This is a genomic window from Enterobacter cloacae complex sp. 394F7 (genome assembly GCF_057320385.1).
Genome location: NZ_JBXWCS010000005.1, coordinates 1 through 230,686 on the forward strand (window position 1 = coordinate 1; position 230,686 = coordinate 230,686).

The following is a 230,686-nucleotide window of genomic DNA, read 5'->3' on the forward strand; positions in this document are numbered from 1 at the left end:
GTAACAGGGCGTTCGTGGTTTACGGGACAGGACACCGTAACCCACGCAGACCGGTTGTCCGGTAGCCTCAAGCTCACTGATTTTCATCCACTTTTTATCTCCACCCAGCCGGAAGCTGATGCAGCCCCTGACCCTGCCGGTGAAGCTCCAGCCCAGCTGGCTGACATGCCGGAACCAGTCTGTCCGGAATCCTGCATCCGTAATGATGGTGACGGCTTTATCTTTCGGGATGGCATCATGCAGGCGGTCAAGGAAGCGGCACTGTACATCGCTGTTCTGCGCCAGCTCTGCGGGGACAACCTCACTCATAAGCGGCAGTGAGCGACCATTACAGACCAGGCTTGCCCGCAGAAGATACCAGTTCCTGTCATGCCAGCCTGTCCAGTCGACAGCAATCACACAGAAGGGCATCAGGGAGGTGATGGTATGTGTGAGCAGGTGCTGAATACGGGGAATATCCCGGTGAAGGGCGGTATTACCCAGGGCACGGTCAACACGTTTAATTTTATTTTTGACGTGCGCCCTGCCGGGAAGAGAGCGACCAAGGCTGGTCAGGGTCAGATCCGCACCGTGCGTGAGAGCAACGGCCATGGAAACAAGGACATTAATCCGGAAGCTGTGAACGTCCGGTAAAGACGCGGAGAAAAATTTCTGGCAGACTGTCTGTAAAGGCACGATGAGGTCTCTTCTGATTTGTTAGCGCAACCAGTAGATCACACTTCATCGTGCTTTTCATTTTTCTGGGGAACCCTCAGCCCTTTGGGAGAGGGTTGGGGTGAGGGCAACAGGCCACACCCTTATTCCCTTTTCTGCTTGTAAATCACCAAACGGTATATAAAACCGTTACTCCTTTCGACCTCGTTATAAATATTATGACAATAAGATAGTCATCACATTTATAAGGGTGCGCAATGGCCGTTACTGTACTGAAAAAAGGATCCCTGGCACTGGCAGGTTTACTGCTGGTGGCACAGGCGCAGGCGACTGAGCTGCTGAACAGTTCATATGACGTCTCCCGCGAGCTGTTTGCCGCCCTTAACCCGCCGTTTGAGCAGCAGTGGGCGAAAGACAATAACGGCGACAAGCTGACCATTAAACAGTCTCACGCCGGTTCGTCCAAACAGGCGCTGGCGATCCTCCAGGGGCTGAAAGCGGACGTGGTGACCTATAACCAGGTGACCGATGTGCAGATCCTGCATGACAAAGGCAAGCTCATCCCGGCCGACTGGCAGAGCCGTTTACCAAACAACAGCTCGCCGTTCTACTCCACCATGGGCTTCCTGGTACGTAAGGGCAATCCGAAGAATATCCACGACTGGAGCGATCTGGTTCGTTCTGACGTAAAGCTGATTTTCCCGAACCCTAAAACTTCCGGTAATGCGCGTTATACCTGGCTGGCGGCGTGGGGTGCAGCGGACAAAGCAGACGGTAACGATAAAGCCAAAACCGAGCAGTTCATGACCCAGTTCCTGAAAAACGTCGAAGTGTTTGATACCGGCGGTCGCGGAGCAACCACGACTTTCGCAGAACGCGGTCTGGGCGATGTGCTGATTAGCTTTGAATCGGAAGTGAACAACATCCGCAAGCAGTATGAAGCGCAGGGCTTTGAAGTCGTTATCCCGAAAACCAACATCCTGGCCGAGTTCCCGGTGGCGTGGGTGGATAAAAACGTGCAGGCAAACGGCACTGAGAAAGCGGCAAAAGCCTATCTCAACTACCTGTACAGCCCACAGGCGCAGACCATCATTACCGATTACTACTACCGCGTGAACAACCCTGACGTGATGAACAAACTGAAAGATAAATTCCCCCAGACCGCGCTGTTCCGCGTGGAGGATCATTTCGGCTCCTGGCCTGAGGTGATGAAAACGCATTTTGCCAGCGGCGGTGAATTAGACAAATTGCTGGCGGCGGGGCGTAAGTAATGTTTGCCCTCTCGACTAAACGCGTGCTGCCGGGGTTTACCTTAAGCCTCGGAACCAGCCTGCTGTTCGTCTGCCTGATTTTGTTGTTGCCGCTCAGCGCGCTGGTGATGCAGCTTGCGCAGATGAGCTGGTCCCAGTACTGGGAAGTGGTCACCAACCCACAGGTCGTTGCGGCCTATAAAGTGACGCTGCTGTCGGCGTTTGTGGCCTCGCTTTTTAACGGCGTGTTTGGCCTGCTGATGGCGTGGATTTTAACCCGCTATCGTTTTCCGGGCCGCACGCTGCTCGACGCGTTAATGGATTTACCATTCGCACTGCCGACGGCCGTTGCCGGTTTAACGCTGGCGTCACTTTTCTCTGTAAACGGTCTGTACGGCGAGTGGCTCGCGAAGTTTGACATCAAAGTGACCTATACCTGGCTCGGTATCGCGGTGGCGATGGCCTTTACCAGTATTCCGTTCGTGGTGCGTACCGTACAGCCGGTGCTGGAAGAGTTAGGCCCGGAATATGAAGAAGCGGCAGAAACGCTGGGGGCTACGCGCTGGCAGAGCTTCCGTAAAGTTGTCCTGCCTGAGCTTTCGCCTGCGCTGATGGCGGGAGTGGCGCTGTCGTTTACCCGTAGCCTCGGCGAGTTCGGTGCGGTCATTTTTATCGCCGGTAATATTGCGTGGAAAACGGAAGTGACGTCGCTGATGATTTTTATCCGTTTGCAGGAGTTTGATTACCCGGCAGCGAGCGCCATTGCCTCGGTCATTCTTGCCGCATCGTTGCTGCTGCTCTACACAATCAACACTCTGCAAAGTCGCTTTGGTCGACGTGTGGTAGGTCACTGATGGCGGAAGTTACTCAATTGAAGCGATACGATGCGCCCCGCATCAACTGGGGTAAATGGTTTTTGATTGGTACTGGCGTGCTGGTTTCTGCTCTCATCCTCGTGGTACCGACAATCTATATTTTCGTGCAGGCGTTCAGCAAAGGGATTATGCCCGCGCTGGAAAACCTGGCGGACCCGGATATGCTGCACGCCATCTGGCTGACGGTGTTGATTGCGCTGATCACCGTGCCGGTCAACCTGGTATTCGGTACGCTGCTGGCCTGGCTGGTGACGCGCTTTACCTTCCCGGGGCGTCAGATGCTGCTGACGCTGCTGGATATCCCGTTCGCCGTCTCACCGGTGGTGGCGGGTCTGGTCTATCTGCTCTTTTACGGCTCTAACGGCCCGGTGGGTGGCTGGCTGGATGAGCACAACCTGCAGGTGATGTTTGCCTGGCCGGGTATGGTGCTGGTGACTATCTTTGTAACCTGCCCGTTTGTGGTACGCGAACTGGTACCGGTGATGTTAAGCCAGGGGAGCAACGAAGACGAAGCGGCTGTGCTGCTGGGCGCGTCAGGCTGGCAGATGTTCCGCCGCGTCACGCTGCCGAATATTCGCTGGGCACTGCTCTATGGGGTGGTGCTGACCAACGCCCGCGCAATTGGCGAGTTTGGGGCGGTGTCGGTTGTATCCGGTTCCATTCGAGGTGAAACCCTGTCGCTGCCGTTACAGATTGAACTGCTGCAGCAGGACTATAACACCATCGGCTCCTTTACCGCCGCAGCGTTGCTGACGCTGATGGCTATTTTGACCCTGTTTTTGAAGAGTGTGGTGCAGTGGCGTTTAGAAAATCAGGAAAAACGTCAGCATCAGGAGGGAAATCATGAGCATTGAGATTGCCAATATTAAGAAGTCTTTTGGTCGCACCCAGGTGCTGAATGATATCTCGCTGGATATCCCTTCCGGACAAATGGTGGCGCTGCTGGGGCCGTCTGGCTCGGGTAAAACCACGCTGCTGCGTATCATCGCCGGTCTTGAACATCAGACCAGCGGACATATCCGTTTTCACGGCACCGACGTGAGCCGCCTGCATGCCCGCGATCGTAAAGTCGGCTTCGTGTTCCAGCATTACGCGCTGTTTCGCCACATGACGGTGTTCGACAACATTGCGTTTGGCCTGACCGTGCTGCCGCGTCGCGAACGCCCGGATGCGGCTACCATCAAAGCGAAAGTGACCAAACTGCTGGAAATGGTGCAGCTGGCCCACCTGGCTGACCGTTTCCCGGCGCAGCTTTCGGGCGGCCAGAAACAGCGTGTCGCACTGGCGCGCGCGCTGGCCGTGGAGCCACAAATACTGCTGCTTGATGAGCCGTTTGGCGCGCTGGATGCGCAGGTGCGTAAAGAGCTGCGCCGCTGGCTGCGTCAGCTGCATGAAGAGCTGAAATTCACCAGCGTCTTCGTCACCCACGACCAGGAAGAGGCGATGGAAGTCGCGGACCGCGTGGTGGTCATGAGCCAGGGGAACATCGAGCAGGTGGACGAGCCAGAGCAGCTCTGGCGTGAACCTGCCACCCGTTTTGTCCTGGAGTTTATGGGCGAAGTTAACCGTCTGCAGGGCACCGTACGCGGCGGACAATTCCACGTCGGGGCACACCGCTGGCCGCTGGGATACACGCCTGCCCATCAGGGGCCGGTGGATCTGTTCCTGCGCCCGTGGGAAGTGGACGTCAGCCGTCGTACCAGCCTGGATTCACCGCTGCCGGTGCAGGTGCTGGAAGCTAGCCCTAAAGGTCACTACACACAAATGGTGGTACAACCGCTGGGCTGGTATACCGAGCCGCTGACGGTGGTGATGCGCGATGAAGAGGCGCCACACCGGGGTGAACGCCTGTTTGTGGGGCTGCAGCATGCCCGTATTTATCACGGTAACCAGCGCATCGAGACGCGCGAGGATATTGCTCTGGCGGAGTCAGCCTGATAGGTTATTAGGATGTTTATCGCCCGGTGGCGCTGCGCTGACCGGGCCTACAGCTAAAACTGCGTCTTGTAGGCCGGGTAAGCGAAGCGCCACCCGGCTTTTTTATTGAGTAAAAATCGTGAATACACTCGAACACACCATCGGCAACACTCCACTGGTCAAGCTTCAGCGCATGGGGCCTGACAACGGCAGCGAAATCTGGGTCAAACTCGAAGGCAATAACCCGGCGGGGTCAGTCAAAGACCGCGCGGCGCTGTCGATGATTGTCCAGGCTGAGAAGCGCGGTGAAATTAAGCCAGGCGACGTGCTCATTGAGGCCACAAGCGGGAATACCGGCATTGCGCTGGCGATGATTGCCGCGCTGAAAGGCTACCGCATGAAGCTGCTGATGCCGGACAACATGAGTCAGGAGCGCCGCGCCGCGATGCGGGCTTACGGTGCTGAACTGATACTGGTGACCAAAGAGCAGGGGATGGAAGGGGCGCGCGACCTGGCGCTGGCGATGGCTGAGCGCGGTGAAGGCAAACTGCTGGATCAGTTCAATAATCCGGATAATCCCTACGCCCACTATACGACCACTGGCCCGGAAATCTGGCAACAAACCGACGGGCGTATCACCCATTTTGTCTCCAGCATGGGCACCACCGGCACCATCACCGGCGTGTCGCGTTTTCTGCGCGAGCAGGAAAAACCAGTCGCCATTGTTGGCCTGCAGCCGGAAGAGGGGAGCAGCATTCCGGGTATTCGTCGCTGGCCTGCGGAATACATGCCGGGCATTTTTAATGCTCAGCTGGTGGATCAGGTGCTGGATATTCATCAGCGCGAGGCGGAAAATACCATGCGCGAGCTGGCGGTACGCGAAGGCATCTTCTGCGGGGTTAGCTCGGGTGGCGCGGTAGCAGGTGCGATGCGTGTGGCGCAGGAGAACCCTGGTGCAGTGGTGGTGGCGATTATCTGCGACCGCGGCGATCGTTATCTGTCTACCGGCGTCTTTGGCGAAGAGAGTTATTCGCAGGGGGCGGGGATTTAAGCGTCATGGAGATGATTTTATTCCGGGATAAGACCCGGGCGCAGCAAACCGATATTGTCGCGGTGCAGTCGCAGGTGGTGTACGGCAGCGTGGGGAACAGCATTGCGGTACCCAATATTCGTACCCACCGGCTTAACGTGACCGCCGTGCCGACGGTGCTGTTCAGCAACACGCCGCACTATGACACCTTTTACGGCGGGGTGATCCCCGATGAGTGGTTCAGCGGCTACCTGAAGGCGCTGGAAGAGCGCGAGATCCTGCGCGAGCTTAAGGCGGTCACTACGGGCTACATGGGCAGCGCCAGCCAGATTGTTCTGCTGGCGCAGTGGCTGAAGACGATCAAAGTGCAACACCCGGAGCTGCTGGTGCTGGTTGACCCGGTGATCGGGGATATCGACAGCGGTATGTACGTTAAACCTGATATTCCTGAGGCGTATCGTGAGCATCTGCTGCCGCTGGCGCAGGGCATTACGCCCAACGTATTCGAACTGGAAGTGTTAAGCGGTAAACCGTGCCGCACGCCAGAGAGCGCCATCGCCGCCGCGCAGGGGCTGCTTTCCGATACGCTGAAATGGGTGGCGATAACCAGTGCGCCAGTGGCCGACGACCCGCAGAATATTCACGTCGTGCTGGTGAGTAAAGAGGGCGTTACCGTAAGCGCGCACCCGCGCGTCGAGACGGATCTGAAAGGAACGGGCGATCTGTTCTGTTCAGAACTGGTCAGCGGTATCGTGGGGGGGAAAACCGTTGCTGACGCCATACGCATGGCAGGCGATCGGGTGACTGACGTCATGATCTATACGCAGTCGAAAGGTTACGACGAGCTTATCCTCCCCGCATAAACAAAAATGGCGCCCGAAGGCGCCATTTTTCTGTGCGGCAAGAATTACTTCTTGATGCGGATAACCGGGGTTTCACCCACGGTGACGCTGCCAGACAGTTTGATCAGCTCTTTGATTTCGTCCATGTTGGAGATAACAACCGGCGTCAGGGTAGACTTGGCTTTTTCTTCCAGCAGTGGCAGATCGAATTCAATCACCGGGTCGCCAACTTTAACACGCTGGCCTTCTTCTGCGATACGTTTGAAGCCTTCGCCTTTCAGTTCAACGGTGTCGATACCGAAGTGAACGAACAGTTCGATACCGCTATCAGATTCGATAGAGAACGCATGGTTGGTTTCAAAAATTTTACCGATGGTGCCGTCAACTGGAGCAACCATTTTGTTGCCAGTTGGTTTGATAGCAATGCCATCACCAACGATTTTCTCAGCAAACACTACATCCGGCACGTCTTCGATGTTGACGATCTCGCCGGAGAGCGGAGCAACAATCTCAATAGTTCCGGAGTCTTTCTTATCATCAGAAACCAGAGATTTCAGTTTATCGAACAAACCCATGATCTTCTCCTAAGCAGTAATTTGGGCCGCATCTCGTGGATTAGCAGATTGTTTTTTCTTCAATGAACTTGTTAACCAGCGTCATTAACTCGTCCGTTGTCGGTTGAGCAAGAGCCTGCTCTGCTAACACCTTCGCATCTTCGAAGTTCGTGTTACGGATAATCTTCTTAATGCGCGGGATGGAAATGGCGCTCATAGAGAATTCGTCCAGACCCATACCCAGCAACAGAAGTGTAGCACGTTCGTCGCCTGCAAGCTCACCACACATGCCAGTCCATTTACCTTCTGCATGAGAAGCATCAATAACTTGCTTGATCAAGTTCAGTACGGACGGTGACATTGGCTGGTAGAGATGTGAAATCATATCATTACCACGGTCAACTGCCAGGGTGTACTGCGTTAAATCATTGGTGCCGATACTAAAGAAATCAACTTCTTTGGCTAAATGACGCGCAATGGTCGCGGCTGCTGGTGTTTCCACCATTACGCCGATCTCAATTGACTCGTCAAATGCTTTACCTTCGTCACGCAGTTCCTGTTTGTAGATCTCGATCTCTTTCTTCAGTGCACGCACTTCTTCAACAGAGATGATCATCGGGAACATAATGCGCAGCTTACCGAAAGCAGAGGCACGCAGAATCGCACGCACCTGGTCACGCAGGATCTCTTTACGATCCATGGCGATACGCACTGCACGCCAGCCCAGGAATGGGTTCTCTTCTTTCGGGAAGTTCATGTACGGCAGCTCTTTGTCGCCACCGATGTCCATGGTACGGACGATAACGGCCTGAGAGCCACAGGCTTCAGCCACCGCTTTGTACGCCGCAAACTGCTCTTCTTCAGTTGGCAGGGCGTCACGGTCCATGAACAGGAATTCAGTACGATACAGACCCACACCTTCCGCGCCGTTGCGCTCAGCGCCATCGACGTCGCGTACGGTACCGATGTTAGCGCACACTTCTACCTGATGGCCGTCCAGCGTGATGGCTGGCAGGTCTTTCAGTTTAGCGAGTTCCGCTTTCTCGGTGGCAACCTGCTCCTGAACGGTACGCAGTTGCTCGATCACATCGTTAGTTGGGTTGACGTAAACCACGTTGTTTACGGCATCCAGAATCAGATAGTCGTCGTTTTTCACCTGAGTGGTGACGTTACCGGTACCCACGATGGCAGGCAGTTCCAGAGAACGCGCCATGATTGAGGTGTGGGAGGTACGGCCACCGGCGTCGGTGATGAAACCCAGCACCTTGTTAAGGTTCAGCTGTGCGGTTTCAGACGGGGTCAGATCAGCGGCAACCAGGATCACTTCGTCCTGAATCGCGCTCAGATCGATGATGGCCAGACCCAGGATGTTGCGCAGCAGGCGCTTACCGATGTCACGTACGTCAGCCGCACGCTCTTTCAGGTATTCATCGTCCAGCTCTTCCAGGGCAGATGCCTGACCTTCGATAACTTCATGCGCAGCCGCGTCGGCCGTCATGCCTTTATCTTTAATCAGGGCTATGATTTCCTGCTCCAGCTCCTCATCTTCGAGCAGCATGATGTGCCCTTCGAAGATAGCTTCTTTTTCTTCACCGAAAGTTTCGCCAGCTTTAGTTTTGATTGCTTCCAGTTGCGCAGATGCCTTGGCACGACCGCTCAGAAAACGTTCAACTTCCTGATCAACCTTGTCGGCAGAAATTTTTTTCCGGTCGATGACGATCTCGTCTTCTTTCAGCAGCAATGCTTTGCCGAAAGCGATACCCGGGGATGCTAAAATGCCTGAAATCATAACCCTACCTTACTTGTGACTGATATTTAAAAGAACCCGGAAACTTACTCGAGCTCAGCCATCAGTTTTACCAGATGCTCAACTGCTTTCTGCTCGTCTTCACCTTCAGCAGAGATAGTGACAACGGTGCCCTGAGTCAGGCCCAGAGTCTGCAGTTTGAACAGGCTTTTTGCGCTAGCGCTTTTGCCGTTGGAAGTCACAGTGATTTCAGAAGTGAAGCCTTTCGCTTCTTTAACAAACTGAGCAGCAGGGCGGGTGTGCAGACCGTTCGGAGCGGTAATGGTAACTTCTTGCTGGAACATTGTATTTCCCCAACTTATAGGTTTAGTGTTGTGGAACTAAAGTCTAGCCTGGCGACTGAACTTTAGCCTGTATTGTTAGCGCTGACGTTTCGATCGTCATTAAACATTATGCAGCGAAAGCAAGACTTGAACCAAATCATAAAATCGATTCAGCAAGGGTATTTCGTTCGCTGATTAATTTCACGCATCAAAATAATTGCTGGTTTAAATACCAGACCCAACGGGGTGAATCAATGCCAGGAGGGGTAAAACTTTGAAGCAGTCCACAAAAAAGCACCTAAAAAGGTGCTTTTTTACGCGTTATTAACATGCTGGCATTACTGTTGCAGTTCTTTCTCGGTAAACAGATCGGCAAACAGTGCAGTGCTTAAGTAACGCTCACCTGATGAAGGTAGGATAACCACAATATTCTTGTTGGTAAAGGACTCATCTTCCTGAAGTTTGAGCGCCGCCGCAACGGCCGCGCCGGAAGAGATACCGGCCAGAATACCTTCTTCATCCATCAGGCGGCGTGCCGTCGAGATGGCTTCTTCGTTCGTGATCGTGACGACTTTATCGATAAGCTTCAGATCCAGGTTACCCGGAATAAAGCCTGCGCCGATACCCTGAATCTTGTGCGGGCCCGGTTTGAGCTCTTCACCCGCCAGCGCCTGGGTGATAACCGGCGAGTCGGTCGGCTCAACGGCCACGGTGATCAGGTCTTTTTTACCTTTCGTGCCTTTAATATAGCGTGACACACCGGTCAGCGTACCGCCGGTACCCACGCCGGAGATAAACACATCAACCTGGCCATCGGTATCTTCCCAGATTTCCGGGCCGGTGGTTTTTTCGTGAATTTCCGGGTTTGCCGGGTTGCTGAACTGCTGAAGCAGCAGGTATTTCGCCGGATCGCTGGCAACAATCTCTTCGGCTTTCTGAATGGCACCTTTCATGCCCTTCGCGCCTTCGGTCAACACCAGGTTTGCACCCAGCGCTTTTAGCAGCTTGCGGCGTTCGATGCTCATGGTTTCAGGCATGGTCAGCGTCAGCTTATAGCCACGCGCCGCAGCCACATAGGCCAGCGCAATACCGGTGTTGCCGCTGGTAGGCTCCACCAGCTCAACGCCTGGCTTGAGCACGCCACGTTTTTCGGCATCCCAAATCATATTTGCACCGATACGGCATTTTACGCTGAAGCTCGGGTTGCGGGATTCGACCTTCGCCAGAATGCGTCCATTACCGATACGGTTCAGTCGAACCAGGGGCGTATGACCGATAGTCAGCGAGTTGTCTTCATAAATCTTACTCATGGCCTGTCCTTAACTGTATGAAATTGGGATACCGACCCAGCATACCTGCTAAGCAGGTAGGGGGAAGTAAGGAATTCGCATATCTATATACTGCAAGGAAATAATGGGGATCAGTATGGAATAAGGGATAGCATAAGCCATCCCTTGTTTACACATTTTTGCATTACTTCCATAACGCGTGCTTAGCACGGTAGCAGTCGACCCACATTGCCGTTGCGCCGCACACCGCAACGGGCATGATGAAAAGATTAAGGAAGGGGATCAAGGTGAACAGGCTGGTAAGCGCGCCAAACTGCATATTGGCCACTTTCTGCGTGCGCAGCGCGGTACGCATCTCTTTAAAGGGCACCTTGTGGTTATCAAAAGGGTAGTCGCAGTACTGAATAGCCAGCATCCAGGCGCTGAACAGGAACCACAGCACAGGCGCCACCGTCTGGCCGATACCGGGCACCAGATAAAGGAGAAGCAGTACAATTGCACGGGGGAGATACCAGGCGAATTTTTGCCATTCGCGCTTCATGATGCGCGGAATATCTTTCATGATCCCCAGTACGCCCGTGTCCGGTGGCGTGGCACCTGTCAGACGCGCTTCGAGCTGTTCCGCCAGCAGGCCGTTAAACGGCGCCGCAATCCAGTTGGCGATCGTTGAGAAGAAATAGCCGAACACCAACAGCACAGAAATCACCGCGAGTGGCCACAGCAGATAGCTCAGCCACTGCAGCCAGTCAGGCACATAGCTCATCATGGCCGGGACCCAGCTTTCAAGCTTCGTGAAAAGCCACCAGAAGGCGCCGCCCATAAGAATAATGTTGATCAGCAAGGGCAGAATGACGAAACGTCGAATACCCGGCAGGGAGACCAGTTTCCAGCCCTGAGAAAAATACCAGACGCCGCTGCGTGGGGGAGAAGAAAATGTTGAAACCATAACCAGGCTGTACTCCTTTTTTCACAACCAGTGGAATTGCCCGCCTATATTATCCAGTTACGGACCAATGACCAGTTCGGAAATGTTCGAAAAAACAGCAAAAAGCACGATTTAGTTCATCTTTATGCTGTGAATGCTCTGCACACACTTGCACTTGACGTAAACGGCAAATACTCTTAGTGAGTAAATGTTTGCCGTGGTGGCAAGGTGTTAGAACAACAGAGAATATAATGATGCAGGATTTGCGTCTGATATTAATCATTGTTGGCGCGATCGCCATAATCGCTTTACTGGTACATGGTTTCTGGACCAGCCGTAAAGAGCGTTCTTCTATGTTTCGCGATCGCCCACTGAAGCGCATGAAGTCCAGTCGTGACGACGATGACAGTGAATATGACATCGACGATCGCGATGACGACGGCGTGGGTGAAGTTCGTGTTCATCGGGTCAATACTGCGCCCGGCGCGGCTCATGGGGAGCATGAAGCCCCCCGTACTGCGCAGCACCAGTATCAACCGCCGTATGCTTCTGCACAGCCGCGCCAGCCTGCGCCGCAGCCTGTGGAAGAGCCGGTGCGTCAGCCGCCGCAGCAGCCTGTTCAACAGCGGCCAGCTGCGCCGCAGCCGGTTCCACAGCAACCCGTGCAGCAGCCTGTACAACCGCAGCCTGCTCAGCCGGTACAGCAACCGCCGCAACAGCCTGTTCAGGCGCAGCCTGCACCACAGCCAGCCCCGGCACCGCAGGTTGAGCCAGAGCCCGTTGTAGAGCCAGAACCGGTTGTTGAAAAACCGCAGCGTAAAGAAGCGGTGATCATCATGAACGTGGCCGCCCATCACGGCAGCCATCTGAACGGTGACGTGCTGCTTAACAGTATTCAACAGGCTGGCTTCAAGTTTGGCGACATGAATATTTTCCATCGCCACCTGAGCCCGGACGGTAGCGGCCCGGCGTTGTTTAGCCTGGCCAACATGGTTAACCCTGGCACCTTCGACCCTGAAATGACAGGCGATTTCGTGACGCCGGGCGTGACGATCTTTATGCAGGTTCCGTCTTACGGTGACGAACTGCAAAACTTTAAGCTGATGCTGCAGTCCGCTCAGCACATCGCTGACGAAGTCGGTGGTGTGGTGCTCGACGACCAGCGTCGCATGATGACGCCGCAGAAACTGCGCGAGTATCAGGACCGCATCCGCGAAGTTAAGGAAGCCAACGCGTAATCGACGCGTTTTCTTCAACTCCTCCTCAACCCCCGCCTGTCGGGGGTTTTTTCTCATTGATGGTGCGATATGGACTCAATCGAACAACAAATCACTGAACTGCGAACCACGCTTCGCCATCATGAATATCTTTATCATGTGATGGACGCACCGGAAGTGCCGGATGCGGAGTACGATCGCCTGATGCGTGAACTGCGCGATTTAGAGGCGCAGCACCCGGAGTTGATCACCCCGGACTCGCCAACCCAACGTGTCGGCGCTGAACCGCTAGGTGCGTTCAGCCAGGTACGTCATGAAGTGCCGATGCTCTCTCTGGATAACGTCTTCGATGAAGAGAGCTTCCTCGCCTTTAATAAGCGTGTGCAGGATCGACTCAAAAGCAGCGACGCCCTGACCTGGTGCTGTGAGCTGAAGCTGGATGGCCTGGCCGTCAGCATCCTCTACGAAAACGGCGTGCTGGTCCGTGCCGCAACGCGCGGTGATGGCACCACCGGGGAAGACATCACCACCAACGTGCGTACCATCCGCGCGATCCCGCTGAAGTTGCACGGCGACAATATTCCTGCTCGTCTGGAAGTGCGCGGTGAAGTTTTCCTGCCGCAGGCGGGCTTCGAGAAAATCAACGAAGAGGCGCGTCGCACCGGTGGGAAGGTGTTTGCGAACCCGCGCAACGCGGCGGCAGGCTCTTTACGCCAGCTGGACCCGCGTATTACCGCGAAGCGACCGCTTACTTTCTTCTGCTATGGCGTCGGTATTCTGGAAGGAGGGGAGCTGCCGGACACCCACCTCGGGCGTTTGCTGCAGTTTAAAGCGTGGGGCTTGCCGGTCAGCAACCGCGTGCAGCTTTGCGACTCACCGGAGGCGGTTCTTGCGTTTTATCGCAAGGTTGAAGAAGACCGCCCGACGCTCGGTTTTGATATCGATGGTGTGGTGATCAAGGTTAACTTGCTTGCGCTTCAGGAGCAGCTAGGCTTTGTGGCGCGAGCACCACGCTGGGCTGTGGCGTTTAAATTCCCGGCCCAGGAGCAGATGACCTTTGTCCGCGATGTGGAGTTCCAGGTGGGTCGTACCGGAGCCATCACGCCAGTTGCACGTCTGGAGCCAGTGCACGTGGCCGGTGTGCTGGTGAGCAACGCCACGCTGCATAACGCGGATGAAATCGATCGTCTTGGCCTGCGAATTGGTGACAAAGTGGTGATTCGCCGGGCGGGAGATGTGATCCCGCAGGTCGTCAACGTGGTTCAGTCAGAGCGCCCTGATGATACGCGCGCCATCGTGTTTCCGACGCATTGCCCGGTATGTGGCTCAGACGTAGAGCGTGTGGAAGGCGAAGCGGTGGCTCGCTGTACCGGGGGATTAATCTGTGGCGCGCAGCGTAAAGAGTCACTCAAGCACTTCGTTTCCCGACGGGCAATGGACGTTGACGGCATGGGCGACAAAATTATCGACCAGCTGGTTGAGAAAGAGTATGTCCACACGCCTGCGGATCTTTTCAAACTGACGGCGGGTAAGCTGACCGGTCTTGACCGCATGGGGCCGAAGTCGGCTCAGAATGTGGTGAATGCGCTGGAAGCCGCCAAAGAGACCACGTTTGCCCGTTTCCTCTATGCGCTTGGTATTCGTGAGGTGGGTGAAGCCACCGCAGCAGGTCTGGCGGCGTACTTTGGCACGCTGGACGCGCTGGAGAAAGCGAGCATCGAGGAGCTGCAAAAAGTGCCTGATGTCGGCATTGTGGTGGCCACGCACGTCTTTAACTTCTTTGCCGAAGAGAGCAACCGCGACGTCATCGGCAAACTGCTGGAGCAGGGCATTAAATGGCCTGCGCCAGTCGTCGTCAATGCCGAAGAGATCGACAGCCCGTTTGCCGGTAAAACGGTAGTACTGACCGGCAGTCTCAGCCAGCTTTCACGGGATGATGCGAAGGCGCGTCTGGTGGCGCTGGGGGCAAAAGTGGCGGGCAGCGTGTCGAAGAAAACGGATCTGGTGATCGCCGGGGAAGCCGCCGGTTCCAAGCTTGCAAAAGCGCAGGAGCTCGGGATTGAGGTAATCGATGAAGCAGAAATGATGCGTCTGTTGGGAGAGTAACGTGGAAAAAGAGCAGCTCGTCGAGATCGCCAATACAGAGATGCCGTTCGGTAAATATAAGGGCCGCAGGCTGATTGATTTGCCGGAAGAGTATCTGCTGTGGTTTGCCCGAAAGGATGAATTCCCGGCGGGACGCCTGGGCGAGCTAATGGCCATCACGCTACTGATTAAAACCGAGGGGCTGACCCAGCTGGTTCAGCCCCTGAAACGTCCTTAAGCCTTCGCGGCGCGGGTCTCTTCCTGCGCCAGTTTTTCCGTCTGACGTTTATAACGACGCGCCAGTACTGCACAGACCATCAGCTGGATCTGATGGAAAATCATCAGCGGCAGTACCATCATCCCAATCACCGAGGTCGGGAACAGAATGTTGGCCATCGGGATGCCGTTTGCCAGGCTTTTTTTCGAGCCGCAGAACACAATGGTGATTTCGTCTGCTTTGTTGAAGCCGCACTTGCGTGCCACAAAGACGTTTACCGCAATGACAATCGCCAGCAGGACGATACTGACCACCACGATAAACAGCAGCGAGCCTGCGCCCACCTTATGCCAGATACCATTCACCACGGCTTCGCTGAAGGCGGAGTAAACCACCAGCAGGATCGACGTCTGATCGGTTTTTGAGATCCATTTCTTGTGCTTCGCCACAAACGCCCCCGTCCACGGACGAGAAAGATGACCAAGGACAAATGGAAGAAGCAGCTGCAGACAGATTTTCCCGACCTGCTCCAGATTACCGCCTGCACCGTGCATATTCATCAGTAGGCCAACCAGCAGCGGCGAGACGAAAATCCCTAACAGGCTTGATGCCGATGCCGAGCAGACAGCGGCCGCGACGTTGCCGCCTGCCAGCGAAGTAAAGGCAATCGCGGACTGGACGGTGGCTGGCAAAATACAGAGGTAGAGGAAACCGGTATAGAGCGCCGGGTCAACATTGACCGGAGCCCACCACGCAAACAGCACGCCGAGTATTGGGAAAAGAATAAAGGTGCTGCACATGACCCACAGGTGGAGTCGCCAGTGGCTTCCCCCTGCGATAATGGCTTCGCGGGAGAGTTTGGCGCCGTGCATAAAGAACAGCAGCGCGATGGCCGCGGTAGTGAGTCCTTCAAAGAACGGCACAAAACCGCCGCGCGCGGGGAAGAAGGAGGCCAGTAAAACGGTGACGACCAGGGTAAGTGTAAACGGATCAAGAATACGAAATAGTTTCATAATGACTCCTGAAAACAGATGTCGCTATTGTGCTTTGTTCCCTTTGAGAAATAAAATTGATTTATTGCATCTATTCATGAATTAAACAGATGAATTATTCCTTACGTCAGCTTCGCGTTTTTGTCACCGTGGCCCATGCTCGCAGCTTCAGCCGGGCAGGGGAGATCATTGGCCTGAGCCAGTCGGCCGTGAGCCACAGTGTGAAAGAACTGGAACTCCAGACAGGTGTGCGTCTACTCGACCGCACCACGCGTGAAGTGGTATTAACCGAAGCCGGACAGCAGCTGGCGCTGCGACTGGAGCGGTTACTGGATGAACTGAACAGCACGCTCAGGGATGTCGGGAGACTGGGGCAGCAGCTTTCTGGCACCGTACGGGTGGCAGCAAGCCAGACGATTTCGGCGCATCTTATTCCGCAGTGTATTGCTGAGGGTAACCAGCGCTATCCGGATATCGATTTTGTGCTGCACGACAGGCCGCAACAGTGGGTGCTGGAGAGCATCCGCCAGGGCGATGTGGATTTTGGCATCGTCATCGATCCCGGCCAGGTGAGTGACCTGGAGTGTGAGATTGTGCTTTCTGAGCCTTTTTTGCTGCTCTGTCGGGACGACGATCCGCTGGCAATGCTGCCTCATGTTAGCTGGCAGACGCTGCAGGGCGCGAAACTGGTTTTACAGGATTATGCATCGGGCAGCCGTCCGTTGATTGACTCCGCGCTGAATGCTCAGGGGGTAAAAGCAACCATCGTGCAGGAGATTGGTCATCCGGCTACGCTGTTTCCTATGGTTGAGGCAGGCATTGGGATCAGCGTATTGCCTGCCCTGGCGCTGCCGTTGCCACAGGGGAGCCGGCTGGCTGTAAGACGGTTGACCCCGGTGGTTGACAGAAAGCTGATGCTGGTTCGACGAAAAAATCGTTCTCTTTCGGGGGCGGCACAGGCTATCTGGGAAGTGGTGCGTATCCAGGCGCAACGGTTAACCGAAGCCCGCATACGCGACCCACTGTTTAATGCTGCAGATGATTAGATGTAAATATCGATCTGATTGACATCTGATGGGTTGTTTACGCCTTCCACTTTGCCCTGCTTCTGGTCTTGTTTCTTCTGGGCCTCTTCCGCCTGCTGGCGCAATAGTTGTGCAAGCTGTGTCTGCAGCACTTTAAGCTGTGCCTGAATGAGCTCCTGCTGTTTTTTCTTCTCTTCCGGGCTGCCGGCACTCTCTGGCAGCTCTTTTAGCTGTTGAGTCAGTTTGGTGATTTGCTCCGTAATGCGGCTGATTTGGGCAGCAATATCGTTGCCACTGGAAGCACTCCCACCACTGTTACTGGTTTGAATAGGGTGGGTTGATGTCTGAATGGTCGTCATAGTCTTTCCTCTTACCATAAAACAGAGATATCGGCACCGATGGTGGGAGCTTGAGGAAAACTGCTATATCTGGCAGGGCGTTAGGCTGGCTGGAGCGGCTACAGGAAGTTTCTGTGCAAAAGATTCGAACCGTCCATATCGCAGATAGCAAAAAAGCGCCTTTAGGGCGCTTTTTTACATTGGTGGGTCGTGCAGGATTCGAACCTGCGACCAATTGATTAAAAGTCAACTGCTCTACCAACTGAGCTAACGACCCGAAATGGTGGGCGATGACGGGCTCGAACCGCCGACCCCCTCCGTGTAAAGGAGATGCTCTACCAACTGAGCTAATCGCCCATTTCGGAACTGCTGCGATAAGGTGAGAATGGTGGGCGATGACGGGCTCGAACCGCCGACCCCCTCCGTGTAAAGGAGATGCTCTACCAACTGAGCTAATCGCCCAATCTCAATTCTTATCTACACTGCGAGTCTACGTGAAGTAGATGGTGGGTGATGACGGGCTCGAACCGCCGACCCCCTCCGTGTAAAGGAGATGCTCTACCAACTGAGCTAATCACCCCCGCTGTGTGGAGTCGCATTATAGGGAGAGTTGAAAATGAGTCAACGCATTTTCTAAAGTTTTTATTCGTTCGTCGTAAAATTAAACAAAACGATCGTGAAATGGGCTGTGGCGCATGATTTCTAAACAAAAACAGCAAACTCGGTCACGATAAAGGGATCGACATTGAGGAATCGCCGCACAGTGATAGAATATTGCCCATCGTTTTTTCCCCAGGATTTGCCGATTGCCGGCATCTTTATAACGTAAGGCCATTTCATGAAAATCAAAACTCGCTTCGCGCCCAGCCCGACAGGCTACCTGCACGTCGGTGGTGCACGTACTGCTCTCTATTCCTGGCTTTTTGCACGCCACAACAAAGGTGAGTTCGTGCTGCGTATTGAAGACACCGATCTCGAGCGCTCCACGCCGGAAGCAATTGAAGCCATTATGGATGGGATGAACTGGCTGAATCTGCAGTGGGATGAAGGTCCTTACTTCCAGACCAAACGTTTTGACCGCTATAACGCGGTAATTGACGAGATGCTGGTCGCGGGTACGGCATACAAATGCTATTGCTCTAAAGAGCGCCTGGATGCGCTACGTGAAGAGCAGATGGCGAACGGCGAAAAGCCGCGTTACGACGGCCGCTGCCGCCATGACCACAGCGAGCATGCCGCTGATGAACCTTGCGTGGTGCGTTTTGCTAACCCACAGGACGGCTCTGTTATTTTTGACGACCAGATCCGTGGCCCAATCGAATTCAGCAACCAGGAGCTGGACGACCTGATCATCCGCCGTACCGACGGTTCTCCAACCTATAACTTCTGCGTGGTGGTGGACGACTGGGACATGGAAATCACTCACGTTATCCGTGGCGAAGACCATATCAATAACACCCCGCGCCAGATCAACATTCTGAAAGCGTTAAATGCCCCTGTTCCGGTCTATGCGCACGTTTCAATGATCAACGGTGACGACGGTAAAAAGCTGTCTAAACGTCACGGTGCGGTCAGCGTTATGCAGTATCGCGACGACGGCTATCTGCCGGAAGCGCTGCTGAACTACCTGGTGCGTCTGGGCTGGGCTCATGGCGATCAGGAAATTTTCAGCCGCGAAGAGATGATCGATCTGTTCTCTCTGAACTCTGTGAGCAAATCCGCCAGTGCGTTCAACACTGACAAGCTGCTGTGGCTGAACCACCACTACATCAATACCATGCCGCCGGAATATGTGGCGACTTACCTGCAGTGGCACATTGAGCAGGCCAATATTGATACCCGTACTGGCCCTGAGCTGGCGGACCTGGTGAAACTGCTCGGCGAGCGTTGCAAGACGCTGAAAGAGATCGCCGAAAGCTGCCGCTATTTCTATGAAGAGTTTGATGAGTTCGATGCGGATGCCGCGAAGAAACATCTGCGTCCTGTTGCGCGTCAGCCGCTGGAAGTGGTACGTGACAAACTGGCTGCCATCACTGAGTGGACCGCCGAGAATGTGCATCATGCGATTCAGGCTACAGCTGACGAACTGGAAGTCGGTATGGGTAAAGTAGGTATGCCACTGCGCGTAGCGGTGACCGGTGCGGGTCAGTCTCCGGCGCTGGATGTTACCGTTCACGCGATCGGTAAGTCTCGCAGCGTGGCGCGCATTAACAAGGCTCTGGGATTTATTGCTGAACGCGAAAACCAGCAGTAAAACAGCCTGAGATGCAAAAACGGCAGGGTAACCTGCCGTTTTTTTATGCGTGTAATTCAGCAATACCCAGGCGCGAAAGAAAACCGCTGATGCCTTCGCGTTTTAGCAACACATGCAGTCGCTCCTGTTCCAGCTGCGTCATGTTTTCAAGTGTGTCGACAATCTGCACGAGCAGATTCGATGACGCAGGATCGCCATAGGGCATCGTTACTTCTGCCAGGTGGTAAACCGCCTGACGGTTGCGAATGGCAGGGAGGTTCATGATATGCTCCTTCACCCGAGCATCAATGTGGATCAGCCGCGCCCGTCCCCCTTTCACGCCATTGATCCCTTCGGTTTTCCAGCCCTGCTGACGAATCCAGCGGTTAACGGTTTGCCGGGCAACACCCAGGCTGTTCGCCAGCTCTTCCGTGGTCATTTTGCTGCGTAATCTTTTCATATCAGTTATGGTCGCGAATCCCTAAACGTTGCAACAATCCGGTAATCCCTTCCCGCAGTAACAGCGATGTCATCTGCTTTTGCTCTTCCGGCGTCATTTCATTCGCCAGCGTCAGAAGTAATGTGTGCAGAGAACCGTTTTGCAACGCATTTTCCGGCATATCTGCGGTTTCCGTTGCCCGGCGCGCGCTGCGGATAAAGTCACGCACTTTCTCGTTCACATGTACCAGGCGCGCTTTCCCGCCCTGAACTCCCGGTTTTGGCGATGTAATCCAACCCTCTTTGCGTACCCATTTATTGATGGTCTGGCGGCTATAGCCAGTGAGGAGGGCTAACTCTTCTGGCGTCATTCGTTCCTTGATCATACAATTTCCTGAATATTTGTGGGGTCAATTAACGGTTCATTTTATAGCACCGTTTTAGGTGAAAACGTGACAGGCTTAACTCCTGACTGCGAGGCGGCTCGCAAAGTGGTTCATTTGCATGATTTTTCGGCGATTGAACGGCAGTGATTGATTTTGCCGTTGACACTCCGCAGCGGAATTCATATTATGCCGCCCGTCAACATGACAGCTTTACGATGGGGCTATAGCTCAGCTGGGAGAGCGCTTGCATGGCATGCAAGAGGTCAGCGGTTCGATCCCGCTTAGCTCCACCAAACTCTGAACCCAACAGAGTAGGGTAAGTAAAGTAACATGTGGGGCTATAGCTCAGCTGGGAGAGCGCTTGCATGGCATGCAAGAGGTCAGCGGTTCGATCCCGCTTAGCTCCACCAAAATTTGAACCCTCGTCGAAAGACGGGGGTTTTTTTATGTCTTTGTAACGACCTTCACCCTCTTTTGTTGCCAAATTAGCAGCGTTCCTATACCTCGCCTCAATCCAAATCAATAAACGAGTCTATAAATGGACTTCAACTTGATTCGAGCAATTAATAAACCTATTATCCGTCCGGCCAATAATTTGCATGGTAAAACAGATTATCCAACTTAATGAATAGAAAAACTTACAATAATGTAAAGATATTTATGATTGCTCTGGCGCTGTGTTTGATTACGGTGCCCTTTTCCCGTTATATCTCTCCACGCGCTATAGTAAATGGTCATGATGTTTATCTGGCATGGCTGCCGTTAAGCGTTATGCTGGCCGTGATTTTGTTATTTGGGCGTCGGGCAATCATTCCCATTCTTTTAAGTTTCACTATTGCTAACATCTACAATATTAATTTAGCGCCACTACAATATTTAGTATTATTGATCTGTCAGACGTTTTCTGTTTTTGCTGCCTGTGGCGTCCTGCGCCTTGTGCTGGGCAAGCGCTGGCGTCACTGCGTGCCGAACAAACACATTGGGCAACGTATATTCTGGCTGGGCTTTATGGTGCCGATAGGCATTAAAGGGTTGATGTATCTGTCTGGCTGCTTATTTGATTTTCCCGTGACTATCTCAACATTCTTTGGCGAAGGCACCGTAATTTATAACATCGTTGATATTCAAAGCTTGATATGCGCAGCGTTGATTTTCACCATGATGTTCTATTATCCATTAAGAATGATAATTAATCCCCGCTATGTCAGAACCTTCTGGCTGCGGAGCGTGAAGCCAGTGTTTTTTCATAAAAAATCTTTGTATGTATTCATCTGGCTGGCTTTTTTAATTTTCACCCTTGCCGTGTTATGTGCGCCATTTGAGTCACCGGTTATTGCTGGCTATTTAATGCCAGTCATTTTTATTCTCTTTACGCTAGGCATCAGTCGCCTCAGCTATGCGCTCATCTCTTTACTGTGGGCGGCATCCGCTCTGCTGCTGTTGACCTATAACTACAACTTCCTTAATGGCGTCGAATCTGGGCATTCACTCTCCTTTATCCTGTCTGTGCTGATCTCTTTCGCTATCTGTCTGCTTTACATGTCGCGGCTCTACCAGCGAAGCAACTGGTTGAAGCAGGACTGGCAGGACAGGGCGCTGACCGACCCGCTGACTGGTTTACCGAATATTCGGGCGCTGGAAGAGTTTCTTCAGGCTCAGCCGGATGCAAAAATCTGCTGCCTGCGGATGGACAACCTGGAATTTTTAAGTCGCCACTACGGCATTCTCATGCGGGTGCATTGCAAACGTAGGGTAACCACCTCCCTGCAGCCGCTGTTGCAGAAAGATGAGAAGCTCTTCCAGTTGCCAGGCAGCGAGCTGGTCATTGTATTGCTGGGGCCTGAAACCGCTGAACGGCTGCAGCATATGGTCGATCAATTAAATAGCCGAAAAATTTACTGGAACAACACGGGGCTGGATATCGAGTTTGGCGCATCCTGGGGAATGGTCGAAAACGGCGAGAACTTGCACCATACGCTGGGCCAACTGAGCTGGCTGGCCGAGCAGTCATGCGGAGCGCATAACGTACTCGCGCTCACCAATAGCCTGGAGGCCGCATCGGGGCAAACCACAGAACGGGTGCTGATGTTAGCGCGTATTAAACATGCCCTGGATGCCGGTCAGTTTCATTTATATGCCCAGCCAATCCAGAAAGCGGATGGCAGCGGTTATTACGAAATACTGGCGCGCATGGAAAGCGAGGGAGAGATTATCACGCCTGACCGCTTCATCCCGCTGATTGCCCAGTTTAACCTGAGCCACCGGTTTGATATGTGCGTGCTGGAAAAACTGCTGTTGTGGTTGCGCGATCATCCTGCGTCGCAGGGTGGCACTCGCTTTTCTGTCAATCTGATGCCTCTGACGCTGATGCAAAAAGAGGTGGCTACCGAGATTAGCGTGTTGTTCGAACACTATGGTATCGCGCCGCAGGACGTTGTCCTTGAGATCACGGAAGAGCAGGCCTTCTCGAACTCTGGCAGCAGTATCAAAAACCTTCAGCAGCTGCGGGATCGTGGGTTCCGTATCGCGATTGATGATTTTGGTACCGGCTATGCCAACTACGAACGACTCAGACGCCTTCAGGCGGATATCATTAAAATAGATGGCTGCTTTGTTAAAGATATCTGTACCGACGACATGGACGCGATGATTGTGCAGTCGATTTGTAATCTGGCAAAAACCAAATCACTGAGTGTGGTGGCAGAATATGTGGAGACGCCGGCGCAACGCGACATGCTGCTGCGCTTTGGTGTGGATTACCTGCAGGGATACCTGATAGGCAAACCGACGCCGCTTGACGCACTGCAGGCATAAAAAAACCGGGAGCCAGGCTCCCGGTTCTCATATAACGTGACGGGTTACAGTACCAGTGCTGCGATAGACGCTGACAGTACGCTCACCAGCGTTGAGCCGTAAACCAGTTTCAGACCGAAGCGAGAAACAACGTTACCCTGTTCTTCGTTCAGACCTTTAATCGCACCGGCGATGATACCGATGGACGAGAAGTTCGCGAAGGAAACCAGGAACACGGACAGGATGCCTTCCGCACGTGGAGAGAGCGTGCTGGCGATTTTCTGCAGATCCATCATTGCAACGAATTCGTTAGAAACCAGTTTGGTCGCCATGATACTGCCAACCTGCAGCGCTTCGTGAGCAGGGACACCCATCACCCAGGCAACAGGGTAGAAGATGTAGCCCAGGATGCCCTGGAAGGAGATGCCCAGAACCGCGGCGAACAGGGCGTTCAGGGCAGAGATCAGGGCGATGAAGCCGATCAGCATCGCGGCAACGATAATCGCCACTTTAAAGCCCGCCAGAATATATTCACCCAGCATTTCAAAGAAGCTCTGACCTTCGTGCAGATTTGCCATCTGCAGGTTCTCTTCGCCTTCCTCAACACGGTATGGGTTGATCAGTGACAGCACGATAAAGGTACTGAACATATTCAGCACCAGAGCAGCAACCACATATTTTGGTTCCAGCATGGTCATATACGCGCCCACGATAGACATGGAAACGGTGGACATTGCTGTTGCGGCCATGGTGTACATACGGTTACGGGACATCTTGCCGAGAATATCTTTATACGCGATAAAATTCTCTGACTGGCCCAGAATCAGGGAGCTGACGGCGTTGAATGATTCCAGCTTACCCATACCGTTAACTTTGGACAGTACGGTACCAATGGCGCGGATCACAATCGGCAGAACACGGATGTGTTGCAGAATACCAATCAGCGCAGAGATGAAGACGATTGGGCAAAGTACTTTCAGGAAGAAGAACGCCAGCCCTTCGTCGTTCATTTTACCGAAGACAAAGTTCGTCCCTTCGTTGGCGAATCCGAGCAGTTTTTCGAACATTTCGGAGAAGCCTTTTACGAAGCCAAGCCCCACGTTGGAGTTCAGGAAGAACCACGCGAGCAAAACTTCAATAACGAGAAGCTGAACAACAAAGCGAATGCGGATTTTTTTACGGTCATGGCTGACCAGCAACGCAAGCGCAGTAACGACAACGAGTGCCAGGACAAAGTGAAGGACGCGGTCCATATTTGCTCCAAATATGAGGCAGGTTTAATTTTCGTGCACATTCTATGTAACAACCGAAAAGAAAACGAGATCAAGGACACACTATAGTTACATCCTGTGACGAGTCTCAAAAATAGTGATCCACAATACATTTTTGTTATGTTAGGTAAATGAGTGAAAAGTTAAGTTTGTGTGCTAGTCTTCACAAAAGAGCGCGCGATTTCGGTTTCTGTTAGAGCGCCCCCGCTTACCCGCCTGTCTATCGTTCAAAGCTATCAGAGAAATCACTGCAACCGTTACAAATGATCTTGATAATCATTCTCATTTTGATAGCATTAAACATAGCAAAGGCTATATTTCAGAGGCAGAAATGACAAACAGTCGCGTAGAGGGTAGCAGTGGCAGAGCAGCGCGCAAGTTGCGGTTCGCATTAATGGGACCTGCGTTCATCGCTGCCATTGGCTATATCGATCCAGGCAATTTTGCGACCAATATTCAGGCTGGGGCCAGCTTTGGCTATAAGCTTCTGTGGGTGGTGGTCTGGGCTAACCTGATGGCTATGCTGATTCAGATGCTTTCCGCGAAACTGGGTATTGCCACCGGTAAAAACCTGGCGGAACAGATCCGCGATCATTACCCGCGCCCGGCGGTATGGTTGTACTGGATCCAGGCGGAAATCATTGCGATGGCAACCGATCTTGCCGAATTCATTGGTGCGGCAATTGGTTTCAAGCTGATCCTCGGCGTATCACTGCTGCAGGGGGCGGTGCTTACCGGCATTGCCACCTTCCTTATTCTGATGCTGCAGCGTCGGGGGCAAAAACCGCTGGAAAAAGTCATCGGCGGCCTGCTGCTGTTTGTCGCTGCGGCCTATATTGTCGAACTGATTTTCTCGCAGCCAAACCTGGCGCAGCTCGGTAAAGGGATGGTTATCCCAAGCCTGCCAACCTCTGAAGCGGTGTTCCTCGCTGCCGGGGTGCTGGGGGCGACCATCATGCCACATGTGATTTACCTTCACTCCTCGCTAACCCAGCACCTGCACGGGGGGACGCGCAAAGAACGCTATTCGGCAACCAAATGGGATGTGGCTATCGCCATGACGATTGCCGGTTTTGTGAATCTGGCGATGATGGCTACCGCTGCCGCAGCGTTCCACTTTAACGGTCACACCGGCATTGCCGATCTCGATCAGGCCTATCTGACGCTGGAGCCGTTACTGAGCCATGCGGCTGCGACCATATTTGGCTTAAGCCTGGTGGCGGCAGGTCTCTCCTCTACGGTGGTAGGAACACTGGCCGGGCAGGTGGTCATGCAGGGGTTCGTCCGCTTCCATATACCGCTGTGGGTACGTCGCACCGTCACAATGTTGCCGTCATTTGTGGTGATCCTGATGGGGCTGGATCCAACACGCATTCTGGTCATGAGCCAGGTGCTGCTGAGCTTCGGAATCGCACTTGCGCTGGTGCCGCTGCTGATCTTTACCAGCAACAAACATCTGATGGGCGAACTGGTTAACACCACGCTGGTGAAACGGACCGGATGGGTCATCGTGGTTGTGGTAGTGGCGCTGAACCTGTGGTTACTGATAGGCACGGCATTGGGGTTATAAAAGAAAAAGGAGCCGGGAGGCTCCTTTTTTAGATTAGTGACGACCGTAGCCGTGACCATGTCCACCGCGACCTTTACCGCCGCGATCCCAGCCGCCACGGCGGTCATCACGGTCGTTCCAGCCTTCGCGATAACCACGCTCGTAGGCGTTGTTTTTGTACCAGCCGCGGTGCAAACCATTATCATGTTTCCACCAGCGGTCGCCGCGCCACTCATAGTGACGGTGCCAGTAGTCACGGTCGCGCCAGTAGCCACCGTCCCAGTATCTGCCGTAGTCGTCACGATCGCCAATTTGTAATTTTACTGATGGCAACAGGGTGATTTCGCCAGCAGTGGCGACCAGCGGGGCCGAAGCCAGTAATACCGCTGCAAGAATCAGTGACCTGAACATACTCTTCTCCTTCACGATCGGGGCCTTAGGGGGCCTGTTAACGCAATTTTACGAGTTGGGAAAGCCTCGTTTCATCGCCTCAACTCCGAATTCAGACGTGATAGCACTTTTTGCTAAAACAGGATTTATTTTGAGCTATTCAGGATCCCGTCAATGGTGGCAAGCTCTTCCGCCGTGAAATGGCGGTTCTCCAGCATGCCTACTGCATCGTCTATTTGCCCGGTTTTACTGGCGCCAATCAGTACGGAAGTTACCGCCTCGTGGCGCAAAATCCAGGCCAGCGCCATCTGAGACAGCTTCTGTCCCCGGCTTTCTGCCAGCGCGTTCAGTCTTCTGACTTTTTCCAGTTTCTCCTGGGTTATCTGATCCGGGTTCAGGAACTTACTCCCGCTTGCGGCACGGGAGTCCGCCGGAATGCCGTTCAGATAACGATCGGTCAGTTGACCACCCGCCAGCGGCGAGAACGGAATGCAGCCGACACCTTTTTCCTGCAAAACGTCCAGCAAGCCCGCTTCCGGAGCACGTTCAAACATTGAATATTTCGGCTGATGGATCAGACACGGCGTGCCGAGGTCATGGAGTATGTCGATAGCCTGCCGTGCAAGCTCGGCCGGGTAATTGGACAAACCGACATACAGGGCTTTCCCCTGACGCACCAGATGGTCAAGCGCTTTCATTGTCTCCTGCAGCGGCGTTTCCGGGTCAGGACGGTGGTGATAGAAGATATCAACATACTCAAGCCCCATACGTTTCAGACTTTGATTCAGGCTTGCGATGAGATATTTGCGCGATCCCCAGTCACCGTAAGGGCCGTCCCACATGGTATAGCCCGCTTTCGTCGAGATGATCAGTTCATCGCGCCACGGCAGAAAATCTTCCTGCAAAATGCGGCCGAAATTGCGCTCGGCGGAACCGGGAGGCGGACCATAGTTATTGGCAAGGTCGAAGTGTGTAATACCAAGATCAAACGCGCGCTGTAAAAGTTGACGGCTGTTTTCGATAAGCGTGGCGTCACCGAAGTTGTGCCAGAGCCCAAGAGAGACGGCGGGTAATTTAACACCACTTTGCCCACAGCGACGATACAGCATTGTCTGATAACGGTTTTTATCTGGCTGATAGTGCATTCTCATGACCTCTGGCGCTAAAAAGTAAGAACAGTGTATGCGTTTACACTGATGCGAAAAAACAGAGCATAGCGCAGCCTTTTTTGTAAAGCATTCTTTCCATACTCTTCTTTCTGCCATTTCTGGACAGCCATCACGCTTATTTAATACTCAAAGTGAGGTCAACGTCAGAAGGACACCTGTTATGCGAACCCCGTACTGCGTCGCCGATTACCTGCTGGACCGTCTTACAGATTGTGGTGCCGATCATCTGTTTGGCGTGCCGGGCGACTATAACCTGCAGTTTCTCGATCATGTCATCGACAGCCCGGATATCTGTTGGGTGGGCTGTGCCAATGAGCTAAACGCATCTTATGCCGCTGACGGATATGCCCGATGTAAGGGCTTTGCCGCGCTGCTGACAACATTTGGCGTAGGGGAATTAAGTGCCATGAACGGCATGGCCGGCAGCTTTGCCGAGCATGTTCCGGTGTTACACATTGTGGGGGCACCGGGTACGGCCTCACAGCAAAAAGGGGAGCTGCTGCACCACACGCTGGGTGATGGTGAGTTCCGCCACTTCTACCATATGAGTGAACCGATCACGGTCGCGCAGGCGATCCTGACCGAACAAAACGCCTGCTACGAAATCGACAGAGTATTAACAACCATGCTGCGGGAGCGACGTCCAGGCTACCTGATGCTGCCAGCTGATGTGGCTAAAAAATCAGCCACGCTGCCTGTAAACGCTCTCACGTTTAAGACCGCGCATGCCGATAACGCCTGCCTGAAAGCGTTCCGAGAAGCCGCCGAGAGCAGGCTGAAAACAAGCAAGCGTACCGCGCTGTTGGCCGATTTCCTGGTCATGCGCCACGGCATGAAACATGCCCTGCAGAAATGGGTGAAAGAGGTGCCCATTGCCCACGCCACCATGCTGATGGGCAAGGGCATTTTTGACGAACGCCAGCCCGGTTTTTATGGCACGTACAGTGGTTCGGCAAGCGTCGGGGCGGTAAAAGAGGCCATCGAAGGGGCAGATACGGTACTGTGCATTGGCACGCGTTTTACTGATACCCTGACGGCGGGGTTTACCCATCAGCTGACGCAGGCGCAAACGATAGAAGTGCAGCCCCATGCCGCACGGGTGGGGGATGTCTGGTTTACCGGTATCCCTATGTCTGACGCGATCGAGACGCTGGTGGCTCTCTGCAAACAGTATGTCCACGATACCCTGGTGCCAGTCTCTCACAGCGGTATCGCCTTCCCGCAATCCGAGGGCTCGCTCACTCAGGAGAATTTCTGGAGCACCCTGCAAACCTTTATTCGTCCGGGTGACATTATTCTTGCCGACCAGGGAACGTCAGCCTTTGGTGCGATCGATTTGCGTCTGCCGGCAGATGTGAATTTTATCGTCCAGCCGCTGTGGGGCTCCATTGGCTACACCCTGGCCGCGGCGTATGGTGCCCAAACCGCCTGTCCAGACCGGCGCGTCATTGTGCTCACGGGGGATGGCGCCGCGCAGTTGACCATTCAGGAACTGGGCTCGATGCTGCGTGATAAACAGCACCCCATTATCCTGGTGCTCAACAATGAAGGGTACACCGTAGAAAGGGCCATTCATGGACCGGAACAGCGCTATAACGACATTGCCTTATGGAACTGGACGCAAATTCCGCAGGCACTGAGCCTGGATCCTCAGGCACAGTGCTGGCGGGTCAGTGAAGCGGAACAGCTGGCGGAGGTGCTCGAAAAAGTGGCACACCACGAGCGGCTATCACTGATTGAAGTGATGCTACCCAAAGCGGATATCCCGCCGCTGTTAGGGGCGATTACCAAAGCGCTGGAAGCGCGTAACAACGCCTGATCACTTGTCGTTACGCCAGGCCATCATCATCGGTTTGCCCGCCAGCAGGAGCCAGGCGGGCAACATCACGATGCAAAGTAACGGGATGAGAGTAGTATCCGGAACCACCACCGCGGCCATAAACAGGCTCAGCCAGGCATCACGCGTCACCACCAATACCAGCCCCAGAATAGAGCAAGAGACGGTAATCGCCGCCGGAACCGCATCCACATGTTCATGCAGCATCAGCCCCAACGCGACGCCAACAAAGACCGCCGGGAAAATCCGTCCGCCACGGAAACCGCACGCTGCCGCCACCACCAGCGCAGCCAGCTTTATGAGCGCAAACAGCAAATAATCGGACACGCTAAACACCTGACTGAAGGCCAGCTGTTGCATCTCATCCAGACCTTTAAACAGCGTTACCTTACCGCCGATGGCCCCTAAAATGCCGAGGATCAATCCGCCGACCCCGAGGATAAGCACCGGATGTTTGAGCTTATGCACCAGCCGGTGCAGACGCGGCAGACACCATACGGCGATCATCCCCAGCGCAATGGCAATAGCGACCACAACCGCACCGCTGAAGATATCGGCTATCTGCATCTGGCCGTAGTGGGGAAGGGAGAGCGAGAAGTGTGGATTGAAAAACAGACTGGTGGTGAGCGCACCGGCCGCGGCGGCCATCAGTGGCGCAAAGAGTTTATCCCAGAGCGGCACGTCGTTATTGCTGGAAAGCGTCTGCGAGAAAATCAGCGCGGCCGCGACCGGCGTGCCGAAGAGCGCGCCAATGGTGCCGGCCGATGCCAGAATCGTCCAGTCCAGGGCCCCGACGCGGGGTAAAATGCGTGAGCCGAGATACACCGCCAGACCGATGTTGACCGCCATGATCGGGTGTTCCGGCCCCAGGCTAACGCCGCCCGCCAGACCGATAATCAACGCGATAATGAGCCCTGGCAGCGCTGCAGGTGCGACCGGAGCACCAATCAGCGGTTCCAGCGCCGGATCAGGCCCGGCGTGCCCTGGGCTAAAGCGGATCACCAGACCCACCGCAACCCCCGTCAGGGTCAGCATCATAATGATCCATGCCGGCGAATCAACGCTGATACCCACCTGAGCCGGAAGCGCCGTCCATAACATCGTTTGCAGCACCGAGGCGACTTTCATCACGACGATAAGCACCAGGCTTGAGACAATACCAATAATTAAGGCCGGGATTGCCAGCAACAGCATGGTTCTGGCTCGCGGGTGGAGCATGATAATTTCCTTGTACAAAAAGGTATTACGTTACTTTGCACAATCAGCATTGTGGCAATAGTGCAAAAGGTGCTGAAACGGTAAAGTTATTCTGTGACGAAGATCGATAATCCCGGGGCATTCACCTTCCGGTCGTTGTTGTTATCACGCCTTGAATTTACAGTGTTCCAAAGATTTATTCTGACTTTAGCGGAGCAGTAGAAGAATGACAAAGTATGCTTTGGTAGGAGATGTGGGCGGCACTAACGCGCGCCTGGCATTATGCGATGTAAGTAGCGGTGAAATTTCCCAGGCGAAAACCTATTCAGGGCTGGATTACCCCAGCCTTGAGGCCGTTGTACGCGTCTATCTGGAAGAGCACAAGGTCAGAGTTGACGATGGCTGTATCGCGATTGCCTGCCCGATTACCGGCGACTGGGTCGCGATGACCAACCATACCTGGGCATTTTCCATCGCCGAGATGAAAAAGAACCTCGGCTTTGCACATCTGGAAATCATCAACGACTTTACTGCTGTGTCGATGGCCATCCCGATGCTGAAGCCAGAGCATCTGACTCAGTTTGGCGGTACTGCACCGGTAGAAGGCAAGCCGATTGCCGTTTACGGTGCCGGTACGGGGCTGGGCGTTTCGCATCTGGTTCATGTTGATAAGCGCTGGGTGAGTCTGCCGGGTGAAGGTGGCCACGTGGATTTTGCGCCGAACAGTGAAGAAGAGGGCATTATTCTGGAAGAGCTACGCGCTGAGATCGGCCACGTGTCGGCTGAGCGCGTGCTTTCCGGCCCGGGGCTGGTAAACCTGTATCGTGCGATTGTGAAGTCTGACGGCCGTCTGCCGGAAAATCTGCAGCCGAAAGACGTGACCGAGCGCGCACTGGCAGACAGCTGCATCGACTGCCGTCGCGCGCTGTCGCTGTTCTGCGTGATCATGGGGCGTTTTGGTGGCAACCTGGCGCTTACGCTCGGCACCTTCGGTGGCGTTTACATTGCCGGTGGCATTGTGCCGCGCTTCCTGGAGTTCTTCAAAGCATCAGGCTTCCGCGGCGGGTTCGAAGACAAAGGACGTTTTAAAAGCTACGTGCAGGACATTCCTGTTTATCTGATTGTGCACGACAACCCGGGTTTACTTGGCTCGGGCGCCCACCTGCGTCAGGTGCTCGGCCAGATCCTCTAAAACCCAGCCCCTCTCTTGCGGGAGAGGGGATTTACAGGTGCATTAACTGGCGGAACTCTTTGACCTTGCTGCGGCTCACTGGCACCTGAAAATCAAGATCCTTCAGGCGCAAAATGTAGGTATTGTTAAACCACGGCTCGATCTCGCGGATCTTGTTTAAATTCACACAAAACGAGCGGTGACAGCGGAAGAAATGCGCTGTCGGCAGCTTGCTGCAAAACTCGGTAATGTTCATCGCCATCACGTACGATTCCCGCCGCGTATAGACAAATGTCATCTTTTCATGGGCTTCGGCATAGTAGATATCGTTAACCGGCGTCACGATGATACGTTCATCTTTCACCAGGTTAATCGTGTCGTTCTCACGTACTGCGGGGCTTGCGGTGACAGGGGCGTTCTGCTGTTGCCACGCGGCCTCCAGCTTTTGCAGCATAGTGACGATGCGCGACTCCTGGTAAGGCTTAAGGATATAGTCAAACGCCTCCAGCTCGAAGGCTTCAACCGCATGCTCCTTCCAGGCGGTGACGAAAACAATAAACGGCTTATGGGCAAACTGATTGATGTTTTGCGCCAGTAATACGCCATCCAGTGATGGAATGTTGATATCAAGAAAAATGGCGTCAACGCGGTTATGCTGCAAAAACTTCAGCACGTCCAGACCATCGTCAAACGTGCCCACGATCTCCATCTGACTGTGCGTTTTGATGAGCCAGCTCAGCTCCTGTTGAGCCAGAAACTCATCTTCTACAATGATCACTTTCACGGGTTACTCCGGCCTAAGGCAACAGGGATGTAGACGCATGAACGGGAGAGCGTTCATTCGGAATATAAAAGGCGATCTCGGTGCCCGGTTCAAGGCGCTGAATATGCAGCCCGTCGCCGTACAGCAGTTTGACCCGGTGGTGGACATTCAGCAGCCCAATCTTATTCCCCGGCATCTCGTTGGCCTCAACGCGCTCAATGACTTTAGGATCAATTCCGTGGCCGGTATCGCGCACGGCAATCCGCACGCGGTTGCCGCTTTCGGTCACGCTGATGGTCACCACCCCTTTCCCTTTACACGGCTGAATCCCATGGACGATAGCGTTCTCAACCAGCGGCTGGATCAGCAGGCTTGGGATCACACAATTGACCTCTTCATCAATATCGTAAATGACCGTCAGTTTGTCACCAAAGCGCGCCTGCTCAATCGCAATGTAATCCTTGATCTGATAAAGCTCTTTTTTAATGTCGATCTGCTCGTCATCTTTTAGCTCAATGTTGTAGCGCAGGTAGCGTGACAGATTGAAAATCAGCTGACGTGCGGTATCCGGATTAAGTCGAATGGACGAGGAGATCGCATTCAGCGCGTTAAACAGAAAATGAGGATTAATTTTACTTTGCAGCGCGCGCAGCTCTGCCTTATTTGCCATCTCGCGCAGCTGTTCCGCGCGGGAGACCTCCAGCTGGGTAGAGATAATCTGCGACAGCCCGATGGCCATCTCCTGCAGGGAGGAGGTGATCTGGTGCGCGTGGCAGTAGTAAATTTTTAGGGTTCCTGTCACCACGCCTTTCTCCCACAGCGGGATCACCAGCATGGAGTGAATTTCTGGGGTTCTGTGGGCTTCATCATTGTTTTTAATGATGATTTTACCGTAATTGATCGCCTGCCTGGTGGTGGGGCTGATGGTGTCATCACTGTCCTGATAGTTATGCTCACCCACGCCAACATAGGCCAGGACGTGGTCGATATTGGTAATGGCCACGGCATCGGCATGAATATCGCGACGGATGATATCGCAGACCTGACGTAAGGATTCGGCGTTAACATGGCGGAAGAGCGGGAGCGTTTTGTTGGCGATATCCAGCGCCAGCTTGGCCTGACGTGCGGCGCTGGCCTCTTTTTCCCCTTCAACGCTTTGCACCAGCAGCACGATAAAACCGATACAGACGCTGCCGAGGATCATCGGAATACCGATTTTAGAGACAATATCCAGCCCCAGCGCGATGGTGGGAGCCCAGACGACCACCAGAACCATGGTCAGCGTTTCGCACAGCATGCCCGCGATGATCCCGGCGCGCCAGTGCTGCTTTTTCGGTATTTTGCGGTTAATCCAGCCGGAAAGGACACCGGCGATGATGCTGGTGATAAAACACGGCACCGCCGTCACGCCGCCGATATCTATCAGGTAACGATGTGTCCCGGCAATGAGACCCGTAATAATGCCCACCCAGGGGCCAAACAAGATCCCACCGGACATCACGGCGATAACACGCACGTTGACCAGCGACCCTTCTACCGGCACCCCGGACCAGGTGCTGAACAGGGCGAACAGTGAAAAGATGGCGGTAACGGCCAGCAGCTCTTTTGCCGAGTGGGCGGACTTGTGCAAAAGCTCGCGGAACAGGCGAATACGAATGAGGAAAAACAGGCAAATCAGCATTAATGCCGCACGGTCAAAAACCGCCAGCAGCATATCGAATATTTCGTGCACGAGTCGACCAGCGAAAAGAGGAAAGCCCAATGATAAAAAACCTGACGCCTGTTGACCAGCTATCCGTCGGGTTTATCAAATGAGGAAAAACCATAATCTTCAAAGGGGATTGAGAGTGGCTTCCTGAAGATGCCAGTTTTTTTACTCCTGGAGAACGGCAAGGTAACAGCTTTGATATCATCATGTTAAATACTGGGTATTAAAATTGCACAATAAGCAGGAACGCTTCCGCTTTCGGTATCTGAAGGTTCCCGTTTTTAACGCGACATCTTTTTTTTGCTTAACCCCTCGACAGCATGTTTTTTTTCAGGTTATTTTCTAAACACGCCACATAAGTGGCAGCGTCGCTCGGACGGTCCGGGCGCTAACGTTAATCTGAGGAATCTATGGCTGAATTCAGTCCTGAACGCCGTTTTACGCGTATCGATCGTCTCCCCCCTTATGTTTTCAATATCACTGCTGAACTGAAGATGGCTGCGCGTCGTCGCGGCGAAGATATTATCGATTTCAGCATGGGTAACCCTGACGGCCCAACGCCTGCGCATATTGTTGAGAAGCTCTGCACGGTCGCCCAGCGCCCGGATACGCACGGTTACTCCACCTCTCGCGGCATTCCTCGATTACGTCGCGCGATCTCTCGCTGGTACCGGGATCGCTATCAGGTTGACATCGATCCGGAAAGTGAAGCCATTGTCACCATTGGCTCGAAAGAGGGGCTGGCGCACCTGATGTTGGCTACGCTGGATCATGGTGATACGGTGCTGGTGCCTAATCCAAGCTATCCCATCCATATTTACGGCGCGGTGATTGCCGGGGCGCAGGTTCGCTCTGTGCCGCTGGTGGAAGGGGTCGATTTCTTTAACGAGCTGGAACGTGCGATTCGCGAAAGCTATCCGAAACCGAAGATGATGATCCTCGGCTTCCCGTCTAACCCTACGGCGCAGTGTGTAGAACTCGACTTCTTTGAGAAAGTCGTCGCACTGGCGAAGCGTTACGATGTGCTGGTGGTACACGACTTAGCCTACGCCGATATTGTGTACGACGGCTGGAAAGCGCCTTCCATTATGCAGGTTCCGGGCGCACGTGATGTGGCGGTGGAATTCTTTACCCTGTCGAAAAGCTACAACATGGCGGGGTGGCGTATTGGCTTTATGGTGGGTAACAAAACGCTGGTGAGTGCACTGGCGCGTATTAAGAGTTACCACGATTACGGCACTTTTACCCCATTGCAGGTGGCCGCTATCGCCGCGCTGGAAGGCGATCAGCAGTGTGTTCATGATATTGCCGCCCAGTATAAACGCCGTCGCGATGTGCTGGTGAAAGGGCTGCATGAGGCTGGCTGGATGGTGGAAATGCCGAAAGCGTCAATGTATGTCTGGGCAAAAATCCCTGAGCCTTACGCGGCGATGGGGTCACTGGAGTTTGCCAAAAAGCTGTTGCAGGACGCGAAAGTCTGCGTCTCGCCGGGCATTGGCTTCGGTGATTATGGCGATACCCATGTACGGTTCGCGCTGATTGAAAACAGCGACCGTATTCGTCAGGCGGTGAGGGGCATTAAGAGTATGTTCCGCGCCGACGGGCTTCTCGCATCAAAGAGTGCCGCTGAACAGCACGAATCTTAATGACATAAAAAAACAGGAGCCAACGGCTCCTGTTTTTTTGACTGCATGTTCTTCGCTAGATCATCAGGGCGAAGGTTCCGGCCCACACTAAAACAATCACCGAAATGCCCATAAAGAAATATTTCACGTTTCATCGCTCCGCGTATCTTCTGGTACGCACTTAAAAACAGAGTCCACCTGATTATAGAGAACTGACATTTGCCTGAGACGGAAATGAGAATTATCCCGTTACGATGCAAACTCCAGCTCAGAATTCTGTGCTTTCCTGTTGCCAGACGGCGCTAATGTACGCCTAAAAATGAGGGGTGACAAGAGGCATTTTTTTAAATACTTTCCGTAACTTACGGGTGTCGTGGAACGGCGACAGTTTGATTTCAGAGCGCAATAAATCCACGTTGAGCGACGGCAAGAAAAGACAATTACTCAGGGTGATTACAGGTGATTGAAAAGGTTAGTTTCTTAGCGAAACTAACCTTTCTCCACATTAAATATAGAGAGACGCTTCGCCATGCGGCCGCGTTTTGAAACGGCGATGCATCCACAGATACTGCTCCGGCGCGCGCATAATTTCGGTCTCGATAACTTTATTGATGAACGCTGCGGCTTCGCATTCATTTTCCGGATAGTTTGCCATCTCCGGAGAGATGTGCAGACGATAGCCAGATTTATCAACCTTTCTTACCATTGTCACGGTCAGCATTGCGGCGCCTGACAGACGCGAAATCACGAACGTGCCGTTGGTGGTGGCGACATTTTTAACCGCAAAGAAGGGCGCAAAACTGCTGCCTTTACGTCCGTAGTCCTGATCGGGTGCAAACCAGACGGCTTCGCCTTTCTTCAGGGCGCCGACCATACCGCGCAGATTGTTACGGCTGATCATCGCCTTATTGGAACGCATGCGACCACGGGTTTGTACCCACTCCATCAGCGGACTGTTGTGCGGGCGGTAGGTGGCCATCATCGGCTGACAAAGCCCCATTACTCGGCCGCCCAGCTCCAGCGACATAAAGTGGACACCAACTACCATCACGCCACGGTTTTGCATTTGCGCGCGTTTCAGGTTTTCGAGACCTTCCACGTCAAACCATTTGCGGACGCGCTCATCAGGCCAGAACCAGGCCATGCCGGTTTCAAGCAACGCCATGCCGATAGATTTAAAGTTCTCGGCAATCAGTGTTTCGCGCTGCTGCGCATTATACTGGGGAAAGCACAGTTCGAGATTTTTACGGGCAATAGATTCACGACGTTTGAGGAAGTGGCGGGACACGCTGCCGAGCCTGGAGCCCAGTACGCGGATCACAGGATAAGGAAGTTGAACCAGAAGCCAGAGTACGCCAAGACCAAACCATGTAAACCAGTAACGCGGGTGTAAAAACGCACGTTTGAAGTGGGATTGAGACAAAATAGTGAACCTATGTAAAGCCTTTGAAAGTAACGCATAAAGCGATACCACGTGCCAATTAGACCGTTGGACAAGGTCATGGTTGCAGGCTTTACCGATCTTTACGGCGTTGCCTGACCACTGCTGACGTTGGGTGGGCGGCGTAATGTAGCACCGTTATACGATATGTGCTATTACTCGTTTTTGATTAAAAAAGCGGCACCTGGAAAGGGTGTTGATTTTGTTGCTGTTGTTGATTATCACGCATGCCAGACGGTGAATCCGGGCGCTTAATTCCCGTCGGACAAGCTAACGATCTCCCCTGGAGGGTGTAAATGGAAACCTATTTACAAACCGTAAGGGATGAGTGGATTCAGTTAATCAATGAAACGGATCCCCTCGTTCATCAACTTACTGCGCAACTGGCCAGCGATCATGCTTCTGGTCTGATTACGGAGTTTTATCGTGTGGTCCTGGCCGACCCTCATGCAGCGGAGTTTCTGACCACTGAGCAGGTTGAAAGGCAGCTGCAGGAAGCGCTGCGCCGTTGGCTTGTTGATGTTCTCTCCTGCCGGGTTGAACAGGTTGATGAACAGATGCGGGCTCAGCAGCGCGCCGCCGATGTTCACGCCCGAATAGGTATATCAGTCGACCTGGTTGAGATGGGTTTTCGGATCCTGAAAAAGCTGTTGTTACCCCTTATTAATGCCACACCACACCCTTCTGAGACCAAGTTAAGCATCTATCACTACGCCATTAACAGCATTGATCTGGCAATGGAGGTGATGTCGCGCGCCTATGTCTTCAGCGAGAACAATGCGGCAAAAGAGGACGAGAACTATCGAATCTTCTCGCTGATGGAAAATGCAGAAGTTGAGAAGGAGCGGCAGACCGCCGCATTGCTGACGTGGGAACTGTCGCTGCTTTATAAAGTGATGCTGGACTCCAGCATCGACAACAGCCGGCCGCTCGGGCAGTCCGACTTTGGGCTGTGGTTCAGTCATAAGGGACGTCACTACTTCAGTGGTATTGCCGAAGCAGGGCATATCTCTCGTCTTATCCAGGAGTTCGACGCGGCTTTTCATGACGTTCGTCAGACAGACGATGCCCTTCACGACAGACTGCGGCAGGTGCAATTTTTGCGGCTGACGCGAACGACCTTCTCGCAAATCGTGACCCTGCTGCATGAGCTGTTTGATGAGGTAGCCCGGCACGAGGTGGGCGTGGATGTGCTCACGCGTCTGCTCAACCGTCGCTTCCTGCCAACCATTTTTAAACGTGAAATTACCCAGGCAAGTCGTTCTGGTACGCCGCTGTCGGTGTTACTTATTGATGTCGATAAGTTCAAGCAAATCAACGATACCTGGGGGCACAACACGGGAGATGAAATATTAAGAAAGGTTGCCGGGGCGTTTTATGACAACGTTCGCACCTGTGACTATGTCTTCCGCTACGGCGGAGATGAGTTTTTGATTGTGCTAACGGAAATCACCGAAGCCGATACCCTGCGCATTGCCGAGCGGATCCGCCGACGCGTGGAAAAAATTAAGATTCATTCCCCGACAGGCGAGCCGATACCGTTGTCGCTTTCGATTGGGGCGGCCATGTTTAATGGTCATCCTGACTACGAACGTCTGATTCAGGCTGCGGATGAGGCGTTGTATGGGCAAAACGACGGGGGCGAAACTGCGTGGAGTTATGGAAAGCGCAGTGATGTTTACTATCAAAGTGTCCCCTGCAGGAATCGAACCTGCAACTAGCCCTTAGGAGGGGCTCGTTATATCCATTTAACTAAGGGGACGAGGCGGCACGAGTATACCGTTATTTACACTTTGCGTTAAGCGCATTGCCGCCCGACTGCTCAAAGAGTCACCATTCAGGCCGATTTATTTGCCGACTTTTCATCATTTTCCTGCGCTTTCAGCTCGGCTTTACGCTTATTAGACATGTCGTTACGGATCTGGGCATGACTCAACAGCGCAAAAATAAAGGTTCCGCCGCAGATGTTGCCCGCAAGCGTGGGTAGTGCAAATGGCCAGAAGAAATCGGTCCAGTGAAGCGTGCCGTTAAACACCAGATAGAGGATTTCTACAGTACCCACCACGATATGGGTGGTGTCGGCCAGCGCAATCAGCCACGTCATTAATATGATTACCACAATTTTGGCGCTGCCTGCAGACGGGAACATCCAGACCATTGTCGCGATAATCCAGCCAGAGATAATGGCGTTAGAGAACATCTCCACGGGCGTGTTTTTCATCACATCCATACCGATTTTCACAAACGCATCCCGGGTGGGTTCATCAAATATCGGCATATATTCAAACGCCCAGGCGGCGATACCCGTGCCGATGAGGTTGCCCAGCAAGACCACACTCCACAGACGCATCAGTAAGCCAAAGTTACCCAGGGTCGGGTTTTGCATGACCGGCAGAACGGCGGTGACCGTGTTTTCAGTAAAAAGCTGCTGGCGGGCCATAATGACGATGATAAAGCCGAAGGTGTAGCCCAGGTTCTCCAGCAAAAAGCCACCGGGTACACCTTCAAGCTGCACATGGAAAATGCCCTTCGCAAGTAGCGATGCCCCCATCGAGAGGCCTGCCGCGATAGCGGACCACAGCAGGGCCATGGCATCGCGCTCCATCTCCTTTTCCCCATCCTGACGGATATGTTCATGGATCGCCATCGCGCGGGAGGGAAGGCGATCTTCATCAATCTCTATCTTTTCACCGCGCTCTTTTTCCTCGCTCTCAATTTCAAGTTCTTCATTGCTCTCGCCAATTTTCTCTTCGCCCACGTCTTTCATAACCGCTCCAGTTGGGTGTTCTTTCTTTTAAGCGTAGCGGCTTTTAACAAATTGCCCGTGGGGATGCTCTTAAAGTGAGGGTAATGGCAACAAAGGTGAGACATCTCATTCAAAGCCATTATAAAATTGCCAGCGAAACGAATTCTAAAAGCCAGGCTATGCTGAGATCAGAGTGACGGTGGTTACTGCCCGTAATTGTGCTCATAGACATCGGTAAACGTGCTGATACAATCACTTGCACGTTTACAGACGGAGCATCAAATGCTCCGTTACGGATGGCAATCAACGATAGCCATACTGAACAGGGAGAATTTTATGAAACTTCGGCTGTCGGCGCTTGCGCTGGGCGCGACGATGCTTGTGGGCTGCGCCAGCTCCGGGGAGCAAACGGGACGCTCCGATCCTCTCGAAGGATTTAACCGCTCAATGTATAGCTTCAACTATAACGTGCTGGATCCGTATGTGGTTCGCCCGGTGGCGGTTGCATGGCGTGATTATGTTCCCCAGCCTGCGCGTAACGGGTTGAGCAATTTCACCAGTAACCTTGAAGAGCCAGCGGTGATGGTCAACTACTTCCTGCAAGGCGATCCGTATCAGGGGATGGTGCACTTTACTCGCTTCTTCCTGAACTCCCTGCTGGGGATGGGGGGCTTTATCGATGTCGCCGGCATGGCGAACCCGAAACTGCAGCGTGAACAGCCGCACCGCTTCGGGAGTACGCTGGGTCATTATGGCGTCGGTTACGGCCCTTACGTTCATCTGCCGTTCTATGGCAGCTTCACCGTGCGTGATGATGGCGGTGATATGGTGGATACGCTGTATCCGGTTCTTTCGTGGCTGACCTGGCCGCTGTCGATTGGTAAATGGACGGTAGAAGGGATTGAAACACGTGCGCAACTGCTCGATTCCGACGGTCTGCTGCGTCAGTCTTCCGATCCATACATCATGGTGCGTGAAGCTTACTTCCAGAATCATGACTTTATTGCCAATGGTGGCAAGCTGAAGCCGGAAGAGAATCCAAACGCGAAGGCAATCGAGAACGAATTAAAAGATATCGATTCGGAATAAATAAAAAGGTGAGCGATGCTCACCTTTTTTGATCCCTGCGCGAATTAGAACGCGTAGTTGAAGTTCAGGCCATACAGCCAGGCTTTACCTTCGGAAGAGAACTCATACGGACCTTCCTTGAAGCTGACTTTTTGACCGTGCATATACGAAACACCTGCATCGACAGAGGCATCTTTGTTGAAGGCGTAGGTCGCACCGGCGCTCAGCCAGAAGCGGTCCTGATCCGGAATGGAGATAGAACGTTTGTCAGCCGGAACCGGGCTATCATCGAAGGCAATACCGGTACGGAACGTCCAGTTGTCATCCATATAGTAGGTGGTACCCAGTGCGATGCGGTAGGCATCACGGAAGCTTTCATCTTTATAGAACAGCGTGTCGCCTTTGCTGTTGGTCGCTTTCAGCTCCTGGAACTGGCTCCAGCTGGTGTAGGTCAGGCTATAGTGAATCGCCCACTGTGGTGCCACGCGGTTATAACCGGACAATTCCCACATTTCCGGTAAGTGCAGACTCAGAGAACCGCCAGTGGTACGGCCATCGGTGCCCATTGGCAGGCCGAAGGTGCCGAGGATCTGGTTATAAGCAGAAGGCAGGCTGCTCTTGTAGTCGCCGTCAAAGTCGATTTTCACTTCGGAACGGTAGGTGAAACCGTAACGGTTGTTTTTATCGAGTTCATAAAGGATACCGGCGTTCCAGCCAAAGCCCCACTCGTCACCCTTCAGATAGGCGATCTGGGTGTCTGCCGGGATCCCTGCAACCTGTTGTGCCAGAGGCGGCGGCAGTGCGCCGGAGCCCGCAACGATTTTGCCGAGATCGCCCGCGTAACGTTCGATTTTCGCTTTAGCATAAACGGCATCAAAGCCAACGCCGAAGCTCCAGTTACTGTTCAGACGGTAAGCACCGCTCAGGTTCAGGTTCAGAGTCTCAAGGTCGGTCTTACCGCCATAGGCTCCTGCTGCGTAGTCGTTATTAAACTCGGTCGCTAAACCATAGTTAGAGGTTACGGATGCACCCCAGCCAAACTGGTCGTTGATTGGCGCGACGAAGTGCAGGTTTGGCACCCATGCCGTTGGTGCGATGTTATCGGAATTCAGGCTGGCTCCGCTCGGGGAACGGCCCGTAATATCCACACCCGGATCAACAAAGATGGCGCCCGCTGAGAACGTTGGGCGATCAAACATCATGATCAGCGCAGGGTTACGACTGGCGTTTCCTGCATCATCAGCAATTGCACCTTCCCCGGAATACGCACGGCCAAGGCCAGAGGAAGAAAATTCGTTTAACTGGAAGCCCGCTGACCAGGCGGACGTAGAGACGATTGCCACTGCGACTGCCAGCGCAGTCTTGTTGAACAGGGTTTTCTGGCTCATGACCATAACCTCATTGAGTTATTTTTATTCAATAATTGTTACATACCGTAACAGGAGCGCGAAGTGTAGGGTCTGAGGTATGACTTACAAATCAGACCAGTGGCCAGAGTATAGGTCTGACCAGCTAGAATGTTGCAAGTTTGTTTATTAATATTTTCAAACATGTTTCTTGAAACGAGATCTGGTTGGCAAAAATGTGACCATCACGACTCACCCAAAAGGGCGAATTTTGTTTTAGATCATTTTTTAGTGTGATATTGGTCACTTATCCCGTTTTGCGCCATTAACGGCTGGAGAGCGTCTGCATCGGGGCGTAAAATATCAGCATCGTGTTTGTCTCGCGTCCTGCGCGAATACAGAGGAAATTGAGATATGAGTAAATGCAGTGCTGATGAAACCCCGGTTTGCTGCTGTATGGATGTTGGTACCATCATGGACAACTCCGATTGCACCGCCTCTTACAGCCGCGTGTTCACCAATCGTGCCGAAGCGGAAGAAACCCTGGCGGCGCTGAGCAAGCGCGCGCGCGACGTAGAATCCGATCCGTGTGAAATCAAGTCCACCTTCACGGAAGTGGACGGCGGCGTGAAGCTGGATATCGACTTTGTCTTCGCCTGCGAAGCTGAAACGCTGATTTTCCAACTCGGTCTGCGTTAATCTCCGCGGCCTGATGCCCTCTCCTACGGGTGAGGGTGCAAACACTCAAAACGGTAACCTCTGGGTTACCGTTTTGTTTTTACCTCGGGGCATTTTCTTTTTTCTTCTCTGTGTTTTAGTTCGCATTTTTTCGTTTCCCCAATTGGCTGAATGTAAAAAAATGGTTAAGACTATTTATCAGGTCAGACCACTTTATGTTTGCAAAAAATTTTTACAGGGGAATGTTATGAGTCAGGCATTACCGCTTATCACCCGACAAGGTGACCGCATTGCCATTGTCAGTGGATTGCGTACGCCGTTTGCGCGTCAGGCGACAGCGTTTCACGGCATACCGGCCGTCGATCTGGGGAAAATGGTGGTGGGGGAGATGCTGGCTCGCAGCGAAATACCGCCTGACGTCATTGAGCAGCTGGTTTTTGGCCAGGTTGTTCAGATGCCAGAAGCCCCCAATATTGCACGAGAAATTGTCCTTGGCACCGGAATGAACGTGCATACGGATGCTTACAGCGTCAGCCGTGCGTGTGCAACCAGCTTTCAGGCAGTGGCAAACGTGGCCGAAAGCCTGATGGCGGGCACCATTCGCGCGGGGATCGCCGGCGGGGCAGACTCGTCCTCCGTGCTGCCGATAGGGGTCAGTAAAAAGCTGGCCCGCATTCTGGTGGATGCAAATAAAGCGCGCACCACCGGGCAAAAACTCAAGCTCTTCTCGCGTTTACGCCTTCGTGACCTGATGCCTGTTCCACCTGCGGTGGCTGAATACTCCACCGGCTTGCGCATGGGCGACACCGCCGAGCAGATGGCCAAAACCTACGGCATTACCCGGGAGCAGCAGGATGCGCTGGCTCACCGTTCCCATCAGTTGGCGGCGAAAGCCTGGTCGGAAGGCAAGCTGGACGACGAGGTGATGACCGCGTATATCCCGCCTTACCGCGAACCGCTGGTGGAAGATAACAACATTCGTGGCACCTCGACGCTGGCGGACTACGCCAGACTGCGTCCGGCATTCGACCGCAAACACGGCACCGTTACGGCCGCCAACAGTACTCCGCTGACGGATGGTGCTGCCGCGGTGATCCTGATGACCGAATCGCGAGCCAAAGAGCTTGGCCTTACCCCGCTCGGTTATCTGCGCAGCTACGCATTTACGGCGATCGACGTCTGGCAGGACATGCTGTTAGGCCCGGCCTGGTCCACGCCGCTGGCGCTGGATCGCGCAGGGTTGACCCTCGCTGATTTAACGCTGATTGATATGCACGAGGCCTTTGCCGCACAAACCCTGGCCAACGTCCAGCTACTGGCCAGCGAACGTTTTGCTCGCGATGTGCTTGGCCGCGCCCATGCCACCGGAGAAGTGGATCAAAGCAAATTTAACGTACTGGGCGGCTCTATCGCCTACGGTCATCCGTTTGCGGCGACGGGCGCAAGGATGATCACCCAAACATTACATGAGTTACGTCGCCGTGGCGGCGGTTTTGGCCTCGTCACCGCCTGCGCGGCGGGCGGTCTTGGGGCAGCAATGGTTCTGGAGGCTGAATAATGGCAATGGCATCTGCATTTAATCTGACGGTTCGCCTCGATAACGTGGCTGTGATTACCATTGATGTCCCCGACGAAAAGATGAATACCCTGAAGGCGGAATTTGGCGTTCAGGTGCGCGAGATGTTAAAGCAGATCCGCGAGAACAAAGCGATTCGCGGCCTGGTGTTTATCTCGGCAAAGCCAGACAACTTTATTGCCGGGGCCGATATCAACATGATCGCCCGGGCGCAAAGCGCGCAGGAGGCGGAAGATCTGGCGCGCCAGGGGCAGCAGGTGATGGCGGAGATCCATTCGCTGCCGATCCCGGCGATCGCCGCGATCCACGGTGCATGCCTGGGCGGTGGGCTGGAGCTGGCGCTGGCCTGTCACAGTCGTATTTGTACTGGCGACGCGAAAACCGTTCTTGGGTTGCCGGAAGTACAGCTAGGGCTGCTTCCCGGCTCCGGTGGAACGCAGCGTCTGCCGCGGCTGGTTGGCGTTAGTACAGCGCTGGAGATGATCTTAACCGGCAAACAGCTGCGTGCCCGTCAGGCGCTGAAAGCGGGGCTGGTTGATGACGTCGTTCCGCATTCCATTTTGCTGGAAGCCGCCGTAGAGCTGGCGCTGAAGGGACGTCAGGCAAGACGTGCTCTGCCGGTGCGTGAGCGCATCCTGGCCGGGCCGCTGGGGCGGGCGCTGCTGTTTAGCATGGTGGGCAAGAAAACCGAACAAAAGACCAAAGGCAACTATCCGGCGGCGAAGCGCATTCTTGAGGTGATTGAAACCGGGTTGTCGCAGGGTAGCAGCAGCGGTTATGCCGCTGAGGCAAAAGCCTTTGGTGAACTGGCGATGACGCCACAATCGCAGGCGTTGCGCAGCATCTTCTTTGCCAGCACTGACGTTAAAAAAGATCCGGGCAGTGACGCGGAACCTGCACCGCTCAACGCCGTTGGCGTTCTCGGGGGCGGACTGATGGGCGGCGGCATTGCGTTTGTCACAGCCAGCAAAGCCAAATTGCCCGTACGTATCAAAGACATCAACCCTAAAGGGATCAACCACGCGCTGCAGTACAGCTGGCAGAACCTTGATCGGAAGGTTAAACGCCGCCATATCAAGGCAAGCGAGCGGGATAAAACCGTGGCCATGATCAGCGGCACTACGGACTACCGTGGTTTTGCCCATCGCGATCTGGTGATTGAAGCGGTGTTTGAAGACCTGGCGCTTAAGCAGCAGATGGTTGCAGACGTTGAGCAACATTGTGCGCCGCACACGATTTTCGCCTCGAATACCTCTTCATTACCGATCGGTGATATCGCAGCGAAAGCCGCGCGTCCTGAGCAGGTGATTGGCCTGCACTTTTTTAGTCCGGTTGAAAAAATGCCGCTGGTTGAGGTTATTCCACACGCCTCAACCAGCCCGCAGACTGTCTCTACGGTAGTGAAACTGGCGAAAAAGCAGGGCAAAACCCCGATCGTCGTGGCAGATAAAGCGGGTTTCTACGTAAACCGAATTCTGGCGCCGTATATCAACGAAGCGATGCGCCTGCTGGTGGAAGGGGAGAAGATCGAACACGTCGACGAGGCGCTGGTCAAGTTTGGTTTCCCCGTTGGCCCAATCCAACTTTTGGATGAGGTAGGAATAGACACCGGCACTAAAATTATACCTGTGCTGGAGGCCGCATATGGCGAGCGTTTTAGCCCGCCTGCAAACATTGTTTCTGCAATTTTGAAGGACGATCGCAAAGGCAGAAAAAATGAATGCGGTTTCTATCTTTACGGTGCAAAAGGGCGTAAAAGCAAGAAACAGGTCGACCCTTCGGTCTATGGGCTTATCCCAACAACCGGACAGGCGAAACTGTCTGCCGTTCAGTGTGCTGAACGTTGTGTAATGATGATGCTTAATGAAGCCGCACGCTGTTTTGGTGAGCAGGTGATTAAAAGCGCACGCGATGGCGATATTGGCGCCGTATTTGGTATTGGTTTCCCGCCGTTCCTTGGCGGCCCGTTCCGTTACATGGACACCCTCGGAGCGGGTGAAGTGGTTGCGATTCTGCAACGTCTTGCCACGCAGTATGGTCCCCGGTTTACACCCTGTGACGAATTATTGCAGATGGCGGAACGGGGCCAGACATTTTGGCCAGCAAGGGAAACTGTCCTCGTAAGTTGAGGTCAAAGAAGGGTAAATCCGGCGGTGAATGAATCTGATTTGGCGATTTTGTAAACAGAGATTGACTATACTTACGCCATTGAGGTAAAAAACAGCGTTTCATTCACCGAATGGATCAGGCACAATGCCCGGCCATCGGGTTTTCTACCTCAAGCATTAATCGCGGGTAGTTAACGTCGGTGATTCTGGTTAACAAAAGCGGTGCAATATGCAAGTTTTTATCATGCGTCACGGCGACGCGGCACTCGATGCCGCCAGTGACTCAGTACGTCCTTTAACCGTCTGCGGCTGCGACGAATCTCGTCAGATGGCGAACTGGCTTAAAGGTCAAAAAGTGGACATTGAACGCGTTCTGGTGAGTCCGTTCCTGCGTGCTGAACAGACGCTGGATGTGGTAGGGGAGTGTATGAACCTGCCGACCAGCGTGGATGTTCTCCCTGAACTCACGCCGTGTGGTGATGTCGGCCTTGTCAGTGCCTACCTGCAGGCGCTGTGCAATGAAGGTGTCGCTTCTGCACTGGTCATTTCCCACCTGCCACTGGTTGGCTATCTGGTATCTGAACTGTGCCCGGGCGAGACGCCACCGATGTTTACAACCTCCGCCATTGCCAACGTCACCCTCGACGAAACCGGCAAAGGGGTCTTCAACTGGCAAATGAGTCCATGCAATCTCCGGATGGCGAAAGCAATCTGAGGTGACGTGCGATAAGGCGGGAGCAACTATGCCTCCCGCCATGTTTTCAGGGCAGTTCTGGCGGTTGCCACTCTTCAACTTCAATCAACACCAGCAAGGCGGCATCTCCGCCGTACTCTTTGGGTGCCTGATGAAACGCCATCACGTGTGGATGCTGAGCCAGCCACAGCGGCGTTTGTTGCTTAAGAACATGTTTACCGTGGCCGTGCATCACGCAGGCACAAAACACATGTTCGCGGCGACAGGCGGCAATCAACGCCCCCAGCTCCTGTTTCGCCTGCATCTGCGTCAAACCATGCAAATCGAGAAACAGCTCGGGTGAATAATCTCCCCGGCGTAATTTTTTCAGCTCAAAGTGGCTGACATCTTCGCGAACGTACTTGACCGCACCCTGCGTGTTAAGCAGCGGCTGAAACTCATCGGAAAAATAGTGGCTATTATCCGCCTGCTCCTGCAATAGCCTTTTGACCGGTACTTCGCTGACTTTTTTGCGCATCGGCCGGTGGACAATGGTGTCCTGCTTGATTTGACGCGTCCCGGTCATGAGCTGACGGAAAAGCGCCTGATCCTCCTCGCTGAGCGATGTTTTCTTTTTCATTCGTCGTTCTCATCTCGTATTTCCGATAGTGTACCCGACTAAACGCATTTTTTAACCTCAAGCGGTATGCGTCATTGCTGATTTATCGCCGTCTTCATGGCAAACTAGCCGCCGAAAATTATGCGAGCATGCCCTGGAGGAAAGAGTGGATAAAATTTTTGTCGATGAAGCAGTAAACGAGCTGCATACCATACAGGACATGTTGCGCTGGTCGGTTAGCCGCTTCAGCGCCGCCAATATCTGGTACGGACACGGCACGGATAACCCGTGGGATGAAGCTGTTCAACTGGTGCTGCCTTCTCTCTACCTGCCGCTCGATATTCCGGAAGACATGCGCACCGCGCGTCTGACCTCCAGCGAAAAGCACCGCATCGTTGAGCGTGTGATCCGCCGCGTGAACGAGCGTATTCCGGTTGCCTATCTGACCAACAAAGCCTGGTTCTGCGGTCACGAATTCTATGTTGATGAACGCGTGCTGGTGCCGCGCTCGCCGATTGGTGAGCTGATCAACAACCACTTCGAAGGGCTGATTAACCGTCAACCGCAGCACATTCTGGATATGTGTACCGGCAGCGGCTGCATTGCCATTGCCTGCGCTTATGCCTTCCCGGAAGCGGAAGTGGACGCGGTGGACATCTCCACCGACGCACTGGCGGTAACCGAGCACAACATTGAAGAACACGGGCTGATCCACCATGTTACGCCTATCCGCTCCGATCTGTTCCGTGACCTGCCGACGCTGCAGTACGATCTGATCGTAACCAACCCGCCGTACGTGGATGCGGAAGATATGTCCGATCTGCCGAACGAATATCGTCACGAGCCAGAATTGGGCCTGGCATCGGGTTCTGACGGCCTGAAGCTGACCCGTCGCATTCTGGCCTGCGCACCGGATTATCTGACCGACGACGGTGTTCTGATTTGTGAAGTGGGCAACAGCATGGTACATCTGATAGAGCAGTACCCGGATGTGCCGTTCACCTGGCTTGAGTTCGATAACGGCGGTGACGGCGTCTTTATGCTGACCAAAGCGCAGCTGCTCGACGCGCGCGAACATTTCAGCATCTACAAAGATTAATCCAGCGGGCTTCGGCCCGTTTCACAACGCTCACACACAAATAACGACATCGGAGCCGTGATGGCAGGAAACAGTATTGGACAAATATTCCGCGTGACCACCTTTGGTGAGTCGCACGGGCTGGCACTGGGCTGTATCGTTGACGGCGTACCGCCAGGCATCGAACTCACCGAAGCCGATTTACAGCACGACCTTGACCGTCGTCGTCCAGGCACCTCTCGCTACACCACGCAGCGTCGCGAGCCGGACCAGGTCAAAATTCTCTCAGGCGTTTTTGAAGGCCGCACCACCGGGACCAGTATTGGTCTGCTGATTGAAAACACCGACCAACGTTCTCAGGACTACGGTGCCATCAAGGATGTGTTCCGTCCGGGCCACGCTGACTACACCTACGAACAAAAGTACGGTTTTCGCGACTATCGCGGCGGTGGACGCTCCTCCGCCCGTGAAACTGCGATGCGCGTCGCCGCAGGGGCGATTGCCAAGAAATACCTGCAGCAGAAATTTGGCATCGTGATCCGCGGGTGCCTGACCCAGATGGGTGACATTCCGCTGGCCATTAAAGACTGGGAGCAGGTTGAACAAAACCCGTTCTTCTGTGCTGATGTTGAGAAGCTGGAGGCGCTGGACGAGCTGATGCGTGGCCTGAAAAAAGAGGGCGACTCTATCGGTGCAAAAGTGACCGTGGTGGCTGACGGCGTACCGCCAGGCTGGGGTGAGCCTGTATTTGACCGTCTGGACGCGGACATTGCCCACGCGCTGATGAGCATCAACGCGGTGAAGGGCGTCGAAATTGGCGACGGTTTTGACGTGGTTCAGCTTCGCGGCAGCCAGAACCGTGACGAAATTACAAAAGAGGGCTTCCAGAGCAATCATGCGGGTGGCATTCTCGGCGGCATCAGCAGCGGGCAGCAGATTATTGCCAATATCGCACTGAAGCCAACGTCCAGCATTACCGTGCCGGGCCACACAATTAACCGCTCTGGTGAAGAAATTGAGATGATCACCAAAGGACGTCACGATCCGTGTGTCGGGATCCGCGCGGTGCCAATCGCAGAAGCCATGCTGGCAATCGTGTTGATGGATCACTTCCTGCGCCAGCGTGCGCAGAATGCGGATGTGACGACCACCATTCCACGCTGGTAACTATGAAAAAAACCGCAATTGCTCTGCTGGCGCTACTCGCCAGTGGGGCCAGTCTGGCCGCCACGCCATGGCAAAAAATCACTCACCCGGTGGCGGGAAGCGCGCAGTCGATTGGTGCGTTCTCCAATGGCTGTATCGTTGGTGCGCAGGAGCTTCCTCTGCAGTCGGATACTTATCAGGTGATGCGTACCGACCAGCGTCGTTACTTCGGCCACCCGGATCTGGTGCTGTTTATCCAGCGTCTGGGTAACCAGGTGCATAACCTGGGGCTGGGTACGATGCTGATTGGCGATATGGGTATGCCTGCTGGCGGTCGTTTCAACGGTGGGCACGCCAGTCACCAGACCGGGCTGGATGTGGATATTTTCCTGCAGTTGCCTAAAACGCGCTGGACCTCGGCCCAACTGCTGAAGCCGCAGGCGCTGGATCTGGTGGCGCGCGACGGCAAAAGCGTTGTGCCGTCGCTGTGGACCCCGGATGTTTTCAGCCTGATTAAGCTGGCAGCGAAGGACAACGAGGTCACGCGGATCTTCGTTAACCCGGCCATCAAGCAGCAGCTCTGCCTGGATGAGGGAACCGATCGCGACTGGCTGCGCAAAGTGCGTCCGTGGTTCCAGCATCGTGCGCATATGCACGTACGTCTGCGCTGCCCGGTAAACAGTCTGGAATGTGAAGATCAGCCGCTACCACCGCCAGGCGATGGCTGCGGTGCGGAACTGCAAAGCTGGTTTGAACCGGCAAAACCTGGAACCTCTAAGCCTGAGAAGAAGACACCGCCTCCGTTGCCGCCTTCCTGCCAGGCGCTACTGGATGAGCATGTACTTTAATGGATAATTTCGTCGACCTGTTTATGGTGTCACCGCTGCTGCTGCTGGTGCTGTTCTTTGTGGCAATGCTGGCCGGTTTTATCGATGCCCTCGCGGGCGGTGGCGGGTTGCTTACCGTTCCGGCGCTGCTGGCGGCGGGCATGAGCCCGGCTCAGGCGCTTGCCACCAACAAGCTTCAGGCCTGCGGCGGGTCCCTTTCCGCGTCGCTCTATTTTATTCGCCATAAGGTGGTTAATCTTGCCGACCAGAAGCTCAATATTCTGATGACCTTCATCGGCTCAACCTCCGGTGCGCTGTTGGTTCAGCATGTACAGTCTGACATTTTGCGTCAGATCCTGCCGGTGCTGGTCATCTGTATTGGCCTCTACTTTCTGCTGATGCCAAAGCTCGGTGAAGAGGACAGGCAGCGTCGGCTGCATGGTCTGCCGTTCGCGCTTATCGCAGGCGGCTGCGTCGGGTTTTACGATGGCTTCTTTGGCCCAGGCGCCGGGTCGTTCTATGCCCTGGCGTTTGTCACGCTGGCCGGATTTAACCTCGCCAAATCTACCGCCCACGCTAAAGTGCTGAATGCCACCTCGAACGTCGGCGGCCTGCTGCTGTTTATCATCGGCGGCAAGGTTATCTGGGCAACCGGGTTTGTGATGATGGCGGGGCAGTTTTTAGGCGCGCGCGCGGGCTCGCGTCTGGTATTAAGCAAAGGACAGAAGCTGATTCGCCCGATGATCGTCATCGTCTCGGCGGTGATGAGCGCCAAGCTTCTTTATGACAGCCATGGACAGGAGATCCTCACCTGGCTGGGGATGAATGCATGAACAGTACGCATAACTATGAACAGCTGATTGAGATTTTTGACGGCTGTTTTGCTGATGATTTTAATACCCGTCTGATTAAAGGCGACGACGAACCGATCTATCTTCCTGCTGATGCAGAGGTGCCCTATAACCGCATCGTGTTTGCGCATGGTTTTTACGCCAGTGGCCTGCATGAGATTTCACACTGGTGCATTGCGGGAAAAGCGCGTCGCGAGCTGGTGGACTTTGGTTACTGGTACTGTCCGGACGGACGTGACGCGGCCACGCAGGGTCAGTTTGAAGATGTGGAAGTCAAACCGCAGGCGCTGGAGTGGCTGTTCTGCGTGGCGGCGGGTTTCCCGTTCAACGTCAGCTGTGACAATCTCGAAGGGGATTTCGAGCCAGACCGTATTCTCTTCCAGCGCCGCGTGCATGCGCAGGTGATGGAGTATCTTGAGAAAGGCATCCCGGAACGCCCGGCACGCCTGATCAAGGCTTTACAGAATTATTACCATACGCCGGAGATCACGGCGGAATGCTTCCCGTGGCCGGAAGATCTTTAACAGAGGAAAGAAGATGATCGCAGAATTTGAATCACGCATTCTGGCGTTAATTGATGACATGGTGGAACACGCCAGTGATGATGAGCTGTTCGCCAGCGGTTATCTGCGTGGTCACCTGACGCTGGCCGTTGCCGAGCTGGAAGCCGGGGACGATCACTCTGCCGAGGCCATTCATGATGAAGTGAGCCGCAGCCTGGAAAAAGCCATCCAGGCGGGCGAGCTTTCTCCGCGCGACCAGTCTCTGGTGCTGGGTATGTGGGACAACCTGTTCCAGCAGGCGAAAGCGAAGTAAGCGTTTCACCTCCCTCTCCCGGTGGGAGAGGGCACCCTATTTAACCTGCTTCCCCTTCAGCAATTTCCGCACCCACAAACGATTCGGATTCAGCCCTGCGAGCGTGGTGCTGTCCAGCGGAATGGGCTCATCGCTCATTTGCGCGGCTAACGCTTCCGCCAGCAGCGGTGCAGAACATAACCCGCGCGATCCCAGTCCGCCCAGCATAAACAGCTCCGGATGAACCGGTGAGACTACTGCCGTCTCCTTGTGTTCAGCCAGATCCTGATACGCCTCAAGCGTTGCCTCATAGTCCGGTACATTTCCCGCCATGGGCAGATGATCGCGGGTGGCGCAGCGTACGCCGCAGCGCGCTTCGCCCCCGCTGACGTCAACCTCTCTCGCCCACGCCGCGTCCGGGAAACAGTCAATCAGGCGCTGGCGGTTCTGCTGCTGATCTTCCTCGCGGTAATGCGTGTCTGTTTCACCGCGATGGTAACTGGCACCAATGCAATGATGAGCATTAGACGGATTTTGCGGCGTCAGGTAGCCGTCATAGCACAGCACCTGGCGCAGTTGGCTCAGTGCAGGCGCGGTCGGAATATGGCTCACCTGGCCGCCAACCGGATAAACGGGCAATGTCTCTGTCTGGACAAACTGACTGATGTGATGTCCGTTTGCCAGCACAACGCTGGCATGCGTGGCCTCTTTGCCATCGGCAAAGCGCAGGGTCCAGTGGGTTGTCCGGCTAAGCGATGCAACCTTATGAGCATAATGCACCGTCAGCCCGCGTGACTGTGCCAGGGTAATCGCCGCAGTGGTCAGTTCGGCAGGGCACAGCCAGCCGCCGAGCGGATACTTAATACCGCCACAGCCCGTCTCAACGCCGGTGGTGTCTGTCACCGTTTGCGCACTTACCGCGCGGGCAATCTCTTCCGGCAGGCCCAGCGACAGCATCTGCGCGATTTTTTGCTGGCTCTTTTCATCCCAGCCGAGCTGCGTCACGCCGCACCAGTCATGGTCGAATGCCACCGGAAGAGTGTCGTATACGCGACGGGCAAAGGTAAAGGCCGCGGGGAAAAACTGGAACAGTGCCGGGTCGTGCGCGCTTAAAAGCGGATAAAGGGCTCCCTGACGGTTGCCGGAGGCGCCGTTTGCCGGAGCCGGGTCAGCACAGTAGAGCGTCACCTGCCAGCCGCGGTGTAAAAGCGCGAGCGAAAGCAGGGCGCTGGCAATCCCTCCGCCGATTATCGCCACCTCACGGGAGGCGCTGGCGCGGCGTGCAAACCAGGGCGCCCGGGCGGGGATCGCCAGCGTCTGCTCCATCGTCCCGACCAGCATGTCGCGCTTGCGGCCAAACCCTTTGGTTTTTCGCATCGTAAAGCCTGCTTCCTGTAAGCCGCGGCGGACAAACCCCGCCGAGGTAAAGGTCGCGAGCGTTGCGCCAGGCCGCGCCAGACGCGCCATGGCGCTAAACAGATGCTGACTCCACATCTCCGGGTTTTTGGCTGGCGCAAACCCGTCAAGGAACCACGCGTCCACCTTCTGGTTCATCGAATCATCAAGCTTATCGGTCAGTTCGTTGATATCGCCGAGCCATAAGTCCAGCGTGACGCGTCCACCGTCCAGCAGCAGACGATGGCAACCGCCGATGGCGGGCGGCCACTGCGCCTGAAGCTGTTCAGCCCAAGGGGCAAGCTCCGGCCAGCGCTGGTGCGCCAGGTGCAGGTCGTGCGCGGTGAGTGGAAATTTTTCGAAACTGATGAAATGTAATCTTTGTAGCGTAGCCTCAGGATGGGCAGCGTGAAACTGGTCGAAAGCCTGCCAGAGGGTCAAAAAATTCAGCCCGGTACCGAACCCGCTCTCTGCGACGACAAACAGACTGCGCGGATGGGCGGGAAAGCGTGCGCTGAGCTGATTTCCGTCGAGGAAAACATAGCGGGTTTCTTCCAGTCCGTTATCATTAGAAAAATAGACGTCATCAAAATCTCGGGAAACAGGTGTACCCTCAGCGTTGAATTCGAGGTTGGCGGGTTGTATAGCGTTTTGTTTCACGTAAGTTACTCGTCTGACAGGCAGTGGCACGATCTTAACGATGTGAGTCCATCGGTGCAAATTTCCGCAGAAAATGTCTGATCGGACTTGTTCGGCGTACAAGTGTACGCTATTGTGCGACTCGAAACTTACTATAGTGCGACTTACAGAGGTATTGAATGAAACGTGCAGTGATTACTGGCCTGGGCATTGTTTCCAGCATCGGTAATAACCAGCAGGAAGTCCTGGCATCTCTGCGTGAAGGACGCTCCGGGATCACTTTCTCTGAAGAGTTTAAAGATTCAGGTATGCGTAGCCACGTATGGGGTAACGTCAAACTGGACACCACCGGTTTGATTGACCGTAAAGTGGTTCGTTTCATGAACGATGCCTCTATTTATGCTTATCTCTCCATGCAGGAAGCGATCAAAGATTCTGGCCTGAGCGAAGAGGTTTACCAGAACAACCCGCGCGTGGGTCTGATTGCCGGTTCCGGTGGTTCATCCAAAGCGCAGGTATTCGGTGCTGACGCCATGCGTAGCCCGCGTGGTCTGAAAGCAGTAGGTCCGTACGTGGTAACCAAAGCCATGGGTTCTGCGGTTTCCGCGTGCCTGGCAACCCCATTCAAAATTCACGGTGTGAACTACTCCATCAGCTCTGCATGTGCGACGTCCGCACACTGCATCGGTAATGCTGTTGAGCAGATCCAACTGGGTAAACAGGACATCGTATTTGCTGGCGGCGGTGAAGAGCTGGGCTGGGAAATGGCCTGTGAATTCGACGCGATGGGTGCCCTGTCTACCAAATACAATGAAACCCCGGCTAAAGCATCCCGTACCTATGATGCGCACCGTGACGGTTTTGTTATCGCAGGCGGCGGCGGTATGGTTGTGGTTGAAGAGCTGGAACACGCTCTGGCACGTGGCGCGCACATCTACGCTGAGATCGTGGGCTACGGTGCCACGTCTGACGGCGCTGACATGGTTGCTCCATCCGGCGAAGGCGCGGTGCGCTGCATGAAGATGGCGATGCACGGCGTTGATACCCCAATCGACTACCTGAACTCCCACGGGACTTCTACGCCGGTAGGCGATGTGAAAGAACTGGGTGCGATCCGTGAAGTCTTCGGTGACAACAGCCCGGCAATTTCCGCGACCAAAGCCATGACCGGTCACTCTCTGGGTGCAGCTGGCGTGCAGGAAGCAATCTACTCTCTGCTGATGCTGGAAAATGGCTTTATCGCGCCAAGCATCAACATCGAAGAGATGGACGAGCAGGCAGCGGGCCTGAACATCGTGACCGAAACCACCGAACGTGAGCTGACGACCGTGATGTCCAACAGCTTTGGTTTTGGCGGCACCAACGCCACGCTGGTCATGCGCAAGCTGAAAGCGTAAGCGTTTGAAGGTATAGTAGAAGGGAGCCGCGAGGCTCCCTTTTTTTATGCCTGAACACGGAGTTACGCATGAAGGCCGTTATCCCTGAGAAGAGTACCCCTTCCGGGAACCTTTCCCTTTTCCGTATCGCCTTTGCGGTATTTCTGACCTACATGACCGTTGGCCTGCCGCTGCCTGTTATCCCGCTGTTTGTTCACCAGGAGCTGGGCTACGGCAATACCCTGGTTGGCATCGCCGTGGGTATTCAGTTTTTAGCTACCGTATTAACCCGCGGCTACGCCGGGCGTCTGGCGGACCAGCACGGTGCCAAACGCACAGCGCTGCAGGGCATGTTTGCCTGCGGGCTGGCGGGCGCAGCGTGGCTGCTTGCCGCGCTTCTGCCGGTCGACGCGGCGTATAAATTTGCCCTGCTGGTGGTGGGACGTTTGATTCTCGGCTTTGGTGAAAGCCAGTTGCTGACCGGCACCCTGACCTGGGGAATGGGGCTGGTAGGCCCTGCGCGCTCGGGCAAGGTGATGTCCTGGAACGGTATGGCTATCTATGGCGCACTCGCGGCAGGTGCGCCGCTGGGGCTGTTGATCCACAGCCAGTTCGGTTTTGCCGCGCTGGCGGCCACCACCATGCTGTTACCGCTGCTGGCATGGGCATTTAACGGCTCGGTGCGCAAAGTACCTGCCCATAAAGGTGAGCGTCCTTCCCTGTGGAGCGTAATAGGTCAAATCTGGCAGCCGGGGCTGGGGCTGGCGCTACAGGGCGTGGGCTTCGCGGTGATTGGGACATTCGTTTCGCTGTACTTTATGAGCCGCGGCTGGGCGATGGCGGGCTTTACGCTAACCGCCTTTGGTGGCGCGTTTGTCCTGATGCGCGTGCTGTTCGGCTGGATGCCGGATCGCTTTGGTGGCGTGAAGGTGGCCGTGGCGTCGCTGGTGATTGAGACCCTCGGTTTGCTGCTGCTGTGGTATGCCCCTGTGGCCTCCGTTGCCCTTCTCGGAGCGGCACTGACCGGCTGCGGCTGTTCCCTGATCTTCCCGGCGCTGGGGGTTGAGGTGGTAAAACGCGTCGCGCCACAGGTGCGCGGTACGGCGCTGGGCGGTTATGCGGCGTTTCAGGACATCTCATACGGTGTCACCGGACCGCTGGCGGGGCTCCTGGCCACGTCGTTTGGCTATCCGTCCGTCTTCCTGGCAGGTGCGGTTTCAGCCGTTGTTGGGATCGTAGTGACGCTGGTGGCGTTTCGCAGGTCTTGAGCCGTTGTTGCCGGGTGGCGGCTTCGCCTTACCCGGCCTACCGTTCGGGTCGTTGTAGGCCCGGTAAGCGCAGCGCCACCGGGCAAAACATCAGGCAACCAGCCAGAAAATTGCCAGCGCAATCAGTAACGCAATAAACAGTAATCCCGGACGCGCAGAGAGGGTTCTGAAGGTCTCCACCACCGGCGCAAACAGCGGGCTATAGATCGGTTGAATATCCCTGACTTCCGGCACGCCGCCTTCTCGCTCGGCGCGGCGAATAAAGATCTGATTCAGCAAATCTTGCACCTGCGCGGTGGTCAGTACCGTTTGCGGCGTGGCCTGCCAGGTCTGCTGGGCGTAATCCCGAATCACCTCAAATTCATGCGGCTCCAGCGGCTGCTTCAGTGCCGCCTGTAGCGTATGCAGGGTAGGGGTACTTTGGGTGCTCAGCGTCTGGCGAGCCTGTAGCCAGGTGACCAGATGCGTAAACTGTTTGGCCGGGATCAGCTCGCCCGCCTTCACGCCGGAAAGCTCGAGCATCGACTGCCAGATAAGCTTTGTTGATTCGCCGGTGGCGGCGGCCAGCCTGGTCACCATCTGATTCAACGTATTGTGTTCAGCAGGCAGCAGCGGACGCTCGGTTGACGGACGCTGTTGCGGTTGCGGGATGGTCAGCTGATTGGTTTGCAGCAGTGTCAGCACGGTTTTCAACTGGTCTGGCGTTAGCTGGCTCAGGGCGGTCTGGCCAAACTGCTGGCGAATGAAATCACTGACTGCCTGACGGTTGTTGCCCTGGCCCAACAGCTCGGTCAGTTGCGCGACAATCTGGCGAGTGGTGTGATTTTGCTGTGCGGTGGTAATACGCTGATTCAGATTTTGCTCGGCCGCAGGGAAGTGGCGCGACTGCAACGGTGCATCGTTCCGGACGCCTAAATCATGCTTTACCCCGGCCCAGACTTCCGCATTTTGCTGTGAAGTGAGCGCGATCAGGCGCGTGATCAGGCGCTCCAGCACGGTGCGCTGTTGCGTGGAAAGCGGTTGTTCACCTGCAACGTTTGGCGTGACAGGGCCTTCACCCGGAGGGCGTGGTGGCGTACCTGAAATAGGCTGCATCGTCAAAAATCCTTAAAGTCAAAACTCAGCGTAAACCCGGCATGCATATATGCCTGGCGGCCAGATTATGGCACACTTGGCAGGTTTTCTTCCTCTCAAACAGGTACTCAGACGTGAAAATCCTCGTTGATGAAAATATGCCTTACGCCCGCGAGCTCTTTAGCCGCCTTGGTAATGTTAAGGCTGTCCCTGGTCGACCCATTCCGGTAAACGAGCTGGATGATGCCGATGCCCTGATGGTGCGCTCGGTGACCAAAGTAAATGAGGCGTTGCTCTCCGGCAAAGCGATTAAATTCGTCGGAACCGCAACGGCCGGGACGGATCATGTGGATGACAAGTGGCTTAAGCAGGCGGGGATCGGGTTTTCCGCCGCGCCTGGCTGTAACGCCATTGCGGTAGTGGAATACGTTTTCTCTTCTCTGCTGATGCTGGCAGAGCGCGACGGTTTTGCGCTGAAAGACCGCACCGTAGGCATTGTCGGGGTGGGCAACGTGGGAGGACGCCTGCAAAAACGCCTTGAGGCGTTAGGCATTCGCACCCTGCTGTGTGATCCGCCGCGTAAAGACAACGGTGATGAAGGCGACTTCCGCCCCCTGGATGAGCTGGTTGAAGCATGTGACGTCATCACCTTCCATACGCCCCTCTTCAAAGAGGGGGCCTATAAGACGCTCCATCTTGCTGACGAGGCGCTGATCCGTCGTCTGAAGGCTGGCACTATTCTGATAAATGCCTGTCGTGGCCCGGTCGTCGATAACGCCGCGTTGCTGAAATGTCTGGAAGAGGGGCAGGATCTCAGCGTGGTGCTGGACGTCTGGGAGCCGGAGCCCGATCTCAACGTTGCGCTGCTGAACAAGGTCGACGTTGCAACCGCGCATATAGCGGGTTACACGCTCGAAGGAAAGGCCCGTGGCACCACCCAGGTCTTTGAGGCCTATAGCGCCTTTATTGGCCATCCGCAGCAGGTGGCGCTGGACACTTTACTCCCCGCGCCTGAATTTGGCCGCATTACCCTGCATGGCCCGCTCGATCAGGCAACGCTGAAAAGGCTGGTGCATTTGGTGTATGATGTGCGCCGCGATGATGCGCTGCTGCGTAAAGTGGCGGGGATCCCGGGGGAGTTTGACAAGTTGCGCAAGAATTACGTTGAGCGCCGTGAATGGTCTTCTCTGTATGTCATGTGCGATGACGCGTCGGCGGCAGCGCTGCTGAATAAACTGGGTTTTAACGCCGTTCATCACCCGGCGCATTAATGTCTTCTTAACGCTCCCTGTTGGATACTCCGACAGGGACGCTTTTTTATTTCTGGAGTAAACCACCATGTCTGAAGGCTGGAACATAGCCATTTTAGGTGCCACGGGTGCCGTGGGTGAAGCCCTGCTCGAAACCCTTGCTGAGCGTCAGTTCCCGGTGGGTGATATCTATGCACTGGCGCGCACTGACAGCGCCGGTGAGCATCTGCGTTTTGGCGGCAAATCCGTCATGGTTCAGGATGCCGCCGAATTCGACTGGACGCAGGCGCAGCTGGCCTTTTTTGCGGCAGGTGCTGAAGCCACCGCGTCGTACATTGAAGACGCGACGAATTCTGGCTGTCTGGTGATCGATCTGAGCGGCCTGTTCTCGATGGAGCCGGATGTCCCGCTGGTGGTGCCGGACGTGAACCCGTTTGTCCTGGCCGACTACCGTAACCGCAATATCATTGCGGTTCCCAATAGCCTGACCAGCCAGCTGCTGACCGCTCTTAAACCTTTAATCGACGATGGCGGTCTGTCGCGTATCACCGTGACCAGCCTGCTTTCCGCTTCTGCGCAAGGCAAAAAGGCCGTCGACGCGCTGGCCGGACAGAGTGCGAAGCTCCTGAACGGCATCCCGATTGACGAAGACGATTTCTTCGGCCGTCAGCTGGCATTCAATATGCTGCCGCTGCTGCCGGATCGTGAAGGCTCCGTGCGTGAAGAGCGCCGTATCGTCGACGAAGCGCGCAAAATTCTGCAGGACGAGGGGCTGATGATCTCCGCAAATGTCGTGCAGTCGCCGGTCTTTTACGGTCATGCGCAGATGGTAGGTTTCGAAGCCCTGCGTCCGCTGGCCGCAGAAGAAGCGCGTGATGCGTTCGGCCGCGGTGAAGACATTGTGCTCTCCGAAGAGAGTGAATTCCCGACGCAGGTTGGCGATGCCACCGGCAGCGCACACCTCTCGGTGGGCTGCGTACGGAATGATTACGGTATGCCGGAGCAGGTTCAGTTCTGGTCCGTAGCCGATAACGTGCGCTTCGGCGGCGCGCTGATGGCGGTCAAAATCGCTGAAAAACTGGTGCAGGAGTATCTGTACTGATGTCAGACGTGGAACAAAAGCCGGTTCATAAAGTCGCCCTCGGTATCGAGTACGACGGCAGTAAATATTATGGCTGGCAGCGTCAAAATGAGGTGCGCAGTGTCCAGGAAAAACTGGAGAAAGCGCTCTCTCAGGTGGCGAACGAACCGATTAACGTCCTGTGTGCAGGACGCACTGACGCTGGTGTCCACGGAACGGGGCAGGTGGTTCACTTTGAAACCACCGCCGTGCGCAAGGACGCTGCCTGGACGTTGGGTGTAAATGCGAATTTACCTGGTGACATTGCGGTGCGCTGGGTGAAAGCTGTGCCGGATGATTTTCATGCGCGTTTCAGCGCCACCGCGCGCCGTTATCGCTATGTCATCTACAATCAGCGTCTTCGTCCGGCGGTGTTAAGCCAGGGCGTGACGCATTTTTATGAACCGCTGGATGCAGAACGTATGCATCGTGCGGCGCAGTGTCTGATTGGTGAAAATGACTTTACCTCGTTCCGTGCGGTGCAGTGTCAGTCCCGCACGCCGTGGCGTAACGTCATGCACATAAACGTCAGCCGTTTTGGCGCGTATGTGGTGGTGGATATCAAAGCCAATGCCTTTGTACATCATATGGTGCGGAATATTGTGGGCAGCCTGATGGAAGTGGGCGCCGGACACCAGCCGGAGAGCTGGATTGCAGAACTGCTGGCAGCGAAGGACAGAACGCTTGCGGCAGCAACGGCGAAAGCGGAAGGGCTGTATCTGGTCTCGGTGGACTATCCGGACCGGTTTGACCTGCCAAAACCGCCAATGGGCCCGCTGTTCCTGGCGGACTAAACAAAGGTGCAATTAAGGCTTAGACAATATGGACGTAATACGTTTTCTGATTGATTTCATTCTGCATATTGATGTTCACCTGGCGGAGCTGGTCGCGCAGTATGGCGTCTGGGTGTATGCCATTCTGTTCCTCATTCTGTTCTGTGAAACCGGTCTGGTAGTCACGCCGTTCCTGCCGGGGGATTCGCTGCTGTTCGTCGCGGGGGCGTTATCCGCGCTGCCCACCAACGATTTGAATGTGCACATAATGGTGGTGCTGATGGTGATCGCCGCAATTGTCGGTGACGCGGTCAACTACACCATTGGACGGGTCTTCGGTGAGCGCTTATTCAGCAATCCGGACTCAAAAATATTCCGTCGTAGCTATTTAGATAAAACCCATGCGTTTTATGAGCGCCACGGTGGAAAAACTATTATCCTTGCGCGTTTTGTGCCTATTGTGCGTACATTTGCGCCATTTGTGGCGGGAATGGGGCACATGTCCTATCGTCATTTTGCGGCATACAACGTCATTGGCGCGCTGCTGTGGGTGCTGCTCTTTACCTATGCAGGCTACCTGTTTGGCGATCTCCCTGTAGTTCAGGAAAACCTTAAGTTACTGATTGTAGCGATTATTGTGCTTTCTGTTTTACCGGGTGTTATCGAAATTATTCGTCACAAGCGCGCGGCAGCAAAGCAAGCGAAGTAAATGCACGCAGGCGGTTCGACCACTTTTTTATCCAAAGTTTCGGGCTGTTATGTTTTAATGTGCAACATTCATGGTCTGTTGGAGGCAAAAATGGCATTATTCGCCTCTTACAGCAAAACTGGCATACGACCAGGTTCAGGCAGAAAGGTTATCAATGAGCTGGATTGAACGAATTAAAAGCAACATTACCCCAACGCGTAAAGCGAGCATTCCTGAAGGGGTATGGACGAAGTGTGATAGCTGTGGTCAGGTTCTGTATCGCGCAGAACTGGAACGCAATCTTGAGGTGTGTCCGAAGTGTGACCACCACATGCGCATGACGGCGCGTAATCGCCTGCACAGCCTGCTGGACGAAGGTTCTCTGGTAGAACTGGGTAGCGAGCTTGAGCCAAAAGATGTGCTCAAGTTCCGTGATTCCAAAAAATATAAAGATCGTCTGGCCTCTGCACAGAAAGAGACCGGCGAGAAAGACGCGCTGGTCGTGATGAAAGGCACCCTGCACGAGATGCCGGTAGTGGCCGCCGCGTTTGAGTTCTCCTTCATGGGTGGCTCAATGGGTTCCGTGGTCGGTGCGCGCTTTGTGCGTGCTGTTGAGCAGGCGCTGGAAGACAACTGCCCGCTGATCTGCTTCTCCGCCTCTGGCGGTGCACGTATGCAGGAAGCGCTGATGTCCCTGATGCAGATGGCGAAAACCTCTGCTGCGCTGGCTAAAATGCAGGAGCGCGGTCTGCCGTACATCTCTGTACTGACCGACCCAACCATGGGTGGCGTCTCTGCAAGCTTTGCGATGCTGGGCGATCTGAACATCGCTGAGCCAAAAGCGCTGATCGGCTTTGCTGGTCCTCGCGTTATTGAGCAGACCGTACGTGAAAAACTGCCGCCGGGCTTCCAGCGCAGTGAGTTCCTTATTGAGAAAGGCGCGATTGACATGATCGTCCGCCGCCCGGAAATGCGCCTGAAACTGGCGAGCATCCTGGCGAAGCTGATGAATCTGCCGGCGCCGAACCCGGATGAGCCGCGCGAAGGCGTGGTAGTACCGGATCAGGAACCCGAGGCCTGATAACTGAAAAGGGCAGGGCCGGTTGGCGCTGCCCTTTTGCTTTATAAACTGTTAATGACAACCGGGCATCATGGAAAATAAAAGCATTCCCCAAGCCACGTCGCCCCTGGCCACGTGGCTTTCTTATCTGGAAAACCTGCACAGTAAAACCATCGATATGGGGCTTGAACGCGTAAGCCAGGTTGCTGCGCGTCTCGATGTGCTGAAACCTGCGCCGTTTGTTTTTACCGTCGCCGGAACCAACGGTAAAGGCACCACCTGCCGTACGCTGGAAGCTGTCCTGATTGCTGCCGGTTACAAGGTTGGTGTCTATAGCTCTCCGCACCTGGTACGTTATACCGAGCGGGTTCGCGTACAAAACAGCGAACTGCCAGAGTCTGCGCATACGGCGTCGTTCGCAGAAATTGAAGCGGCGCGCGGTGAGATTTCATTAACCTATTTCGAATACGGCACTCTGTCGGCGCTGTGGCTGTTTAAACAGGCGCAGTTGGACGTGGTGATTCTGGAAGTGGGCCTCGGCGGGCGTCTGGATGCCACCAATATGGTGGATGCCGATGTGGCGGTGGTCACCAGTATTGCCCTGGATCATACCGACTGGCTGGGCCCCGATCGCGAAAGTATTGGCCGTGAGAAGGCCGGTATTTTCCGCACGAATAAGCCTGCGGTGGTTGGCGAGCCGGATATGCCGTACACCATTTCCGACGTGGCAAAAGAGAAGGGCGCTCACCTGCTGCGCCGGGGTGTGGACTGGCAGTATGAGGTTCAAAACAACGGCTGGCGCTATCGCGATGCGCAGGGAACGCTGGAGAATCTGCCCCTGCCGCAGGTACCGCAACCTAATGCCGCCACCGCCCTGGCGGCACTGCGCGCCAGCGGGCTGGCGGTGAGCGAACAGGCCATCCGCGACGGTATTCAGAACGCGATTCTGCCCGGGCGTTTTCAGATTGTCAGCGACGCTCCGCGGCTGATACTGGATGTCGCACATAACCCGCATGCTGCGGCGTATCTCGCCGCGCGTCTCAAATCGTTACCAAAAACCGGGCGCGTGCTGGCGGTTATCGGTATGCTTCATGATAAAGATATCGGCGGTACGCTGGCCTGCATGGAGAGTGTGGTCGATAGCTGGTATTGTGCTCCTCTGGAGGGGCCGCGCGGTGCGACGGCTGAGCAGTTGCTGGAACATCTCGGCAAAGGCGCAATCTACAATAGCGTGGCTCAGGCCTGGCAAGCCGCGATGGCGGATGCTAAACCAGAAGATACCGTGCTGGTGTGTGGTTCGTTCCACACGGTGGCACATGTCATGGAAGTGATGGACGCGGGGAGAACCGGTGGCGAGTAAGTTTCAGAACCGTTTAACAGGAACCATTGTGCTGGTCGCGCTCGGGGTGATTATCCTCCCGGGTCTGCTCGACGGGCAGAAAAAGCATTACCAGGATGAATTTGCAGCCATTCCGCTGGTGCCGAAGCCGGGCGATCGCGACGAACCGGATATGCTGCCTGCGGCGACCCAGGCGCTGCCTGCTCAGCCGCCGGAAGGGGCGGCTGAAGAAGTGCGTGCCGGGGATGCGGCCGCGCCGTCCCTCGATCCGTCTCGTCTGGCGGCGAATAACAACATCGAAATCGATCCGGTGCCGGTAGAGCAGCCGAAACCGGTTGAAAAACCGAAGCCGGTGGAAAAAACACAGCCGAAACCGCAGCGGGATAAAGCAGCAGAACAGCTGGCCGCGGCTTCAGAGACGCCGCCTGCGGCAAAACCGGCCCAGCAAGAGGCTGCACCGACGGGTAAAGCCTACGTTGTGCAGTTGGGTGCGCTGAAAAATGCCGATAAGGTCAATGAGGTAGTGGGTAAGCTGCGCAGTGCGGGTTATCGCGTTTACACTTCACCTTCCACGCCGGTGCAGGGTAAAATCACCCGTATCCTTGTGGGGCCAGAAGCGTCTAAGGATAAGCTCAAAGGCTCGCTCGGTGAGCTGAAGCAGATCTCTGGCCTGAGCGGTGTGGTGATGAACTACAGCGCCAATTGATAAGGTTCCCCTCACCCTAACCCTCTCCCCAAAGGGGCGAGGGGATGGTTTGCTCCCTCTCCCTTGAGGGAGAGGGCTGGGGTGAGGGTGGGAAAGCAGACGTCCACAGAGACGTCAAGCGGAGGGGGCGTTGAACATTTTTTCAGCGCCTTTTTTATTTACGCGCGGGAAGGAAATCCCTACGCAAACGTTTTCTTTTTCTGTTAGAATTCGCCCCGAACTGGATGACAGGGCGTTAAATCGTGGGACACATATGGTCTGGATTGATTACGCCATCATTGCGGTGATTGGTTTTTCCTGTCTGGTTAGCCTGATCCGTGGCTTTGTTCGTGAAGCGTTATCGCTGGTGACTTGGGGTTGTGCTTTCTTTGTTGCCAGTCATTACTACACTTACCTGTCTGTCTGGTTCACGGGCTTTGAAGATGAACTGGTCCGAAATGGAATCGCCATCGCGGTGCTGTTTATCGCGACGCTGATTGTCGGCGCTATCGTAAATTACGTGATAGGTCAGCTGGTCGAGAAAACCGGTCTGTCAGGAACGGACAGGGTGCTCGGGATCTGTTTCGGGGCATTACGAGGCGTGCTGATTGTGGCCGCGATACTGTTCTTCCTGGATACCTTTACCGGGTTCTCCAAAAGCGAAGACTGGCAGAAATCGCAGCTCATTCCAGAGTTCAGCTTCATCATCAGGTGGTTCTTTGACTATCTGCAAAGCTCGTCGAGTTTCTTGCCCAGAGCGTAACCCGCTCTGAGATGTGGCTTAACGAGGAAAAGACGAATGTGCGGTATTGTCGGTATCGCCGGTTTCATGCCGGTAAACCAGTCGATTTATGACGCGTTAACGGTGCTTCAGCACCGTGGGCAGGATGCTGCGGGTATCATCACCATTGATGCAAACAACTGCTTCCGTTTACGTAAGGCGAATGGCCTGGTAAACGATGTGTTTGAAGCCCGCCATATGCAGCGTCTGCAAGGTAATATGGGGATCGGTCACGTTCGTTATCCTACTGCTGGCAGTTCCAGCGCCTCTGAGGCACAGCCTTTCTACGTCAACTCACCGTATGGCATCACGCTTGCTCACAACGGCAACCTGACCAACGCGCATGAGCTGCGTAAAAAGCTGTTTGAAGAGAAACGTCGCCACATTAACACCACCTCTGATTCAGAAATCCTGCTCAACGTGTTCGCGAGCGAGCTGGATAACTTCCGCCACTATCCGCTGGAAGCAGACAATATCTTTGCCGCCGTTGCTGCGACAAACCGCCAGATCCGCGGTGCCTACGCCTGCGTGGCGATGATTATCGGTCACGGAATGGTCGCCTTCCGCGATCCAAACGGTATCCGCCCGCTGGTGCTTGGTAAGCGTGACCTGGGTGATGGCCGTACCGAATATATGGTTGCCTCTGAAAGCGTGGCGCTGGACACCCTGGGCTTCGAATTCCTGCGTGATGTAGCCCCTGGCGAAGCGGTCTATATCACTGAGAAGGGCCAGCTGTTTACCCGCCAGTGTGCAGACAACCCGGTCAGCAACCCGTGCCTGTTCGAATACGTGTATTTCGCCCGTCCGGACTCGTTTATCGATAAGATCTCCGTCTACAGCGCCCGCGTGAACATGGGAACCAAGCTGGGTGAGAAGATTGCCCGCGAGTGGGACGATCTGGACATCGACGTGGTCATTCCTATCCCGGAAACGTCCTGTGATATCGCGCTGGAAATTGCTCGCATTCTGGATAAGCCATACCGTCAGGGTTTCGTGAAGAACCGCTACGTTGGCCGTACCTTTATCATGCCGGGTCAGCAGCTGCGCCGTAAGTCCGTGCGTCGTAAACTGAACGCTAACCGCGCTGAGTTCCGCGACAAGAACGTGCTGCTGGTGGATGACTCCATTGTACGTGGCACCACCTCAGAGCAGATTATCGAGATGGCGCGTGAAGCCGGTGCGAAGAAAGTATATCTGGCTTCTGCGGCGCCAGAGATTCGCTTCCCGAACGTGTATGGCATTGATATGCCTACCGCGAACGAGCTGATTGCCCACGGCCGTGAAGTGGACGAGATTCGCCAGATCATCGGTGCCGATGGCCTGATTTTCCAGGATCTGAACGATCTTATCGACGCGGTGCGCGCCGAGAATCCGGATATTCAGCAGTTTGAATGTTCCGTGTTTAACGGGGTTTACGTCACCAAAGATGTTGATCAGCAGTATCTGGACTATCTCGATTCGCTGCGCAACGACGATGCGAAAGCCGTCCAGTTGCAAAACGATCTCGAAAGCTTAGAGATGCACAACGAAGGTTAATTGTGCAGGCAAGTGAGGGCCTTCGCCCTCACTTGCAACTCCCCGCAAAATCCTGCACAGTCTGCCCTGAAATCAGTAAGGGCGAAAATCATGAAACGACTCATTGTTGGGCTTAGCGGCGCCAGTGGCGCGATCTACGGCGTGCGTCTGCTGCAGGTGCTGCGTGACGTGGCGGAAGTCGAAACCCATCTGGTGATGAGCCAGGCGGCGCGTCAGACCCTCTCCCTCGAAACCGATCTCTCCCTGCGCGATGTCCAGGCGCTGGCGGATGTGGTACACGATGCCCGCGATATCGCTGCCAGCATCTCCTCCGGCTCGTTTAAAACCGCGGGCATGGTGATATTGCCCTGTTCAATAAAGACCCTCTCCGGCATCGTTAACAGCTATACCGACACGCTGGTGACGCGTGCGGCGGACGTGGTGCTGAAGGAGCGTCGTCCTCTGGTGCTTTGCGTGCGCGAAACGCCGCTGCATCTGGGGCATCTGCGTTTAATGACCCAGGCCGCTGAACTGGGCGCGGTGATCATGCCGCCGGTGCCGGCGTTTTATCATCGTCCGGCCTCGCTCGATGACGTGATTAATCAGACAGTGAACCGCGTGCTGGATCAGTTTGATATCGACCTGCCCGAAGACCTTTTCACCCGCTGGCAGGGCGCCTGATTCTGTGCACAAACAGCGTGCATGAACAGAGACGATGCCCTGTTTCAGGGCAAAATTGCAACGGCGATCATATCCTCGACATTTAATTCGTTTTTTCCCTTTTTCTCTTTCCGGTTCGTTCGGCAGACCTGCTATCTTTCACCATTAAGGCAATATCGCAACGTTTTATTAACATATTTAACGTCGAAGTTTTGACCCGACGGCAATGTGGCATAAGACCTGCAAGAGAAGCCTGCAACACAACACACAACACAATACATAATAAAATCACGGTACTTGAGGGTAAATGTATGAAGAAGACGGTTCTGGCTCTGTCTTTGCTGGTGGGGTTAAGTGCAGCAGCAGGTAGCTATGCAGCGCTTCCACAGACAGTGCGTATCGGTACAGACGCAACCTACGCGCCATTCTCTTCCAAGGATGCGAAAGGCGATTTCGTAGGGTTTGATATCGATCTGGGTAATGAGATGTGCAAACGCATTGCGGTGAAATGCACATGGGTGGGCAGCGACTTTGACGCGTTAATTCCGTCGCTCAAAGCCAAGAAAATCGACGCCATTATCTCTTCTCTTTCCATCACCGAAAAACGTCAGCAGGAGATTGCCTTCTCTGACAAGCTCTACGCCGCGGATTCCCGTCTGATTGCGGCAAAAGGCTCCCCCATTCAGCCAACCATTGACTCCCTGAAAGGCAAGCATGTCGGCGTGCTGCAGGGGTCGACTCAGGAAGGTTATGCCAATGCAAACTGGCGTGAGAAGGGCGTTGACGTGGTGGCTTACCAGAACCAGGATCTGATTTATTCTGACCTGGCGGCCGGTCGTCTGGATGCGGCATTCCAGGATGAGGTTGCCGCAAGTGAAGGCTTCCTGAAACAGCCGGCAGGTAAAGACTACGCCTTTGCTGGCCCGTCCGTGAAAGACAAAAAATACTTTGGTGACGGCACCGGTATTGGCCTGCGTAAAGATGATACCGAGCTGAAAGCCGCCTTCGACAAAGCGTTTGCAGAACTGCGCAAAGACGGTACCTACGACAAACTGGCGAAGAAATACTTCGACTTCAACGTCTACGGTGATTGATACTCGATGATGGTGCACTGTTCTGGTGCATTGCGGGTGTGATTGATCCAATATGGTGCGTTTCGTGCACCGTATTGGATCGCTGTGTGCATACTTACGCATTTATCATGCAAAAAATCTCGCCTGAAAGGCATTAATCTTTGCCTGATGGCGTGGATTGATGGCACATTAGCACCACCCCGTCGTCGTAAAAATCACGTAAGAAGACAGTTTGTTGAGGACAGATATGAAAAAACTCGTGTTGTCGTTATCTCTGGTGCTGGCCTTTTCCAGCGCTACCGCGGCGTTCGCAGCAATTCCGCAGAAAATCCGTATTGGTACCGACCCTACCTATGCCCCGTTCGAATCTAAGAATTCGAAGGGTGAACTGGTCGGTTTTGACATTGATCTGGCCAATGAGCTGTGCAAACGCATCAAAGCGCAGTGTACCTACGTCGAGAACCCGCTGGATGCACTGATCCCATCGCTGAAAGCCAAAAAAATCGACGTTATCATGTCCTCGCTTTCCATCACTGAAAAACGTCAGCAGGAGATTGCCTTCACCGACAAACTCTATGCGGCAGATTCTCGTCTGGTGGTGGCTAAATCGTCTGATATCCAGCCTACCCTTGAATCACTGAAAGGCAAACGCGTGGGCGTGCTGCAGGGCACTACCCAGGAAACCTACGGTAATGAACACTGGGCACCGAAGGGGATTGAAATCGTCTCTTATCAGGGCCAGGAAAATATCTACGCTGATCTGACGGCAGGCCGTATCGACGCCGCTTTCCAGGATGAAGTCGCCGCGAGCGAAGGCTTCCTGAAGACGCCGGTAGGTAAAGATTACAAATTTGGCGGCCCATCCATTAAAGATGTGAAGTTGTTTGGTGTCGGCACCGGTATGGGTCTGCGTAAAGAAGACAACGAGCTGCGCGAAGCGCTGAACAAAGCATTCGCTGAAATGCGCGCGGATGGCACGTACGACAAACTGGCGAAAAAGTACTTCGATTTTAATGTTTACGGCGGCTAATCGCCCCGTCAAATAACGTGCGGCCCCTCCCGCTCAGGGAGGGGATAAGACACGGTCCATCACTCACGATACGACAGGGCTCGCGGTATGCTGTACGGATTTTCTGGCGTTATTTTACAGGGCGCGCTTGTCACCCTTGAGCTGGCTATCAGCTCCGTGGTGCTGGCGGTGCTGATAGGTCTGGCAGGCGCAGGGGCGAAGCTTTCGGCAAACAAACCGCTGGCGCTGATTTTTGAAGGTTATACCACGCTGATTCGCGGCGTTCCCGATCTGGTGCTGATGCTGCTTATCTTTTACGGGCTGCAGATCGCGCTTAACAGCGTGACGGACGCCATGGGAATGGGACAGATCGATATCGACCCGATGGTGGCCGGTATTATCACTCTCGGTTTTATCTACGGCGCGTACTTTACCGAAACTTTCCGCGGCGCTTATATGGCGGTACCGAAAGGACACATAGAAGCGGCGACCGCCTACGGTTTTACCTCCTCCCAGACGTTTCGCCGGATTATGTTCCCGGCCATGATGCGCTACGCGCTTCCGGGCATTGGCAACAACTGGCAGGTTATCCTCAAGGCCACGGCGCTGGTCTCTCTGCTGGGTCTGGAAGATGTGGTAAAGGCCACGCAGCTTGCCGGTAAAAGTACCTGGGAGCCGTTCTACTTTGCGGTGGTGTGTGGCGTGATCTATCTGGTCTTTACGACCGTCTCCAATGGTGTGCTGCTTCTGCTCGAACGTCGCTACTCCGTGGGTGTGAAGAGGGCTGACCTGTGATTGAGATTATTCAGGAATACTGGAAATCGCTGCTGTGGACGGACGGCTATCGCTTCACCGGCGTGGCCATTACGCTGTGGCTGCTGATCTCTTCGGTGGTGATGGGTGGCATTCTGGCGGTGTTTCTTGCCATTGGCCGCGTGTCGAACAATAAATTTATTCAGTTCCCGATCTGGCTGTTTACCTACGTATTCCGTGGTACACCACTGTACGTACAGCTGCTGGTGTTCTATTCGGGCATGTATACGCTGGAAATTGTGAAAGGCACCGAGATGCTGAACGCCTTCTTCCGCAGCGGCCTGAACTGTACGGTGCTGGCGTTGACGCTCAACACCTGCGCCTACACCACCGAGATTTTCGCCGGGGCCATCCGCTCCGTTCCTTACGGAGAAATCGAAGCGGCGCGCGCGTACGGCTTCTCGTCGGTGAAACTGTACCGTTGCATTATTCTGCCGTCGGCGCTGCGTATCGCATTGCCAGCCTACAGTAACGAAGTGATTTTAATGCTCCACTCCACCGCGCTGGCCTTTACCGCCACGGTGCCCGACCTGCTTAAAATCGCCCGCGATATTAACTCTGCGACCTATCAGCCGTTTACCGCGTTTGGCATTGCGGCAGTGCTCTATTTGATTATTTCATACGTCCTGATTAGCCTGTTCCGTAAGGCAGAAAAGCGCTGGTTGCAGCATATAAAACCCTCTTCGACGCACTGAGAATGATGATGGCTGAGAACAAATTAAACGTAATTGATTTGCACAAACGCTACGGCGAACATGAAGTGCTGAAAGGGGTGTCGCTGCAGGCAAATGCAGGCGACGTGATCAGTATTATCGGATCATCTGGCTCGGGGAAAAGTACCTTCCTGCGCTGCATCAACTTCCTCGAAAAGCCGAGTGAAGGCTCAATTGTGGTCAGCGGGCAGAATATCAATCTGACCCGGGATAAAGACGGCCAACTGAAGGTGGCAGATAAGAACCAGCTGCGCCTGCTGCGCACGCGACTGACAATGGTGTTCCAGCACTTCAACCTCTGGAGCCACATGACGGTGCTGGAGAACGTGATGGAAGCGCCGGTTCAGGTGCTGGGTTTAAGCAAGCAGGAGGCCCGTGAGCGCGCGGTGAAATACCTGGCGAAAGTGGGTATCGATGAGCGACAGCAGATAAAGTACCCGGTGCATCTCTCTGGTGGTCAGCAGCAGCGTGTCTCTATCGCCCGCGCGCTGGCGATGGAGCCTGAAGTATTGCTGTTCGACGAACCGACCTCAGCACTTGATCCGGAACTGGTTGGCGAAGTGCTGCGCATCATGCAGAAGCTGGCCGAAGAGGGTAAAACCATGGTCGTGGTAACGCACGAGATGGGCTTTGCCCGCAACGTCTCGAACCACGTGATCTTCCTGCATCAGGGGAAAATCGAAGAGCAGGGGCATCCGGATGAAGTATTAGCAAATCCGCAAAGCCCGCGTTTGCAGCAGTTCCTGAAGGGCTCTTTGAAGTAGGTTTTGCCTTTCTCCCTCTCCCCGTGGGCTGAGGAATCCCCAGAAAATTAGATATGGATAAATGGTTGTTTATTGTTCAAAAATGGAGCTAAAAACAACCGATAACTCGACAGAAGATGCACATTTATGAGCGTTTTCTGTCTGTCTACGAGCTGAGTGAATCTAACTGCTCGCAAAATATTCATTCTAATCCTCTGAAACCACTAATAAAAAATTAGTGGGGATTCCTCAGCCCCGTGGGAGAGGGCCGCGGTGCAGCCCAATCGCCCGGTGGCGCTTCGCTTACCGGGCCTACAGGCTGGGTTTTCTCCCTCTCCTGTGGGAGAGGGCCGGGGTGAGGGCATCAGACCGCACTGCACTCCAGCCGATACACCCAGTCGTCATACCGTACGCCGTCAATCTCGTACGCCTTCTCCAGCACCTGCGTACGCACAAACCCCGCTTTCTCCAGCACCCGCACCGACCCGCCGTTGTCCGCCAGTACGTAGGCGTTAATCGCTTTCACGCCGGTCTGGTTAAACGCATATTCACATACCGCGCGCAACGCCTCACTGGCGATACCTTTCCCCTGCGCGGCAGGCACAACCGTATAGCCAATATCAGCCTCTTCACGATTCTCCGGGCTGATCTGCAGGCCGATATCGCCCAGCGGCGTGTCATCATCATGAAAACGAATCACAAAAACGTGCGCCGCCGTTAAGCGCGCAGCAAATACGCGCCGGGTCTCTTTTTCCGGCGCGATGGCGGCCATGTAACGCATGATATTGCGATCTTCCCGCAACGAGCGGAAGAAGGCCCAGTCAGTGGGTTCGAAAGGGGTGAGGTGAAGCCGGGGTGTGGTAATGGTTGCCATTGTTACGCCATTTCATCGGGACATGGCGTACAAATGTAACATATTCATCCCACCACATCCCTCAACGCCTCTTCTAAGTCATACCAGCGAAACGCAAACCCGGCCGCTTCCAGCCGTTTAGGCAGCGCGCGCTGCCCGCCCAGCACCAGCACGGACGCTTCACCCATCATCAGGCGAATCACGGTTGCGGGCACGCGCAAAATCGCCGGGCGATGCAGAGCATGGCCCAGCGCGTGGGCAAACTGCTCGTTACGCACCGGGTACGGCGCAACCATATTGAACGGCCCACGCAGATCGTTATCCAGCAGCCAGAGAATACCGTTGACCATATCGTCGATGTGGATCCACGGCAGATACTGACGACCATTACCGATGGGGCCGCCCAGTCCGAGCCGGAACGGAGGAAGCATCTTCGCCAGAATGCCGCCTTTCGGCGCGAGAACGACGCCGGTACGCAGCAGGCACACGCGGGTATTATCGCTCTGGGCAGCACAGGCAATACGTTCCCACTGGGCGCAGAGCTTATGGGTAAACTCGTTGTGCGGCGGCTCTTCTTCGGTCACGACCACCTCACCGAGATCGCCGTAATAGCCTACCGCAGAACCGGAAATCAGTACCGATGGCGGGGTATGGCTGTTACGGATGAGCTCGACCAGCTTTTCGGTGATGTTCCAGCGGCTGCTGCATAACAGCTGTTTTTGCTCTTCCGTCCAGCGTTTGTCGGCGATGGGTTCACCGGCCAGGTTGATGACGGCGTCAAAGCCGTCCAGATTCTGCCGGTCAGCCAGATTTTTCCAGATGTCGATACCGGCACCCAGCACCTGGCGCGCTTTCTCAGGGCTGCGCGTTACCACGGTAATGTCGTGATGTAACGCCTGCAGACGCGCAATGAGATGACGGCCAATCAGGCCTGTACCGCCGGTCAGCAGAATCTTCATACAACCTCCAGGTTTACGCCCGGCGCTGCCAGCTTAACGTCATGGAGACGGAGTCGGCATAACGCAGGGCGTGAAGTTTATCGATCTCTACTTCAGCATAAGTGACCCAGTGATGTTCGCGTGCGATGTCGAGCACATCCTGAGTTAATTTTTCCAGCAGAGAGAAGCGGTTATTTTCCACGTACTGAATGATGCTTTTCGTAATCGTGCGATAGTTCAGCGCGTCATTGATATCTTCACTGCCTCTCGCCTTGTCTGCCGGATAGTGGATAACCACATTAATCACGATATCCTGACGGTTGGCGATCTCCTCGTCTTTGATACCGATAAAGGTACGTAAGCGTAAATTTTTTATACGAATAATAGCGTCATGCTGCGACATTGCAGGTCTTCTCCGTGTCAGTATTTCCTCCCCATAATACATGAGAGCCTGACACGCGCCCAACCGGGCGCAGGCCTAAATCTCCTGGATTTTTTTCATCGCACGCTCGGTCGCCGGGCGGGTGCGGATACGTTCAAACCAGTTGTTAACCGCCGGGTAAGAGGCTAAATCAATACGGTGACGTTCATGGGTATTCACCCACGGCCAGCAGGCGATATCGGCGATACTGTAATGATCGCCCCCGAGCCACGGTGATTTTTCCAGCCGACGGTTCAGTACGCCGTACAGCCGCTGCGTTTCCACCTGATAGCGCTCTATCGCATACGGGATGGGTTGTGGCGCGTAAGCGGTAAAGTGGTGGTTCTGCCCCAGCATCGGGCCCAGGCCGCTTGTCTGCCAGAACAGCCACTGTAGCGTGTGGTGACGCTCGCGCAGTTCCCCGCTCAGCAGTTTGCCGGTTTTCTCCGCCAGATAGAGCAAAATCTCCCCGGATTCAAACAGGCTCAACGGTTTGCCGCCATCAGCTGGCAGGTTATCGATGATGGCCGGGATTTTGTTGTTCGGTGAGATGGCCAGAAAGAGAGGCCTGAACTGATCGCCTTTGCTGATATCCACGCGGATGATCCTGTATTCCAGCTCGGCTTCTTCAAGAAAGAGGGTGATCTTATGGCCGTTTGGAGTAGGGGCGTAATAAAGGTCGATCATTCTCAACTCCTGTCAGTGTGAAGTGTAATGCCATGACCAATCAGTATAGGTGGTTGTGCAAAATCGTGAGTTTTCATCAAGTGACAGCGGCGTAAAGAGACTATATGTTGAGGGAATACCGATCAGCCGATGAGGATGTTATGAACCAGCCTGTAATCACGTTGTGGTCCGATGCCCAATTCTTTTCACCCTATGTCATGAGCGTGTACGTGGCGCTGGCGGAAAAAGGGCTGTCATTTAGCCTGAAAACCGTTGATCTGGACGGCGGTGAACACCTGAAACCGCAGTGGCAGGGTTACGATCTGACCCGGCGCGTGCCGGTACTGGACATTGATGGCTTCGCGCTGAGTGAATCGTCGGCGATCGATGAATACCTGGAAGATCGGTTCGCGCCACCAGAGTGGGAGCGTATTTATCCTCACGATCTGCAAAAGCGGGCCCGGGCACGGCAAATCCAGGCGTGGCTACGCAGCGATTTGGTGCCGATTCGCGTTGAACGCTCCACGGATGTGGTATTTGCGGGTGTGAAAAAGCCCGCCCTGAGTACTGAGGGGGCGCAGAGCGCGCAAAAGCTGATTGACACCGCCACCTCGCTGTTGGCCCACGGTAACCCGAACCTGTTTGGCGAATGGTGTATTGCCGATACCGACCTGGCGCTGATGCTGAACCGCTTGATCCTTAACGGCGATGACGTCCCCCAGCTGCTGGTGGATTACGCCACTTTCCAGTGGCAACGTGCGTCGGTGCAGCGCTATGTGGCACTCTCCGCTAAGCGCGTCGGCTGATAAGCCCTGGCGCTTAAGGTATGATAAGGGCAGTCTGTTTTTCTGAGGAGTGACTGATGAAACTGATGTTTGCGTCGGATATCCATGGATCGCTGCCCGCGACCGAGCGCGTTCTTTCCCTGTTCGCACAAAGTGGGGCGCAGTGGCTGGTTATTCTGGGTGACGTGTTGAACCATGGTCCACGTAACGCATTGCCGGAAGGCTATGCCCCTGCGCAGGTGGTGGAAAAACTCAACCCGTATGCCTCGCGCATTATCGCCGTGCGCGGTAACTGCGACAGCGAAGTGGATCAGATGCTGCTGCACTTCCCCATGACCGCTCCGTGGCAACAGGTGCTGCTGGAAAAATGCCGTCTGTTCCTCACACATGGTCATCTTTTTAGCCCGGATAATCTCCCGGCGCTGGCCGCTGGCGATGTCCTGGTTTACGGCCATACTCATATTCCGGTAGCAGAAAAACGCGGGGAGATTTATCACTTCAACCCAGGTTCGGTCAGCATTCCGAAAGGCGGATACCCGGCGAGCTATGGCATGCTTGATGAGCATACGTTAAGCGTTATCGCACTTAATGATCAGCAAGTTATTGCACAGGTAGCGATTAATCCGTAAGTTACACCTCAACTGTAAACGCGCCGTAAGAGCGCTTAGACGAGAAGGTTTCCCGATGGTGGAGCAGAGTCATTTGGCAAGTACAGAGTGGGTTGACATTGTCAACGAAGAGAATGAAGTGATCGCGCAGGCCAGCCGCGAACAAATGCGCGCTGAACGCCTGCGTCATCGTGCGACGTATATTGTTGTTCATGATGGCATGGGCAAAATTTTGGTTCAACGCCGCACGGACACCAAAGATTTTCTCCCTGGTATGCTGGATGCCACTGCGGGCGGTGTCGTTCAGGCGGATGAAGTCCTGCTGGATTCCGCACGCCGTGAAGCGGAAGAAGAGCTAGGCATTGCGGGCGTACCGTTTGCCGAGCATGGACAGTTCTATTTTGAAGACGAACATTGCCGTGTCTGGGGCGGGCTGTTTAGCTGCGTTTCCCACGGGCCGTTCGCCCTGCAGGAAGAAGAAGTAAGCGAAGTGAGCTGGATGACGCCGGAAGAGATCACCGCGCGTTGTGACGAGTTCACGCCGGATTCGTTAAAAGCACTGGCGCTGTGGATGACCCGCAACGCCAAAAACGAATCGACTAAATCTGAGAAAGAAGAAGAGGCCGAATAAGCTTTAGCAGCTCTCCCTCAGACACAGACTGGATGCGATGGGTTTCTGATCGCGCCAGTCTCCGTCATTCAGACGTTCCAGCAATGCACGTCCCGCTTCAATACCAATCTTACGATGGGGTACTGCCATCGTCGTCAGCGGCGGCTGACAGACACGGCTGACGTCGCTGTCGCCAAACCCGACCACGGCCAAATCGTCCGGCACCTTGATACGCCTGCGCTGGCACTCGTACAGCGCGCCACAGGCCAGTTCATCTGAGACGCAAACCAGCGCATCCAGCTCCGGCCACGCCAGCAGAAATTCAGGAAGTTGTGCGGCCCCCGTCGAAAAGCTCGGCGGCATGGCGGCGTTAATCACCCGGTTAGGCGACATATGGTGGCGCAGCATCGCTTTGTACCAGCCCTGCAAATGCTGCTGGAAAATCCACTGCTCCTGGTTGGCACACAGCAGGCCGATGTTCTGGTAGCCGCGTTTGATGACCATTTCCGTGAGTTCATACATGGCCGCGACGTTATCAATCCCGATATTCATATCGATAGGATCGGCGCGCATGGCGCCCATCTCCATCACCGGAATCGAGGCGTTTTTTAGCCAGTGACGCACGGTGTCGGTATGTTCGACGCTGAGCAAAATCGCTGCGGCGATATTTGACGCCAGCAGCGTTTCCAGCAATTTCTCTTCCTGTTCAAGACGATGCTGGGATTCGGCCAGCATGATCTGATAGCCGGCGGGCTGTAACACCTGCTGGAGCCCGGCGAACATTTCTGAACAACCGGCTTCGGAAAGATTGGGGACGACCATCGCAATCGTCCATGACGAGGCCGAAGCCAGCGCACTGGCTGCAAGATTGGGCATATAGCCTAACTCTTGTACCGCGGCTTCTATTTTTTCTCGCAGTTTATCGGAAACCTGTTCAGGCGTGCGGAGAGCACGGGACACGGTCATTGTGCCCACACCGGCAAGCTGTGCGACATCGGCAAGTGTCACTTTACCGGTACTGCGCCGTTTTCGGGTTAGAGACATACACCTTCCTGCTGACAGGACGCCACTCATTTCATCCTTCTCTTAACGTGACAGGCAGTATACGCCTTAAATCCCTTTTTTTGCTGTGATTTCGCGCCAGGATGTTAATTTGATAGCGCTATCACACTTCTGAATGTTAGATCTTGGTAGCGCTATCTTTGTGATCCCGATCGCAGCCAATTCGTTATGCGTTGAATAAAGTTTGTTCATCTTTAGCGCGATGCCGGGAGGGAAAATGCTCAAAAAGTGGATATATGATACAACCATCACGCTGCAGGATAGCGTTGAGAGTTGGCCGCAGGCGCTGGAGATATGCGCGAAACCGTTGCTGGAGCTGCAGGTCATTGCGCCGGAATACGTAACGGCCATCATTGAGCAGCACCACACTTTAGGACCCTATTATGTGCTGGCACCAGGGCTGGCCATGCCGCATGCGCGGCCGGAAGAGGGGGCAAAAGGACTGGGCCTCTCATTATTAAAACTCAGGAAGGGCGTTTCATTCGGTGCAGGCGAATTTGATCCCGTCGATGTGATCGTTATGCTGGCGGCACCGGATAAACACAGCCATATCGAAATGATCTCTGCGCTGGCTGAATTATTTTCAAGCGATGAGGATATGGCGGAATTACATCAGGCGAATACCCTGGAGGAAATTAAAACGATAATCGACCGCTTCTGATTTAATTATTTAATCCGACTCGTCACACACATTACGCGCAAGCGTGATGGGACATACTCTACGCAAAAAAGGGGACAACAATGAAAATCATGGCTATATGCGGTTCTGGCCTGGGCAGTAGTTTTATGGTCGAAATGAATATTAAAAAAGTGCTTAAGAAGCTGGACATTGACGCCGAGGTTGAGCACTCCGATCTCTCTTCAGCCACGCCCGGTGCGGCCGATCTTTTCGTGATGGCGAAAGATATTGCCTCCAGCGCCAGCGTGCCGGAAAACCAGTTGGTGGTGATCAACAACATCATCGATATCAACGAACTTGAAGCGCAGCTGCGTGCCTGGTTCGAAAGACAATAACCCTGATAAGGCGAGGTGGATATGTTTATCCTTGAAACGCTGAATTTCGTTGTCGATATTTTAAAAGTCCCTTCCGTGCTGGTGGGCCTGATTGCCTTAATTGGTCTCGTTGCGCAGAAAAAAGCCTTTTCTGACGTTGTAAAAGGGACCATTAAAACTATTCTCGGGTTTATTGTGCTGGGCGGTGGCGCCACCGTGCTGGTGGGGTCTTTAAATCCATTAGGCGGTATGTTTGAACACGCCTTTAATATTCAGGGCATTATTCCCAATAATGAAGCGATTGTTTCCATTGCGCTGGAAAAATATGGGGCCTCGACTGCGCTGATTATGGCGTTTGGGATGGTGGCCAATATTCTCGTCGCCCGCTTTACCCGTCTGAAGTATATCTTCCTGACCGGACACCACACGTTCTACATGGCGTGCATGATTGGGGTGATCCTCACGGTTGCGGGCTTTGAAGGGGTAGGGCTGGTCTTTACGGGGTCGCTGATCCTCGGGCTGGTCATGGCCTTCTTCCCGGCGATTGCGCAGCGTTACATGAAGCGCATTACCGGCAACGATGATATTGCTTTCGGCCATTTCGGCACTCTGGGCTACGTGCTGTCCGGCTGGATTGGCAGCAAGGTCGGCAAAGGTTCACGTTCAACCGAAGAGATGAACCTGCCGAAGAACCTGAGCTTCCTGCGTGACAGCTCGATCTCCATCTCTCTGACCATGATGATTATCTACCTGATCATGGCGGTGAGCGCCGGGCGTGAATACGTCGAGGCGACCTTCAGCGGCGGTCAGAACTACCTGGTCTACGCCATTATCATGGCAATCACCTTCGCCGCTGGGGTGTTCATCATCCTGCAGGGTGTACGCCTGATTCTGGCAGAAATCGTCCCGGCCTTTACCGGCTTCTCAGAAAAACTGGTGCCCAATGCGCGTCCGGCCCTGGACTGCCCGGTGGTCTATCCGTATGCGCCCAACGCGGTGCTGATTGGCTTTCTGTTCAGCTTCCTCGGGGGGATTGTGGGGTTAATTATCTGCGGCCAGTTTAACTGGGTGCTGATCCTGCCGGGTGTGGTGCCGCACTTCTTCACCGGCGCAACCGCGGGCGTGTTTGGTAACGCCACCGGTGGACGTCGCGGGGCAATGATTGGCGCCTTTGCCAACGGGCTCTTAATCACCTTCCTGCCGGTGCTGCTGCTGCCTGTACTGGGAGCCATTGGCTTTGCCAATACCACTTTCTCGGACGCTGATTTCGGCGCCGTCGGGATTGTGCTTGGCAACCTGGCGCGCTTCCTGTCACCACTGGCCATCACCGGGCTTGTCGTTGCGTTGTTCGCGCTGCTGGTGGCGTACAACGTGTTCGCGAAAAACAAATCTGCGGGTGGTAATGCGCAGGAAAACACCGGAGCCAAATCATGAACGAGAATGAGATAACCGAACTCGCGCGTCAAATTCGACTCGAGACCCTGAAATCGCTGACGCAGCTGGGATTTGGTCACTACGGCGGCAGTATGTCGGTCGTCGAAACCCTGGCCGTACTGTACGGTGCGGTAATGAAAATTGACCCGGCAGACCCGGACTGGCCAGAACGAGACTACTTTGTCCTGTCGAAGGGCCATGCGGGACCGGCCCTGTACAGTACGCTGGCGATTAAGGGCTATTTCCCGATGGAAGAGCTGAGCACGCTTAACCAGAACGGCACACGCCTGCCAAGCCATCCGGACCGGCTAAAAACACGCGGTGTGGATGCCACGACCGGTTCGCTTGGCCAGGGGATCTCCATCGCGGGCGGCATGGCGCTGTCGCACAAGCTGGCCGGGCGGTCAAATCGGGTCTTTTGCATCGTCGGTGACGGCGAGCTGAACGAAGGGCAGTGCTGGGAAGCATTCCAGTTTATTGCCCACCATCGTCTTAACAACCTGACGGTGTTTGTGGACTGGAATAAACAACAGCTTGATGGCGAGCTGGATGAGATCATCTGCGCGTTCAATCTGGAAGGGAAATTCCGCGCCTTTGGTTTTGACGTGGTGACGGTGAAAGGAGATGACATCCCGGCACTGCTGAAGGTCACCGCACCGGTTCCGCCAGCGGATGCGCGTCCGCGGGTGGTGATCCTCGACAGCATCAAAGGACAGGGAGTGGCGTATCTGGAACAGCTGGGTAACTCGCACCATCTGCGATTGACCCCGGAGAGCAAAGCGGCCCTCGACGAGGCGATCCGCCAGCTGGAGGTAACTCATGATTAAGGTTGCACCTGCAGGACAGAAAGATGCCATAGAGATGCGTAAGGTCTACGCGGGCTTTGTGGCAAAACAGATTGAAGCCGGGAGCGAGATCATCGCCCTGGAAGCGGATCTGATGAGCTCAATGGCGATGGACGGCGTGGCGCGCGATTATCCGCAACATGTGATCAACTGCGGCATTATGGAGGCCAACGTGATCGGTACCGCGGCCGGGCTGTCACTCACCGGCCGCAAGCCGTTTGTTCATACCTTTACCGCCTTTGCCAGCCGTCGCTGCTTCGACCAGCTGTTTATGTCCCTGGACTACCAGCGAAATAACGTGAAGGTCATTGCCTCGGATGCGGGCGTGACGGCCTGCCATAACGGCGGGACGCATATGTCGTTCGAGGATATGGGCATTGTGCGCGGTCTGGCGCATTCGGTAGTACTGGAGGTGACCGACGCGGTGATGTTTGAAGACATACTGCGCCAGCTTATCGACCTCGACGGGTTCTACTGGGTACGTACTATCCGTAAGCAGGCGCCAAGCGTGTATGCCCCGGGTTCAACGTTTACCATCGGCAAAGGCAATGTGCTGCGCGAAGGAAGCGACATTACCCTGATTGCCAACGGCATTATGGTGGCCGAAGCGCTGGAAGCGGCCCGTCAGCTTGAGCAGGAGGGCGTTAGCGCGGCAGTGATAGACATGTTTACCCTGAAGCCCATCGACCGGATGCTGGTGAAAAACTACGCCGAGAAAACCGGGCGGATCGTGACCTGCGAAAACCATAGCATTCACAACGGGCTGGGCTCGGCGGTGGCGGAAGTGCTGGTGGAGACCTGCCCGGTGCCGATGCGTCGCGTGGGGGTGAAGGAGCGTTACGGCCAGGTAGGGACGCAGGACTTCCTGCAGAAGGAGTATGGCCTGACGGCGCATGACATTGTTTCAGCGGCGCGAGAGCTGCTGTAAATAAAAAAGGCGACCCGTGAGCGGTCGCCTTTTTGTTGCCCGGTGGCGCTAGCGCTTACCGGGCCTACGGTCCTGTAGGCCGGATAAGCGAAGCGCCATCCGGCAAGACCTTATTTACTGCTGCTGAGAAGACTGGATCGCCGTCAGCGCGATGGTGTAGACGATATCGTCTACCAGCGCGCCACGGGACAGGTCGTTCACAGGTTTGCGCATACCCTGCAGCATTGGCCCGATGGAGATCAGGTCTGCTGAACGCTGTACCGCTTTGTAGGTGGTGTTACCGGTGTTCAGATCCGGGAAGATGAACACGGTAGCGCGACCTGCAACCGGGGAGTTTGGCGCTTTGGATTTCGCAACGTCAGCCATAACTGCGGCATCGTACTGCAGCGGGCCGTCGATCATCAGATCAGGACGTTTTTCCTGTGCAATACGGGTCGCTTCACGCACTTTCTCTACGTCGCTACCTGCACCAGAGGTACCGGTGGAGTAGGAGAGCATCGCGACGCGTGGTTCGATACCGAAGGCAATCGCGGAGTCCGCGGACTGGATTGCGATTTCAGCCAGCTGCTCTGCAGTTGGATCCGGGTTGATCGCACAGTCGCCGTAAACGTAAACCTGTTCAGGCAGCAGCATGAAGAACACGGAGGAAACCAGAGAGCTGCCTGGAGCCGTTTTGATCAGCTGCAGCGGTGGACGGATGGTGTTCGCGGTAGTATGAACCGCACCGGACACCAGGCCGTCAACTTCGTCCTGCTCCAGCATCAGCGTACCCAGCACCACGTTGTCTTCCAGCTGCTCACGCGCAACGGCTTCGGTCATGCCTTTGTTCTTACGCAGTTCGACCAGACGGGCAACGTAGCTTTCGCGAACCACTTCTGGATCAACGATTTCGATGCCAGCACCCAGCTCAACGCCCTGGGATGCCGCAACGCGGTTGATCTCATCCGGGTTACCCAGCAGCACACAGGTCGCGATGCCGCGCTCTGCACAGATTGCGGCCGCTTTCACGGTACGTGGTTCGTCGCCTTCTGGCAGAACAACACGTTTGCCCGCTTTACGCGCCAGCTCGGTCAGCTGGTAACGGAAGGCCGGAGGAGACAGACGACGGCTGCGCTCGGAGGTTGCGGTCAGGGATTCGATCCAGTCTGCGTTGATGTAGCTTGCAACGTATTCCTGAACTTTCTCGATACGCTCGTGGTCATCAACCGGCACTTCCAGGTTGAAGCTCTGCAGGCTCAGGGAGGTCTGCCAGGTGTTGGTATTAACCATGAATACCGGCAGGCCAGTCGCGAACGCGCGTTCGCACAGCTTGCTGACGCGTGGATCCATCTCGTAAGCACCGGTCAGCAGGATAGCACCGATTTCTACGCCATTCATCGCGGCCAGGCAGGCAGCAACCAGCACGTCTGGACGGTCTGCGGAGGTCACCAGCAGAGAACCAGCGCGGAAGTGCTCCAGCATGTGTGGAATGCTGCGGGCGCAGAAGGTCACGGACTTCACGCGGCGGGTATTGATGTCGCCTTCGTTGATCACGGTGGCGTTCAGGTGACGCGCCATATCGATGGCACGAGTGGCAATCAGATCGAAGCTCCACGGCACCGCGCCCAGAACCGGCAGCGGGCTGGATTCCTGCAGTTTAGCCGGGTCAACTTTAATGACTTTCGCTTTGGAAGAGTCGTCGAAGATCTCGGACAGGTCAGGACGCGTACGGCCCTGCTCATCCACAGGCGCATTCAGTTTGTTGACGATTACGCCCGTAATGTTGGTGTTTTTAGTACCACCGAAGCTGCTGCGGGTCAGTTCGATACGCTCTTTCAGCTGCTCTGGGGTATCTGTGCCCTGAGACATCACAAAGACGATCTCGGCGTTCAGGGTTTTCGCAATTTCGAAGTTTAGCGACTGGGCAAACTGGTGTTTGCGGGTCGGAACCAGGCCTTCAACCAGCACCACTTCCGCGTCTTTTGTATTGGCGTGGTAGTTGGCGATGATCTCTTCCATCAGCACGTCTTTCTGGTTGCTGGAGAGCAGAGATTCAACGTGGTTCATCTTCAGCGGTTCGGCCGCTGGCAGATTGGAGTTCTTACGAACGATGGTGGTGGTCTGGTCTGGCGCATCGCCACCGGCACGAGGCTGGGCGATTGGCTTAAAGACGCTCAGACGAACGCCTTTGCGTTCCATAGCACGGATCACGCCAAGGCTGACGCTGGTCAGGCCGACGCTGGTTCCGGTAGGGATCAGCATAATAGTACGGGACACGGTTTATCCTCTTTCGTTACCGCCTGATTGTGGCGGGTGACAAAACAGCACCGCCAGCAGAGCTGGCGGTGTGGAATCAAGCAGTCAGACGGTGCGCGTCTTGCGCGATGACCAGCTCTTCGTTTGTTGGGATAACGAGAGCAGGGCGGGTGCCTTCTTTGTTGATGAAGCCAGACTTGCCGAAGCGGGCAGCCAGGTTACGCTCGTGATCAACCTCAAAGCCCAGAACGCCCAGTTTGCCCAGGGACAGTTCGCGAACCATTGCCGCGTTCTCACCGATACCACCGGTGAAGACAACAGCGTCAAGACGGCCATCCATCAGCGCAGTGTAAGAGCCGATGTATTTCGCCAGACGGTGGCAGTAAACGTCCATTGCACGTTTAGCGTCTTCTTTCTCTGCGTAGTTGTCTTCAACGTAACGGCAGTCGCTGGTGACTTCGGTCAGACCCAGCAGGCCAGACTCTTTGGTCAGCATTTTGTTGATCTGGTCAACGCTCATGCCCAGGGTGTCGTGCAGGTGGAAGATAATCGCCGGGTCGATGTCACCGGAACGCGTACCCATCACCAGACCTTCCAGCGGGGTCAGACCCATGGAGGTATCAACACATTTACCGTTGCGGATTGCAGAAACGGAACCACCGTTGCCCAGGTGGCAGGTGATGATGTTCACTTCTTCAACCGGTTTGTTCAGCACTTTTGCCGCTTCCTGAGTCACATAGAAGTGGCTGGTGCCGTGCGCGCCATAGCGACGAACACCGTGCTCTTTGTAGAGGCTGTATGGCAGGGCATAGAGGTAAGACTCTTCCGGCATGGTCTGATGGAACGCGGTGTCAAACACGGCCACGTTTTTGTCTTTCAGATTCGGGAAGGATTTCAGCGCTTCAGCGATACCGATCAGGTGCGCCGGATTGTGCAGCGGTGCAAAAGATGCAGAGTCTTTGATGCCCTGGATAACAGAGTCGTCAATCACGACGGAACTGGTGTATTTCTCGCCACCATGGACGATACGGTGACCAATCGCAGTCAGCTGAGCAGACAGTTCTGGTTTTTGTGCCAGAATAGTGTTAACGATAAAGTTCAGCGCTTCACTGTGAGCGGCGCCTGCACCTAAAGCCGCTTCTTGTTTGCTGCCGTCCATCTTCCACTTGATACGTGCTTCAGGCAGATGGAAACATTCGGCCAAACCAGAGAGGTACTCGTCACCGTTGAGCGCATCGATGATGGCGAATTTCAGTGAGGAGCTACCGCAGTTCAGAACCAGTACTAACTTACTCGACATGGAAGTACCTATAATTGATACGTGGCTAAAAAAACGTCAAAGAGTCTAAAAGCGTAACGCATGCTGACCCAGACATTTATGATTAACATCATGCCAAACGAACATTCTGGCAGGATGGAAGAAATACCTATGATTTTAAGCCATTTTGAACATTTTTCAGACAATGGCATAATATGCGATAATTTGACGAGTTAACGATTCTCGTCTACGGCCCTATCAGGCTGGCACAGGATACCCGATACGGGGTAGTGATGACAAAATATTTTGAACGTTGTCATAGCTTGTTGTGGTTTTGCACGAAAATTTTAATTTTTATATGTGAAGTTGAGGTATGCCATGTCGACACCTGAGATCCCGTCCGTGAATTTTTTTAGTCTGTTTCGTCGGGGACAGCATTACGCGAAGACGTGGCCGATGGAAAAACGCCTTGCGCCCATGTTCATTGAGAATCGCACAATCCGCGCCACGCGCTACGCGATTCGCTTCATGCCTCCTGTCGCTATTTTTACCCTCTGCTGGCAAATTGCGCTGGGCGGACAGCTCGGGCCTGCCGTGGCGACGGCGCTTTTTGCGTTGAGCCTGCCGATGCAGGGGCTGTGGTGGTTAGGTAAGCGTTCAATCACACCTCTGCCGCCTTCTATTTTACACTGGTTTTATGATGTTCGCGGGAAACTGGAAGAAGCCGGTCAGGCGCTCGCTCCGGTTGAAGGCAAGCCCGATTATCAGGCGCTGGCTGACACGCTTAAGCGAGCTTTTAAGCAACTTGATAAAACATTCCTCGATGATTTGTGATTGATCATCGAAACGACGAATAAAAGAAGGCACAGTAACACACCGTTACCGTGTCTTTTTTTTCAAGTGCCATGCGCTACAGGAGTCGAAAGATGGAAATGACCCATGCTCAACGTCTGATTTTGTCCAACCAGTACAAAATGATGACTATGCTTGATCCCGATAACGCTGAGCGCTACAGCCGCCTGCAGACCATCGTCGAACGCGGCTTTGGTTTGCAGATGCGTGAACTGGACCGCGAGTTTGGCGAGCTGAAAGAAGAAACCTGCCGCATCGTGATCGACATTATGGAGATGTACCACGCGCTTCACGTGTCCTGGACCAACCTGAAAGATCAGCAGTCCATTGACGAGCGCCGCGTCACTTTCTTAGGCTTTGATGCCGCAACGGAAGCGCGCTATCTGAGCTATGTCCGCTTTATGGTGAATACAGAAGGGCGTTATACGCACTTTGATGCGGGCACCCACGGCTTTAACGCGCAGACCCCTATGTGGGAAAAATACCAGCGCATGCTGAGCGCATGGCACGCCTGCCCGCGCCAGTACCACTTAAGCAGCAACGAAATTCAACAAATCATTAATGCCTGACGGAGGTGCGTGTGCAGTGTAGAGGTTTTCTGTTTGATCTGGACGGTACGCTGGTGGATTCGCTACCGGTTGTAGAGCGTTCATGGTGCCATTGGGCGGACAGACATGGCATCGACCATCAGGACGTGCTGAATTTTATCCACGGCAAACAGGCCATAACCTCGCTCCGGCATTTCCTGGCGGGACGCTCTGAGGACGAAATTCAGGCGGAGTTTAAATATCTGGAACACATTGAAGCCACCGATACGGACGGCATTACTGCGTTACCCGGTGCTCGTGAACTGCTTGAGCATTTGAATGAAGCGCAAATTCCGTGGGCCATTGTCACCTCCGGCTCGGTTCCCGTGGCTCACGCTCGTCATAAGGCGGCGGGTTTACCCACGCCGGACGTGTTCATTACCGCTGAGCGCGTGAAACGCGGCAAACCGGAGCCTGATGCCTTTTTGCTGGGTGCAGAACTGCTGGGCATCCCCCCGGCGGAGTGCGTGGTGGTGGAAGATGCGGCAGCGGGCGTGCTGGCCGGATTGAACGCCGGCAGCCACGTTATTGCCGTCAACGTTCCGGCCGATTCTCCCCGGCTGGACGAGGCGGACTTTGTGCTCAATACGCTGACCGCGCTTGATATCGCTAAGGCGCCAGACGGTATTGTAACCGTCTCGCTAAAAGTGTAATCCCATGATTTAGCCCCACGCTGCTGGGGCTTTTTTATGGCACAATTTCGCATCTCTCTCTGACAAGGACATGTTGTGAACGGTGAACTGATTTGGGTGCTCAGCCTGCTTTTAATCGCCATCATTCTGTTTGCTACAGGCAAAGTGCGCATGGATGCCGTCGCTTTGTTTGTTATCGTTGCGTTTGCGCTGAGCGGTACGCTCACGCTGCCGGAAGCCTTCTCGGGATTTAGCGATCCCAACGTCATTCTGATTGCCGCGCTGTTTATTATCGGCGACGGGCTGGTGCGCACCGGCGTGGCAACCCTCGTGGGGGCATGGCTGGTGAGGGTGGCTGGCAACAGCGAAACCAAAATGCTGATCTACCTCATGCTTACGGTCGCCGGGCTGGGAGCCTTTATGAGCTCGACGGGCGTCGTTGCCATCTTTATCCCGGTGGTGTTGAGCGTCTCCATGCGCATGCAGACCTCACCGTCGCGCCTGATGATGCCCCTGAGCTTTGCCGGGCTCATCAGCGGTATGATGACCCTGGTGGCCACGCCGCCAAACCTGGTGGTCAACAGCGAGCTGATACGTGAAGGGCTGGAGGGCTTTAGCTTCTTCAGCGTCACCCCGCTTGGGCTGGTCATTTTGTTGATGGGTGTGGTGTATATGCTGCTGACTCGCTTCGCCCTGAAAGGCGAGAAGCAGGATAAAACTAAAGATGGCTGGAAACGACGCACCTTCCGCGATTTGATCAAAGAGTACCGTCTGGCCGGCCGCGCCCGCCGTCTGGCTATTCGTCCCGGTTCGCCAATGGTCGGCCAGCGCCTGGATGACCTGAAGCTGCGCGAGCGGTATGGCGCGAACGTGATCGGCGTGGAGCGCTGGCGTCGCTTTCGCCGGGTCATCGTCAACGTGAACGGGGTGTCCGAATTCCGGGCGCGTGACGTTCTGCTGATCGATATGTCCACCGCAGAGGTCGATCTGCGTGAGTTTTGCAGTGAGCAACTGCTGGAGCCGATGGTGCTACGCGGAGAGTATTTCTCCGACCAGGCGCTGGATGTGGGTATGGCGGAAGTGTCGCTGATCCCGGAATCGGAATTGTTGGGCAAAACCGTGCGTGAAATGGGGTTCCGTACCCGCTACGGCCTTAATGTCGTCGGCCTGAAGCGTGATGGCGTGGCGATGGAAGGGGCCGTGGTGGATGAGCCTATCCTGCTGGGCGATATTTTTCTCGTGGTGGGTAACTGGAAGCTTATCAGCCAGCTCGGCCAAAAAGGCCGCGATTTTGTGGTACTCAACATGCCCGTTGAGGAGAGCGATGCCTCTCCGGCCCACAGCCAGGCGCCTCACGCCATTTTTTGTCTGGTGCTGATGGTGGCACTAATGCTCACCGACGAGATCCCGAACCCGGTGGCGGCGATTATTGCCTGCCTGTTAATGGGCAAGTTTCGCTGTATTGATGCCGAGAGCGCCTATAAAGCAATTCACTGGCCAAGCATCATTTTGATTGTCGGGATGATGCCATTCGCCCTTGCCCTGCAAAAAACTGGTGGGGTGGATTTAGTGGTTAAAGGGCTCATGGACATCGGCGGGGGATACGGTCCGTATATGATGATGGTGTGCCTGTTCGTGATGTGCGCCACGATAGGGCTGTTCATTTCCAATACCGCCACGGCGGTGCTGATGGCGCCCATTGCACTGGCGATGGCGAAATCGATGGGTGTGTCGCCGTACCCCTTTGCAATGATGGTGGCGATGGCGGCCTCTGCGGCGTTTATGACGCCGGTCTCTTCGCCGGTTAACACGCTGGTACTGGGGCCGGGGAATTACCGCTTTAGCGATTTCGTGAAGATTGGCGTACCGTTCACCATACTGGTGATGCTGGTATGTGTGGTGCTGATTCCGGTGTTATTCCCGTTTTAGCGTGAGCGCAGAAACGTTGGCCGGGTAAGGCGAAGCCGCCACCCGGCGAAAAATTACAACGGAGAATCCTGGCTGATCTCATCCAGCGATAAATGGAAGCTCGGCACAAACACCTGCATAAAATAATCCATCTCTTCGCTGCGGCGGGATTCCAGCGTTTTTTCCAGACGCGTTTTGGCCAGTAAAAACTCGTTATTCCCCGCAGACAACTCTTCCAGACATTTCAGGTAGGCGCAGAGCGCGTCCGCCTGCTTCACCAGTGACTTTTCCTCTTCCGTATACTGATGTTCGTCAATCAGCGGCTCAAAGACGTCGCGTAGCTCTTCCGGGACCATCTCAATCAGCTTCTGCTGGGCAATCTTCTCAATGGCCTTATATTCCTGTGCAATCTGCGAATTGAAGTATTTCACCGGCGTGGGGAGATCCCCGGTCAGCACTTCGGACGCATCGTGATACATCGCCAGCAGCGCGATACGTTCCGCATTGACCTGACCGTTGAATTTGCGGTTTTTAATGGCCGCAAGGGCATGCGCGACCATCGCAACCTGCAGACTATGTTCTGAGACATTTTCGGTGCGCACATTGCGCATCAAAGGCCAGCGGTTGATGAGTTTCAGGCGGGAGAGGTGGGCAAAAAAATGACTCTGACTCATAGGTTACCTTTTGTCTTCACTGCGACAGACTTCATTGTGCGGGGAGGGGAGGGAAGATGCAAATTTGCGGATTTTGAAGGCCGGGTTAGCGCAGCGCCACCCGGCAGAATGATTGTGTTACTGGTGGTAGCCAGAGAGGAATCGCCCGAAGCGGCTGATGGCCATTTCGAGGTCGTCTTCGCGCGGCAACGTCACGATACGAACGTGATCCGGCCATGGCCAGTTAAAGGCCGTGCCCTGAACCAGCAGCACTTTTTCCTGCAGCAGGAAATCAAGCACCATTTTTTGGTCATCGTGAATGTTGAAGCGCTTCGCGTCGATTTTCGGGAACATGTAAAGCGCACCGTTAGGCTTCACGCATGAGACGCCAGGGATGTCGTTGATCAGCTCCCAGGCGCGGTTACGCTGTTCGTACAGGCGGCCGCCGGGCACGATGAACTCGCTGATGCTCTGATAACCGCCCAGCGCCGTCTGGATCGCGTGCTGAGCCGGAACGTTGGCACACAAACGCATGGAAGCCAGCATCTCCAGCCCTTCAATGTAACCTTTCGCATGTTTTTTCGGGCCGTTCAGGACCATCCAGCCCTGGCGGAAACCGGCCACACGGTAAGTTTTAGACAGGCCGTTAAAGGTGACGGTCAGCAGGTCTGGCGCCAGCGCGGCGATAGAGTGGTGCTGCGCGGCGTCATACAGGATCTTGTCGTAAATTTCATCAGCGAAGATGATCAGGTTATGCTGACGGGCGATCTCCACGATCTCCATCAGCAGCGCTTTAGAGTAGACGGCACCCGTCGGGTTGTTCGGGTTAATAATCACGATGCCGCGCGTACGCGGGGTGATTTTCGCGCGAATATCATCGAGATCCGGGAACCAGTCAGAGGATTCGTCGCAGAGATAGTGCACCGCCTTACCGCTGGAGAGTGATACGGCCGCCGTCCACAGCGGGTAATCCGGGGCGGGTACCAGCATTTCGTCGCCGCTGTTCAGCAATGCCTGCATGGCCTGCACGATCAGCTCAGAGACGCCGTTGCCGATATAAATATCCTCAACGGTAACGTCACGCATACCGCGTGCCTGGTAGTGCTGCATAATGGCTTTGCGTGCGGAGTAGAGTCCTTTTGAATCACAATAGCCTTGTGCAGTAGGCAGGTTGCGGATCACATCAACCAGGATTTCATCCGGCGCTTCAAAACCAAACGGCGCAGGGTTACCAATGTTGAGTTTCAGAACCTTATTGCCTTCTTCTTCCAGGCGTTTTGCCTCTTTGAGAACCGGGCCACGGATGTCGTAACAGACGTTATCTAGCTTGCTGGATTTTTCGATAGGGGACATGAACCTTTAACCTTTTCGCTATTATTGCCGCTCCCTGCCGTGGAAGTCAGCACGGAACAATGTACTCCCCCCTCGCTTCGTTTTGAAGGGTAAACAGAAGAAGATTTTGTGCAATAGAAAAAATTCTGTTGAATCTCTTTCGCTGCCTGCGTTGAAATTTTCTGGTCTAAAGTTATGCATGAAAGCGTTTTATTAGGTTAATTGTGCTGTTAATTTTAATCTTTGTTGCATATTGTGCTATTAAAAATAAAATAGCGGCCAGGGTTAAGGCGGAAGTTTACCTGAGTGACTTTTCGTAAAATCTGAGTGCTTCAATAGATCGCGCTGTAATAGCAGGCTTTGGTTAAAAGTTGCTCATGTGAAATTAATGTTAAGTGTTATTAATGATTGGCCTTAATCTAAATTAAAATTTATTTATTATTAACCTACAAAATGCAACTTTAGTTAATTTTAATAAAATTAGTTTAGAAGCCTAACAACAACCTTTAATCCTGAATATTGCGATAAGACTTATAAATAAAGTGGATTTGAGTTAAGATGTCTTTAAGGAAAGCAGAGGAAAGACGTATGTGATTTGTATATCTTGCCCTGATTTTCTGAATTAATTGATTGTTATTGTTGGAGTTATCTCTGGCTGGCGTGTGCAAAGCACAACCTGCAACGTTGACAGCGCTGCGATAAAGATGGCAGAAAAGGTGTCATACCTTTAATGTAATTTACATTAACCTGCGATCATCTAAATATCCTGAACGTTTAAGAGAATAAAAATAACGTCATGAAACGTGCTTTCTGACTGTTGATATATACACTAAAGCAGCACAATAACTATCTGTCAGGCAGTCTGCCGGGCCGGGATGCGAGGGAAAACTCCAGAAGGAATTGCTTAACTGTTACACACAGCTTCAACCCGGGCAGCTCCGCACGAGCAACCTGAAAGTGAATAGATATGATAAATGCAAATCGTCCGATAATGAATCTCGACCTCGATCTGCTGAGAACGTTTGTTGCGGTCGCAGACCTCAACACTTTTGCAGCAGCTGCTGCCGCAGTTTGCCGAACCCAGTCCGCCGTCAGTCAGCAAATGCAGCGTCTGGAACAACTGGTTGGTAAAGAGCTTTTTGCCCGTCATGGCCGTAATAAGCTCTTAACGGAACACGGTATTCAGCTACTGGGTTATGCCAGGAAAATACTTCGCTTTAATGACGAAGCATGTATGTCATTAATGTTTAGCAACCTTCAGGGTGTGCTAACGTTAGGTGCATCTGATGAGTCAGCGGATACTATATTGCCGTTCCTTCTTAATCGAATCAGTTCGGTTTATCCGAAGCTTGCGCTGGATGTTAGCGTGAAGCGTAATGCTTTTATGATTGAGATGTTAAAAGAGAACGAGGTTGACCTTGTGGTCACCACGCATCGTCCCGGCCAATTTAATTGCCTGACGCTGCGAACGTCTCCTACGCACTGGTATTGCGCGGCGGAATATGTGCTTCAGCAAGGCGAGCCGGTTCCTCTGGTCTTACTGGACGATCCGAGCCCATTCCGCGATATGGTGCTGGCGGCGCTCAACGAGGCCAACATTCCGTGGCGGCTGGCATATGTGGCCTCCACATTGCCTGCCGTTCGCGCAGCGGTCAAAGCCGGCCTTGGCGTAACGGCGCGTCCGGTGGAGATGATGAGCCCGGATCTGCGGGTGCTGGGAAAATCCGATGGACTCCCTCCGCTGCCGGATACGGAGTATCTGCTGTGCCACAACACGTCCAGTAACAACGAGCTGGCGAAAGTGGTGTTCGAAGCAATGGAGAACTACCATAACCCGTGGCAGTTCGAGCATGTTACCCACGAAGGGGGGGATGACTCCCTGATCGTTGAAGGTGACTTTGAGTGATCGAGAGCTCAAAATTCTGGTAACAAAATGTAAGTGTAAAAAAATGCCACTCGCGCTATTTTCGCATGGAGTGGCTTTTTTTTGCACAAATTCTCTCCGCTAAAGCGAGTTAAATGAAAATAGTTCTTAATTATCAATAAGTAAAATGCAGTCGATTAAAGTCTGAACAAATTCTTTCTCACTTCCTTCCCGCGCCCGGCATGTTAATAAAACAGGAAAGATGTTGCCGTTTTACTGGTTGAATTAACAAAAGCGTGTCTCAGATCAAGAAAATACTCCCATTTAGGGGGAGGAATCGTTGGCAAATCCTGTCAAAATAGGAGGGTTATTTTTTTTACTTCCAAAACGGACACGATTCAACAACATGCATTTGACGAAAAGTCAGGTAACCACCAGGGTTAAAGGGCACCAAATGTTAATGAGAATCGCTCGATGTAATTTAATGTGAAGAAACCTTTGTTAAAGTTGACAATAGGTTATAGAAAGGAGTAAAAAACCCCATCATTTTGCTGTCTACGTCTCATTTCTGACAGTTAGTGTAAGGTTATTTGTTCCTCCCCATGAATCGATGTGATGCCCATCTGCCAGCAAGAGCAGTGTCGTTGGTATCACTTTTGATGAGTAAGCAATGAGTATGTCAACATCCACAGAAGTCATCGCTCATCACTGGGCATTCGCAATCTTTCTTATTGTAGCCATTGGCCTGTGCTGCCTGATGTTAGTCGGCGGCTGGTTCCTGGGCGGTCGCGCCCGCGCAAGGCACAAAAACACCCCTTTCGAATCAGGTATTGATTCAGTAGGTTCCGCTCGCTTACGCCTGTCTGCCAAGTTCTATCTGGTAGCCATGTTCTTCGTCATCTTTGACGTGGAAGCGCTTTACCTTTTCGCATGGTCGACCTCCATCCGCGAAAGTGGTTGGGTAGGCTTTGTCGAGGCCGCAATTTTCATTTTAGTGCTACTGGCCGGTCTGGTTTATCTGGTGCGTATTGGCGCGCTTGACTGGACGCCTGCGCGTTCACGTCGTGAACACATCAACCCGGAAAACAGTATCTCTAATCGTCAGCAGTAACAGCGAGGCAATAAGATGGATTATACGCTCACCCGCATAGATCCTAACGGTGAGAATGACCGTTACCCCCTGCAAAAACAGGAGATCGTAACCGACCCCCTGGAGCAAGAAGTCAATAAAAGCGTGTACATGGGCAAGCTCGAACATGCCATGCACGATATGGTCAACTGGGGTCGTAAGAACTCCATCTGGCCATACAACTTTGGCCTTTCCTGCTGCTACGTTGAAATGGTGACGTCATTCACTGCGGTGCATGACGTTGCGCGTTTTGGGGCAGAGGTACTGCGTGCATCCCCACGTCAGGCTGACCTGATGGTGGTGGCCGGTACGTGCTTTACCAAGATGGCACCGGTTATTCAGCGTCTTTATGACCAGATGCTGGAGCCAAAATGGGTTATCTCCATGGGCGCATGTGCAAACTCTGGCGGTATGTACGACATTTATTCCGTTGTGCAGGGCGTAGATAAGTTTATTCCAGTGGATGTATACATCCCCGGTTGCCCGCCACGTCCGGAAGCTTACATGCAAGCGCTGATGCTGCTGCAGGAGTCTATCGGTAAAGAACGCCGCCCGCTGTCGTGGGTTGTTGGCGATCAGGGTGTCTATCGCGCGAACACGCAGTCTGAGCGCGAGCGTAAACGTGGTGAACGTATTGCCGTCACCAACCTGCGTACGCCTGACGAAATTTAATTTGCGCCTGTGGGCCTGGAGAACACCTTCGCATATCACTACTCAAATAGCGCGAAGCCAGGCTTAACAGTCACCACGGACCATTTGCAATGGTGAACAATATGACCGACTTAACCGCGCAAGAAGCCGCCTGGCAGACCCGGGATCATCTGGATGACCCCGTCATTGGCGAACTGCGCAACCGTTTTGGGCCGGATGCCTTTACTGTTCAGGCGACCCGCACCGGGGTACCCGTTGTTTGGGTGAAGCGTGAACAATTGCTGGAAGTTGTCGATTTCCTCAAGAAATTGCCAAAACCTTACGTCATGCTGTTTGACTTACACGGCATGGATGAACGTCTGCGCACGCACCGCCAGGGTCTCCCTGCTGCGGATTTTTCCGTTTTCTACCACCTGATCTCAATAGACCGCAATACGGATATCATGCTCAAGGTGGCATTGTCTGAAAACGACATGCATCTGCCGACGCTCACAAAACTTTTCCCGAACGCCAACTGGTACGAGCGTGAAACCTGGGAAATGTTCGGTATGACCTTCGACGGCCACCCGCATCTGACGCGCATCATGATGCCGCAGACCTGGACCGGCCACCCGCTGCGTAAAGACTACCCGGCACGTGCGACTGAATTCGATCCGTTTGAGCTGACCAAAGCCAAGCAGGATCTGGAGATGGAAGCGCTGACCTTCAAGCCGGAAGACTGGGGCATGAAGCGCGGTACCGAAAACGAGGACTTCATGTTCCTCAACCTCGGTCCAAACCACCCGTCTGCGCACGGTGCATTCCGTATTATTCTTCAGCTTGATGGCGAAGAGATTGTCGACTGCGTTCCGGATATCGGTTACCACCACCGTGGTGCTGAGAAAATGGGCGAGCGTCAGTCCTGGCACAGTTACATTCCGTATACCGACCGTATCGAGTATCTCGGCGGCTGCGTAAACGAAATGCCTTACGTGCTGGCCGTTGAGAAACTGGCAGGCATCACCGTGCCGGATCGCGTTAACGTGATTCGCGTTATGCTGTCAGAACTGTTCCGTATTAACAGCCACCTGCTGTACATCTCCACGTTCATTCAGGACGTTGGCGCGATGACCCCGGTCTTCTTCGCCTTTACCGACCGTCAGAAAATTTACGATCTGGTGGAAGCGATTACCGGTTTCCGTATGCACCCGGCCTGGTTCCGTATCGGCGGTGTGGCACACGATCTGCCGCGCGGCTGGGACCGTCTGCTGCGTGAATTCCTTGACTGGATGCCGAAACGTCTGGCCTCGTATGAGAAAGCCGCGCTGCGTAACTCCATCCTGAAAGGCCGTTCCCAGGGCGTTGCTGCCTACGGCGCGAAAGAGGCGCTGGAGTGGGGGACCACCGGTGCTGGCCTGCGTGCGACCGGTATTGATTTCGACGTGCGTAAAGCGCGTCCTTACTCTGGCTATGAGAACTTCGACTTTGAAGTCCCGGTTGGCGGCGGTGTTTCCGACTGCTATACCCGCGTGATGCTGAAAGTAGAAGAGCTGCGCCAGAGTCTGCGCATCCTTGAGCAGTGCCTCAACAACATGCCGGAAGGCCCGTTCAAGGCGGATCACCCGCTGACGACGCCGCCACCGAAAGAGCGCACGCTGCAACATATCGAAACCCTGATCACCCACTTCCTGCAGGTTTCCTGGGGCCCGGTCATGCCGGCACAAGAATCCTTCCAGATGATCGAAGCGACCAAGGGTATTAACAGTTACTACCTGACCAGTGACGGCAGCACCATGAGCTACCGTACCCGCGTGCGTACGCCGAGCTTTGCGCACCTGCAGCAGATCCCGTCCGCCATCCGCGGCAGTCTGGTCTCCGACCTGATTGTGTATCTGGGTAGTATCGATTTTGTTATGTCAGATGTGGACCGCTAATTATGCACGAGAATCAACAACCACAAACCGAGGCTTTTGAGCTGAGTGAAGCAGAGCGTGCCGCCATTGAGCACGAGATGCACCACTACGAAGACCCGCGTGCGGCGTCCATTGAAGCGCTGAAAATCGTACAGAAACAGCGTGGTTGGGTGCCGGATGGGGCGATCTATGCGATCGCAGAAGTGCTGGGTATCCCGGCCAGTGACGTAGAAGGCGTAGCCACGTTCTACAGCCAGATCTTCCGTCAGCCGGTGGGCCGCCATGTGATCCGCTACTGTGACAGCGTTGTCTGTCACATTACCGGTTATCAGGGCATTCAGGCTGCGATTGAGAAAAAACTCAATATCAAGCCGGGCCAGACCACGTTCGATGGTCGCTTTACTCTGCTGCCAACCTGCTGCCTGGGTAACTGCGACAAGGGGCCGACCATGATGATTGATGAGGATACTCACAGCCATCTGACGCCGGAAGCCATTCCTGACCTGCTGGAGCAGTACAAATGAAAACTGTAATTCGTACTGCTGAGACGCATCCGCTGACCTGGCGTCTGCGCGATGACAAACAGCCGGTATGGCTCGACGAATACCAGAGCAAAAACGGCTATGCCGGGGCGCGTAAAGCCCTGGGCGGCATGGCGCCAGACGACATCGTTAACGCGGTGAAAGAGTCGGGTCTGAAAGGCCGCGGCGGCGCGGGCTTCTCCACCGGTCTGAAGTGGAGCCTGATGCCAAAAGATGAATCCATGAACATCCGTTACCTGCTGTGTAACGCGGATGAAATGGAGCCGGGTACCTATAAAGACCGTCTGCTGATGGAGCAACTGCCGCACCTGCTGGTGGAAGGCATGTTGATCTCCGCGTTCGCGCTGAAAGCGTACCGTGGTTACATCTTCCTGCGCGGTGAGTACATCGAAGCGGCGGAAAACCTGCGTCGCGCGATTGCCGAAGCGACCGAAGCGGGCCTGCTGGGTAAAAATATTCTCGGTACCGGGTTCGACTTCGAGCTGTTCGTGCACACCGGTGCAGGGCGTTATATCTGCGGTGAAGAGACCGCGCTAATTAACTCCCTGGAAGGCCGCCGTGCGAACCCGCGTTCCAAGCCGCCGTTCCCGGCAAGCTCCGGCGTGTGGGGTAAACCGACCTGTGTGAACAACGTCGAAACCCTGTGTAACGTTCCGGCTATCCTCGCCAACGGCGTGGAGTGGTATCAGGGCATCTCCTCAAGCAAAGATGCCGGTACCAAGCTGATGGGCTTCTCCGGCCGCGTGAAAAACCCTGGCGTCTGGGAACTGCCGTTCGGTACCACCGCCCGCGAAATTCTTGAAGACTACGCCGGTGGCATGCGCGATGGCCTGAAATTTAAAGCCTGGCAGCCGGGTGGGGCAGGGACAGACTTCCTGACCGAAGCCCACCTTGATCTGCCGATGGAGTTCGAAAGCATTGGTAAAGCAGGCAGCCGTCTGGGTACGGCGCTGGCGATGGCCGTCGACCACGAGATCGGCATGGTCTCGCTGGTGCGTAACCTGGAAGAGTTCTTCGCCCGTGAGTCCTGCGGCTGGTGTACACCGTGCCGTGACGGTCTGCCGTGGAGCGTGAAGATCCTGCGTGCTATCGAACGCGGCGAAGGCCAGCCTGGTGATATCGAGACACTTGAGCAACTGTGTCGATTCTTAGGGCCGGGCAAAACCTTCTGTGCCCACGCACCGGGTGCCGTCGAGCCGCTGCAGAGCGCGATTAAATATTTCCGCGACGAATTCGAAGCAGGCATCAAGCAGCCGTTCAGCAATACCCATTCAATCAATGGTATTCAGCCGAACCTGCTGAAAGCACGCTGGTAAAAACAGAATTTTGATTAACGCTCGAAGCAATTCGAGACAACTGGAAGCATGCTAATGGCTACGATTCATGTAGACGGCAAAGAATACGAAGTCAACGGGGCGGACAACCTGCTGGAAGCTTGTCTGTCTCTTGGCCTCGATATTCCGTACTTTTGCTGGCATCCGGCGCTGGGCAGCGTCGGTGCTTGCCGCCAGTGTGCGGTGAAGCAATATCAAAACGCGGAAGACACGCGTGGTCGCCTGGTGATGTCCTGTATGACGCCAGCCACCGAAGGCACCTTTATTTCGATTGATGACGAAGAAGCAAAACAGTTCCGTGAAAGCGTTGTGGAATGGTTGATGACCAACCACCCGCACGACTGCCCGGTCTGTGAAGAGGGCGGCAACTGCCACCTTCAGGATATGACCGTAATGACCGGTCACAGCTTCCGTCGCTATCGCTTTACTAAACGTACTCACCGTAACCAGGACCTGGGGCCGTTCATCTCTCACGAAATGAACCGCTGCATCGCCTGCTACCGCTGCGTGCGTTACTACAAAGATTACGCAGACGGTCAGGATCTGGGCGTGTATGGCGCACATGACAACGTCTACTTCGGTCGTCCGGAAGACGGTACGCTTGAGAGCGAATTCTCCGGTAACCTGGTGGAAATCTGTCCGACCGGCGTATTCACCGATAAAACCCACTCCGAGCGTTACAACCGTAAGTGGGACATGCAGTTTGCACCAAGCATCTGCCAGCAGTGTTCGCTGGGCTGTAACACCAGCCCGGGTGAGCGCTACGGCGAACTGCGTCGTATCGAAAACCGTTACAACGGTACCGTAAACCATTACTTCCTGTGCGACCGCGGTCGTTTCGGCTATGGCTATGTGAACCTGAAAGACCGTCCGCGTCAGCCGGTTCAGCGCCGTGGCGACGATTTCATCACCCTGAACGCTGAACAGGCGATGCAGGGTGCGGCAGATATTCTGCGCCAGTCGAAGAAAGTGATCGGTATCGGCTCCCCGCGTGCCAGCATCGAAAGCAACTTCGCGCTGCGTGAGCTGGTGGGGGCGGAAAACTTCTACACCGGTATCGCTCAGGGCGAGCAGGAACGTCTGCAGCTGGTACTGAAAGTGCTGCGCGAAGGCGGTATTCATACCCCTGCGCTGCGCGAAATCGAATCGTATGATGCGGTTCTGGTGCTGGGCGAAGATCTGACGCAGACTGGCGCTCGCGCGGCTCTGGCGGTTCGCCAGGCGGTGAAGGGTAAAGCACGTGAAATGGCAGCGGCACAGAAAGTGGCTGACTGGCAGATTGCGGCAATCCTCAACATCGGCCAGCGCGCGAAGCATCCTCTGTTTGTGACGAACGTCGACAACACCCGTCTGGACGATATCGCCGCGTGGACCTACTGCGCGCCGGTTGAAGATCAGGCGCGTCTTGGCTTTGCCATTGCTCATGCGCTGGACAACAATTCTCCGGCCGTTGAACTGGATCGTGACCTGCAAAGCAAAGTCGACGTGATTGTTCAGGCGCTGGCGGGGGCGAAGAAACCACTGATTATCTCCGGGACTAACGCCGGTAGCGCCGAGATCATTCAGGCTGCAGCGAACGTCGCCAAAGCCCTGAAAGGCCGCGGTGCGGACGTTGGTGTCACCATGATTGCCCGTGCGGTGAACAGCATCGGTCTGGGTATGATTGGCGGCGGCTCGCTGGAAGAAGCGTTAAGCGAACTGGAGTCCGGTGCTGCTGACGCCGTTGTGGTGCTGGAAAATGACCTGCATCGCCATGCCTCTGCCGCGCGCGTTGACGCTGCGCTCTCTAAAGCACCGCTGGTGATGGTAATCGACCATCAGCGCACCGCGATTATGGATAAAGCGCACCTGGTGCTCTCTGCGGCAAGCTTCGCAGAAAGCGACGGTACGGTTATCAACAACGAAGGCCGCGCACAGCGTTTCTTCCAGGTTTATGACCCGGCGTACTACGACAGCAACACCGTGATGCTGGAAAGCTGGCGCTGGCTGCACTCCCTGCACAGCACCGTGCAGAGCCGTGAAGTGGACTGGACGCAGCTCGACCACGTTATCGATGCGGTAGTCGAAAAACTGCCTCAGCTGGCGGGCATTAAAGATGCTGCGCCTGAAGCGAGCTTCCGTATTCGCGGCCAGAAACTGGCGCGTGAACCGCACCGTTACAGTGGCCGTACCGCGATGCGTGCCAATATCAGCGTGCACGAACCACGTCAGCCGCAGGATAAAGACACCATGTTCGCCTTCTCCATGGAAGGGAACAACCAGCCGTCTGCGCCGCGTTCACAGATCCCATTCGCATGGGCACCGGGCTGGAACTCCCCGCAGGCGTGGAACAAGTTCCAGGCGGAAGTGGGCGGTTCACTGCGTCACGGCGATCCGGGCGTGCGTCTGATTGAAGCCTCCGAAACCGGTCTGGACTTCTTCACGACCGTTCCGACGAGCTTCCAGGCGCAGGACGGTAGCTGGCGTATTGCGCCGTACTACCATCTGTTTGGTAGCGACGAGCTGTCCCAGCGTTCACCGGTATTCCAGCAGCGTATGCCGCAGCCGTACATCAAGCTCAACCCGGCAGACGCCGCGAAGCTTGGCGTGAACGCGGGTGCGAACATTGCCTTTAGCTACGAGGGCCAGACCATCAGCCTGCCGCTGATTATCTCTGAAAGCCTGACAGCAGGGCAGGTCGGTCTGCCGATGGGTATGCCTGGCATCGCGCCGGTACTGGCGGGTGCGCGTCTTGATAACCTGCAGGAGGCAAAAGCATGAGTTGGTTAACGCCGGATCTTATCGACATCCTGCTGAGCATTCTGAAAGCGATTGTCATTCTGCTGGTGGTGGTCACCTGTGGTGCGTTCATGAGCTTTGGTGAACGTCGTCTGCTTGGTCTGTTCCAGAACCGTTATGGACCAAACCGCGTTGGCTGGGGTGGTTCACTCCAGCTGGTTGCGGACATGATCAAGATGTTCTTCAAAGAGGACTGGATCCCACGCTTCTCGGATCGCGTGATCTTTACGCTGGCACCGATGATCGCCTTCACCTCGCTGCTGCTGGCGTTTGCTATCGTTCCTGTCAGCCCGACCTGGGTGGTGGCTGACCTGAACATCGGCATTCTGTTCTTCCTGATGATGGCAGGGCTCGCGGTTTACGCGGTACTGTTCGCAGGCTGGTCCAGTAACAACAAATACTCGCTGCTGGGTGCGATGCGTGCTTCCGCGCAGACGCTGAGCTACGAAGTGTTCCTGGGGCTCTCCCTGATGGGCGTGGTGGCACAGGCCGGTTCATTCAACATGACCGACATCGTTAACAACCAGGCCGACATCTGGAACGTTATCCCGCAGTTCTTTGGTTTTGTTACCTTTGCTATCGCGGGCGTGGCGGTGTGTCACCGTCACCCGTTTGACCAGCCAGAAGCCGAACAGGAACTGGCCGACGGTTACCACATTGAATATTCCGGTATGAAATTCGGTCTGTTCTTCGTGGGCGAGTACATCGGTATCGTCACCATTTCCGCGTTGATGGTAACGCTGTTCTTTGGTGGCTGGCATGGCCCGTTCTTACCGCCGTTCATCTGGTTCGCGCTGAAAACCGCGTTCTTCATGATGATGTTCATTTTGATTCGCGCAGCGTTACCGCGTCCGCGTTATGACCAGGTAATGTCCTTCGGCTGGAAAGTGTGCCTGCCGCTGACGCTCGTCAACTTGTTGGTAACGGCGGCTGTCATTCTCTGGCAGCAGCCATAAGGGGCTATAGACCATGACCTTAAAAGAATTACTGGTAGGCTTCGGTACCCAGGTACGCAGTATCTGGATGATCGGCCTGCACGCGTTTGCCAAACGCGAAACCCGGATGTACCCGGAAGAGCCGGTATATCTGCCGCCGCGCTACCGTGGCCGTATCGTGCTGACGCGCGACCCGGACGGCTCCGAGCGCTGCGTTGCCTGTAACCTGTGTGCGGTAGCGTGTCCGGTAGGCTGTATCTCTCTGCAGAAAGCAGAGACGGTAGACGGCCGCTGGTACCCTGAGTTCTTCCGCATCAACTTCTCACGCTGCATCTTCTGTGGTCTGTGTGAAGAAGCGTGCCCAACCACGGCGATTCAGCTCACCCCGGACTTCGAACTGGGTGAGTACAAGCGTCAGGACCTGGTGTACGAGAAAGAGGATCTGCTGATTTCCGGTCCGGGCAAATACCCGGAATATAACTTCTACCGGATGGCGGGTATGGCAATCGACGGCAAAGATAAGGGCGAAGCAGAGAACGAAGCCAAGCCTATCGACGTCAAGAGCCTGTTACCGTAAGGAGAGGGCAATGGAATTCGCTTTTTATATCTGTGGCCTTATCGCCATCCTGGCTACGCTACGAGTGATTACGCACACCAATCCGGTGCATGCGCTGCTGTACTTAATCATTTCGCTGCTGGCTATTTCCGGGGTGTTCTTTGCGCTCGGCGCGCACTTTGCCGGTGCGCTGGAAATCATCGTTTACGCCGGTGCCATCATGGTGCTGTTCGTCTTCGTGGTGATGATGCTGAACCTGGGCGGCTCTGAAATTGAGCAGGAACGTCAGTGGTTAAAACCGCAGGTGTGGATTGGTCCGGCAATTTTGTCGGCCATCATGCTGGTGGTGATTGTTTATGCCATTCTCGGCGTGAACGACCAGGGCATCGACGGTACGCCAATCGGCGCGAAAGAAGTGGGTATCACGCTGTTTGGCCCATACGTTCTGGCGGTTGAACTGGCCTCTATGCTGCTGCTGGCGGGTCTGGTTGTTGCCTTCCACGTTGGCCGCGAAGAGCGTGCTGGTGAGGTGCTGAGCAACCGCACTGACGACCGCGCGAAAAGAAAAACGGAGGAACGCGCATGATCCCCTTAACACATGGACTGATCCTCGCTGCGATTTTATTCGTTCTGGGCTTAACCGGTCTGGTTATCCGCCGCAATCTGCTGTTTATGCTGATCGGTCTGGAAATCATGATTAACGCCTCCGCGCTGGCCTTCGTGGTCGCCGGAAGCTACTGGGGCCAGACCGATGGTCAGGTGATGTACATTCTCGCCATCAGCCTCGCGGCTGCCGAAGCGAGTATTGGCCTGGCGCTGTTGCTGCAGCTCCATCGTCGCCGCCAGAACCTGAACATCGATTCAGTAAGTGAGTTGCGTGGATGAACATGCTTGCCTTAACCATTATTTTTCCGCTGATTGGCTTCGTGCTGCTGGCGTTTTCTCGCGGCCGCTGGTCTGAGAATCTGTCTGCGACCGTCGGCATGGGATCTGTCGGTCTGGCTGCGCTGGTAACAGCGTATGCGGGTATCGATTTCTTCAACAACGGGCGTCAGGCCTTCAGCGTGCCGCTGTGGACCTGGATGTCGGTCGGTGATTTCAACATCGGTTTTAACCTGGTGCTGGATGGTCTCTCGCTGACCATGCTCTCCGTGGTAACCGGCGTGGGCTTCCTGATCCATATGTTCGCCTCCTGGTACATGCGCGGTGAAGAGGGCTACTCCCGCTTCTTCGCCTACACCAACCTGTTTATCGCCAGCATGGTGGTTCTGGTGCTGGCCGATAACCTGCTGCTGATGTATCTGGGCTGGGAAGGCGTGGGTCTCTGTTCGTACCTGCTGATCGGGTTCTACTACACCGATCCGAAGAATGGCGCAGCGGCCATGAAAGCGTTCGTCGTGACCCGTGTGGGTGACGTCTTCCTCGCGTTCGCGCTGTTCATTCTCTACAACGAACTAGGCACGCTGAACTTCCGCGAAATGGTGGAACTGGCGCCTGCACACTTCGCCGCAGGCAACAACATGCTGTGGTGGGCAACGCTGATGCTGCTGGGTGGTGCTGTGGGTAAATCTGCACAGCTGCCGTTGCAGACATGGCTGGCCGACGCGATGGCGGGTCCAACCCCTGTCTCCGCACTGATCCACGCCGCGACCATGGTCACCGCCGGTGTGTACCTGATTGCGCGTACCCATGGCCTGTTCCTGATGACCCCGGAAATTCTGCATCTGGTGGGTATCGTTGGTGCGGTCACGCTGGTGCTGGCAGGCTTTGCCGCGCTGGTACAGACCGACATCAAACGCGTTCTTGCTTATTCCACCATGAGCCAGATTGGCTACATGTTCCTGGCGCTGGGCGTTCAGGCGTGGGACGCGGCGATTTTCCACCTGATGACGCACGCGTTCTTTAAAGCGCTGCTGTTCCTCTCATCCGGTTCCGTGATCCTGGCCTGCCATCACGAGCAGAACATCTTCAAGATGGGCGGACTGCGTAAGTCCATCCCGCTGGTGTATGTCTGCTTCCTGGTGGGCGGCGCGGCGCTGGCGGCACTGCCGCTGATTACTGCGGGCTTCTTCAGTAAGGACGAAATCCTTGCCGGTGCCATGGCGAATGGTCATATCAATCTGATGGTTGCGGGTCTGGTCGGTGCGTTTATGACCTCCCTGTATACCTTCCGTATGATTTTCATCGTATTCCACGGTAAAGAACAAATTCACGCTCATGCAGGGAAGGGAATTACTCACCACCTGCCGCTGATTGTGCTGCTGGTCCTGTCCACCTTCGTTGGCGCGATGATTGTGCCGCCGCTGCAGGGTGTACTGCCAGACACCACCGAGCTTGAGCACGGCCGCGTTCTGACGCTTGAAATCACCTCTGGTGTGGTCGCTATCGCGGGTATCCTGATTGCTGCATGGCTGTGGCTGGGCAAACGCACGCTGGTGACTGCCGTTGCCAACAGTGCGCCAGGCCGCCTGCTGGGCACCTGGTGGTACAACGCGTGGGGCTTCGACTGGCTGTACGACATGATCTTCGTTAAGCCGTTCCTGGGCATTGCGTGGCTGCTGAAGCGCGACCCACTGAACAGCCTGATGAATATCCCGGCGATCCTCTCCCGCTTTGCAGGTAAAGGCCTGCTGTACAGCGAGAACGGTTACCTGCGCTGGTATGTGGCGTCCATGAGCATCGGTGCGGTTGTCGTGCTGGCGCTGCTGATGGTGTTGCGTTGATCGTAAAGTGAATTTTATTCGAATTCGTTGAAAATCAGGCCCCTTCTGGGGGCCTTAAAAAGGAATGTAAATCGCCATGTTACTACCCTGGCTAATATTAATTCCCTTCATCGGCGGCTTCCTGTGCTGGCAGACTGAACGCTTTGGCGTGAAGATGCCGCGCTGGATCGCGCTGATCACCATGGGATTGACGCTCGCGCTTGGTCTGCAACTTTGGTTGCAGGGTGGCTACTCCCTGACCCAGTCTGCAGGCATTCCGCAGTGGCAGTCTGAGTTTATCCTGCCTTGGATCCCGCGTTTCGGCATTACGATCCACCTGGCGATTGACGGTCTGTCGCTGCTGATGGTGGTGCTGACCGGTCTGCTCGGCGTCCTGGCGGTACTTTGCTCCTGGCGAGAAATCGAAAAATACCAGGGCTTCTTCCACCTGAACCTGATGTGGATCCTGGGCGGCGTAATCGGCGTGTTCCTTGCCATCGACATGTTCCTGTTCTTCTTCTTCTGGGAGATGATGCTGGTGCCGATGTACTTCCTGATCGCGCTGTGGGGCCATAAGGCGTCCGACGGTAAAACGCGTATCACGGCGGCCACCAAGTTCTTCATCTATACCCAGGCGAGTGGTCTGGTGATGCTGATTGCCATTCTGGCGCTGGTGTTTGTGCACCACAATGCGACCGGTGTCTGGACCTTCAACTATGAAGACCTGCTGAAGACCCCGATGTCTCACGGTGTGGAATACCTGCTGATGCTCGGCTTCTTCATCGCCTTCGCGGTGAAAATGCCGGTAGTACCGCTGCACGGCTGGCTGCCAGATGCGCACTCTCAGGCGCCAACCGCAGGTTCTGTTGACCTGGCGGGCATCTTGCTGAAAACGGCAGCCTACGGTCTGCTGCGTTTCGCGCTGCCACTGTTCCCGAACGCGTCCGCTGAGTTCGCACCGATTGCCATGTGGCTGGGTGTGATTGGTATCTTCTACGGTGCCTGGATGGCGTTCACGCAGTACGACATCAAACGTCTGATTGCGTACACCTCCGTTTCCCACATGGGCTTCGTGCTGATTGCTATCTACACCGGCAGCCAGCTGGCGTACCAGGGCGCGGTGATCCAGATGATTGCGCACGGTCTGTCCGCAGCCGGTCTCTTCATCCTCTGTGGTCAGCTGTACGAACGTCTGCACACCCGTGACATGCGTATGATGGGCGGTCTGTGGAGCAAAATTAAGTGGCTGCCGGCGCTGTCCATGTTCTTCGCGGTGGCGACCCTGGGTATGCCAGGTACCGGTAACTTCGTCGGCGAATTTATGATTCTGTTCGGCAGCTTCAAAGTGGTACCGATGATTACCGTCATCTCCACCTTTGGTCTGGTGTTCGCGTCTGTCTACTCGCTGGCGATGCTGCACCGTGCTTACTTCGGTAAAGCGAAGAGCGAAATTGCTGCACAAGAACTGCCGGGGATGTCGCTGCGTGAGCTGTTCATCATCCTGCTGCTGGTCGTACTGCTGGTGCTGCTGGGCTTCTTCCCGCAGCCGATTCTGGATACCTCGCACTCCGCGATGGGTAATATCCAGCAGTGGTTTGTTAATTCTGCTTCTACTACAAGGCCGTAATTCGCCATGACAATAACTCCACAACAACTGATCGCGCTGCTACCGCTGCTGATCGTCGGATTGACGGTGGTGGTTGTGATGCTCTCCATTGCGTGGCGACGCAATCACTTCCTGAATGCCACGCTGTCGGTCATCGGACTGAACGCTGCGTTAGTCTCTCTCTGGTTTGTTGGCCAGGGCGGGGCGATGGACGTCACCCCGCTGATGCGCGTTGACGGCTATGCCATGCTGTACACAGGGCTGGTTCTGCTGGCGAGCCTGGCGACCTGTACCTTTGCCTATCCGTGGCTCGAAGGCTACAACGACAACAAAGAAGAGTTTTACCTGCTGGTTCTGATTGCCGCGCTGGGCGGCATTCTGCTGGCGAATGCGAACCATCTGGCTGCGCTGTTCCTCGGCATTGAGCTTATCTCTCTGCCGCTGTTCGGTCTGATTGGTTATGCCTTCCGTCAGAAGCGCTCTCTGGAAGCGAGCATCAAGTACACCATCCTGTCTGCTGCAGCCTCGTCCTTCCTGCTGTTTGGTATTGCGCTGCTGTACGCACAGACCGGTAACCTTTCGTTTATGGCGCTTGGTAAGAGCCTCGGCGACGGCATGCTGCACGAGCCGCTGCTGCTGGCGGGTCTGGGCATGATGATTGTTGGCCTCGGCTTTAAACTCTCTCTGGTTCCGTTCCACCTGTGGACCCCGGACGTTTACCAGGGCGCACCGGCGCCGGTTTCTACCTTCCTGGCGACGGCGAGCAAAATCGCCATCTTCGGTGTGGTCATGCGCCTGTTCCTGTACGCACCGGTAGGTGACAGCGAAGCAGTTCGCACGGTGCTGGGGATTATCGCGTTCGTCTCCATCATCTTTGGTAACCTGATGGCGCTGAGCCAGACCAACATTAAACGTCTGCTGGGTTACTCTTCCATCTCTCATCTGGGCTACCTGCTGGTGGCACTGATTGCGCTGCAGAGCGGTGAGATGTCGATGGAAACCGTAGGCGTTTACTTGGCCGGTTACCTGTTCAGCAGCCTCGGCGCGTTCGGCGTGGTGAGCCTGATGTCCAGCCCGTACCGTGGCCCGGATGCAGATTCACTGTTCTCCTACCGTGGCCTGTTCTGGCACCGTCCGATCCTGTCTGCGGTGATGACCGTGATGATGCTCTCTCTGGCGGGTATCCCAATGACGCTGGGCTTCATCGGTAAGTTCTACGTGCTGGCTGTCGGTGTGCAGGCGCACCTGTGGTGGCTGACTGCGGGCGTGGTTATCGGCTCGGCAATCGGTCTGTACTACTATCTGCGTGTGGCCGTGAGCCTGTACCTGAGCGCGCCTCAGCAGCTCAACCGTGACGCACCAGGCAACTGGCAGTACAGCGCCGGTGGTATTGTGGTGCTGATCTCCGCGTTGCTGGTGCTAATCTTCGGTATCTATCCGCAGCCGCTGATTGATATCGTGCAGCGAGCAATGCCATTAATGTAAAAGCAAAAAACCCGCCTCGGCGGGTTTTTTTATGGTTTTCGCCCTCTCCCTGTGGGCTGAGGGATCTCCAGTAATTTTTTACCAAAAGCGATGAATGTTGCTTCAGGAAAATGAATAACTTACAGCGATGCCCTGGTCCGGCTGTAAATCGCTGAGGCGTTTCCTGCAGGCCGGGGCGAGGCGCATGGATGCGCCGAGAGGGCGGCTTTACAGGGATGTTACATCCGCCCGTCCCCGATAAGCCGGAAGGAATAAGCCGAAGGCACCGCGCAGCGGCGATTTACCGCCGGGAGCCCGGGTCGCCAGGGCGGCGGCGATTGAGCCGCCCTGGCACGTTCACGGGTCATGTTGTTACAGAGTAGCAAGGAACATAAAGTGAACGGAATTACCCCTACAGCCGTATGTTCCCCCTCACCCCAACCCTCTCCCTCAAGGGAGAGGGGGTCCTCCGTGCAGGCATTAATTTATGGGGATCCCTCAGCCCGCACCAGACTTAAGCCAGCTGTTTCCTGCTAATCAACGGCCCGTCAATCTTCTTCATCGAACGGTCCAGCACCTCTTCAATCACCGACGACAGCTCGTTCAGCTCAAACTTCGCCACGTAGCCGTCGGCCTTCACTTTACGAATATGATCTTCGTTGGCGTTGCCCGAAAGCGAAGAGTGGATCACAACAGGAATATCTTTCAACAGCGGGTCAGTTTTGATTTTGCGCGTCAGCGTGAAACCGTCCATCTCTGGCATTTCGAGGTCGGTCAGCACCAGGGCAATTTTATCGGTGATCGGCACCCCTTCAGCCTGCGCTTGCGCGGCCAGCACGCCAATTTTCTCCCATGCGTCTTTACCGGTGATATGCAGCTGCGCCGGGATCTCCATAGCCTGTAATCCCTTCTCCAGCATGGAGCGCGCGACTTTGGAATCTTCCGCCACAATCGCCACAGCACCAGGCTTGATGTGGAACTTAGTGGTCTGCAGATCCGTAGCGTGCAGATCGTGGTTGGCCGGCGTGATGTCATACAGGATCTGCTCAACGTCCAGCACCATCGCCAGCTCGTTGGTATCGGTCTTTTCGTCCAGACAGGCGATACTGGTGATGTAACGTCCGCTGACGGCGGTTTCCGCCGCGTGAACCTGCTTCCAGTCGAGGCGCATGATGTTCTCAACCGATTCCACCGCAAACGCCTGCACGCTGCGGGCATATTCGGTGATCAGCAGGATGTTGAGCCCCGTCGTCGGCTTACAGCCCGCCACGGCGGCCAGGTCGATCACCGGGATCACCTGATCGCGGATATTCACCATCCCCATCAGCGGGGACTTCATCCCTGCGGGTTTGGTGAACTCCGGCATCGGCACAATTTCACGCAGCTTAAAGACGTTAATGCCAAACAGCTCGGATTTATTTTCATTCAGAGACGTGCCCAGACGGAACAGCAACAGCTCAAAACGATTCGACAGGGTGAGATTTGCCCTGTCATCAATATCTTTCTGGAAATTATCCATTCTACCCTCAAGTGAAATGCTGCCCTTTTAATCGTTATCGGCATCCTGAGAGAAAAATGAAGGACTAAACGCTGACCTTAGTGAAATCGTTGGCCAGCTCACATGCCGGGAATACGTCGCGGCACTCTGCCAGCAGTTTTTCACAGCCGCGGGCGTCATAGCGCGAGCTGACATGGGTGACAATCAATCTTCCGACGTTCGCTTCACGGGCAAGCGCCGCCGCCTGACGTGTTGAGCTGTGACCCCGGCTGTTGGCTTTCTCTTCCATCGCCGTTTCAAGCGTGGCTTCGTGCACCATCACATCCACCTCTCGCGCCAGTTGCAGGGCCGCAGGGCAGGGCGCGGTATCGCCAAAAATCGCCAGTTTTTTCCCTGGCTGCGGTGGGGCGAGATAGTCCTGGCCATTAATCATGCGGCCGTCCTCAAGCGTGACGGTATCGCCCTGTTTCAGTCGCTGGAAAAGCGGTCCGGGCTTCACACCAGCGGCAATCAGCGCAGCGGCGTCGAGCGCGCCGGGCTTATCATGCGCTTCAATGCGGTAGCCATAGCACTCAACCGGATGATTCAGCGGCCGGGCGGTGACGGTATAGTCCCCGTCATCCAAAACCAGCCCCTCGGTTATCTCGATCACCTCCAGCGGATAATCTGTCCACGACCCGCTCAGGCGCAGCGTGGTTTCAACAAACTCACCAGTACCCGCCGGCCCGTAAATCGTCAGCGGGTTGGCATTACCCGCCATCGAACGACTGCACAGCAGGCCCGGCAGGCCAAACAGGTGATCGCCATGCAGATGCGTGATAAAGATCTTATCCAGCTTACCGGGATGATAAGCGGTGTGTAACAGCTGATGCTGCGTTCCTTCGCCACAGTCAAACAGCCACAGTCCACCACGGGTTGGGTGCTGCAGATCCAGCAGGATCGCGGTCACGTTTCGTGTGCGTGTTGGCACGCCAGCGGACGTACCCAGAAAAATCAGTTCCATAACGCAATCAGCCCTTTGCCGAATGGGGGAGGGTTTAGTATAACGTGATGAACCCAGGAAGGAGACCGACATGATCCAGTGGCAAGATTTACACCATAGTGAACTCACCGTTCAGACACTGTACGCCCTGCTCAAACTGCGCTGCGAAGTGTTTGTTGTGGAACAAACCTGCCCGTATCAGGACATCGATGGTGATGATCTGGTGGGCGAGAACCGTCATATTCTCGGCTGGAGGGATAACGAGCTGGTGGCGTATGCGAGGATTCTGAAAAGCGAGGACGATTTTGAGCCTGTCGTTATTGGTCGCGTCATTATTAGCGGCAAGGCGCGCGGTGAAAAACTGGGCTATCAGCTGATGGAAAAAACGCTGGAGGCATGCCAAAAACAGTGGCCAGACAAGGCGTTATACCTTGGCGCACAGGCGCACCTTCAGTCTTTCTACGGCCACTTTGGCTTTATGCCGGTCACGGACGTGTACGACGAAGACGGCATTCCTCATATCGGTATGGCGCGGGAAGTGAAACAGGCGTAATGGCAGGTCGTTGGCTATAGTTAGCGGACTGGTGTACTAACATGGAGAAAAATATGTCATTTCAATCCTGGGATACCCGTGTCGATGACGACCTGACGTTACTGAGCGAAACGCTGGAAGAGGTGTTACGTTCGTCCGGCGACCCTGCCGATCAGAAATATATCGAACTCAAGGCACGTGCCGAACAGGCGCTACATGACGTCAAAACCCGCGTCAGCCATGCGTCCGACAATTACTACTACCGCGCAAAAAAAGCGGTGTATCGCGCCGATGATTACGTCCATGAAAAACCGTGGCAAGGCATTGGTGTCGGAGCGGCGGTGGGGCTGGTGCTGGGGCTGCTTCTGGCCCGTCGTTAACCCCTGAATCGGACGCTTAACCCCTCCCTATACGTGGGTACTGATATTTCTGATGGTACCCCGTATACTAAGCGTTTTTACAGGGAGAGGTTCGCGTGCATTCGATTTCCAACGCGCTGGAACGTCTGCGTACTCAGCTTGCGCAAGCGTTACCCGCTACACCCGGCTTACGTCACGTTGACGTCTCTTTCCCGTTAAACGACGCTTTCGACCCTCTCGCCTGGCTTGGTGCTCAGTGCCTCTTTCCCCAGTTTTACTGGCAGCAGCGTAACGGTGATGAAGAGCTGGCTGCGCTGGGCGCCGTCATCCATTTTTCCTCCCTGGCTCAGGCTTCGCAGTTTTTACAGCAACAGCCTGTAGCGAACGACACGCGGATCTGCGGCCTGAATGCCTTCACCCCGGAGCAGGGCAGTCTCTTTTTACCCCGCCTGCTGTGGCGACGTTCTGCCGGGACCGCCACGTTGCGTCTGCAGCTGTGGAGTGACCGTTCCCTTCAGGAGGATGCCGACGCGGCGCTGGCGTTCTTACAGCAGCTTCGCGATGCCCGCCCAATCCGCCCGCTCTCCGCCCAGGTTGTGCAGGAGACCCATCAGCCGCAAAAACCGGAATGGCTACGCCTTATCCGCCAGGCGACAGAAACCATTGCGCGCGGTGATGTCGAAAAGGTGGTGCTCGCCCGGGCAACCGATCTGCAGTTCAGTCAGCCGGTGAATGCCGTGGCGCTGATGGCGGCCAGCCGTGCCCTGAATCTGAACTGCTATCATTTCTGCATGGTTTTCGATGCCAGCAACGCGTTTCTTGGCTCCACACCTGAACGGCTGTGGCGGCGGCGCGGCAACCTGCTGCGTACCGAAGCGCTGGCCGGTACCGTCGCCAGCCATCCCGATGACAAGCAGGCCCGCCTTCTGGGCGACTGGCTGATGAACGATGATAAAAACCAGCGTGAAAACATGCTGGTGGTAGAGGATATCTGCCAGCGGCTGCAGCACCATACCCGGACGCTGGAGGTCCTGCCAGCACAGGTTATGCGGTTGCGCAAAGTGCAGCATCTTCGCCGCTGCATCTGGACCGAGCTCAAGCATGCGGATGATGAGCAATGTCTGCATGTGCTGCAGCCGACGGCTGCGGTTGCCGGGTTACCGCGCCAGCCAGCACGCGAATTTATACACCGCGTTGAACCTTTCGACCGGGAATGGTATGCCGGATCCGCCGGATATCTGTCGCCAGAACAAAGCGAGTTCTGCGTGGCCCTGCGCTCGGCGCGCGTTCATGACGCCACCGTCCGTCTTTACGCCGGGGCGGGGATCGTCAGCGGTTCCGATCCGGAACAGGAATGGCAGGAGATCGAAAATAAAGCCGCAGGCTTGCGCTCTCTGCTCCTGAAGGATTAGTACTGATTCGCGCAATCCCGATTCATATCAAAATTCTATTTTTTTCTATTATTTATACTGTGTCGCATTCTTGATACCGGACAATCTCATGTCAGTAAGTTCTTTTAACCGACGCTGGGCGACGGTGATCCTTGAAGCCCTGACTCGCCATGGCGTCAGGCATGTGTGTATTGCGCCGGGCTCACGCTCCACACCGCTGACGCTGGCGGCAGCAGAGAACCGGGCATTTATTCACCACACCCATTTTGACGAGCGCGGCCTGGGCCACCTGGCTCTGGGGCTGGCAAAGGTCAGCAAGGAACCGGTGGCGGTAATCGTCACCTCCGGTACTGCCGTGGCAAACCTCTATCCGGCCCTTATTGAAGCCGGGCTGACCGGTGAGAAACTGGTTCTGCTGACGGCCGATCGCCCGCCGGAGCTTATTGACTGCGGAGCGAACCAGGCTATTCGTCAGCTGGGCCTCTTTGCCTCGCATCCTTCGCAGACGGTTTCGTTACCCCGACCCACGCAGGACATTCCCGCAAGCTGGCTGGTCTCGACCGTCGATCATGCCATGGAGACGTTGCGCAGCGGGGCGTTACATATTAACTGTCCGTTTGCCGAGCCGTTGTACGGCGAAATGGACGACACCGGTCTTGCCTGGCAGCAGCTGCTTGGCGACTGGTGGGAGAGCGAAAAGCCGTGGCTGCGCGAGCAGACACACCTTGAGAGCGCAAAGCAACGTGACTGGTTCTTCTGGCGACAAAAACGCGGCGTGGTTATTGCCGGGCGCATGAGCGCCGCCGAAGGCAGGCAGGTGGCCGAATGGGCACACACCCTTGGCTGGCCGCTGATTGGCGACGTGCTGTCCCAGACCGGACAGCCGCTGCCGTGTGCCGATCTCTGGCTCGGGAATGCGAAAGCGGTGACTGAACTGGCGCAGGCGCAGATTGTGGTTCAGCTGGGCGCAAGCCTGACCGGCAAACGGTTACTGCAGTGGCAGGCAACCTGTAGCCCGGAAGAGTACTGGCTGGTGGATCCACTGGAAGGGCGGCTCGATCCGGCGCACCATCGCGGTCGTCGTCTGGTGAGCGACATTGACGCCTGGCTGGCGCTCCACCCGGCGGAAAAGCGCGCCCCGTGGGCCGTTGAGATCCCGGCGCTGTCGCGTCAGGCGTGGGAGTTGACCCGTGCAGAATGCGAAGAATTTGGTGAAGCGGAGCTGGCGCACCGTATTTACCGGTATCTGCCGGAGCAGGGGCAACTGTTTGTCGGCAACAGCCTGGTGGTGCGTCTGATTGATGCGTTCTCAAAACTTCCTGCGGGCTATCCGGTCTACAGTAACCGGGGAGCCAGCGGCATTGACGGGCTGATCTCCACGGCGGCGGGTGTGCAGCGAGCCAGCGCGAAATCCACGCTGGCGATCGTGGGCGATCTTTCAGCGCTGTACGATCTCAATGCGCTGGCGCTGCTGCGGCAGGTGTCGGCGCCGTTTGTGCTGATTGTGGTCAACAATAACGGCGGGCAGATCTTCTCCCTGCTGCCGACACCGCAGAGCGAACGCGAGCGCTTCTATCTGATGCCGCAGAACGTGCAGTTTGAACATGCCGCAGCAATGTTTAACCTGAAATACCACCGCCCGGAAAACTGGGAAGCGCTGGATGCAGTCCTGAGCAGCGCCTGGCGACAGCCCGGTGCAACGCTGATTGAACTGGTCGTCAACGAGGCTGACGGTGCGCAGAAGCTGCAAAGTCTGCTGGCGCAGGTGAGCCACCTGTGATCCTCGCAGGCGCGCAACAGGCCGGTAAGCCAGGTTACCCCTGGCTGGTCTTTTTGCATGGATTTTCTGGCGATTGCCGCGAGTGGCAGACGGTCGGCGAGGCGCTCAGCGATTATCCCCGGCTTTATCTCGACCTGCCGGGGCATGGCCGGTCCGCCAGTATGGCCGTCACGGGGTTCGACGAGATGAGTGACGTGCTTACCCGAACCCTTGTTAGTTACAACATACTTAACTACTGGCTGGTGGGGTACTCCCTTGGCGGCCGTATTGCGATGTTTCATGCCTGTCAGGATCCTGCGGGGCTTTGCGGCATCATCGTGGAAGGCGGACATCCGGGCCTGAAGGGGGTCGCAGCACGAGAGGCAAGAGCAGCATCCGACCATCTGTGGGCGCAGCGTTTTCGCACGCAGCCTCTCTCAAACGTCTTTGCCGACTGGTATCAACAGCCTGTCTTTGCCTCCCTGACGGACAGCCAGCGCAGGGCGCTCATCGCCCTGCGCTGTCGCAACGCGGGCACAAACCTGGCGATGATGCTTGAGGCAACCTCGCTCGCCGTGCAACCAGACCTGCGTGCCGCACTCAGCGAGCGAAATTTCCCTTTTAATTATCTCTATGGCGAACGTGACGAGAAGTTCGCGGCCCTGGCCGCTGAACTGAACGCTGTTCGCCATGTCATTCCAAACGCCGGACACAACGCCCACCGGGAAAATCCCGGGGCGGTTAGCGCGAGTCTGGCTCAGATACTGCGTCGTCGAATAAAGGACACTCTATGATCTATCCTGATGAAAACATGCTCTATGCACCGGTTGAATGGCAAGACTGCTCCGAAGGTTACACCGACATTCGTTACCACAAATCGGCTGACGGTATCGCCAAAATCACCATTAATCGTCCGCAGGTGCGTAACGCCTTCCGTCCCCTGACCGTAAAAGAGATGATTCAGGCCCTGGCGGATGCGCGCTATGACGACAACATCGGCGTTATCGTCCTGACCGGGGAAGGTGAAAAAGCCTTCTGCTCCGGCGGCGATCAGAAAGTACGCGGTGACTACGGCGGATACCAGGACGATGCGGGTACCCATCACCTGAACGTGCTTGATTTCCAGCGTCAAATCCGTACCTGCCCAAAACCCGTGGTGGCCATGGTGGCAGGCTACTCCATCGGCGGCGGCCACGTGCTGCACATGATGTGCGATCTGACCATTGCCGCAGAGAACGCTATCTTCGGTCAGACGGGCCCGAAAGTCGGCTCTTTTGACGGCGGCTGGGGGGCTTCTTACATGGCGCGCATTGTCGGTCAGAAAAAAGCCCGCGAAATCTGGTTCCTGTGCCGTCAGTATAACGCCCAGGAAGCGCTGGATATGGGCCTGGTTAACACCGTGGTGCCGATTGCCGATCTCGAAAAAGAGACCGTTCGCTGGTGTCGCGAAATGCTGCAGAACAGCCCAATGGCGCTGCGCTGCCTGAAAGCGGCCCTGAACGCTGACTGTGACGGTCAGGCGGGGCTGCAGGAGCTGGCGGGTAACGCCACCATGCTGTTCTACATGACCGAAGAGGGTCAGGAAGGACGCAACGCGTTTAACGAAAAACGCCAGCCGGACTTCAGTAAATACAAACGGAACCCGTAATGCGTCGCGCGCAGGTTTACCGCTGGCAGATACCGATGGACGCGGGCGTGGTGCTGCGTGAACGGCGGTTAAAAACCCGTGATGGCTTCTTCGTGCAACTGCAGCAGGGTGAAGGGCAGGGCTGGGGCGAGATTTCGCCTCTGCCGGGCTTTAGCCTGGAGTCGCTGGAGGAGGCGCAGGCTGCGCTGATGGCATGGGTAGAGGAATGGCGTACAGGCCTGAATCCGCCGCTGCCCGATCTCCCTTCCGCTGCGTTTGGCATCAGCTGCGCGCTCGCGGAGCTCGACGGCAGCCTCCCTGATGAGGCCGATTACCGTGCCGCGCCGCTCTGCACGGGCGATCCGGACGAGCTGTTTGCCTTGCTCAGCGCAATGCCCGGCGAGAAAGTGGCGAAAATCAAAGTCGGTCTTTACGAAGCGGTACGCGACGGCATGGTCGCTAACCTCTTGCTGGAGGCGATCCCCGATCTGCGCCTGCGTCTGGATGCCAACCGCGCCTGGACGCCGCTTAAGGCGCAGCAGTTCGCGAAGTACGTCAACCCGGCGTACCGCAGCCGCATCGCTTTTCTGGAAGAGCCGTGCAAAACCCGTGAGGATTCACGCGCTTTTGCCCGAGAAACCGGCATTGCCATCGCCTGGGATGAAAGCCTGCGCGAGGCGGACTTTGCCTTTAGCGCCGAGCCTGGCGTCAGCGCCGTGGTCATAAAACCGACGCTAACGGGCAGTCTTGCGAAGGTGCGCGAACAGGTGGCGGCAGCGCATGGCGCAGGGCTGACGGCGGTGATCAGCTCCTCCATCGAATCCAGCCTTGGGCTGACGCAGCTGGCGCGCATTGCCGCCTGGTTAACCCCCGACACCATCCCGGGGCTGGATACGTTAAACCTGATGCAAACCCAGCTCATTCGCCCGTGGCCGGGGAGCGAGCTGCCGTGCGCGGGCGTTGAGGCGCTGGAGCCGTTGCAATGAGTTTTAGCGACTGGCCGTGGCGGCACTGGCGCGAGCAGCGTGCCGATAAACCGGCTCTGCGTCTCAACGACGAGGTGCTGAGCTGGCAACAGCTCTGCACCCGCATCGACAATCTGGCTGCAGGGTTTCATCAGCAGGGCGTGGAGGCGGGTGACGGCGTGCTGTTGCTCGCCCATAATCACCCGCAGACCCTGCTGGCATGGCTGGCGCTGCTCCAGTGCGGTGCGCGAATTCTTCCCGTTAATCCCCAGCTCCCGCATCCGCTGCTGGAGGTATTACTTCCGCAGATGACGCTGCGTTTTGCGCTGGTGCTGGACGGTCACTATGACGGGCTCGCCGCGCTTAGCATGCATGCTCCGTCCGGCGAATACAGCGTGGCATGGCAGCCTGAGCGGCTGGCTTCAATGACGCTCACCTCCGGCTCCACCGGGCTGCCGAAAGCGGCCGTTCATACCTGCGGGGCGCATCTTGCCAGCGCTGAGGGCGTCCTCGCGCTGATGCCCTACGGCGACGATGACGACTGGCTGCTTTCGCTGCCGCTGTTTCATGTCTCCGGGCAGGGGATTTTATGGCGCTGGCTGCAGGCTGGCGCGCGCTTAACCGTACGCGAGAAGCAGCCGCTGGAGCAGGCCTTGCAGGGGTGTACGCATGCCTCGCTGGTGCCAACCCAGCTCTGGCGTCTGCTCAATACCCACCAGCGGATCGCGCTGAAAGCGGTACTGCTGGGCGGGGCCGCCATCCCCGTTGAGTTGACGCAACAGGCGCGCGCGCAGGGTATTTCTACGTTTTGTGGCTATGGCCTGACGGAGTTTGCCTCTACCGTCTGCGCGAAAGAGGCTGACGGTGAGCCGGACGTGGGCAGCGCATTGCCGGGCAGGGAGGTTCAGGTCGTTAACGGTGAAGTGTGGATCAAGGCGCAAAGCATGGCCTCAGGCTACTGGCGCGACGGCGCGTTGCTGCCGCTCACGAATTCAGAGGGCTGGTTTGCCACCCGCGATCGCGGCGAACTGCATGACGGTCGCCTGACGATCCTCGGTCGGATGGATAACCTCTTTTTCAGTGGAGGCGAGGGCATTCAGCCGGAGAGCCTTGAGCGGATTATCGCGACCCATCCGCACATCAGCCAGGTCTTCATTGTTCCGCTGAATGACGCCGAATTTGGTCAGCGTCCGGTAGCGGTGGTGGAGTGTGAACCGGGAACGGATATCACCCGCTTGCCGGAATGGGTACAGGGCAAACTGGCGCGATTTGAGCAGCCCGTGCACTGGCTGGTACTGCCTGCGGAGTTAAAAAATGGCGGGATTAAGATCTCCCGCCAGGCGTTAAAACAGTGGGTGAATGCCCAGCTGTCAGGTTAATTAGCCGATATCGGGCTGCGGCTTACGCTGACGACGCAGCAGGCGCAGCACCGGCGGCACGACCACCACCACAATAGCCAGCGCCAGCAGGATCTTCGCCACATTGCTGTCCCACAGAATGGCGATATTGCCATTGCTGATGGACAGGGCGCGGCGCAGGTTCTGTTCCAGCATCTCACCCAGCACAAAGCCCAGAATCAGCGGCGACATCGGGAAGTGCATTTTACGCAAGATGTAGCCGAACACCCCCAGCACCACCATCAGAATCAGGTCGAAGGTGGTGCTGTGCACCGCATACACCCCTACCGCCGAGACGGCCGCGATTGCGGGTACCAGGAACCACAGCGGAATGGTCAGCATACGGGTGAACAGGCCAATCAGCGGGATGTTCATGACCAGCAACATTACGTTGGCAATCAGCAGTGCCGCAATCAGCCCCCAGACGATATCCGGCTGTTCGGTGAACATCGCCGGTCCTGGCGTGATGTTATAGAGCGTCAGCGCCCCCATCATCACCGCCGTGGTACCGGAGCCGGGCACGCCGAGCGTCAGCATGGGAATAAACGAGCCACAGGCCGAGGCATTGTTAGCCGCCTCGGGTGCGGCGACGCCGCGAATATCGCCTTTACCAAAGCTGTCGCTGTTGCCGCTGAGTTTTTTCTCCGTCATGTAGGTGATGGCGCTGGCGATGGTCGCCCCGGCGCCCGGCAGAATGCCGACAAAGAAGCCAATGACCGCTGAACGCAGCGTGGTACCGATACACTGCGCGCCCTCTTTGGCGTTAAAGAGCATCCGGCCGGTTTTACGCACCAGCGTCTGCCCGCTGCTGGTATGTTCCAGCATCAGTAAGATCTCAGAGACAGAGAACAGACCAATCACGACCACGATAAACTGCACGCCGTCGGACAGGTGAACGCTGTCGAAGGTAAAGCGATAGACCCCGGTGTTGGCATCCACGCCGACGGTGGCTAACCCTAAGCCAATCAGCGCAGACAAAAACGACTTCAGTGGGTTTTGCGCCATCATGCTGCCGAGACAGGCAATGGCGAAGACCATCAGGGCAAAATATTCTGCCGGGCCAAACGCCAGCGACCATTGGGCCAGCGCAGGCGCAAACAGAATGATGCCGCCAATGGCAATCAGCGAGCCAAAGAACGAACTGACGGCGGAAATAGACAGCGCCACGCCGCCGCGCCCCTGCCGCGCCATCGGGTAACCATCCAGCGCGGTCATAATGGCCGCCGCATCCCCGGGCACGTTGAGCAGTATTGACGAGATTCGGCCGCCATATTCACAGCCGATGTAGACCGTCGCCAGCAGGATTAGCGCTGATTCCGCAGGCAGATGCAGGGCAAACGCCAGCGGGAGCAAAATAGCGACCCCGTTGATGGGCCCAAGCCCAGGCAACAGACCGACGATTGTCCCGACGAAGCAGCCGATCAGGGCGATCACCAGGTTTTCCGGGGTCATCGCCACAGCGAACCCCTGTGAGAGGTAAATCCAGGTATCCATAGCGTGCTCCGTTAATTAAGCCAGGCGCCAAGCGGCAACGTCACATCCAGCAGGCGGTCAAAGGCGTACCACAGGAAAATGCCCATCACCACGCCCGAGATCCCCGCCGCAGGCAGGCTGGCGTTAAACAGCGTGCCGATGACCATCGTCAGGATGGCGGTCGCCACCGGGAAGCCGAGCCATTCAAAGCCCCAGGCATACATCAGCAGCACAATGACCATCACCAGCAGCCGCTGCAAAATGCGCTTAGGCGGCCACTCTACGGTATCCGGGTGGCGTAACAGCATGGCCACCGAGCAAAGCAGCATCAGGCCGACAATGCCCATTGGAAAGGGGCGGGGCCCCACGGGTTCATAGCTGTATTCGCTGTGGATCTGCCAGGCGACGAACATCCCGCCAATGCAGAGCAACAACCAGATCCCGGCAAAAATGCGATCGCTCATAGCGCCTCCGGTTATTTGGCCAGGCCAAACGCTTTTGCTTTCTCGCGGTAGTCATTCACCTGTTTTTTGACATACTCGTCCAGCTGCTTGCCGTTCAGGTTGAACTCAAACAGCCCGCGCAGATCGCGCTGCTTTTTAAATTCGTCTGTCTGCTGCAATTTGTTAAAGGTGTCGACCCACCACTGGTATTCGGCATCGGTCACTTTTGGCCCGACAAAGAAGCCGCGGATAATCGGCCAGACGAGGTCATAACCCTGCTCTTTTGCAGTCGGCACGTTTGCCAGCTGTCCCGGCAGACGGTTTTCGGAGAAGACCGCCAGCACGCGGATTTTATCGCCGTTCAGGTAGGGCACCATTTCACTGAGGTCACCGGAAACTGCCTGCACGTGGTTGCCCATCAGCGCCGTCACCGGTTCACCGCCGCCCTCAAACGCCACGTAACGCATTTTGTGCGGATCCACTTTCGCCTGCTGCGCCAGCAGGGCGGCTTTCATCCAGTCCTGGCTGCCGATGGAGGCGCCTGCGCCAATCACCACGCTGTTAGGGTCTTTTTCCATGGCGGTGAGCAAATCTTTCAGGGATTTCCATGGGGAATCTGCACGCACGGCAATCATGCCGTAGTCGGTACCGACGGTGGCCAGCCAGCGCACGTCATCCACGCCGTAGCGGCCAAACTTGCCCTGGGAGAGGTTAAGCAGCGAGCCGCCGGAGAAGGCCACCACCGTGCCGGCTTCCGCCGGTCGTTGCGCGACAATCGCGTTATAGGCTACCGCGCCCACGCCGCCTGGCATGTAGGTCACGCGCATCGGTTTTTCAATGGCCTTCGTCTCCAGCAGGCTGACCTGAATCAGCTTGCAGGTGAGATCGAAACCGCCGCCCGGTTTGGCCGGAGCGATACATTCGGTGCGGGACGGGGCGTCCTGCGCCTGGACAACAGAGGCACTCAACATTAATACGCTTGCAGCAATCGTTGAAAGTAATTGTTTTTTCATCGTTTATCCTCACGCCGGGGGTACGGGTACGGGTTTTTTTCTGATTATGTGAACCACCTTGTAGCGGTTCCGTTGCGTGATTGTTAAAACAATAACCTTTCATTTCCCTTTCAACGCGACACCAACTTTACAGGATGTGATATGCGTCTCTTACTGGCGGAAGATAATCGTGAGCTGGCTCACTGGCTGGAGAAAGCGCTGGTGCAGGAAGGCTTTGCCGTAGACTGCGTTTCTGACGGGCGCGCGGCCGATCATCTGCTGCAGGGGGAAAACTACGCGGTAGCGATACTGGACATCGGTATGCCCGGTTTTGACGGCCTGGAGGTGGTGCACCGTTTACGTAAACGCGGCCAGACCTTGCCGGTGCTGTTTCTCACCGCACGCAGCAACGTGGCTGATCGGGTAAAAGGCCTGAACGCCGGGGCAGATGATTATCTGCCAAAACCGTTTGAGCTGGAGGAGCTGGACGCCAGGCTTCGCGCCCTGCTGCGCAGAAGCGAGGGGAGAACCCAGGAACGCCAGCGCCTTGGGGAGCTGGAGTATGACGACGACGGTTTTTTCCTGCTGCGCGACGAGCCGCTCTCGCTCACCCCGCGCGAACTGTCGCTGCTGAAGGTGCTGATGCATCGTCGCACCCGCCCCGTTTCCCGGCAGCAGTTGTTCGATCAGGTGTTTAGCCTGAACGACGACGTCAGCCCGGAGAGTCTCGATCTTTACATTCATCGCCTGCGCAAAAAGCTGAGCGGCAGCGGCGTGCGGATCACCACCCTGCGCGGACTGGGCTATGTGCTGGAGTGCGGCGATGAAGTGGGTTAAGCCTCAGTCGCTTTATCTGCAACTGCTGCTTTTTCTCGGCCTGCCGCTGCTGTTGCTGTGGGGATTATCGGCTTTTAACAGTTACGTCAGCGCCCTGCAGGCGGCGACCCAGGCGTACGACCGCACGCTGTTATCTTCGGCGCGTACCGTCTCTGAGCGGCTGGAGGTGCACAACGGCAAGCTGCTGGTTGATGTTCCCTGGGTGGTGCTCGACAGCTTTGAGCTGAACATGAACGATCGTCTCTATTACAAGGTGGTTGACCCGGAGGGGCGGGTGATCTCCGGCTATGACGATCTGCCGAACATGCCCCCCTCCACGTCGCGCACCACGCACTATCCCGCGCTGGCCTGGTTTTATCATACCGAGTATCGCGGCCAGGCGATCCGCGTGGCGAAGCTGCTCCAGCCAATTAACGAAGACAATGTTTCCGGTATGGCGGAGATCTACGTCGCCGAAACCTTGCAGTCGCGGCGCTATCTGGCCACTCAGCTTCTGTTTTCATCGCTCGTTTCGCAGGGACTGCTGGTGCTGCTGACGCTGGTCTTAACCGCCTGGCTGCTGCGCCGCGTGCTGCGCCCGATGCGTCAGCTCTCCTCGCTGATGGTGCGCCGTGAGCCTGGGCTGCTGGCCCCGCTGCCGGAGCTGCTGCCCTGGTCGGAAACGCGGCTGCTGATCGTGGCTTTTAACCGTTATATCGACAGATTACGCGGCGTGCTTTCCCGCCAGGAGCGCTTCAACGCCGATGCGTCTCATCAGCTCAAAACGCCGCTGGCGGTGCTCAAAACCCAGGTTTCCGTTGCCCTGACGCGAAACGATCCGGCCTTGTGGCAGGAGAGTTTACGTGCCATGAACGTGACGCTGGATAACACCATCGTCCTCACCGAACGGCTGCTGCAACTCTCCACGGTGAGGCGCAAAGAGCAGGGGGATCGCCAGTTTGCGCCGGTGGACCTGGTTCAGGTGGTGCAGAACTGCTGTTTCTCCAGACTGACGCAGGCGCGCAGCAAGGCGATCGATTTGGGTTATGACGGCATTCAGCAACCCGTCATCATAGACGGTGATGAGGTGCTGCTGGGGGAGCTGTGCGCCAACCTGCTTGAGAACGCGATCAAGTACACCCCGGCAGGAGGCATCGTCACCGTGTTCCTGCACACCGACGCGGGCGGCGTTGAGCTCAGCGTGGAGGATAGCGGGCCCGGCATCGAAGACAGCCAAATTCATCAGGCAGTACTGCCTTTCCATCGGCTGGAAAACGTCGGGGACGCCAGCGGATCGGGTATCGGGCTGGCGCTGGCGAGCGATATCGCCCGGCTTCACCGAAGCCACCTGCAGCTTTCCCGCAGTGAGGCACTGGGAGGGCTGAGCGTAAAAATGCGCTTTCTGTTGCTGACGTAAAAAAACCGCGCGTTTCAAATCGTTACAATCTACTTGCCCGCCGCACGCAGAGTGCTTGATCGCCAGGCGTCTCAGGTTAAAATCTCGCGGTTTTTTTGGGACTTTTCTATAAATTGCGCGGGAACATGATAATGAAAAAAGTGGCATTGATGGGCTTAGGCCTGATATTCGTTTCGGCGGCGGCTAACGCCATCAGTTTTAACGGCTCTGCGGGTCAGGATTACACCCACCTGGGCTTTGGCTTGGGTACCGAGACCGCCGGTCTGGCGATGACCGGCGGCTGGACGCATAACGACGACGATGGCGATGCGGCAAGCCTCGGCCTGGGTCTGAATATTCCTCTTGGCCCGTTCCTGGCCACCGTCGGCGGTAAAGGTATCTACACCAACCCGAACGACGGCGACGAAGGGTATGCGGCAGCGGTGGGCGGCGGTCTGCAGTGGAAAATTGGCGACAGCTTCGGCCTGTTTGGTGAGTACTACTACTCTCCGGACTCCCTCTCCAGCGGTATCGACAGCTATGAAGAAGCCAACGCGGGTGCGCGCTGGACCATCATGCGCCCGATTACCATTGAAGCGGGTTATCGTTATCTGAATCTGGCGGGCAAAGACGGCAACCGCGACAACGCGCTGGCTGACGGCCCGTACGTGGGCGTCAGCGCAGGCTTCTAACCCCTCCGGCGCGGCGTCCGTCGCGCCAGTTTCTCTCCTCTCCATGCCGGTGATTGCGCTATAGTGTTTTCACCATATAAGCGGGAGAACACAATGATTAATGTGGAGATGTTATCCACCGGCGACGAAGTGCTGCATGGACAGATTATTGATACCAATGCTGCCTGGCTTGCCGATCTTTTCTTTGAGCAAGGATTACCGTTAACGCGCCGCAATACCGTAGGCGACAATCTTGAGTCGCTGGTGACTGTCCTGCGCGAGCGTAGCGAACACTGCGACGTGCTGATTGTGAACGGTGGGCTGGGCCCCACCAGCGACGATCTCAGCGCGCTGGCTGCCGCGACCGCCAAAGGCGAAGGGCTGGTATTGCACGAGGAGTGGCTGGCCCACATGGAGCGTTTCTTCTCCGAACGTGGCCGCGTGATGGCACCCAGCAACCGCAAACAGGCTGAAATCCCGGCCAGCGCCGAACTGGTCGATAACCCGGTGGGTACCGCCTGCGGTTTCGCCGTTCAACTGAACCGCTGCCTGATGTTCTTCACGCCGGGTGTCCCGTCTGAATTTAAAGTGATGGTCGAACAGCAGATCCTGCCGCGCCTTCGTCAACGTTTTACCCTGCCTGAACCGCCAGTCTGCCTGCGCCTGACCACCTTTGGCCGTTCGGAAAGCGATCTGGCGCAGAGCCTCGATCACCTGCCGCTGCCGCCTGGGGTATCCATGGGCTATCGCTCTTCCATGCCGATCATTGAACTCAAGCTCACCGGGCCTGCCACGCAGAAAGCGGCGATGCTGGCGCTCTGGCCGGAAGTGCAGCGCGTGGCGGGCGAAAGTCTGATTTTCGAGGGCACGGAAGGGCTACCGGCGCAGATTGCGAAGCATCTGCAGTCGCGCCAGCTGAGCGTCACCCTCAGCGAGCAGTTCACCGGCGGCCTGCTGGCGCTGCAACTGTCGCGCGTTAATGCTCCTCTGCTGGCCAGCGAGGTGGTGCCGTTCCAGCAGGAGACGCTGGCGCAGACGGCGCGCTGGGCGTCAGAACGCCGGGTCAACCATTTTGCCGGGCTGGCGCTGTTTGTCGGGGGTATGGATGAGGAATATCTCAACTTTGCGCTGGCTACGCCGGAAGGGACGCATGCCTTAAGAGTCAAAATGAGTATCACCCGCCACAGCCTGGCGGTGCGTCAGGACGTCTGCGCCATGATGGCGCTGAACATGCTGCGTCGCTGGCTGGCAGGTAAAGAGGTGGCCAGCGAGCACGGCTGGATCAACGTGGTGGAATCGCTGTTCGTTGAGTGACCGGTTTGCCGGGGCGGCGGCCCCGGCGATACCTAACCCAGGGCCTTCGCCAGCAACGTGATCGGATGCTCGCAGCGCTTGCTGGTGGACATCTCTATCTGCCATTTGCAGGTTTCGCAGTCGGTCACCACGATATCCGCGCCGCTCTCCTCAATCTGGCGGAACAGCGGCGCGCCAATTGCCTGTGATGTTTCGTAATTTTCACGCTTAAAGCCGTACGTCCCCGCAATGCCGCAGCAGCGCGAATCCAGCACCGTCAGCTCCAGCCCCGGAATTAACCGCAACAGTTCCAGCGTGTAAAGCGCCCAGCCCATTTTTTCCATATGGCACGGCGTGTGGTAGACCACTTTCAGGGGTAAATTTTTCAGCGGTAGCGTCTGCCCGCTGTCCAGCTTGCGCCACAGGAAACGGGTTGCCAGCTCGATATGTTCGCGCAGGCCGGTATTGTCCACGTCCAACAGGTGCGGATACTCATCGCGCAGCGTGAAGGTACAGGTCGAGGAGGTGGCCAGCACCGGAATGCCTTTATCGACGATGGCCTCGCGCAGCGACGAGACGTTGCTTCTGGCCTGTTTGCGCGCTTTATCGGTAAACCCGTTGGCGATCAGCGGCACGCCGCAGCATTTCTCCTTGTTCAGTAACTGCACGCCTGTACCCATGGCGTTCAGCACTTTCAGCAGATCTTTACCCAGCTGCGGATGGTTGTAATTCACGTAGCAGCCATGGAAGAACGCGACCTGGTCGGCATACCGCGCCTGGTCTGCCGCTACGGATTTGTACCAGCGGCGGAAAGTGCCGTGGGAATATTTGGGCAGACTGCGGTGATGGTCGATCTTAAGCGTGGCATCCAGCAGCTGGCGCACCGGTTTCAGCGAGGTCGCGGCGTTCACCAGCGGGGCAAATGGCGTAGAGACGCTGCCCATCAGATCGGTATGGCTAAGAATGGCATCGCGCAGCGACGGTTTTTGCGTGCTATAGCGTGCCCGGGCGCGCTGAATAATGTCGCCGATTTTCACATCCGACGGACAGGCGACTTCACAGCGTTTGCAGTTGATGCAGTATTTCAGCGCGTCATCGTACAGCGCGCCGTCCTTCAGACGCAGGCGCTCGCCATCCGGCCCGGCCTGTTTCGGCCCGGGATAGCGCGGGTTAACGCCGCTGACCGGGCAGACGGTGGTGCAGACCGTGCATTTGATGCAGCTTTCAAAGCGGGTATCGTTCATTATTCAGCCTCCGTGCGCTGGCAAATCTGCTCTGCCACATAGAGCGCCGTTATGGCGCAGACGCCGCCGCCGCAGCCCTGGGCGATAGGATCGTATCCACCCAAAAGCGAGCCGATGGCGTAGAGATTCGGTACTGACTTTCCTGAAAGTTGCGGATGCAGCTGGTTATCCACGATTACGCCGAACTGCTGCCACGGCTGCGGGGCAAAGAAATCGCTCTGATACCAGTCCGCGCGAGAGGCGCTCTGGCGGACGTCCAGCCCCATAATCGCCTCGCGAATGCCGTCCCGGCTGCTCAGCAGACCGTTGCTGAAGAAACTGCCGCTTGCCAGCACCGCGTAACGCGTACGAAGCGGAATATCGTCGTGGTTGCGGGTCCAGATTTCGCTCACCGAGCCGTCATTCAGGGTGATTTTTTTCACTTCATCACCCGCCATCCACACGCCTCCCTGGGCCACAAACTGGCGCTGAAGCTGGGTATGCAGGCGAATGCCGGGCACCGACGGAGGAAGCGTTGGCAGCAGGCCGAGCGAGCAGGGCAGGCGGTCGGACAGCCAGCGCCACAGCCGGTTGTCCTGTAAGCCAAAGCAGGCGGGCATAAACAGCGCATCGCATCCCTCTGCAAGCGGTTTGAGCGCCTCATACAGCAGCGGCCATTTCTCTTCGTTATCGAGCAAACGGGCAATATTCACCGCGCGGAACTCGCTGGGGTTGTCGCGCAGGACATCCAGCTCAGGAAGGTCAATCTCTGCCGTTTCAGCGTTGACCCCCTGGCGACTGAGCGAGGCCGCTGCCAGATGGGGCTGAAAATCCAGAAAACCGCTAATGCCCACCACCCGCACGCGCGTGGCCTTGAACGGGGCAACGGGCACCTCCTCCGGGCTGAGCCAGGCGGAACGCAGGGTGCCAAGCGGCGTGACGCGCGCGTGATTTTGCCTGGCGCTCCCCTGCATACGTGCGCCGCAATCAGCCAGCAGCGCTTCGGTTTCCAGGGCATAGCGGTCTATGTGCTGCGCGCCAGTCAGGTGATAAGGATGCTCTGCCGGCAGTTTTTCGCGGTACGTTTCGTCCACCAGATCCAGCGAGCCCGACGAGAAGTGCAGGGCGCTCTGGCCCCGGGTGATAATGGCGCAGCGCAGTCCCTGCTTCGTGAGTTTGATGCCACAGAGCAGACCCGCCAGCCCGCCGCCGACGATCACCGTATCAAATTTCATCGCGTTGCTCCTTCTCAAGACCGCAAAGCCCCTGGTACACCCAGCGGGTAAATTCGCTTTCACGCAGGGCATCGCCCCAGGCGACAGGCTGAATGCCTTTCCAGCGCTCGTTCAGAAAATCGCTGAGCTGATCGAGCGACTGGGTGGCGGTGGTGGTATGAAAACGCTGCAGCAGCCCGGCGGCACGGCAGGCACACAGCTCCCCCTGACAGGTGCCCATCCCGACGCGGGTGCGGCGGCGGAGATCGAGCAGGCTATTCACCGTCAGATTCTCCACCGCGTATTGCACTTCCCCGGCGGTAACGGCCTCGCACTCGCATACCAGACTGCGGCTCAGCCGTCCTTCACCCAGCCAGACCGGTGTTCTGTCGCCATGGCGATAGACAGCCGAACCACGCAGGGGGGCAGGCAGGGAGATAATTTTTTGCAGCGTTTTCTCGGTGGACTGGCGCGAGCCGGGCAGGGGCTGTTCTGCGGTCACGCACGGTTCGCTATTGCCCAGTTTGCGGCAGACAGCATCTGTCGCCCATTCGGCCATCAGGCGGTAGGTCATCAATTTACCGCCGGTGATGGTGATGAAGCCGTCCAGCCCGTCGCGCGCGGCATGGTCAAGCAGCACAATGCCGCGGCTGACGTTGCGCCCGCTTGGGTCGTTATCGCTGGCGACAAGCGGACGCACACCCGCATAGGCGCGCAGGATGCGGGTCTGGGCCATCACCGGCGCCAGTTTTTCTCCTTCGCGCAGCAGGATGTCGACCTCTTCTGCGGTGACCCGATTGTAGTCGATCTCGCTGTAGTCAACGTGGGTGGAGGTGGTCCCGATTAACGAAATGGTATCGCCGGGGACAAGGATGTCTGCGTCAGACGGTTTACGGCAGCGGTTGATGACATGGTTATTAATGCGGTGGTCGAGGATCAGCAGCGAGCCTTTGGCCGGGAACATGCGCACAGATAAATCGGCGTATTCTGCGATGTGTTGCCCCCAGATCCCCGCCGCGTTGACCACCACGGCGGCATATAGCTCGCTGTGTTCGTTGTACTGCGTATCCAGGACCCGCACGCCCACGATGCGATGCCCCTCACGGATAAGCCCGGTGACCTGATGGCCGGTCAGGATCCGCGCGCTGTGCTCGCGGGCGTCCAGCATGTTGGCCGCCGTCAGACGAAACGGATCCACGGTACCATCCGGGACTTTTACTGCACCCGTCAGTGCCGGATTAACCGAAGGTTCGATGCGGCGTGCAAGGGCCGGGTCAATGGCTTGTGCCTGAATTCCCGCGGCCTGGCAGGCGGTAATGAAAGTTGACTGAAAGGCGAGATCGTCTTCGGGAAGCGTAATAAACAGGCCGTCGGTCGGTTCAATACAATGGCGGGCGATACGTCGCAGGATCTGATTTTCGGCGATACATTCGCGTGCCGATTCGCCGTCGGTAACGGCGTAGCGGGCGCCGCTGTGCAGCAGGCCATGATTGCGTCCGGTAGCGCCGGTCGCAATATCATGGCGCTCCAGGAGCGTGACGCTCAGCCCTCTGAGCGCACAGTCGCGTGCGATGCCAGCGCCGGTCGCGCCCCCGCCAATGATAATCACATCGCTGTAGCGTGGATCGTGAATTGTCATTGTCATCCCTCTGTGTTCGTTTTTTATCATTTAGCCACATGAAAACTGTGGTTTGTTTGATTTCGAACACAAACGAGCGAAATTCGAAAGTGAAACGTGATTCCATGCGCTTTTTTGCGCATGTTGTCATATTTCTGTAACAATTTGTGCGTTGATTCACAGTAACAATCACCGTGATTTCTTAACATCCCCGCCTTGCTGGAGTTTGGGGCAGTTAAACCCCTGTAAATTCAATACATGGCCACGGAGGCTGTCATGCTCAGTATCTTTAAACCTGCGCCGCACCGGGCGCGTCTGCCTGAGGCAGAAATAGATCCGCTTTACCGCCGCCTGCGCTGGCAAATTTTCCTGGGGATCTTCTTCGGGTATGCGGCGTATTACCTTGTGCGTAAAAACTTTGCCCTCGCCATGCCTTATCTGGTTGAGCAGGGCTTTTCGCGTGGCGATCTCGGGTTCGCGCTGTCGGGGATCTCCATCGCCTACGGCTTTTCGAAATTCATCATGGGATCGGTGTCGGATCGCTCGAATCCGCGCGTGTTCCTGCCAGCCGGTCTGATCCTGGCGGCGGCGGTGATGCTGTTTATGGGCTTTGTGCCATGGGCAACGTCCAGCATCGCCATTATGTTTGTGCTGCTGTTCCTGTGCGGCTGGTTCCAGGGGATGGGATGGCCGCCATGCGGGCGTACCATGGTGCACTGGTGGTCGCAAAAGGAGCGTGGCGGCATTGTGTCGGTGTGGAACTGCGCGCATAACGTGGGTGGCGGCATTCCGCCTCTGCTGTTCCTGCTGGGGATGGCCTGGTTTAACGACTGGCACGCTGCGCTCTATATGCCTGCCTTTGGCGCCATTCTGGTGGCGATTATCGCCTTTGCGCTGATGCGTGATACACCGCAGTCCTGCGGCCTGCCGCCGATTGAGGAGTACAAAAACGACTATCCGGATGATTACAGCGAGAAGCACGAAGAAGAGCTGACGGCAAAGCAGATCTTCATGAAGTACGTGTTGCCGAACAAACTGCTGTGGTACATCGCGGTTGCGAACGTGTTTGTTTACCTGCTGCGTTACGGCATCCTCGACTGGTCACCGACCTACCTGAAAGAGGTGAAGCATTTCGCGCTGGATAAATCCTCCTGGGCCTACTTCCTGTACGAATACGCGGGGATCCCGGGGACGCTGATTTGCGGCTGGATGTCGGACAAAGTATTTAAGGGCAACCGTGGCGCAACGGGCGTCTTCTTTATGACGCTCGTGACCATTGCCACCGTCGTCTACTGGCTCAACCCGCCGGGCAACCCGGGCGTGGATATGACCTGTATGATCGTCATCGGCTTCCTGATTTATGGTCCTGTTATGTTGATCGGTCTGCATGCGCTGGAACTGGCACCGAAAAAAGCAGCCGGTACGGCGGCAGGCTTTACCGGTCTGTTTGGCTACCTGGGCGGTTCGGTCGCGGCGAGCGCCATCGTGGGCTATACCGTTGACTTCTTCGGCTGGGACGGCGGCTTTATGGTGATGATCGGCGGCAGCGTGCTGGCGGTACTGCTGCTGATTGTTGTGATGATCGGTGAAAAACGTCACCACGCGGACGTGCTGGCGCGTCGTCAATAAGGAGCATTGCCATGAAATTAACTCAATTAGCGACCGGTCTGCTGCTGGCGGGCCTGATGACCGGCTCCGCACTGGCGGCGGATAAAATCGTTATTGCCCATCGCGGCGCAAGCGGCTATCTGCCGGAGCATACGCTGCCGGCGAAAGCGATGGCCTACGCGCAGGGGGCCGATTATCTTGAGCAGGATCTGGTGATGACAAAGGACGACCAGCTGGTCGTCCTGCATGACCACTATCTTGATCGCGTGACCGATGTGGCGGAGCGTTTCCCGGACCGCGCCCGTAAAGATGGTCGTTTTTACGCCATCGATTTTACTCTGGATGAAATCCGCTCTCTGAAGTTTACCGAAGGCTTCGAGATTGAAAACGGCAAGAAGGTGCAGGTTTATCCGGGACGTTTCCCGATGGGTAAATCTGACTTCCGTATCCATACCTTCCAGGAAGAGATTGAGTTTGTTCAGGGGCTGAACCACTCAACGGGCAAAAATATCGGTATCTATCCGGAAATTAAAGCCCCGTGGTTCCATCACCAGGAAGGGAAGGATATTGCCGCGAAGACGCTGGAGGTGCTGAAGCAATACGGCTACACCAGCAAGAAGGACAAAGTTTATCTCCAGTGTTTTGACGCCGCAGAACTGAAGCGCATCAAAAGCGAGCTGGAGCCTAAGATGGGGATGGATCTCAATCTGGTCCAGCTGATTGCCTATACCGACTGGAACGAAACCCAGGAGAAGCAGGCAGACGGCAAGTGGGTAAACTACAACTATGACTGGATGTTCAAACCGGGCGCCATGAAGCAGATCGCGCAGTACGCCGACGGGATCGGGCCGGATTACCACATGCTGGTGGCGGAAGGTTCAACCCCGGGCCACGTGAAGCTGACGGCGATGGTAAAAGAGGCACACGCCAGCAAGATGCAGGTGCATCCGTATACGGTGCGCGCAGACCAGTTACCGCCGTACGCCACGGACGTGAATCAGCTTTACGAGGTGTTGTATAAGCAGGCGGACGTAGACGGGTTGTTTACGGATTTCCCGGATAAAGCGGTGACGTTCTTAAAATAGTTTTGTAGGTCGGGTAAGGCGAAGCCGCCACCCGACAATCAGGCTCTGCGGCCTGATGCCCTCACCCTAACCCTCTCCCACAGGGCTGAGGAATCCCCAGAAAATTAGATATGGATAAATGGTTGTTTATTGTTCAAAAATGGAGCTAAAAACAACCGATAACTCGACAGAAGATGCACATTTATGAGCGTTTTCTGTCTGTCTACGAGCTGAGTGAATCTAACTGCTCGCAAAATATTCATTCTAATCCTCTGAAACCACTAATAAAAAATTAGTGGGGATTCCTCAGCCCACAGGGAGAGGGAACCAGGGCAATCACATCTCGATTTCAATATCACCTTTTGCCCGGCAGCAGCAGGGCAAAATTTCCCCTTCATTGATAAAGGCCAGCGGTTCGGTCAGCCAGTCCACCTGGCCGGTGACCAGGCGGCAGCGGCAGGAGCCGCAATAGCCTTCACGACACTGATACTCTACCGTCACCTGATTCGCCTCAAGGGCTGCCAGCAGGGAAGGGTGCTCTTCCTGGCACAGCACTTCTGTGCCCGAAAGACTCAGCGTTACGCGCGTCATCAGAGCTGGAAATTGCTCAGGTCGTCAGTGTTGACTTCAGAATCAATCTGACCGACCAGGTAAGAACTTACTTCCACTTCCTGTGGCGCCACCTGCACGTTATCGGACACCAGCCAGGTGTTGATCCACGGGATCGGGTTGGAGCGCGTCTGGAATGGCAGATCAAGACCGACCGCCTGCATACGGATATTGGTGATGTACTCAACGTACTGGCACAGAATGTCTTTGTTCAGGCCAATCATGGAGCCGTCGCGGAACAGGTAGTCTGCCCACTCTTTCTCCTGCTGTGCGGCCAGCACGAACAGGTCGTAGCACTCCTGCTTGCACTCTTCAGCGATTTCCGCCATTTCCGGGTCGTCTGCACCGCTGCGCAACAGGTTCAGCATGTGCTGGGTGCCGGTCAGGTGCAGGGCTTCGTCACGGGCGATCAGACGGATGATTTTGGCGTTACCTTCCATCAGCTTGCGCTCGGCAAACGCAAAGGAGCAGGCAAAGCTCACGTAGAAGCGGATGGCTTCCAGGGCGTTAACGCTCATCAGGCACAGGTACAGCTGCTTTTTCAGCGCGCGCAGGTTCACGGTGACGGTTTTGCCGTTCACGTTGTGGGTCCCTTCGCCCAGCAGGTGCCAGTAGCTGGTCATCTCGATCAGCTCGTCGTAATAGTGGGCAATCCCTTCCGCGCGTTTCTGAATCTGCTCGTTGGTGACGATATCGTCAAACACCACCGCCGGATCGTTAACGATATTGCGGATAATGTGGGTGTAAGAGCGGGAGTGGATCGTCTCCGAGAACGCCCAGGTTTCCACCCAGGTTTCCAGTTCCGGAATGGAGATCAGCGGCAGCAGGGCAACGTTCGGGCTGCGGCCCTGAATGGAGTCCAGCAGCGTCTGGTACTTCAGGTTGCTGATGAAAATGTGTTTTTCATGCTCCGGCAACGCCTGGAAATCGATACGATCGCGGGAAACGTCAACTTCCTCCGGACGCCAGAAGAAGGAGAGTTGCTTTTCAATCAGCTTTTCGAAGATGTCATATTTTTGCTGATCGTAGCGTGCCACATTGACCGGCTGGCCGAAGAACATCGGCTCTTTGAGCTGGTCGTTTTTCGTCTGTGAAAAGGTGGTATATGCCATGAGTGTGTCCTGTGGTGTTATTTCCCCCTCATCCCGGCCCTCTCCCACAGGGAGAGGGGGAAAGAGTTCCCTCTCCCTGTGGGAGAGGGTTAGGATGAGGGGATTTATTAGATCTTACATGCGCCGCTTTCGCAGCCATCATCCTGAATTGACGGTGCCAGATCGTCCTGCGCGTCTTCTGCACCATCACGGGTGTTGTGATAATACAGAGTTTTCACGCCAAATTTGTACGCGGTGAGCAGGTCTTTCAGCAGTTGCTGCATTGGCACTTTACCAGACGGGAAACGCGTCGGGTCGTAGTTGGTATTGGCAGAGATCGACTGATCGATGAATTTCTGCATGATACCCACCAGCTGCAGATAGCCGTCATTGTTTGGCATTTCCCACAGCAGCTCGTAGTTGTCTTTCAGCAGTTCGTAATCCGGCACCACCTGGCGCAAGATGCCGTCTTTCGACGCTTTAATGCTGACGTGACCGCGCGGCGGCTCGATACCGTTGGTGGCGTTAGAGATCTGCGAAGAGGTCTCAGACGGCATCAGGGCAGAGAGCGTGGAGTTGCGCAGGCCGTGAGTCTTAATGGACTCGCGCAGTGCTTCCCAGTCCAGATGCAGCGGCGCGTTTGCAATCGCATCCAGGTCTTTCTTGTAGGTGTCGATTGGCAGAATGCCTTTCGCATAGGTGGTTTCGTTAAACCACGGGCATGCGCCTTGCTCTTTCGCCAGCTCGTTAGACGCTTTCAGCAGGTAATACTGGATCGCTTCGAACGTTTCGTGGGTCAGGTTGTTCGCGCTGCCGTCGGAGTAACGCTTACCGTGTTTCGCCAGCCAGTAGGCGAAGTTGATGACGCCGATACCCAGCGTACGACGGCCCATTGCGCCGCGTTTCGCCGCAGGGATTGGGTAATCCTGGTAGTCCAGCAGGGCGTCGAGCGCACGGACGGCCAGCACTGCCAGCTCTTCCAGCTCGTCCAGGCTCTTAATCGCGCCCAGGTTGAACGCAGACAGCGTACACAGCGCAATTTCGCCGTTTTCGTCGTTCACGTCTTCCAGCGGTTTGGTCGGCAGGGCGATCTCCAGGCACAGGTTAGACTGGCGCACTGGCGCAACAACCGGATCAAACGGGCTGTGGGTGTTGCAGTGGTCAACGTTCTGGATGTAGATACGGCCGGTAGAGGCACGTTCCTGCATCATCAGGGAGAACAGATCGACCGCCTTCACGCGCTGTTTACGGATGCTGTCGTCTTTTTCGTATTTGGTGTACAGACGTTCAAACTCGTCCTGATCGGCGAAGAACGCGTCATACAGACCCGGGACATCGGACGGGCTGAACAGGGTAATGTCTTCACCTTTCAGCAGACGGGTGTACATCAGTTTGTTGATCTGCACGCCGTAGTCCATGTGACGCACGCGGTTACCTTCAACACCACGGTTGTTTTTCAGTACCAGCAGGCTTTCGACTTCCAGGTGCCACATTGGGTAGAACAGGGTTGCCGCACCACCGCGCACGCCGCCCTGAGAGCAGGATTTTACTGCGGTCTGGAAGTGCTTGTAGAACGGGATACAACCGGTATGGAACGCTTCACCGCCGCGAATTGGGCTGCCCAGGGCACGAATGCGACCGGCGTTGATACCGATACCGGCACGCTGGGAGACGTATTTGACAATCGCGCTGGAGGTCGCGTTGATGGAATCCAGGCTGTCACCGCACTCGATCAGTACGCAGGAGCTGAACTGACGGGTTGGGGTACGCACGCCAGACATAATCGGCGTCGGCAGAGAAATCTTGAACGTAGAGACCGCATCATAGAAACGCTTAACGTATTCCAGACGGGTGTCACGCGGGTAGTTAGAGAACAGGCAGGCGGCCACCAGAATATAGAGGAACTGGGCGCTCTCGTAGATTTCGCCCGTGACACGGTTCTGGACCAGGTATTTGCCTTCGAGCTGTTTCACCGCTGCGTAGGAGAAGTTCATATCACGCCAGTGATCGATAAACCCGTTCATCTGCTCGAACTCTTCTTCCGTATAGTCTTCCAGCAGATGCGTGTCGTATTTACCCAGCTCAACCATTTTCACCACGTGGTCGTAAAGCGCAGGCGGCTCGAACTGGCCGTAGGCTTTTTTACGCAGGTGGAAAATCGCCAGACGTGCAGCGAGGTACTGATAATCCGGCGCTTCGCGGGAGATCAGATCCGCCGCCGCTTTGATGATGGTTTCGTGGATATCAGACGTTTTGATGCCGTCGTAGAACTGAATATGGGAACGCAGTTCAACCTGGGAGATAGATACGTTGTTCAGGCCTTCTGCTGCCCAGTCGAGAACTCGATGGATTTTGTCCAGATTGATACGCTCGGTAGTACCGTCGCGCTTTGTCACCAGCAGACTCTGATTCATGTGGGTTTTACCTGTCCGTGAAATAAAAAAATATCCCCCGTTTATCCACAGATCCGCCTTGTGACTAACTCTGTGGATAAATACTACATATAGGGGGTTTGCGATAAGAGAAACGCTATATGGTGAGTATTCTAGTAAGGATTCTTTTCAGTACAAGGGTTGATTTTGACGTTAAATTGAGGTTGTGAAAGGGTAAAAAAGGCTAAGTCCTCATGCTGTAAGGCCTGGAAGAGATGTCAATAATTAAGAAAAAAAATTCAAAATTTGATCGAGTGCTGATTTCTTCAACGGGAGGTCAGAATTGCGCAACATGATGTCGCGCAATCTTTATAAGAATAATGGATGACGTTAGTCGTTTTTGGCGGTCGTGTGCAACATATAGTTAACATCTACGCCCGGTGCGAGTTTGAATTTATCCGTGAATGGATTGTAGTGCAGACCGGTGATGTGCTGCTCCTTGAGCCACGTCTGGTCAACCCAGCTCAGTAACTCAGCAGGCTTGATGAATTTCTTCACGTCGTGCGTGCCTTTCGGCACCATGCGCAGCACATACTCAGCGCCGACGACGGCCATCAGCCAGGCTTTGCCGTTACGGTTGATGGTGGAGAAGAAGACCTGGCCGCCCGGTTTCACCAGTTTTGCGCAGGCATTGACGACGGACTGCGGGTCGGGAACGTGCTCCAGCATCTCCATGCAAGTGACCACGTCGTACTGGTGCGCATGTTTTGCCGCGTGTTCCTCAACGGTTTCCTGTACGTACTCCACCTGAATCCCGGACTCCAGCGCATGCAGACGGGCAACCTGCAACGGTTCAAAACCCATATCCAGGCCGGTGACAGTGGCCCCTTCGCGCGCCATGCTCTCTGCCAGGATGCCGCCGCCGCAGCCGACGTCGAGCACTTTTTTACCGAACAGACCGCCGGAACGCTCCGCGATATAGCCCAGACGCAGCGGGTTGATGCGATGCAGAGGTTTGAACTCACCTTCGAGATCCCACCAGCGGGACGCCACCGCTTCAAATTTGGCAATCTCTTCGTGGTCTACGTTGTGAGCCACCGGGGATTTTTCGGCATTCATGGGCGCTTTTACTCCTTATTTAGCAAGACGAATGAGTATATCAGGCAATCCCTGTGAATAAAGCGTATAGGTTTACCTGTATCACCGCGGCTGTGTTATAATTTGCGACCTTTGAATCCGGGATACAGTAGAGGGATAGCGGTTAGATGAGCGACCTTGCGAGAGAAATTACACCGGTTAACATCGAGGAAGAGCTGAAGAGCTCCTATCTGGACTATGCGATGTCGGTCATTGTTGGCCGTGCGCTGCCGGACGTCCGCGATGGCCTGAAGCCGGTACACCGTCGCGTACTATACGCCATGAACGTATTGGGCAATGACTGGAATAAAGCCTACAAAAAATCTGCCCGTGTCGTTGGTGACGTAATCGGTAAATACCATCCCCATGGTGATTCCGCGGTGTACGACACCATCGTTCGTATGGCGCAGCCTTTCTCGCTGCGTTACATGCTGGTAGATGGTCAGGGTAACTTTGGTTCTATCGACGGCGACTCCGCCGCGGCAATGCGTTATACGGAAATCCGTCTGGCGAAAATTGCCCATGAGCTGATGGCCGACCTGGAAAAAGAGACGGTTGATTTCGTTGATAACTACGATGGCACGGAAAAAATTCCTGACGTCATGCCAACGAAGATCCCTAACCTGCTGGTGAACGGTTCGTCCGGTATCGCCGTAGGGATGGCGACCAACATTCCGCCGCACAACATCACCGAAGTGATCAACGGCTGCCTGGCCTATATCGACGATGAAGACATCAGCATTGAAGGGCTGATGGAACACATCCCGGGCCCGGACTTCCCGACGGCGGCCATCATCAACGGTCGTCGTGGTATTGAAGAAGCGTACCGCACCGGTCGCGGCAAGATTTACATCCGTGCCCGCGCCGAAGTGGAAGCAGATGCCAAAACCGGCCGTGAAACCATCATTGTTCACGAGATCCCGTATCAGGTGAACAAAGCGCGACTGATTGAAAAAATCGCCGAGCTGGTAAAAGAAAAACGTGTTGAAGGCATCAGCGCGCTGCGTGACGAGTCTGATAAAGACGGTATGCGCATCGTGATTGAAATCAAACGCGACGCGGTGGGCGAGGTTGTGCTGAACAACCTGTACTCTCAGACCCAGCTGCAGGTCTCCTTCGGTATCAACATGGTTGCACTGCACCATGGTCAGCCGAAGATCATGAACCTGAAAGAGATCCTGAGCGCGTTTGTCCGTCACCGCCGCGAAGTGGTGACCCGTCGTACTATTTTCGAACTGCGTAAAGCGCGTGACCGTGCCCACATCCTTGAGGCACTGGCCGTGGCGCTGGCCAACATCGACCCGATCATCGAGCTGATCCGTCGCGCGCCAACCCCGGCGGAAGCGAAAACCGCGCTGATTTCCCGTCCGTGGGATCTTGGCAACGTTGCGGCAATGCTGGAGCGTGCCGGTGATGACGCCGCGCGTCCTGAGTGGCTGGAACCTGAATTCGGCGTGCGTGATGGTCAGTACTACCTGACTGAACAGCAGGCCCAGGCGATTCTGGATCTGCGTCTGCAGAAACTGACCGGCCTTGAGCATGAAAAACTGCTCGACGAATATAAAGAGCTGCTGGAGCAGATCGCTGAACTGCTGCACATTCTGGGCAGCGCAGAGCGCCTGATGGAAGTGATCCGCGAAGAGCTGGAGCTGATCCGCGATCAGTTCGGCGATGAGCGTCGCACCGAAATCACCGCCAACTCCGCAGATATCAACATCGAAGACCTGATCAACCAGGAAGACGTTGTTGTGACCCTGTCTCACCAGGGCTACGTGAAGTATCAGCCGTTAACTGACTACGAAGCACAGCGTCGTGGTGGTAAAGGCAAATCTGCGGCACGTATTAAAGAAGAAGACTTTATCGACCGTCTGCTGGTGGCGAACACCCATGACACCATCCTCTGCTTCTCCAGCCGGGGTCGTCTGTACTGGATGAAGGTCTACCAGTTGCCGGAAGCGAGCCGTGGTGCACGTGGTCGTCCGATCGTTAACCTGCTGCCGCTGGAAGCGAACGAACGTATCACTGCCATTCTGCCGGTACGCGAGTACGAAGAGGGCGTGAACGTCTTTATGGCGACCGCCAGCGGTACCGTGAAGAAAACCGCGCTGACCGAGTTCAGCCGTCCACGTTCTGCCGGTATCATCGCGGTGAACCTGAACGAAGGCGATGAGCTGATTGGCGTCGATCTGACTTCAGGCAAAGATGAAGTCATGCTCTTCTCCGCAGCCGGTAAAGTGGTGCGCTTCAAAGAAGACGCCGTCCGCGCAATGGGTCGTACCGCAACGGGCGTTCGCGGTATCAAACTGGCGGGCGAAGACAGCGTCGTTTCTCTGATTATTCCGCGCGGGGAAGGGGCTATCCTGACCGTGACGCAGAATGGTTACGGTAAACGTACCGCGGAAGGGGAATACCCAACCAAGTCGCGTGGCACGCAGGGCGTTATCTCTATCAAGGTGACCGAGCGCAACGGTTCCGTTGTGGGCGCGGTGCAGGTAGACGATGCCGACCAGATCATGATGATCACCGATGCCGGTACGCTGGTGCGTACCCGCGTGTCGGAGATTAGCGTGGTGGGTCGTAATACCCAGGGCGTTATCCTCATCCGTACGGCGGAAGATGAAAACGTGGTGGGTCTGCAGCGTGTTGCTGAGCCGGTGGACGACGAAGAGCTCGACTCCATCGACGGTAGCGTCGCGGAAGGTGATGATGACATCGCACCGGAAGTGGACACCGACGATGATGCAGCGGATGACGCTGACGAGTAATGTCTCCTGACGCATAAAGGGCCGGATTCCGGCCCTTTTCTTTTGCAGATGCAGACAAGTCAACGTTGCGACAAGCCGCGTTTACCGCTACCTTAACCACATTCTTTTTGACCCCGATGGCGGAGCCTCGCCCCTTTGAAATACCTCGTCTCCTTTCGAACCACGCTGAAAGTCTCTCGCTATCTGTTTCGGGCGCTGGCGCTCTTGCTTTGGTTACTGGTGGCCTTGTCCTCGGTGTTTTACATCGTCAACGCGCTGCACCAGAAAGAAGCGGAGATCCGTCAGGAATTTAACCTAAGTTCCGATCAGGCCCAGCGCTATATTCAGCGCACCTCCGACGTGATGAAGGAGCTGAAGTACATTGCCGAAAATCGCCTGACGGCGGAAAACGGTATTCTTGCCATCCGCGGCCGTAATGACAAAACCGAAGTACCGGATTTCGAGCCGCTGTTCCCGGATTCCGACTGCTCCGCCATGAGCAACACCTGGCGCGGTTCCCTGGAATCGCTCTCCTGGTTTATGCGCTACTGGCGTGACAACTTCTCCGCCGCCTATGACCTGAACCGCGTATTCCTGATTGGCAGCGAAAACCTCTGCATGGCCGACTTTGGCCTGCGCGATGTGCCCGTCGAACGTGATGATGCGTTGAAAAGCCTGCATGAACGCATTTTGAAATACCGCAATGCGCCGCAGGACGAGCGCGGGAATAACATCTTCTGGATAAGCCAGGGGCCGCGCATGGGCGTGGGCTATTTCTATGCGCTGACGCCAGTTTATCTGGGCAATCGCCTGCAGGCGCTGCTGGGCATTGAACAGACCATCCGCATGGAAAACTTCTTCACGCCGGGCAGTCTGCCAATGGGAGTGACCATTCTGGATGAGAACGGCCATCCCCTGATTTCACTCACCGGGCCGGATAATCGCCTGAACGTCGATCCGCACTGGATGCAGGAGCGTTCGTGGTTTGGCTATACCTCAGGATTCCGTGAGCTGGTGCTGAAGAAAAGCTTACCGCCATCGTCGCTGAGTATCGTCTATTCCCTGCCTGTGGATATGGTGCTTGAGCGGATCCGTATTCTTATCATGAATGCCATCCTGCTGAACGTGCTGGCCGGTGGCGCGCTGTTTACCCTGGCGCGGATGTATGAGCGGAAGATTTTTATCCCCGCTGAAAGCGATGCCCAGCGTCTGGAGGAACACGAGCAGTTTAACCGTAAGATTGTTGCCTCCGCACCGGTGGGGATCTGTATCCTGCGCACCCAGGACGGCACCAATATCCTCAGTAATGAACTGGCGCATAACTACCTGAACATGCTGACGCACGAGGACCGGCAAAGGCTGACGCAAATTATCTGTGGTCAGCAGGTGAATTTTGTCGACGTGCTGACCAGCACCCACACCAACTTACAAATTAGCTTCGTGCATTCGCGCTATCGCAATGAAAACGTGGCGATTTGCGTGCTGGTGGATGTCTCAGCACGTGTGAAGATGGAAGAGTCTTTGCAGGAGATGGCCCAGGCGGCAGAGCAGGCCAGCCAGTCGAAATCCATGTTCCTTGCCACCGTCAGTCACGAACTGCGTACGCCGCTGTACGGGATTATCGGCAACCTCGATCTGCTGCAAACCAAAGAGCTGCCGAAAGGCGTTGATCGCCTGGTGACGGCGATGAACAACTCCTCAAGCCTGCTGCTGAAAATCATCAGCGACATTCTCGACTTCTCGAAAATTGAGTCCGAGCAGCTGAAAATTGAACCGCGCGAGTTCTCTCCGCGCGAGGTGATGAACCACATCAGCGCCAACTATCTGCCGCTGGTGGTACGTAAACAGCTGGGTCTCTATTGCTTTATTGAGCCAGACGTACCGCTGACGCTGCATGGCGATCCTATGCGTCTGCAGCAGGTCATTTCGAACCTGCTCAGTAACGCCATCAAGTTCACCGACATCGGCTGTATCGTGTTGCATGTGTGCCGGGCAGGGGACTACCTGAGCATTCGTGTGCGTGATACCGGCGTTGGGATCCCGGCGAAGGAAGTGGTTCGTCTGTTTGACCCGTTCTTCCAGGTGGGTACCGGCGTGCAGCGTAACTTCCAGGGGACCGGACTGGGGCTGGCAATTTGTGAGAAGCTCGTCAGCATGATGGACGGCGATATCTCGGTGGATACCGAACCCGGTATGGGCAGCCAGTTCACCATTCGTATTCCGCTCTATTCTGCGCAGTATCCGGCGAAAACGACGGTTGACGGCCTGAGCGATAAGCGCTGCTGGCTGGCGGTGCACAACGCCTCGCTGAATGATTATCTGACGGCACTGCTGAACCACAGCGGCGTGCGCGTTTCCCGTTATGAAGGCCAGACGCCGGACGTGGACGATGTGCTGATCACCGATGACACGCTGGCGCAACCGTGGCAGGGAAGGGGCGTGGTGATGTTCTGTCGTCGCCACATCGGTATTCCGGTTGAGCGTGCGCCGGGCGAGTGGGTTCATAGTGTGGCGACGCCACATGAGCTGTTGGGGCTGCTGGCGCGCATCTACAGCGTGCAGCTCGAAGAGAACGATGGCGCGGCGACCCTGCCGTCACCGGAATCGCTGGCGTCAGTAAACGACGATATGATGATTCTGGTCGTGGATGACCATCCGATTAACCGTCGCCTGCTGGCTGACCAGCTGGGCTCGCTGGGTTATCAATGTAAAACCGCTAATGACGGCGTGGATGCGCTGAATGTGCTCAGTAAAAACCATATTGATATCGTTCTCAGCGACGTGAATATGCCCAATATGGACGGCTATCGTCTGACGCAGCGTATCCGCCAGCTTGGTCTGACGTTGCCGGTGGTAGGCGTCACGGCGAATGCGCTGGCGGAAGAGAAACAGCGCTGCCTGGAGTCAGGAATGGACAGCTGTCTGTCGAAACCGGTTACGCTGGACGTACTGAAGCAGACATTGTCGATTTACGCGGATCGCGTGAGAAAAACGCGGACATAAAAAAGGCCCGTAAGGGCCTTTTACTTTTCACCCTCTCCCCGTGGGAGAGGGACGGGGTGAGGGCATCAGAACGCACACCCGTCCTGGATCAATCCTTATCCGTCGCGCTCAGCGTCACGGAGGAGAGATAGTTCAGCAGCGCGATATCGTTGTCCACGCCCAGTTTCATCATGGCTGATTTCTTCTGGCTACTGATGGTTTTAATACTGCGGTTCAGCTTCTTGGCAATCTCGGTCACGAGGAAACCTTCAGCGAAAAGACGCAGAACTTCGCTCTCTTTTGGCGACAGGCGTTTGTCACCGTAGCCACCTGCACTGATTTTTTCCAGCAGACGAGAGACGCTCTCAGGGGTGAACTTTTTGCCTTTCTGCAGCGCAGCCAGCGCTTTAGGCAGGTCAGTTGGTGCGCCCTGTTTCAGTACAATCCCTTCGATATCCAGATCCAGCACGGCGCTCAGAATCGCCGGGTTGTTATTCATGGTCAGAACAATGATCGAGATGTCCGGGAAGTGACGTTTAATATATTTGATGAGCGTGATCCCATCACCGTATTTGTCTCCAGGCATGGAGAGATCGGTAATGAGCACGTGTGCATCAAGTTTTGGGAGGTTATTGATCAGTGCTGTAGAGTCTTCAAATTCACCGACTACATTCACCCACTCGATCTGTTCAAGTGATTTGCGAATACCGAACAGTACAATCGGATGGTCATCGGCAATAATTACGTTCATATTGTTCATGTATTAGGCTACCTTGCTACAGCAAGCTTTTGACGTAGGCGTCAATGTCGCTGATGTATTTTTCAATGCCAGAGGCATCTTTCTCACGAATTAGATGTTCCAGCGTTTCACATAACTGCTTGCCGGGAACCAGATTAAGCATGGCAAACACCCCTTTAAGCCGGTGTGCTGTCTGCGCCAGCGCTGCAAAATCATTCGCAGCGGACTCAGTATACAACCGCTTAACATCATCTGGTACTGTATCAACAAAGAGTGAATAATATCCGCTGGCGTGAAGCTCGGCATTTTCATTGCCGCCTAACGGGGATTCCGCTATCTCTTCCTGCGCCAGTTGCTCTTCTATTAGTTGTAGTACAGCTTCCTGCATCGCATTGCTTATATTAAAGTTGACGCGCAGCTGGCCTGGGCCGATTTTTCGCACGCCTGGCTCATCATCGCTTAAAAGCAAGCCGGAGGCAGTAAGATTAGACGGATTATCAGTTAAAAACAGATCAAATTCTTGACTTGAGAGTCTTTCATCCGGCGTGATGCAGGCCGCACCCCAGTTTTCCAGCAGGCGTACCACGATATTGCGGATCTCGTTCGAGGTCACATCCACCATCACAACCACATCGTCCAGCAGGCGTTCTTCATCTTCTTCCTGAGGATTGGCGGCCATTTTTACGTGCAGCGAATAACGGGTGCCAAGCGATTCACGGGCTTTAATGTTCAGATGGCCGCCAAGCTTACGCGCCAGCTGATCGCACAGCCAGAAGGTCAGGGCATTGGCCTTACCGTAGCGATCGCTTTGGGTATCGTTCAGGAACGGGAAGTGCAGATTATCAATCTCACTGGTTGTGACGCCTTCACCGGTATCGAGGATACGGAACGTCAGACGATCCTCCGCGGACTCGTCGGTATTGACCTCAAGCGTGATTTTGCCAATTTGCGTGGTGGTGACGGCGTACTGAATAATCATCAGCAGAATTCGACGCAGCGCCTCGCGATCGCCGCGACGTTCGTCGTTGGCCGGCAGGTGGTTGTTGATCAGCAGCTGCAGACCTTTGCGCTTAATCACCGGCAGAACTTCCGGCACCACTTCGTCAATCAGATCCTGAATCGAGAAGAGGGTCGGCGTGCCTTTCCAGAAGTCGTTCTCAAGCATGTTCGCGAGCTGGATCTCATCCACCATCCGCACCAGCGAATCCGCCTGGCTTGCCAGCTGTTGGCTTTCAGGCGTGCTCAAGGCCGCTGCCTGCGTCGCCAGCGTTCTTAACGGCTGCTTGAAGGCATCACCAATGTTTTGCATAAACGCGGCGCGACCCTGCTGATTTTTCTCATACAGTCTTTGCGCCTGCTTCAGTTTTTTGTTCACCAGTACTTCGCGATCCTGATCGCGAATAATGAAGATCTGCGTGCGGGAGGCGACCTGGCTGCGGAACTGACGGATCTCGTACAGTTCATTATTGATGGTGGCCTGAATCACCCCCTGATGCTGATCCGCCATGGTGGTGATGTTCTGCAGGTTAAGATGCGGCAGCAGATGGTCGGCAATTTTATTGCTCATCACCGTGCGGTTGGCTTCCTGGTCGTGAACCAGCACACCCAGCGGCAGTACTGAGATGATTTCTTCATTCAGGGCGCGTAATACGCGCAATTCATTACTGGTTCCGGCCGGGACCGTTGAGGCATCGCTCTGACGCCCGGGCTGGAAACGGAACGTACTGTAGCCAAACAGCGCCAGCGCCAGTAGCCCAATATTCAGCAGCAGCGGTAACAGGATATTTTGCAGGGTGTCGAGCAGCAGCGTGCCAAACGGCACCTGCCACACCAGGCGCATACCGGTTGAGTTTAGCGAAGAGGCAATTTCAATCTTCGAGCCGTTAAAGGAGATAGAAACGCTTTCTGCGGCCTCTTTATCCGAGGTAGCACGCATGTTCTGGGTACTGCTGTCCGGCTCCAGGCGGAAGCTGTCGAGCGGCATATCCGGCGGGATCAGATCGTTAATTGGTAGATCGAACGCCACAACCGTCGCCAGATGTCCTGGCTGGTTAAAGGTGGTGCGCAGGGTAAAGTAATGGCCATTTTGCCAGGCCAGACGGCGCAGGGAAGAGAAGCTCTCGCGTTCATCAAGGGCGTTCGCCTGCTGCAGCATTTCTGCCCGGCGGGAATCGACTATGCTGCCCACGGTCGTCTCTTTAAAACCCGAGGAGAGATCTTTAAGCGGCAGGGTCGAGATCAGGATCATGCTGTTATCCTGACCGTTCAGATAGTACATCGACCATGGCACCGTCTCGGCACCCCAGAGGGTGTCGAGATAGGTTGAAATGCGCTGCGTCATCTCAAGCGTCGCGCTGTCGTGCGAGCCGAAAATAAGCGCTTCCGTTTTGCGCTGCGGCTTTTCCAGGTAGTAAACGTCCTGCTTCAGGCGCGTTTCCTGCAGCCCTTCACCTGAGGATGTCGCCGGGGCGGCCGCGATATTGTCGTAAATCTGCCAGGTGGCGTAGCGCCAGGTGTCAATGCGCTTGTGCACGGCATGCGTGATATCAACGACCTGATAGCTCTTATCCTTCAGCCAGGCGTTCACCGCGCTCTGAACCATAACCCCCATCGTGACCAACAGCACAACGATCAAAAGAAGAAAGAAACGGGTGATGCTCCCGGGGAGAAGGGAGAATTTGCTCGGGGCGGTAGTTTCAGTCTGACTCATTGATATGTTTAACCCGTAATGGCCGTGCTTTATGGCGATAGGGCAGTATAAAGGGTAATAACTGAATTTCCAGCCTCCTAGCCTTTGAACACGCGACTTTTTCCTCTGTGAGTACTCACTGAATGGTCTGTATTAAATGTGTACATACCCGAGGTGAATGTACAGATTACGCTCGATATCAGACAGAGAATAGCACGAATAAACAAGAAATTATGTTTTGTTGCGTTGCGTTTTATGCGGGAGGGGTTTCAGGTGAATTTAGTTAATAGTCGTTATGATTTCTGTGCGGTAGCACAAAAAAAGAATAATTACGTAAAGAAAGGTAAAAAAAACCGAATGCGAAGCATCCGGTTGAATTAGGGATAAACAGACATTCAAAGCTGAATGACGGTAATAAATAAAGTTAATGATGATAGCGAGAGTTATTTTAGTGATTACGCACGATCTTGTTTTGTCATTCAGTGCTGTAAATTTTTATATTGTAACTATATGATTTTTATGGGTGTATATTTTCGTTTGATTATTAGTGCTAATTTCTTAAGCTCTTTGTGCTTTGTAAAAGTTCCTTGATGTTTACAAATTGAAACATCTTGATAGTGAAATGAAACATTTTCAAAGTTTTCGTATCATATTCCTGTTGGATTATTCTGTAATTTTGAGGAGAATGAAATTGCCGACTGGTTAAGAGGGTTAACCGGTAAGCAGTGGTAATAATAAGGCTTATAACAGAGGGTTAATAAAATGAAAGTTAAAGTACTGTCCCTCCTGGTACCAGCACTGCTGGTAGCAGGCGCAGCAAATGCGGCTGAAATTTATAACAAAGACGGCAACAAATTAGATCTGTACGGCAAAGTCGATGGTCTGCACTATTTCTCTGATGACGACAGTCAGGATGGCGACCAGACCTACATGCGTCTTGGCTTCAAAGGCGAAACTCAGGTTAACGATCAACTGACCGGTTACGGCCAGTGGGAATACCAGATTCAGGGTAACTCTGGTGAGAATGAAAACAACTCCTGGACTCGTGTGGCGTTCGCCGGTCTGAAATTTGGTGACGCGGGTTCTTTCGACTACGGTCGTAACTACGGTGTTGTTTACGATGTGACTTCCTGGACCGACGTTCTGCCAGAATTTGGCGGCGACACCTACGGTTCTGACAACTTCATGCAGCAGCGTGGTAACGGCTTCGCGACCTACCGTAACAGCGATTTCTTCGGCCTGGTTGATGGCCTGAACTTCGCCGTTCAGTATCAGGGTAAAAACGGTAGCGCAAGCGGTGAAGACCAGACTAACAATGGTCGTACTGAACTGCGTCAGAACGGTGACGGCGTCGGCGGTTCTATCACTTATAACCTGGGCGAAGGCTTCGGTATCGGTACTGCCATCAGCAGCTCTAAACGTACCAACTCTCAGAATGACTACGGCTTAGGTAACGGCGATCGCGCTGAAACCTACACTGGCGGTCTGAAATACGACGCTAACAACATCTACCTGGCTGCTCAGTATACTCAGACCTATAACGCGACTCGCGTAGGTAACCTGGGTTGGGCTAACAAAGCGCAGAACTTCGAAGTGGTTGCTCAGTACCAGTTCGACTTCGGCCTGCGTCCATCCGTGGCTTACCTGCAGTCCAAAGGTAAGGATCTGGAAAACGGTTACGGCGATCAGGATCTGCTGAAATATGTTGATGTTGGTGCGACTTACTACTTCAACAAAAACATGTCTACCTATGTGGACTACAAAATCAACCTGCTGGATGACAAAGAGTTCACCCGTAACGCAGGTATCAGCACTGACGATATCGTAGCACTGGGTCTGGTTTACCAGTTCTAATCGCTTTTCAGTGTAACAAAGGGGCCGGCTGGCCCCTTTTTATTGCCTTTTTTAAGGCCTTTCAATTCCCGCGTTTTGGTGTACTCTTGCCGCCCTGGCATGAGGATAATAATGAATGGACATGACTTTTTTACGCGCCAGCGTCCTGGCAACCTTTTTTTTCCTGACCGCATGTGACTCTTCCACGCCTGTGGCACACACCGACGCGCCAGCGGCGACGGTGCTGGAAGGCAAAACGATGGGGACATTCTGGCGCGTCAGCGTAATGAACCTTGATAAAGCACGCGCAGAAGAACTTCGCGGCAAAATTCAGTCTCAGCTGGATGCCGACGATCAGCTGCTATCCACCTACAAAAACGACTCGGCGCTGATGCGCTTTAACCTCTCTACCAGCACGTCCCTGTGGCCGGTGAGCGAGGAGATGGCCGATATCGTGACCGAATCGATGCGCGTGGGCTATAAAACCCACGGTGCGATGGACGTGACCGTGGGGCCGTTAGTTAACCTCTGGGGATTCGGCCCAAATAAGCAGCCGGTGACCACCCCCGATCAGGCGGCCATTGACGACGCCCGCGCCCGGACAGGGCTTCAGCACCTGACGGTGATCAACCAGTACGGGCAACAGTATCTGCAAAAAGACATCCCCGATCTGTTTGTTGACCTGTCGACAGTCGGGGAAGGTTATGCGGCGGATCATCTGGCCGCACTGATGGCTCAGGAAGGCATTCCGCGTTATCTGGTCTCCGTGGGGGGCGCATTGGTCAGCCGGGGGATGAACGCTAGCGGCAAACCGTGGCGTGTGGCGATTCAAAAACCGACCGACCAGCAAAATGCGGTGCAGGCAATTGTCGATATTAACGGCCATGGCATCAGCACCTCCGGCAGCTACCGTAACTATTACGAGCTCGACGGGAAGCGGATCTCGCATGTCATTGACCCCCAGACCGGGCGACCCATTACGCATAATCTGGTCTCGGTTACGGTGATTGCCCCGACGGCGCTGGAAGCCGATGCCTGGGATACCGGGTTAATGGTGCTCGGTACTGAGAAAGCCAAAGAGGTGGTTCGCCAGCAAGGGCTGGCGGTCTATATGATCACCAAAGAGGCCGACGGCTTTAAGACCTGGAGTTCACCGCAGTTCGACAGCTTCCTGGTGAGCGAAAAGAATTAAAAAGCAAGGTTGCGGGTTTTTTGATTGCTGGCGCTCAGGCAAGCTGTAGGTATGCTTGTAAGAGGAGCCGATGATGAAAAACCCGACCTATATGACCGATGAGGATCGCTGGCAGGCTGTGCTGGCCCGCGATCCGCGTGCTGACGAACAATTTGTCTTTGCCGTCCAGACGACAGGGATCGTATGTCGTCCGTCCTGCCGCGCCCGACACGCGCTGCGTAAAAATGTCCACTTTTACCCCGATGTGCACCATGCTGTTCAGGCAGGGTTTCGGCCGTGCAAGCGTTGCCGACCGGACAAACGCGACCCGCAGGAAGAGAAGCTGGAAAAAGTGGAGCGCGCCTGCCGCCTGCTGGAGCAGGATCCCGCGTTAACGCTGGAAATGCTGGCGCAGCAGGTTGCCATGAGTCCTTTCCATTTTCACCGCCTGTTTAAATCCGTAACCGGGATGACGCCAAAAGCCTGGCAGCAGGCAGCGCGAGGACAGCGCCTGCGCAATGCGCTCGCCCACGGGGATAAAATAACCGATGCCGTGCTGGCGGCAGGGTTTCCGGACAGCAGCAGCTACTATCGTAAAGCCAACGACGCGCTGGGCATGACGGCAAAGCAGTACCGTAAAGGGGATGTCGCAGTGCGCTATGCTATCAGCGAGTGTGCCTTAGGCCGCTGTCTGGTGGGCGAAAGCGAGCGGGGGATCTGCGCAATATTGCTGGGCGATGATGATGCCAAAGTCACCCAGGAGATTTTGTCGCTGTTTCCGGACGCTGAACGCGCGCCGCTGGAAGGCGAATTTGCCCGACGTATTGCTCAGGTTATCCATACCATCGATAACCGTGGCGTGCCGCTGGCTCTGCCGCTGGATATTCGCGGAACCGCTTTCCAGCAGCAGGTCTGGCAGGCCCTGCGCAATATTCCCTGCGGTGAAACAGCCAGCTACCAGCAGGTGGCGCAGGCGATTGGCAAACCTGGCGCGGTACGTGCGGTGGCCGCAGCGTGTGCCGCAAATAAACTGGCGATCGTCATCCCTTGCCATCGTGTTGTACGCCAGGACGGAGCGCTTTCGGGCTATCGCTGGGGGACGGAACGAAAGGCGCTATTATTGAAACGTGAGTCCAGGAATCAGGAGGGATAATGCTCGATCTCTTTGCGGATGCAGAACCCTGGCAGGAGCCGCTAGCGCCTGGCGCAGTGATCCTGCGCCGGTTTGCACTCTCCCGGGCCTCGGCGCTGCTGGCCGGGATCCAGGACGTCGCGGCCGTTTCGCCATTCCGACATATGGTGACGCCGGGCGGCTACACCATGTCGGTGGCGATGACCAACTGCGGTACGGCAGGATGGGCAACCAACGAACGGGGCTATCTCTATACCCCGGACGATCCCGTCACCGGCAAGCCCTGGCCGCCCATGCCTGCGGTTTTTCAGGCGCTCTGCCATGATGCCGCCGTCGAGGCCACCTATCCCGATTTTCAACCGGATGCCTGTCTTATCAACCGCTATGGTGTTGGGGCGAAACTCTCGCTGCATCAGGATAAAGATGAACCCGATCTGCGTGCGCCGATCGTCTCGGTATCCCTGGGGCTGCCCGCCGTGTTTCAATTCGGCGGGTTACGCCGCAACGATCCTCTCCAGCGTCTGATGCTGGAGCATGGGGATGTGGTGGTGTGGGGCAGGGAGTCGCGGCTCTATTACCACGGCATTCAGCCACTGAAGCCTGGCGTCCATCCGCAGACGGGCGAGTTCCGCTTTAACCTGACTTTTCGCCAGACCGCGCCAGGCAAACAAAAATAAGAATTATTCTTGATGTAAACGCAGGGCAGTTTACACTGCTGGCTGATTTTTATTGTCCGGATTGCCTGCATGCAACTACTTCTTCTTGTCTGGCGTCAGTATCGCTGGCCCTTTATTGCGGTAATGGCGCTAAGCCTTGCCAGCGCCGCATTAGGTATTGGTCTTATCGCCTTCATCAACGTGCGTTTGATCGAAATGGTCGACACCTCGCTGTCCGTTCTGCCGGAATTTCTGGGGCTATTATTGCTGCTGATGGCGGTCACGCTGGGTTCCCAGCTGGCGCTGACGGCCCTCGGGCATCATTTCGTCTTCCGCCTGCGCAGCGAGTTTATCAAGCGGATCCTGGACACCCAGGTGGAGCGCGTCGAGCAACTCGGCAGTGCCTCTTTGCTGGCGGGACTGACCAGCGACGTGCGAGCCATCACCATTGCGTTTGTCCGTCTGCCGGAGCTGGTGCAGGGCATTATCCTGACCGTTGGCTCGGCGGCCTATCTCGCCTGGCTCTCCAGCAAGATGCTAGCCGTTACGGCACTGTGGATTACTATCACCATCTGGGGCGGTTTTCTGCTGGTTTCCCGCGTCTACAAACACATGGCGGTACTGCGTGAAACCGAGGACAAACTCTATAACGATTACCAGACGGTACTGGAAGGGCGTAAAGAGCTGACCCTGAACCGCGAGCGTGCCGAGCATATCTTCAACAACCTCTACATCCCGGACGCGCGTGAATACCGGCACCATATTATCCGTGCTGATACCTTCCACCTGAGCGCGGTTAACTGGTCGAACATTATGATGCTGGGCGCGATTGGCCTGGTCTTCTGGATGGCCAACAGCCTGGGCTGGGCCGATACCAATGTAGCGGCAACTTACTCCCTGACGCTGCTGTTTTTGCGCACACCGCTGCTCTCTGCCGTCGGTGCATTGCCCACCTTGCTGAGCGCGCAGGTGGCGTTTAATAAGCTCAAAAAGTTCGACCTTGCGCCGTTCAAAGCGGAGTTCCCGCGCCCTCAGGCCTTCCCGAACTGGCAAACGCTGGAACTGCGTAACGTCACATTCCGCTACCAGGACAACGCCTTTTCCGTGGGGCCGGTCAATCTGACGATTCATCGCGGCGAACTGCTGTTTCTCATTGGCGGTAACGGCAGCGGGAAATCGACGCTGGCGATGTTGCTGACGGGGTTATATCAGCCGCAATCGGGTGACATTCTGCTGGATGGCCGCGCGCTCAGCGCAGAGAAGCCTGAGGATTATCGCAAGCTGTTCTCGGCGGTATTCACCGATGTCTGGCTCTTCGATCAGCTGCTGGGGCCGGAAGGGCAACAGGCTAACCCGGCGCTGGTGGAGAAGTGGCTGGCGCATCTGCAGATGTCGCACAAGCTTGAGCTGCAGGACGGCAAGATCCTCAACCTCAAGCTCTCGAAAGGCCAGAAAAAGCGCGTGGCGCTGCTGCTGGCCCTGGCGGAAGAGCGCGACATCATTCTGCTGGACGAGTGGGCGGCGGATCAGGACCCGCATTTCCGCCGCGAGTTCTACCAGGTGCTGCTGCCGCTGATGCAGGCGATGGGCAAAACCATCTTTGCCATCAGCCATGACGATCACTACTTCATTCACGCCGACCGGCTGCTGGAGATGCGTGACGGCAAGCTGAGCGAACTGACCGGTGAAGAGCGCGATGCGGCGTCTCGCGATGCGGTGGCGCGCACGGCCTGAAGCCCTCATCCTAACCCTCTCCCACAGGGAGAGGGGATAAATCGTGCATGTTATGCCGATTTTTTCTCCATCCCGCCCCGTTGTTTATTCTTATTTACATATCTCCGCGCTATGCTTAAAGCCAACTTATTTCATGGATTTATGATTAATGTCGGTTTTAAAGAAAAACAGTGCCAGGCAGCGCGACCAGGAACGTGCGCGTCTCATCTGGCTCCTCACGACGGATAAAGCGGTCACCTCTGCGTTACTGGGCAAACTGACCCTGGCTGAGCAATATGATGTCGGCACGCTGGCCGACGATATTGCTGAGGTAGGTGCGCTGGTTGCTCATTTACCTCCGCCGGATCTGGCGGATACCCTGGAAGCCCTCCCCTCGGAAGAGCGTCACGCCCTGTGGCGGCTGGTGCAGGATCACGAGCGCGGGCAGGTGTTGCTGGAAGCCTCTGAAAACGTCTGGGACGATCTCATTGATGAGATGAGCGACCGGGATATCCTCGATGCCCTGCAGACGCTGGACATTGACGAGCAGATTTACCTCGTTCAGCACCTGCCGCGAAACCTGACCGGGCGACTGCTGGCTTCGCTGCCTGCGGAAGAGCGGGCACGCGTGCGTCAGGTGATGCACTATGACAAACACAGCGTGGGCGCCATTATGGAGTTTGGCGTCATCATGGTGCGCCCGGATGTGACTCTCGGTACGGTGCAGCGCTATCTGCGCCGCCTGGGCAGCATGCCGGACAACACCGATAAACTGTTCGTCACCTCCCGGGATAAAACCCTGCTTGGCGAGCTGGAGCTTAAAACGATCCTGCTCAACAGCACCCAGCGGCGGGTGAGTGAGGTGATGGAAACCGAGCCGATGGTCTTCTCCCCGGAAGACGACGCGGAAAAAGCGGCCCGTACCTTCGAACGTGACGACCTTGTGAGCGCGGCGGTCGTCGATTCTGTGGGTAAACTGATGGGGCGTCTGACCATCGATGAGATTGTTGACGTGGTCTACGAAGAGACCGATAACGATTTACGTGCGCTCGGCGGGATCAGCGCCGAAGATGACGTCCACGCCTCCGTTGGCAAGGCAGTGAAAACCCGCTGGGCATGGCTCGCCATTAACCTCTGCACGGCATTTATCGCCTCACGGGTGATCGACGGCTTTGAACACACCATTTCACAACTGGTCGCGCTGGCCTCGCTGATGCCGATTGTGGCCGGCATTGGCGGCAACACCGGCAACCAGACTATTACCATGATCGTCCGTGCACTGGCGCTGGAGAACATTCAGCCGGGTAACTTCGCCTTCCTGATCTTCAGGGAGATGGGGGTGGCGCTGATTAACGGCCTCGTATGGGGCGGCATTATGGGCGGCATTACCTGGTGGCTGTACGATGATATGGCGTTAGGCGGGGTGATGATGCTGGCGATGGTGCTGAATCTGCTGGTGGCCTCCATGATGGGGGTCATTATCCCCCTGACGATGACCAAACTGGGGCGCGACCCCGCGGTGGGGTCGAGCGTGATGATTACCGCCATCACCGATACCGGCGGTTTCTTTATTTTTCTTGGGCTTGCAACGATTTTTCTTCTTTAAGCCGACGCTTGAGCCGGGCGGGAAGCAATGCCATCACAATAATCCCGCCCAGCACGCCAATGGCCAGGTTACCGGTTGAAACCGTTGCTGCAACGGTAATCAGCATCACAACCGTTTCGGCAATCGGCGCACTTTTTAACGTGGCAGGCTGAAGGCTGTGCCAGTTAAACGTTTTGATGGCAACAATCGCCATGATCCCGGCCAGAACGGCCATAGGGATTTTTGCCATCACCTCACTGAGGGCGGTGACCAGCACCAGCAGCACCATGCCCGCTGCAAAAGTTGAGACGCGACTGCGACCTTTGCCCATCTCCACGTTGACAATGGTTTGTCCGATCATGGCACAGCCCGCGATCCCGCCGTACAACCCGGCAAGAATATTCCCTGCGCCCAGACCAATACTTTCACGGCGTTTGCTGGACGTCGTCGCGGTCAGTTCATCCACCAGTTTTGCCGTCAGCAGTGATTCCAGCAGGCCGACAAAAGCGATACTCAGCGCGCATGGCCAGATGATGCTGAGCGTTTCCATGTTCAGCGGAACGAGCAGCTGTGTCAGCCCTGGCAAACCACTGCTCATAGAACCTTCATCCCCCACCGTCGGGAGAACCTGTCCGCTGGTCACGGTAAACAGGGTGAGCAGTACAATCGCAATAAGCGGTGACGGGATGCTTTTAACAAAGCGCGGCACCCACAGCACAATCAGCAGCGTCAGCACGAACAGGCCCACAATCAGCGGGCTGCGGCTCCAGAAATGGGGAACCTGCGCGAAGAAAATTAACAATCCCAGCGCATTTACGAAACCGGTCATCACCGACTGGGGAATAAAGCGCATCAGGCGCGCCATTCCGAGCACGCCGAACAGAATCTGGATTATCCCCGCCATCAGGACCGCCGGCAGGATGTACTGCACGCCGTGCTGATGCACCATCGGGCCAATCACCAGCGCGACGGAGCCCGCAGCTGCTGTGACCATCGCACGACGACCGCCGAACGCTGAAAGGGTCAGACACAGCACCACAGAGGCAATCAGGCTGACCTTTGGGTCAACGCCTGCGACCACGGAAAAGGAGATCACCTCAGGAATGAGGGCCAGAGCGGTAATTACGCCTGCCAGCGTTTCGCGTAGCAGCAGTCGAGGGGAACGCAGCACCGTGGCGACCTGGTCTTCACGGGAAAGAGAAGCATGGGGTAATGACATAACAATTCGCAGATTAGGGCGGGCTTCCGTGCGCGCGATCACAAAGTGCAGCATAGTAACCAGAAATACCGCGCCTTGCCAGTTTCATCCGGCAATCCCACACAAACAATCCATCATTAAATTTCACAATTACAATAATTTCGTAACCTTTAAACAATATTTAAAAGTTGCTACCGTTCCCCCCGCAGCTTTTTTCACCTGCAATTTCCACGCTTCAAGCACTACTCAACTAAGGCAAAATTATGAAAAAAATGACTGCCATGCTCTTTTCTCTGGCCGTGGGGCTGAACACCGTCTCCATGGCGGCGAAAGCTGACGCATCAAAAGAGCAGGAAACGGACGTCCTTTTAATTGGCGGCGGCATCATGAGCGCCACGCTGGGAACCTATCTGCAAGAGCTTCAGCCGGACTGGTCAATGACCATGGTCGAGCGCCTCGATGGCGTGGCGCAGGAAAGCTCAAACGGCTGGAATAACGCCGGTACCGGACATTCGGCACTCATGGAACTGAACTATACGCCGCAGAAAAAGGACGGTTCCATTAGTATCGAGAAGGCGGTAGAGATCAACGAAGCATTCCAGATTTCTCGCCAGTTCTGGTCTCACCAGGTGAACAGCGGCGTGTTGCACGATCCGCACTCCTTCATCAACACCGTGCCGCACATGAGCTTTGTATGGGGTGAGCAGAACGTGAACTTCCTGCGCGCGCGCTACGCGGCGCTGCAGCAGAGCACGCTGTTCCGCGGCATGAAATATTCTGAAGATCACGCGCAGATCAAAGAGTGGGCACCGCTGGTGATGGAAGGTCGTGACCCGAACCAGAAGGTGGCGGCAACCCGTACTGAGATTGGTACTGACGTCAACTATGGCGAAATCACCCGTCAGCTGGTGGCTTCTCTGAAGAAAAAAGAGAACTTCAATCTGCAGCTCAGCACCGAAGTGCGTGGCTTTAAGCGCAACGCTGACAACAGCTGGAGCGTGACCGTTGCCGATCTGAAAAACAACGAAGCCGAGCACGTCATCAAGGCAAAGTTTGTCTTTATTGGTGCGGGCGGTGCGGCGCTGAAACTGCTGCAGGAGTCCGGTATTCCGGAAGCGGACGACTACGCGGGCTTCCCGGTGGGCGGTCAGTTCCTGGTATCGGAAAACCCGGAAGTGGTGAACCGTCATCTGGCAAAAGTATATGGTCAGGCCTCCGTGGGGGCGCCGCCAATGTCCGTTCCACACATCGATACCCGTATGCTTGATGGTAAGCGTGTGGTGCTGTTCGGGCCGTTTGCAACTTTCTCCACTAAGTTCCTGAAAAACGGCTCGTTGTGGGATCTGCTGAGCGCAACCACCACCTCAAACGTGAAGCCAATGATGGATGTCGGGCTGGATAACTTCGATCTGGTGAAATACCTGATTAGTCAGGTGATGCTTTCTGATGAAGAACGCTTCGAGGCGCTGAAAGAGTACTATCCGCAGGCGAAGAAAGAAGACTGGCGTCTGTGGCAGGCGGGTCAGCGCGTACAGATCATCAAACGCGATCCGAAAGAGGGCGGTGTGCTGCGTCTGGGTACCGAAGTGGTAAGCGATAAAGACGGCACTATTGCCGCCCTGCTGGGGGCTTCCCCTGGCGCCTCTACCGCTGCACCTATCATGCTGCACCTGATGGAAAAAGTGTTTAAAGATAAAGTCGCCACGCCGGAATGGCAGGCGAAGCTGAAAACGATTATTCCATCCTACGGTACGAAGCTGAACGGTAACGTGGACGCGACGGAGCAGGAGCTGGAATACACCAGCCGCGTGCTGCAGCTGCAATACGTTAAGCCGCAGGCTGCTGATGCTGCACCAAAAGCGGAGCTGAAGCCGCAGGCAGAAAACAAACCGGTGGCGGATATCGCGCTGTAAGGTAAAAGCAAAACGGTAACATCCGTTACCGTTTTTAGTGTTTTCTCCCTCTCCCGGTGGGAGAGGGTTGGAATGAGGGCACCAGAGCACACCCATTCCGGGTCGGGTAAGGCGAAGCCGCCACCCGACTTATTCTTAACGTACTACCGCTTGTCCGATATTTTCATCCGCCTTCCACACGCGATATTTCACTTCCACGTTTTCCGGCGTATACACCACGATTGGCAGCTTGCTGTTGTAGCGTAACAGGCTGTTATCACCCAGATACGCGGTCACGAATTTCTTCTCTTTCTTGCCATCCGGGCAGGCCATCATGGTGGAAACCGGTGACGTCATTTTATCAAAGATAAAGTAGTCGTAGCCCCAGCCTTCCAGCGTTTTGCTTTCCAGCTGTCCGCCGAGACGATGCTGGTTGCAATCCACTTCCAGCGTCTGGCCGATCAACAGTTCCACTTTGAAATTCGCTTCATTTTGCTGAGCCGGTAACTGGATCACCTGACGCTTCATGCCTTTTTCCGCTTGCGGATAAGGCGCGATTTTTTCCAGAGGTTGTACCTTCTGGCTTTCAGTTGCGAAGGCGCTGGTGCTGACGCACGCGGCGGCGATCAGGGCAAGGGCAAATTTAGGTGCGTTTTTCACTGTCATTCCTTTATGTCAAAACCATCCTGATGAGATTAGCATAACGCCCATGAATGATTAGCGTGATTTACTTACATTTTCAATAAAAGCAGTGTAATGAGCTAATGCAGTGCCATTTTTGTGGTGGTTTGTACTTCTGTGGAGTCTGGCGGCAGATCGTGTTATTTTAAGGCATACATAATGTTATTCATCTGTAAAGGGAAGAGAGATGATTCGTGCAAAACTGAAAACACCTGAAGGCCGTAAGTTCCTCCTGGCGCTGCTGGTTGTGTTTATGATTGCGGCCGCGTGCGTGGGCCGGGCAACCATTGTCGGCGTCATCGAACAGTACAACATTCCACTCTCTGCGTGGACGACCAGCATGTATGTCCTGCAGTCGGCGATGATCTTCGTTTACAGCCTGGTGTTCACCGTCCTGCTTGCCATTCCGCTGGGTATTTTCTTCCTTGGCGGGCGCGACAAGCACTAAGCGTTCACTTGCGATCTCAAAAGCCAGCCTGCGGGTTGGCTTTTTTTGTGCACAAAAAAACCAGCCATATGGCTGGTTTTTAAATAGTTTTGGTCGGCACGAGAGGATTTGAACCTCCGACCCCCGACACCCCATGACGGTGCGCTACCAGGCTGCGCTACGTGCCGACGCATGAAATGAATACTACTCGATTCCGTTTTGAATGCAAGGGAATCTGAGGCTAACTGGTTTATAATTAATCAGTTAGCGATAAACCGTTTCTCATCCGTCAGAACCTGTAGCAGCAGATTCAACTGCGGTTTCTGGTCTTTCAGCCGTTCACCCTGTAGATTATACGTCTGATAGTTTCCGTTATTGTTCAATACCAGCGTCAGCATTGGCGTGGTGACCGCCAGCGTATCATTGCCCGCTGCCGTGACCCAGTTGTGGCGACGCGTGGCGCTGAAGAGATCCTGCCCCTGTGAATACTCATTTGCCGGTGTACTGACGTGCAGCAGCCGTTGCATCAGCGTGGTCATCACATCTTTATGTTCGGTGAGCATGTTAATGCGCTGAGCGGGGGTGCCCGGCCAGTGGATTACCAGCGGAACATGCAGATTCGGCCGCGACCAGCTCATACTCTTCGCTTCGTCGCCCAGCGGTACGCCGTGGGCTGCCGTCACGATCACCACGGTGTTTTCGAGCTTGCCGGATTCGCGTAAGGCATCAAGCACGCGGCTAATCTGGTCATCAACATTGCCTGCTGCACGGCTGTAGCGGCGCGCAAAGCCTTTCTGATTGCTGTCATCGAGCGTGGTGCCATTAAAGGCAACCCAGGAGAACCAGCGGTTATCTTCCTGCGCATAACGCTGCAGCCAGTTAATCCACTGACTGGCGGTCTGCTCGTCCGACTGGCTTTCTGCGGCTGGCAGGGAGAAATCAGACAGCAGCGCCTGGCGGTACAGCGCGCTGTTAAAGCCGTCTGAGGAGAACAACCCTAACTGATATCCCTGCTGATTGAGCCCGGTGATCAGCGCTGCAGGAATGCGCGCAGAAAGCACGCCGTCCATGTAGGCGGCAGAAATGCCATAGAACAGGCCAAAAATGCCCGCATCGGCGGTGTTGCCGGAGCTCATATGCTGGGTGAACGTCACGTTCTTGCTGGCGAACTCGGCAAGCGCAGGCATCTGCTTCTCGTAACGGGAGTAGTTCAGACCATCGACGGTGATCAGCAGGACGTTTTGCCCGCGTCCCATATCTCGATAGCGCAGATCGCTCAGCGGATACTGCACGCTAACCGCTTCCGGATTCCCTTGCTCAATCAGACGACGCTGGTACTCCTGTGCGTCCAGCAGACCGTGCTTCTCAAGGAAACGACGCGCCGTCATTGGATAAGAGAGCGGCAGGTTCGCCCGCTGCATGGTGATCGGGCGATAGAAGTTTGCATCCGCCCAGATATACATGATGTGCGAACTGATAAAGGAGACGAAAAAGATCGCGGCCACCGGTTTTGCGTAATGGCGTCGGCGGGTCAGGCTGCGCAGTTTTTGCCAGCTCCAGGTGGCAAACAGCATCTCTATCAGAAGGATCACCGGGACGCTGATAAACATCAGCTGCCAGTCACGGGCCGTTTCGTTCTGATCGGGGTTAATCACCAGCTCCCAGACGATGGGATTGAGATGCAGGTGGAAGCGGGTGAACACTTCACTGTCGATAAGCAGCAGCGTCATCCCTGCCGTTGCAAGGATGGCGGATAAAAATCGCATCAGACGCTGCGACATGACGATAAACGTCAGCGGGAAGAGGATCAGCAGATAGGTGGCGAAAACCAAAAAGCTAAAGTGCCCTACAACGCTTATCCAGGAGTAAATACGCCCGGTTAGCGTCGTCGGCCAGTCTGCGACAAACAGATAACGACAGCCGATAAGCGTCGCCAGCAGAATGTTGAACAGGGCAAACCAGTGCCCCCAGCTGACCATCTGGGAGACTTTTTCACGGTAGCGCTGACGATTCGTCACCATAAACTGTTGTTCGTTTCCCTTAATGGGCCTGGTCGTCGCTAACGGAAGACTGTAAAGCCTGGGCGAAAGATTTGGCGATCGCCTGACGCTGAGCCGGAGCAACGCTGGTATTGATAAGGTTGGTGACCATATTTCCCAAAACCATCAGGGAGAGATCGGTCGGTGTTTTATGTTTTTCCAGTACGTTGACCAGCTCACTGAGCAATTGTTCAACGTGTTCATCACTGTAGCGGGAATGTTGTGGCATAAATCAAAATCAGTTTGTTGATGAAAGGGCAACATATTACCGTAGCAACAGCTTTTTTTCCCCTTTTTTATCAGTTGTTGCACACATGTCCTGGTGGTGGTTGAATACCGCCCGGTCTAAAAGGAGAGTTTATCATGAGTCTGGAAATCAACCAGATTGCCTTGCACCAGCTTATCAAGCGTGATGAGCAAACCCTTGAAGTGGTGCTGCGCGATTCGTTACTGGAACCCACGGCAACCGTTGTGGAAATGATGGCGGAACTGCACCGCGTCTACAGTGCAAAAAATAAAGCCTATGGTCTGTTCAGCGACGAGAGTGAACTGGCTGATAGCCTGCGCCTGCAACGCCAGGGTGAAGAAGATTTCCTGGCGTTTAGCCGCGCGGCAACCGGGCGTCTGCGCGACGAACTGGCAAAATACCCGTTTGCCGACGGCGGTATCGTTCTGTTCTGCCACTATCGCTACCTGGCGGTCGAGTATCTGCTGGTCACCGTGCTGAACAATTTAAGCAGTATGCGCGTGAATGAGCAGCTGGATATCAGCTCCACCCATTATCTGGATATCAACCATGCGGATATCGTTGCGCGTATTGATTTGACCGAGTGGGAAACCAATCCGGAGTCGACGCGCTACCTGACCTTCCTCAAAGGGCGTGTAGGCCGTAAAGTGGCCGATTTCTTTATGGACTTCCTCGGTGCCAGCGAAGGTCTCAACGCCAAAGCGCAGAACAAAGGGCTGCTGCAGGCGGTGGATGACTTCACGGCGGAAGCGCAGCTCGATAAATCTGAGCGCCAGAACGTGCGTCAGCAGGTTTACAGCTACTGCAACGAACAGCTGCAGGCGGGGGAAGAGATTGAGCTGGAGTCGCTGTCAAAAGAGCTGGCCGGCGTCAGTGAAGTCAGTTTCCAGGAATTTACTGCTGAGAAAGGGTATGAGCTGGAAGAGAGCTTCCCGGCGGATCGCAGTACGCTGCGTCAGTTAACAAAATTTGCCGGAAGCGGCGGCGGGTTAACCATCAACTTTGATGCCATGCTGCTGGGGGAACGTATCTTCTGGGATCCGGCCACCGATACGCTGACCATTAAAGGTACGCCACCCAACCTGCGCGATCAGCTGCAGCGTCGTACTACTGGCGGTAAATAACCGCCATAAAAAAACCCCGCCGAAGCGGGGCTTTTTTTCGACATGTTTGCGATTACGCGCGAACGAAGTCGATGTGAGTCAGTTTTGGCTTGAACGCGTGACGCTGAACAGCCTGAACTTTCACTTTTTCTTCTTTACCGCCAACAACGATGGTCAGAACTTCGCTGTAGAATTCAGCTTTGGTCTGCATGTTCCATACTTTGTCGTGATCCAGTTCGATAGAAACTGGAGCAGCTTCGCCACCGTAAACGATAGCCGGGAACTTGTTAGCGGTACGCAGGCGGCGGCTCGCACCCTTACCCTGCACGTTACGTACTTCTGCTTCGATAGTGAACATTGATTTCTCTCTGTATTTAAAACCCTACTACAGGCGACCCAGCAGCAGGTGAGTGTTCTGCTTTGCGGATGCAAAAGCGGGCGGCATTATAGCCCCCAATCCACCTCAGGGCAATGAATTAATCCCCACTAAAAAAACCGCTTAGGGCGTCGGCGACGGCCTGAGGCTGCTCTTCTGGCTGAAAATGGCCGCAACGGGGGATCACGTGCCCGTCAACGCGTTCTGCAAACGCCCTCAGCGGCGAGGCCATATCAGGAATCGAACCCTGATCGGCACTGAGTGCCAGAACAGGAACAGAGAGTTTACCCCGTTCGCTAAGCGCCCGGTTTTGCGCGGCGGAGAGGGCAGCAGCGCGATAGTAAGCCAGCCCTGCGCGCAAGCCACCTTCGCGCGTAAAAATGCGCAGATACTCGTCAAGATCCGCCTCGCTGAAGGTGAGGGGATTCGCCGCTTTGCGACGCAGAAACCACTCCAGATAGCCACGTTCTTTGCCCCTGATGAGGAATTCAGGCAGGTCGGCAATCACGTGAAAGGCAAAATGCCAGGTGCGCCAGGCGCGGTCCGCGGTGACGGGGAGGGCATCGGGTAAGGTAATACCCGGAATGCCGGCGTCCAGCAGCGCCAGCTTTATCACCTCATCGCTGTACATCGCCGCATAAGGCCAGGCAACCCAGGCTCCCACGTCGTGACCGGCCAGATAGTAGCGATGCACGCCAAGCTGGGTCAGCAGTTCATGAACATGGCTGGCGAGGGTGTGGGTGTCATACCCCTCTGACGGACAATCGGTATCACCCTGTCCGGGTAAGTCCGGGGCGATCACATGGTAACGCTCGGCCAGCAAAGGGATAACATGGCGCCAGGCGTACCAGCTTTCGGGGAAACCTGCCAGCAGGACAACCGTCTGCGCGTGCTGTTCTCCGGCGGTGACGTAGTGCGTGCGGATGCCATTGATGAGCGTGAAGTGGTGCTGCGGGGCGATGGGCATGGTCATAACGATCTCCGGAATAATAGGAAATAATCGTTTCCTAATTGGTTAAAAAAACTCAGCCGAGCAGGCTGAGTGCCGCGTTAACGGCGCTATTGATTTCGTCCTCAGACAGGCCTTTTTTGCCGATCACGCGGTAACCCTGCAGCAGCGCGAAAAGATTACGTGCCGTTTGCTCCGTGGGCAGCGCGCGGGAAAGGCTACCGTCCCGCTGGCCTTCCTGAACCAGTTCGAGTAACAGCTGCTCGGTACGCTGCATGGCGGCTTTGATGTACTGCGCGGTTGCATCATCAAAAACCGCCAGCTCGGTCGCGCTGGCGACCACCAGACAGCCGCGTATGCCCTCAGGACCGTGGCTGCTCTCGGCGTAGAAACGTAACACCGCCGCGATTTTATCTCGCCCGCTGCGTGCCGCCTCGGTACGCTGGCGCAGGGCGGCGCTGCACGTCCGGGTATAACGGTCGAACGCCGCGAGAAACAGGCCATTCTTGCTGCCAAAGGCTTTATACAGGCTTCCCGCCGTAAGGCCCGTCGCGTCACTCAGCTCTTTGATTGAGGTAGCATGATAGCCGCGCTCGCGGAAAACGAGCAGGGCGCTGTCGATGGCAGCGTCGGTGTCAAATTCACGCGGGCGACCGGGAAGACGTGACATGAGTGAATCCTGTTGTAATACGATAATGCATAATAGGAAACAATCGTTTCCTATTCAAGGCCTGCCTGCCATTAACGCAGTTCGTTGGCCCGACGAAAACGGCCTTCATAGTCAAAAATCTTTTCACGGACTTGCCAGTACTGGCCTTTCTTGCGGGCGACAACAAAATCCGGATGGCGCAGCAGCACCTGCTGATGCACGATATCCGCTACGGTTATCCAGCGCAGCGGTACGCCCGGTGTGCGGGTATGCGGGCGGATAAAGAGCTGTTCGAAAGCCATGCGCTGAGCCGGAGTGTGCACCCGGAAGCGCTCGCTGACGTCGGCGCCGTCCTCATCGTAATAGGTGATTTTCAGCCATTCGCCTTTTTCATCCGCTCCCGGTTGCAGCGCCATGCCAGAGCAGCGCAGCACCAGGGCATCCTTTAACTTCAGCGCGGCCTTCAGCATGTCATCAGGGTCGACCAGAACCGTGTCACATTCGCGGCAGCGGCGGGCGGCAATATCATTTTCAGCGTTGCACTGGGGGCAGTTTTTAAAGCGGAAACGGAAATCGCACTGCTCGCGATGCCCTTCATCATCTTCAAACCAGCCCTGACAGCGGCGGCCAAAATGTTCGATCAGCGTACCGTCAGCCGTCGTCTTGCCCCAAAAGGTGTTGGCAAAGCCACAGGCAGGACAGAAGACCTGTACCGGCACGTTGTCACTTTTTCCTTTCGGGGTACCCACTTCAGGCGAGTAGAGATCGTGCGGGTTACCGGCGTAATCCAGGATCAGGCAGTCGGTTTTACCGGGAGCCAGACGCAGACCGCGGCCAACGATTTGCTGATACAGGCTGACCGATTCGGTCGGACGCAGAATAGCAATCAGGTCGACGTGGGGGGCATCAAACCCGGTGGTGAGTACCGAGACGTTTACCAGATAGCGAAACTGCTGTGCTTTAAACGCCTCAATCAGGCTGTCGCGCTCCGGACCGGGCGTCTCGCCGGTGATCAGCGCCGCGTCGCCAGAGGGCAGTAAGCCGGTGATTTCGCGCGCATGCTCAACGGTGGCGGCAAAAATCATTACCCCTTTGCGCGTTTCAGCGAACTCTTCAATCTGGCTGATAATGTGCGGAGTGATGCGCTTTTGCTTTTTCAGCTCCTGGTTCAAATCCGCTTCGCTAAATAAACCGTTGCTCTGCGCCTGTAAGCGGCTGAAATCGTACTGGACGACCGGCATATCCAGCCGTTCAGGCGGGGTCAGGTAGCCGTGTTTAATCATATAGCGCAGCGGAAGTTCATAGATACAGTCGCTGAACAGCGCCTTCTCATCCCCTCGCACCATACCGTGATAATGAAAGCGGTAAATCCAGCCTTTACCCAGGCGAAACGGGGTTGCCGTCAGGCCCAGCAGGCGTAAGTGAGGGTTCACCTCTTTCAGGTGAGTGAGGATTTGCTGATACTGGCTATCGTCGTCATCACTGATGCGATGGCACTCGTCGACAATCAGCAGCGAAAATTCGCTGCGAAACAGCTCAAGGTTGCGGGCAACAGATTGCACGCTGCCGAACACCACTTTGCCGTGGCTCTCTTTCCGCTTTAGCCCGGCGGCGAAGATATCGGCCTCCAGACCAAGCGCGCAATACTTGGCATGGTTTTGCGCAACCAGCTCTTTGACGTGCGCCAGCACCAGCACGCGGCCGCGCGCCAGGCGGGCAAGTTCGGCGATCACCAGGCTTTTGCCTGCGCCAGTGGGGAGCACAATGGCCGCGGGCTCACGGTGTTTACGAAACCAGGCCAGGGTGGCGTCAACGGCTTCCTGCTGATAGGGGCGAAGTGTAAAAGTCATGGGGTCTCTGTATCGTTATTCCGCATATAGTATGCCACGAAACTTTTTCCCTTGAGTGGCGCAACCAGACCATTATACTGAACCGTTCCTGACTGCTTCTTTTTCGGACGCATTGTCCGACTTCCAGCACCATTAAGGCTAAAAAGATTTCATGCGACTTGATAAGTTTATCGCTCAGCAACTCGGCGTAAGCCGTGCTATTGCCGGGCGCGAGATCCGCGCCAGCCGCGTTACCGTGGATGGCGACATTGTGAGAGACAGCGCGTTCAAACTGCAACCTGACCATCAGGTGGAGTATGACGGCAACCCGCTCACCCAGCAGCACGGCCCGCGCTATTTCATGCTCAATAAGCCGGAAGGCTACGTCTGTTCTACGGACGATCCGGATCACCCGACGGTGCTCTATTTCCTCGACGAACCGGTTGCGCACAAGCTGCATGCGGCTGGCCGCCTCGATATCGACACCACCGGTCTGGTGCTGATGACCGATGACGGTCAGTGGTCCCACCGCATTACCTCTCCGCGTCATCACTGTGAAAAAACCTATCTGGTGACGCTGGAATCGCCGGTGGCAGATGACACGGCAGAACAATTTGCCAAAGGCGTTCAACTGCATAATGAAAAAGACCTCACCAAACCGGCGGTGCTGGAAGTCATTACCCCGACCGAAGTCCGTCTGACCATCAGCGAAGGGCGTTATCATCAGGTGAAACGTATGTTCGCCGCGGTGGGTAACCACGTTGTCGGTCTGCATCGTGAACGTATTGGGGCAATAGAACTCGATCCCGATCTGGCGCCTGGCGAATATCGCCCGCTGACGGAAGAAGAGATCGCCAGCGTCGGTCTGCCCTCGCATTAATTTCAGGAGAACCCTGTGACCACCAGGCCACACTCGTCTTTCAAAATCGTGTTCATTCTTGGCCTGCTGGCCATGTTGATGCCGCTGTCGATTGATATGTATCTGCCTGCGCTGCCGGTGATTTCGGCGCAGTTTGGCGTACCGGCAGGCAGCGCACAGATGACGCTCAGTACCTATATTCTCGGTTTTGCCCTCGGCCAGCTGTTTTATGGCCCGATGGCCGACAGCCTCGGGCGTAAGCCGGTTATTCTGGGCGGAACGCTGATCTTTGCAGCCGCAGCCGTGGCCTGTGCGCTGGCACAGAGTATCGATCAGCTGATCGTGATGCGTTTATTCCACGGTCTCGCGGCGGCGGCGGCAAGCGTGGTGATTAACGCCCTGATGCGTGATATCTACCCGAAAGAAGAGTTCTCCCGCATGATGTCATTTGTCATGCTGGTGACCACCATTGCGCCGCTGGTGGCGCCGATGGCCGGTGGCGCGGTGCTGGTATGGTTCAGCTGGCATGCCATTTTCTGGATCCTGGCGCTTGCCGCACTGCTGGCCTCGGCGATGATTTTCTTCTTTATTGATGAAACGTTAGCCGTCGAGCGCCGCCAGAAATTCCACATCCGTACCACAATGGGGAATTTTGCCTCGCTGTTCCGCCACAAGCGCGTGCTGAGCTACATGCTGGCAAGCGGCTTCAGCTTTGCCGGGATGTTCTCCTTCCTGAGCGCCGGGCCATTTGTCTATATTGAGCTGAACCACGTTTCCCCTCAGCACTTTGGGTATTACTTTGCGCTGAACATTGTGTTCCTGTTCATCATGACCATCATCAACAGCCGCTTTGTTCGCCGGATTGGAGCACTGAACATGTTCCGTGCCGGGCTGTGGATCCAGTTTGTGATGGCTATCTGGCTGGTGGTCAGCGCGTTTTTCGGCGTGGGCTTCTGGGCGCTGGTGGTGGGGGTTGCCGCTTTTGTTGGCTGCGTCTCGATGATCTCATCCAATGCGATGGCGGTCATTCTCGACGAGTTCCCGCATATGGCTGGCACCGCGTCATCGCTGGCGGGGACGTTCCGCTTTGGGATTGGTGCCGTGGTGGGGGCGTTACTCTCAATGGCGACCTTTAACACGGCCTGGCCAATGCTGTGGGCGATGGCGTTCTGTGCCACCAGCTCCATTCTCTTCTGTCTTTACGCCAGCCGACCGCGAAAAGCCGCTCATTAATCTGCACATCAGGCCCGATACGGGCCTTTTTGTTGACCCATATCAACCAAACTTGCGTTCGTTTACCCTGTGTTTGTTTCTTTTATGTAAAATCTATTTGTGTAAAAAGTCACATCATTGTATTTAAAAAGGTTGAGTTAGATCGCAGAAACGGGTACATATAGCGCCGACGCGAGCCTGGATACCTATAAAAAAGCGCTGAATAGTGCAGGTTGGCGATGATGTGTTACTATAAATGTAAATAAATTGTGAAGTAAATTTGCTTCCGGGGATCGAACGTGAATACATTACAACTCTCCATAGTCCATCGCTTGCCCCAGAGCTATCGCTGGTCGGCGGGTTTTGCAGGTTCGAAAGTTGAACCGATTCCGCAAAACGTTGCAGGTTGCGAGAATTGTCTGGTCGCGCTCAAACTGCTTAGCCCGAGCGACGAAGATGCATGGCCGGTAATGGAACGCTTAAGCCAGGCGCTGTCGGATATCGAAGTGGACAGCTCCGTACTGGAGTGTGAAGGCGAGCCGTGCCTGTTTGTTAAAAGTCAGGATGAATTTGCCGCAACCTGCCGCCTGAAAAACTTTGGCGTGGCCATTGCTGAGCCTTTCTCGGGCCAGTATCCCTTCTGAGTGCTAGTCTGCCGATAACAGCTGGCGCGTGTAGCTCTGCGTCGGTGCAGTAAATACGCGCTGGCACTCACCTTGCTCGACCACTTCTCCCTGCCGTAGCACAATCACCTGATGGCATAACGCCCGCACCACCTGTAGATCGTGGCTGATAAAGATATAGGCCAGCCGGTGCTTTTCCTGTAACCCTTTCAACAGGGTCAGGATCTGTGCCTGCACGGTTCTGTCCAGCGAGGAGGTCGGTTCATCCAGGATGATCAGCTCAGGTTTGAGGATCAGCGCGCGGGCAATGGCGATACGCTGGCGCTGTCCGCCAGAAAATTCAGCCGGGTAGCGGTGGCGCGTCCCGGGATCTAACCCTACCTCTGTCATCACACGCCTGACCTCATTTTCACGTTGCAGAGCCGTCAGGGTAGGCTGATGGACGCGCAATCCTTCTTCGATGATCTGCAAAATACTCAGCCTTGGATTGAGCGAGGAGTTGGGATCCTGAAACACCACCTGCATGCGTGGACGTACCGGCAGCATCTGCCGACGGTTCCAGCGGTGCAGCGGCATGCCGTCTAACAGGATCTCGCCCTGCGAGGCAATTAAACGCAGCAGTGCCAGGCCGGTGGTGCTTTTGCCTGAACCCGACTCGCCCACCAGTCCCAGCGACTCGCCCGGGCGCAGTGAAAAACGGATGTTCTTCAGCACGACGTTCTGGTCGACCACGCGGCGCAGAATACCTTTACGGATGGGGAAGGAGACAGACAGCCCCTCTACGTTCAACAACGGCGCGCTGTCCCCCTGAAGAGGCACAGGATCGCCTGAGGGTTCACTGTCGAGCAGCCGCTGCGTATAGGGGTGCTGAGGCGCATTCAGCAGTGAGGCGGCGGTGTTCTGCTCAACACAGCGTCCGTTTTGCATCACGGCGACGCTGTCGGCCAGCTTTTTCACAATGCTCAGGTTATGGGTGATAAACAGCAGACTCATGTTCAGCTCGCTACGTAGCTCCCGCAGCAGTTGCAAAATCTGCGCCTGCACCGTGACGTCCAGCGCGGTGGTGGGCTCATCAGCGATCAGCAGTTCCGGGCGCGTCAGTAGCGCCATGGCAATCATCACACGTTGACGTTCACCGCCGGAAAGCTGATGCGGGAAATCGCTCAGCCGTTTTGCCGCGTTGCGGATGCCGGTTCTCTCGAGGCAGTCGAGGATTTCCCCGCGCGCGGCCTCTTTGCGCATGCCCCGGTGCAGGGACAGCACCTCGTAAAGCTGTTTTTCCAGAGTATGCAGCGGGTTGAGTGAGACCATCGGCTCCTGGAAAATCATCGCAATTTTATTGCCGCGGACGCCCCGCAGGGTCTGTTCGTCGGCGTGCAGCAGTGAGCTGCCGTGAAACAGAATATCTCCTTGCGGGTAGCTCACTGGCGGAGACGGGAGCAGGCGCAGAATGGAGAGTGCCGAGACGCTCTTGCCGGAGCCGGATTCCCCCACCAGCGCCAGCGTTTCGCCACGCTGGATCTGCAGCGACAGATCGCTGACCACGGTGCGCGTCTCACCCTGTTTCGAAAAGGCAATCGACAGATTATCGATACTGAGTAGGGGCTGCGTCATGTTACACCGCCTTGTTGGGATCGAAGGCGTCGCGCACGGCTTCGCCAATAAAAATCAGCAGCGAAAGCAGTACCGCCACGGAAAGAAAGGCTGTAATGCCCAGCCACGGTGCCTGCAGGTTGTTTTTGCCCTGCAGCAACAGCTCGCCGAGCGAGGGGGAACCGAGCGGTAGCCCGAAGCCCAGAAAATCGAGCGAGGTGAGGGTGGTGATGGAGCTGCACAAAATAAACGGCAGAAAGGTCAGTGTCGCCACCACGGCGTTCGGCAGCATATGGCGGAAGATGATCCCACGGTCGCTCACGCCCAGTGCCTGCGCGGCACGAATATAGTCAAAATTACGGGTGCGCAGAAATTCTGCGCGCACGACGCCCACCAGCGCCATCCAGCCAAACAATACGGTGATCCCCAGCAGCCACCAGAAGTTTGGCTGCACCACGCTCGACAGCAGGATGATCAGAAACAGCGTTGGCATACCTGACCACACCTCAATCACGCGCTGACCCCAGAGGTCAATTTTACCGCCATAGTAGCCCTGGACGGCACCTGCCACCACGCCCATCACGCTGGAGAAGAGCGTCAGCATCAGCCCAAAGAGGATCGAGATTCGGGTACCGTAGAGGATGCGCGCCAGCACGTCGCCACCGTTGGCATCCGTTCCCAGCCAGTTTTGCGTGGACGGGGGAGAAGGGAAGGGGGTCGTGGTGGCGAAATTGATACTGTTGGCGCCAAAACGGATCGGGGCCCACAGTGCCCAGCCGTGTTGATCAATCTGCTGGCGCAGCCACGGATCCTGATACTCCGCCGGTGTTGCAAACGGGCCGCCAAAGTCACTTTCACTGTAGTTATTAAGCACGGGCACATACCAGCGGTCGTTGAAATGCACCAGCAGGGGTTTATCGTTGGCAATCAGCTCTGAGCACAGGCTTAACACAAACAGGACGGCAAAAATCCATAACGACCAGTAGCCACGACGGTTGTGGCGAAAACGGGCCCAGCGGGCCTGATTGACGGGGCTTAAACGCGGCATCATCGGCCCTCAAAATCGATTCGGGGATCGACCAGCGTATAGCTGATATCACTGACGATATTCAGCAGCAGGCCAATCAGGGTAAAAATGTAGAGTGTGCCAAACATCACCGGATAATCCCGCGACACGGTGGCTTCATAGCCCAACAGCCCCAGACCGTTAAGCGAGAACATCACCTCAATAAGCAGCGAGCCGGTAAAAAACATACTGATGAACGTGGCAGGAAATCCGGCAATCACCAGCAGCATGGCGTTGCGGAACACGTGCTTCCACATGATCTGTTTTTCACCCGCGCCCTTCGCGCGGGCGGTGACGACATACTGTTTGCGGATTTCATCAAGAAAGGCGTTTTTGGTCAGCATGGTCAGGGCGGCAAATCCGCCAATCACCGTTGCCAGCACAGGCAGCGTGATGTGCCAGAGATAGTCGGTGATTTTCTGATACCACGGCAGGGTGCTGAAATCGGCGGATACCAGCCCCCGCAGCGGGAAGAGATCGAAATAGCTGCCGCCGGCAAAAAAGACAATCAACAGCACAGCGAACAGAAACGCCGGAATGGCATAGCCGATGATAATGAACGTGCTGCTCCAGATATCAAAACGGCTGCCGTTGTAGACCGCTTTGCGGATCCCAAGCGGAATGGAAACCAGGTAAATAATCAGCGTTCCCCACAGTCCCAGGGTGATCGACACCGGCAGGCTTTGTTTGATCAGGGTTAAGACCGAGGCACTGCGGAACAGGCTATCACCAAAATCAAACCGGATGTAATCCCACAGCATTTTGAAATAGCGCTCGTGAATCGGTTTATCAAAACCATAGCGATGGGTGATCTCGGCAATCACCTCCGGATCCAGCCCGCGGCCGCCGCGATAATGGCTTTCGCTGATATTCCCCACGCCCGTTTTGGCATGGCTTGCGCCCATTCCTTCTCCGCCAGCGCCGGGCATCCCGCCGCTGGTGCCAAATTCAATGGCCGCAATCGCCTGATCGACCGGCCCGCCGGGGGCGATTTGTACAATAAAAAAGTTAATAGTGATGATGGCCCACAGGGTTGGGATGATCAGCAGGAGACGGCGGATTAGATACGCACCCATGATGATTCCTTATCGCCGCTCAGCTGGGAGTCTGGCAGCTTTGTTAACGTCATACCACCAGGTATCGAAGCCCAGCGAATAGATCGGGCGCACGGCAGGCAGCGAAAATTTGTCCCAGCGGGCAAGACGATCTTCACCCATATACCACATGGGCAGCATGTAGTCGTTCCAGGTTAACACTCTGTCGAGGGCGCGTCCTAATGGCAGGAGCTTCTGTTTGTCGCCCTGTGCTGCCACGATCTTTGCAATTAGCGCGTCAACGACCGGGCTTTTTACCCCCGGCGCATTGTACGAGGAGTCGATGTAACTGGACGCCCAGGAAATCTGCAGGTCGGAGCTTGGCCAGGGCTGCGCGGGCCACAGGCTCTGCATCATATCGTAATCCCGGCTGCGCTTGCGGTTGGTCAGCTGGGCGATATCCACCTGGCGTATGTTCATTGTGATCCCCAGCCGGGCCAGGTTGTGCTTAAACGGCAAAACCCACTGATCGTTTGCCCCTGACGCGATCAGTAGCTCGAAGCTCAACGGTTTTCCCGTTTGGGCATTGACCCGTTTTTGATTTTTCAGGACCCAACCGGCCTCATCCAGCAGTTTGCTGGCTTTCAGCAAATTGTCACGATCAAAGCCGTTGCCATCGGAGGTGGGGGGATCAAACACGGTGGTAAACACTTCCGGCGGCAATTGTGCTTTGAAGGGGGCCAGCAGCGTCAACTCGTCGGCATTGGGGTAAGCGCGCGCCGCGTATTCGGTATTCTGAAAATAGCTGTTAGCGCGGCTGTAGGCGCCATAAAACAGCGCCTTGTTCATCCACTCAAAGTCAAAGGCCAGGGTAATGGCCTGACGTACCCGGCGGTCGTTAAATACCGGACGCTGAATATTAAACGCCAGCCAGCGCGTGTCCTGGGCAGAGCTATTTTTTTGCTCGTCCTTGACGATGTAGCCTTTGGCAAAGTTTTTACCGATATAGCGCGTAGCCCAGTTTTTAGCGCTGCTCTCCAGGCGTAAATCGAAGGCTCCGGCCTTAAAGGCCTCAAAAGCCACGTTATCGTCCAGGTAGTAATCATAGCGAAGGGTGTCGAAATTCCAGCGCCCCCGGTTTACCGGCAGGTTGGCGGCCCAGTAGTCTTTTACACGGGAATAGACCACATACTGCCCCATGCGCCAGTCGGTGATGCGGTACGGGCCTCCTGCCAGCGGCGGTGTGGAGAGCGGGTCGCTCAGCTTATGGGCTTTCCAGAACGATTCAGGCATTACGGGCAGGGAGAACAGGCTCAGCATATTCTCTTTATTCGGCTCGCTCAGCTCAATGCGCACGGTGAGCGGTGCGATGGCCCTGACCGACGCGCCTTTGTAGACAATACGGAACTGAGGAACGCCTTCAGTCATAAATTTATGAAACGTAAAGGCGACATCGCTTGCCCTGACCGGCGAACCGTCATGAAAACGCGCCCGCGGGTTAAGCGAAATTTCCGCCCAGGCAAAATTATCCGCATACCGCACGTTTTCGGCGATCAGCGGATAGTAGCTTCCGGGCTCATCATCAGAGGTGACAAACAGGGTATCGTAGAGAGATTCTGTGCGCGCCGCGGCCACACCGCGCAGGGCAAAGCGGTTGAAGTTATCGAACGTGCCAGTGGCGGAGAGCGTCACATTCCCGCCTTTCGGCGCGGCAGGGTTGACGTAATCATAATGGGTGAAATTCACCGCGTATTTCGGTTCACCAATCACCGCAAACGCAACGTCTTCTTTGATGGTTTGCGCCTGGCTGGACAGGGCCGTCAGTGCCAACAGCAACAGTATGAAGCGCATAAACATCTCGCGACAGCTCCCTCTTTAACAGACCGGCTCAGTTAAGCTGAATAATAAGTGACGTCACGGGCAATGTGAAATTATTCGCCAGCGTGCGTCAGGTCGGGCCGCCACTCACGGAACTGCTCCAGCGGCATCGGACGGCTAATCCAGTATCCCTGCAGGAAGTTAACGCCATGTTCGCGCAGCCAGGCCGCCTGTTCCGGCGTTTCCACGCCCTCTGCGACGGTGGACATGTTCAGCCGTCTTGCCAGCATCAGTACGGCATCAAGCACCGGTGAGGTGACGGTTTCTGTCCCGATGGCGTTAACAAAACCCCGGTCGATTTTGATGTAATCCATGGTGAAATGTTCAAGATAGATCAGCGCACTGTGGCCGGTACCAAAATCATCGATCGCTATCTCAAACCCTTCGTTGTGCAGCCATTCGAACAGGTTGTTGGCTTCACGGTGGTTAAGCATGTCGCGCTCGGTAATTTCCAGCACCAACTGGAAGTGATCCGGCGGCAGTAACTCTTTAAAGGTGCGCATATCATCTTTAAAGCTGTCGGCGTGCAGATGCCCCGGCGCAATGTTGATACCGAGTTTTGCGCCCGGCGGCAGTTGGGTCTGTAATACCGGCGCATCGTGAATGATAAGGTCAAACAGATGCAGCGTGAGCGGAACAATCAGCTGCTGCGCTTCAGCAAAATTGATAAACGCATCAGGGGGGATCTCACCCATGGTGGGGTGCTTCCAGCGCATCAGGACCTCAACCCCCCGCATTTTCAGATCTTTTGCATCCACCACGGGCTGATAGACCACATAAAACTGGCCGCGCTTAATGGCGCTGAGGATCTCTTTGCCGGGATTTACGCGGATGGTGAGGATATAGAAATTCAGCGATCCTGCCGCAATGCCGCACACCAGCCCAAAGAAGAGGGCGTAGAGGATTTCGTCGCTTGTCCACTTTTCAGCGTACAGCTTAATGGTCAGCGGCACGGCCTTAAGCGTGGCGGTACGCTCGGGCACGGCATGTAAATCTTGCGCCCTGACCAGGGTACTGGACATGGTGGACAGCGCCATATCACCGATGATGATGGCAATCCCTGCGAAGTCGTCCTGGCGCGCGGTATAAAGCAGGTACGGGGTCAGATTGAGATTAACTGACGTAAATACCCCGCCGTCTTTAACCAGAGGGTTTCGGTACCAGATGGCAATGGCGGGTTTATTCGGCAGCATAGGCGTTCCCGGCAGTAATGCCATATCAATCTTCTTGTTGATGTGCAGCTCAGGTATAAGGGCTTCCATCGGCGTATCCATCGGCCCGGTGGCCGACGAGCAGAAGGCGATTTTGTCCCTGACCAGCAAGAACGCGCGCACATTGAGGCTGAAGGCCGCGCGCGACGTCAGCTCGGCATTGACGTCATGGCAGCTGTTCAGCGTGAGGGGCTGAAGAACATCGATAGAGGTTTTCAACTCTTCGAAATAGCTCTCCATGTAGAGGCTCACATCGGTAATCAGGGTGTCGAACCGGACTTCCCGCTTGTGGTAACTCCAGAAAAATTGCAATGAACCCAAAAGCAGGGCAGTGACCAGACCTGTAATAATACTGAGGAACAGTATCTTGCGATGACTGGAAAAGTAGCGGGTGAACATAGACGTCGTGATTCCTGAATTGCCGCTGGATGTATTCAGTGTAACGGGCAAAAAAAAACACCGCCGAAGCAGTGTCTTTTTTTCATCATATCGCCAGCCAAGGGATAACCAACGATACAATCATCATATTAACTGCGGGTCAGTACGCGACGCGCTTCGTTGTAGCGCTTCTTCCAGTATGGCTCGTTCATGCTGGAAATGGTCACACCGCTGCTGGTGGAGGCATGTACAAACTGGTCATTACCAATATAGATGCCGACATGTCGACCCGTTGAACCGGCACGGAACAGAACTAAATCACCGGTGCGCAGTTTTGTACGTGAAATCGACTTGCCCACTTCCTGCTGTTCGTAAGTTGAACGCGGCAGGTCTAACCCAAACTGCTCACGGAAGGTACGCTGTACAAAGCTGGAACAATCGATACCTTTTTTGGTGCTGCCGCCCAGACGATAACGCACGCCTTTCCAGTCAGCATACTGGTCCATAATACGGGACTTCACGTCCAGATTACGTACCATATTTTCAAATTCATCCTGAGAGGCTTGCAGTGACGAGGAATCTTCCATTCCCACAACACGCGTCTCAGGATGCATGTTCTTTGCGGTGTTCGATGTACTACATGCAGACAACAGTACCGCAACTGCTATCGCCGGGATCCCCCGCAAGATATATCTCAAAATCGGTTGAGATTTGACCATTTTGTTTATTTTCCCTTGAAGTCCTTAACGACAAATATCGTTATAAAAATGCCAAACGTGACGAGACTAATTATCTGTTCACAATGAGACAATTCTTTCTGGTCACATTTGTGGCGCAGCGCACAAATTTATTCACCAAGAAAATAATTATCTCTATGGGGCAAAACGAGTTCGAGATTAACCGATTGCCAGGGCTATTGCGAGTAAAAAAAGCCTTTTTTTTATAAGAAATTGTGATACAGAAAGTAAAAATCCGGCATTGCTTAAAATGCAGTCAGATCCGGCGCTTAATCACGCAATTGATTCATTTTTATCATGAAAGAGATGACGGGAAGATGACAGTGCGAAACGATCGCGGCGGGAGATCTATCAGGGATCGCAATGATCCCAGATAGCGGACGTTAATTTTGGTTAATTATTTGTTTAGTGCTTGTTGCTTTTTACCCGGCAGATAGCGATCAAACAGGGCTATTATCCGGTCGCTCAGCGGTGTCATCAGACACCACGGTAACGCGACCAGCGCAACAGAGAGCGAGCCCACGGCAATATCGGTGAACCAGTGTGCGCCAATCATTACGCGAGGGAAGGCGAAAACCACAAAAATAATCAGGGCTATGGCGAACGCCTTCCTGCCGAAATAGCGCAGCATGACTGCACAAAAAATAAGCAGCATCATGCCGTGATCGCCAGGGAAACTGGCCTTAGAGGCATCTTTCGTTGGAATATGCAGCAGTTCGCTAACGCGATAAATATTGGTAAAGAACAGCGTTGGGCTTGAGCGCTTGACCGGAATAATAGCCGTAGCCAGTTGGTTAATGGCGACAGCCAGCAGCAGCATCATCAGACCAATAATCATAATGCGGCGACGCCCGGTTTTGTCCTCTTTCAGCCAGAAAGAGAGCATCAGGCAGCCCATCGCCACCAGCGAACAGCCGTCAAACGCGCGGTTGTTGGTAATCGCCACCAGCCACAGGAAGGCATCACTCTTCACCAGAGCCTGGTTAAAGAAATGGAAGATGGCAGAATCCAGCGGAAACCAGAAACCGTGATCCACCGGGATATACCAGGAGAAAAAGAGCGCCAGTCCGGCGACATTGAGCAGAAAAATCAGGGGAATTCGAGTTGTCATAACATTCAGCATACAGGGAAATCAGGGGCAACGTTAGCCGCCCGAACTTAAACGAAGCTTCAACAGGCTGGACTGCAGGGCATTCCAGTCGGCGTTAACCGCACTAATTAACTCTATTCGGCTATCCGGGGGCGCAACATTCTGCGTTTCAATAAAGAAATCTTCACCCTGACGGTTGATGCGCACCAGGCCGTCGGGGGTGCGCATAATCCCCTTAACGCGATCGACCGGCGCCAGTCTTGCCCACTCAAGCACGCCTATGGTGTCGAAAACGGTGTCGGCATCAAAGATCCACCCGCAGGCCTGATGACCCTGACCGCTGTTGAGATTACGTCGCCAGCGCTGGTGTTCCGGCAGGCTCAACGCCGCCAGACCCTGCTTTGCGGGATGACTATGCGCATGCTCCGCACTGGCTGGCAGCTCGGTGAGGTTCAGGCTAGGCAGGTCGAGCAGGGCGACATCCATCTTCCCCTGAGTGGTTTGTACCCGCTGACGGTTGCCCCCGAAATGTTGCCACCAGGCATCGAATGCCGCCTGGCTTTCAGCCGTAGCCCGATCTTCTTTATTGGCAACGATAATATCTGCGCAGGCGAGCTGATCGCGGAAGTTGTCGTTGGCCACCGCTTTTTCATCCAGCAGCTGTCGCGGGTCGAGCAGGCAAAGCGTGGCGCGTAAGTCTATCCACGGCTCGTAAACCGGCGCGGTGAGTAAATCAAGAATTTGCTTCGGGTGGCCAAGCCCCGTCGGTTCAATCAGCAGGCGGTCGGGTTTACCCTGACGCAGCAGCGTGTTCAGCCCCACCTGCATGGGCAGGCCATTCACACAGCACATGCATCCGCCCGGGATCTCTTTGATCATGGCGCCGCTGTCAGACAGTAACGCGCCATCAATACCCACTTCGCCGAATTCGTTGACCAGCACGGCCCATTTTTCTGCCGGATCTTTATTGGCCAGCAGGTGGAGAATTGAGGTGGTTTTCCCGCTACCGAGAAAACCGGTAATAAGGTTGGTCCTGGTCACGTGTGCTCCGGTAGATAATTGTGATGATGTAACAATTATCTCTTATCCTGACGAAAAAAGGGCGCAATGAGAAGAGGAAGGGCAAACGGAGCGCATGTCCGTTCGCCTTAAGCGCAATAAACGTTAAAGATTTAACGTTTCGATAACAGCCTGGCGCGCCCCGAGACGGGCTATACGTTGGTATGCCTGGTTCACCGCCTCGACAAAAACGTGGTTTTGTGCGAGATCGTGACCAAAGACTTCGCTCAGCGTCAGCAGAGCGTTAACGCGGTTTGCGTCATTGCTGGCTTCAACCTTCGCACGGATTTTGTCGCTGAGCGGATCGCGGACATCAATCGTATTGCCTTGTTCATCTGTACCGCTGACGTAGCGGATCCAGCCCGCCACGCCCAGCGCCAGCAGTGGCCACGCGCTTTGACGCTCCAGATGAATACGGATCCCATCCAGCATGCGCTGGGGCAGCTTTTGACTGCCGTCCATCGCAATTTGCCAGGTACGGTGCTGCAGTGCCGGGTTGGCAAAACGGTCGAGCAGGCTGTCGGCGTAAGCCGTCAGATCAACGTCGGTGATACGCAGCGTAGGGGCCTGTTCATCCAGCATTAACCGCCGCGCGGCCTGACGAAACACCTTATCCTCCATACATTCATTAATATGCGCATACCCAGCGAGATAGCCCAGATACGCCAGGAAGGAGTGGCTGCCGTTCAGCATACGTAATTTCATCTGTTCCCACGGCAGAACGTCCTGCACCATCTGCACGCCTGCCACTTCCCACTCCGGGCGTCCGGCGACAAAGTTATCTTCCACGACCCACTGAATAAAGGGCTCGCAGCTGATCGCGCACGGATCTTCCACACCGAGTTCCTGCGCGACCTCCGCCAGCGAGGCATCGGTGGCGGCGGGCACAATCCTGTCAACCATTGTGCCCGGGAAACTCACATGGGTATCAATCCATCCGGCCAGGTCTTCAGAGCGTTTCTGCGCCATGCCGAGCACGGCATTTTTCACCACGTGGCCGTTATCCGGGATGTTATCGCAGGAAAGCACCGTAAAGGCGGGTAAGCCGCGTTCACGGCGGCGGTGGAGCGCTTCGACTATGATCCCTGGGGCGGAATGGGGCTCCGTCGGGTTTTCCAGATCGTGAACGATCCGGGTGTTTTGCAAATCGAGTTTCCCGGTTGCGGGGTCGATGCAATAGCCTTTCTCAGTAATGGTGAGGGAAACAATTGCCACCTGCGGCTCGCAAAATTTCTCAATGATGGCGGCCAGCGAGTCCAGTTTTGCGTTCAGGCATTCATGCACGGCTCCAGTGATAATCGGCTGGTTGCCCTCCGCGCCTTTCTCCAGCACGGTGAAGAGGTGATCCTGCGCCCGCAGCTGGCTCATCAACACGTCGCCGCTGAACAGGCTGATCTCACAAATGCCCCAGTCGCCTCCTTTGGCATTCAGCACCCGATGGGTTAATAACGCCTGATGCGCACGGTGAAAAGCACCAAAGCCGAAGTGGACGATGCGCGAGCGCAGAAGCGAGCGATCGTAGCGCGGCTGCTGAACATGGGCAGGAAGCGAGGTGGAGGCAATTGTCTTCATGAAATACACACCTGATTAACCATTAATTAACAATGCCAGTGTAAAGTTATATGACAACAAAGAGAATTGGTAAGCCGTAAATATCGCCGTTCTGTGAGTTCGATCAATCAATCTGTGGCGCTGTGTTGACCCTCTTCATTAAACATGTATGGTAGTCGTCATCGCAGTAATACATATTGGTATAACAACTTTGGAGGGTGGGCAATGGAACAAACCTGGCGTTGGTACGGGCCGAACGATCCAGTTTCTCTAGATGATGTGCGTCAGGCTGGCGCAACGGGTGTCGTCACGGCGCTGCATCATATTCCGAATGGCCAGGTGTGGCCGGTAGAGGAGATTCAACAGCGTCAGGCGCTGCTGGCAGAAAAAGGCTTAACCTGGTCTGTCGTGGAAAGTATTCCCGTTCACGAAGATATCAAAACCCATTCTGGGGAGTATCAGACCTGGATTGCTAACTATCAGCAGAGCATCCGCAACCTGGCGGCCTGCGGCATCGATACCGTTTGCTATAACTTCATGCCTGTTCTTGACTGGACGCGTACTGATCTTGAGTATCAGCTGCCAGACGGTTCCCGAGCGTTGCGTTTTGATCAGATCGCCTTCGCGGCCTTTGAGTTACACATTCTGAAACGCCCTGGCGCGGAAGCCGATTACACGGCCGACGAGCAGCAGCAGGCGCGCGAATGGTTTAACGCAGCAAGCGAAGCAGACATTGAAAAGCTGACCCGCAATATCATCGCGGGCCTGCCGGGTGCAGAAGAGGGCTACACGCTGGATCAGTTCCGCGCCCGTCTGGCAGAGTACGGCGGCATTGATAAAAATCAGCTGCGCGAAAACATGGCGTACTTCCTGCGCGCGATTGTGCCGGTCGCGGAAGAGGCGGGCGTGCGTCTGGCCGTACACCCGGACGATCCTCCGCGTCCCATCCTCGGCCTGCCGCGTATCGTCTCAACCATTGAAGATATGCAGTGGCTGAAAGAGACGGTCGATAGCATCTATAACGGCTTTACCATGTGCACGGGCTCGTACGGCGTGCGTGCGGATAATGACCTGGTGCGGATGATTGAAACCTTTGGCGATCGTATTCACTTCACGCATCTGCGTGCGACCTGCCGTGAAGAGAACCCGAAAACCTTCCACGAAGCGGCGCACCTGAGCGGTGATGTGAATATGGTGGCGGTGGTGGATGCCATTCTGGCGGAAGAGGTACGTCGTAAACAGGCGGGTGATTTACGTCCTATCCCGTTCCGCCCGGATCACGGACACCAGATGCTGGACGATCTGCGTAAGAAAACGAACCCGGGCTATTCGGCGATTGGCCGCCTGAAAGGGATGGCAGAAGTGCGCGGCGTAGAGCTGGCGCTGAAGATGACGAAGTATCCTGAACTTCTGTAAGGTCTGTTGCCCGGTGGCGCTACGCTTACCGGGCCTACAAAAAACCGGCCTGAGAGCCGGTTTTTGTGTTTTTGTAGATCGGGTAAGGCGAAGCCGCCACCCAACAAAAGCCGCACTCAGTCAGCACGACCCATATAGCGTTTTTCTTCGATATGGATGCGGATTTTCTCACCCGCGGACAGGTATTCAGGTACCTGCACCACCAGACCGGTGGTCAGCGTCGCGGGTTTGTTACGCGCACTGGCGGACGCGCCTTTGATGCCCGGTGCCGTTTCAACGATTTCCAGATCAACCGTCTGCGGCAGTTCCAGTGCCAGCAGCACGCCGTCCCAGGTCAGAACCTGCATATCCGGCATACCGCCTTCAGGAATGAACAGCAGCTCTTCTTCAATCTGATCTTTGGTGAAGATGTACGGGGTGTAATCTTCTTTATCCATGAATACATACTCGTTGCCGTCGATATAGGAGAAATCAACATAGCGACGGGTCAGAGTGACGGTATCAACGATATCATCACCTTTAAAACGTTCTTCCACTTTAAGGCCGGTACGTACATCGGCGAAACGCATTTTGTACAGCGTTGCTGCACCACGGGCGCTCGGGGCCTGAATATCGATATCTTTCACAATCAGCAGTTTGCCGTTGTAATTCAGTACCATACCTTTCTTAATTTCGTTCGCTCTTGGCATTGCAGTAATCCTGTCTACGGGAGGTAAAAAATATCGCGCCAAATTACTCGTGCGCGGCCTTTCAGGCAAGCGGAATTCGTGGCTTTTGCTATCAATACATAAAAGGTGTTACTGTGCGCCCGATACCCGACTGCGCGGGTCTTTCACCGATAGAGAGCATTTATGGATTGTCGTCCCGATTGCGGCGCGTGCTGTACCGCACCGTCCATTTCCAGCCCCATTCCAGGAATGCCGGAGGGCAAGCCTGCAAATGTAAGGTGTTTACAGTTATCTAAAGATAATTTATGTAAGATTTTTGGATCCAACCTTCGTCCCAAAGTTTGCAGTAGTCTACAACCGTCTCTGAGAATGTGTTCAACGAATCGAACAGATGCAATGACCTACCTAATCAAACTTGAGAATGATACTTGCCCTGTAACTCTAAGCATCTCACATAATAGTTTCATTCACATTTAGAGAGCCTCCGGCATAATCAATCAGCTAACAAAGGAGATCGCCATGCGTATAGTCCGTTTTACTGAATAGCAGATCATCGCCATGATTAAGTCAGTTTAAGCTGGACTAAATGCCAAAGGTGTAGGGCTGAAGGCAGACCTTTCAGAAGACACCTGCTACAACTGGAAGCCTCATTACTGCGATATAGACGTTTCTGATACTAAAGATACGGGATCTTAAGGACGAGAACTGACATCTTAAACAGATGATTACCAGTCTTTAAGCCTGAGCTGGTCATTCATCTAGCCAAGACATCCGGACTCAGTATCCGTCAGCCCAGTAGTTGTATGAAAATAAGCTGAGGGGATTTACGATTACCGTCCGGATATCTTACGTGACGAACCCGTTATTGCTGCATTGCAGGCGGTAGTAGAATGATATCCACAATACGATTTTTGCTAGCTGCACTTGATTCTGCGACGACAGGGATACCCGTGGCATCTCAATAAAATCCGCCCTATTTATACTCTGCTGAAGCTGAATTATCACCGACAGGGAAAACACTGTTATCGGTGTGTAATCCCTCACCACTGGTCCTTGCGGAAACACTAAACCAAAGATGGTCGATCGATTTTATGCATGATTCCTTAGTCCGTTGTCGCACGTTTAAAGTAGTTCAAGATTGTAACCGGGAGGAGTTGCCGATTTGAATTGGCCTTATTTACCCGCTCCATGAGTGGTCTAGGGATCCGATAGGATTACGGTAAAGTCCGGCTATCCGTCTATGTTGCGCATGGATAATGGTCCGGAGTGTATTTTGCTGGTAGTGACGAATGTGTATGAAACATACTGAAACTGGAGTTTTAACCAGGCGGGTAAATCGATGTAGATTGCTTTTATGAGCATTTTAGCCGGAGATACCATACAGGAGAACCCGATTATTATCTGTACAGAGCACTGAATGAAGCACGAGAAATGACGGAAAAAATTGTTGTCAGAATATAGCCGTGAACGCCCGCACTAATTGTTGAATGATATGATAACGGAGGAATACTGCAAAAAAAATTATCTGGTCGGGATCTCAAAAATGCATGGGACAAAAAGGATCTATTAACAAATTTTAATAGAAAATTGCGCAACGTTACTGACAATCATGTTAAAAAGTATAGAAATGTAAATACATTATCCTATTAAGATATTGTATACTAATTGTTGATGTTAAGCAATTGTCTTTGCATTTCTTCGCGTGTAAAATGTACTAACATATTAATGAAATGTTAGGTCGCTTAAAGGACATATCATTAATAGAAAGTATATTTGGATAATGATTTATAACAAACATGTTGCTAACAAGGAAAGGTTTTATGATCATTCGAGTATGCTTAATTATATTAAGTACACTATCAGTTGGTTGTTCTACAGAGGGGGTTCAATCACTTATTGTTGAGCTTCTTGATGAGTCTAATGTTTGTCCAAGAGGAATTGATAGTGTATCTCGCGAATGTCGATAATATATCAGGTGGAAAATTTTTAAGTATAAACTAACATGATGGCTTATATCCATGATATTAAGCATAGATTATTCATGTCGGTGATATAAACTATATAGAGAGAAATTGCATTCTGTTACAAAAATTGTACTCGAATCAAGGGTTAATTATTCTTATCTGAAGTAAGTTTATAGTTATATCAATAAAGATAATAAATACCAGCAGTTTATCTGCTGGTATTTTATAAAAAACTATACAGGATTTACTAGTCCAACACAAACCGTGTAAATACTGCTTTGCTTATCTTTCTGAAAGTCTAAATCTATAATATGATCGATCTTAAGTTGTGGCCATTGAGTTATTGCTTTAGTAAAGCTTGAGTTTTCACATTGCCCTTCTGCATGACCGATAATCAAAGCACCAAATTTCTGAATGTCACTAAACTCGATGTCTTTGTTGTAAATATTAGGTTGGGTATTTTCATCCCAGCGAGTTATGACTTGTGGTCGTGAAGAAGCATAAAAAGTGACCCATTCAGAAAGATAATCGCCTCCAACATACTTGAAAGGAGAATTATAATGTTTCTGCCAAATTGCTTCAACTTTTTGGCTAAAAGTTATTACACCTTGCATTTTATGACCGGAATTGCTGATGTTCAGTGTTAATACTGATATATATCCTATTAGAAAAAGTAAAGCTGTTGCAAATAAAGCTAAAAATGCTTTGCGAAAAGATTGTCCATTATAATTTCTTACGCAAGCGACAATAATAGGAGGTGCTATAATGAAAAAAGGCTGTAGCCACTCTGTTAAACGCCCTCCGTGATGAAAAAGGAACCATAGCCAAATGAAGAATTGTGGTAAGAAAGCGACGTATATAATGACGAGTATAGAAATTTCTGTGGGCCATTTTAAATAGAGTTTATAATGATGTAGAATTAATAGCAAAAACAAAAGTGGGTAAAATATGCTAATTAGTTTTACAATAATTTTAGGATTGAATTGTCTCATGATCTGTGAGTCAACCCAATCTACAGCAGCAAAGTTATGATCCCAAAGCCATAAAATATTAGGAATCACAATGCATACACAGAGAACTATCGCGAGGTAGAAAAAAGTAGAACGATAGCAAGAACGAATTTTTGGCACAACAAGTGTGGCGATGAAAACAGCAAAGACAAATGCAAATGTAGAATATTTAGCCATCATTCCCAATCCAGCTACAAGCGAGAATAATAACCACCACGCCGGATGCCGAGTGATTGAAAAATAAAAAAATAAAAACATCCATGGCCACAGCATAATAAGTAAATAATTATCATTGTAACTTATTATGTCGAAATTTATAATACCAGATAGGTTTAAAGTTAATAATGCTAGCCATGCCAATTTTTCGTTACCACTTAGGTATTTTGCTAAATACCAACAACCAAGCATGCCTATAGCAATTGCAGCAAAATGCGTACTATACCAATATAGGCTCATAGGAAACTCAGTGAGCCATAAAGTCGGTCTCCATATCATACCAACTAACCATGGATTCTTAGGCGAACCCCAATGAGCATTTTGTGCCCAATTGAGAGCCTCAATCGCGTCATAAGGAACAGTTGGATCAAGCCAAGTAGTAGCAATTGTCCAAAAAATAGCATATAGGCTAACCCAAGAGAATAAATATAATCGTTTCATCACTTCTCTATATTTTTAAACAAAATGATAATATTGAATAAAATAACATCATTAGTTAAAGGTAAAATTATTGATAGTCTTAATAAGCTAATAGAATTAGTACGTAAACACTCAGCAGTTTTTTGTAATTCTTACAAGTGATGCTTTATGAATATGTTCTTCATCCGATGAAAATGAAACTACTCCTCTAATTGATTTTCCAAAAATAAGAACACCAGTGCTTAACACTTCGTCAACTGAATCAAGGTCATATTCGTTTTGATCCGTTGTATAAGCTTTAAAGCAGTGTTCAGATAAATCTATAGAGTCCTTACTGAGCTGTGTAACTATCAATTCAAAACTTTTTATAAATAAATGTTTATCTCCTACTGTTATAGCCCATCGGGACTTTTCAGTTGCATGAATAGCAACAGAGTCTAAGTTATTGGCTTGAATAGGCAAGCTGACCATGGATAACATATTTATAAATAGGAATGCATATAATTTCATCATTTTATTTAAGCATATAGTGATAGTGGGTTATGTACTGTTCTTGTTATTTTTTATAGTACAAGATCATAGTTAAACTAAAGTTAAATAGAATTCTTCTTGCAAAAAATAATCACGAGAAATATCTGAAGGATTTGCATATTTAGATTTTCGTAATTGAGTGGTGATAGATAGATTGAATGAAGAAAAAGGACACTGCTTTAAAAGTCATGTTGAAGGGAATATTGTGTTGCTCACATGTATTTTAACAATGAGATTTTAGTGCCACGATAAAATTTACTTTGTGTGGTCTATTTAGTAAACTATTTTGTTATAATGTCGATAATGATTTTTTGAGATTAAGTGCTATAATTATAATTGGTTTATAAAATTACTGTGTAATAAAAAGGTATACAAATGAATAAAATCCATTTTGAAGAAAAGCTTGAGAAATCATTGTCACTTATGAAGGAAAGGAACATGTGGGAGTTAAATTATGCACCACCATTATATAAAAGGTTATGGAAAAAAGGTTATCAAATCCCGCCACCTCCATTTGCATCCGTATGGCTAAATACATTAATATTTGGGATGTATTTTTCGATTGTATGGGGTGGGCTTTTGTTAGCCTTGCTATTATTACTTGATATCTTCGAGGTTAAAATATTTCTAATGTATTCTTTCTCGGCAGGTATTCTTTTTGGTATATCAATGAGTATTTACCATTTATGGCGCAGAGTGGTAAATCAATTGCCTGAATGGGACGATTTATAATGGGTTGTAGATAATATTTGGATATGCAGTTACTTAGGTAGCGAAAATACACTGCATATCCTTTTTTAAACCAATAACTTGTATTTGACTTTTTTATAATATTAAATCATCGTCGACCATTACATCTCTGACAAATCGAACAGGATAAGTCATTTCAATAGTATGGCCATCAATATAATGATTGATCATGTCAAATGTATAATACAAGTAAGGTATGCTTTGAATTTGCGTTGAACTCCAATAAGGCGATGCTCCTTCACCATTATCTTGGGGTATGTCAAAATATGATTTGAAAAGGTCATTTTTAAGACAGCTATTTGAAGATAGTAAGGATAATTCCTCGATATTTGGCAGTCTCCACCCATTCCCTTGTTTTGTTGCTTCTCCAAAAGCTGTACTCAAAGTAAGGGGAGTTGGTTCTCCAGTACATCCATTCTCTTTATTCCATTGCATGCCGAAAGTGCAAGCCTGCCATTCTAGGTTGTTTTTAATATCTATCACTGTCGAATTTTCGGTGATGAAATCACACTGAGCATATGTAGACAAACTACTCATAGCTAATGATAAATAGATGAAGATTTTCATTGTTTTCATGATGAAATTTAAGCCATCACAATGAAGTGATGGCTACAGTTAAGTTTATTTAAGGTTATCAATTGCGATTCTTGAAGCTTCTGCGATTACTTTATCCTCATGCTTGGCTTCTTTTTCGTTTTTTGTAGTGTATACAGAAATTATAAGAGGAGCTCGGTTCTTTGGCCAGACTACCGCATAATCATTTGCCGTACCGTATGCACCGCAACTACCAGTTTTATCGCCAACTACCCAATCGCTTGGTACGCTAGCACGAATACGCGCTGCACCGGTTGTGTTACCCTTTAACCATGTCTGATAGGTTTCCTTTTCACGCTCATTGAGTATGTTACCCAGTGCAAGGGTTTTCAGGCTCTTAGCTACTGCTGCAGGTGTAGATGTGTCACGTTCATCGCCAGGAATAGCTGTGTTTAGATCTAACTCCCAACGATCGAGTCTAAAATCTTTATCTCCAATCGACCGCATGAATTTAGTCATACCCTCAGGACCACCGATATATCGTTCAAGGATAATATTAGTAGCACCATTGTCGCTATATTGTAAAGCTGCAGCAGCCATATCACCTAATGACATTCCATTATCTTTATATTTAGTTGTGATGGGTGAATGGAACTCTAAACTTCTTGTATTATAATTCACGATCTGATTAAGATTTAGTTGATTATCTTGAGAGCCTTTTAATACAGCAGCAGCTAAAAAACCTTTGAAAGAACTACATAATGGAAATCGTTCATTTGCTTTGTATGAAAATGATTTGCCTGAGCCAGTGTCTAAAGCGTAGACACCAATTCTACCATTGAAATCTGTTTCAAGGTCTTTAATCTCATCGATGCCCTTTGTATTGGCCTGTGAGAAAAATGATATTGAAACTAAACAAGAGCTAAACAAGATGGCTATTCTACTTGGTTTTACATTAAGTGACATGGTTTTACCTTATATACAATTTTCTATATTAACTAGGACATGGCGGGTATTAACTTTCAACAGAGGGCGATTATACAGTTGTTATTTTTTCTTTGAAGCAATATAATTTTTATACAGCCATAACTTTTTCTTTGGGTTACTATGCGTGCCAGATTACCTTTAAATGCATTACGAGCTTTTGAAGCTTCTGCAAGATATCTAAATTTTACTAAAGCCGGACTAGAGCTTCATGTAAGCCAGGCCGCCGTAAGCCAGCAGGTAAGAACACTTGAACAGATGCTTGGTGTGGCTCTTTTTACAAGAGTACCGCGTGGGTTACAGTTGACAGACGAAGGCCTGCATCTTTTGCCTTCGATTACAGAAGCTTTGCAGATGATGAGTTCTGCCATGGATAAATTCCATGAAGGTAAGATTAAAGAAGTGCTTACTATTGCTGTCGTTGGGACTTTTGCAATAGGTTGGCTTCTTCCTCGGATTACTGAGTTCCTTAATGAAAATCCATGGATTGATATTAGAATTTTAACGCATAATAACGTTGTCAATCTAGCTGCAGAAGGTATTGATGCATCTATTAGATTTGGATCAGGCGGCTGGATTAATACGGAAAATATTTTACTCTTTCAGGCGCCGCATACAGTATTATGTTCCCCGGAAACATCCAAGAAACTGTGCATTCCATCAGACTTAAAAAAAGTTTGCTTACTGCGCTCCTATCGAAAGGATGAATGGAATAATTGGTTTAAAGCTGCTGGGATCGACTCTTGGACTGTTAACGGGCCTATCTTTGATTCTACCAGACATATGATAGATGCTGTAAAATTAGGTGATTATGCAGCATTAGTTCCTTATCATATGTTTCAAAAAGAATTAAATGAGCGCTCCGTAGCAAAACCTTTTGAAATTTATGCCACGCTTGGCGGTTATTGGCTGACTTTACAGAAATCTCGGGTTAATCATAATAGTGAAGCACTTAATGTTTTTAAGGAATGGATTATCGAGCATAGCAGAGAGTTTGTACTTAAATCCTAATCTCTGCTAAAGATATATCAATGCTTATTATTTAAGTAATCGTACCAAAAACTTCTCTTACCTTTATAATTGACTGTTGTAAGACATCTGATGATATGCCGGCTAATTTTTTTTGAATCAATGTTTAAGATTTCACTAACTTGATAATAATCAAGCTGTAAATAAAAATAGTAATAAAGAACTTTTAATCCTAAGAAGTGATGTTTTTTAAATCTCATAAATGATTCAACATATAAACTTCTTAAAACGTTATCTATAGACAAGGTTTCACTTTGAAAGTGAAAAGTAGAGGTTTCATTAAACATTAATGAAATCAAGTCACGATATTTTTTATCATAAATTACAATTAGTTTATAGTGTTTTGAAATAGATAAAATATCTATAAAGTCAATAAACTCCTCTTTTGTATAAACTAATGCATCGCTACGCGATATTCCATCGTATATACCCAATGATAAATAGCTGTTATCACTAAAGATTAAAATTAAGTTTTGTTTATTGTTCATGTAAATTTGTAAGCTTATAAGATTATTTATAGGTTGTGTAAATTTTTTCAGTTTATGTAAATTACAAGTAAAATTTTTGCGAGAGAAATGCTCCTTATGAATTTTATAACTTTTGTTTTATGATGCTATCATTAAATTTATTATTCAAAACTATTAAATGTTAAACGCTTGCTAAACGAATGCATTATTGCATAACAATTAATTGTAGTTTTTAACTTTTTGTTTATGATGCTTCAAGGGAAAATTGTTTTTAATAAAATGTGTATATCATAAACTTTTTAAAGATAATGCTATGTTAGAAAAGAAGAGCGTTTTTTTTAATCATAAGAATTTAATTCTTATTACAGTTATTTTAATGTATCTACCCGTATCTTTAGATGCTACTATTCTACATGTTGCAACGCCATCATTAGCTTTAGATCTTAAAGCTTCTTCCAAGGAAGTTTTATGGATTATAGATATCTATTCGTTGGTTATGGCATGTCTTTTGCTGCCAATGGGGGTACTAGCAGATAAAATTGGTTTCAAAAAGATATCTCTGATTGGCGTGTTATTATTTTGTGTTGCATCATGTTTAGCATATATATCTTCTAATACCATCATGTTAATTTGCGCAAGAACTTTATTGGCCATTGGGGCTGCAATGATCATTCCAGCAACCCTCTTGGCATTAAGACTATCTTTCGTTAAGCCAAAAGAGCGTGCTGTTGCACTCGGCGTATGGTCCGCTATAGGCACTGGTGGAGCTGCATTCGGTCCATTTGTAGGTGGGCTTTTAATAGAAAATTATTCGTGGAACTCAGTCTTTTTTATCAATATTCCTATTTGCTTCATTGTTTTTTTTATGTTAGTGAGTCTTAGAGAATATAAAGTATTAAACACTTCTAAAATTATTAATTTACTAGATCCTTTGCTTTTGATGTTTTCTATATTAATGATTGTGTTAGGTGTTAAAAACTTAGGGGCTTCTGAAGAGTTTATTAAATATTTATCATTCATTATTTTGGGACTAGTTTTGCTATTGATATTTTGGAAAAGGCAGATAAAGCATGTTCATCCAATGATTGATATTGAGCTCTTCAAACATAAGCCTATATTAGCGGGGCTAATACTTGCGTTTATCGCTATGGCCACGCTGGTTGGATTCGAATTTTTTGTTTCTCAGGAATTACAATTAGCATTTGGGTTATCACCTTTTCAAGCTGGATTATTTCTATTTCCATTTATTATAGCGAGCTCTATATCTGGTCCTTTCGTTGGTTTCACACTTACATGGTTAGGAGTTAAAAAAATTGGATTTTATGGTGTTTTATTAAGCTCGTTATGTTTCTTTTTCATGGCGTTTATGGACTTTAGTTCTAATGGATGGGAGGTTTGGGTTACAATGATTATATTGGGGTTTTGCATAGAAGCAGCTCTAATCTCCTCTACATATGTAATTATGAATGCCGCAAAAAAAGAGAAAGCGGGGGAAGCTGGAGCAATTGAGGGAATGGCGTATGAACTTGGAGCAGGAACTGGTATCATATTATTCGGAATGATTATGTCGGCTTCATTCACAGCCAATCTGTCTGTTGATTTTCTTGCTGATATCAAACAAGCTCCTCCATTATCATTAAGTGAGGCGATCAGTATTGCAGATCTATTACCTAACTGGCAAGGACAAGAATTGATTCATGCTTCAAAAATTGCCTTTCTAAATTCTCACGGTAATGTAATGCTTGTTGCAGCGATTTTGTTAATTTTATTATCATTTATTATTTCACATTTACTTAAAGAGTATTCGGACACTCATGAATAGTTTTTTATGTACTACTTTAATCATTATGTGCGTACATTAGCTAAGAGATTGAAATGTTTTATTGAGAACTTCCAATGCATAGAGGTACATCTAATATCAAAGCCAATTTAGTTAGACATTCATCTCGACTTAGTTCTAAGAATATCGGTCTGATTAGTATTTTTATTGGTTTTTAGATGTTAATTATTAGCTGTTGTTGACTAACTTAAGCTATGCTTTATTTATTTTTTATACGCTAATTATAAACTAAAGGTTTGGTATTACATAATGCATATTCTAGAACAATATCTCCGAACAGTGTTATTGCAGGAAGATAGAATCACAGATTATGAAAGGGAACAACACCCCTATAACATTCCAGCTTTGAAAAATTTTCATTGTATGGATCTGCATCCGCGGGTAACTTTTCTCATGGGAGAAAATGGTAGTGGAAAATCAACTTTGGTTGAAGCTATTGCAATAGCCGCAGGATATAATGCAGAAGGAGGGTCACGTAATTTTAACTTTCATTCAAATGAAAGTCATTCTTCACTTCATCATGCAATTCGACTAGTAAGAGGAGTAAGGCGACCAAAAGATGGATTCTTTTTCAGAGCTGAAAGTTTTTATAATGTTGCAACAGAGATTGATAGTTTAGGTGTGCAAGGAGCCTATGGTGGACGTTCCCTTCACGAACAATCGCACGGGGAATCTTTTATGTCATTATTATTGAACCGCTTTGCACCGAATGGCCTGTATATTTTAGATGAACCTGAGGCAGCTTTATCACCTACCAGACAAATGGCTGCGCTCGCTCATATCCATCGCTTGGCTCAGAGCAATTCACAATTTATAATAGCAACCCATTCTCCTATACTAATGTCATATCCAGATTCGAAAATATTGCATTTTAGTGAAAACGGGATTGAATCTATTAAATTAGAGAATACAGAACATTACATTGTGACTCGTCGGTTTGTAAATAATCCTCAAGCTATCTTAAATGAGCTCTTAGACTATGATTAAAAGGCGTTTGTTGAAAAGGAACATAAACAATTGCTTAGTACCTTTTAATGTGTTTTTTTAAACGGTAAATTAACAATATAACATTAGTAAATAGAGATAATAACTCATTGAATACGATTGCTATTCTCGAATTCTTTTTTATCGTTAGTTATGATAGCTGTTTTCTTATGTTTTGAACACGGAATTAATTAACTATCATTTCTATTCCTATTTTTGTGTCGTTATTTTATAAATGATAAATTACGGGAGGGTTATATTATCTTTATATCCAAAATAACCATTTTTATAATCATACAAAATGTCATATCTATTTAAAAAATTGAATCCTGTATTAACGAATATTTGTTGCCTTGTCGTGTTTAAAAATATCTCTTTGGGAGAAATGTTTGTTTTGTGTCCCCCGGTAATAATTTCATATTCTATTCCTTCTGCTAGTTTAATATTTAATGTTGTTCCGTTAGGTAATTGCCCACCATTAACACTATAGTTAGGTATTGTTAAAAACATACTTTTTACTCCTGTATCAATAAGGACAGTACCACATTGATACCCTTGCCAACCAGTTATTTTGATACAAGCTGGCGGTGCGATCCATTCGTGTTTATTTTCATTTGAAGGTTGTAATTTAATAAAGGAAAATCCTTTGGCTGTATCCTTATTAATTCCAACATATATGCCATTGCGCGTTAGTGTATATCCATTGTTGCTTCCTGATTTTGTATTTAAAAGGGGGTTTGTATTTGGAGTGCTTTCGCTCTGCAAGCTACTTTCTCGATCAAAACCGATGCCCATCATTGATACATGCTCAGGGTTTAGTTCAGGTTTACAATTTCTTGCCTTAGCAAGGCACTGGATTTCGTTAACAGCCAATACTGGGATAATATTCGTAGATACGAATTTTTCCCCATCACCAATTGTGAGAGTAGTATTGAGCCAAGAACCTATCATAATACGTCCGGAACTATTGTACGTGATTTTACCTGGTCTAGCTGATAAATTATTTGCATTTGGTATTGCTGAAGATGAAATCACTAAACCTGTAGAGCCAGTATCAACTACTACCTCTCGTTCAGCACCGTCAGGAAATGAGACAAACAACTTCGGCGCAGTCTCATCACCACTTAAATTGTCGTTGTTTATAAATTTTAAATATACTGAATCATTGTTTTCTGAAAAAATCGGCTTACTTATTTCTGCATCAGATACTGCAGCATAAGAAGCTATTCCAAAAGGAAGAATTACACAAATAATGGCTAGGATGTTTACTTTTATCGCTACTGGGTGTATTTGCATGTTAACGGCCTATAAAGATTCAGAAAAAACGTGAAGTTTGTACCATGTATTATGCATGATATATCGCGTCCTTTTTCAATATTCTTATCCTATACAAATATTCAAAGTAGCAGACATCTAATTTTTTTCAAGAGAAATTCAAAAACAAAGTATGTGTGATCTCGATCTGATTTTTCGATTATACAATGTAATTTTTTAGGTGCGTCTTGACATAATAGTACTAATAACTAATATTTAATATTACTGAATCTAATACTGTGCAAGTGTTATTTTCTGTCGATTAAAAAATAGTTTGCTCTAACCCGTTACGCGTAAAGTTTAAAGTGCCGATTTTTCTTCTATGAAATTATTACCTACTACTACAATACTTGGAGTAATCGAATGAAACTCGCAAAATATTTCTGCTGTTTTATGGTAATGTTTAATACTACTGTATTTGCTGCTGAGGAAATTGATGCGGAAAATGCAAGTAAATATACCAAAATTGGAACGTTATCAGTGACTGAAGATGGTTTTACAATGTCTGACGATGATCTTTCGCAAAAGGTTGATGAAAAGGGAGGAAAGTACTACGTTATTACTTCGAAGGAAGGAAAAGAAGAGCATAAGACTATTAACGCTGACATCTACAAGTGATGCCTTAGAAGGTGGCGATTGTTTTTGCCACCTTCATTGATAGTCTTAAAAAATGAATTAACCAATTCCAATTTTATATTTTTTTTTCGTGGCGTGCGGCATTGTGTGAATGTTTGTATTTTATTTGTGCTTTCTATTTGTTTGTCAAATGATTAGATGATTCTTGTTGTTTTTGTTATTTTTTTTTTTAGTTCTTAAATTGTTGCTTCCAATCAAATTGTTTTTCCTGTGTATGCTGAAAATACTAAGAATGTGGTACATGGTTGTATGAAGTTTATGTTGTTTTGGAATTTAAGATTCAAACGGTGTTGATGTTCGATTAGGTTGACTTTATATATTTCGATAAATTAGTAAGTTACAGCCGAATAAAGGCTGGGAAACATATAATACGATCAACTTAGTGTGGCATAGAATAGATTAATTAAACCAGATATGAACTGCAGCAATGTTAATCATAAACTATGAATAATGGTTTATTAGGCAAGCCTGCGAATACCCGCTGCGTTCAGCTCTCTGAAACCAACCTGTGCATGATCTTTGGCTCGCCTCTGCGCCCGAAGGTCTGCTCCGGGCTGCAGCCCTCCGCAGAGATGTGCGGCAACACGCGCGCGCAGGCGATGACGTACCTGCTTAATCTGGAAGCACTCACCGCACCTTAAACGTCTTTAATTCTTGTCAGGCACGCTATCGTCAGGGTGCACATCACCAGCGCAATCCAGAACACCGTGTGATAGTTCCAGATTTCAGCCACCACGCCGGCCATTGAGCCTGCGATAATCCAGCCCACGCGGGTGGTATTAGTATAAAGGGTGGTGGCAGAGCCTGCCTGGCCCGGCATCAGATCCTGGAAATAGAGCATGCCAATTCCGGCGAGTATGCCGATATAGATGGCGTTCAGCAGCTGTAAAGCCAGCAGCAGCCCCGGCGTATGAACCGTCAGCATTCCAACATAGAACAGTAGCCCGGCGACGGCGGCGATACGCATCAGAAAACGTTTCCCGAAACGCTTCGCGTAATAGCCAGCAATCAGCATGGTGGGGATTTCAAGCCCGGCCGCGGTCCCCATCATGATGCCAGCAAGCTTCTCGGGCAGATGCAGCTCATCAATAATAAACAGCGGCATATTAATGATATACAGGCTGTTTGTGCCCCACATCAGCGTACAGATAATAAAGAGGAGCAGGGCGTCACGACGGTTACGACGCGGTGCCTCCAGCACGCCTGTTGCCACTTTTGGCTCTTTACGCATCGACGGCAGAAAGAACCACACCATGGCGCCACACACCACAAAGGCCACTGCCGCACTCAGGTACATCACCGTAAAGCCAAACCCCATCGCCAGCGCGTAAGCCAGCGGCGGGCCAATAACCCACGCCAGCGATACTTGCGCACGCAGAATAGAGCTGAACATCACCGCTTCTCGCCCGGTATGGTCGGCATGCTCACGGGCAAGGGCGAACATCTGCGGATTCGCCGTTGAACCGAAACTGCTCAGAAACACCCCGATAAACAGCAGAACAAAATAGTTGCGGTTCCAGGCAAACAGGACACAGGCGAACACCCCCAGCAGACAGCAAAAGACGATCAGGCTTTTACGATCGCCTTTTTTATCTGAACGCCCCGCCAGAAACTGGCTCACCAGGATGCCGATAATGGCGCTTCCGGTAAAGAAGAAGCCCACCATCGCCGGGCGCGCATGGACTTCATTGGTCAGGAACAGGCTCAGCGTAGGGGTCTGCAGCGCACCGGCGATGCCGGTCAGGAAGGCAACAATTAAAAATGCCGTTGAGGTGAAATCAAAGGGCTTCGGCGAGACGGCGGCGGGCGTGTTATGCATGTTTCACAGTCGGTGAGTTTCCAGGAGACGCGGAGTGTACGTCGCGAGTCAGAAAATAAACAGAGGGTGAGGTCAATTTCGCCACGAATAATCAAAATGGCATTTCATATTCGCGCGCAGCTGACCTTAGCTGAAACTGATTTGCTGACCGTCAGCAAAATTCAGCTGAACGAGGAAGAAATGTGCTGCATCTCTAAATTCTGCAATCAGAAATGTAACTTTCCTTGCAACGTCTTGCAGAAAGCGCAAGACTTTTTGAAACGTTTCAGCGCTATCTTGTTTTAACAAACGGAGCAGGCTAGCGCATTTTTTCTCAGTGAAGCTGAAACGATTCACTTTCAGCAGGAGAGGAGAACCATGTTCCAGTTATCTGTACAGGATATCCACCCGGGCGCTCAGGCCGGGAACAAAGAAGAGGCCATTCGCCAGGTTGCCGCTGCCCTTGTGCAGGCCGGCAATGTAGCTGAAGGCTACGTCAACGGCATGCTGGCGCGTGAGCAGCAGACCTCGACCTTCCTCGGCAATGGCATCGCCATTCCGCACGGCACCACAGACACCCGCGATCAGGTGCTGAAAACCGGCGTTAAGGTTTATCAGTTCCCGCAGGGCGTTGTATGGGGCGAGGGGCAGGTGGCTTACGTGGCCATCGGTATCGCGGCCAGCAGCGACGAGCACTTAGGTTTGCTGCGTCAGCTGACGCATGTGCTGAGCGATGACGCCGTGGCCGAGCAGTTGAAATCCGCCACCACCGCTGAAGAGCTGCGCGCTCTGCTGATGGGCGAAAAACAGAGCGAAGCGCTGAAACTGGATAACGATACGCTGACGCTGGACGTTGCCGCGACCGATCTGGTGACGCTGCAGGCCCTGAATGCCGGACGCCTGAAAGAAGCCGGGGCAGCAGACGCTACCTTTGTTACCCGCGTCATTAACGATAAGCCTCTCAATCTGGGCCAGGGTATCTGGCTGAACGACAGTGCTGAAGGCAACCTGCGGAGCGCTATCGCGGTGAGCCGTGCCGCAAGCGCCTTTGACGTAGACGGTGAAAGCGCTGCACTGCTGGTGACCGTCGCCATGACCGATGACCAACCGGTTGCCGTGCTGAAGCGTCTGGGCGATCTGCTGCTGAACAACAAAGCTGAAAAACTGCTGAACGCGGATGCCGCCACCGTGCTGGCTCTGCTGACCAGTGATGATGCGCTGACGGATGACGTGCTGAGCGCAGAGTTCGTTGTACGTAACGAGCACGGTCTGCATGCCCGTCCGGGCACCATGCTGGTGAATACCATTAAACAATTTGAAAGTGAGATCACCGTGGCTAACCTGGATGGCACGGACAAAGCGGCCAATGGTCGTAGTCTGATGAAAGTTGTCGCGCTGGGCGTGAAGAAGGGTCACCGTCTGCGTTTCACCGCGCAGGGTGCGGATGCTGAACAGGCGCTGAAAGCGATTGGCGATGCCATCGCGGCGGGTCTGGGGGAGGGCGCATAATGAGCAGACGTGTTGCGACTATTACGCTGAACCCGGCTTATGACCTGGTGGGGTTTTGCCCGGAGATTGAGCGCGGCGAAGTAAACCTCGTGCGTACCACTGGCCTGCATGCTGCGGGCAAAGGGATTAACGTCGCGAAAGTGCTCAAGGATCTCGGTATCGATGTCACCGTGGGGGGATTCCTCGGTAAAGATAACCAGGATGGTTTCCAGCAGCTGTTCAGCGAGCTGGGCATTGCTAACCGTTTCCAGGTCGTTCAGGGCCGTACCCGTATCAACGTCAAACTGACGGAGAAAGACGGGGAAGTGACCGATCTGAACTTCTCTGGCTTTGAAGTGACGCCGTCTGACTGGGAGCGTTTTGTTAACGATTCTCTGACCTGGCTGGGCCAGTTCGACATGGTGTGCGTCAGCGGCAGTCTGCCATCTGGCGTAAGCCCGGAAGCCTTCACCGACTGGATGACGCGCCTGCGCAGCCAGTGCCCGTGCATCATCTTTGACAGCAGCCGTGATGCGCTGGTCGCCGGCCTGAAAGCGTCCCCGTGGCTGGTGAAGCCTAATCGCCGTGAACTGGAGATCTGGGCTGGCCGGAAGCTGCCAGAATTAAAAGATGTGATTGACGCTGCCCATGCGCTGCGCGAGCAGGGTATCGCTCACGTGGTGATTTCGCTTGGTGCAGAAGGGGCGTTGTGGGTTAACGCGTCTGGTGAATGGATCGCCAAACCGCCGTCGGTTGACGTTGTCAGCACCGTTGGCGCCGGGGATTCGATGGTTGGCGGTCTGATCTATGGCCTGCTGATGCGCGAATCCAGTGAACATACTTTACGTCTTGCCACCGCCGTTGCAGCCCTGGCCGTGAGTCAGAGCAATGTCGGCATTACCGATCGTACCCAGTTAGCCGCGATGATGGCGCGCGTTGACTTAAAACCTTTTAACTAACAGCAGGAGAGGAATAATGAAAACGCTGCTGATTATTGACTCCGGTCTCGGACAGGCTCGCGCCTATATGGCGAAGACCCTGCTGGGAGCGGCGGCGAACAAAGCACATCTGGAAATGACCGATAACCCGGGCGACGCTGAACTGGCGATTGTGCTGGGTGATAAGGTCCCGGCTGACAGCGCGCTGAACGGCAAAAAAGTGTGGCTGGGCGATATTAATCGCGCGGTGGCACATCCGGAACTGTTCCTGAGCGAAGCGAAAGGCCACGCGTCTGTCTACAGCGCACCGGCTGCGGCAGCACCGGTTGCTGCCACGGGTCCGAAACGTATTGTGGCGGTAACAGCTTGTCCGACGGGCGTCGCGCATACCTTTATGGCGGCTGAAGCGATTGAAACCGAAGCGAAAAAACGCGGCTGGTGGGTAAAAGTTGAAACCCGTGGCTCGGTGGGTGCGGGCAATGCCATCACCCCGGAAGAAGTGGCGGAAGCCGATCTGGTGATCGTTGCGGCGGATATCGAAGTGGATCTGGCGAAATTCGCGGGTAAACCGATGTACCGCACCTCTACCGGCCTGGCGCTGAAAAAGACCGCGCAGGAGTTTGATAAAGCGCTGGTGGAAGCCCAGCCTTATCAGGCAACCGGTGCGGCTAAACCGGCTACCGAAGGGAAAAAAGAATCCGCGGGCGCCTATCGTCACCTGCTGACCGGTGTGTCTTATATGCTGCCGATGGTGGTGGCGGGCGGTCTGTGTATCGCACTGTCATTCGCGTTTGGTATCACCGCATTTAAAGAAGAAGGAACGCTGGCTGCGGCGTTAATGCAGATTGGTGGCGGCTCCGCGTTCGCGCTGATGGTGCCGGTGCTGGCAGGCTTTATCGCCTTCTCCATCGCTGACCGTCCGGGCCTGACGCCGGGTCTTATCGGCGGTATGCTGGCCGTGAGCACCGGTTCCGGCTTTATTGGCGGTATCATCGCCGGTTTCCTGGCGGGTTACGTCGCGAAGCTTATCAGCTCGAAGCTGAAGCTGCCGCAAAGTATGGAAGCCCTGAAACCGATTCTGATCATTCCGCTGATTTCCAGCCTGGTGGTCGGTCTGGCGATGATTTACCTGATTGGTAAGCCGGTTGCAGGTATCCTGGCGGGTCTGACCCACTGGCTGCAAACCATGGGCACGGCAAACGCGGTGCTGTTGGGTGCTATCCTCGGTGGCATGATGTGTACCGACATGGGTGGTCCGGTAAACAAAGCGGCCTATGCATTCGGTGTTGGCCTGCTGAGTACCCAGACCTACGCGCCAATGGCAGCCATTATGGCAGCCGGTATGGTGCCACCGCTGGCGCTCGGCCTGGCAACGATTATTGCGCGTCGTAAATTCGACAAAGCGCAGCAGGAAGGCGGCAAAGCGGCACTGGTACTGGGCCTGTGCTTTATCACCGAAGGGGCGATTCCTTTCGCTGCCCGTGACCCAATGCGTGTTCTGCCTTGCTGTATCGTTGGCGGCGCGGTGACCGGGGCTATCTCAATGGCGATTGGCGCGAAGCTGATGGCACCGCACGGTGGTCTGTTCGTTCTGCTGATCCCAGGTGCTATCACCCCGGTACTGGGTTACCTGCTGGCGATTGTTGCCGGTACGCTGGTGGCGGGGCTCTCTTACGCGGTGCTGAAACGCCCTGAAGCGGAAGCGGTGGCAAAAGCAGCCTAAAAGTGGTGTCGGGTGGCGGTTTCGCCTTACCCGACCTATAAAAAAGCCGGACGCTTAACGCGATCCGGCTTTTTTTATGCCGCCTGTTCAGCGGTCTGCTGTGCCTTCAGCCAGGCGATCTCTTCCGCCCAGATATCCGGATTGATGGTTTCCAGCACCATGGGGATACCATCGAAACGGGCGTCCTGCATGATAAAGCGGAACGCATCATGGCCAATATTACCTTCACCCAGGCTGTGGTGACGGTCTACGCGGCTGCCAAAGGCGCTTTTGGCATCGTTTAAGTGCATTCCGCGCAGATACTTAAAGCCCACCACGCGTTCGAACTCATCAAAGGTGTTTTTCGTGGCCTCGGTTGTGCGCAGGTCGTAACCGGCTGCAAATGCGTGACAGGTATCGATACATACGCCCACGCGGGATTTATCTTCCACGCCGTCGATGATGGCAGCCAGATGTTCAAACTTAAAGCCGAGGTTGCTGCCCTGACCGGCGGTATTCTCGATCACCGCGGTAACCCCCTGGGTTTTATCCAGCGTGATGTTAATGGACTCCGCAATGCGTGCCAGGCAGGCCTCTTCGTCTATCTGCATCAGATGGCTACCCGGATGGAAGTTCAGCAGCGTCAGCCCAAGCTGCTCGCAGCGCTGGACTTCATCCAGAAACGCTTCGCGGGACTTCTCCAGCGCTTCCTGAACCGGATGACCGAGGTTGATCAGATAGCTGTCGTGGGGAAGGATTTGACCCGGCCCGTAGTGGTACTTCTCACAGGCGGCTTTGAAATCATCTATGACATCAGCGGTAAGCGGCGCGGCGCGCCACTGGCGCTGGTTTTTGGTGAACAGGGCGAAAGCGGTCGCCTCAATTTCGGCGGCGCGAATGGCGGCATTCGCAAGGCCACCGGCAGCGCTGACGTGCGCTCCAACGTATTTCATAAAGGGACTCCTGTTAACCCGAAATGCGTATCATAACGGGTTAACAGGGGAAGGATGTAGTGGTTTATGCCATCAGGCTGTGGACCACGAGGTTAATCGCGCCGCCACCCACAATCAGCCAGATGAAGAGCACCAGCGCCATCAGCAGCGGTTTCGCACCGGCTTTTTTCAGCGCGCTGACGTGCGTGGTCACCCCCAGCGCCGCCATCGCCATCGCCAGCAGCACGGTATCCAGCGTCACCAGCATATCGACCACCGCTTTTGGCAGCAGGTGGAAGGAGTTGAAAATCGCCACCACGATAAACAGGATCGCAAACCACGGTATGGTGATTTTACTCTTCTGATTACCACCCGCGGGCGCAAGCTGTTTCACGCGGGCGGCCAGGATAATCAGGAAGGGTGCCAGCATCATGACGCGCAGCATTTTAGCAATCACCGCAGCGTTTTCTGCTTCCGGGTTAATGGCATGACCCGCCGCCACGACCTGCGCCACTTCATGCATGGTTGAGCCAATGTAGATGCCATAGGTTTCCGGGCTAAACCAGTGGGCAACCAGCGGATACATGGCCGGGTAGAGGAAAATTGCCAGCGTACCGAAGATCACCACGGTCGCGACCGCCACCGTAACTTTGCTGGATTCCGCCTTGACCACAGGTTCGGTTGCCAGTACCGCCGCCGCACCGCAAATACTGCTCCCGGCACCGATCAGCCAGCTGGTCTGTTTATCCAGGCCAAATATTTTCTGCCCGATAAAGCAGGCCAGTAAAAAGGTGCTGGTCAGGGTCAGGACGTCAATGGCGATACCGCTAATGCCGACATCCGCAATCTGTGAAAAGGTGAGGCGAAAGCCGTAAAGAATGATCCCGAGGCGCAGCAGATGCTGCTTGGCAAAAATAACGCCGCCATCACAGGACTTCCAGATGTGCGGGTAAACGGTGTTACCCACGACCATGCCGAGCAGGATCGCCAGCGTTAAGGCGCTAAAACCGGCACCGGCGACGGCGGGAATGCTGCCGCCCCATAATGCCACACCGGTGACGACCGCGCTGAGCGCAAGACCCGGCACGAAGTGCCACAATGTACGATGATGCTGTAAGGTGATTTCTGACATAACCTTCTCCTTTGTCTGGCTAAAGGTTACGGCGCGCTGGTTTAAAAATAAAATTGATTATATACTTATAATCAATCTATATAAGTGGTAAGCAACCATGCACATTACTTTGCGTCAGCTGGAAGTTTTTGCCGAAGTGCTGAAAAGCGGGTCGACGACCCAGGCCTCGCAGATGCTTTCGCTTTCCCAGTCTGCGGTCAGCGCCGCGTTAACCGATCTTGAGGGCCAGTTGGGCGTGCAGCTCTTCGACAGGGTAGGGAAGCGGCTGGTGGTTAACGAACATGGCCGCCTGCTTTATCCCCGCGCGCTGGCGCTGCTGGAACAGGCAACGGAAATTGAACAACTCTTCCGGGAAGAGAACGGTGCCATCCGCGTGTATGCCAGCAGCACCATCGGGAACTATATCTTGCCGGAAGTGATTGCCCGCTATCGCCGGGATTTCCCGACCCTGCCGCTGGAGATGAGCGTGGGGAACAGTCAGGATGTGATTAATGCGGTAATCGATTTTCGCGTGGATATCGGTCTTATCGAAGGGCCATGCCATAACGTCGATATCATTGCGGAACCCTGGCTGGAAGATGAGCTGGTGGTCTTCGCCTCACCCGCCTCGTCGTTATTGCAGGGTGAAGTAACCCTGGAACGTCTGGCGCAGGCGCAGTGGATCCTGCGTGAGCAGGGCTCCGGCACGCGGGAAATTGTTGATTATCTGCTGCTCTCCCATTTGCCGCATTTCCAGCTGGGGATGGAGCTGGGCAACTCAGAGGCAATCAAGCATGCGGTGCGACATGGCCTTGGGATCAGCTGCCTTTCACGACGGGTCATTATTGAACAGCTTGAGGCCGGAACGCTGGTTGAAGTTCCGCTTCCGCTGCCCAAACTGGTGCGCACGTTGTGGTGTATTCACCATCGTCAGAAACATCTTTCCAGCTCGCTGCAGCGTTTTCTGCGCTATTGCGCCATGTAAAAGCGCCCCTCACCCCAATGGGGAGAGGGAAAAATTATGCTTTACTTATAATCCTGGCCGAGTCATGAAGCTCTCTTATAACTCAGTATTTCTGCCGGAAGGAACGCGGATCGTCTGCTACAATCGCGCCTCATTTATTAGATGGACAGCATTTTCACATGGTTTCAGAAACTAAAACCACAGAAGCGCCCGCGCTACGCCGCGAACTCAAGGCGCGTCACCTGACGATGATCGCCATCGGCGGCTCAATCGGTACAGGTCTTTTCGTTGCCTCCGGGGCAACCATTTCGGCAGCCGGCCCGGGTGGGGCACTTTTCTCTTATATCCTGATTGGCCTGATGGTCTACTTCCTGATGACCAGCCTGGGCGAACTGGCCGCGTACATGCCGGTATCCGGTTCGTTTTCGACCTACGGTCAGAAATACGTTGAAGAAGGCTTCGGCTTCGCGCTGGGCTGGAACTACTGGTACAACTGGGCGGTCACCATCGCCGTTGACCTTGTCGCCGCACAGCTGGTTATGACCTGGTGGTTCCCGGACACGCCAGGCTGGATCTGGAGTGCGTTGTTCCTCGCGGTCATCTTCCTGCTGAACTACATCTCCGTTCGCGGCTTTGGCGAAGCGGAATACTGGTTCTCTTTGATCAAAGTGGCAACCGTCATCATCTTTATCGTCGTCGGTGTGGCGATGATCGTTGGTATTTTCAAAGGGGCGGAACCGGCCGGGTGGAGCAACTGGACGATTGGCGATGCGCCGTTTGCCGGTGGTTTCTCGGCGATGATTGGCGTGGCGATGATTGTTGGCTTCTCCTTCCAGGGCACCGAGCTGATTGGTATTGCTGCCGGTGAGTCTGAAAACCCGGAGAAGAACATTCCGCGCGCGGTGCGTCAGGTATTCTGGCGTATTCTGCTGTTCTATGTGTTCGCGATCCTGATTATCAGCCTGATTATCCCATACACTGACCCAAGCCTGCTGCGAAACGATGTCAAAGACATCAGCGTCAGCCCGTTCACGCTGGTCTTCCAGCATGCCGGTCTGCTCTCTGCGGCGGCGGTGATGAACGCCGTTATCCTGACAGCGGTGCTGTCTGCGGGTAACTCCGGTATGTACGCCTCAACCCGTATGCTCTATACCCTGGCCTGTGACGGTAAAGCGCCGCGTATTTTCGCGAAACTGTCTCGTGGTGGTGTGCCGCGTAACGCGCTGTATGCCACAACGGTCATTGCTGGTCTGTGCTTCCTGACCTCCATGTTCGGTAACCAGACGGTCTACCTGTGGCTGCTCAACACCTCAGGTATGACGGGCTTTATTGCCTGGCTGGGGATTGCCATCAGCCACTACCGCTTCCGTCGCGGCTATGTGATGCAGGGACACGATCTGAACAACCTGCCGTACCGTTCCGGGTTCTTCCCGCTGGGGCCGATTTTCGCCTTCATTCTGTGTCTGATTATCACCCTGGGCCAGAACTATGAAGCGTTCCTGGCGGACACCATTGACTGGGGCGCCGTAACGGCCACCTACATTGGTATTCCGCTGTTCCTGGTGATCTGGTTTGGTTACAAGCTGATGAAAGGAACGCACTTCGTTCGCTACAGTGAAATGGAATTCCCTGAACGATTTAACAAATAAACCGCACTTCCTCTCTTTTAGCCCGCTCATTTGAGCGGGCTTTTTTATGGGGGATTAGAAGCTGTACGTCATGCCGACGGTATAGCGGCGGCCGTCGAGTACGGTGTCGTAGGTATCGTAATCAATCTGCTTATCAAGCACGTTGTAAACGCCTGCGGTGACCAGCAGGTTTTTATTCGCGTTATAGCGCAGACCGACATCAACCTGGGTGTAGGACGGTGTGCCCTGAGACATTGAGGTACGGCTCAGGTATTCAGACGTTTTACCGCGCAGGTTCAGACGGCTCCAGAACCCGACATCCGGCGTGGCCTGCCAGTCAAGGGTGGTGTTGAACATGTGCTTCGGCATTTTGTTCAGCGGCTTGCCAGAGAATTGGCCACTTTTCTGCTCCGATTCCGTGTAGGTGTAGTTGGCGGTCCAGTTCACATCACGGGTAATCTTCCAGCCGAAGGTGGATTCCACACCGCGCATGTTCGCTTTGTCCACATTGACGCGGTCGCTGACGAAATCATAGGTGTGATTACCAATGGTGCAGGCAGGATCGGCGCTGCTGTTACAGCGGCGCACTTCGGTGATCTTATCCTTGAAGTCGGTATTGAACAGCGTCACTCCGGCATTCAGATTGTCGCTGTTATCCCAGAGCAGGGCGATCTCTTCGCTCAGGCTCTTCTCCGGTTTCAGATCCGGATTGCCGACAATGATGCCATCAAGACGTCCACCGCCCGTTACCTGGCCCCAGCTGGCTGAAGACTGACGCAGATCCGGCGCACGGTAGCCAGCGGAGACGCCACCTTTTAGCGTCCACTGATCGGCCAGATGCCACACGCCATAGCCGCGTGGCGTCCAGTTGGTGCCGTAGTTTTGGTCTTTATCCATCCGCAGACCACCGGTCAGCGTAAAGCTGTCGGTCATCGCCCATTCATCTTCGGCAAATAGCGCCCAGCTCCAGCGCGTCAGTTTGTTGAGCCCATCAGCGGCTTGCAGCTGGTTGCCGTTATCGCGCAGTTTCTCATAACGATACTGCCCGCCGAGGGTCAATGTATGGTCACCCAGGAAGATCTGGTTCTGATTGTTGAACGTCGTGTTCCAGGATCGCATGTCGCGATCCGGGTTGTTGGTCTCTTCCTGCTGAATGTAGCTGGTGGTATTGAAGTCGTTGTAATAGCCGTTATGGGTTAATGCGTACGTCGTATGCTCGTAGCGCGTCTCACTCTTTGTGTTCGGTTTGCAGGTGTTGCCGCGGCAGGTTTCTGTCGCTTTGGACATGCCTGGCGTGCTGTTTCTGTCCTGAAGTTCACGGGCAAAATCGAGATCGAAATCATTCTGCTCGTCCGGGGTAAAGTTCAGCGTAATGCCACCGTTACGCATCTTCTGCTCGTTATACCCGTTGACGATTTTATCTTCCGCGCGGCGTGACAGCAGTCCCGTCACTTTTGCCCCCAGCAGGCCGTCAATCAGTGGGCCCGAGGCATAGGCGTTGGTCTGGAAAATATCGCCGGAATCATTGTTTTCCTGGAACGTGGCATCGCCATGTAAAGAGCCGGTCCAGGCTTTGGTATTCGACACTTTTTTGGTGATCACGTTGATCACACCGCCCATGGCGTCCGAGCCATACAGCGATGACATCGGGCCGCGGATCACTTCGATGCGTTCGATGGACTCCAGCGGCGGCAGCCAGCCTTGTTCAATACCCGCGTTATCGCTGTTTGGTCGCGTGCTGCGGGTACTGATACGTTTGCCGTTGACCAGGAACAGTGTGTACTGGGAAGCCATGCCGCGAATGCTGATATCGCTGCTGCTGCCCCCACCGGTGACGACCACGCCCGGTACATCTTTCAGCGCATCGGTGACGTCGCGGTACGCTTTGTCTTCAATTTGCTGTTTCGAAATTACGGATATCGAGGCGGGGGCATTCTGGATCTTTTGTTCAAACCCGGTGGCAGTGACGACAACGGTGTCCTGTTCGGCTGCGTGAACGACGTGGGAAAGTGTGGCGATGCCAACGGCGATAGCCAGTGCCTTAACGCGAGGTATAGTCATTTTGTACATTCCGTATAAATGAAAAAAACTCCATCGGGATAACCCTGATAACGCTATGTCTTTGTCTTGTAAAAACGCTTTGTGATGGAGAAGAGGCTCGAATTGTACAAAAGAATGTAGATTTGTAAACACAAATGATAATCGAAATCATTTGTGTTTGATGTGAAGGGCAGACTACTGAGGTGATTCACTCCGATGGCAGGGTATGCCCGGCACGCAGAGCGTCACCGGGCGAGAAGGGGATTTACCCGAACAAATGCTCCGCATGGAAGCGGAGGTGATCCTCAATAAAGGATGCAATGAAATAGTAGCTGTGGTCATATCCGGGCTGAATACGCAGCGTCAGCGGCCAGTCTTTCTGACGTGCGGCTTCAGCCAGCACGGCAGGCTGTAGTTGCCCGGCCAGGAACTGATCCGCATCACCTTGATCAACAAGCATCGGGATCGCATTTCCAGGCCGGCTCGCCAGCATCAGGGCACAGCTGTCCCACTCCTGCCAGCGTTGTGCGTCATCACCCAGATAGTTCGTGAAGGCTTTCTGCCCCCACGGTACCTGGGTGGGGTTCACTATTGGCGCAAACGCGGAAACGCTGGTGTATCTGCCAGGATTTTTTAGCGCCATGATCAACGCGCCGTGCCCACCCATGGAATGCCCGCTGATGGCACACCGGTTGCTTACTGCAAACTCACGCTGGATCAGGGCTGGCAGCTCGTCGGCAATATAGTCGTACATGCGGTAATGGCTCGCCCACGGCTGCTCTGTGGCGTTCAGATAGAACCCGGCCCCTTTGCCCAGATCATATCCGGCATCGTCCGCCACCTCATCGCCACGAGGGCTGGTGTCTGGCATCACCAGGGCGATACCCAGCTCGGCCGCCACACGCTGCGCGCCTGCTTTGGTGGTGAAATTCTCATCGTTACAGGTTAATCCCGAGAGCCAGAACAGAACCGGGGGCTTAACACCCTCTTCAGTGGGCGGCAGGAAAATGCTGAACGTCATGGCACAGTTCAGGACAGTGGAGTCGTGGCGCCAGCGCTGCTGTCGACCTTCAAAACAACGATGCTCTTCGAGCAGTTCCATGCAGGGCTCCTTAATGCGAATTGCTATTCATTCAACCCATAATACAGAGTTTTCATTTACCTGTGAGCAACTTTCACTTTCGCAAGACAGCGAGATCCTGCATCATAAATTTACTTTTTATTAACAACTGGAGCGGTCATGGCGCAGCGAATTGCGCTCAGTGGATTTGTGGTTCTGGTGGTAGCGATGGGAATTGGGCGCTTCGCGTTTACCCCTCAGGTGCCGCTGATGATTGCCGCCGGGCAACTCACGCTCACCAGCGCAGGTCTGGTGGCGGCGATGAACTATCTGGGCTATCTGGTGGGCGCATGGGATGCGATGCGCGCCCATCGCTTCGTTGAAACCCGCCTCTGGCTGGGTATTACTGGCGCTGTGGCGCTGACGCTGCTTTCCGCCGCCGCGGATAACGCGCTGGTACATGGTCTGCTGCGCTTTGTGATTGGCTGCATGAGCGGCTGGTCGATGGTGCTCATTGCCGCCTGGACCAACGAGCGGCTGGGGCAACTGGGTAAACCGGGTTTGAGCGCGGCCGTGTTTGCCGGGCCGGGCGCAGGTATCGCCCTGAGCGGACTGCTTGCGGTCTATATTCACGCAAAAGCGTTGTCGGCCGGGGCCGCATGGCAGATTTACGGCGTGCTGGCACTGGTGCTTATCGCACTGGTTGCTCGCTATTTACCGCGTGCCGGGCAACTGCACCGGCCGGGCAGCGCGCCTGAACCCCTTATTCTGACGAAAGATTTGAAGTGCCTGGTCTGGAGCTACAGCCTGGCCGGATTTGGCTACATCCTGCCTGCAACATTTTTATCACAAATGGCGGCCGTGCGTTTTCCCGGCAGCCTGTTTGCACAGTTTGTCTGGCCGATATTTGGCGCTGCCGCTGTTGTGGGGATTGTGCTCAGTATCGTTTTGCGCCACACCTCTACCTCGAACCGCAGGCTGGCTATCGTGCTGTGGTTACAGGGGGCGGGTGTGCTGGCGGCGTGGCTACTGCCGGGAATTGGCGGCTTGCTGACGGGTGGCCTGCTGGTCGGCGGCGGATTCCTGTGTGCCGTTCAGCTTTCTTTACTCTACGGGCGCGAGCTGGCACCCGAACATACCCGCTATATGGCGGGGCTGCTGACTACCGGTTATGCCATTGGACAGCTGGTGGGGCCGATGACCTCGGCGTTATCCACCTGGCTTACCCACAAGCTTGAGCCTGCGCTGGGGCTGGCGGGCATTGCGCTGTTCATTGCGGGCGCGCTGGTGTGGAACCGTCAGGCCGAAAGGCAGCAGCAATTGCAATAATTATCGTCGTGAATACTGGATTATGTGCGCGGCCTCACGCACAATGAGCGCACACTTTTGCCACAACGAGGGCAAAAGACGCCACACCTGCAGGAGAAAAGAATGTCATCACTCAGTAAAGAAGCGGCCCTTGTCCACGAGGCCCTGGTTGCGCGCGGTCTTGAAACGCCACTGCGTCCACCCGTTCAGGAAGTGGATAATGAAACCCGTAAACGTCTGATTGCCGGGCACATGACCGAGATCATGCAACTGCTAAATCTCGATCTGAGCGACGACAGTCTGATGGAAACGCCGCATCGCATCGCAAAAATGTATGTCGACGAAATTTTCTCCGGCCTGGACTACGCCAACTTTCCGAAAATCACCGTCATTGAAAACAAAATGAAGGTGGATGAGATGGTGACGGTGCGCGATATTACGCTGACCAGCACCTGCGAGCACCACTTCGTGACCATCGACGGTAAAGCGACCGTGGCTTACATTCCAAAAGATACGGTGATTGGTCTGTCCAAAATCAACCGTATCGTGCAGTTCTTTGCCCAACGCCCACAGGTGCAGGAGCGTCTGACGCAGCAGATCCTGACCGCGCTGCAAACGCTGCTGGGCACCAATAACGTCGCGGTCTCCATTGACGCGGTTCACTACTGCGTGAAGGCGCGCGGTGTACGTGATGCCACCAGTGCGACCACCACCACGTCGCTGGGCGGTCTGTTTAAATCCAGCCAGAACACCCGCCAGGAGTTCCTGCGCGCCGTGCGTCACCACAACTAATCTGACAGGGCAGGGACCATGGAGCGAAACGTCACGCTCGATTTTGTTCGCGGCGTCGCCATTCTCGGTATCCTGCTGCTTAATATCAGCGCCTTCGGTCTGCCGAAGGCCGCTTATCTCAACCCCGCCTGGTATGGCGAGATCACCCGTCGCGATGCCTGGACGTGGGCAATCCTCGATCTCTTTGCTCAGGTGAAATTCCTCACCCTCTTTGCGCTGCTGTTTGGCGCCGGTCTGCAACTGCTGCTCAAACGCGGCACCCGGTGGATCCAGTCACGTCTGACCCTGCTGGTGCTCCTTGGCTTTATTCACGGCCTGTTCTTCTGGGACGGTGATATTCTTCTCGCCTATGGATTAGTCGGGCTGATTTGCTGGCGACTCATCCGTGATGCGCATAGCGTCAAAAGCCTGTTTAACACCGGCGTGATGCTCTATGTCATGGGGCTTGGGGTGCTGCTGTTGCTGGGCATGATCGCCGGCGACGCAACAAGCCGCTCGTGGATACCGGACGCCGCCAACCTGCAGTATGAGCAGTTCTGGAAGCTAAAAGGCGGCGCGGAAGCGATAAGCAATCGCGCGGATATGCTGGGCGATAACCTGCTGGCACTGGGGGCGCAATACGGCTGGCAGCTGGCGGGGATGATGCTGATGGGTGCATCCCTGATGCGCACCGGCTGGCTGAAAGGGGAATTTAGCCTGCGCCACTATCGTCGCACAGGCGTCTTGCTGGTGCTGCTGGGCGTGGCGATCAATCTCCCGGCGGTGATTGCGCAGTGGCATCTACACTGGGATTACCGCTGGTGCGCTTTCCTGCTGCAGGTTCCGCGCGAGCTCGGTGCCCCGTTCCAGACCATCGGCTACGCCGCGCTCATCTATGGCTTCTGGCCGCAGCTCTCCCGCCTCTGGATTGTCAGTGCCGTTGCCTGCGTTGGCCGCATGGCGTTAAGCAATTACATTTTGCAGACCCTCATCTGTACCACGCTGTTCTATCGATTTGGCCTGTTTATGAAATTCGACCGCCTTACGCTGGTGGCGTTTGTTCTTCCGGTCTGGACGATAAACCTGGCGTTTTCGGTTATCTGGCTGCGGTATTTCCGCCAGGGGCCGCTGGAGTGGGCGTGGCGTCAGTTAACCGCAAAAGCGTCAGGTGTTTCATTGAATAATACATCCAGATAACGATCTGGATCACAATCATTAACAAAATGGATGTAACCGTTTTCATCTGTGTGAGCTTCTTCACGTAGTCCCCTTTCTCTCGCTGCCAAAATAGCCACCTTGCTAAACACAGGGGGTGTCTGTGAGTTGCTGCAATCCTTTTAAGGATGGTGAATATGATCACCATTCGTGACGTCGCCCGTCAGGCGGGCGTTTCTGTGGCCACCGTCTCTCGCGTGCTGAACAACAGCGCGCTGGTCAGCCCTGAAACCCGTGAAACCGTAATGAAAGCCGTGACCCAACTGGGTTACCGCCCCAATGCTAATGCGCAGGCGCTGGCTACGCAGGTCAGTGACACCATTGGCGTGGTAGTGATGGACGTGTCGGATGCGTTTTTTGGCGCGCTGGTGAAAGCGGTGGATGTTGTTGCCCAGCAGCACCAAAAGTATGTGCTGATCGGCAACAGCTATCATGAAGCAGAAAAAGAGCGCTATGCCATCGAAGTGCTGATCCGCCAGCGTTGTAACGCGCTGATTGTGCATTCAAAAGCCCTGAGTGATGAGGAGCTTGCCGGATTTATGGAGCAAATCCCCGGCATGGTGCTCATCAACCGGATTGTGCCCGGTTATGCCCACCGTTGCGTGGGGCTGGATAACGTGAGTGGCGCCATGATGGCCACGCGCATGCTGATTAATAACGGGCACCAGCGAATCGGTTATCTGGCCTCCAGCCACGCGATTGAGGACGACGAACTGCGTCGCGAAGGCTGGCAAAACGCCCTGAAAGAGCACGGCATTGTGCCTGCTGAAAGCTGGGTAGGCACCGGTACCCCGGACATGCAGGGAGGGGAGGCGGCGATGGTTGAGCTGCTGGGCCGTAACCTGCAGCTCTCCGCGGTGTTTGCCTACAACGACAGTATGGCTGCCGGAGCACTGACGGCATTAAAAGATAACGGCATTGCGGTGCCACAGCATTTGTCGTTGATCGGTTTTGACGATATTCCCATTGCCCGTTACACCGACCCGCAGCTGACAACGGTACGCTATCCCATTGTCTCGATGGCCAAACTGGCGACTGAGCTGGCGTTACAGGGCGCGGCAGGGCTGCTTGATACGGGAGCAACACACTGTTTCATGCCGACATTAGTGCGCCGCCATTCGGTCTCTGCCCGGCAAATTGTGGTTCCGATCACTAACTGATAAAGCCAGCTGATGTAACCGTTTTCAATCTGTGAGTAAATTCACAGTATCTTAACAAGGCGCTGACTATGATGTCAGCGTTTTAGGGGCTGAAACGCTATGTAACAGTGATTATTCACTTTCACTATAGCCAACGTGCCGCAAACAACGAATAAAACGCATTTCTGGAGCGTTACCGAACACGGAAGATAGAAATTTTATAAGTGAACTTCGGCTGTCAGTAACGTTTTATTAACACCTGCCCGCCGATCGTTATTCACAAGAACTACCCTGCATAAAAAAAACCGGAGATACCATGAATAAGAAGGTGTTGACTCTGTCTGCTGTAATGGCAAGCATGCTTTTTGGTGCAGCAGCGCACGCTGCGGATACCCGTATTGGTGTGACTATCTATAAATACGACGACAACTTCATGTCTGTTGTGCGTAAAGCGATCGAGAAAGATGCTAAAGCAGCGCCAGATGTTCAGCTGCTGATGAATGACTCCCAGAACGACCAGTCCAAACAGAACGATCAGATTGACGTCCTGCTGGCAAAAGGCGTGAAGGCACTGGCAATCAACCTGGTTGACCCGGCTGCTGCAGGCACAGTTATCGAGAAAGCGCGCGGCCAGAACGTGCCAATCGTCTTCTTCAACAAAGAACCTTCCCGTAAAGCGCTGGACAGCTATGACAAAGCGTATTACGTCGGTACTGACTCCAAAGAGTCCGGTATTATTCAGGGCGATCTGATCGCGAAACACTGGGCGGCCAACCCGAACTGGGATCTGAACAAAGACGGCCAGATCCAGTTTGTGCTGCTGAAAGGCGAGCCAGGCCACCCGGATGCTGAAGCGCGTACCACTTACGTTGTCAAAGAGCTGAACGACAAAGGTCTGAAAACCCAGCAGCTGGCTTTAGATACCGCGATGTGGGATACCGCTCAGGCGAAAGATAAAATGGACGCGTGGCTGTCTGGTCCTAACGCGAACAAAATTGAAGTGGTTATCGCTAACAACGACGCGATGGCAATGGGTGCGGTAGAAGCCCTGAAAGCACACAACAAATCCTCTATCCCTGTGTTCGGCGTGGATGCGCTGCCAGAAGCGCTGGCACTGGTGAAATCAGGTGCGATGGCCGGTACCGTGCTGAACGATGCCAACAACCAGGCGAAAGCCACCTTCGATCTGGCGAAAAACCTGGCCGACGGTAAAGGTGCGGCTGATGGCACCAACTGGAAAATCGACAATAAAATCGTTCGCGTACCTTACGTGGGCGTAGACCAGTCCAACCTGGCTGAGTTTATCGGTAAATAAGATAGTTAGTTATGTCTCCACAGGGCGCAACATGTTGCGCCCTTTTATAACGCGATATGCGAGGCCAACAAGGTATAATTATGGTCAGCACAACTACTCCGTCGTCCGGTGAATTCTTGTTGGAAATGAACGGCATCAACAAGTCGTTTCCCGGTGTTAAGGCACTCGATAATGTTAATTTAAAAGTTCGGCCTCATTCAATTCATGCCTTAATGGGTGAAAACGGTGCCGGTAAATCAACATTATTAAAATGTCTTTTTGGGATCTATCAAAAAGATTCTGGCAGCATTCTTTTTCAGGGGAAAGAGATCGATTTCCATTCAGCGAAAGAAGCACTGGAAAACGGTATCTCTATGGTTCACCAGGAATTGAACCTGGTACTGCAACGCTCGGTAATGGATAATATGTGGTTGGGACGTTATCCAACCAAAGGTGTTTTTGTCGATCAGGACAAAATGTACCGTGACACCAAAGCCATTTTCGATGAGCTGGATATTGATATCGATCCGCGCGCCCGCGTGGGAACATTATCCGTCTCGCAAATGCAGATGATCGAAATTGCTAAAGCGTTCTCCTATGATGCCAAAATTGTCATCATGGATGAACCGACATCGTCATTAACGGAAAAAGAGGTTAACCACCTTTTTACCATTATTCGTAAGCTAAAAGATCGCGGCTGCGGCATTGTTTATATCTCCCATAAAATGGAAGAGATCTTCCAGCTGTGTGATGAGATAACCATCCTGCGCGACGGTCAGTGGATTGCCACTCAGCCTCTCGAAGGGCTGGACATGGACAAGATCATCGCCATGATGGTGGGCCGTTCCCTGAACCAGCGTTTCCCGGACAAAGAGAACAAGCCGGGTGAGGTGATCCTTGAGGTGCGTAATCTGACCTCGCTGCGTCAGCCCTCTATTCGCGACGTCTCCTTCGACCTGCACAAGGGCGAAATTCTGGGCATTGCAGGCCTGGTCGGGGCAAAACGTACCGATATCGTCGAAACCCTGTTTGGTATTCGCGAGAAAGCCGAAGGCACCATCACGCTGCACGGTAAGAAAATTAACAACCACAACGCCAACGAAGCTATTAATAATGGTTTTGCACTGGTGACGGAAGAGCGTCGTTCGACCGGTATTTATGCCTATCTGGATATTAACTTTAACTCGTTAATTTCTAATATCCGCAACTATAAAAACAAAGTGGGTCTGCTGGATAATTCCCGCATGAAGAGTGATACCCAGTGGGTTATTGACTCTATGCGCGTAAAAACGCCGGGGCATCGTACGCAAATTGGTTCGTTGTCGGGCGGTAACCAGCAAAAAGTCATTATCGGTCGTTGGTTATTAACGCAGCCAGAAATTCTGATGCTGGATGAACCAACCCGCGGTATTGACGTCGGCGCGAAGTTTGAAATTTATCAGCTGATCGCTGAACTGGCGAAAAAGGATAAAGGGATCATTATTATCTCTTCCGAAATGCCGGAATTGTTAGGGATCACAGACCGTATTCTGGTTATGAGCAATGGTCTCGTTGCCGGTATTGTTGACACGAAAACGACAACGCAAAACGAAATCTTGCGTTTAGCGTCTTTGCACCTTTAAGATCAGGGGCTCCTCATGAGTGCGTTAAATAAAAAAAGTTTTCTCACTTATCTGAAAGAAGGCGGTATTTACGTTGTTCTTTTAGTATTGCTGGCCATTATCATTTTCCAGGACCCTACGTTCTTAAGTCTGCTGAACCTGAGTAACATTCTGACTCAGTCTTCCGTGCGTATTATCATCGCGCTGGGCGTGGCGGGGCTCATCGTCACCCAGGGGACTGACCTTTCCGCAGGGCGCCAGGTCGGCCTGGCGGCGGTGATCGCGGCAACCCTGTTGCAGTCGATGGAAAACGCCAACAAGGTGTTCCCGGAAATGGCGACCATGCCCATTTTCGTGGTGATCCTGATTGTCTGCGCCATCGGTGCGGTGATTGGTCTGATCAACGGTATCATCATCGCTTACCTGAACGTGACGCCATTTATCACCACCCTGGGTACGATGATCATCGTTTACGGTATCAACTCCCTGTACTACGACTTCGTCGGTGCGTCCCCCATCTCGGGCTTCGACAGCGGTTTCTCGACCTTCACGCAAGGATTTATTGCGCTGGGCAGCTTCCGCCTGTCGTACATCACTTTCTACGCGTTGATTGCGGTGGCGTTCGTCTGGATCCTGTGGAACAAAACCCGCTTTGGTAAGAACATCTTCGCCATCGGGGGCAACCCGGAAGCAGCGAAAGTGTCCGGCGTGAACGTGGCCCTGAACCTGCTGATGATTTATGCCCTGTCCGGTGTGTTCTATGCCTTCGGCGGGATGCTGGAAGCGGGCCGTATCGGCTCTGCCACCAACAACCTCGGCTTTATGTACGAACTGGATGCGATTGCCGCCTGCGTGGTGGGCGGGGTCTCCTTCAGCGGCGGTGTGGGTACCGTGCTCGGCGTGGTCACCGGTGTGATCATCTTTACGGTCATCAACTATGGTCTGACCTACATCGGCGTGAACCCGTACTGGCAGTACATCATCAAGGGCGCCATTATCATCTTCGCGGTTGCGCTGGATTCACTGAAATACGCGCGTAAGAAATAATTATCAGGCGCATAAATAAAACCCGCTGCCCGTGACGGCATGCGGGTTTTTTACGTGAAAAGTGAAGCTATAAGCGATTTGGAAATGGGCACCAGTCCGGTTTGAAGCCCAAAGGGTTTAAAGATTTTATTTATAATGTCAGCTGAATAATTACCTCTGCCATTTTCTACATCCGACAATGTTTTCCGGGATACGCTGACCAGCTTTGCATATTCATCCTGCTTCATCCCCAACACTTCGACCCTGAGTCTTTTCAGCGCCTCACCCTGTGTGATTTTACCCAGTAAAATGTCCCGTATGGCTGCATGCAGTACAGCCTGGCGATCAAGAGTACTAATCCGTGTTAAGCCTGATGAAACGCGTTGCCTCTTTACTACCGATGACTTGTCCGGATCTTCATCCTCATCATGACGTCGCTTTTCATTTACGCTGCGTACCCGGGCTAATGTTTGTAGAAGCTCTGATTCAGATTTATTAGATGTTTTCATAATAAACCCCAACGAGAAAGTTTATTCGGAATATAGCGAAAACCAATCGCGGGCATTTCCATTATCTGGTCGGGAACGCCTCGCGCCTCCAGCCTTTCCGGGAGATCGATGAGCTGGACGGCTGTCTCATGCAGAGCGTCAAGTAAAGTTGTGGGAGGGATCCACTCCGCCAGCGCTTGCGCGATTGCGTTGAAATTATAATCCCCCCCAGATTCACAAGATAATGACCACTTCAGGGTTCGCGGTATCCCCTCTGGATCGGCTTTCATTGGAGCAAAGTCATAAACAGGGGAGAGCATAATGTGATTTTCAGCTTTCACAAAGGCGGTATTTCGCCCATGGTTGTCACTATTCCCAAAAATAATATTTAACAGATCGCGACGTACCCATTCTGTTACAAAACCGGGGATATCAAATTGATAGCCCTGCTGCTGAACCATATGGCTGGAGGTAATTTTATTAATTAACGCGCGCAGCGTTGCCTCATGATCCAGGAGAGTACCGGGTGCTTTTTGTAATAGTGAATACACCGATTCCATACCCAGCCTGATCAGTTGATCCTGCTCATTTCTCACTATGTCGAAACGTGGCAACCACAGCGAAGGATAGTGGCTACCTTCTTCAAGGCGCATTGTGTCCACTGGGATCGTGGAAAAGCCCATCGCGTTAAGCTCATGGTAATAATGAAATTCAGCCCGGAGAATATTACAATCAACTTCTGTTCTGTTTCCGCGTGGATATTTAACCAAATAATAGCGGTCCCGGTTATCCGGTTCGTTTTGCCAGGTATCGATCCATATGGCATCCGTTTCACTACAGCGCAGCAACAGTTTCGGCGCTTCACCCCCAGCGCCGGTTGCACCACCCGCCGCCGCGCCTCTTTCCTGGGCATAATCCAGAAAATCTGCCGCACGATCGATGACGTCCGCAACCGTAAACGTTTTAGTGCGTGCGAATTCATTCCATTCAGGAACGGATTCTTTTATACGCAAATTCCCGACAGGGGACATTGTGCCAAATTTCAACAATAAAAAATTCTGCTGACCAACAGGCAACTCACTGATATCGAGTGCATTTATCCAATAACGGCGACTGGCTCCGGCAGGAATGATATCGTCGATAAATCGCAGCCAGCCCGGTTGACCCTGGTCATCAAAAAAGAGTGATACAGGGTGGTTGACTGAGACCGCGTGAAAATCATCATAGTCAAGAAAATTAATTGCATACTCAGTAAGATAGTCTAACTGTGTGGTGTTCCAGTCATTGTTTTCGCTTCCCGGATATTTGATGAGGGCGATATCCGTCCATGTTTCATTCAGATATGCTTGTACGGTTAACGTCTCCATCTCACCTCCATAAAACGGCAATGAGTAAAATATTACTCATTGTTAATGAAAATGGCAACTAGCGCCACTTATATCACTCATTAGGTAGCTGATGACAGAGTAGTGCGTGTTATATCACGCATTATAGAATTCGATTACTTTTTCTTCTGCATATCCAGCAGCTGCTCCGGCGTCACCGCCGGATAACCCTGCGCATCTTCCGGCACTTCATGCATGGCCGGAATTGGCACCAGGGGGCCTAAAAAGCGCGGTTCACGTTTGAAGATATAGAGATCGGCCAGCGCGCCAAAGCGAGCGCCAAACTCACGCACGCGCACGCTCAGCATATCTTTTGGCGAGGGCACCGCATAACACTGCGCCTGAATGCCCATGTGCAGCGCGATAAACAGCGCACGCTCGCAGTGGAAGCGCTGGGTGATGATGATGAAGTCGTTGGTGTCGAACACTTTGCGCGTGCGCACGATGGAGTCGAGCGTGCGGAACCCGGCGTAGTCGAGCACGATATCTGCCGGATCAACGCCTGCGGCAATCAGGTCTTTGCGCATGGTGACCGGTTCGTTGTAGCTTTGCAGCGCATTATCGCCGCTTAACAGCAGGTAATTGACCTTGCCGCTGTTGTAGGCGTTGAGCGCGCCCTGAATGCGGTAGCGGTAATACTGATTGATGACGCCGGTGCGGTAATACTTCGCGGTGCCGAGCACCACACCCACCTGGCGATAGGGCAGGTCCTGCAGGTCATCAAAAATGTAGGGGGCCGTTTTCCAGCTCATCCAGCGGTCGAGACCCAGCACGATCAACAGCAGTATGCCGACCAGGACAGACAGGCTGTAAAAAACGCGCTTTAACATGCAGATGGCTCGTACCGAAGGTGAATTTAACTCAGGCTACTGTACCCGCCTGGTTAGCGCAAGAAACAGCGCATCAACTGAAGGCTTTTTCAGCAAAACGGGCGGGCATGTCTGCCCGCCAGAAGGATCACGCCAGCAATACACGCTCGATTGACGTGCAGCCCAGCGCTTTCAGGGTGGCGGCGGTGGCATCCCATTGAATCAGCGGTGCATCGGCAATTTCTGCCAGAATGGCGCGCTGAATATCCGGGTAGTCATAGCCGTTCAGGCTCAGCAGGTTCAGTGCGCCCTGCAGCGGTGGCAGCGTTGGGTTAAACGCGGCGTTTTCGGCATAGCTGCCGCTAAAAATACGCCCATCGCGGCATTGCAGTGCCACGCCGCTCGGGGACTTGCTGTACGGCGTATGGCTCTTGTTGGCAGCGCGAATGGCCGCCTGGGTCAGGTCATCACCGGTCAGCGTGTAACCGTGATCCTGCTCGTCCATCAGCAGGGTTTTGATTTCAAGATCTTTCGGACCAAAGGCGTCAGGCAGGTAGTCGCCCAGCGTGTGCGGCGCGCGACCCGGCAGATTGATGCGCAGCTGCAGCCCGCTGTTCAGTTCATTCATAAACTGACGGCAGTGCCCGCACGGGGTGTAGTTCACGGTAATGGCGCTCAGGGCCTTTTCGCCGCGCAGCCAGGCGTGGCTGATGGCGCTCTGTTCCGCATGAACAGTCTGCTGCATGGTTGCGCCCAGGAACTCCATGTTTCCGCCGAAGTACCAGGTTCCGCTGACGCCGCGCGCAATGGCGCCAACGTTAAAGTGGGAAAGATCGGCACGTGCACAGGCGGCAGCCAGCGGCAACAATGCGAAAGCCAGCGCGTCTTCGTCAAGATCCGTGGCCTGTTTCAGCGTGGTGATCTGCTCAGCGGTGAGCAGGGCGGGGAAATGCTCATCCGCCAGAATCGGGGCCAGAGCTGATTGCAAATTCTCTGCAAGCCGGGCGAAAGCCGCTTGAAAACGTGGATGCATGGCGTTTGCCTCATAAAGGTTAATGGATCGGTAGTGTACGGAGCCGCTGGGGCTTTATATGTGATCCATATCTCATTATGTATGCAACTTATGAAAACAAAATGAAATTTGCGCGACGCATCGCAAATTTTAGCCCATCACCGCCAGAATCACGGGGAAAATGAACGGCGCCATCAGCGAGGTCATGATTCCGCAGATCACCAGTGCCAGCGAGCTGAACGCGCCCTCCTGGTAATCCAGCTCCGCACAGCGGGCGGTGCCCAGCGCGTGCGACGCGGTGCCCATCGCCAGACCGCGTGCGGCTTTGGTATGAATGCGCATGACATTGAGCAGGGTATGGCCAAACACGGCGCCCAGAATGCCGACAAAGATCACGCACATGGCGCTGATGGCAGGAATGCCGCCGAGGCTGCCGCCCACGGCCATGGCGATAGGCGTGGTCACCGATTTCGGCAGAATAGAGGCGGCAATTTGCGCAGAGGCCCCCATCAGCAGTGCGACTGAAGTACCGGTGATCATCGCCACCAGGCTCCCCACAAAACAGATGGTAATAATGGATTTCCAGCGGGCGCGGATCTGGTGCAGCTGTTCATATAAAGGAAACGCGAGGGCGACCACGGCGGGTTGCAGCAGGTCGTTTAAAATTTTGCTCCCGGCAAAGTAGCGTTCGTAAGGAATACCGGTAAGCAGCAGGAACGGGATAATCACCACCATCGCCACCAGCAACGGGTTAAGCAGCGGCATCTTGAACCGGGCGGCAAGTTTGCGTGCCGCGAAGAATACCGCCAGGGTTAATGGCAGCGACCACCAGATATTGGCCATCATTGTTTTGTTCCTTTCTGTCCAACCACTTTACGTTCGCCATGTACCAGATGCGAACTCCAGCTAACCACAAGGAAAACCACCAGCGTACTGACTGCGCAGGAGACGACAATCGGGCCGAACTGGGCTTTAAGCAGATCGAAGTACTGCATGACCCCGACGCCAATCGGCACGAACAGCAGCGCCATATAGCGAATAAGAACGAAGCAGCCGGGGTTGACCCACTTAGCGGGCAGAATTTGCAACGCCAGCAGAACAAAGAGGATCAACATGCCGATAATGCTGCCGGGAATGGTGATAGGAAGCAGGGAAGCGATGAAAATCCCGGCGTACAGGCAGGCGTAAATCAGGACGAATGCGCGCAGATATTGCCAGATAATGTTCAATGATTTTCTCATGGTTAAAATCCTTGCTGAAACGCATTCATCATACAATTAAACCTGAAAGTGTGCCATGGATCACATCATGAATTTTAAGCATACCCGTCATTCCAGAATAGAACGTCGTGCTTTCAACATACATACAGAGCGATTACTATAGCGCGTCTTTTTTCACAGGTACTGCTATGCGTGTTTTACTGGCCCCAATGGAAGGCGTGCTCGACTCCCTCGTGCGCGAACTTCTGACCGAGGTGAACGATTACGATCTCTGCGTGACGGAGTTTTTGCGCGTGGTCGATATGTTGTTGCCGGTAAAATCGTTCTACAGACTCTGCCCGGAGCTGCACCGCCAGAGCCGGACCACCTCCGGCACGCTGGTGCGTATTCAACTGCTGGGCCAGTATCCTGAATGGCTGGCGGAGAACGCCGCCCGTGCCGTCGAGCTCGGCTCTTACGGGGTCGATCTCAACTGTGGCTGCCCGTCGAAGCTGGTGAACGGCAGCGGCGGCGGGGCGACGCTGCTGAAAGATCCTGAGCTGATTTACCGTGGCGCGAAAGCGATGCGTGAAGCCGTGCCTGCGCATTTGCCGGTGACGGTGAAAGTGCGCCTGGGCTGGGACAGCGACGCGCGGCAGTTTGAAATTGCCGATGCAGTACAGCAGGCCGGGGCTACTGAACTGGTGGTGCATGGCCGCACCAAAGAAGATGGCTACAAAGCCGAGCGCATTAACTGGCAGGCAATTGGTGAGATCCGTAAACGCCTCAGCATTCCGGTGATCGCCAACGGTGAAATCTGGGATTACGAGAGCGCGCAGGCCTGTCTCAAGGCCACTGGCTGCGAGGCGGTGATGATCGGCCGCGGGGCATTGAATGTGCCTAACCTTAGCCGGGTGATTAAATATAACGAGCCGCGTATGCCGTGGGCTGATGTTGTGACGCTGCTGCAAAAATATAGCCGTCTGGAAAAGCAGGGCGACACCGGGCTATATCACGTGGCGCGCATCAAACAGTGGCTCAGCTATTTACGCAAAGAGTACGATGAAGCGCTGGGGTTATTTCAGGAGATTCGGACATTACAGACTTCTGCGGATATTGCGCGGGTGATCCAGGCAAAATAATAAGCGTGTGACCGCAATTATCGCTGTGAAGCGCTGGACCAGACGCATGGGCTGGTTGACCTTTGCCCGGCGCGGTGCCGGGCAAAAGAATCAGAAAATCATCTTGAATACACCCGTTACCACCAGCAGTCCTATCAGAAATATAATTAAAATGACCCACAATAATATTTTCATTCCCTTCTCCTGCGTATGTATGTCAACAGTAAGTGTAGCAGGCGATTTATAATTAAGATGAATTTGTTAATTTGACTTATTCTCGGCATGTATAATTTTCTAATTACAAAAATGTATGACAATTTGCGCATTGCCACGCATTACTAAAAAAAAGAGAGGTATCAGGCGTACTTTGCGCCTTTATTTTTTGGCGTGAATGGCGTAATGAAACGTTTTCTTATTTTATCTCTGAGTGCTCCCTTTGCCGTTATTCTGGCCGGCTGTGCGCCGCAACATGCCACGGTAACTCCCTTTAATACCCAGTCACTCACGGCGTCGGTTAATACGGTGCTGCCTCATCAGGACTGGCCGAAAAATGCATGGTGGAAAGCGTATAACGATCCGCAGCTTGATAAGCTAATTGCCAAAGCATTAAGCGATGCGCCGGATATGCAGATTGCCCGTCAGCGTATTACCCTTGCCGAAGCCCAGGCCAAAGCAGCCCTGGCGGCCGACGGCCCGCAAATTGATTTTTCGGCCGATGCCGAACGTCAGAAAATGTCCGCTGAAGGGCTGATGGGGCCCTTTGCCATAACCGACCCGGCTGCGGGCACCACCGGCCCCTGGTATACCAACGGTACCTTTGGTCTGACTGCGGGCTGGGATCTGGATTTGTGGGGCAAAAATCGCGCCCGGTTGGAGGCCCGGATAGGCAAGGTGAATGCACAAAAAGCGGAGCTTGAGCAGACCCGTCAACTGCTTGCCAGCAGCGTGGCGCGGCTCTACTGGGACTGGCAAACTCAGGCCGCCGTAGAGGAGGTCCTCACGCAGATCAAATCCCAACAGGACAATATCATCGGTGCCGATCGCGAGCTGTATCAGCACGGGATCACCTCCTCTGTGGAAGGTGTCGAAACCGACATCAGTGCCAGCAAAACCGAAGAGCAGATCGCAGAGGTTCACGGCAAAATGAAAGCCATCGAGGCGCGTTTGAACGCGTTGACTAATACCCCCGCGCTGGCGCTCACACGGCATGCCTTACCGACGGTTGAAGCGTCGTTACCATCGACGCTGGGGTATGAACTGCTGGCCCGACGGCCGGATCTGCAGGCGGCGCACTGGTATATCGAAGCGTCAATGAGCGAGGTCGATGCCGCCAGAGCGGCGTTTTATCCTGATGTGAATCTGATGGCGTTTTTACAACAGGATGCCCTGCACCTGAGCGATCTGTTCCGTTCTTCAGCCCAGCAAATGGGGGTGAGCGCCGGGCTGACTCTACCCATTTTTGACAGCGGCAGGCTGAACGCGCAGCTGGATATTGCCCAGGCGCAGAACAATCTGTCGGTGGCGAACTACAACAAGGCGGTGGTGGATGCCGTGAACCAGGTGGCGCGCACGGCCAGCGAAGTAGAAATGCTGACGGCGAAAAATCAGCATCAGCAGCAGGTAGAAAAAGATGCGGCGCGCGTGGTAGCGCTGGCGCAGGCACGTTTTAGCGCCGAAATTATTGCCGGCTCGCGCGTCAGTGAAGCCAGAATTCCAGCGCTGAAGGAACATCTCGCCGGATTGATGCTGCAGGGCGAGTATATCGACGCCACGCTACAGCTCACCTCCGCGCTGGGTGGTGGTTATCATCATGGCTAATCAGGGTCATTATCTATACTTACCTCTTTGCCGTTCTTCAGGAGGTGAGTATGACCAAAGTAGCGATTGTTACCGCATCGGATTCCGGGATTGGTAAAACCACGGCCCTGATGCTGGCTGAACGTGGGTTTGATATTGGCGTCACCTGGCACTCTGATGAACAAGGGGCGCGGGATACCTGCCGCGAAGTGGAGGCGCAGGGACGGCGGGCTGAAGCTATCCACCTTGATCTAAGCACCCTGCCACAGGGCGCGCAGGCGATAGAAACGTTAATTGCCCGTTTTGGTCGCCTGGACGTGCTGGTTAACAATGCGGGTGCGATGACCAAAGCGCCCTTCCTGGATATGCCGTTTGACGAGTGGCGAAACATTTTCACCGTCGATGTGGACGGTGCGTTTCTCTGTTCGCAGATTGCCGCACGTAAAATGGTGGAGCAGGGGGAAGGAGGGCGAATCGTCAATATCACCTCGGTGCATGAACATACGCCGCTGCCGGAAGCCAGCGCCTATACCGCCGCAAAACATGCGCTGGGAGGATTAACCAAATCGATGGCGCTGGAACTGGTGCAGCACAACATTCTGGTGAATGCCGTTGCGCCGGGGGCGATTGCCACACCGATGAATGATATGGACGAGAGTGAAGTGAAGGAAGGGTCGATGCCAGCGATCCCGCTAGCAAGACCGGGATATACCAAAGAGATCGCCAGTCTGGTGGCGTGGTTATGCGACAGCGACGCCAGCTACACCACCGGGCAGTCGTTTATCGTCGATGGCGGGTTTATGCTGGCGAATCCGCAATTTAAGCCGGCGGGGTAGCTTCCCCTCACCCCGTGGGAGAGGGCGTTTTAAGTTCCCTCTCCACGTGGGAGAGGGTTAGGGTGAGGGCAACAGACCGCACTCACTCCTCATCCTGCTTCTTCTCTCTGTGCCGCATCCACAGCCTGACTCCAATCACCGCCACAACCACCAGAATCAGCCACGCCCAGTGCTTCAGATGCTGGTCAAGGTTATGCAGCCACGGGCCAATCACTTCTCCACCCACGTAACCGAGCGTGGTAAAGATCAGCGCCCAGGCGCACGCGCCAATCACGTTCAGCGGCAGGAAAATTTTCGGCGGCAGGCGGCTGGCGCCAATCAATATCGGCCCGATAATCCGAAAGCCGTACATAAAGCGGGTGCCAATCACAAACAGGTAAGGGTGGCGCTGGATCAGCCGCTGCGCGCGGTTAATTTTCTTCTTGTGCTTAGCGAAACGCTTAAGCAGCGTCGGCCCAAAACGCAGCCCCAGAAAGTAGAGCAGCTGATCGCCAATCATCCCGCCCAGCGCAACCGCGGCGACAACCAGCGGGAATTTAAGTAAGCCCTGATGCGCGGCGACGCCGCCTAACAGGGTGATGGTTTCACCTTCTGCCACGCTTCCGACAACCAGCGCAGCGTATCCGTATTGTTCAATAACTCCGTTGATATCCATTACGTAAATATCATCTCCCTCAGCGTGCCTCGGTTAATCATATACCCCTTGTGACAACCGCGGGGCAATCAACGGAAATTTCCCACTGTACATAAAATAATCTAAACCCTGCATTATACTTAAGGTATCGATGACGGGCCGACAACAAGGGGGCGCTATGAACCATGTCTGGGGACTTTTTTCCCATCCCGATCGTGAAATGCATGTCATCAAAAGTGAGAACGAAACGGTCTCGCATCATTACACGCACCACGTGCTGCTGATGGCGGCGGTGCCGGTGATATGCGCGTTTATTGGTACAACACAAATCGGCTGGAACTTTGGTGATGGCACCGTAGTACAGCTTTCCTGGTTTACCGGGCTTTATCTTGCCATTCTCTTTTATGGCCTGATGCTGGCAGGGGTGGCGGTTATGGGACGCGTCATTCACTGGATGGCACGTAACTATCCGCAGCGTCCTTCCCTGGCACACTGTATGGTCTTTGCCGGATACGTCGCAACCCCGCTGTTCTTAAGCGGTATTGTTGCGCTCTATCCCCTGGTCTGGCTGTGCGCGCTGATCGGGACCATTGCGCTCTTTTACACCGGCTATCTGCTGTATCTGGGCGTACCTACCTTTCTCAATATCAATAAAGAAGAAGGCCTGAGCTTTTCCAGCTCTACGCTCGCCATCGGCGTGCTGGTACTGGAGGCGTTACTGGCGCTGACGGTGATTCTTTGGGGTTATGGTTACCGTCTCTTCTGAGTTAATTGCATTGCTGGCGTAAATGCCAGCAATGCAGCATCTGTTCACGATTATCCGCTGGCGACAATGCACGGTGACCGCTATGATGCCGAAGCCAGCCTGTGTTTCTCCGTCGACGCAGGCGGTGTACGTCATAACGTGCGTGAATAATTATCAGAAGTCTCACCATGCTGAAATTCCGAGTTTCTTTACTTAGCCTGGCACTGTTGCTGGGGGCGTCCGCTGGCGTGCCAGCTTTCGCCAAAACGCCCGCGGTGACCACCGCTGCTGCTCAACCGCAAATCGCTTCCGGCAGCGCGATGATTGTTGATCTCAACACCAATAAGGAGATCTACGCCAGCCATCCGGATCTGGTGCGCCCGATCGCCTCGATAACCAAATTAATGACCGCGATGGTAGTGCTGGATGCACATCTGCCGCTGGATGAAAAACTGAAAGTGGATATCAGCCACACGCCGGAGATGAAAGGGGTTTACTCCCGCGTGCGCCTGAACAGTGAAATCAGCCGTAAAAATATGCTCTTGCTGGCGCTGATGTCGTCTGAAAACCGCGCCGCGGCGAGCCTCGCCCACCATTATCCGGGCGGCTACGACGCCTTCATTCGAGCGATGAATGCCAAAGCCAAAGCGCTGGGAATGAATAACACCCGTTTTGTTGAGCCGACAGGTCTGTCGATTCACAACGTCTCTACGGCGCGCGATCTGACCAAACTGCTGATTGCCAGCAAACAGTACCCGCTGATTGGGCAGCTCAGTACCACCCGTGAAGAGATGGCGACCTTTGCGAACCCGGCCTATACGCTGCCGTTTCGCAATACGAACCACCTGGTGTACCGCGAGAACTGGAATATTCAGTTAACGAAAACCGGCTTTACTAACGCGGCGGGTCACTGTCTGGTGATGCGTACCGTGTTCAACGGTAAACCGGTGGCGCTGGTGGTGATGGATGCCTTCGGCAAATATACTCACTTCGCCGATGCCAGCCGACTGCGCACCTGGATTGAAACCGGGAAAGTGCAGCCTGTTCCGGCCGCAGCATTGACGTATAAAAAGCAGAAAGCCGAGCAGATGGCGACGGCGCAGAACGATTAGGTAAAAGCAAAACGGTAACTGTGTTACCGTTTTTTATGTTTTCTCCCTCTCCCGGTGGAAGAGGGCGGGGGTGAGGGCACCAGACCGCACTGGTCCTATTCCGGCAGGGTCCAGTCTCCGTCGTTGAGCGGGCGCTGCATAATCACCGTATCCCGCCAGTCGCCTTTTTTGTAGCCCACGCTGCGCAGCTGACCGACCACTTCAAAACCGTGCTTTTTATGCAGCCGCAATGACCCGGCGTTATTATGGCCATCCCCCACAACCGCAATCATCTGACGCCAGGGACCTTGTTCGCAGCGTTCAATCAGCGCGTCCATTAGTGCACTGCCAAAACCGCGTCCGGTGGTGCTGGCATCCACGTATATTGACTCTTCCAGCGTGAAACGATACGCGTGTCGTGGACGGTATGGTGTGGCATAGCAATAGCCCACCACAATGCCGCGATACAGCGCCACCAGCCAGGGCAAACCGTTATCGGTCACGTTTTTCAACCGCTTACGCATTTCATCAACGGTGGGGGGAATTT

207 protein-coding genes, 8 tRNA genes and 2 pseudogenes (1 of these 217 cut by a window edge) are annotated in these 230,686 nt (G+C 54.0%); 127 read left to right on the forward strand and 90 right to left on the reverse strand.

The window, feature by feature from the left end; genetic code table 11:
- On the reverse strand, window positions 1-675 hold a 675-nt coding region (locus tag AC2FAK_RS08910), incomplete at its 3' end, for an IS4 family transposase (protein WP_485453290.1).
- A gap of 236 nt (window positions 676-911) precedes the next feature.
- Here AC2FAK_RS08910 and cysP point away from each other — a divergent pair.
- The 6 genes from cysP to pdxK all read left to right on the forward strand — a co-directional run bounded on the left by cysP (window position 912) and on the right by pdxK (window position 6,589).
- Complete coding sequence (cysP, locus tag AC2FAK_RS08915) at window positions 912-1,925, forward strand: thiosulfate/sulfate ABC transporter substrate-binding protein CysP (protein WP_045293418.1); 1,014 nt, start codon at window positions 912-914, stop codon at window positions 1,923-1,925.
- Window positions 1,925-2,758, forward strand: coding sequence for a sulfate/thiosulfate ABC transporter permease CysT (gene cysT / locus AC2FAK_RS08920; RefSeq protein WP_013098204.1), 834 nt, complete (start codon window positions 1,925-1,927; stop codon window positions 2,756-2,758). The genes cysP and cysT overlap by 1 nt, the downstream gene beginning before the upstream one ends.
- The gene (cysW, locus tag AC2FAK_RS08925; RefSeq protein ID WP_095455056.1) at window positions 2,758-3,633 is read left to right on the forward strand and encodes a sulfate/thiosulfate ABC transporter permease CysW; all 876 of its coding nucleotides are present in this window, start codon (window positions 2,758-2,760) and stop codon (window positions 3,631-3,633) included. Before cysT ends, cysW begins: the two co-directional genes overlap by 1 nt.
- A complete protein-coding gene (gene cysA, locus AC2FAK_RS08930; protein WP_013098202.1) occupies window positions 3,623-4,717 on the forward strand; it encodes a sulfate/thiosulfate ABC transporter ATP-binding protein CysA in 1,095 nt (364 codons plus the stop codon). The genes cysW and cysA overlap by 11 nt, the downstream gene beginning before the upstream one ends.
- Window positions 4,718-4,835: 118 nt before the next feature.
- Window positions 4,836-5,747: a cysteine synthase CysM gene (cysM, locus tag AC2FAK_RS08935; RefSeq protein ID WP_013098201.1), complete on the forward strand. Its 912-nt coding sequence runs from the start codon at window positions 4,836-4,838 to the stop codon at window positions 5,745-5,747.
- A gap of 5 nt (window positions 5,748-5,752) precedes the next feature.
- Window positions 5,753-6,589, forward strand: coding sequence for a pyridoxine/pyridoxal/pyridoxamine kinase (pdxK, locus tag AC2FAK_RS08940; protein WP_048972563.1), 837 nt, complete (start codon window positions 5,753-5,755; stop codon window positions 6,587-6,589).
- Between the two features lie 44 nt (window positions 6,590-6,633).
- Here the strand turns inward: pdxK and crr are convergent, their stop codons facing one another.
- The 5 genes from crr to cysZ all read right to left on the reverse strand — a co-directional run bounded on the left by crr (window position 6,634) and on the right by cysZ (window position 11,427).
- On the reverse strand, window positions 6,634-7,143 hold the full coding sequence (gene crr, locus AC2FAK_RS08945) for a PTS glucose transporter subunit IIA (RefSeq protein ID WP_003861316.1): 510 nt from the start codon (window positions 7,141-7,143) through the stop codon (window positions 6,634-6,636).
- Window positions 7,144-7,183: 40 nt separating this feature from the next.
- On the reverse strand, window positions 7,184-8,911 hold the full coding sequence (ptsI, locus tag AC2FAK_RS08950) for a phosphoenolpyruvate-protein phosphotransferase PtsI (RefSeq protein WP_013098199.1): 1,728 nt from the start codon (window positions 8,909-8,911) through the stop codon (window positions 7,184-7,186).
- A 44-nt stretch (window positions 8,912-8,955) separates the two neighbouring features.
- Window positions 8,956-9,213 (reverse strand): phosphocarrier protein Hpr, encoded by a 258-nt coding sequence (gene ptsH / locus AC2FAK_RS08955; protein WP_000487600.1) that lies wholly within the window; start codon window positions 9,211-9,213, stop codon window positions 8,956-8,958.
- Window positions 9,214-9,530: 317 nt separating this feature from the next.
- Complete coding sequence (gene cysK / locus AC2FAK_RS08960; RefSeq protein WP_013098198.1) at window positions 9,531-10,502, reverse strand: cysteine synthase A; 972 nt, start codon at window positions 10,500-10,502, stop codon at window positions 9,531-9,533.
- A 163-nt stretch (window positions 10,503-10,665) separates the two neighbouring features.
- On the reverse strand, window positions 10,666-11,427 hold the full coding sequence (gene cysZ, locus AC2FAK_RS08965; protein ID WP_058651775.1) for a sulfate transporter CysZ: 762 nt from the start codon (window positions 11,425-11,427) through the stop codon (window positions 10,666-10,668).
- 230 nt (window positions 11,428-11,657) lie between these two features.
- On the opposite strand from cysZ, the gene zipA reads away from it, so the two are divergent.
- The 3 genes from zipA to AC2FAK_RS08980 all read left to right on the forward strand — a co-directional run bounded on the left by zipA (window position 11,658) and on the right by AC2FAK_RS08980 (window position 14,946).
- A complete protein-coding gene (gene zipA, locus AC2FAK_RS08970; RefSeq protein ID WP_040022324.1) occupies window positions 11,658-12,644 on the forward strand; it encodes a cell division protein ZipA in 987 nt (328 codons plus the stop codon).
- A 69-nt stretch (window positions 12,645-12,713) separates the two neighbouring features.
- Complete coding sequence (ligA, locus tag AC2FAK_RS08975; RefSeq protein ID WP_095455055.1) at window positions 12,714-14,729, forward strand: NAD-dependent DNA ligase LigA; 2,016 nt, start codon at window positions 12,714-12,716, stop codon at window positions 14,727-14,729.
- A gap of 1 nt (window position 14,730) precedes the next feature.
- Window positions 14,731-14,946, forward strand: coding sequence for a DUF3820 family protein (locus AC2FAK_RS08980; RefSeq protein WP_003861328.1), 216 nt, complete (start codon window positions 14,731-14,733; stop codon window positions 14,944-14,946).
- Here AC2FAK_RS08980 and AC2FAK_RS08985 read toward each other — a convergent pair.
- A complete protein-coding gene (locus AC2FAK_RS08985; RefSeq protein WP_029883927.1) occupies window positions 14,943-15,938 on the reverse strand; it encodes a bile acid:sodium symporter family protein in 996 nt (331 codons plus the stop codon). The genes AC2FAK_RS08980 and AC2FAK_RS08985 overlap by 4 nt on opposite strands.
- Window positions 15,939-16,027: 89 nt before the next feature.
- On the opposite strand from AC2FAK_RS08985, the gene AC2FAK_RS08990 reads away from it, so the two are divergent.
- Window positions 16,028-16,963 (forward strand): LysR family transcriptional regulator, encoded by a 936-nt coding sequence (locus AC2FAK_RS08990; protein WP_013098193.1) that lies wholly within the window; start codon window positions 16,028-16,030, stop codon window positions 16,961-16,963.
- On the opposite strand, the gene AC2FAK_RS08995 is transcribed toward AC2FAK_RS08990, so the two are convergent.
- From AC2FAK_RS08995 to AC2FAK_RS09015, 5 genes are all read right to left on the reverse strand, one after another.
- Window positions 16,960-17,301 carry a FlxA-like family protein gene (locus AC2FAK_RS08995; RefSeq protein ID WP_013098192.1) on the reverse strand — a complete coding sequence of 114 codons (342 nt, stop codon included), beginning with the start codon at window positions 17,299-17,301 and terminating at the stop codon, window positions 16,960-16,962. The two genes, AC2FAK_RS08990 and AC2FAK_RS08995, sit on opposite strands and share 4 nt — an antisense overlap.
- A gap of 180 nt (window positions 17,302-17,481) precedes the next feature.
- Window positions 17,482-17,557: transfer RNA gene (locus AC2FAK_RS09000), tRNA-Lys, on the reverse strand.
- A 4-nt stretch (window positions 17,558-17,561) separates the two neighbouring features.
- Window positions 17,562-17,637, reverse strand: a tRNA-Val gene (locus tag AC2FAK_RS09005).
- A gap of 29 nt (window positions 17,638-17,666) precedes the next feature.
- Window positions 17,667-17,742, reverse strand: a tRNA-Val gene (locus AC2FAK_RS09010).
- A gap of 42 nt (window positions 17,743-17,784) precedes the next feature.
- Window positions 17,785-17,860, reverse strand: a tRNA-Val gene (locus tag AC2FAK_RS09015).
- A gap of 258 nt (window positions 17,861-18,118) precedes the next feature.
- On the opposite strand from AC2FAK_RS09015, the gene gltX reads away from it, so the two are divergent.
- Window positions 18,119-19,534: a glutamate--tRNA ligase gene (gltX, locus tag AC2FAK_RS09020; RefSeq protein ID WP_040022334.1), complete on the forward strand. Its 1,416-nt coding sequence runs from the start codon at window positions 18,119-18,121 to the stop codon at window positions 19,532-19,534.
- A 43-nt stretch (window positions 19,535-19,577) separates the two neighbouring features.
- On the opposite strand, the gene AC2FAK_RS09025 is transcribed toward gltX, so the two are convergent.
- Complete coding sequence (locus AC2FAK_RS09025) at window positions 19,578-19,973, reverse strand: YfeC-like transcriptional regulator (RefSeq protein WP_095455054.1); 396 nt, start codon at window positions 19,971-19,973, stop codon at window positions 19,578-19,580.
- A gap of 1 nt (window position 19,974) precedes the next feature.
- Window positions 19,975-20,337 (reverse strand): YfeC-like transcriptional regulator, encoded by a 363-nt coding sequence (locus AC2FAK_RS09030; RefSeq protein WP_020690601.1) that lies wholly within the window; start codon window positions 20,335-20,337, stop codon window positions 19,975-19,977.
- A gap of 217 nt (window positions 20,338-20,554) precedes the next feature.
- Between AC2FAK_RS09030 and AC2FAK_RS09035 the strand changes: the two genes are divergently transcribed.
- The 3 genes from AC2FAK_RS09035 to AC2FAK_RS09045 all read left to right on the forward strand — a co-directional run bounded on the left by AC2FAK_RS09035 (window position 20,555) and on the right by AC2FAK_RS09045 (window position 23,151).
- A tRNA-Ala gene (locus AC2FAK_RS09035) sits at window positions 20,555-20,630 on the forward strand.
- A gap of 41 nt (window positions 20,631-20,671) precedes the next feature.
- A tRNA-Ala gene (locus AC2FAK_RS09040) sits at window positions 20,672-20,747 on the forward strand.
- A gap of 214 nt (window positions 20,748-20,961) precedes the next feature.
- Window positions 20,962-23,151 carry an EAL domain-containing protein gene (locus AC2FAK_RS09045; protein ID WP_095455053.1) on the forward strand — a complete coding sequence of 730 codons (2,190 nt, stop codon included), beginning with the start codon at window positions 20,962-20,964 and terminating at the stop codon, window positions 23,149-23,151.
- A gap of 44 nt (window positions 23,152-23,195) precedes the next feature.
- Here the strand turns inward: AC2FAK_RS09045 and AC2FAK_RS09050 are convergent, their stop codons facing one another.
- Window positions 23,196-24,383: a NupC/NupG family nucleoside CNT transporter gene (locus AC2FAK_RS09050; protein WP_013098187.1), complete on the reverse strand. Its 1,188-nt coding sequence runs from the start codon at window positions 24,381-24,383 to the stop codon at window positions 23,196-23,198.
- A 349-nt stretch (window positions 24,384-24,732) separates the two neighbouring features.
- On the opposite strand from AC2FAK_RS09050, the gene AC2FAK_RS09055 reads away from it, so the two are divergent.
- A complete protein-coding gene (locus AC2FAK_RS09055) occupies window positions 24,733-25,971 on the forward strand; it encodes an Nramp family divalent metal transporter (RefSeq protein WP_038984362.1) in 1,239 nt (412 codons plus the stop codon).
- A 33-nt stretch (window positions 25,972-26,004) separates the two neighbouring features.
- Here AC2FAK_RS09055 and AC2FAK_RS09060 read toward each other — a convergent pair whose 3' ends face one another.
- Both AC2FAK_RS09060 and mgrA read right to left on the reverse strand, forming a co-directional pair.
- The gene (locus AC2FAK_RS09060; protein WP_095455052.1) at window positions 26,005-26,361 is read right to left on the reverse strand and encodes a DUF2502 domain-containing protein; all 357 of its coding nucleotides are present in this window, start codon (window positions 26,359-26,361) and stop codon (window positions 26,005-26,007) included.
- A gap of 125 nt (window positions 26,362-26,486) precedes the next feature.
- Entirely contained in the window at window positions 26,487-27,485 is a 999-nt protein-coding gene (gene mgrA / locus AC2FAK_RS09065) for an L-glyceraldehyde 3-phosphate reductase (protein WP_038984364.1), read from the reverse strand.
- A 184-nt stretch (window positions 27,486-27,669) separates the two neighbouring features.
- Between mgrA and ipdC the strand changes: the two genes are divergently transcribed.
- Entirely contained in the window at window positions 27,670-29,328 is a 1,659-nt protein-coding gene (ipdC, locus tag AC2FAK_RS09070; RefSeq protein WP_095455051.1) for an indolepyruvate decarboxylase, read from the forward strand.
- Here the strand turns inward: ipdC and AC2FAK_RS09075 are convergent, their stop codons facing one another.
- Entirely contained in the window at window positions 29,329-30,564 is a 1,236-nt protein-coding gene (locus AC2FAK_RS09075) for an ion channel protein (RefSeq protein WP_029881751.1), read from the reverse strand.
- A 205-nt stretch (window positions 30,565-30,769) separates the two neighbouring features.
- Between AC2FAK_RS09075 and glk the strand changes: the two genes are divergently transcribed.
- Window positions 30,770-31,735 (forward strand): glucokinase, encoded by a 966-nt coding sequence (glk, locus tag AC2FAK_RS09080; RefSeq protein WP_320736890.1) that lies wholly within the window; start codon window positions 30,770-30,772, stop codon window positions 31,733-31,735.
- 31 nt (window positions 31,736-31,766) lie between these two features.
- Here the strand turns inward: glk and AC2FAK_RS09085 are convergent, their stop codons facing one another.
- Both AC2FAK_RS09085 and AC2FAK_RS09090 read right to left on the reverse strand, forming a co-directional pair.
- Window positions 31,767-32,498: a LytR/AlgR family response regulator transcription factor gene (locus tag AC2FAK_RS09085; RefSeq protein WP_013098180.1), complete on the reverse strand. Its 732-nt coding sequence runs from the start codon at window positions 32,496-32,498 to the stop codon at window positions 31,767-31,769.
- Between the two features lie 13 nt (window positions 32,499-32,511).
- Window positions 32,512-34,209: a sensor histidine kinase gene (locus AC2FAK_RS09090; RefSeq protein ID WP_032618314.1), complete on the reverse strand. Its 1,698-nt coding sequence runs from the start codon at window positions 34,207-34,209 to the stop codon at window positions 32,512-32,514.
- Between the two features lie 386 nt (window positions 34,210-34,595).
- Between AC2FAK_RS09090 and alaC the strand changes: the two genes are divergently transcribed.
- Window positions 34,596-35,831 carry an alanine transaminase gene (gene alaC, locus AC2FAK_RS09095; RefSeq protein WP_045903403.1) on the forward strand — a complete coding sequence of 412 codons (1,236 nt, stop codon included), beginning with the start codon at window positions 34,596-34,598 and terminating at the stop codon, window positions 35,829-35,831.
- Window positions 35,832-35,886: 55 nt separating this feature from the next.
- Here the strand turns inward: alaC and ypdK are convergent, their stop codons facing one another.
- Window positions 35,887-35,958 carry a membrane protein YpdK gene (gene ypdK / locus AC2FAK_RS09100; RefSeq protein ID WP_099458937.1) on the reverse strand — a complete coding sequence of 24 codons (72 nt, stop codon included), beginning with the start codon at window positions 35,956-35,958 and terminating at the stop codon, window positions 35,887-35,889.
- A gap of 357 nt (window positions 35,959-36,315) precedes the next feature.
- Window positions 36,316-37,236: a kdo(2)-lipid IV(A) palmitoleoyltransferase gene (lpxP, locus tag AC2FAK_RS09105; RefSeq protein ID WP_168733726.1), complete on the reverse strand. Its 921-nt coding sequence runs from the start codon at window positions 37,234-37,236 to the stop codon at window positions 36,316-36,318.
- Window positions 37,237-37,547: 311 nt separating this feature from the next.
- On the opposite strand from lpxP, the pseudogene AC2FAK_RS09110 reads away from it, so the two are divergent.
- Window positions 37,548-38,926 (forward strand): annotated as a pseudogene (locus AC2FAK_RS09110) (diguanylate cyclase).
- Window positions 38,927-38,941: 15 nt separating this feature from the next.
- On the opposite strand, the gene AC2FAK_RS09115 reads toward AC2FAK_RS09110, so the two are convergent.
- Both AC2FAK_RS09115 and AC2FAK_RS09120 read right to left on the reverse strand, forming a co-directional pair.
- Window positions 38,942-39,013, reverse strand: a tRNA-Arg gene (locus AC2FAK_RS09115).
- 75 nt (window positions 39,014-39,088) lie between these two features.
- Window positions 39,089-40,018, reverse strand: a complete 930-nt coding sequence (locus AC2FAK_RS09120; RefSeq protein WP_013098160.1) for a formate/nitrite transporter family protein — start codon at window positions 40,016-40,018, stop codon at window positions 39,089-39,091.
- 315 nt (window positions 40,019-40,333) lie between these two features.
- On the opposite strand from AC2FAK_RS09120, the gene mlaA reads away from it, so the two are divergent.
- Window positions 40,334-41,086 carry a phospholipid-binding lipoprotein MlaA gene (gene mlaA, locus AC2FAK_RS09125; protein WP_013098159.1) on the forward strand — a complete coding sequence of 251 codons (753 nt, stop codon included), beginning with the start codon at window positions 40,334-40,336 and terminating at the stop codon, window positions 41,084-41,086.
- 44 nt (window positions 41,087-41,130) lie between these two features.
- On the opposite strand, the gene fadL is transcribed toward mlaA, so the two are convergent.
- Window positions 41,131-42,453 carry a long-chain fatty acid transporter FadL gene (gene fadL, locus AC2FAK_RS09130; RefSeq protein ID WP_014832806.1) on the reverse strand — a complete coding sequence of 441 codons (1,323 nt, stop codon included), beginning with the start codon at window positions 42,451-42,453 and terminating at the stop codon, window positions 41,131-41,133.
- A gap of 372 nt (window positions 42,454-42,825) precedes the next feature.
- Here fadL and AC2FAK_RS09135 point away from each other — a divergent pair, with 372 nt between their 5' ends.
- The 4 genes from AC2FAK_RS09135 to sixA all read left to right on the forward strand — a co-directional run bounded on the left by AC2FAK_RS09135 (window position 42,826) and on the right by sixA (window position 47,488).
- Entirely contained in the window at window positions 42,826-43,110 is a 285-nt protein-coding gene (locus AC2FAK_RS09135; protein WP_014832805.1) for a YfcZ/YiiS family protein, read from the forward strand.
- A 226-nt stretch (window positions 43,111-43,336) separates the two neighbouring features.
- Entirely contained in the window at window positions 43,337-44,647 is a 1,311-nt protein-coding gene (fadI, locus tag AC2FAK_RS09140) for an acetyl-CoA C-acyltransferase FadI (protein ID WP_095455050.1), read from the forward strand.
- The gene (fadJ, locus tag AC2FAK_RS09145; RefSeq protein ID WP_095455049.1) at window positions 44,647-46,794 is read left to right on the forward strand and encodes a fatty acid oxidation complex subunit alpha FadJ; all 2,148 of its coding nucleotides are present in this window, start codon (window positions 44,647-44,649) and stop codon (window positions 46,792-46,794) included. Before fadI ends, fadJ begins: the two co-directional genes overlap by 1 nt.
- A 208-nt stretch (window positions 46,795-47,002) precedes the next feature.
- On the forward strand, window positions 47,003-47,488 hold the full coding sequence (gene sixA, locus AC2FAK_RS09150) for a phosphohistidine phosphatase SixA (protein ID WP_014832802.1): 486 nt from the start codon (window positions 47,003-47,005) through the stop codon (window positions 47,486-47,488).
- A 46-nt stretch (window positions 47,489-47,534) separates the two neighbouring features.
- Here the strand turns inward: sixA and smrB are convergent, their stop codons facing one another.
- Entirely contained in the window at window positions 47,535-48,086 is a 552-nt protein-coding gene (gene smrB / locus AC2FAK_RS09155) for an endonuclease SmrB (protein WP_013098153.1), read from the reverse strand.
- 145 nt (window positions 48,087-48,231) lie between these two features.
- Here smrB and prmB point away from each other — a divergent pair, with 145 nt between their 5' ends.
- The 6 genes from prmB to AC2FAK_RS09185 are packed head-to-tail and all read left to right on the forward strand — an operon-like array spanning window position 48,232 to window position 52,783.
- Window positions 48,232-49,164 carry a 50S ribosomal protein L3 N(5)-glutamine methyltransferase gene (gene prmB, locus AC2FAK_RS09160; protein ID WP_013098152.1) on the forward strand — a complete coding sequence of 311 codons (933 nt, stop codon included), beginning with the start codon at window positions 48,232-48,234 and terminating at the stop codon, window positions 49,162-49,164.
- Between the two features lie 60 nt (window positions 49,165-49,224).
- Window positions 49,225-50,310 (forward strand): chorismate synthase, encoded by a 1,086-nt coding sequence (gene aroC / locus AC2FAK_RS09165; RefSeq protein WP_095455048.1) that lies wholly within the window; start codon window positions 49,225-49,227, stop codon window positions 50,308-50,310.
- Between the two features lie 2 nt (window positions 50,311-50,312).
- Window positions 50,313-51,137, forward strand: a complete 825-nt coding sequence (gene mepA / locus AC2FAK_RS09170) for a penicillin-insensitive murein endopeptidase (protein WP_095455047.1) — start codon at window positions 50,313-50,315, stop codon at window positions 51,135-51,137.
- On the forward strand, window positions 51,137-51,949 hold the full coding sequence (locus AC2FAK_RS09175) for a sulfite exporter TauE/SafE family protein (RefSeq protein ID WP_095455046.1): 813 nt from the start codon (window positions 51,137-51,139) through the stop codon (window positions 51,947-51,949). The genes mepA and AC2FAK_RS09175 overlap by 1 nt, the downstream gene beginning before the upstream one ends.
- Window positions 51,946-52,491: an elongation factor P hydroxylase gene (locus AC2FAK_RS09180; RefSeq protein ID WP_013098148.1), complete on the forward strand. Its 546-nt coding sequence runs from the start codon at window positions 51,946-51,948 to the stop codon at window positions 52,489-52,491. The genes AC2FAK_RS09175 and AC2FAK_RS09180 overlap by 4 nt, the downstream gene beginning before the upstream one ends.
- A gap of 13 nt (window positions 52,492-52,504) precedes the next feature.
- A complete protein-coding gene (locus AC2FAK_RS09185) occupies window positions 52,505-52,783 on the forward strand; it encodes a YfcL family protein (RefSeq protein WP_013098147.1) in 279 nt (92 codons plus the stop codon).
- A 36-nt stretch (window positions 52,784-52,819) separates the two neighbouring features.
- On the opposite strand, the gene mnmC is transcribed toward AC2FAK_RS09185, so the two are convergent.
- Window positions 52,820-54,817: a bifunctional tRNA (5-methylaminomethyl-2-thiouridine)(34)-methyltransferase MnmC2/FAD-dependent 5-carboxymethylaminomethyl-2-thiouridine(34) oxidoreductase MnmC1 gene (mnmC, locus tag AC2FAK_RS09190; protein ID WP_095455045.1), complete on the reverse strand. Its 1,998-nt coding sequence runs from the start codon at window positions 54,815-54,817 to the stop codon at window positions 52,820-52,822.
- Window positions 54,818-54,975: 158 nt separating this feature from the next.
- Here mnmC and fabB point away from each other — a divergent pair, with 158 nt between their 5' ends.
- On the forward strand, window positions 54,976-56,193 hold the full coding sequence (fabB, locus tag AC2FAK_RS09195) for a beta-ketoacyl-ACP synthase I (protein ID WP_013098145.1): 1,218 nt from the start codon (window positions 54,976-54,978) through the stop codon (window positions 56,191-56,193).
- A 68-nt stretch (window positions 56,194-56,261) separates the two neighbouring features.
- Window positions 56,262-57,440 (forward strand): MFS transporter, encoded by a 1,179-nt coding sequence (locus AC2FAK_RS09200; RefSeq protein ID WP_095455044.1) that lies wholly within the window; start codon window positions 56,262-56,264, stop codon window positions 57,438-57,440.
- 90 nt (window positions 57,441-57,530) lie between these two features.
- Here the strand turns inward: AC2FAK_RS09200 and flk are convergent, their stop codons facing one another.
- On the reverse strand, window positions 57,531-58,535 hold the full coding sequence (gene flk, locus AC2FAK_RS09205) for a flagella biosynthesis regulator Flk (protein WP_029881743.1): 1,005 nt from the start codon (window positions 58,533-58,535) through the stop codon (window positions 57,531-57,533).
- Between the two features lie 113 nt (window positions 58,536-58,648).
- Between flk and pdxB the strand changes: the two genes are divergently transcribed.
- From pdxB to hisP, 15 genes are all read left to right on the forward strand, one after another.
- A complete protein-coding gene (pdxB, locus tag AC2FAK_RS09210) occupies window positions 58,649-59,785 on the forward strand; it encodes a 4-phosphoerythronate dehydrogenase PdxB (protein ID WP_095455043.1) in 1,137 nt (378 codons plus the stop codon).
- Between the two features lie 67 nt (window positions 59,786-59,852).
- Window positions 59,853-60,866, forward strand: coding sequence for an aspartate-semialdehyde dehydrogenase (locus tag AC2FAK_RS09215; protein WP_013098141.1), 1,014 nt, complete (start codon window positions 59,853-59,855; stop codon window positions 60,864-60,866).
- A complete protein-coding gene (truA, locus tag AC2FAK_RS09220; RefSeq protein ID WP_013098140.1) occupies window positions 60,866-61,678 on the forward strand; it encodes a tRNA pseudouridine(38-40) synthase TruA in 813 nt (270 codons plus the stop codon). The genes AC2FAK_RS09215 and truA overlap by 1 nt, the downstream gene beginning before the upstream one ends.
- Window positions 61,679-61,706: 28 nt before the next feature.
- Window positions 61,707-62,366 carry a DedA family protein gene (locus tag AC2FAK_RS09225; protein WP_095455042.1) on the forward strand — a complete coding sequence of 220 codons (660 nt, stop codon included), beginning with the start codon at window positions 61,707-61,709 and terminating at the stop codon, window positions 62,364-62,366.
- 154 nt (window positions 62,367-62,520) lie between these two features.
- Window positions 62,521-63,426, forward strand: a complete 906-nt coding sequence (gene accD, locus AC2FAK_RS09230) for an acetyl-CoA carboxylase, carboxyltransferase subunit beta (RefSeq protein WP_013098138.1) — start codon at window positions 62,521-62,523, stop codon at window positions 63,424-63,426.
- A gap of 70 nt (window positions 63,427-63,496) precedes the next feature.
- Window positions 63,497-64,765 (forward strand): bifunctional tetrahydrofolate synthase/dihydrofolate synthase, encoded by a 1,269-nt coding sequence (gene folC, locus AC2FAK_RS09235; protein WP_095455041.1) that lies wholly within the window; start codon window positions 63,497-63,499, stop codon window positions 64,763-64,765.
- Window positions 64,755-65,450, forward strand: coding sequence for a cell division protein DedD (dedD, locus tag AC2FAK_RS09240; protein ID WP_014832787.1), 696 nt, complete (start codon window positions 64,755-64,757; stop codon window positions 65,448-65,450). The genes folC and dedD overlap by 11 nt, the downstream gene beginning before the upstream one ends.
- Before the next feature lie 253 nt (window positions 65,451-65,703).
- Window positions 65,704-66,192, forward strand: a complete 489-nt coding sequence (gene cvpA / locus AC2FAK_RS09245) for a colicin V production protein (protein ID WP_000262116.1) — start codon at window positions 65,704-65,706, stop codon at window positions 66,190-66,192.
- Between the two features lie 36 nt (window positions 66,193-66,228).
- A complete protein-coding gene (gene purF / locus AC2FAK_RS09250; protein WP_014832786.1) occupies window positions 66,229-67,746 on the forward strand; it encodes an amidophosphoribosyltransferase in 1,518 nt (505 codons plus the stop codon).
- Window positions 67,747-67,836: 90 nt separating this feature from the next.
- Window positions 67,837-68,406: a UbiX family flavin prenyltransferase gene (locus AC2FAK_RS09255; protein ID WP_020690624.1), complete on the forward strand. Its 570-nt coding sequence runs from the start codon at window positions 67,837-67,839 to the stop codon at window positions 68,404-68,406.
- Window positions 68,407-68,696: 290 nt separating this feature from the next.
- Complete coding sequence (gene argT, locus AC2FAK_RS09260; protein WP_013098132.1) at window positions 68,697-69,479, forward strand: lysine/arginine/ornithine ABC transporter substrate-binding protein ArgT; 783 nt, start codon at window positions 68,697-68,699, stop codon at window positions 69,477-69,479.
- Between the two features lie 226 nt (window positions 69,480-69,705).
- The gene (hisJ, locus tag AC2FAK_RS09265) at window positions 69,706-70,488 is read left to right on the forward strand and encodes a histidine ABC transporter substrate-binding protein HisJ (protein WP_008502592.1); all 783 of its coding nucleotides are present in this window, start codon (window positions 69,706-69,708) and stop codon (window positions 70,486-70,488) included.
- An 87-nt stretch (window positions 70,489-70,575) separates the two neighbouring features.
- The gene (locus AC2FAK_RS09270) at window positions 70,576-71,262 is read left to right on the forward strand and encodes a histidine ABC transporter permease HisQ (RefSeq protein WP_013098131.1); all 687 of its coding nucleotides are present in this window, start codon (window positions 70,576-70,578) and stop codon (window positions 71,260-71,262) included.
- Window positions 71,259-71,975 (forward strand): ABC transporter permease, encoded by a 717-nt coding sequence (locus tag AC2FAK_RS09275; RefSeq protein ID WP_008502590.1) that lies wholly within the window; start codon window positions 71,259-71,261, stop codon window positions 71,973-71,975. Before AC2FAK_RS09270 ends, AC2FAK_RS09275 begins: the two co-directional genes overlap by 4 nt.
- An 8-nt stretch (window positions 71,976-71,983) precedes the next feature.
- The gene (gene hisP, locus AC2FAK_RS09280) at window positions 71,984-72,757 is read left to right on the forward strand and encodes a histidine ABC transporter ATP-binding protein HisP (RefSeq protein ID WP_020690627.1); all 774 of its coding nucleotides are present in this window, start codon (window positions 71,984-71,986) and stop codon (window positions 72,755-72,757) included.
- Window positions 72,758-73,100: 343 nt separating this feature from the next.
- On the opposite strand, the gene AC2FAK_RS09285 is transcribed toward hisP, so the two are convergent.
- From AC2FAK_RS09285 to yfcG, 4 genes are all read right to left on the reverse strand, one after another.
- Entirely contained in the window at window positions 73,101-73,610 is a 510-nt protein-coding gene (locus AC2FAK_RS09285; protein ID WP_095455040.1) for a GNAT family N-acetyltransferase, read from the reverse strand.
- Between the two features lie 44 nt (window positions 73,611-73,654).
- The gene (locus AC2FAK_RS09290; protein ID WP_013098128.1) at window positions 73,655-74,548 is read right to left on the reverse strand and encodes a TIGR01777 family oxidoreductase; all 894 of its coding nucleotides are present in this window, start codon (window positions 74,546-74,548) and stop codon (window positions 73,655-73,657) included.
- 13 nt (window positions 74,549-74,561) lie between these two features.
- Complete coding sequence (gene folX / locus AC2FAK_RS09295) at window positions 74,562-74,930, reverse strand: dihydroneopterin triphosphate 2'-epimerase (protein WP_013098127.1); 369 nt, start codon at window positions 74,928-74,930, stop codon at window positions 74,562-74,564.
- Between the two features lie 75 nt (window positions 74,931-75,005).
- Window positions 75,006-75,635 (reverse strand): GSH-dependent disulfide bond oxidoreductase, encoded by a 630-nt coding sequence (gene yfcG, locus AC2FAK_RS09300; protein ID WP_023621684.1) that lies wholly within the window; start codon window positions 75,633-75,635, stop codon window positions 75,006-75,008.
- A 140-nt stretch (window positions 75,636-75,775) separates the two neighbouring features.
- On the opposite strand from yfcG, the gene yfcF reads away from it, so the two are divergent.
- Genes yfcF through yfcD form a run of 3 tightly spaced genes read left to right on the forward strand, consistent with a single transcriptional unit; the run spans window position 75,776 to window position 77,638 of the window.
- On the forward strand, window positions 75,776-76,420 hold the full coding sequence (yfcF, locus tag AC2FAK_RS09305) for a glutathione transferase (protein ID WP_013098125.1): 645 nt from the start codon (window positions 75,776-75,778) through the stop codon (window positions 76,418-76,420).
- A gap of 56 nt (window positions 76,421-76,476) precedes the next feature.
- On the forward strand, window positions 76,477-77,028 hold the full coding sequence (yfcE, locus tag AC2FAK_RS09310) for a phosphodiesterase (RefSeq protein WP_141236767.1): 552 nt from the start codon (window positions 76,477-76,479) through the stop codon (window positions 77,026-77,028).
- Window positions 77,029-77,083: 55 nt separating this feature from the next.
- Entirely contained in the window at window positions 77,084-77,638 is a 555-nt protein-coding gene (gene yfcD / locus AC2FAK_RS09315; protein WP_013098123.1) for an NUDIX hydrolase YfcD, read from the forward strand.
- A 3-nt stretch (window positions 77,639-77,641) separates the two neighbouring features.
- Here the strand turns inward: yfcD and AC2FAK_RS09320 are convergent, their stop codons facing one another.
- Entirely contained in the window at window positions 77,642-78,661 is a 1,020-nt protein-coding gene (locus tag AC2FAK_RS09320) for a LacI family DNA-binding transcriptional regulator (RefSeq protein ID WP_013098122.1), read from the reverse strand.
- Between the two features lie 235 nt (window positions 78,662-78,896).
- Here AC2FAK_RS09320 and AC2FAK_RS09325 point away from each other — a divergent pair, with 235 nt between their 5' ends.
- The 5 genes from AC2FAK_RS09325 (at window position 78,897) to AC2FAK_RS09345 (ending at window position 82,879) form a co-directional block, all read left to right on the forward strand.
- Window positions 78,897-79,340, forward strand: a complete 444-nt coding sequence (locus tag AC2FAK_RS09325; RefSeq protein WP_013098121.1) for a PTS sugar transporter subunit IIA — start codon at window positions 78,897-78,899, stop codon at window positions 79,338-79,340.
- Between the two features lie 80 nt (window positions 79,341-79,420).
- Window positions 79,421-79,693: a PTS sugar transporter subunit IIB gene (locus AC2FAK_RS09330; protein ID WP_013098120.1), complete on the forward strand. Its 273-nt coding sequence runs from the start codon at window positions 79,421-79,423 to the stop codon at window positions 79,691-79,693.
- Between the two features lie 21 nt (window positions 79,694-79,714).
- Window positions 79,715-81,106, forward strand: a complete 1,392-nt coding sequence (locus AC2FAK_RS09335) for a PTS ascorbate transporter subunit IIC (protein ID WP_023622509.1) — start codon at window positions 79,715-79,717, stop codon at window positions 81,104-81,106.
- Window positions 81,103-81,933, forward strand: coding sequence for a transketolase (locus AC2FAK_RS09340; protein ID WP_095455038.1), 831 nt, complete (start codon window positions 81,103-81,105; stop codon window positions 81,931-81,933). The genes AC2FAK_RS09335 and AC2FAK_RS09340 overlap by 4 nt, the downstream gene beginning before the upstream one ends.
- Window positions 81,926-82,879, forward strand: a complete 954-nt coding sequence (locus AC2FAK_RS09345) for a transketolase family protein (RefSeq protein ID WP_047023805.1) — start codon at window positions 81,926-81,928, stop codon at window positions 82,877-82,879. Before AC2FAK_RS09340 ends, AC2FAK_RS09345 begins: the two co-directional genes overlap by 8 nt.
- 114 nt (window positions 82,880-82,993) lie before the next feature.
- Here the strand turns inward: AC2FAK_RS09345 and pta are convergent, their stop codons facing one another.
- Window positions 82,994-85,135: a phosphate acetyltransferase gene (gene pta, locus AC2FAK_RS09350; protein ID WP_013098116.1), complete on the reverse strand. Its 2,142-nt coding sequence runs from the start codon at window positions 85,133-85,135 to the stop codon at window positions 82,994-82,996.
- A gap of 76 nt (window positions 85,136-85,211) precedes the next feature.
- Entirely contained in the window at window positions 85,212-86,414 is a 1,203-nt protein-coding gene (gene ackA, locus AC2FAK_RS09355) for an acetate kinase (protein ID WP_013098115.1), read from the reverse strand.
- 336 nt (window positions 86,415-86,750) lie between these two features.
- On the opposite strand from ackA, the gene yfbV reads away from it, so the two are divergent.
- The 4 genes from yfbV (at window position 86,751) to AC2FAK_RS09375 (ending at window position 90,372) form a co-directional block, all read left to right on the forward strand.
- Window positions 86,751-87,206, forward strand: coding sequence for a terminus macrodomain insulation protein YfbV (gene yfbV / locus AC2FAK_RS09360; RefSeq protein ID WP_020690637.1), 456 nt, complete (start codon window positions 86,751-86,753; stop codon window positions 87,204-87,206).
- 92 nt (window positions 87,207-87,298) lie between these two features.
- Window positions 87,299-87,793, forward strand: a complete 495-nt coding sequence (locus AC2FAK_RS09365) for a YfbU family protein (protein ID WP_013098113.1) — start codon at window positions 87,299-87,301, stop codon at window positions 87,791-87,793.
- Window positions 87,794-87,804: 11 nt separating this feature from the next.
- Window positions 87,805-88,464, forward strand: a complete 660-nt coding sequence (locus AC2FAK_RS09370; RefSeq protein WP_023621503.1) for a sugar phosphatase — start codon at window positions 87,805-87,807, stop codon at window positions 88,462-88,464.
- A 75-nt stretch (window positions 88,465-88,539) separates the two neighbouring features.
- Window positions 88,540-90,372: an SLC13 family permease gene (locus tag AC2FAK_RS09375; protein WP_020690639.1), complete on the forward strand. Its 1,833-nt coding sequence runs from the start codon at window positions 88,540-88,542 to the stop codon at window positions 90,370-90,372.
- Between the two features lie 53 nt (window positions 90,373-90,425).
- Here AC2FAK_RS09375 and yfbR read toward each other — a convergent pair whose 3' ends face one another.
- Window positions 90,426-91,025, reverse strand: a complete 600-nt coding sequence (gene yfbR / locus AC2FAK_RS09380) for a 5'-deoxynucleotidase (RefSeq protein ID WP_013098110.1) — start codon at window positions 91,023-91,025, stop codon at window positions 90,426-90,428.
- A gap of 117 nt (window positions 91,026-91,142) precedes the next feature.
- The gene (gene alaA / locus AC2FAK_RS09385) at window positions 91,143-92,357 is read right to left on the reverse strand and encodes an alanine transaminase AlaA (protein ID WP_013098109.1); all 1,215 of its coding nucleotides are present in this window, start codon (window positions 92,355-92,357) and stop codon (window positions 91,143-91,145) included.
- Between the two features lie 946 nt (window positions 92,358-93,303).
- On the opposite strand from alaA, the gene lrhA reads away from it, so the two are divergent.
- The 14 genes from lrhA (at window position 93,304) to nuoN (ending at window position 109,810) form a co-directional block, all read left to right on the forward strand.
- Window positions 93,304-94,242, forward strand: coding sequence for a transcriptional regulator LrhA (lrhA, locus tag AC2FAK_RS09390; RefSeq protein WP_029881734.1), 939 nt, complete (start codon window positions 93,304-93,306; stop codon window positions 94,240-94,242).
- Between the two features lie 628 nt (window positions 94,243-94,870).
- A complete protein-coding gene (nuoA, locus tag AC2FAK_RS09395) occupies window positions 94,871-95,311 on the forward strand; it encodes an NADH-quinone oxidoreductase subunit NuoA (RefSeq protein ID WP_014171000.1) in 441 nt (146 codons plus the stop codon).
- Window positions 95,312-95,326: 15 nt separating this feature from the next.
- On the forward strand, window positions 95,327-96,001 hold the full coding sequence (nuoB, locus tag AC2FAK_RS09400; protein ID WP_095455036.1) for an NADH-quinone oxidoreductase subunit NuoB: 675 nt from the start codon (window positions 95,327-95,329) through the stop codon (window positions 95,999-96,001).
- Window positions 96,002-96,090: 89 nt separating this feature from the next.
- Window positions 96,091-97,893: an NADH-quinone oxidoreductase subunit C/D gene (gene nuoC, locus AC2FAK_RS09405; protein ID WP_013098106.1), complete on the forward strand. Its 1,803-nt coding sequence runs from the start codon at window positions 96,091-96,093 to the stop codon at window positions 97,891-97,893.
- A gap of 2 nt (window positions 97,894-97,895) precedes the next feature.
- Window positions 97,896-98,396: an NADH-quinone oxidoreductase subunit NuoE gene (nuoE, locus tag AC2FAK_RS09410; RefSeq protein WP_003861486.1), complete on the forward strand. Its 501-nt coding sequence runs from the start codon at window positions 97,896-97,898 to the stop codon at window positions 98,394-98,396.
- Window positions 98,393-99,730: an NADH-quinone oxidoreductase subunit NuoF gene (gene nuoF / locus AC2FAK_RS09415; protein WP_003861487.1), complete on the forward strand. Its 1,338-nt coding sequence runs from the start codon at window positions 98,393-98,395 to the stop codon at window positions 99,728-99,730. The genes nuoE and nuoF overlap by 4 nt, the downstream gene beginning before the upstream one ends.
- 54 nt (window positions 99,731-99,784) lie before the next feature.
- Entirely contained in the window at window positions 99,785-102,508 is a 2,724-nt protein-coding gene (gene nuoG / locus AC2FAK_RS09420; RefSeq protein WP_047023806.1) for an NADH-quinone oxidoreductase subunit NuoG, read from the forward strand.
- A complete protein-coding gene (gene nuoH, locus AC2FAK_RS09425) occupies window positions 102,505-103,482 on the forward strand; it encodes an NADH-quinone oxidoreductase subunit NuoH (RefSeq protein WP_013098104.1) in 978 nt (325 codons plus the stop codon). Before nuoG ends, nuoH begins: the two co-directional genes overlap by 4 nt.
- A 13-nt stretch (window positions 103,483-103,495) precedes the next feature.
- Entirely contained in the window at window positions 103,496-104,038 is a 543-nt protein-coding gene (nuoI, locus tag AC2FAK_RS09430) for an NADH-quinone oxidoreductase subunit NuoI (protein ID WP_003861491.1), read from the forward strand.
- Between the two features lie 10 nt (window positions 104,039-104,048).
- Complete coding sequence (gene nuoJ, locus AC2FAK_RS09435) at window positions 104,049-104,603, forward strand: NADH-quinone oxidoreductase subunit J (RefSeq protein WP_008500212.1); 555 nt, start codon at window positions 104,049-104,051, stop codon at window positions 104,601-104,603.
- Window positions 104,600-104,902 (forward strand): NADH-quinone oxidoreductase subunit NuoK, encoded by a 303-nt coding sequence (gene nuoK, locus AC2FAK_RS09440; RefSeq protein WP_003861496.1) that lies wholly within the window; start codon window positions 104,600-104,602, stop codon window positions 104,900-104,902. The genes nuoJ and nuoK overlap by 4 nt, the downstream gene beginning before the upstream one ends.
- Window positions 104,899-106,740: an NADH-quinone oxidoreductase subunit L gene (nuoL, locus tag AC2FAK_RS09445; protein ID WP_014832758.1), complete on the forward strand. Its 1,842-nt coding sequence runs from the start codon at window positions 104,899-104,901 to the stop codon at window positions 106,738-106,740. Before nuoK ends, nuoL begins: the two co-directional genes overlap by 4 nt.
- A gap of 76 nt (window positions 106,741-106,816) precedes the next feature.
- A complete protein-coding gene (nuoM, locus tag AC2FAK_RS09450) occupies window positions 106,817-108,346 on the forward strand; it encodes an NADH-quinone oxidoreductase subunit M (RefSeq protein ID WP_013098102.1) in 1,530 nt (509 codons plus the stop codon).
- Window positions 108,347-108,352: 6 nt separating this feature from the next.
- Window positions 108,353-109,810, forward strand: a complete 1,458-nt coding sequence (nuoN, locus tag AC2FAK_RS09455) for an NADH-quinone oxidoreductase subunit NuoN (RefSeq protein WP_014832756.1) — start codon at window positions 108,353-108,355, stop codon at window positions 109,808-109,810.
- Between the two features lie 493 nt (window positions 109,811-110,303).
- Here nuoN and AC2FAK_RS09460 read toward each other — a convergent pair whose 3' ends face one another.
- Both AC2FAK_RS09460 and rbn read right to left on the reverse strand, forming a co-directional pair.
- Entirely contained in the window at window positions 110,304-111,308 is a 1,005-nt protein-coding gene (locus tag AC2FAK_RS09460; RefSeq protein ID WP_047023807.1) for a chemotaxis protein, read from the reverse strand.
- A 64-nt stretch (window positions 111,309-111,372) separates the two neighbouring features.
- Complete coding sequence (gene rbn, locus AC2FAK_RS09465; protein WP_095455035.1) at window positions 111,373-112,290, reverse strand: ribonuclease BN; 918 nt, start codon at window positions 112,288-112,290, stop codon at window positions 111,373-111,375.
- A gap of 70 nt (window positions 112,291-112,360) precedes the next feature.
- Between rbn and AC2FAK_RS09470 the strand changes: the two genes are divergently transcribed.
- From AC2FAK_RS09470 to menE, 8 genes are all read left to right on the forward strand, one after another.
- The gene (locus AC2FAK_RS09470) at window positions 112,361-112,822 is read left to right on the forward strand and encodes a GNAT family N-acetyltransferase (RefSeq protein ID WP_038983959.1); all 462 of its coding nucleotides are present in this window, start codon (window positions 112,361-112,363) and stop codon (window positions 112,820-112,822) included.
- 53 nt (window positions 112,823-112,875) lie between these two features.
- Window positions 112,876-113,181 carry a stress response protein ElaB gene (gene elaB, locus AC2FAK_RS09475; protein WP_028028061.1) on the forward strand — a complete coding sequence of 102 codons (306 nt, stop codon included), beginning with the start codon at window positions 112,876-112,878 and terminating at the stop codon, window positions 113,179-113,181.
- 95 nt (window positions 113,182-113,276) lie between these two features.
- Entirely contained in the window at window positions 113,277-114,572 is a 1,296-nt protein-coding gene (menF, locus tag AC2FAK_RS09480) for an isochorismate synthase MenF (RefSeq protein WP_038983961.1), read from the forward strand.
- 88 nt (window positions 114,573-114,660) lie between these two features.
- Window positions 114,661-116,331, forward strand: a complete 1,671-nt coding sequence (menD, locus tag AC2FAK_RS09485; RefSeq protein ID WP_095455034.1) for a 2-succinyl-5-enolpyruvyl-6-hydroxy-3-cyclohexene-1-carboxylic-acid synthase — start codon at window positions 114,661-114,663, stop codon at window positions 116,329-116,331.
- On the forward strand, window positions 116,328-117,104 hold the full coding sequence (gene menH, locus AC2FAK_RS09490; protein ID WP_095455033.1) for a 2-succinyl-6-hydroxy-2,4-cyclohexadiene-1-carboxylate synthase: 777 nt from the start codon (window positions 116,328-116,330) through the stop codon (window positions 117,102-117,104). Before menD ends, menH begins: the two co-directional genes overlap by 4 nt.
- Window positions 117,101-117,958 (forward strand): 1,4-dihydroxy-2-naphthoyl-CoA synthase, encoded by an 858-nt coding sequence (gene menB, locus AC2FAK_RS09495; RefSeq protein WP_013098093.1) that lies wholly within the window; start codon window positions 117,101-117,103, stop codon window positions 117,956-117,958. The genes menH and menB overlap by 4 nt, the downstream gene beginning before the upstream one ends.
- A complete protein-coding gene (gene menC, locus AC2FAK_RS09500) occupies window positions 117,958-118,923 on the forward strand; it encodes an o-succinylbenzoate synthase (RefSeq protein WP_095455032.1) in 966 nt (321 codons plus the stop codon). Before menB ends, menC begins: the two co-directional genes overlap by 1 nt.
- Window positions 118,920-120,281, forward strand: coding sequence for an o-succinylbenzoate--CoA ligase (gene menE, locus AC2FAK_RS09505; protein ID WP_095455031.1), 1,362 nt, complete (start codon window positions 118,920-118,922; stop codon window positions 120,279-120,281). The genes menC and menE overlap by 4 nt, the downstream gene beginning before the upstream one ends.
- On the opposite strand, the gene AC2FAK_RS09510 is transcribed toward menE, so the two are convergent.
- The 3 genes from AC2FAK_RS09510 to AC2FAK_RS09520 are packed head-to-tail and all read right to left on the reverse strand — an operon-like array spanning window position 120,282 to window position 123,228.
- Window positions 120,282-121,793 (reverse strand): tripartite tricarboxylate transporter permease, encoded by a 1,512-nt coding sequence (locus tag AC2FAK_RS09510; protein ID WP_095455030.1) that lies wholly within the window; start codon window positions 121,791-121,793, stop codon window positions 120,282-120,284. It lies immediately after the preceding gene.
- 11 nt (window positions 121,794-121,804) lie between these two features.
- Window positions 121,805-122,236, reverse strand: coding sequence for a tripartite tricarboxylate transporter TctB family protein (locus tag AC2FAK_RS09515; RefSeq protein WP_013098089.1), 432 nt, complete (start codon window positions 122,234-122,236; stop codon window positions 121,805-121,807).
- Between the two features lie 11 nt (window positions 122,237-122,247).
- The gene (locus AC2FAK_RS09520) at window positions 122,248-123,228 is read right to left on the reverse strand and encodes a Bug family tripartite tricarboxylate transporter substrate binding protein (RefSeq protein WP_029881726.1); all 981 of its coding nucleotides are present in this window, start codon (window positions 123,226-123,228) and stop codon (window positions 122,248-122,250) included.
- 141 nt (window positions 123,229-123,369) lie between these two features.
- On the opposite strand from AC2FAK_RS09520, the gene tctD reads away from it, so the two are divergent.
- From tctD to AC2FAK_RS09540, 4 genes are all read left to right on the forward strand, one after another.
- On the forward strand, window positions 123,370-124,044 hold the full coding sequence (gene tctD / locus AC2FAK_RS09525) for a transcriptional regulator TctD (RefSeq protein ID WP_013098025.1): 675 nt from the start codon (window positions 123,370-123,372) through the stop codon (window positions 124,042-124,044).
- Entirely contained in the window at window positions 124,031-125,440 is a 1,410-nt protein-coding gene (locus AC2FAK_RS09530) for a sensor histidine kinase (protein WP_095453379.1), read from the forward strand. The genes tctD and AC2FAK_RS09530 overlap by 14 nt, the downstream gene beginning before the upstream one ends.
- A 131-nt stretch (window positions 125,441-125,571) precedes the next feature.
- Window positions 125,572-126,111 carry a YfaZ family outer membrane protein gene (locus tag AC2FAK_RS09535; RefSeq protein WP_013098023.1) on the forward strand — a complete coding sequence of 180 codons (540 nt, stop codon included), beginning with the start codon at window positions 125,572-125,574 and terminating at the stop codon, window positions 126,109-126,111.
- 93 nt (window positions 126,112-126,204) lie between these two features.
- Window positions 126,205-127,404: a nicotinamide mononucleotide deamidase-related protein YfaY gene (locus tag AC2FAK_RS09540; protein ID WP_058662046.1), complete on the forward strand. Its 1,200-nt coding sequence runs from the start codon at window positions 126,205-126,207 to the stop codon at window positions 127,402-127,404.
- A 32-nt stretch (window positions 127,405-127,436) separates the two neighbouring features.
- Here AC2FAK_RS09540 and glpC read toward each other — a convergent pair whose 3' ends face one another.
- Genes glpC through glpA form a run of 3 tightly spaced genes read right to left on the reverse strand, consistent with a single transcriptional unit; the run spans window position 127,437 to window position 131,459 of the window.
- Window positions 127,437-128,627 (reverse strand): anaerobic glycerol-3-phosphate dehydrogenase subunit GlpC, encoded by a 1,191-nt coding sequence (gene glpC / locus AC2FAK_RS09545; protein WP_020690658.1) that lies wholly within the window; start codon window positions 128,625-128,627, stop codon window positions 127,437-127,439.
- A complete protein-coding gene (gene glpB, locus AC2FAK_RS09550) occupies window positions 128,627-129,841 on the reverse strand; it encodes a glycerol-3-phosphate dehydrogenase subunit GlpB (RefSeq protein ID WP_095455029.1) in 1,215 nt (404 codons plus the stop codon). Before glpB ends, glpC begins: the two co-directional genes overlap by 1 nt.
- A complete protein-coding gene (glpA, locus tag AC2FAK_RS09555) occupies window positions 129,831-131,459 on the reverse strand; it encodes an anaerobic glycerol-3-phosphate dehydrogenase subunit A (protein WP_058678189.1) in 1,629 nt (542 codons plus the stop codon). Before glpA ends, glpB begins: the two co-directional genes overlap by 11 nt.
- A 255-nt stretch (window positions 131,460-131,714) precedes the next feature.
- Between glpA and glpT the strand changes: the two genes are divergently transcribed.
- Together glpT and glpQ are read left to right on the forward strand one after the other, a co-directional pair.
- Window positions 131,715-133,067 (forward strand): glycerol-3-phosphate transporter, encoded by a 1,353-nt coding sequence (gene glpT, locus AC2FAK_RS09560; RefSeq protein WP_013098018.1) that lies wholly within the window; start codon window positions 131,715-131,717, stop codon window positions 133,065-133,067.
- Between the two features lie 11 nt (window positions 133,068-133,078).
- A complete protein-coding gene (gene glpQ, locus AC2FAK_RS09565; protein ID WP_058682440.1) occupies window positions 133,079-134,131 on the forward strand; it encodes a glycerophosphodiester phosphodiesterase in 1,053 nt (350 codons plus the stop codon).
- A gap of 315 nt (window positions 134,132-134,446) precedes the next feature.
- Here glpQ and yfaE read toward each other — a convergent pair whose 3' ends face one another.
- The 4 genes from yfaE to ubiG form a co-directional block, all read right to left on the reverse strand.
- On the reverse strand, window positions 134,447-134,701 hold the full coding sequence (yfaE, locus tag AC2FAK_RS09570) for a class I ribonucleotide reductase maintenance protein YfaE (protein WP_014832737.1): 255 nt from the start codon (window positions 134,699-134,701) through the stop codon (window positions 134,447-134,449).
- The gene (nrdB, locus tag AC2FAK_RS09575; protein WP_013098012.1) at window positions 134,701-135,831 is read right to left on the reverse strand and encodes a class Ia ribonucleoside-diphosphate reductase subunit beta; all 1,131 of its coding nucleotides are present in this window, start codon (window positions 135,829-135,831) and stop codon (window positions 134,701-134,703) included. Before nrdB ends, yfaE begins: the two co-directional genes overlap by 1 nt.
- A 107-nt stretch (window positions 135,832-135,938) precedes the next feature.
- Window positions 135,939-138,224: a class 1a ribonucleoside-diphosphate reductase subunit alpha gene (gene nrdA / locus AC2FAK_RS09580; RefSeq protein ID WP_020690664.1), complete on the reverse strand. Its 2,286-nt coding sequence runs from the start codon at window positions 138,222-138,224 to the stop codon at window positions 135,939-135,941.
- 348 nt (window positions 138,225-138,572) lie between these two features.
- Window positions 138,573-139,301, reverse strand: coding sequence for a bifunctional 2-polyprenyl-6-hydroxyphenol methylase/3-demethylubiquinol 3-O-methyltransferase UbiG (gene ubiG / locus AC2FAK_RS09585; protein ID WP_014832734.1), 729 nt, complete (start codon window positions 139,299-139,301; stop codon window positions 138,573-138,575).
- Between the two features lie 146 nt (window positions 139,302-139,447).
- Between ubiG and gyrA the strand changes: the two genes are divergently transcribed.
- On the forward strand, window positions 139,448-142,084 hold the full coding sequence (gene gyrA, locus AC2FAK_RS09590) for a DNA topoisomerase (ATP-hydrolyzing) subunit A (RefSeq protein WP_013098009.1): 2,637 nt from the start codon (window positions 139,448-139,450) through the stop codon (window positions 142,082-142,084).
- A gap of 135 nt (window positions 142,085-142,219) precedes the next feature.
- Window positions 142,220-145,066 (forward strand): two-component system sensor histidine kinase RcsC, encoded by a 2,847-nt coding sequence (gene rcsC, locus AC2FAK_RS09595; RefSeq protein ID WP_020690666.1) that lies wholly within the window; start codon window positions 142,220-142,222, stop codon window positions 145,064-145,066.
- A gap of 88 nt (window positions 145,067-145,154) precedes the next feature.
- Here the strand turns inward: rcsC and rcsB are convergent, their stop codons facing one another.
- The gene (rcsB, locus tag AC2FAK_RS09600; RefSeq protein WP_003859405.1) at window positions 145,155-145,805 is read right to left on the reverse strand and encodes a response regulator transcription factor RcsB; all 651 of its coding nucleotides are present in this window, start codon (window positions 145,803-145,805) and stop codon (window positions 145,155-145,157) included.
- Window positions 145,806-145,821: 16 nt separating this feature from the next.
- Window positions 145,822-148,494: a phosphotransferase RcsD gene (gene rcsD / locus AC2FAK_RS09605; protein ID WP_095455028.1), complete on the reverse strand. Its 2,673-nt coding sequence runs from the start codon at window positions 148,492-148,494 to the stop codon at window positions 145,822-145,824.
- A 741-nt stretch (window positions 148,495-149,235) separates the two neighbouring features.
- Between rcsD and AC2FAK_RS09610 the strand changes: the two genes are divergently transcribed.
- The 6 genes from AC2FAK_RS09610 to mgtE all read left to right on the forward strand — a co-directional run bounded on the left by AC2FAK_RS09610 (window position 149,236) and on the right by mgtE (window position 156,584).
- Window positions 149,236-150,327, forward strand: a complete 1,092-nt coding sequence (locus tag AC2FAK_RS09610) for a porin OmpC (protein ID WP_020690669.1) — start codon at window positions 149,236-149,238, stop codon at window positions 150,325-150,327.
- Between the two features lie 115 nt (window positions 150,328-150,442).
- Complete coding sequence (gene apbE / locus AC2FAK_RS09615) at window positions 150,443-151,498, forward strand: FAD:protein FMN transferase ApbE (RefSeq protein ID WP_013098005.1); 1,056 nt, start codon at window positions 150,443-150,445, stop codon at window positions 151,496-151,498.
- A gap of 73 nt (window positions 151,499-151,571) precedes the next feature.
- Complete coding sequence (ada, locus tag AC2FAK_RS09620) at window positions 151,572-152,630, forward strand: bifunctional DNA-binding transcriptional regulator/O6-methylguanine-DNA methyltransferase Ada (RefSeq protein ID WP_058683496.1); 1,059 nt, start codon at window positions 151,572-151,574, stop codon at window positions 152,628-152,630.
- Window positions 152,630-153,286 carry a DNA oxidative demethylase AlkB gene (alkB, locus tag AC2FAK_RS09625; protein WP_095455027.1) on the forward strand — a complete coding sequence of 219 codons (657 nt, stop codon included), beginning with the start codon at window positions 152,630-152,632 and terminating at the stop codon, window positions 153,284-153,286. Before ada ends, alkB begins: the two co-directional genes overlap by 1 nt.
- Before the next feature lie 69 nt (window positions 153,287-153,355).
- On the forward strand, window positions 153,356-154,999 hold the full coding sequence (locus AC2FAK_RS09630) for a multidrug ABC transporter permease/ATP-binding protein (protein ID WP_029883099.1): 1,644 nt from the start codon (window positions 153,356-153,358) through the stop codon (window positions 154,997-154,999).
- Window positions 155,000-155,147: 148 nt separating this feature from the next.
- Window positions 155,148-156,584, forward strand: coding sequence for a magnesium transporter (gene mgtE, locus AC2FAK_RS09635; protein ID WP_013098001.1), 1,437 nt, complete (start codon window positions 155,148-155,150; stop codon window positions 156,582-156,584).
- Here the strand turns inward: mgtE and AC2FAK_RS09640 are convergent.
- Entirely contained in the window at window positions 156,547-157,836 is a 1,290-nt protein-coding gene (locus tag AC2FAK_RS09640; RefSeq protein ID WP_095455026.1) for a SulP family inorganic anion transporter, read from the reverse strand. The genes mgtE and AC2FAK_RS09640 overlap by 38 nt on opposite strands.
- Window positions 157,837-158,024: 188 nt before the next feature.
- Here AC2FAK_RS09640 and mqo point away from each other — a divergent pair, with 188 nt between their 5' ends.
- Window positions 158,025-159,674: a malate dehydrogenase (quinone) gene (gene mqo, locus AC2FAK_RS09645; RefSeq protein ID WP_095455025.1), complete on the forward strand. Its 1,650-nt coding sequence runs from the start codon at window positions 158,025-158,027 to the stop codon at window positions 159,672-159,674.
- Window positions 159,675-159,809: 135 nt separating this feature from the next.
- On the opposite strand, the gene eco is transcribed toward mqo, so the two are convergent.
- Window positions 159,810-160,319, reverse strand: a complete 510-nt coding sequence (eco, locus tag AC2FAK_RS09650; protein ID WP_038420230.1) for a serine protease inhibitor ecotin — start codon at window positions 160,317-160,319, stop codon at window positions 159,810-159,812.
- A 202-nt stretch (window positions 160,320-160,521) separates the two neighbouring features.
- Here eco and AC2FAK_RS09655 point away from each other — a divergent pair, with 202 nt between their 5' ends.
- The gene (locus AC2FAK_RS09655; RefSeq protein WP_013097997.1) at window positions 160,522-160,782 is read left to right on the forward strand and encodes a DUF2534 family protein; all 261 of its coding nucleotides are present in this window, start codon (window positions 160,522-160,524) and stop codon (window positions 160,780-160,782) included.
- Window positions 160,783-160,872: 90 nt separating this feature from the next.
- On the opposite strand, the gene AC2FAK_RS09660 is transcribed toward AC2FAK_RS09655, so the two are convergent.
- The 3 genes from AC2FAK_RS09660 to AC2FAK_RS09670 all read right to left on the reverse strand — a co-directional run bounded on the left by AC2FAK_RS09660 (window position 160,873) and on the right by AC2FAK_RS09670 (window position 163,029).
- Window positions 160,873-160,949 (reverse strand) — tRNA-Pro (locus AC2FAK_RS09660).
- 72 nt (window positions 160,950-161,021) lie between these two features.
- Window positions 161,022-162,782, reverse strand: coding sequence for an LPS biosynthesis-modulating metalloenzyme YejM (gene yejM, locus AC2FAK_RS09665; protein ID WP_020690103.1), 1,761 nt, complete (start codon window positions 162,780-162,782; stop codon window positions 161,022-161,024).
- Between the two features lie 19 nt (window positions 162,783-162,801).
- On the reverse strand, window positions 162,802-163,029 hold the full coding sequence (locus tag AC2FAK_RS09670) for a YejL family protein (protein ID WP_001135586.1): 228 nt from the start codon (window positions 163,027-163,029) through the stop codon (window positions 162,802-162,804).
- Window positions 163,030-163,163: 134 nt separating this feature from the next.
- On the opposite strand from AC2FAK_RS09670, the gene yejK reads away from it, so the two are divergent.
- Window positions 163,164-164,171: a nucleoid-associated protein YejK gene (gene yejK, locus AC2FAK_RS09675; RefSeq protein ID WP_014832722.1), complete on the forward strand. Its 1,008-nt coding sequence runs from the start codon at window positions 163,164-163,166 to the stop codon at window positions 164,169-164,171.
- 52 nt (window positions 164,172-164,223) lie between these two features.
- Here the strand turns inward: yejK and rplY are convergent, their stop codons facing one another.
- The 4 genes from rplY to radD all read right to left on the reverse strand — a co-directional run bounded on the left by rplY (window position 164,224) and on the right by radD (window position 167,974).
- Window positions 164,224-164,508 (reverse strand): 50S ribosomal protein L25, encoded by a 285-nt coding sequence (rplY, locus tag AC2FAK_RS09680; protein WP_013097994.1) that lies wholly within the window; start codon window positions 164,506-164,508, stop codon window positions 164,224-164,226.
- A 118-nt stretch (window positions 164,509-164,626) separates the two neighbouring features.
- Window positions 164,627-165,499, reverse strand: coding sequence for an alpha/beta fold hydrolase (locus AC2FAK_RS09685; protein ID WP_038420228.1), 873 nt, complete (start codon window positions 165,497-165,499; stop codon window positions 164,627-164,629).
- A 52-nt stretch (window positions 165,500-165,551) separates the two neighbouring features.
- Window positions 165,552-166,145, reverse strand: coding sequence for a TetR/AcrR family transcriptional regulator (locus tag AC2FAK_RS09690; RefSeq protein WP_095455024.1), 594 nt, complete (start codon window positions 166,143-166,145; stop codon window positions 165,552-165,554).
- Between the two features lie 71 nt (window positions 166,146-166,216).
- Entirely contained in the window at window positions 166,217-167,974 is a 1,758-nt protein-coding gene (gene radD / locus AC2FAK_RS09695) for a DNA repair helicase RadD (RefSeq protein ID WP_061772072.1), read from the reverse strand.
- A 151-nt stretch (window positions 167,975-168,125) separates the two neighbouring features.
- Between radD and rsuA the strand changes: the two genes are divergently transcribed.
- From rsuA to AC2FAK_RS09710, 3 genes are all read left to right on the forward strand, one after another.
- Window positions 168,126-168,833 carry a 16S rRNA pseudouridine(516) synthase RsuA gene (rsuA, locus tag AC2FAK_RS09700; RefSeq protein ID WP_013097990.1) on the forward strand — a complete coding sequence of 236 codons (708 nt, stop codon included), beginning with the start codon at window positions 168,126-168,128 and terminating at the stop codon, window positions 168,831-168,833.
- A 15-nt stretch (window positions 168,834-168,848) separates the two neighbouring features.
- Window positions 168,849-170,045: a Bcr/CflA family multidrug efflux MFS transporter gene (locus AC2FAK_RS09705; RefSeq protein WP_013097989.1), complete on the forward strand. Its 1,197-nt coding sequence runs from the start codon at window positions 168,849-168,851 to the stop codon at window positions 170,043-170,045.
- A 278-nt stretch (window positions 170,046-170,323) separates the two neighbouring features.
- Window positions 170,324-170,668: a YejG family protein gene (locus AC2FAK_RS09710; RefSeq protein ID WP_013097988.1), complete on the forward strand. Its 345-nt coding sequence runs from the start codon at window positions 170,324-170,326 to the stop codon at window positions 170,666-170,668.
- Window positions 170,669-170,671: 3 nt separating this feature from the next.
- Here the strand turns inward: AC2FAK_RS09710 and yejF are convergent, their stop codons facing one another.
- The 9 genes from yejF to AC2FAK_RS09755 all read right to left on the reverse strand — a co-directional run bounded on the left by yejF (window position 170,672) and on the right by AC2FAK_RS09755 (window position 182,265).
- Window positions 170,672-172,261 (reverse strand): microcin C ABC transporter ATP-binding protein YejF, encoded by a 1,590-nt coding sequence (yejF, locus tag AC2FAK_RS09715; RefSeq protein WP_095455023.1) that lies wholly within the window; start codon window positions 172,259-172,261, stop codon window positions 170,672-170,674.
- A gap of 1 nt (window position 172,262) precedes the next feature.
- Window positions 172,263-173,288 carry an ABC transporter permease gene (locus AC2FAK_RS09720; protein WP_014832713.1) on the reverse strand — a complete coding sequence of 342 codons (1,026 nt, stop codon included), beginning with the start codon at window positions 173,286-173,288 and terminating at the stop codon, window positions 172,263-172,265.
- On the reverse strand, window positions 173,288-174,382 hold the full coding sequence (locus tag AC2FAK_RS09725) for a microcin C ABC transporter permease YejB (protein ID WP_058683262.1): 1,095 nt from the start codon (window positions 174,380-174,382) through the stop codon (window positions 173,288-173,290). The genes AC2FAK_RS09720 and AC2FAK_RS09725 overlap by 1 nt, the downstream gene beginning before the upstream one ends.
- 9 nt (window positions 174,383-174,391) lie before the next feature.
- On the reverse strand, window positions 174,392-176,197 hold the full coding sequence (locus AC2FAK_RS09730; RefSeq protein WP_058683263.1) for an extracellular solute-binding protein: 1,806 nt from the start codon (window positions 176,195-176,197) through the stop codon (window positions 174,392-174,394).
- Between the two features lie 74 nt (window positions 176,198-176,271).
- Window positions 176,272-177,828 (reverse strand): cyclic di-GMP phosphodiesterase, encoded by a 1,557-nt coding sequence (locus AC2FAK_RS09735; RefSeq protein ID WP_038420219.1) that lies wholly within the window; start codon window positions 177,826-177,828, stop codon window positions 176,272-176,274.
- A 128-nt stretch (window positions 177,829-177,956) separates the two neighbouring features.
- Window positions 177,957-178,526, reverse strand: coding sequence for a bifunctional murein DD-endopeptidase/murein LD-carboxypeptidase (mepS, locus tag AC2FAK_RS09740; RefSeq protein ID WP_023619753.1), 570 nt, complete (start codon window positions 178,524-178,526; stop codon window positions 177,957-177,959).
- A 415-nt stretch (window positions 178,527-178,941) separates the two neighbouring features.
- Complete coding sequence (locus tag AC2FAK_RS09745; protein WP_141236766.1) at window positions 178,942-179,655, reverse strand: phosphatase PAP2 family protein; 714 nt, start codon at window positions 179,653-179,655, stop codon at window positions 178,942-178,944.
- Between the two features lie 33 nt (window positions 179,656-179,688).
- A complete protein-coding gene (locus AC2FAK_RS09750) occupies window positions 179,689-180,675 on the reverse strand; it encodes a CobW family GTP-binding protein (RefSeq protein WP_095455021.1) in 987 nt (328 codons plus the stop codon).
- Window positions 180,676-180,798: 123 nt separating this feature from the next.
- Window positions 180,799-182,265 carry a mannitol dehydrogenase family protein gene (locus AC2FAK_RS09755; protein WP_095455020.1) on the reverse strand — a complete coding sequence of 489 codons (1,467 nt, stop codon included), beginning with the start codon at window positions 182,263-182,265 and terminating at the stop codon, window positions 180,799-180,801.
- 204 nt (window positions 182,266-182,469) lie between these two features.
- Between AC2FAK_RS09755 and uxuA the strand changes: the two genes are divergently transcribed.
- Entirely contained in the window at window positions 182,470-183,660 is a 1,191-nt protein-coding gene (uxuA, locus tag AC2FAK_RS09760; RefSeq protein WP_095455019.1) for a mannonate dehydratase, read from the forward strand.
- Between the two features lie 116 nt (window positions 183,661-183,776).
- Here the strand turns inward: uxuA and yeiP are convergent, their stop codons facing one another.
- Window positions 183,777-184,349: an elongation factor P-like protein YeiP gene (gene yeiP / locus AC2FAK_RS09765; RefSeq protein WP_008500940.1), complete on the reverse strand. Its 573-nt coding sequence runs from the start codon at window positions 184,347-184,349 to the stop codon at window positions 183,777-183,779.
- 162 nt (window positions 184,350-184,511) lie between these two features.
- On the opposite strand from yeiP, the gene AC2FAK_RS09770 reads away from it, so the two are divergent.
- Window positions 184,512-184,805, forward strand: a complete 294-nt coding sequence (locus tag AC2FAK_RS09770) for a YkgJ family cysteine cluster protein (RefSeq protein WP_095455018.1) — start codon at window positions 184,512-184,514, stop codon at window positions 184,803-184,805.
- 81 nt (window positions 184,806-184,886) lie between these two features.
- A pseudogene (locus AC2FAK_RS09775) lies at window positions 184,887-185,898 on the forward strand (transposase family protein).
- 627 nt (window positions 185,899-186,525) lie between these two features.
- Here the strand turns inward: AC2FAK_RS09775 and AC2FAK_RS09780 are convergent.
- The gene (locus AC2FAK_RS09780) at window positions 186,526-187,959 is read right to left on the reverse strand and encodes a glycosyltransferase family 39 protein (RefSeq protein ID WP_061097606.1); all 1,434 of its coding nucleotides are present in this window, start codon (window positions 187,957-187,959) and stop codon (window positions 186,526-186,528) included.
- A 111-nt stretch (window positions 187,960-188,070) separates the two neighbouring features.
- Window positions 188,071-188,451 (reverse strand): DUF4354 family protein, encoded by a 381-nt coding sequence (locus AC2FAK_RS09785; RefSeq protein WP_080347310.1) that lies wholly within the window; start codon window positions 188,449-188,451, stop codon window positions 188,071-188,073.
- A gap of 393 nt (window positions 188,452-188,844) precedes the next feature.
- Here AC2FAK_RS09785 and AC2FAK_RS09790 point away from each other — a divergent pair, with 393 nt between their 5' ends.
- Window positions 188,845-189,201, forward strand: coding sequence for a DUF6404 family protein (locus tag AC2FAK_RS09790; RefSeq protein WP_053073499.1), 357 nt, complete (start codon window positions 188,845-188,847; stop codon window positions 189,199-189,201).
- A 93-nt stretch (window positions 189,202-189,294) separates the two neighbouring features.
- On the opposite strand, the gene AC2FAK_RS09795 is transcribed toward AC2FAK_RS09790, so the two are convergent.
- Together AC2FAK_RS09795 and AC2FAK_RS09800 are read right to left on the reverse strand one after the other, a co-directional pair.
- Window positions 189,295-189,795: an Lcl domain-containing protein gene (locus tag AC2FAK_RS09795; protein WP_080347309.1), complete on the reverse strand. Its 501-nt coding sequence runs from the start codon at window positions 189,793-189,795 to the stop codon at window positions 189,295-189,297.
- A gap of 45 nt (window positions 189,796-189,840) precedes the next feature.
- Window positions 189,841-190,719 (reverse strand): carbapenem-hydrolyzing class A beta-lactamase IMI-1, encoded by an 879-nt coding sequence (locus AC2FAK_RS09800; protein ID WP_053073497.1) that lies wholly within the window; start codon window positions 190,717-190,719, stop codon window positions 189,841-189,843.
- Window positions 190,720-190,860: 141 nt separating this feature from the next.
- On the opposite strand from AC2FAK_RS09800, the gene imiR reads away from it, so the two are divergent.
- Window positions 190,861-191,748, forward strand: a complete 888-nt coding sequence (gene imiR / locus AC2FAK_RS09805; RefSeq protein ID WP_048224141.1) for a LysR family transcriptional regulator ImiR/NmcR — start codon at window positions 190,861-190,863, stop codon at window positions 191,746-191,748.
- Window positions 191,749-191,765: 17 nt separating this feature from the next.
- Here imiR and AC2FAK_RS09810 read toward each other — a convergent pair whose 3' ends face one another.
- Window positions 191,766-192,254 (reverse strand): hypothetical protein, encoded by a 489-nt coding sequence (locus AC2FAK_RS09810; protein WP_127353396.1) that lies wholly within the window; start codon window positions 192,252-192,254, stop codon window positions 191,766-191,768.
- Between the two features lie 292 nt (window positions 192,255-192,546).
- On the opposite strand from AC2FAK_RS09810, the gene AC2FAK_RS09815 reads away from it, so the two are divergent.
- A complete protein-coding gene (locus AC2FAK_RS09815) occupies window positions 192,547-194,055 on the forward strand; it encodes an MFS transporter (RefSeq protein WP_095455017.1) in 1,509 nt (502 codons plus the stop codon).
- 267 nt (window positions 194,056-194,322) lie between these two features.
- The gene (locus AC2FAK_RS09820) at window positions 194,323-195,060 is read left to right on the forward strand and encodes an AAA family ATPase (protein WP_095428251.1); all 738 of its coding nucleotides are present in this window, start codon (window positions 194,323-194,325) and stop codon (window positions 195,058-195,060) included.
- 240 nt (window positions 195,061-195,300) lie between these two features.
- Here the strand turns inward: AC2FAK_RS09820 and AC2FAK_RS09825 are convergent, their stop codons facing one another.
- Entirely contained in the window at window positions 195,301-196,353 is a 1,053-nt protein-coding gene (locus AC2FAK_RS09825; protein ID WP_141236765.1) for a hypothetical protein, read from the reverse strand.
- A 381-nt stretch (window positions 196,354-196,734) separates the two neighbouring features.
- Here AC2FAK_RS09825 and AC2FAK_RS09830 point away from each other — a divergent pair, with 381 nt between their 5' ends.
- A complete protein-coding gene (locus tag AC2FAK_RS09830; RefSeq protein ID WP_048224133.1) occupies window positions 196,735-196,989 on the forward strand; it encodes a YdgH/BhsA/McbA family protein in 255 nt (84 codons plus the stop codon).
- Between the two features lie 461 nt (window positions 196,990-197,450).
- Window positions 197,451-197,648, forward strand: a complete 198-nt coding sequence (locus AC2FAK_RS09835; RefSeq protein WP_095427705.1) for a Fe-S-cluster oxidoreductase — start codon at window positions 197,451-197,453, stop codon at window positions 197,646-197,648.
- On the opposite strand, the gene setB is transcribed toward AC2FAK_RS09835, so the two are convergent.
- Window positions 197,645-198,826, reverse strand: coding sequence for a sugar efflux transporter SetB (setB, locus tag AC2FAK_RS09840; RefSeq protein WP_013097970.1), 1,182 nt, complete (start codon window positions 198,824-198,826; stop codon window positions 197,645-197,647). The genes AC2FAK_RS09835 and setB overlap by 4 nt on opposite strands.
- 357 nt (window positions 198,827-199,183) lie before the next feature.
- Between setB and fruB the strand changes: the two genes are divergently transcribed.
- Genes fruB through fruA form a run of 3 tightly spaced genes read left to right on the forward strand, consistent with a single transcriptional unit; the run spans window position 199,184 to window position 202,954 of the window.
- Window positions 199,184-200,314 carry a fused PTS fructose transporter subunit IIA/HPr protein gene (gene fruB / locus AC2FAK_RS09845; protein WP_095455015.1) on the forward strand — a complete coding sequence of 377 codons (1,131 nt, stop codon included), beginning with the start codon at window positions 199,184-199,186 and terminating at the stop codon, window positions 200,312-200,314.
- A complete protein-coding gene (gene fruK, locus AC2FAK_RS09850) occupies window positions 200,314-201,252 on the forward strand; it encodes a 1-phosphofructokinase (RefSeq protein ID WP_014170919.1) in 939 nt (312 codons plus the stop codon). The genes fruB and fruK overlap by 1 nt, the downstream gene beginning before the upstream one ends.
- A gap of 16 nt (window positions 201,253-201,268) precedes the next feature.
- Window positions 201,269-202,954, forward strand: a complete 1,686-nt coding sequence (fruA, locus tag AC2FAK_RS09855) for a PTS fructose transporter subunit IIBC (protein ID WP_023619758.1) — start codon at window positions 201,269-201,271, stop codon at window positions 202,952-202,954.
- A 74-nt stretch (window positions 202,955-203,028) separates the two neighbouring features.
- On the opposite strand, the gene nfo is transcribed toward fruA, so the two are convergent.
- Window positions 203,029-203,886, reverse strand: coding sequence for a deoxyribonuclease IV (gene nfo / locus AC2FAK_RS09860; RefSeq protein WP_013097964.1), 858 nt, complete (start codon window positions 203,884-203,886; stop codon window positions 203,029-203,031).
- Between the two features lie 64 nt (window positions 203,887-203,950).
- Window positions 203,951-204,997 (reverse strand): YeiH family protein, encoded by a 1,047-nt coding sequence (locus AC2FAK_RS09865; protein ID WP_013097963.1) that lies wholly within the window; start codon window positions 204,995-204,997, stop codon window positions 203,951-203,953.
- A gap of 97 nt (window positions 204,998-205,094) precedes the next feature.
- On the opposite strand from AC2FAK_RS09865, the gene yieE reads away from it, so the two are divergent.
- Together yieE and AC2FAK_RS09875 are read left to right on the forward strand one after the other, a co-directional pair.
- Window positions 205,095-205,961, forward strand: coding sequence for a DNA-binding transcriptional regulator YeiE (gene yieE / locus AC2FAK_RS09870; RefSeq protein ID WP_029883079.1), 867 nt, complete (start codon window positions 205,095-205,097; stop codon window positions 205,959-205,961).
- 158 nt (window positions 205,962-206,119) lie between these two features.
- Entirely contained in the window at window positions 206,120-207,589 is a 1,470-nt protein-coding gene (locus tag AC2FAK_RS09875; RefSeq protein WP_013097961.1) for an amino acid permease, read from the forward strand.
- Window positions 207,590-207,643: 54 nt separating this feature from the next.
- Here the strand turns inward: AC2FAK_RS09875 and AC2FAK_RS09880 are convergent, their stop codons facing one another.
- Window positions 207,644-209,629: a ligand-gated channel protein gene (locus AC2FAK_RS09880; protein WP_095455062.1), complete on the reverse strand. Its 1,986-nt coding sequence runs from the start codon at window positions 209,627-209,629 to the stop codon at window positions 207,644-207,646.
- 244 nt (window positions 209,630-209,873) lie between these two features.
- Entirely contained in the window at window positions 209,874-210,710 is an 837-nt protein-coding gene (gene fghA, locus AC2FAK_RS09885) for an S-formylglutathione hydrolase (RefSeq protein ID WP_095455014.1), read from the reverse strand.
- A 138-nt stretch (window positions 210,711-210,848) separates the two neighbouring features.
- Between fghA and AC2FAK_RS09890 the strand changes: the two genes are divergently transcribed.
- From AC2FAK_RS09890 to mglC, 7 genes are all read left to right on the forward strand, one after another.
- Window positions 210,849-211,997, forward strand: coding sequence for a YbfB/YjiJ family MFS transporter (locus AC2FAK_RS09890; protein WP_095455013.1), 1,149 nt, complete (start codon window positions 210,849-210,851; stop codon window positions 211,995-211,997).
- A gap of 102 nt (window positions 211,998-212,099) precedes the next feature.
- Window positions 212,100-212,768 carry a GTP cyclohydrolase I FolE gene (gene folE / locus AC2FAK_RS09895; protein ID WP_013097957.1) on the forward strand — a complete coding sequence of 223 codons (669 nt, stop codon included), beginning with the start codon at window positions 212,100-212,102 and terminating at the stop codon, window positions 212,766-212,768.
- An 18-nt stretch (window positions 212,769-212,786) separates the two neighbouring features.
- A complete protein-coding gene (yeiB, locus tag AC2FAK_RS09900; protein WP_058680888.1) occupies window positions 212,787-213,944 on the forward strand; it encodes a DUF418 domain-containing protein YeiB in 1,158 nt (385 codons plus the stop codon).
- Between the two features lie 155 nt (window positions 213,945-214,099).
- Complete coding sequence (gene galS, locus AC2FAK_RS09905) at window positions 214,100-215,122, forward strand: HTH-type transcriptional regulator GalS (RefSeq protein WP_095452805.1); 1,023 nt, start codon at window positions 214,100-214,102, stop codon at window positions 215,120-215,122.
- 295 nt (window positions 215,123-215,417) lie between these two features.
- Window positions 215,418-216,416, forward strand: coding sequence for a galactose/glucose ABC transporter substrate-binding protein MglB (gene mglB, locus AC2FAK_RS09910; protein ID WP_014832691.1), 999 nt, complete (start codon window positions 215,418-215,420; stop codon window positions 216,414-216,416).
- 80 nt (window positions 216,417-216,496) lie between these two features.
- A complete protein-coding gene (mglA, locus tag AC2FAK_RS09915) occupies window positions 216,497-218,017 on the forward strand; it encodes a galactose/methyl galactoside ABC transporter ATP-binding protein MglA (RefSeq protein WP_029883073.1) in 1,521 nt (506 codons plus the stop codon).
- 15 nt (window positions 218,018-218,032) lie between these two features.
- A complete protein-coding gene (gene mglC / locus AC2FAK_RS09920) occupies window positions 218,033-219,043 on the forward strand; it encodes a galactose/methyl galactoside ABC transporter permease MglC (RefSeq protein WP_013097952.1) in 1,011 nt (336 codons plus the stop codon).
- A gap of 50 nt (window positions 219,044-219,093) precedes the next feature.
- Here the strand turns inward: mglC and AC2FAK_RS09925 are convergent, their stop codons facing one another.
- From AC2FAK_RS09925 to AC2FAK_RS09950, 6 genes are all read right to left on the reverse strand, one after another.
- Complete coding sequence (locus AC2FAK_RS09925) at window positions 219,094-219,531, reverse strand: helix-turn-helix transcriptional regulator (RefSeq protein ID WP_023619762.1); 438 nt, start codon at window positions 219,529-219,531, stop codon at window positions 219,094-219,096.
- Complete coding sequence (locus AC2FAK_RS09930) at window positions 219,528-220,877, reverse strand: type II toxin-antitoxin system HipA family toxin (RefSeq protein WP_023619763.1); 1,350 nt, start codon at window positions 220,875-220,877, stop codon at window positions 219,528-219,530. The genes AC2FAK_RS09925 and AC2FAK_RS09930 overlap by 4 nt, the downstream gene beginning before the upstream one ends.
- 134 nt (window positions 220,878-221,011) lie before the next feature.
- The gene (sanA, locus tag AC2FAK_RS09935; RefSeq protein ID WP_023619764.1) at window positions 221,012-221,725 is read right to left on the reverse strand and encodes an outer membrane permeability protein SanA; all 714 of its coding nucleotides are present in this window, start codon (window positions 221,723-221,725) and stop codon (window positions 221,012-221,014) included.
- A 127-nt stretch (window positions 221,726-221,852) separates the two neighbouring features.
- On the reverse strand, window positions 221,853-222,737 hold the full coding sequence (cdd, locus tag AC2FAK_RS09940) for a cytidine deaminase (RefSeq protein ID WP_023619765.1): 885 nt from the start codon (window positions 222,735-222,737) through the stop codon (window positions 221,853-221,855).
- A gap of 129 nt (window positions 222,738-222,866) precedes the next feature.
- Complete coding sequence (locus AC2FAK_RS09945; RefSeq protein WP_013097948.1) at window positions 222,867-223,562, reverse strand: CidB/LrgB family autolysis modulator; 696 nt, start codon at window positions 223,560-223,562, stop codon at window positions 222,867-222,869.
- Entirely contained in the window at window positions 223,559-223,957 is a 399-nt protein-coding gene (locus AC2FAK_RS09950; RefSeq protein ID WP_023619766.1) for a CidA/LrgA family protein, read from the reverse strand. Before AC2FAK_RS09950 ends, AC2FAK_RS09945 begins: the two co-directional genes overlap by 4 nt.
- 167 nt (window positions 223,958-224,124) lie before the next feature.
- On the opposite strand from AC2FAK_RS09950, the gene dusC reads away from it, so the two are divergent.
- Complete coding sequence (dusC, locus tag AC2FAK_RS09955; RefSeq protein WP_040022443.1) at window positions 224,125-225,057, forward strand: tRNA dihydrouridine(16) synthase DusC; 933 nt, start codon at window positions 224,125-224,127, stop codon at window positions 225,055-225,057.
- Window positions 225,058-225,147: 90 nt separating this feature from the next.
- Here dusC and yohP read toward each other — a convergent pair whose 3' ends face one another.
- Window positions 225,148-225,231, reverse strand: a complete 84-nt coding sequence (gene yohP, locus AC2FAK_RS09960; RefSeq protein WP_015572324.1) for a small membrane protein YohP — start codon at window positions 225,229-225,231, stop codon at window positions 225,148-225,150.
- Window positions 225,232-225,435: 204 nt separating this feature from the next.
- On the opposite strand from yohP, the gene mdtQ reads away from it, so the two are divergent.
- Complete coding sequence (mdtQ, locus tag AC2FAK_RS09965) at window positions 225,436-226,854, forward strand: multidrug resistance outer membrane protein MdtQ (RefSeq protein ID WP_095455012.1); 1,419 nt, start codon at window positions 225,436-225,438, stop codon at window positions 226,852-226,854.
- Window positions 226,855-226,904: 50 nt separating this feature from the next.
- Complete coding sequence (locus AC2FAK_RS09970; protein WP_023619768.1) at window positions 226,905-227,669, forward strand: SDR family oxidoreductase; 765 nt, start codon at window positions 226,905-226,907, stop codon at window positions 227,667-227,669.
- Between the two features lie 82 nt (window positions 227,670-227,751).
- Here the strand turns inward: AC2FAK_RS09970 and AC2FAK_RS09975 are convergent, their stop codons facing one another.
- Window positions 227,752-228,324, reverse strand: a complete 573-nt coding sequence (locus AC2FAK_RS09975) for a DedA family protein (RefSeq protein ID WP_013097943.1) — start codon at window positions 228,322-228,324, stop codon at window positions 227,752-227,754.
- A 157-nt stretch (window positions 228,325-228,481) separates the two neighbouring features.
- Between AC2FAK_RS09975 and AC2FAK_RS09980 the strand changes: the two genes are divergently transcribed.
- Together AC2FAK_RS09980 and pbpG are read left to right on the forward strand one after the other, a co-directional pair.
- Complete coding sequence (locus AC2FAK_RS09980) at window positions 228,482-229,069, forward strand: Yip1 family protein (protein ID WP_013097942.1); 588 nt, start codon at window positions 228,482-228,484, stop codon at window positions 229,067-229,069.
- A 167-nt stretch (window positions 229,070-229,236) separates the two neighbouring features.
- Window positions 229,237-230,160, forward strand: a complete 924-nt coding sequence (gene pbpG, locus AC2FAK_RS09985; RefSeq protein WP_095455011.1) for a D-alanyl-D-alanine endopeptidase — start codon at window positions 229,237-229,239, stop codon at window positions 230,158-230,160.
- A 95-nt stretch (window positions 230,161-230,255) separates the two neighbouring features.
- Here pbpG and AC2FAK_RS09990 read toward each other — a convergent pair whose 3' ends face one another.
- A protein-coding gene (locus tag AC2FAK_RS09990) for a GNAT family N-acetyltransferase (RefSeq protein ID WP_020690140.1) crosses the window boundary here: on the reverse strand, window positions 230,256-230,686 show its 3' portion. The gene runs 124 nt beyond the window's last position; only the last 431 of its 555 coding nucleotides appear in the window; its start codon lies off the right edge, out of view; it ends in the stop codon at window positions 230,256-230,258.

Excerpts from the sequence above, each read along its gene's own strand:
- yejK (WP_014832722.1), top strand. The coding sequence starts at position 163,164 with ATGAGTCTGGAAATCAACCAGATTGCCTTGCACCAGCTTATCAAGCGT.
- AC2FAK_RS09050 (WP_013098187.1), bottom strand. The coding sequence starts at position 24,383 with ATGGACCGCGTCCTTCACTTTGTCCTGGCACTCGTTGTCGTTACTGCG.
- gltX (WP_040022334.1), top strand. The coding sequence starts at position 18,119 with ATGAAAATCAAAACTCGCTTCGCGCCCAGCCCGACAGGCTACCTGCAC.
- nuoE (WP_003861486.1), top strand. The coding sequence starts at position 97,896 with ATGCACGAGAATCAACAACCACAAACCGAGGCTTTTGAGCTGAGTGAA.
- AC2FAK_RS09325 (WP_013098121.1), top strand. The coding sequence starts at position 78,897 with ATGCTCAAAAAGTGGATATATGATACAACCATCACGCTGCAGGATAGC.
- AC2FAK_RS09735 (WP_038420219.1), bottom strand. The coding sequence starts at position 177,828 with ATGTTCACCCGCTACTTTTCCAGTCATCGCAAGATACTGTTCCTCAGT.
- AC2FAK_RS09825 (WP_141236765.1), bottom strand. The coding sequence starts at position 196,353 with ATGCAAATACACCCAGTAGCGATAAAAGTAAACATCCTAGCCATTATT.
- nuoL (WP_014832758.1), top strand. The coding sequence starts at position 104,899 with ATGAACATGCTTGCCTTAACCATTATTTTTCCGCTGATTGGCTTCGTG.
- ubiG (WP_014832734.1), bottom strand. The coding sequence starts at position 139,301 with ATGAATGCCGAAAAATCCCCGGTGGCTCACAACGTAGACCACGAAGAG.
- apbE (WP_013098005.1), top strand. The coding sequence starts at position 150,443 with ATGGACATGACTTTTTTACGCGCCAGCGTCCTGGCAACCTTTTTTTTC.
- AC2FAK_RS09345 (WP_047023805.1), top strand. The coding sequence starts at position 81,926 with ATGATTAAGGTTGCACCTGCAGGACAGAAAGATGCCATAGAGATGCGT.
- mqo (WP_095455025.1), top strand. The coding sequence starts at position 158,025 with ATGAAAAAAATGACTGCCATGCTCTTTTCTCTGGCCGTGGGGCTGAAC.
- AC2FAK_RS09055 (WP_038984362.1), top strand. The coding sequence starts at position 24,733 with ATGACAAACAGTCGCGTAGAGGGTAGCAGTGGCAGAGCAGCGCGCAAG.
- AC2FAK_RS09685 (WP_038420228.1), bottom strand. The coding sequence starts at position 165,499 with ATGACCATGCCCATCGCCCCGCAGCACCACTTCACGCTCATCAATGGC.
- cysA (WP_013098202.1), top strand. The coding sequence starts at position 3,623 with ATGAGCATTGAGATTGCCAATATTAAGAAGTCTTTTGGTCGCACCCAG.
- setB (WP_013097970.1), bottom strand. The coding sequence starts at position 198,826 with ATGCATAACACGCCCGCCGCCGTCTCGCCGAAGCCCTTTGATTTCACC.
- yfbR (WP_013098110.1), bottom strand. The coding sequence starts at position 91,025 with ATGAGTCAGAGTCATTTTTTTGCCCACCTCTCCCGCCTGAAACTCATC.
- nuoK (WP_003861496.1), top strand. The coding sequence starts at position 104,600 with ATGATCCCCTTAACACATGGACTGATCCTCGCTGCGATTTTATTCGTT.
- AC2FAK_RS09515 (WP_013098089.1), bottom strand. The coding sequence starts at position 122,236 with ATGAGCGATCGCATTTTTGCCGGGATCTGGTTGTTGCTCTGCATTGGC.
- yohP (WP_015572324.1), bottom strand. The coding sequence starts at position 225,231 with ATGAAAATATTATTGTGGGTCATTTTAATTATATTTCTGATAGGACTG.
- AC2FAK_RS08995 (WP_013098192.1), bottom strand. The coding sequence starts at position 17,301 with ATGACGACCATTCAGACATCAACCCACCCTATTCAAACCAGTAACAGT.
- rbn (WP_095455035.1), bottom strand. The coding sequence starts at position 112,290 with ATGGAACTGATTTTTCTGGGTACGTCCGCTGGCGTGCCAACACGCACA.
- AC2FAK_RS09950 (WP_023619766.1), bottom strand. The coding sequence starts at position 223,957 with ATGAGAAAATCATTGAACATTATCTGGCAATATCTGCGCGCATTCGTC.
- mepA (WP_095455047.1), top strand. The coding sequence starts at position 50,313 with ATGAAAAAAACCGCAATTGCTCTGCTGGCGCTACTCGCCAGTGGGGCC.
- AC2FAK_RS09460 (WP_047023807.1), bottom strand. The coding sequence starts at position 111,308 with ATGGATAATTTCCAGAAAGATATTGATGACAGGGCAAATCTCACCCTG.
- nuoI (WP_003861491.1), top strand. The coding sequence starts at position 103,496 with ATGACCTTAAAAGAATTACTGGTAGGCTTCGGTACCCAGGTACGCAGT.
- gyrA (WP_013098009.1), top strand. The coding sequence starts at position 139,448 with ATGAGCGACCTTGCGAGAGAAATTACACCGGTTAACATCGAGGAAGAG.
- AC2FAK_RS09060 (WP_095455052.1), bottom strand. The coding sequence starts at position 26,361 with ATGTTCAGGTCACTGATTCTTGCAGCGGTATTACTGGCTTCGGCCCCG.
- galS (WP_095452805.1), top strand. The coding sequence starts at position 214,100 with ATGATCACCATTCGTGACGTCGCCCGTCAGGCGGGCGTTTCTGTGGCC.
- AC2FAK_RS09770 (WP_095455018.1), top strand. The coding sequence starts at position 184,512 with ATGGATTGTCGTCCCGATTGCGGCGCGTGCTGTACCGCACCGTCCATT.
- dusC (WP_040022443.1), top strand. The coding sequence starts at position 224,125 with ATGCGTGTTTTACTGGCCCCAATGGAAGGCGTGCTCGACTCCCTCGTG.
- pbpG (WP_095455011.1), top strand. The coding sequence starts at position 229,237 with ATGCTGAAATTCCGAGTTTCTTTACTTAGCCTGGCACTGTTGCTGGGG.
- pdxK (WP_048972563.1), top strand. The coding sequence starts at position 5,753 with ATGGAGATGATTTTATTCCGGGATAAGACCCGGGCGCAGCAAACCGAT.
- cysT (WP_013098204.1), top strand. The coding sequence starts at position 1,925 with ATGTTTGCCCTCTCGACTAAACGCGTGCTGCCGGGGTTTACCTTAAGC.
- nuoC (WP_013098106.1), top strand. The coding sequence starts at position 96,091 with ATGGTGAACAATATGACCGACTTAACCGCGCAAGAAGCCGCCTGGCAG.
- glpA (WP_058678189.1), bottom strand. The coding sequence starts at position 131,459 with ATGACAATTCACGATCCACGCTACAGCGATGTGATTATCATTGGCGGG.
- rplY (WP_013097994.1), bottom strand. The coding sequence starts at position 164,508 with ATGTTCACTATCGAAGCAGAAGTACGTAACGTGCAGGGTAAGGGTGCG.
- nuoJ (WP_008500212.1), top strand. The coding sequence starts at position 104,049 with ATGGAATTCGCTTTTTATATCTGTGGCCTTATCGCCATCCTGGCTACG.
- folE (WP_013097957.1), top strand. The coding sequence starts at position 212,100 with ATGTCATCACTCAGTAAAGAAGCGGCCCTTGTCCACGAGGCCCTGGTT.
- AC2FAK_RS09025 (WP_095455054.1), bottom strand. The coding sequence starts at position 19,973 with ATGAAAAGATTACGCAGCAAAATGACCACGGAAGAGCTGGCGAACAGC.
- radD (WP_061772072.1), bottom strand. The coding sequence starts at position 167,974 with ATGACTTTTACACTTCGCCCCTATCAGCAGGAAGCCGTTGACGCCACC.
- AC2FAK_RS09930 (WP_023619763.1), bottom strand. The coding sequence starts at position 220,877 with ATGGAGACGTTAACCGTACAAGCATATCTGAATGAAACATGGACGGAT.
- mepS (WP_023619753.1), bottom strand. The coding sequence starts at position 178,526 with ATGGTCAAATCTCAACCGATTTTGAGATATATCTTGCGGGGGATCCCG.
- AC2FAK_RS09335 (WP_023622509.1), top strand. The coding sequence starts at position 79,715 with ATGTTTATCCTTGAAACGCTGAATTTCGTTGTCGATATTTTAAAAGTC.
- smrB (WP_013098153.1), bottom strand. The coding sequence starts at position 48,086 with ATGAAAAAGAAAACATCGCTCAGCGAGGAGGATCAGGCGCTTTTCCGT.
- glpC (WP_020690658.1), bottom strand. The coding sequence starts at position 128,627 with ATGAACGATACCCGCTTTGAAAGCTGCATCAAATGCACGGTCTGCACC.
- AC2FAK_RS09520 (WP_029881726.1), bottom strand. The coding sequence starts at position 123,228 with ATGAAAAAACAATTACTTTCAACGATTGCTGCAAGCGTATTAATGTTG.
- AC2FAK_RS09975 (WP_013097943.1), bottom strand. The coding sequence starts at position 228,324 with ATGGATATCAACGGAGTTATTGAACAATACGGATACGCTGCGCTGGTT.
- alkB (WP_095455027.1), top strand. The coding sequence starts at position 152,630 with ATGCTCGATCTCTTTGCGGATGCAGAACCCTGGCAGGAGCCGCTAGCG.
- AC2FAK_RS09510 (WP_095455030.1), bottom strand. The coding sequence starts at position 121,793 with ATGGATACCTGGATTTACCTCTCACAGGGGTTCGCTGTGGCGATGACC.
- accD (WP_013098138.1), top strand. The coding sequence starts at position 62,521 with ATGAGCTGGATTGAACGAATTAAAAGCAACATTACCCCAACGCGTAAA.
- cysP (WP_045293418.1), top strand. The coding sequence starts at position 912 with ATGGCCGTTACTGTACTGAAAAAAGGATCCCTGGCACTGGCAGGTTTA.
- AC2FAK_RS09795 (WP_080347309.1), bottom strand. The coding sequence starts at position 189,795 with ATGAAAACAATGAAAATCTTCATCTATTTATCATTAGCTATGAGTAGT.
- nuoM (WP_013098102.1), top strand. The coding sequence starts at position 106,817 with ATGTTACTACCCTGGCTAATATTAATTCCCTTCATCGGCGGCTTCCTG.
- sanA (WP_023619764.1), bottom strand. The coding sequence starts at position 221,725 with ATGTTAAAGCGCGTTTTTTACAGCCTGTCTGTCCTGGTCGGCATACTG.
- AC2FAK_RS09785 (WP_080347310.1), bottom strand. The coding sequence starts at position 188,451 with ATGATGAAATTATATGCATTCCTATTTATAAATATGTTATCCATGGTC.
- yfcD (WP_013098123.1), top strand. The coding sequence starts at position 77,084 with ATGGTGGAGCAGAGTCATTTGGCAAGTACAGAGTGGGTTGACATTGTC.
- nuoH (WP_013098104.1), top strand. The coding sequence starts at position 102,505 with ATGAGTTGGTTAACGCCGGATCTTATCGACATCCTGCTGAGCATTCTG.
- fruA (WP_023619758.1), top strand. The coding sequence starts at position 201,269 with ATGAAAACGCTGCTGATTATTGACTCCGGTCTCGGACAGGCTCGCGCC.
- AC2FAK_RS09815 (WP_095455017.1), top strand. The coding sequence starts at position 192,547 with ATGTTAGAAAAGAAGAGCGTTTTTTTTAATCATAAGAATTTAATTCTT.
- menD (WP_095455034.1), top strand. The coding sequence starts at position 114,661 with ATGTCAGTAAGTTCTTTTAACCGACGCTGGGCGACGGTGATCCTTGAA.
- AC2FAK_RS09290 (WP_013098128.1), bottom strand. The coding sequence starts at position 74,548 with ATGAAGATTCTGCTGACCGGCGGTACAGGCCTGATTGGCCGTCATCTC.
- AC2FAK_RS09945 (WP_013097948.1), bottom strand. The coding sequence starts at position 223,562 with ATGATGGCCAATATCTGGTGGTCGCTGCCATTAACCCTGGCGGTATTC.
- folC (WP_095455041.1), top strand. The coding sequence starts at position 63,497 with ATGGAAAATAAAAGCATTCCCCAAGCCACGTCGCCCCTGGCCACGTGG.
- AC2FAK_RS09330 (WP_013098120.1), top strand. The coding sequence starts at position 79,421 with ATGAAAATCATGGCTATATGCGGTTCTGGCCTGGGCAGTAGTTTTATG.
- ptsI (WP_013098199.1), bottom strand. The coding sequence starts at position 8,911 with ATGATTTCAGGCATTTTAGCATCCCCGGGTATCGCTTTCGGCAAAGCA.
- rsuA (WP_013097990.1), top strand. The coding sequence starts at position 168,126 with ATGCGACTTGATAAGTTTATCGCTCAGCAACTCGGCGTAAGCCGTGCT.
- ipdC (WP_095455051.1), top strand. The coding sequence starts at position 27,670 with ATGCGAACCCCGTACTGCGTCGCCGATTACCTGCTGGACCGTCTTACA.
- nuoG (WP_047023806.1), top strand. The coding sequence starts at position 99,785 with ATGGCTACGATTCATGTAGACGGCAAAGAATACGAAGTCAACGGGGCG.
- cvpA (WP_000262116.1), top strand. The coding sequence starts at position 65,704 with ATGGTCTGGATTGATTACGCCATCATTGCGGTGATTGGTTTTTCCTGT.
- AC2FAK_RS09175 (WP_095455046.1), top strand. The coding sequence starts at position 51,137 with ATGGATAATTTCGTCGACCTGTTTATGGTGTCACCGCTGCTGCTGCTG.
- AC2FAK_RS09865 (WP_013097963.1), bottom strand. The coding sequence starts at position 204,997 with ATGTCAGAAATCACCTTACAGCATCATCGTACATTGTGGCACTTCGTG.
- mlaA (WP_013098159.1), top strand. The coding sequence starts at position 40,334 with ATGAAACTTCGGCTGTCGGCGCTTGCGCTGGGCGCGACGATGCTTGTG.
- yfcG (WP_023621684.1), bottom strand. The coding sequence starts at position 75,635 with ATGATCGACCTTTATTACGCCCCTACTCCAAACGGCCATAAGATCACC.
- alaC (WP_045903403.1), top strand. The coding sequence starts at position 34,596 with ATGGCTGAATTCAGTCCTGAACGCCGTTTTACGCGTATCGATCGTCTC.
- folX (WP_013098127.1), bottom strand. The coding sequence starts at position 74,930 with ATGTCGCAGCATGACGCTATTATTCGTATAAAAAATTTACGCTTACGT.
- fadJ (WP_095455049.1), top strand. The coding sequence starts at position 44,647 with ATGGCAATGGCATCTGCATTTAATCTGACGGTTCGCCTCGATAACGTG.
- nuoF (WP_003861487.1), top strand. The coding sequence starts at position 98,393 with ATGAAAACTGTAATTCGTACTGCTGAGACGCATCCGCTGACCTGGCGT.
- AC2FAK_RS09225 (WP_095455042.1), top strand. The coding sequence starts at position 61,707 with ATGGACGTAATACGTTTTCTGATTGATTTCATTCTGCATATTGATGTT.
- AC2FAK_RS09535 (WP_013098023.1), top strand. The coding sequence starts at position 125,572 with ATGAAAAAAGTGGCATTGATGGGCTTAGGCCTGATATTCGTTTCGGCG.
- AC2FAK_RS09340 (WP_095455038.1), top strand. The coding sequence starts at position 81,103 with ATGAACGAGAATGAGATAACCGAACTCGCGCGTCAAATTCGACTCGAG.
- nuoN (WP_014832756.1), top strand. The coding sequence starts at position 108,353 with ATGACAATAACTCCACAACAACTGATCGCGCTGCTACCGCTGCTGATC.
- mglA (WP_029883073.1), top strand. The coding sequence starts at position 216,497 with ATGGTCAGCACAACTACTCCGTCGTCCGGTGAATTCTTGTTGGAAATG.
- elaB (WP_028028061.1), top strand. The coding sequence starts at position 112,876 with ATGTCATTTCAATCCTGGGATACCCGTGTCGATGACGACCTGACGTTA.
- glk (WP_320736890.1), top strand. The coding sequence starts at position 30,770 with ATGACAAAGTATGCTTTGGTAGGAGATGTGGGCGGCACTAACGCGCGC.
- AC2FAK_RS09720 (WP_014832713.1), bottom strand. The coding sequence starts at position 173,288 with ATGCCGCGTTTAAGCCCCGTCAATCAGGCCCGCTGGGCCCGTTTTCGC.
- AC2FAK_RS09730 (WP_058683263.1), bottom strand. The coding sequence starts at position 176,197 with ATGTTTATGCGCTTCATACTGTTGCTGTTGGCACTGACGGCCCTGTCC.
- nrdA (WP_020690664.1), bottom strand. The coding sequence starts at position 138,224 with ATGAATCAGAGTCTGCTGGTGACAAAGCGCGACGGTACTACCGAGCGT.
- menE (WP_095455031.1), top strand. The coding sequence starts at position 118,920 with ATGAGTTTTAGCGACTGGCCGTGGCGGCACTGGCGCGAGCAGCGTGCC.
- uxuA (WP_095455019.1), top strand. The coding sequence starts at position 182,470 with ATGGAACAAACCTGGCGTTGGTACGGGCCGAACGATCCAGTTTCTCTA.
- AC2FAK_RS09320 (WP_013098122.1), bottom strand. The coding sequence starts at position 78,661 with ATGTCTCTAACCCGAAAACGGCGCAGTACCGGTAAAGTGACACTTGCC.
- sixA (WP_014832802.1), top strand. The coding sequence starts at position 47,003 with ATGCAAGTTTTTATCATGCGTCACGGCGACGCGGCACTCGATGCCGCC.
- glpB (WP_095455029.1), bottom strand. The coding sequence starts at position 129,841 with ATGAAATTTGATACGGTGATCGTCGGCGGCGGGCTGGCGGGTCTGCTC.
- menC (WP_095455032.1), top strand. The coding sequence starts at position 117,958 with ATGCGTCGCGCGCAGGTTTACCGCTGGCAGATACCGATGGACGCGGGC.
- nuoA (WP_014171000.1), top strand. The coding sequence starts at position 94,871 with ATGAGTATGTCAACATCCACAGAAGTCATCGCTCATCACTGGGCATTC.
- AC2FAK_RS09075 (WP_029881751.1), bottom strand. The coding sequence starts at position 30,564 with ATGCTCCACCCGCGAGCCAGAACCATGCTGTTGCTGGCAATCCCGGCC.
- AC2FAK_RS09835 (WP_095427705.1), top strand. The coding sequence starts at position 197,451 with ATGAATAATGGTTTATTAGGCAAGCCTGCGAATACCCGCTGCGTTCAG.
- fruB (WP_095455015.1), top strand. The coding sequence starts at position 199,184 with ATGTTCCAGTTATCTGTACAGGATATCCACCCGGGCGCTCAGGCCGGG.
- AC2FAK_RS09610 (WP_020690669.1), top strand. The coding sequence starts at position 149,236 with ATGAAAGTTAAAGTACTGTCCCTCCTGGTACCAGCACTGCTGGTAGCA.
- cysW (WP_095455056.1), top strand. The coding sequence starts at position 2,758 with ATGGCGGAAGTTACTCAATTGAAGCGATACGATGCGCCCCGCATCAAC.
- AC2FAK_RS09135 (WP_014832805.1), top strand. The coding sequence starts at position 42,826 with ATGAGTAAATGCAGTGCTGATGAAACCCCGGTTTGCTGCTGTATGGAT.
- argT (WP_013098132.1), top strand. The coding sequence starts at position 68,697 with ATGAAGAAGACGGTTCTGGCTCTGTCTTTGCTGGTGGGGTTAAGTGCA.
- yejF (WP_095455023.1), bottom strand. The coding sequence starts at position 172,261 with ATGACGCAGCCCCTACTCAGTATCGATAATCTGTCGATTGCCTTTTCG.
- yfcE (WP_141236767.1), top strand. The coding sequence starts at position 76,477 with ATGAAACTGATGTTTGCGTCGGATATCCATGGATCGCTGCCCGCGACC.
- AC2FAK_RS09755 (WP_095455020.1), bottom strand. The coding sequence starts at position 182,265 with ATGAAGACAATTGCCTCCACCTCGCTTCCTGCCCATGTTCAGCAGCCG.
- mdtQ (WP_095455012.1), top strand. The coding sequence starts at position 225,436 with ATGAAACGTTTTCTTATTTTATCTCTGAGTGCTCCCTTTGCCGTTATT.
- AC2FAK_RS09215 (WP_013098141.1), top strand. The coding sequence starts at position 59,853 with ATGTCTGAAGGCTGGAACATAGCCATTTTAGGTGCCACGGGTGCCGTG.
- fruK (WP_014170919.1), top strand. The coding sequence starts at position 200,314 with ATGAGCAGACGTGTTGCGACTATTACGCTGAACCCGGCTTATGACCTG.
- nrdB (WP_013098012.1), bottom strand. The coding sequence starts at position 135,831 with ATGGCATATACCACCTTTTCACAGACGAAAAACGACCAGCTCAAAGAG.
- AC2FAK_RS09745 (WP_141236766.1), bottom strand. The coding sequence starts at position 179,655 with ATGACAACTCGAATTCCCCTGATTTTTCTGCTCAATGTCGCCGGACTG.
- mgrA (WP_038984364.1), bottom strand. The coding sequence starts at position 27,485 with ATGCACTATCAGCCAGATAAAAACCGTTATCAGACAATGCTGTATCGT.
- eco (WP_038420230.1), bottom strand. The coding sequence starts at position 160,319 with ATGACAGTGAAAAACGCACCTAAATTTGCCCTTGCCCTGATCGCCGCC.
- ada (WP_058683496.1), top strand. The coding sequence starts at position 151,572 with ATGAAAAACCCGACCTATATGACCGATGAGGATCGCTGGCAGGCTGTG.
- AC2FAK_RS09185 (WP_013098147.1), top strand. The coding sequence starts at position 52,505 with ATGATCGCAGAATTTGAATCACGCATTCTGGCGTTAATTGATGACATG.
- yieE (WP_029883079.1), top strand. The coding sequence starts at position 205,095 with ATGCACATTACTTTGCGTCAGCTGGAAGTTTTTGCCGAAGTGCTGAAA.
- yeiB (WP_058680888.1), top strand. The coding sequence starts at position 212,787 with ATGGAGCGAAACGTCACGCTCGATTTTGTTCGCGGCGTCGCCATTCTC.
- lrhA (WP_029881734.1), top strand. The coding sequence starts at position 93,304 with ATGATAAATGCAAATCGTCCGATAATGAATCTCGACCTCGATCTGCTG.
- glpQ (WP_058682440.1), top strand. The coding sequence starts at position 133,079 with ATGAAATTAACTCAATTAGCGACCGGTCTGCTGCTGGCGGGCCTGATG.
- AC2FAK_RS09655 (WP_013097997.1), top strand. The coding sequence starts at position 160,522 with ATGATTCGTGCAAAACTGAAAACACCTGAAGGCCGTAAGTTCCTCCTG.
- hisP (WP_020690627.1), top strand. The coding sequence starts at position 71,984 with ATGGCTGAGAACAAATTAAACGTAATTGATTTGCACAAACGCTACGGC.
- truA (WP_013098140.1), top strand. The coding sequence starts at position 60,866 with ATGTCAGACGTGGAACAAAAGCCGGTTCATAAAGTCGCCCTCGGTATC.
- AC2FAK_RS09925 (WP_023619762.1), bottom strand. The coding sequence starts at position 219,531 with ATGAAAACATCTAATAAATCTGAATCAGAGCTTCTACAAACATTAGCC.
- fghA (WP_095455014.1), bottom strand. The coding sequence starts at position 210,710 with ATGGAACTGCTCGAAGAGCATCGTTGTTTTGAAGGTCGACAGCAGCGC.
- yfbV (WP_020690637.1), top strand. The coding sequence starts at position 86,751 with ATGTCGACACCTGAGATCCCGTCCGTGAATTTTTTTAGTCTGTTTCGT.
- rcsB (WP_003859405.1), bottom strand. The coding sequence starts at position 145,805 with ATGAACAATATGAACGTAATTATTGCCGATGACCATCCGATTGTACTG.
- imiR (WP_048224141.1), top strand. The coding sequence starts at position 190,861 with ATGCGTGCCAGATTACCTTTAAATGCATTACGAGCTTTTGAAGCTTCT.
- mglC (WP_013097952.1), top strand. The coding sequence starts at position 218,033 with ATGAGTGCGTTAAATAAAAAAAGTTTTCTCACTTATCTGAAAGAAGGC.
- ligA (WP_095455055.1), top strand. The coding sequence starts at position 12,714 with ATGGACTCAATCGAACAACAAATCACTGAACTGCGAACCACGCTTCGC.
- menB (WP_013098093.1), top strand. The coding sequence starts at position 117,101 with ATGATCTATCCTGATGAAAACATGCTCTATGCACCGGTTGAATGGCAA.
- AC2FAK_RS09820 (WP_095428251.1), top strand. The coding sequence starts at position 194,323 with ATGCATATTCTAGAACAATATCTCCGAACAGTGTTATTGCAGGAAGAT.
- rcsD (WP_095455028.1), bottom strand. The coding sequence starts at position 148,494 with ATGAGTCAGACTGAAACTACCGCCCCGAGCAAATTCTCCCTTCTCCCC.
- fadI (WP_095455050.1), top strand. The coding sequence starts at position 43,337 with ATGAGTCAGGCATTACCGCTTATCACCCGACAAGGTGACCGCATTGCC.
- AC2FAK_RS09285 (WP_095455040.1), bottom strand. The coding sequence starts at position 73,610 with ATGGCAACCATTACCACACCCCGGCTTCACCTCACCCCTTTCGAACCC.
- ptsH (WP_000487600.1), bottom strand. The coding sequence starts at position 9,213 with ATGTTCCAGCAAGAAGTTACCATTACCGCTCCGAACGGTCTGCACACC.
- AC2FAK_RS09255 (WP_020690624.1), top strand. The coding sequence starts at position 67,837 with ATGAAACGACTCATTGTTGGGCTTAGCGGCGCCAGTGGCGCGATCTAC.
- yejM (WP_020690103.1), bottom strand. The coding sequence starts at position 162,782 with ATGGTGACGAATCGTCAGCGCTACCGTGAAAAAGTCTCCCAGATGGTC.
- ackA (WP_013098115.1), bottom strand. The coding sequence starts at position 86,414 with ATGTCGAGTAAGTTAGTACTGGTTCTGAACTGCGGTAGCTCCTCACTG.
- flk (WP_029881743.1), bottom strand. The coding sequence starts at position 58,535 with ATGCAGCCTATTTCAGGTACGCCACCACGCCCTCCGGGTGAAGGCCCT.
- nuoB (WP_095455036.1), top strand. The coding sequence starts at position 95,327 with ATGGATTATACGCTCACCCGCATAGATCCTAACGGTGAGAATGACCGT.
- cysZ (WP_058651775.1), bottom strand. The coding sequence starts at position 11,427 with ATGGTTTCAACATTTTCTTCTCCCCCACGCAGCGGCGTCTGGTATTTT.
- yeiP (WP_008500940.1), bottom strand. The coding sequence starts at position 184,349 with ATGCCAAGAGCGAACGAAATTAAGAAAGGTATGGTACTGAATTACAAC.
- aroC (WP_095455048.1), top strand. The coding sequence starts at position 49,225 with ATGGCAGGAAACAGTATTGGACAAATATTCCGCGTGACCACCTTTGGT.
- fadL (WP_014832806.1), bottom strand. The coding sequence starts at position 42,453 with ATGAGCCAGAAAACCCTGTTCAACAAGACTGCGCTGGCAGTCGCAGTG.
- purF (WP_014832786.1), top strand. The coding sequence starts at position 66,229 with ATGTGCGGTATTGTCGGTATCGCCGGTTTCATGCCGGTAAACCAGTCG.
- nfo (WP_013097964.1), bottom strand. The coding sequence starts at position 203,886 with ATGAAATACGTTGGAGCGCACGTCAGCGCTGCCGGTGGCCTTGCGAAT.
- AC2FAK_RS09875 (WP_013097961.1), top strand. The coding sequence starts at position 206,120 with ATGGTTTCAGAAACTAAAACCACAGAAGCGCCCGCGCTACGCCGCGAA.
- AC2FAK_RS09780 (WP_061097606.1), bottom strand. The coding sequence starts at position 187,959 with ATGAAACGATTATATTTATTCTCTTGGGTTAGCCTATATGCTATTTTT.
- AC2FAK_RS09800 (WP_053073497.1), bottom strand. The coding sequence starts at position 190,719 with ATGTCACTTAATGTAAAACCAAGTAGAATAGCCATCTTGTTTAGCTCT.
- crr (WP_003861316.1), bottom strand. The coding sequence starts at position 7,143 with ATGGGTTTGTTCGATAAACTGAAATCTCTGGTTTCTGATGATAAGAAA.
- yfaE (WP_014832737.1), bottom strand. The coding sequence starts at position 134,701 with ATGACGCGCGTAACGCTGAGTCTTTCGGGCACAGAAGTGCTGTGCCAG.
- mgtE (WP_013098001.1), top strand. The coding sequence starts at position 155,148 with ATGTCGGTTTTAAAGAAAAACAGTGCCAGGCAGCGCGACCAGGAACGT.
- AC2FAK_RS09045 (WP_095455053.1), top strand. The coding sequence starts at position 20,962 with ATGAATAGAAAAACTTACAATAATGTAAAGATATTTATGATTGCTCTG.
- AC2FAK_RS09540 (WP_058662046.1), top strand. The coding sequence starts at position 126,205 with ATGATTAATGTGGAGATGTTATCCACCGGCGACGAAGTGCTGCATGGA.
- AC2FAK_RS08985 (WP_029883927.1), bottom strand. The coding sequence starts at position 15,938 with ATGAAACTATTTCGTATTCTTGATCCGTTTACACTTACCCTGGTCGTC.
- AC2FAK_RS08990 (WP_013098193.1), top strand. The coding sequence starts at position 16,028 with ATGAATTATTCCTTACGTCAGCTTCGCGTTTTTGTCACCGTGGCCCAT.
- glpT (WP_013098018.1), top strand. The coding sequence starts at position 131,715 with ATGCTCAGTATCTTTAAACCTGCGCCGCACCGGGCGCGTCTGCCTGAG.
- AC2FAK_RS09690 (WP_095455024.1), bottom strand. The coding sequence starts at position 166,145 with ATGTCACGTCTTCCCGGTCGCCCGCGTGAATTTGACACCGACGCTGCC.
- fabB (WP_013098145.1), top strand. The coding sequence starts at position 54,976 with ATGAAACGTGCAGTGATTACTGGCCTGGGCATTGTTTCCAGCATCGGT.
- AC2FAK_RS09890 (WP_095455013.1), top strand. The coding sequence starts at position 210,849 with ATGGCGCAGCGAATTGCGCTCAGTGGATTTGTGGTTCTGGTGGTAGCG.
- AC2FAK_RS09470 (WP_038983959.1), top strand. The coding sequence starts at position 112,361 with ATGATCCAGTGGCAAGATTTACACCATAGTGAACTCACCGTTCAGACA.
- AC2FAK_RS09200 (WP_095455044.1), top strand. The coding sequence starts at position 56,262 with ATGAAGGCCGTTATCCCTGAGAAGAGTACCCCTTCCGGGAACCTTTCC.
- tctD (WP_013098025.1), top strand. The coding sequence starts at position 123,370 with ATGCGTCTCTTACTGGCGGAAGATAATCGTGAGCTGGCTCACTGGCTG.
- AC2FAK_RS09880 (WP_095455062.1), bottom strand. The coding sequence starts at position 209,629 with ATGACTATACCTCGCGTTAAGGCACTGGCTATCGCCGTTGGCATCGCC.
- AC2FAK_RS09830 (WP_048224133.1), top strand. The coding sequence starts at position 196,735 with ATGAAACTCGCAAAATATTTCTGCTGTTTTATGGTAATGTTTAATACT.
- AC2FAK_RS09365 (WP_013098113.1), top strand. The coding sequence starts at position 87,299 with ATGGAAATGACCCATGCTCAACGTCTGATTTTGTCCAACCAGTACAAA.
- AC2FAK_RS09630 (WP_029883099.1), top strand. The coding sequence starts at position 153,356 with ATGCAACTACTTCTTCTTGTCTGGCGTCAGTATCGCTGGCCCTTTATT.
- AC2FAK_RS09640 (WP_095455026.1), bottom strand. The coding sequence starts at position 157,836 with ATGCTGCACTTTGTGATCGCGCGCACGGAAGCCCGCCCTAATCTGCGA.
- alaA (WP_013098109.1), bottom strand. The coding sequence starts at position 92,357 with ATGTCCCCTATCGAAAAATCCAGCAAGCTAGATAACGTCTGTTACGAC.
- AC2FAK_RS09120 (WP_013098160.1), bottom strand. The coding sequence starts at position 40,018 with ATGAAAGACGTGGGCGAAGAGAAAATTGGCGAGAGCAATGAAGAACTT.
- cdd (WP_023619765.1), bottom strand. The coding sequence starts at position 222,737 with ATGCATCCACGTTTTCAAGCGGCTTTCGCCCGGCTTGCAGAGAATTTG.
- AC2FAK_RS09790 (WP_053073499.1), top strand. The coding sequence starts at position 188,845 with ATGAATAAAATCCATTTTGAAGAAAAGCTTGAGAAATCATTGTCACTT.
- cysK (WP_013098198.1), bottom strand. The coding sequence starts at position 10,502 with ATGAGTAAGATTTATGAAGACAACTCGCTGACTATCGGTCATACGCCC.
- AC2FAK_RS09980 (WP_013097942.1), top strand. The coding sequence starts at position 228,482 with ATGAACCATGTCTGGGGACTTTTTTCCCATCCCGATCGTGAAATGCAT.
- AC2FAK_RS09970 (WP_023619768.1), top strand. The coding sequence starts at position 226,905 with ATGACCAAAGTAGCGATTGTTACCGCATCGGATTCCGGGATTGGTAAA.
- hisJ (WP_008502592.1), top strand. The coding sequence starts at position 69,706 with ATGAAAAAACTCGTGTTGTCGTTATCTCTGGTGCTGGCCTTTTCCAGC.
- mglB (WP_014832691.1), top strand. The coding sequence starts at position 215,418 with ATGAATAAGAAGGTGTTGACTCTGTCTGCTGTAATGGCAAGCATGCTT.
- yfcF (WP_013098125.1), top strand. The coding sequence starts at position 75,776 with ATGAACCAGCCTGTAATCACGTTGTGGTCCGATGCCCAATTCTTTTCA.
- AC2FAK_RS09030 (WP_020690601.1), bottom strand. The coding sequence starts at position 20,337 with ATGATCAAGGAACGAATGACGCCAGAAGAGTTAGCCCTCCTCACTGGC.
- AC2FAK_RS09270 (WP_013098131.1), top strand. The coding sequence starts at position 70,576 with ATGCTGTACGGATTTTCTGGCGTTATTTTACAGGGCGCGCTTGTCACC.
- AC2FAK_RS09670 (WP_001135586.1), bottom strand. The coding sequence starts at position 163,029 with ATGCCACAACATTCCCGCTACAGTGATGAACACGTTGAACAATTGCTC.
- AC2FAK_RS09530 (WP_095453379.1), top strand. The coding sequence starts at position 124,031 with ATGAAGTGGGTTAAGCCTCAGTCGCTTTATCTGCAACTGCTGCTTTTT.
- AC2FAK_RS09725 (WP_058683262.1), bottom strand. The coding sequence starts at position 174,382 with ATGGGTGCGTATCTAATCCGCCGTCTCCTGCTGATCATCCCAACCCTG.
- zipA (WP_040022324.1), top strand. The coding sequence starts at position 11,658 with ATGATGCAGGATTTGCGTCTGATATTAATCATTGTTGGCGCGATCGCC.
- AC2FAK_RS09810 (WP_127353396.1), bottom strand. The coding sequence starts at position 192,254 with ATGAACAATAAACAAAACTTAATTTTAATCTTTAGTGATAACAGCTAT.
- AC2FAK_RS09180 (WP_013098148.1), top strand. The coding sequence starts at position 51,946 with ATGAACAGTACGCATAACTATGAACAGCTGATTGAGATTTTTGACGGC.